Origin of the sequence: Mycobacterium sp. BK086 (assembly GCA_004362315.1) — a bacterium.
In the GTDB taxonomy this organism is placed as follows: Bacteria; Actinomycetota; Actinomycetes; order Mycobacteriales; family Mycobacteriaceae; genus Mycobacterium.
In genome coordinates, this window is sequence record SNWL01000003.1 from 1 (window position 1) to 230,686 (window position 230,686).

Here is a 230,686-nt window from a genome sequence, read left to right on the forward strand (position 1 = left end):
ACCACACCCCAACACGGGGGTATCAGAATGTGGCAAAAAACAACAACAAACAAAAACCACCAAACACACTATTGAGTTCTCAAACAACACACCCGACCGCGCAGTAAGCCCGCGACCCGAAGGCCGCGTACATATCGTGCGGACAAGAGGAACAACCCTGTTTCCAGGTTTGATTCCCGGGAGGTCTTCGCGCTCCCCGGCTTGGCCGGGCCGCTCTGACTCGGAATAAGTTACGTGAGTGCTAACACCGAGTCAAATCGCCTGCTAGACCGGCGTTTCGCGCAGGCTCCAGGAGCTCAAACCCGCTGCACGCCAGCGATATTCCGCTTCCCGCGACGCAGCACCAACCAGCGGCCGTGCAAGAAGTGGGACGGTTGTGCCACCCAGTCCTCGCTCTCGATCTTCTCGTTGTTGACGTAGGCGCCACCCTCGGCGACCGTCCGCTTGGCGGCGCCTTTACTCGCCGACAGACCGGTGGCCACTAAGAGGTCGACGATGCCGTCCGGGCTGCCCGCAGGCAGATCAGCCACCGAGGTCTCCCGTAACGCCCCGGCCAGGGTCGGTTCGTCGAGCCGGGACAGCTCACCGCGACCGAACAACGCCTGCGACGCATGCTCGACCGCATCCGTGGCGGCCTGCCCGTGGACCAACGTGGTCAGGTCCTGCGCCAACCGGCGCTGAGCAGCGCGTTCGTGCGGTCGGGTCGCCGTGGCTTCCTCGAGCTCGGCCAGTTCGTCAGCCGTCAGGAAGGTGAACCAGCGCAGGTACTTGACGACGTCGGCGTCGGCCGTGTTCACGAAGTACTGGTACCAGGCATACGGGCTGGTCATCTCGGGATCCAGCCAGAGGCTTCCGCCGCCGGTGGATTTACCGAACTTCGTCCCGTCGGCCGCGGTGACCAGCGGCACCGTCAACGCGTGGACAGAATCCCCCATCGTCTGACGGACCAGTCGCACCCCGGCGATGATGTTTCCCCACTGATCAGAGCCGCCGATCTGCAGTGCGCAGCCGTAACGCCTATGCAGTTCCACGTAGTCGTTGGCCTGCAGCAGCATGTAACTGAACTCGGTGTAGGAGATGCCGTCTCCGTCGAGCCGGCGCCGGATGGTGTCGCGGTCGAGCATCACGTTCACCGAGAAGTGCTTGCCGACATCGCGCAGGAAGTCGATCGCGCTTAGCTGTGATGTCCAGCTGAGGTTGTTCTCGACGATCGCGCCGCTGGCGGAATCGTCGAAGTCGACGAACCGCTCCAACTGCCCGCGGATCCGCTCGGCCCACTGCGCCACGGTGTCGGTGGTGTTCATCGTCCGCTCGCCGGTGTCACGAGGATCACCGATCATGCCTGTCGCCCCGCCGGCCAACACGATCGGCCGATGCCCGGCACGCTGGAATCGCCGAAGTGTGAGCAACGGCACCAGGTTTCCCGCGTGCAGGCTGGGCGCGGTCGGGTCGAAACCGCAATAGACGGTCATCGGTGGCTGCGCCGCCGCGGCGGCAAGCGCATCGATATCGGTGGACTGAGCGATCAGTTCGCGCCAGCCCAACTCGTCGAGGATCGTCGTGCCCATGCGTTGATCTTCCCGTATGGGGTGCGCTCAGTCGCTCGCGCCCGGCAGTGGCGCGCGGGGACTGCGCCGAAAGGCCGACACTTCCGGGCGCCCGGTACGCCACAACCGCCACGGCCGGTCGGCCGCCTGCGACACCCCGACCCGCGGGCCGCTGCTCTCCGGGCCGACCTCACCAAGTTGAAGCGTCACCGGCGAATCCGGGTCGAAGACATCGACACCGTTGTCCGCCATCGCGATACCCAGCGCCGAACACAGATTGCCCGGCCCTCGGGCCAGCGCGGTCGGACGCACCAGCGGACCCCGATGCGCCTGTGCCACCTCGAGCCCCGACTCGATCGCCGCCGCCCGGATCAGCACCGCCGCGGCCGTCCCGTCCGGCCCACACACGACGTTGGCGCACACATGGATGCCGTGGCTCAGATAGGTGTAGAGCCGCCCCGGCGGACCGAACATCACCCTGTTCCTGATCCCCGGACCTCGATAGGAATGCGCCGCGGCATCCGGCCACGGGCCGTCCGGTGGGCCGCCGTAGGCCTCGACTTCGACGATCAATGCACTGACTCCGCGACAGCGGAGCACCCCGCCGAGCAGCGCACGAGCAGCCGATACCGGGTCGGTGTCCAGCAGCTCGGCGCTCATCGAAGGAAATTCTGCCCCAAGCATTGACCCGGCCGACCCCGGGGAGGATTATTCATCACGTGATGAGTTCATCGAGTGATGAATTATTGATACGGCGTGACGACGCCGCCGTTGTGGCCACCAACCTGAAAGTGGTCCGCGGCAAGCGGGTCGCGTTGCACGACTTCTCGGTCACCATCCCGCGCGGCACCATCACGGGGTTACTCGGCCCGTCGGGCTGCGGCAAGACCACCCTGATGCGCAGCATCGTGGGCACCCAGATCGTGGCGTCCGGGACGGTCACCGTCCTCGGACATCCGGCCGGCTCCCCCGTCCTGCGTCACCGCGTCGGCTACGTCACCCAACAGCCGACCATCTACGACGATCTGCGGGTGATCGACAATGTGCGCTATTTCGCGGCTCTGTGCGGCGCCCCATCGGAAGCGGCCGACCAGGCGATCGACGACGTCGGACTGCTCGACCACGCCGGGGCGTACTGCGGCAACCTGTCCGGCGGTCAGCGCACCCGGGTGTCACTGGCCTGCGCCCTGGTCACCCGGCCGGAACTGATGGTGCTCGACGAACCAACGGTCGGCCTGGACCCGGTGCTGCGCGTCGACCTCTGGCAGCAGTTCGACACGTTGGCCCGCCGCGGCACCACGCTCCTGGTGTCGAGTCACGTGATGGACGAAGCCGATCACTGCAACGACCTACTGCTCATGCGCGAGGGCCGGCTGCTGGCCCACACCACCCCGGCCCGACTCAGAGAGGACACCGGATGCATATCACTGGAGGAAGCGTTCCTGTCCGTCATCAGGCACAGCACCGAACCAGCGGCAAGCTGAGCCCGCGCGCCTATCTGGCGACCACAACTCGCATTCTGCGCCAGCTGCGCTCCGATCATCGAAGTGTCGCAATGATTCTCGTGGTGCCCAGCGCGGTCATCACGCTGATGTACTTCATGTTCGACAACGTGCCGTCGTTCCCGGGCATGGCGTCTCCGTTCCAGACGGCCTGCCTGATCCTGCTCGGGTTGTTCCCGCTGTTCGTGATGTTCCTGATCACCTCGATCACCATGCAGCGCGAACGATCGTCGGGGACCCTGGAAAGGATCCTGACCACTCCCCTGCGCCGGCTCGATCTGCTGGCCGCCTACGGCACGGCGTTCTCGGTGGCCGCTGCCGCGCAGGCCGTGCTGGCCTGCGTTGTCGCGTTCTGGCTGCTGGGTTTCGACACCAAGGGCAGCCCGTTCTGGGTGTTCGTCATCGCGATCATCAACGCGGTGCTGGGTGTCGGACTCGGACTGCTGGCAAGTGCGTTCGCCCGCACCGAGTTTCAGGCCGTACAGTTCATGCCCGTGTTCATCGTCCCGCAGCTGCTGCTCGCCGGGATCATCGTGCCGCGCGATCAGATGCCCACCTGGCTGGAATGGATCAGCAACGCGATGCCGGCCAGCTACGCGCTGGAGGCGCTGCGCGAGGTCAACGCCAACACCGGGCTGACGGATATCGCGATCCGCGACATCGTCGTCGTCCTCGCGTTCGCGGTGGCTGCGATGGCCTTGGCCGCGGCGACCCTGCGACGGCGCACCCCGTGACCACGGAACCTCAGCAGGCGAAACGCCCCGGCCGTCCTCGTGGAGCCTCCGATACCCGGGACCGGATCCTGGCCAGTGCACGAGAGTTGTTCGCCCGCAACGGTATCGACAAGACGTCGATTCGCGCTATCGCTGCCGCGGCAGGCGTGGACTCCGCGCTGGTCCATCACTATTTCGGCACCAAGCAGGCTCTGTTCGCCGCGGCGATCAACATTCCGATCGACCCGATGACGATCCTGGTGCCGCTACGGGACACTCCGGTCGAGGACCTGGGCTACGTCCTGCCGTCGATCCTGTTGCCGCTGTGGGATTCCGAGATGGGCGCCGGGCTGATCGCCACCATCCGCTCGCTGTTGTCCGGTTCCGATGTCACCCTGATCCGGTCGTTCCTCCAGGAAGTGATCACCGCGGAGGTCGCGCCTCGCGTGGACAACCCGCTGGGAACCGGGCGGCTGCGCGTGCAATTCGTGGCGTCGCAACTCGTCGGACTGGTGATGGCCCGCTACATCATCGGGCTCGAACCCTTTGCCTCGCTGCCGCCCGAGCAGATCGCCACGACGATCGCGCCGAACCTGCAGCGCTACCTCACCGGAGATCTGCCCACGCTCCCCTAACCCACTATCGGGAATCGCCGCTCGCGGGCCAGACGGTCCAGCGCCCGCTGCATGACCATGCGGACATGAGCGTCGACCTCGTCGACATCCGGGTCGGCGCCGAACGCGGCCGGGTCGATCGGCTCGAGAATCCGCATGACGATCTTCGAGGGCAGCGGCAGATTCGGCGGCAACGTGACGCTCAGACCGAATGGCAGCCCGAAGGTCACCGGCAGGATCTCCATCCGTATCCGCGGCAAGCCCACCAGACGCGCCAAGCGGGTGCCCCTGCGGAGGAAGAACTGGGTTTCCTGGGCGCCGATCGACACCATCGGGACGATCGGCACTCCGGACTCGATCGCAGTGCGTGCGTAGCCGGTGCGACCGTCGAAGTCGATGACGTTCTGCCGCACCGTCGGCCGGTAGGCGTCGTAGTCGCCCCCCGGGAACACCAGCACAACAGCGCCCGAACCCAGCGCCGCCGACGCGTTCTCGGGACTGGCGTGGACGACACCCATCCGTGGCAGCAGCGGCCCCCACGGTACGAGGAAAATTCCGTAGTGCGCCAACGTGTAGACCGGGCGGTCATAGCCGAATTTCGCGTAGAACGCAGGACCGAACACCGGAACATCCGGAGTCAGCATGCCGCCGGAGTGGTTGCATACCAGCAGGGCGGCGCCCGATGGCGGGAACAACTCCAAGCCGCGTACCTCGGCGCGGAAGTACGCCCGAATCAGCGGCCAGACGGCGTTGTTGATCCGGCGGGTGAAGGCAGGATCCCACTTCCCGAGCTCATCGGAACGTTGCTCGGCGACGGCGATGTCAGCCATGCCGGCGACGCTACGCCGATACGCCTGCCCCCGTCAGGAACCCGCGAGCGCCATCAGGCGCTCGTGCTCCTCGGGGCTGACCTCGACCGCTTCGTCGACCAGCAGCACCGGAATGCCGTCTTCGATGCGGTAGGCCTTGTGCAGGCGGGAGTTGTAGAGAACGTCGTCGACGTAGACCAGCGGACCGCGGTCGGCCGGGCACACCAAGATCGTCAGCAGCTTGTCGTCGAGCATGAGCGTTACGGGCTGGCCGGTTGGCCCATCACCGGTGCGGTGTTGCCGCCGATGGTGGGAGCGCCGTCACTGGGCATCTGGCCGGCGCCCATCACCGCATTGTTCTGCTGCGCCTGCTGGGCCTGCTGCAGGATCTGCATCTGGGCGAAGATCTTCTGCTGATACCCGAGGGTGTTCTGCAGCGCCTGGATCATCGGCTTCTGGTTCGGCCGGTACTGCAGGGCGTTCTGGATCTCGGCGATATTGGTCCGCGACGGCTTGATGCCCTGGGCGCGCAGCTTCATCACCGACTTGATCAGATTCGACATCTGGCCGCCGCCGGCGCCCTGGTCGTACTCCTGATCGATGAACAGCAGCAGCTGGTCAGCGCTCTGGAACTGCGGGACGCCGTTGGCGTCGGCGCTAGGGGTGGCCGGCGTGGTGGTCGGATCGGCCAACGCCTGCTGCGTACCCATGCCGACCAGCAGACCAGCGGTCATGGCGCCGATAGCAGTGGCTCGGACGGCGCGACGCCAGTGACGTGAAGCGGTCTGGGTTGTCATGCATTCCTCCGGCGCTGTGGGCGTCTGCGATTATCGGCGAGCCTAACAGCGCTTCGCGACCTGGGCAGAGGCTCAGTCGCCGGTACCGCCGAGATGAGCACGTGCCGAAGCCGTGAAGCGCTTGTACTTCCCCGTATCGGGCTCGAGATGCCAGGCGTTACGAGAAACCTTGGGCACACCCTCGGCTTTCAGTGCCGATACCGTGGGCCGATAGGTGGCGCTGAGCGGGAAGTCGTCGACCACATGGACGACGTCCGGCGGCGGGCCGACCGGCATCGAGGCAAACGCATCGGTCAGATCTTCTGCGGTGACCGTCATACCGGGCCGCAGCGAGATGGCGGTGACGGCGATCGTCCCCTCGGGTCCGTCGACTCCGTAGGTTGCGGCGAGGTCGACCGCGCTGATGCGCCCAACGGCGTCGGTGACCGGCTCGGGGAACACCACGCCGCGCGCGGTGCGGATCAGCGTCTGACGGTTGCCCAGCAGCCAGAAGTCGCCGTCTGCGTCCCGACGGAAGACGTATTCGGTGGAGATCCAGGTGTCCCCGGCGGCGAAAACGCCCCGCTTGACGGACGCGGTCGGGTCGACCGGCCCCCACGGCCGGGCCAGCAGGACACCCACCTGGTTGGGTTCGGCGACCGCGACGAACCCGCGATCGTCCTCCATGATCAGATCGTCAGTCGCGTCGTAGGCGGCCAATTCAATCTGGCCGCCGCCGGGCAGCGGCCTGCCCTCGCTGCCGATCTTGTGGCCGGCGACGTTGGCCAACACGGCCTGGCCGTCGGTGGTCGCGAAGAATTCGACGACATTGGCCGGGGCGAAGGCGTCGACGGTCCGCTCCCACAATCCGGTGGGCATGCCGGACCCGATGAACAGCCGCACCGGGTGGTTACCGCGCAGCGTGAAGTTCGGGTCGTCGATCACCTCGCGCAGCATCGTCCAGGTGTAGGACACGACGGTGACGCCGTATTGGCGGATCTCGGCGAGGAAGCGATCTGGGTGCAGCCCGCGCGACAGCGCGATCCGGGTGCCACCGACCACCGCACCACCGAGGCTGACCAGCAGCCCGGACTGGTGATGCAGCGGCGTGAGGCAATAGACGGTGTCGTTGCGGCCCAGTGCGGCCGCCGATGCGGTGCCGAACGCCGACAGCGCCCAGCGGTAGTTGGTGATCTGCTTGGGCGCCAACTCCCCGCTGACGGTGTTGAAAGCGACGAACGCCAGGTCGCGGGCGAAGCCGGGGTTGGGCCGGTACCACCCGGGAAGCTCGACCGCATCGGGGTCGATCTGTTCCATGTCGATGACGTTGGAGTCGTCGGGCAGGTGCAGGTCGCGGGTCTCGCCGCCACCGAGCACCAGCACCTGAACCGGCAGCTGGCGCGCCGCCTCGAGGTTGCCGGGATCGGTGATGACCTCGCCGACCCCACCCAGCCGGACGGCTTCGGCGAGATCGGCGTCGGGCGGCATCAGCACGGCCACCGCCCCCAGCCGGGACAGCGCGGCGATGGCGACCAGCGCCGACGGACGGGTGTCCATCAGGACCCCGACCCGCACGCCCTGGCGGACGCCCACCGAGATGAGGCCGCGGACGACGTTGTTGATGCGGCGGTTGACCGCCTCATAGGTGTGCACCCGGCCGTCGAAGAGCAGGAACTCACCGTCGGGGGCGCCGCTGGCCTGCTCGTCGATGATCCGGCCGAGCGAAATGCGGGTGTGGTCGTTGATCTGGCCGAGCCGGGTCAACCGCGGCAGCGTCCTAGCGGTCTCTACGGCCAGCGTGCGAGCTGACTTATTGGCATAGATGACTGCCTCGGCCGCGCCGCGCACCGCCGACAGCGCCACCTCGGACGCCTCGGCCAGGCTGTGGACGATGCGGGCCGACAAGGCCACACCAGACTCGTCGGGCTCGGCGGTGCTGTCCTGCATCGGCGCGATCGCGGCCGGGCGGGAATCCAGGCCGGACTGCCAGCGGACCCAGTCCGCGACCGTCGGCCAGGTCGACGTCGCCGCCTTGGAACCCACGACCAGCCCGAAGTGACCGGCGCGGATCATCACCTCGTAGACCTCGGCGCTGGGAGCGGCTCGCTTGATACCGCGGACCGAGGCCGGCTGGCCGATGTCGTCGACCTCGCCGACGAATGCCAGCACCGGGCAGGTGATATCGGAGAGCGTGACGAGTTGGCCGTTGATGGCGAACCCGCCGGACATCATCCGGTTGTGCGCGATGAACTGCTTGAGCAACTCCGAGACGGCCGGCCCCGACCAGGCGATCCAGCCTTCGGAGTCCAGGAAGCGCCGCTGCTGCTCGCGTGGCAGCAGGGCGTCGCGGTCGTGCAGCTGGAACAGGAAGTCCAGCCGCGCCTTGGCGGTCTTGAGCGGGTCGAGCATCTGAAAACCGGTGCGGGCCAACCACCCCGGGATGTCGATGCGGTTGAAGACGTGGTCGGCCATGAAGTCGGCGGCGACGGCGCCGAGGTTGGCGGGGATGCCCATCGGCAGGGCGGCGAGGGTGTCCACCGGTGAACCGAACGCCACGATGCTGGCTATGTCCTTGGTCTGCCGCAGGGCGGCGGTCTGGTAGCAGAACATGCCGCCTTGGGAGTAGCCGGCGAGGTGCACGCTCTGGCCGGTGGCGTCCCGGACGGTGTCGATGGCCTCGTTGAGCCCGACGATGTGGTCGGTGAGGTTGCGTTCCATCCCGCCTTCGACTTCGTCGGGCGAGCCGAAGTCGATGACCCACGGGTCGATGCCCCCGGCGTGCAGGATGCCGACGGCACCGTCCTCGCGGGTGACGTCCCACATGTTCGCCGACATCATCATCGGGTGGACCATCAGCACCGGCGGTCCCGCCGGCGGCTGGCCCGGTCGGCTTTCCGGGAAGTAGCGCCGCAGCTTGTACATCGGCTTGTTCTCGACGATCTGGAAGGGCGAGGGCACGGCACCGGTTTCCAGGCCGCCCCAGCGCAGTACCTCGAAACCGTTCTGCGCCGTCGCCATCAGGCGTTCCACAGGTCTGGTGACCGCCGACAAATTCAGATCCACGGGTGTTCTCCCCTATCAAACGTGCCTGTCCCACGTCGCTGCTGCATGAGGGCCCCGACAGCCAGCACATCATGGCATAAGCCCGATCCGCTTCCTGCTGCTTTGGTCCCCCACCGCTAACGTCTAACCAGTGGCACACCTGCTCGGCGCCGAAGCGCTCCATCTCGAATATCCGACTCAGGTGGTCTTCGAATCCGTGACCGTCGGCGTCAACGACGGCGCCCGCATCGGAATCGTCGGACGCAACGGCGACGGCAAATCCAGCCTGATGGGCATGCTCACCGGCCGGATCGCCCCCGATTCCGGCCGGGTGACCCAGCGCGGCGGGCTGCGTGTCACCGCACTCGACCAGGCCGACACCATGGCCCCGGAGGCCACCGTCGGTGAAGTGCTGGTGGGCGATCTGCCCGAGCACGAGTGGGCGGGCAACCCCCGAATCCGCGACGTCGTCGCCGGACTGGTCTCCGACCTCGACTGGCAGGCCCCGGTGTCCCAGCTCTCCGGTGGCCAGCGGCGCCGGGTTCAGCTCGCCGAGCTACTGATCGGCGACTGGGATGTGATCGCCCTCGACGAGCCGACCAACCACCTCGATATCGAGGGCATCACCTGGCTGGCCGAGCACCTCAAAACGCGCTGGCCGCGCAACACCGGCGGTCTGCTGATCGTCACCCACGACCGCTGGTTCCTCGACGAAGTCGCCACCACCACGTGGGAGGTGCACGACGGGATCGTCGAACCGTTCGACGGTGGCTACGCCGCCTATGTGCTGCAGCGCGTCGAACGTGACCGCGTCGCCGCGGCCGCCGAGGCCAAGCGACAAAACCTCATGCGGAAGGAACTCGCGTGGCTGCGCCGCGGGGCGCCCGCGCGTACGTCCAAGCCGAAATTCCGCATCGATGCGGCCAACCAGCTGATCGAGGACGTGCCGCCGATTCGCAACGGCGTCGAGCTGGCCAAACTGGCCACCGCCCGGCTGGGCAAGGACGTCATCGACCTGCTCGACGTGTCGGTGTCGTTTGACGCCAAACCCGTTCTGCGCGACGTGGAATGGCGCATCGCGCCCGGCGAGCGCACGGGTATCGTCGGCGCCAACGGCGCGGGCAAGTCGACACTGCTCGGCCTGATCGCTGCGACGATCTCCCCCGATTCCGGACGGGTCAAGCGCGGCAAGACGGTTCGGCTGGCGATGCTCGACCAGCAATCCAGCCAGCTCACCGACATCGCAGGAGATATGGTCCGCGAGGTCGTGGGCCGACTCAAGACCGACTACCAGGTCGACGGCAAGGACATCACCCCGACACAGTTGTTGGAGCGCTTGGGTTTTCGTCGCGAGCAGTTGTCGTCGCGAGTGGGCGAACTCTCCGGCGGTCAGCGCAGGCGATTGCAGCTGATGCTGACGCTGCTCGAGGAACCCAATGTGCTGATCCTCGACGAGCCGACCAACGACGTCGACATCGATATGCTTTCGGCCACTGAGGATCTGCTCGACTCGTGGCCGGGCACGCTGATCGTGGTGTCACACGACCGGTATCTGCTCGAGCGGGTCACCGACCAGCAGTACGCGATCCTCGACGGCCACCTGCGGCATCTGCCGGGTGGTATCGACGAGTATCTGCGCATCAAGGCACGGCGGGAGACTTCCGCTGCTGCCCCTGCGGCCCGAGAGCCTGCCGCCCAAGCGTTGTCGGGTGCCGAATTGCGCAGTGTGGAAAAGGAAATCGCCTCCTTGGACCGAGCGCTGGTGAAGCTGTCCGACCGGGTGAACGCCAAGCACGTCGAGCTCGCGGAGTTCGACCAGTCCGATCATGTCGGCCTGGGCCGGTTGACGCAGGAGCTTCGCGCCCTGGAGGCCGAGGTGGCCGAGAAGGAGAACCGCTGGCTCGAGCTCTCGGAGCTGGTCGACTAGGGCATCGGGAAGACTCGGACGAGCAGGAGCCCGGCCGCCGCGACCAGGCCGCAGATCAGGATTGTCGTGCTCACTCCGACCTGGGTCGCGATGAGCCCGAACAGGAAGCTGCCGGCGGCCAGTGAGCCCTGGAGCACGAGCGTGTAGAACGACGTCATCAGTCCGCGCATGGTGTTGGGCGCGGCGGTCTGTACCGCCCACTGGTGCGCCACGGTGAGAATGCCCCAGCCGAATCCCGCGACCAACAGGAACGACGCGTCGAGCAGCATGCTGTCCCACTGGCTGATACCCAGCACCGCGAGCGAGAAGCCGCCCAACGCAATCGAACTCAGCACGTTCATCGATGCCCGTCGCTGCAGCCAGGGCATCGCCGACACCGCCGATACCGTGCCGACCGCCAGCGTGGTCAACAGTCCGCCGTATCCGATCACTTCGGTTTGGATATTCTCCTTGGCTTCGAGCGGCAACAGGGCCACCATCCCGGCACACGGCAGCATGAAGATTGCGCACCGAATCATCGGCCCGTACAACCGCCGCGAGGACCGCAGGTAGCGCCAGCCGTCGGCGAATGACGCAGCCGCGTCGCCGAAGGATCTGTCGTCCCGTTGCTCGGTGGGCTTCGGCACCCGCCGCACGACCGCCATCATCACCAGATGCGACAGTGCGCGTGTACCGAACACCAGGATGGCGCCCCTGACGCCCACCAGCACACCGCCCAGCAGCGGGCCGGCCACCTGGGCGAGCTTGTTGCTCAAGGAATTCAAGGAGATCGCACCGACGAGTTGATCCGCCGGAAGTAGGTCGTGCAGAAAGGGTTTCCACGCGGCCTGCTGAAAAACCAGTCCGATGCCGATCAACGACAAGCTCACCAGCAGCCACGCGGCACTCAGGTGCCCGCCGAACGTCAGGACCGCCAGCCCGGCCACCCCCAGCAGCATCCAGGTGTGCGCACCGAGCAGCACCCGCCGGTGACCCTGGAGGTCCGCGATGATGCCGGCGGGAATCCCCAGGATCAGGAACGGCAGGCTGGTGGCCGTCTGCACCATGCTGACCAGCAGCGGGTTCGACGTCATCGTCGTCATCACCCATGCCGCACCGAGCAAGAGCATGACCAGACCGAAACTGGACAGCACGTTGGCCAGCCACAGCGCCCGGAATTGACGCTGACGAAGCAGCGCGTATCCCCCGGCCATCCGGGAAAGCTATCAGGCAGGATGTCAGCCATGCGCTACGTGTTGCGGCCGCTGAGCCTGTGGGCGCGGTACTTCCCGCAACTGATCGCGTGCTACCTACTGGGCTTGTTGGGCCGGCATCTCGCCATCGAATGGGCCGCGTGGGCCGGCTACGACAACGACTGGTGGGCTTCGCTGATCATGCCGCTGGCCGGTATTGCCCGGCTGGGTTCCTATGTGGCGATGCTTCTGGTGCTGCGCCCCGCTTTTCCGGTGCTGGCCACCTTCGGCCGCCGGCCGGCCCGCAGCATCGATCTCTTCTCCACCGTCATCGTGCCGTTCTTCGCGATCTATCTGGCCTGGCAGATGTTCCGGGAGGACTGGCTGGCGTTCGAGAGCCGCGCCCTGACCTACCGGGTGGGTGATTCGATGATGGCCGCGGTGGCCGGCGGGCCGCCCACCGAATTGCACCCGCAATCACTGCCCGTCGGGGCGGGCACCTGGGTGCTGATCGGCGGGGCGCTGGTGGCCCGCTGGGTGTTGAGCAAGCTCAAGGACCGTTTGCCGTCCTGGCTCGTCGCGGTCCGGCTCTATGTCGACGCGCTGTGGGTGTTCCTGGTGCTGAGCTTCTCGGTCAACCAGGGCCTGACCATTCTCATCAATCCGACCGAGTGGATCGCCCAGCGCCGGATCATGGTGTGGCTCAGCACCACCCGCGCCGACCTGTTCTCCCATTTCGCACCGTTGGAGAAAGTCTGGGACGCAGTCATGTGGGCGTTGCGCACCGCGTTCGGCGGTGCGGCAGTCCCGCTGATCTGGCTGGCGCTGGCCGGCATCGTCTACGGCGTCACCCTGACCACCGGCTGGCGCAGCGTGGCCCAGCGCGTTGTCGGACGCCGTGCCGACAAGGTCTACGATCGATCCACCTCGGCCGGTAAGCGGTGGCAGCGACGCTGGTCGATCCTCCCGAAATCGCTGCGGGAGAAGGTCACCGAGCACGCCGTCGACCAGATCGGCAAATTCCGGCCCATCACCGACTCGGCGCGCATCGTGTTACACGCCGGGGTGCTGGCGCTCGCCCTGTATGTCCTGGCCTATGCCGGCCTGGCGTGGCTGGATATGACCGGCAGCTTCTACCGGGCTCAGCTCGGTGACGGCTATCTGCTGCGCGGCATGGCCTGGCTGCTGGGTCCACACCCCGCACCGTTCTGGGCCGGGTTCGGCCAGACGCTGAGCCTGGTGTCGCACGCCATCATCGAGCCGTTGCGAATCTGCTTGATCGCCAGCACTTTTGCCTACTGCCTTGAACAGGTCGCCCAGGATCCGGCGCCGAAAAAGCCGGTTACAGCTCCAGCCGCACCCTGATCCGGCCATCCAGATCGACGACGTCGACCGCGGTCGGCACGGCGTCGTGCGGCAGCAGGAAACTGAATTGCACCGGCCCCTTGCCAATACAGCGATCAGACACGCCGTCGGGCAGCTGCGGTCCAAACCCGGCCACTCCCTCGGCCTGCCAGCGCCGCCGGCCGTCGGTGAGCACGCCGGTGCACATGTCCCCATCGGGTGCGCCGGTGCGATTGATCGAGACCACCTGCAGCACCGTGCCGTCCGGTGGCGCCTTGAGGTGCCGCACCCCGGTGACGGTCCAGGTCTGACCGTCGAACGACCCGGTCTGGCCCGCCCCGACGACGTGGGCCGGGACGACGGTGTGTCGGTAGCGCGACCAGTCCGGCCCCAGTTCGCTCACGACCAGCACGGCGAGGACGAGCGCGGCCACGACGACGCCGATGATGTTGCGCTGCCACAGCTTTGCGGGCATCCGGAGCCGGCTCATCGTGCCACCGTCTGCGCCGGCTCGACGACGATCGACTTCGGCCTGGTGACGCTGGCGTCACCGAGCGGAACGTCGATGACCAGGCGCGAGTCGAGCCGTTCGTCGCCGCCCCACACCCGCAGCACCACCGATGTCACCGAGTTCAGTAGGTCGATCGGAACGTCGAAAACCCACGCACAGTGCAGCGCGAGACCGGGCTGAACCAAGCCGTTGGTCGACAGCAGCCGATCGGTCGGCGCGTAGGTGTTGGGTCCGACCAGCAGGTCGGCGTGTGGGAGCACGGGCGCCGTTGTAGCCTCCAGCGAGGTCGCCGCGACCAGCCACGTCCCGGCCGCGGTGACCGGTTTGCGCGACGGCGGCTTTTCGATGATCGAGGCAATACTGGCGCCGGTCACCGTGCCCGACAGGTTCTCCCCGACCGCTGCGGTGTTGATACCGGCATGCACGTCGAACGGCGCGTAGATCGCGGACTGAGTGGGCAGGTTGTGCCAGATCAGTGCCGCCAGCGCGACAGCGACGACGGTGAGCAGCGCGGCGCCTGCCGACCGGCGGGTCACGGCGCGACCTTGACCGGGACGCTGACCTGACCGTATTCGGTGAGACTGTCCAACCAGGTTTGGCCGTACGTCACCATCAGCTCGTGGAATTCTTTCTTCCACACCCGCAGCGTCACCGAATCACCATCGCGCAGTGCGTCTTCCGGCAAGATCCAGAGCGTGGCAACCTCTTCGCTCAGGCCCGGCCCGATGCGGGTGATGCGGCTGCCGTCGGCGATCCGGAACACCCCGAAGAAGCGTTTGTTCGGCTCGTCACGCAGATCGAGCTCGTCGTCGACCGAAGCGGGCACGGTGCCGTCGTTGTGCAGGGTCGCGACAACCGCGAGGTAGCGCAGGCCCTCGGCCTTCGGCGCCACCAGCCAGGTGCCCGCACGGATCTCTCGGGGGAACGACGCACGGTCGACGGTGACGGTGAACGGGCCGTCGCTGAGCTGGTCACCGGGTTGGAACGGGGTCACAGTGGTGCTCACGGTGTCCAGCCCGCCGAACAGTGCGGTCGCCCCGAGGATCGCGACCGTCAGCAGCTGGCCCATCTGCGAGAAGCCCAGACCGGCGAACCAGCGCCGGATCGGTCCTCGCGTTTCGGTGCCCCCCACGTGTGCGATCGTAGTTGCCGCGCCGTCGCGGTCAGCGCCGTAACCGCACCCGCAACCTGTCGGCGGTCTCTCGAACGACCCCGAGCTGGTTGGCCACCTGGGTCGGCGCCGTCCCGCCGCGGGCGTCGCGGGAGGACACCGAACCGTCGACAGTCAGGACGTCCCGCACGTCAGGCGTCAGCTCCGCACTGATCTGGGCCAGCTCCTGGTCGGTCAGCTCGTCGAGCCCGACACCGCGGCCCTCCGCGGTCCGAACCGCTTCTCCGGCGGCTTCGTGCGCCACCCGGAACGGAACGCCGCGACGGACCAGCCATTCGGCGACGTCGGTGGCCAGGGTGTAGCCGGCCGGGGCCAGGGCGGCCATCCGGTCGGTGTCGAAGGTCAGCGTCGCGACCAGTCCGGCCATCGCCGGCAGTACCAGCTCCAGCTGCGCGACCGAGTCGAACACCGGTTCCTTGTCTTCCTGCAGGTCCCGGTTGTACGCCAGCGGCTGAGCTTTGAGGGTGGCCAGCAGACCGGTGAGATTGCCGATCAGCCGCCCGGACTTTCCTCGGGCCAGTTCGGCGATGTCCGGGTTCTTCTTCTGCGGCATGATCGAGCTGCCCGTCGACCAGGCGTCGTGCAGCGTGGCGTAGCCGAATTCGGTTGTGCTCCACAGGATGATGTCCTCGGCCAGCCGGGACAGGTCGACGGCGATCATCGCCAGCACGAAGGCGGCCTCGGCGGCGAAATCCCGTGACGCGGTGGCATCGATCGAGTTGTCCGCCGCGGCAGCGAATCCCAGCTCCTCGGCGATCGCGTCGGGATCGAGACCCAGCGATGAACCCGCCAGCGCACCCGAGCCGTAGGGCGATACCGCGGTGCGGTCGTCGAAGTCGGCAATCCGGTCGACGTCGCGCAGCAGCGGATGGGCATGAGCCAGCAAGTGATGCGCTAGCAGGACCGGCTGCGCCGCCTGCAGATGCGTCTTGCCGGGCATGATCGCCGTCGGGTGTGCGGCCGCCTGCGTCGCCAGCGCCGACACCACCTCGAGCGCACCGTCGGCGACCCGCCGCATCGCGTCGCGCAGCCACATCCGAAACAGCGTGGCCACCTGGTCATTCCGCGACCGGCCGGCCCGCAATCGGCCACCGAGATCGGCGCCGACCCGGTCGATGAGCCCGCGCTCGAGCGCCCCGTGCACGTCCTCGTCGGTGACCAGCGGGATGAAGCTGCCGTCGGCGACATCCTCGCCCAGGCTGTCCAGCCCGGCCAGCAGACCGTCACGCTGCTCGTCGGTCAGCAGTCCCGCCCGATGGAGCACCTTGGCGTGCGCCTTCGAGGCCGCCACGTCATAGGGCGCCAGCACCCAGTCGAAGTGGGTCGACTTGCTCAGCGCGGCGAGCGCGTCCGCGGGCCCGTCGGCGAACCGCCCACCCCACAGCGAGCCCTCGTTGGTGCTCACGTCTGATTGCCTGCCAGGTCCCGTCGTGCGGCGATCTTCGACGACAGGCCGTGCACGTGCACGAAGCCCTTGGCCGACGACTGGTCGAAGGTGTCGCCCTCGTCGTAGGTCGCCAGGTTGAAGTCGTACAGCGAGGTCGGGCTGCGCCGGCCGTTGACGGCAATGTGCCCGCCGTGCAACACCATTCGGATCTCACCGGTCACGTGCACCTGAGTGTCGGCGACGAAGGCTTCCAGTGACCGCTTCAGCGGCGAGAACCACAGGCCGTCGTAGACGAGCTCGCCCCACTTGCGGTCGGTCCCCCGCTTGAACCGGCCGAGCTCGCGCTCCAGCGTCACGTGCTCGAGCTCGGTGTGCGCGGTGATCAGCACCATCGCGCCCGGAGCCTCGTAGATCTCCCGGCTCTTGATACCGACCAGCCGGTCCTCGACGACGTCGAGGCGCCCGACGCCCTGGGCGCCGGCACGGCGGTTGAGCTCGACGATGGCCTCCAGGACGGACACCGGCTTGCCGTCGATGGACACCGGAACCCCGCGTTCGAAACCGACGATCACCTCGTCGGGCGTGTTCCAGTTGAGCGTCGGGTCCTCGGTGTAGTCGTAGACATCCTTGGTGGGTGCGTTCCAGAGGTGCTCCAGGAAGCCGGTTTCCACCGCACGGCCCCACACGTTCTGGTCGATGGAGAACGGCGAGCGCTTGGTGACGTTGATCGGGATCGCGTTCTCCTCGGCGAACGCGATCGCCTTCTCCCGGGTCCAGGCGTAGTCGCGGACCGGAGCGAGCACCTCCAGATCGGGTGCCAGCGAGGCGAATCCGACCTCGAAGCGGACCTGGTCGTTACCCTTGCCGGTGCAGCCGTGCGCGACGATGCCGCCGCGGTGTTCGCGGGCGGCGGTCACCAGATGCTTGACGATCAGGGGCCGGCTCAGCGCCGACACCAGTGGGTAGCGATCCATGTAGAGGGCATTGGACTGGATGGCCGGCAGGCAGTACTGCTCGGCGAACTCGTCGCGAGCATCGACCACGACCGCCTCGACGGCGCCGCAGTCCAGGGCGCGCTGGCGAACGACCTCCATGTCCTCGCCACCCTGGCCGAGGTCGATGGCCACGGCCACGACCTCTTTGCCGGTCTCCTTGCCGATCCAGCTGATGGCCACCGAGGTGTCCAGGCCGCCGGAATACGCCAAGATGACGCGTTCGGACATGAAGTGCTCCTTTATTTTTCGGTCTTGTGAATGGTCTCGAACATGGTGGCCAGTTGTGCGCCGGTCATCGGCTCGCGGGCCACCACAAGAATGGTGTCGTCGCCGGCGATCGTGCCGACGACATCGGGCAACGCTGCCCGGTCGATGGCGCTGGCCAGATAGTGCGCCGCGCCGGGCGGAGTGCGCAACACGGCCAGGTTGCCGCTGGCGTCGGTGGACACCAGCAGATCGCCGAGTAGACGCGAGACACGCTCGGTGCCGCCGGACACCCCGCGCACCGGACTGCCGTCCTCGGGCACGACGTAGACGCCGACGCCGCCGTCGGCGCCGCGCAGCTTGACCGCGCCGAGCTCCTCGAGGTCCCGGGACAGCGTTGCCTGGGTGACCTCGATGCCCTCGTCGGCCAGCAGTGCGGCGAGCTCGCTCTGGCTGTGCACGGACTGCGAGGACAGCAATGCGACGATCCGCGCCTGCCGGCCCGCTCGCGTGGTGCTGACCTCGCTGGTCATCGCTTCTGCTCCAGCAGCCACACCAGCAGAGCCTTCTGCGCGTGCAGCCGGTTCTCTGCTTCGTCCCACACCGCGCTGTGTGGGCCATCGATCACCTCGTCGGTGATCTCGTGTCCGCGATGTGCCGGAAGGCAGTGCAAGACAACGGCCTCGGAGTCGGCGTGGCCGAGCAAGCCGGCGTTGAGCTGGAACGGGCGGAACGGGATGACACGGTCCAGCCCGTCGTTCTCCTGCCCCATCGACGTCCAGGTATCGGTGACCAGCACGTCGGCACCCTTGGCGCCGGCCACCGCGTCCGCGGTGAGCGTGACGCTGGCACCGGTCTGCTGCGCACGCCGCTCGGCCGCCGCGACGAACAGCGGGTGCGGCTCGAAGCCGGCCGGCGCGGCGATCGTGACGTGAATGCCCGCGGTGACACCGCCGAGCATCAGCGAGTGCGCCATGTTGTTGGCGCCATCGCCGAAGTAGGTCATCCGCAGCCCGGCCAACGACCCCTTGCGCTCGGCCAAGGTCTGCAGGTCGGCAAGCACCTGGCACGGATGGAATTCGTCGGACAGCGCGTTCACCACGGGAACCGCTGAGCCCGAAGCCATCGCGTTGAGCCGCTGCTGGGCGAAGGTGCGCCACACGATCGCGTCGACGTAGCGCGACAGCACCCGCCCGGTGTCCTCGAGGGTTTCCTCCCTGCCGAGCTGGGTGGCGCGGCCGTCGACCACCACGGCGTGTCCGCCGAGCTGGGCCACGCCCATCTCGAAGGAGAACCGGGTACGGGTGGAGTTCTTGTCGAAGATGACGGCGACACCGCGCGGGCCCTCGAGCGGGCGCCGGCTCATCGGTTCCTTCTTGAGTTCTGCTGACAGCGCCAGGATTTCGGCCTGCTCCTCGGGAGTCAGGTCGTCGTCGCGCAAGAAGTGCCGCAGGGTGCTCATTGGGCCGCCTCATCCAGGATCGCCGGTAACGCCGTCAAGAAATTGTCGATCTGCACTTCGGTGATGATCAGCGGCGGCGCGAGCCGGACCACGTCCGGGGCGGCCGCGTTCACCAGGAATCCCGCGTCGCGCGCGGCGGTTTCGACAGCCTTGCCCTGCGGCGCGGTCAGCACCACGCCCCGCAGCAGACCGCGGCCCCGGACATGGTCGACCAGCGGATGCCCGAGCGACTCGATGCCGTGGCTCAATGTCTTACCGAGCAGGTCGGCGCGGTTGACCAGATCTTCGGCGGCCAGCACCTTGAGCACCGCCAGTGCGGCGGCGGTGCACACCGGGTTGCCGCCGAAGGTGCTGCCGTGCAGCCCGGGGGTCAGCAGGTCGGCGGTCGGGCCGATGGCCAGGCAGGCCCCGATGGGCAGTCCCCCGCCGAGACCCTTTGCCAGCGTGACGATATCGGGGGTGATGCCGTCGTGCTGGTGGGCGAAGAAGGCGCCGGTGCGCCCGACACCGGTCTGGACCTCGTCGAGAACGAGCAGCGCACCGTGGCGGCTGGTGATCTCGCGGGCGGCGACCAGGTAGCCCTCCGGCGGGACGACGACGCCGCCCTCACCCATGATCGGTTCGAGGAACACCGCGGCGGTGTCATCGCTGACGGCTTCTTCGAGCGCGTGCACATCCCCGTAGGGCACGTGTGTGACATCACCGGGCAGCGGCTCGAACGGCGCCTGCTTGGTGGGCTGGCCGGTCAGGGCCAGTGAGCCCATCGTGCGGCCGTGGAATGCGCCTTGGGCGGCAACGAGTTTGGTGCGCCCGGTCAGCCGGGTGATCTTGAAAGCGACCTCGTTGGCTTCGGTGCCGGAATTGCAGAAGAACACCCGCCCCGGCGCGTCGAGCTGGTCGAGCAGCGCCTCGGCCAGTGCGATACCCGGTTCGGTGGCATACAGGTTCGACGTGTGCCCCAGGGTGTTGAGCTGTGCGGTGACGGCGTCGATGATCGCGGGGTGTCGATGGCCGAGGATGTTGACCGCAATGCCACCGAGGAGGTCGAGGTAGGACTTGCCGTTCTCGTCGGTCACCACGGCACCGTCACCGCTGGCCAATGCCAGCGGCGGGGTGCCGTAGTTGTCCATCATGACGTCGGACCATCTCTCAATGAGGGTCATGAGGGGATCACCTTCGTTCCGGTTCCTTCGTCGGTGAAAAGCTCGACCAGCACACAGTGTTCAACCCTGCCGTCGATCACGTGCGCACTGGGGACCCCGCCCTCGACCGCCCGCAGACAGGCTTCGATCTTGGGGATCATGCCGGTCTCCAGGTTGGGCAGCAGATCGGTCAGGGTGTCGGTGTCGATCTGACTGACCAGCGAATCCCGGTTGGGCCAATCGGTGTAGAGACCTTCGACATCGGTGAGCATCAGCAGTTTCTCGGCGCCGAGGGATCTGGCCACCGCGGCGGCCGCGGTGTCGGCGTTGATGTTGTGCACCACACCGTCGGCGTCCGGGGCGATCGTCGAGATCACCGGAATGCGGCCGGCGGCAATGAGATCCAGGACCGCGGCGGTGTTGACGTGCTCGACGTCGCCGACCAGGCCGATGTCGGTGATCACGCCGTCGACGGTGACGCCCCGGCGCACCGCCGTCAACAGTTGAGCGTCCTCGCCGGTGATGCCGACGGCGTACGGGCCGTGGGCGTTGATGAGGTTCACCAGCTCGCGACCGACCTGGCCGAACAGCACCATCCGGGCGACGTCGAGAACCTCGGGCGTGGTGACCCGGAAGCCGCCCTTGAATTCCCCTTCGATACCAAGCTTTTTGAGCATCGCGCTGATCTGCGGGCCGCCGCCGTGCACCACAACGGGGTGGATACCGGCATTGCGCAGGAACACCATGTCGTCGGCGAACGCGGCCTTGAGGCGGTCGTCGGTCATCGCGTTGCCGCCGTACTTGACCACGACGATCTTATCGTTGAGCTGTTTGAGCCAGGGCAGCGCCTCGGCGAGGATCGCGGCCTTGGTGTTCACGGTCGTAGTCATGAGCTGTACGCCGAGTTCTCTTCGACGTAGGCGTGCGACAGGTCGGTGGTGCGGATGGTCGCCTGCCCGTCGCCGAGCTTCAGGTCGACGTTGACGTCGACGTCGGCTCCGGACAGGTCGACGTCGCGTGCACCGGGTGCGCCCGCACCGTCGATGCAGACCGGGAAACCGTTGAACGACACGGTGATCTGTTGCGCCTCGATCGCGAAGGGCACCATGCCGACGGCGGCGAGCACCCGGCCCCAGTTCGGGTCGGAACCGAACAACGCGGTTTTGACCAGGCTGTCGCGCGCGACGATCCGGGCCGCGACGACGGCGTCGTCGTCGGTCGGCGCCCCGGTGACGGTGATCGCGATCCGCTTGGTGACGCCTTCGGCGTCGGCTTGCAGCTGAGCGCACAGGTCGTCGCACACCCGCAGCACGGCCGCATCCAGATCCTCTTGGCTGGGCGCGATCTCGCTGGCGCCGGAGGCCAACAGCAGCACAGTGTCGTTCGTCGAGCAGCTGCCATCGACGTCGAGCCGGTCGAACGTCTTGGCGGTGGCCCGGCGAAGCGCGGTGTCCAGAGCCGCGGCGTCGGCCACGGCGTCGGTGGTGAGCACCACCAGCATGGTGGCCAGCGAGGGCGCCAGCATCCCGGCACCCTTGGCCATGCCGCCGACGGTCCAGTTCTCCCCCGACTCGATCGAGTGGTGCAGCGCAACCTGTTTGGGCACGGTGTCGGTGGTCATGATGGCCCGAGCGGCTTCGTCGCCGCCGGTGAGTCCGCCGCCCAGTTCGTGGACGATCTCGGTGACGCCGGCCAGCACCTTCTCCATCGGCAGTCGGTCGCCGATCAGCCCCGTCGAGCAGATCGCGACCTCGACCGGTCCGGTCTCCGTGCCCCATTCGCTGAGCGCGGCCGCGACAGCTTCGGCGGTGGCGTGGGTGTCCTGGAACCCGCCCGCACCCGTGCAGGCGTTGGCCCCACCGGAATTCAGCAGGACCGCACGCAGCCGGCCGGTGGTCAGCACCTGCTGGCTCCATAGCACCGGGGCGGCCTTGACCTGATTGCGGGTGAACACCCCGGCCGCCGCGTAATCGGGGCCCTCATTGAACACCAGCGCCAGATCCAGGTTGCCCGACGCCTTGATTCCCGCCGCGATCCCCGTCGCGCGAAAACCGGCCGGCGCGGTAACGCCCTGCGTCCGAACAAGTTTCGTATCAGCCGCAAGCGTCATGGCGCCACCCCCACAATCGACAGTCCTTCGGTCTCGGCCCAGCCCAGCGCGAGGTTCATCGACTGCACTGCCGCACCGGCCGTGCCCTTGACCAGGTTGTCGATCGCGCAGACCGCGACCATCACCCCGGCATCGGCGTCGACCGCCACCGCCAATTGCGCGGCGTTGCTGCCGATCACCGCGCCGGTCCGGGGCAGTTGCCCTTCGGGCAGCAGATGGATGAACGGCTCTGCGTCGTATGCCTTCTCGTAGGCCGCCCGGATCTGCGACACCGGCGCCTGGGTGCGGGCCGTGCAGGTGGCCAGGATGCCGCGCGATGTCGGGATCAGTACCGGGGTGAACGACACGGTGACGTCCTTGTCGGTGACCGACCGCAGGCCCTGCGCGATCTCCGGGGTATGCCGGTGCGCGCCGGCGATGTTGTACGCCCGCGCCGAGCCGATCACCTCCGAGCCCAGCAGGTCGACCTTCGCCGCCCGGCCGGCACCCGAGGTGCCGCTGACCGCGACGACGGTGACGTCGGGTTCGACGAGGTCCTCGGCGAGGGCCGGCAGCAGAGCCAACAGCGCGGCCGTCGGATAGCAGCCGGGCACCGCGACCCGCTTGGTGCCGCGCAAGGCGTCGCGGCCACCGGGCAGTTCGGGCAGGCCGTAGGGCCAGCTGCCGGCGTACGGCGTTCCGTAGAACCGCTCCCACGCCCCGGCGTCGGTGAGCCGGAAGTCGGCACCACAGTCGACCACCAGGGTGTCGGGGCCCAGCTGTTCGGCCAGAGCTGCCGAGTGACCGTGCGGCAGTGCCAGGAAGACGACGTCGTGGCCCGCGAGGACGTCGAGTTCGGTGGCCTCGAGCACCCGGCCGGCCAGCGGCAACAGGTGCGGGTGGTGCTCAGAGAGGTGGGTCCCTGCGCTGGCGGCAGCGGTCAGCGCACCGATGGAGAGGCGGCCGTCCGCATAGGCCGGATGCCCGAGCAACAGACGCAAGATCTCGCCGCCGGCATAGCCGCTGGCGCCGGCAACCGCTACCGAAGTCATACTGAGATTCTGCATGGTTATGCAGAGCGATGCAAATACATTCTTGACCGGCGCGTCAGGCGCGCTGAACAGCCCCGACCGCCGCCGCGGCCGCGGCCACCGCGGCATCGCGGGCGGCACTGGCCTCGTCCTCGGTCAACGTGCGGTCCGGCGCCCGGAAACGCAGCGCGAGCGTCAACGATTTGCGGTTCTCGCCGATCTGCGGGCCGGTGTACACGTCGAACAGCGCCACGTCTTCCAGCAGCTCCCCGGCACCGGCACGCACCGCGTCGACCACGGCGGCAGCGGCGACGTCACCGGCCACCACCAGGCTGACGTCCTGGAAGACCGCCGGGAACGGCGACACCCGCGGGGCGGGCAGCGTCTCGGTCATCGGCACAGCGTCCAGGTCCAGTTCGACTGCGCAGGTGCCCTTCGGCAGGCCGCACCGTTCGATCACTGCGGGGTGCAGCTGGCCGGCATGCCCGACGACCCGTCCGTCGACCAGAACCTCGGCGCAGCGGCCGGGATGCCACGGCAGCAGCTGCGCGGCCCGCAGCGTCACCTCGACTCCACAGGTGCGAGCGATCACCCGCACCGCCTCGAACGCATCCGACGCCTCGACGGGCCGCCCCGGCCCCCACGGGCCGCGCGGCTCGCGCAGCCCGGTCAGCACGGCGCCGACGTGGACCGGCTGACTGGGCAGCGAGGCATCCAGCGCCGCGATCTCGTCATCACTCGGCCGGCGATGCGTCGGGATCAGCTCGACACCCTTGGTCTGCTCGGTGGGATGAACCACCTGCGCGATGGAGAACAGTGCGACATCGACGAAGCCACGGGAGACGTTGCGGGACAACGCTTCCAACAATGCGGGCAACAGCGTGGTGGCCAGGTGCGGCCGGTCGGCCTCGAGCGGGTTCAGCACGGAGGTGGTGGCGCGCCTGAGGTCATCGGCGGGCAGGCCCCACTGGTCGAAGATCCCGGCGGGCAGGAACGGGCTCGTCAGCACCTCGACGAAACCCGAGAGGCCCAGCGACTTGCCGACCGCGCGACGCCGCTTCTGGCCGGCGGTCAGTCCCCGGCCCGCCGGCGCGGTCGGCAGCACCGACGGGATCTTGTCGAGCCCCTCGAGCCGCAGCACCTCCTCGACCAGATCGGCGGGCTGCACCAGGTCGGGCCGCCAGCTCGGCGGCGTCACCACGAGGATGGCGCGATCGCTGTCGTCCTCGGTGACCTCGGCACCGATCTGGGTCAGCCGCTTCACGGCGGCGCCGCCCTCGTACTCGACACCGGCCATCCGGTCGGGCAGGTCGAATCGCATCCGTACCGGTGCCTGCGACCAGTCGGCCCGCGGCGGGTCACCGCGCCAATCGGTGAGCGTGGGTTCGATTGTGCCACCGGCGATCTCGGCGAGAAGTCCGGCACACCGGTCGAGGGCAGCCACCGAGATGGCCGGGTCGACGGACCGTTCGTAGCGCCTGCCCGCCTCGCTGACGAGGTGCAGGCGGCGAATCGTGCGGGACACCGCGGCGGGATCCCAGACCGCGGCCTCCAGAAGGATGTCGGTCGAGGCGTCGTCGATCTCGGTGGTGCCCGCGCCCATGACACCGCCGATGGCGGCGGTCGCGACGTCGTCGACGATCAGCACGTCGGCCGGATCGAGTGTGCGTTCGATGTCGTCGAGCGTGACGACGGTCTCCCCCGGCTTGGCGAACCGGACGATGAACTCACCGTTGACCCGGCTGCGGTCGTGCGCATGCATCGGGTGGCCGATTTCGAGCATCACGTAATTGGTGACGTCGACGGCCGGTGAAATCGGGCGGATGCCGGACAGCATCAGGCGGCGGCGTAGCCACCACGGCGACTGCGCCTCGGGGTCGATCCCGGTCACCGGGCGCAACGCGAAACGGCTGACGCCGGTGCCGGATTCGATGGTGACCGGCAGCTCGACGCCCTCCACCGGCAGGGCCGGCACGTCGGCCGGATCGACGAAATCAAGATCGTAGGCGCAGGCGATCTCGCGGGCGATACCGCGCACCGACATGCAGTAGCCGCGATCCGGCGTCACTGCCAGGTCGAAGATCACATCATCCAGACCGAGGACCTCGATTCCGTCGGCGCCGGGCTCGGCCGTTCCCGGCGGCAGCACAATGATGCCGGAATAATCGGTGCCCAAACCCAATTCGGCGGCCGAACAGATCATGCCGTCGGAGAGCCGGCCGTAGGTCTTGCGGCTCGCGATGTGGAAATCACCGGGCAGTGTGGCGCCCGGGAGTGCCACCACTACGAGATCGCCGACCGCGAAGTTCCGTGCACCGCAGACGATATCGCGGTCGGCGTCTTCACCGACGTCGACCTTGCACGCGCGAATCGGCTTCTTGAACTCCGTGAGCTCCTCGATCGCGGTCACCCGCCCGACAGTCAGCGGGCCCGACACCGGTCCGAGCGCGATGATGTCCTCGACCTCGTGACCGACGCGAATCAGCGCCTGCTCCAAGTCATGTGGCTCGACGTCCCAGCCGGGGGCACCCTGCTGAACGACCTCACGCAGCCAGCTGTACGGAAGGCGCATCAGACCCCGACCCCGAACGGCAGCGAGAACCTGACGTCACCTTCGACCATGTCGCGCATGTCGGGGATGCCGTTGCGGAACTGCAGGGTGCGTTCCAGGCCCATCCCGAAGGCGAAGCCGGAGTACACCTCCGGGTCGATCCCGGCGGCGCGCAACACGTTCGGGTTGACCATGCCGCAGCCGCCCCATTCGACCCAGCCGGCTCCGCCCTTCTTGTTGGGGAACCAGATGTCCACCTCGGCCGAGGGTTCGGTGAAGGGAAAGAAGTGCGGTCGCATCCGGGTGCGGGCGTCTTCGCCGAACTCCGAACGGGCGAACGCATCGAGCGTGCCGCGCAGATGGGCCATCGTCAGGCCGCGATCCACCGCCAAGCCCTCCACTTGGTGGAAGACCGGGGTATGCGTGGAGTCGAGCTCGTCGGTGCGAAACGTGCGGCCGATCGACACGATGTAGACGGGCAGCTCGCGATCGAGCAGCGTGCGCACCTGCACCGGGGAGGTGTGGGTGCGCAGCAGCTGACGTGATCCCTCCGGAGCGATGTGGAACGTGTCGGACTCGCTGCGCGCCGGATGATCGGGCGGGAAGTTCAGCGCGTCGAAGTTGAACTGCTCGGTCTCGACCTCCGGGCCTTCGGCCAGCTCCCAGCCCATCGCTACGAACGTGTCGGCGATGTGCTCGGCCAAGATCGTGATGGGGTGCCGGGCCCCGACCGGCTCGCGGGTCGAGGGCAGGGTGACGTCGATCGCCTCGGCGACCAGCACGGCCGCGTCACGCTCGGCGCGCAAAGCCGCCAGGCGCTCGTCATAGCTGCGCTGAGCATCGCCGCGGGCGACGTTGACCAGCTTGCCGGCCTCGGAGCGGTCCTCCTTGGGCAGGCCGGCCAGCGCTTGGCGGGCCAGCGCCAGCGGCGCGCGGTCGCCGAGGTGCTCGGTCTTGGCCCGGGCCAGCGCGTCCAGATCGGCAGCCAGTTCGAAGGCATGCCGGGCCGCGCTGACGGCCTTGGTCAACGATTCCTGCGACAAGTCGACGGGTTGCTCACCCACGCGGCGAGACACTCCTTGCACTACCGGGGTTATTTGCACCACGGATGTGACGCAAGTGCCGATCATAGGTGATGCCAGACTGACGCCCCGCAGGCATTTCACCGGTAAGGATGTCCCATGCTCAGAGCCCTCGTCGTCGCGGCCTTGTGGGTGGCGGCGCTGGCCGTCGCGGGACTGACGCTCGCGTTCAGCCCGTGGTGGTGGTTGCTCGCGGCGCCGCTGGTCGCCCTCGCGGCGTTGGGCACCTGGGACCTGCTGCAGACGCGGCACACGATCCTGCGGTCTTATCCGGTCCTCGGACACGCCCGGTTCCTGGCCGAGATGCTGCGCCCGGAGATCCGGCAGTACTTCATCGAATCGAATACCGAGGCCACTCCGTTCGACCGGGAAACCCGCGACATGGTCTACGAGCGGGCCAAGGGCACCAAGAGCGACGAGCCGTTCGGCACCGAGCGTGATGTCAATGCTCTCGGCTACGAATTCCTCCGCCATTCCCTGCGCGCCCACTTCGCGGCGGACCTGGCGCCGCGGGTGCGACTGGGCGGAGCGGACTGTGCCCAGCCGTACGACATCGCGTTGTTCAATGTCTCGGCGATGAGCTTCGGGGCGCTGTCGGGCAATGCCATCGAGGCCCTCAACGGCGGCGCGGCCCGTGGGGGTTTCGCCCACGACACCGGCGAAGGCGGCATCAGCCCCTACCACCTCAAGCACGGTGGTGACCTGATCTGGGAGATCGGCTCGGGATACTTCGGCTGCCGCGACGCCGAAGGGCACTTCGACGCAGGCTTGTTCGAAGAGAAGGCCGCACTTGCGTCCGTGAAAGCCATCTCGATCAAGCTGTCTCAAGGCGCCAAACCCGGCCTCGGCGGGGTGCTGCCCGGCGCGAAGGTCAGCCCGGAGATCGCGGCCACCCGCGGGGTGCCGATCGGCCGGACCGTCGTCTCGCCGCCCGCGCACACCGCATTTCACACGCCGGTCGAGATGATGCATTTCATCGCCACGCTGCGCAGCCTGTCCGGCGGCAAGCCGATCGGGTTCAAGCTGTGCATCGGGGCGCGCACCGAATTCCTGTCGATCTGCAAGGGAATGCTGCACACCGGCATCACGCCGGACTTCATCATCGTCGACGGCTCTGAAGGCGGAACCGGTGCTGCCCCACAGGAATTTGAGGACCACGTCGGAATGCCCCTGACCGAGGGTTTGATGCTCGTACACAACGCCCTTGTCGGTACGGGGCTGCGCGGCAACATCAGGATCGGCGCGTCGGGCAAGGTGGCCAGCGGCGTCGATATCGTCTCGCGCATCTGTCAGGGCGCCGATTTCACGCTGTCGGCGCGGGCGATGATGTTCGCGGTCGGCTGCATCCAGGCGATGAAGTGCAACACCAACAAATGCCCCACCGGCGTGGCCACCCAGGATCAGGGCCGGGCGCGGGCGCTCTACGTTCCCGACAAGACCGAGCGGGTGGTCAACTTCCAGCGGGCCACGGTGGCCAGCGCTGCCCAGATCGTCGCGTCGATGGGCCTGGACAGCTTCGGCGAACTTCAACCCTCAATGCTCAACCGCCGCATCGAAGGTCAACGCACCCGCACGTATGCCGAGATCTACGAGTGGCTGATGCCCGGCGAGCTGCTCGAGGATCCGCCGGAGTCGTGGCGCTCGGACTGGATCGAGGCGTCGGCCGACGAGTTCCGCTGAATCAGTTCGGCGACGAACGGCGCGTCGAACTTTTGCGGTCCCAATCCCCTTGCACCGCCGGGCGATCCGAGGTCGGCGAAGAAGTCGGCATTGGCCACCACGTACGGCTGCCAGTCGTCGGAGGCGTCATCGACATACGCGATGGCCTCGACCGGGCACACCGGTTCGCATGCCGCGCAGTCCACGCACTCGTCGGGATGGATGTACAACATCCGCTCCCCCTCGTAGATGCAGTCCACCGGACACTCGTCCACACAGGCCTTGTCCCGGATGTCGACACACGGCTCCCCGATGACGTAGGTCATGAAGCCGCCAGGTCGTCGAGGGCCGCGTAGGCGGCGTTGTATCCCGGCACGAACGTGATGCCCGGACCGCCATGACAACCGGCGCCACCCAGGTAGAGTCCCGCGATCGGAATCGCAATATCGAGAAATCCCTTGGGGCCGGGACGATTCGGACCCATCAGGTCCGGATGCAGAAGGCCATGGCAGAAGTCGCCGTCGGGCGCGCCGAACATCGTCTGCATGTGATATGGCGCGAACGTGATGTGCCGGATCTGGATATCCCTGAAGTTCGGCGCGAACTTACTGATCTTGTCGATCACCGTTTCCGCCATCTCCTGCTTCAGGCGCCCATGCTGCTCTCGGGGTGCCTCGACGGGGAACCCGTAGGCGTACGCGCTGGCGGCATGCTTACCGGGCGGCGCCAGACTCGGATCGGTCACCGACGGGATCTGCATACCGAATGACGGATTGTCGGGAAGCATCCCCGCCCTGGCCATCTCCCATTGCCGTTGCTGCTCTTCGGGTGTCCCGAACACCCCGACCGACTGCTGCATGCCGGGTTCGTTCAGCAGCTCGTAGGGAGACGCGAACTCCGGCAAACCATCCAGCGCGAAGTGCATTTGGATGAAGGTGGCCCGGTGGTCACGTCCGGCGAGTCGCTCCACCAGGTTGGCCGGTAGGTGTTCGGCGCCGACCAGGTCGATCAAGGTCAGGTCCGGCGACAGATTCGATACCACGACCGGTGCGCTCAGTATCGAGCCGTCACGCAATCGCACGCCGGTGACCCGCTCGTTCTCGACGAGGATCTGATCGACCTTCGTGCGATAACGGACTTCACCACCGAGCTCGGTGAACAGGCGTTTGAGGTGATCGCAGACGGCACCGATGCCGCCTTCGAGCTTCGTCATCATCGTGGCATTCATGTCGGGAACACCCATCGCGAACGCCAGACACGTTGCGCTGCCGGGCGTGAACGGTCCCCGATACGTCGAGTTGATGGCCAGGAACGCCAGCATGCCCCGGATGGTCGCGTACTTCTCCTTATCCGGGAAGTTGCGATCGATGACGTCCATCGCGGTACCGAACAACATCTCGTGGATCGCTCGGCGCTCGGATTCATTTGCCGCACAGGCATACATCTCGTCGAGGGTCTTCGGTGGTGTGCGCGCCTCGAAACGCCCCAGCGCGCGCGTCGGGCCCGTCGTCCATTCCAGCATCTTGGCCATCCCCAGCACCGAATCGGCTCCGTGCTTCTCGGACAGATGTGTCATGTACTTCATCGGGTCGCTGTAGAGGATCATCGGCTCCTCTCCTGCTTCACCGAGGTTCACCGATTGGACTTCGGAATGGACCTGCGGAATCGTGTGCAGCTCCAGGGCGTCGGCGACTTCAGGTGCGGTCGGGAATTGCACCGAACCGGCGATCTCGTAACGGAATCCGTCGATCAACTCGACGGTTGCCGCCATACCGCCGGAATAGGTGTTCTGCTCCAGGACGATCGTCCGCAGCCCCTGGCGCTGCAGAACCGCCGCCGCGGTCAGGCCGTTGTGGCCTGCCCCGACGACGATCGCGTCGAAATCACTCATTGCTGGTTCTCCTCACTTGATTCCACTGATGTCACGACTGACGTGATTAGGCGAAAAGGATTGTGCGAAAATGCCGTAATGACGAACTTGCACGAGCGGCGCAGGACTTCTACGCGCGAGGCGCTGCGCGAGGTGGCGCTGGCGCGCTTCGCTCGTGACGGATTCGCCAACGTGACGGTCGCTCAACTCGCCGACGAGGCGGGCGTCACCCAGCGCACGTTCTTCCGGCATTTCCCGACCAAAGAGGCAGTCCTGTTCCAGGACTACGAGACTCAGCTCGAATGGCTTGCCGAGGCACTGGCCCGGCGCCCCGCCGACGAGTCGCTGTTCGACGCGGTGCTGGGCAGCGTGGTCAGCTTCCCGCACGACCTCGAGATCGTTCGGCAGGCCGCGATCCTGCGGGCCACTCTGCTCGACGGTGAGCGCACCGCGGGCCACCTCAGGGTGGTGCAGGCGTCCTTCGCTGAGGTGTTGACCGATTTCGTCAAGCGGCGCTACACCGATCTGGACGATGTCGACCTGATCGCCGAAGTCGCCGGCGCCGCGCTGGCAGCCGCCCTTGTCACCGCGGTGGAGCGCTGGGGCCGCGATGGGTGCACCACCGACCTGCGTGAGGTGGTCGCCACCAGCGTCGGACTGCTGCGGTCCGGCCTGGCTCCCCTTTCCCGCGAGGCCTAACACGGCAACAGGTCCTTCCACGACCTCGGCGCCGCGGGCGCGACAAGATCGGACTGCACATACCGCTGCCCGCTCGGGGTGACGAAGCTGCCGGTCGCCGGGTTGTAGGGCACCACCGATGCGCTGGGAGCCACCCCTGGCACCCTGCTGTCCGGTGGGACACCCTGCGAGATCAGGTTGGGGTCAAGCGGATAGGGCCCGACAGCATGCTGGCGCACCGCCGTCGGGACGAACCCCTGATCGCTGTCGCACAGCTCCACGGTCGGTGCGCGCTTCCCGGGCTTGCCGGCACACGGATAGTTTCTGGCGCCGCGGACCGCGATCGGCGAATCCTGCGGCAGTTTGCAGTACAGGCCGTCAGGGGTATCGATCGTGGTCGTATCGGCCGGGGACCGCCACGAGGACGGGGGCAGGAACCCCACGGTGCACGGCGGCGGATCCCCGAGCGTGATCGCGAACTCCCCCACCGGCAGGCCCGTCGGGTTGTTGGTCGGCAAGCCGAATGCTTGGGTGCTCGCGATCGCCGGCGGCAAGAGCACAAGCAGCTGCTCGAGGGAGGAGTTGTAGGTGACCAGGATCTGACCGACGACGTTCAGGTTGGCCAGCAGAACCGGCAGCGTGGGCTTGACCTGATCGAGCAGCCGGGTCACCTCGTTCGCTGCGGCAGGCCCGGTCTGCAGCAGAGCACGCACCTGGTCGTCGTCATCGGCGACCGTCTGGGTGACGTCGGCCAGCCCCCGTGCCCACACCCGCAGTGAATCCGTTGTGGCGACCTGTGAATCCAACAGGGGCACCGCGTCGTCCATCAGTGTCGCGGCGCGATCACCGACGCTGCCTACCGCGCCGGCGATGGTGGCCGACGAATCCAGCAGTGCGGACACGTCGTAGCCCGCACCGCGTAACCCCTTGTCCGACTCATCGATCAGCAGTGAGAGTTTGTCGCCGGGGATGCTGTTGACCAGCGCGCTCACCCGGTCCATCATCGGGCCCACGGCTTGGGGAACGGCGGTCTGCTGCATGCGGATCACCGCCCCGTCGCCCAGATACGGTCCTGACGCGCTCTGCGGCCGAAGATCCACGTACTGTTCGCCGATCGCGGATGCGCTGCGCACCTCGGCCCGCAGATCGGCGGGGATCTTCGGTGACGTGTCAAGAGACAGAGTGGCTTCCGCGCCCTGCTTGGTCAGCCGCAACGCGGTGACCTTACCGACCTGCACACCGCGGTAGGTCACATTCGAAAATCGATACAGACCACCACCATTGGGCAGCTGTAGGGTGACGGTGATCTTGCCGACACCCAGCAATGTCGGAACCTGAAGGAACAAGAACGTCATCAGCAGCAAGCCGACAAGAGCGACGACGCCGAAGATCACCAGCTGGATGCGGATGAGCCGGGTCAGCATCAGCCACCCCCGCTCGTCGGCGGGGTGATACCGGTCCGGAGCGGATCGTAGGTGTAGTTCAGGTACCACGGATCACCAGGCGCGGGAATGAGTTTGGCGTTTTGATCACCCCACCGGGTACCCAGGAACAGTGTTCGCTTCAGCCGCGGGACCGTCAGGTCGGCGACCAGGAACATGTTCACGTAGTCGCCCCGGACGGCGCGGTCGATGTAGCTCTGGCTGTACGGGTAGGTGACGGCAAAGGCCAGTGCGGTGTCGAGTTCGGGTCCGACATCGGCCAGCGCCTTGATCGTCGGCTCGAGATTGCGCAGGTTCGCGACCAGATCGTCCCGGGTGGCGTCGACCAGGTCGGTGGTCGACTCGCTGAAGGCCCTCAGTTTGTCGAGCGCGGTGACGATGCGTGGCCGTTCTCGGATCAGGACATCCAGGGCAGCGGGAAGGCGTTGCAGCGCACGGCTGATCACGTCCCGCTGCTGCGCGAACGTACCGGTGAATCTGGTCAGCTGGTGGATCATGTCGACCAGGTCGGCGCGTTGGCTGTCCAGTGTCCCGACAAACGTGTCGAGCCGCCGCAGCAGATCCCGTACTTGTCCCTGCCTGCCCGACAATGCGGTGTTGGCGTTCCTGATCACGTCGCCGATCTGACCGAGTCCCCCGCCATTGACGACCGCCGAGAGGGTGGACAGCGTCCGTTCGGTGGACGGGTAGGCAGACGACTTGCTCAGCGGGATCGTCGATCCCGGCTCAAGTCGGCCTCCCGGAGCCTCACCCACCGGAGGGTCGAGTTCCAGGTGCATCGACCCGAGCAGACTGGTCTGCCCGACGGTGGCGATCGCGTTGGCCGGCACGACGACATCGGGGCGAATGAACACCTCGACGTCGGCGTGCCAGTTGCGCAGCCTCATGGCACCGACGGTGCCGACCACGACATCGTCGACCAGGACCGGTGAATTCGACTCCAGCATGCCGACATTGGCGATCTCGACGTGAAAGACGCTGGCGCCGCTGCGGCCCTCGGTCCCCGGCAGGGGCAGGGAGTTCAAGCCCCGAAATCCGCAACCGGATGTCCCCGCCGCGATGACCACGACCGCGACGGCTGCCCCGATACGCCGGGACGTCATGGTGCCCCACCGGGGGCAAGCGCCGGATCGGAGTAGAGAAGGTTCTCCGGGGATGGCGCCTTCATCAGATACGGGCTCATCGGGAAGGGCACCAGGTTGAAGCTCAGCAACCGCAGTGCGGGGCCGAGATATTGGGCGCACAGCTTTCCGGTTTCCGGCGCGGTGGCGTTCTCGATGGCACCGATCTGTCCGCAGATGAACTGGATGGGATTGGCGAAGTCGTTGAACACGATGGATCCGATGTTGTCGCCGGTATCCGGGTTGTAGACGTTGTAGTAATTCGCAAACGCATTGGGCGCGACATGCAGAAGCTGCTCGAGGCTCTTGCGGTTATCGGCCAGATTGCGAATGACGTCGGTCAGGCGCTGAATCTGCTCGACGGTCAGCTCGCGGCTTTCCCCGACGAAGCGCTGCGTGTCGGATACCGCAGTCGTCAGATCGTGCAACGCGGCGTCGAGATCTCCGGTGTGGTCACCCAGCGTGCCCGTCACCGCGGCAAGTCGCTGTTCGAAGTCGACGATCGCGCCGCTGCTGTCACGCAGCGCCGTCACCAGCTTCTGCAGCCCGGTGATGATGTCCACCACGTTTGCGCTGCCATCGGCGAAAATCCTGGCGACGGACGACAACTGGGCCAGCATCTGCCGTAGTTTCACGCCGTTGCCGCCCATGGCGTCGGCGGTGTCGTCGATGAGCCGGGCCAGTGCGGGCCGAGCCGTTGCACTATTGGGTCCCAAATCGGTTGACAGGCGCATCAACTGAGTCTTGACGTCGTCCCACTCGACAGGAACGGCCGTTCGCTCGATGGGGATGACCGCGCCGGACGGCATAGTCGGGCCACTGTCCCGGTACGCCGGCGTGAGCTGGAGGTAACGTGCCGCGACGAGGTTCTGCGCAACGATAACCGCACTGGCATCTGCTGGAACCGATACCCCCGGGTCGACGCTGAGGACGATCTTGACCTGCGTGCCGTCGGGCTCGATGGAATCGATTTTCCCGACCGTGACACCCGAGACGCGCACCTCGTCACCGGCATAGATCGCGCTGGCAGCCGTGAAGAAGGCCGTGATCTTCGTGGCGGGATAGTACGTATGACGCACCAGGATTGTGGTGCCCGCAGCGGCCAACGCGACGAGCACTGCGGCGGTCGCGGCGACGATTCTGCTGCGGCCGCTCATCGTTGCCCCTCCTGGGGTTGCGGGGGAATTCCGTTGTACGGGAACGGGAATTCCGCGCGCGGTCCGGCGTTGTCGGGTGGCTGTCCCGCGTCGGTGCCACGGCGGAAGCCGAAGGCGTAGTCGAAGAACGGCTGCAGGAATTCCGCGGGTATGACGTTGGCGGTGTAGGCCTGGTAGTAGAACCCGCTCGACACGGCCTCACCCATGGTGATCTCGTACTTGGCGAGTCCGGGCAACGCCTTGGCGATGTTGTCGCTGTTCTTCTGCAACACGGCCGTCACTGAATTCAGCTTCTGCAGGGTGGGCGCCAGCTTGTCTTCGTTGTCGTGAACGAGCCCGGAAAGTTGCCTGCTCATCGCCGAGGTGTTGGCCAGCAGGTCGGCAATCGCTTGACGGCGCTGAGCGAGCACCGCGATCAGATCACGGCCGTTGAGAATGAGCGCGTTGACCTGCTCGCGGCGTTCGGACAGCACACCGGTGAGATCGGCTGCGCTGCGCAGGAGTTCACGCAGCGTGTCGTTGCGGTTGTTCATCGAGCGGGACAGCCGGGTCAGACCGTCCAGCATCGGCCCGAGCTGCGGGGCCATCGCGTCGATGGTGTCCGACAGCGTCTCCAGCGACTGGTTGAGTGCTGCGGTGTCCAGCCCGGCCGCGTTCGTGGTGAGGTCACCGACAGCGTCGGTGAGCACGTAGGGCGATGACGTCCGCGACATCGGTATCGGCTCAGTGGGTTTCTGTGAACCAGCACCGGCTGGAACCAGCGTCACGATCCGCGCGCCGAGCACGGTGCCGGTCTTGATGTGCGCGGTGGTCTGCGATCCCAGATGCACGGTGCCGTCGATGGTGAACGTCACCAGCGCGTCGCCCCGCATCAACGAGATGGCCGAGACTGTGCCGACCTTGATACCCGAGATCACCACATCGTTGCCGGCCGCCAGACCACCGGCTTCACCGAACACGGCCTGGTAGCGCACCTGGGTCGCCCACGACCACAAGCGTTGTGGCGCAAGGCCGACCAGGACGACCAGAACAGCGACCGAGACACCGATGAAACCGGCACGAATCACGCGACCGCCTCGGTATTTCAGCATCATGGCTCGGCGCACCTCCCACCGGTCTGCTTGAGCCACGGGAAGACCGCGGTCCTGCCCTCGAGATCGGTCACCCGCACCGACATCCCGCACACGTACATCTGAATGAAGCTTCCGTAGGCGCCGAGGCGGGTCAGTTTCCGGTAGTTCTCGGGCGCCTTCGCCAGCGCGCGATCCACCTTGTCCTTGTCCTGATCCAGAATCGGTGCCAGCCGGCTCAATTCGTTGACCGCCCCGGCCAGCGGCGCCCGCGCGTCGGCGAGCAGACCGGCCAGTGACGCGGTTCCGGCATCGAGGGCATCGATCGCCGCGCCGATCGGATCACGGTCGCCGGCGAATCCCGTGATCAGTTTCTCGATCCGGTCGACGACCGTCGAGAATCGGTCCCCCTCGGCCGTCAGCGAGGACAGCACGATCTTCACGTTGTCGATCAGCTCCGCGATCACCGTGTCGTTGTCGGCCAAGGTGTTGGTGAATGAGGACGTCTTGGCGAACAGCGATTCCACGGTGCCCCCCTGCCCCTGCAGGATCTGGATCAACGATGTCGTGAGCGCATTGACGTCGCCGGGGCTCAGGCTCTGGATCACCGGTTTGAGCCCGCTCAGCAGCAGGTCGAGGTCGAGCGCCGGCTGAGTCCGATCGATGGGGATCTGAGAGCCCGCGGGCAGCATGGTCGTGGGGCCCGGGGCGTCCACCAACTCGAGATAGCGATCGCCGACCAGGTTGAGATAGCGAACGGCCGCCTTGGTGGCGGTGGTGAGCACGACATCGCGGTCGGCATCGAAGGTGACTAGGACGGTTGCGTCGCCGCGCAGTGTGACGGTGTCGACCGTCCCGATCCGGATCCCCGCCGCCCGCACGCTGTCACCAGCTTTGAGCCGGGACACGTCGGCGAACACCGCGGTGTATCCGTTGACGCTGCCGGTGCGGTACTGCGCAAAGGTCACGAACAGGAACGCCGTCGCCACGACCATCACGACCGCGAATGCCGTGAACTTCAGCCCCGTTGCCCGCACCGACCGCATCAACCCGGCTGCCCGATCTGTGCGGAGTTGCGCGGCGGGCCGTCTATCGGGCCGTACAGGATCTGCTTGAGGCCATCGGAGTTGAGCAGAACCCCCTGGTTTCCGTACTGCGCCGGATTTGCCCCCACATCGGTGACCACGAAGGGCGGCTTGGTGTTCGGCGCCAGGTGCGGCAGTCCCTGGTCGGCACAGTGCGGTCCCCCTTTGGCGGCGACCTTTGGCAGGTCAGCGGGATAGCGATACCGCTCCAATCCCATGGTGAAGCTCACCGAAACCACGGCCCCGGGGTCGGGCTGCGGTGGCGCGAGAGCGATCGGCACCAGCCCGGCCAGAGTGCAGTTCAGTGCCTCGTGGTAGCGGTTGGTCAGATCGGTGGTGGGCAGCAGCATGTGCAGCACTTCGGTCAACGCCTGTCGGTTGACGTCGACGACCTCGGATCCGGTCTCGGCCAGCCCAATGGCGCTGAGCAGCAACGCATCCAGGTCGTCGTGCCGGTCTACCAAGGTCTGGCCGATCCGAGTCGCGTTGTCGACGGTCCTGATCAGGTCGGGCGCGACGTCCGCGTAGGCACCGGCCGCTGCGCTCGCCGCACTGATGTCATGACGCATGTTTCCCAGGCTGGGTTCGAGCCGGGCCAGCAATGTGTTGAAGTCCCCGAACATCTGGCCGAGCCGCTCGCCTCTGCCGTTCATCGCCCCGGCGAGGGCACCCAGTACCTCGTTCAGCTTCTCCGGCTGCACTTTTGACAGCACCGCTGTCAATCGCTGGAAGACGGTGTTGATCTCGACCGTCACGTTTGTCGCCTCGATGACCTGCCCGGAACGCAGCGATTGCGCCGACGGGTCAGTGGGCGGGGTCAGTTCGACGAGCTTGGCCCCGAAGACCGTCGGCGATGCGATGTCGACCCGCACGTTGCCCGGGATCAGCGGCAGCTGGTCCGGCTCGATCGAAAGGTGCAGTACCGCTTGCCCATCCGGGCTCTGATCGATCGCCGACACCGTACCGACTTGAACCGCACGCATTTTCACCTTGGCGCCGGGGTTCATCACCAAGCCGGCACGGGGCGAGAGCACGGTGATCGACACACCCGACGTCACGTCGCCGCGAAACATGGCCACGGCGCCGCCGACGATCGCGGCCATCAGGACGACGGATGCCAACCCCACTGCGGGGCGAACAGCACTGCGCACGAGAGAATTCGTACCACAGCGATGTCACAACTGACTAGATTTATGTCATATGTGACGCGGCCGGCCGATCCACGCGGCCACCAGCGCGCCCGGCACCCCCAACGCCAAGGTCACCAGGATCGACAGCCCGGTGTTGGCCATGATCAGGTAGCCGAAGGACGCCGCAACCGCCAGCAACGCATACCGCGCGGTCGTCCAGCGCGCCGGGTGGCCGAACCGGGTGCCGACCACCATGCCCAGCACCAGGGCGACACCGTGGCCCACGCTGGTGAAGTCACCGGCGCTGCTCACCACCGAGCCGACCGCCACAGCCAGCCACCAGCCGGTCCAGGCCGCTCGCCAGCGCTGCGGGATCGCCGCGGTCAGGGCGCCCAGGACGCCGACCGCGCCGTAGCTCATCCCGACATCGGTGACGTTGGCGATCGACCAGGAGGCCAGCCCCGCGGCCAGCGCCGCAGCCAGTCCGGCGGCGACCAACAGCGTCGCGCCCACGTGGGCGACGACGAACGCCACGACCATCCGGCGGCTGCGCCACAGCAGTTCGGCCAGGCCGAGAATCGCGAACAGGCCCGGCAGCCAGACGTAGATCGGCCCCTTCTCGGTGACGAACGCGCTGCTGATCAGCGTGCCGATATGGCCTTCGCCGAGATTGTGGAGGTTGGTGCTCGCATGCCAGATGACCTGGTCGCGGACGTGCGGGCCGAGCGCGAACAACGCGGTCGCCACCACCGCCAGCGCGGCGGCGTAGACCAACGTCACCCGGACGCGATCCAGCCGCGTCAGCACTGCGAAAACCATGTCCTACCTACTACGCCTGAGCCTCGAGATCATCCCCGTCGTCCTCGACTGGCAGATCCTTGCGGGTCTTGAGCCGGTACATCACCAGGTCGGTGGGTACCCCCGAAGCCCGCGGAGCGAACACCTGGCGCCGGATCTTCTTGACCGTCACCCCGAGCGACTCGAGCTGCTCGGCGTCGATCAGCTCCAACGTCTTCTCCGACACGATGAGCCCGCCGCGGGGCGCGCGGTCCATGACCCGGGCGGTGATGTTGACGTCCACACCCAGCCAGTCCGAACCGATACGTTGCGGGCGGCCGGTGTGGATTCCGGCGCGCATGCGGGGTGTGTACCCGTCAACCTCGACGGTCCGGACCGCCTCGCGGGCGGCCATCGTCGCGCGCACCGCGGTCGCCGGGTCGCCGAAGACGGCCATGATGCCGTCGCCCATGCGTTTCACGATGTGGCCGCCGGCGTCGAGCAGCGGGGGCTCGACGACCTGCGCGACCCGGCGCAGCAGGCGCAGGGTGGCGTCGTCACCGGCCTGCAGCGACCAGCTGGAGAAGCCGACGAGATCGGTGAAGACCAGCGTGACTTCCCGATTGGCCGGGCGGCCCGAGACCCGTTCGGTGAGCGCCTGCCAGAGCTGAAGGGTGGCCAGGCTCACCTCGCGGGTGGCGGCTTCCCGGTCGCGCAGCAACCGGTCGGCGGCGCGCGCAGCGGCGCGGGCGCCACCGGCACCGTCGGCCGAGAGCGGGTCACCGAAGTCGGGGTCGCCTGGCAACATCCGCCGGGCACGACGAACGAGGGCGATGATGCCCGGATTGTGGTTGGTGTTGTGCCACCACGCAGCGGGCCCACGCCCGGGTTGGTTGACGTCAACGAGGGAATCGGGTTGATCGTCGAACGGCTCGACGTCCACGAGATCCACCCTAGGGAACGGATTTCGGGCCGGCCAACCTGTGTGACGCGGTCGACGTATCGCTATGTCAAACGCATGGTCACAGCTTCGTCGCCGTTATGGACAACACGTGTTGTCAGCCCTATCGTCATCAAATGAGGTCAACGAAGACCACTCGCCCCGCTAAGCCGGCGCCGCTCGGGCCGGACTCGCTCACATGGAAATACTTCGGCGACCTGCGCACCGGGATGCTCGGTGTGTGGATCGGGTCGCTACAGAACATGTATCCGCAATTGGGCGCCGGAGTGGAAGAGCATTCGATCCTGTTGCGCGAACCGCTTCAGCGGGTCGCACGGTCGGTCTACCCGATCATGGGCGTGGTCTACGACGGCGAGCGCGCCCGGCAGACCGGTGAGCAGATCAAGGGATTCCACCAGGGGATCAAGGGCGTCGACAGCACGGGACGGCGCTATCACGCCTTGGACCCCGAGACGTTCTACTGGGCGCACGCCACGTTCTTCATGCTGATCCTGAAGGTGGCCGAGTATTTCTGCGGCGGGTTGACCGAGGCGGAGAAGCGCCAACTGTTCGACGAGCATGTCCAGTGGTACGCGATGTACGGGATGAGCATGCGACCGGTGCCCGAGACGTGGGAAGACTTCTGCGAGTACTGGGACCGCACCTGCCGCGACGAGCTCGAGATCAACAAGGCGACGCTGGAGATCTTCGACATCCGGATCCCGAAGCCGAAGTTCGTCTTGATGCCGACGCCGATCTGGGACCAGTTGTTCAAGCCGATGGTGGCCGGGCAACGCTGGATCGCCGCGGGCCTCTTCGACCCGGCCGTGCGCGAGCGGGCCGGGATGCGCTGGACGCCCGGCGACGAAGTCGCGCTGCGATTGTTCGGCAAGGCCGTCGAGTTGGCGTTCTGGGCGGTGCCCGACGAGATCCGGCTGCACCCGCGGGCGCTGTCGGCCTACAAGCGGGCCGCCGGGCAGATCCCGGAGGACGCCCCGTTGGTCGAGGCACCCGGTTTCATGGCACCCCCTAAAGACCGTCGGGGCATGCCCATGCACTATGTCCCTCGGACGAAGAGCCTCGTCGAGCGGGCGGGGTCGCTGGTCCACACGACGTTCTCACTTGCCGGTCTGCGGCCCGCCCGAGGACGTTCCAAAGCCGCCTGAACCGGAGAACCCATGATCGAATGGTCCGACGTCGATATTGCTGTGCGCGACGCCGTCCGTGACTTCGTCGACAAAGAGGTGCGTCCGCACCTCGACGAGCTGGAGAGCGGCGACATGGAGCCCTATCCCATCGTCCGAAAGCTTTTCAGCAGCTTCGGCATCGATGAGATGGCGCGGGAGTCGCTGACCAAGCGGCTGGACCGTCTGCGGAACGGCGGCGAGTCGAAGTCCGGCGGTGGCGGCGGCATGTTCGGCGACGGCAGTTCGGGCGGAATGGGTTTCGTCGTGATCAGCGAGCTCTGCCGGGTCAGCATGGGCCTGGTGACCGGGATGGGCGTGAGCCTCGGCCTGACGGTGCCCACCATCCAAAGCCGCGGCACTCTGGCCCAGCAGGAGCGCTGGCTGCCCGAGCTGGTGACCTACGAGAAGATCGGCGCATGGGCGATCACCGAGCCGGATTCGGGTTCGGATGCATTCGGCGGCATGAAGTCCTACGTGGTTCGTGATGGGGACGACTACATCCTCAACGGGCAGAAGACGTTCATCACCAACGGGCCCGATGCCGACGTCGTCGTGGTGTACGCCAAGTTGGACGAGGGCGACGGAGCCGACAAGCGCGACCGCAAGGTGCTTACGTTCGTGCTCGACAAGGGCATGGAGGGCTTTGTCCAGGCCAAACCGTTCCGCAAGATGGGAATTCACAGCTCGCGCACCGGCGAGCTGTTCTTCAACAACGTGCGCTTGGGCCGCGACCGGCTGCTCGGTGAGACCGAGGAGAACAAGTCCGGGGACGGGCGCGACAGCGCCCGCTCGAGTTTCGCCGCCGAACGGATCGGCGTGGTGTCGATGGCGCTCGGGGTCATCGAAGAGTGCCTGCGGCTGTGTACGGACTACGCCAAGACGCGGACGCTGTGGGGCAAGGAGATCGGCCAGTTCCAGTTGATCCAGCTCAAGCTGGCCAATATGGAAGTGGCGCGAATGAACGTGCGCAACATGCTGTTCCGGGTGATCGAATGCGGGCAGACCGGTACGCCGATCTCGCTGTCCGAGGCGTCGGCGATGAAGTACTACTGCTCGCAGGCGGCGACCGATGTGGCCATGGAGGCGATCCAGCTGTTCGGCGGTAACGGGTACATGACCGAGTACCGCGTGGAACAGCTTGCCCGCGACGCGAAGTCGCTGATGATCTACGCCGGCAGCAACGAGGTGCAGATCACCCACGTGGCCAAGGGTCTGCTCAGCGGCTAGTCGGGGCTCGGATGGGGCACCACCCACTATGGGGGTTGGTGCCCGCCTCCGAGCGACAACTGGCGAGCCTGCGCTCGTAGTGCCTCGACTCGCTGATTGATTCGGTGCTCGGTCCTGCGCGGGATACCAATGGTCGCGACGTAGCGCCCGCGCTCGCGGCGGCGCACCCGGTCGTGGCCTCTCTCCCATCGCAGAGCGTCCGAAATCACCTTCGATGGCCTGCCCGCGACGGCGAAGCCCCAGTCGTCGAGCGCGACGACGAGACCGGCAACCGTTGTCGGGCCGTTGAGTTGCAGATATCGGGTCAACACGTAGCGGAGGTTGGTCCCCCGCAGCATCAGCGAGTTATTCATGGCGACAACGTCGCACAGCGCACCGACAGCGGTCGGATTGTCGCTACGAGGCGGGCACCAACCCTATGAGCACCCCTGCAGGATCAAGTCGGCCGCGCGCCACGCCATGGCCATGACCGGGCCGTTCAGATTGCCGGCCAGCATCGTGGGCATGGCCGAGCAATCCACGACCCGCAGGCCGTCGATGCCCCGGACCCGCAGTTCGTTGTCGACGATGTCGTCATCGCTCGGGCCCATCGCGCAGCTGCCGATCGCGTGATAGCCGCTGTATCCGCCGTCGAGTGCCGCATCGGCCAGCTCGTCGTCGCCGCGCACGTCGGCGCCCGGGTAGAGCTCGTGGCTGATGCGGTCGGCGATCGGTGACGCGGCGAAGATCTCCCTGGCCCGGCGCACCAGCGCGGCGCTGGTCGCCCGGTCGTAGTCGCTGGTCAGATAGTTCGGGTCCAGCCGAAGCGACGCGTCGGGGTCGCGCGACGTGATCTCGACGCTGCCCTCTGATGTCGGCCGAAGCACGAAGCCCAGAACCGACAGTCCCGGCTCGCGTTCGATCGTCATCGGCTCGCCCTCGTTGTAGGCCGGGATCGTGAACGGCCCGAGCAGCAGCTGACCGTCCACCCGTGGTTGGTCGGGCGTGGTCTTGACGAAGGCGAGCACGTCGAACGTCGGCGTGGCCATCAGCCCCTTGCGGGTGAGCAGGTAGCGGGCCGCGGTCGCCGCCTGCCCCATCCGGCTGGCGAGCTTCCGGTTGTACCCCATGTCGGCGTTGAGCCGGAACCGCACCACCACACAGCGATGTTCACGCATTCGCCTGCCCACATTGTCTCGTTCCAGCAGCACGGGCACGCCCGCGGCGGCCAGCACCTCGCGTGGGCCGATTCCGGACAGCTGCAACAACTTTGGGCTTCCCATACTGCCCAGCGAGACGATGACTTCGCGACGTGCGCGGAGCTCCTCCGTGCTTTTGCCGCGACGAACCTCCACGCCGACGGCGCGGCCGTTCTCGACAATGATCCGGTCGACGATCGTGTTGGTGGCGACAGTCAGGTTGGGCCGCTGCCGAGCCGGCTTGAGGAACGCGTCGGCGGCGCTGACCCGGCGTCCGTTCTTGATCGTCGCCGGGCTGATTCCGATGCGCTCGTCGTCGGATTCGTTGATGTCCTGCACCGCCCGCAACCCACTCGCGGCTCCGGCGGCCACGATCTCGCCGCACAGCGGGTCCAGATCGTCCGCCACCGAGATGTGCAGCGGGCCGCCGACGCCCCGCGTCGGGGATGGCCCGAACTGATTGTCCTCGAACCCCTTGAAGATGGGCAGCATCTGATTCCAGTTCCAGCCCTTGTTGCCGCGGCGCTCCAACTCGTCGTAGTCGGCCTGCTGACCCCGGTTGTACACCATGCCGTTGACCGAGCTGGAGCCACCGAGAAGCTTTCCGCGGGTCCAGAACTCGGACTTGCCGTTGGGGCCGAACGGTGTTGTGGCATAGCGCCAGACGTACTTCTCGTCCTCCAGCAGAACAGCAGACGCCTTGGGGACGTGGACGAGCGGATGCCGGTCAGGTCCCCCCGCCTCGATCAGGAGCACCGTGGTGCCCGGATCTTCGGACAGCCGATTGGCGAGAACACATCCCGCAGAACCGGCGCCGGCAATGATGTAGTCATAACGGGACATCGCTCCCCCGGCTCCGTCGAAGAATCGGGCTTTACAGATGGAGCCCGAGATGTATCGCCGAGAAAGATAGCACGGCTCATCAATCCGCTTCTGGGGATTAGTCGCGCCGAAGCGAACGCGCGCTCTCGTACATGCAGATGGCCGCCGCGGCGGCGACATTGAGGCTCTCCGCGCTACCCCACATCGGCACCCGGACACGCTCATCCGCCAGCGCCGCGACGTCGGCGGCGAGGCCGTGTGCCTCGGATCCGAACAACCACGCCGTCGGACGAGTGAGATCCACCGCGTCCACGGACGTGTCGGCGTCCAGTGTGGTGGCGCGCACCGCCAGCCCCGCCGACCGCAACTCAGCGATGAGCGCGGCGGAGTCGGGAGCTTCGAGCACCGGCAGTGCGAAGATGCTGCCCGCCGAGGCGCGCAGGCACTTGCCGTTATACGGATCGACGCTGTCGTCGGTGAGCACCACGGCGTCGGCACCCATTGCGTCGGCGATCCGAATCAGTGTGCCCGCGTTGCCCGGTTCGGACGTCGCGACGGCGACGAGGACGAGCCGCGGACTAGCTGCCAGAACGTCGGCGAGGGCGACGTCGGGTGGCGTGCACACCGCGTACAACCCAACCGGAGTCACCGTGTCGGACAACGATTTCGCGGCCCGGTCGGTGATCGTGTGCACCGGCACGTCGATGCGCAGATCGGTGAAGCGCGCCAAAGCCGCTTCGGTGGCGTAGACCTCCACGGCCAGGCCGTGCCGCAGGGCCGCCTCGACGAGATTGGGCCCCTCGGCCAAAAACCTCCCAGCACGACGACGCCCGGTGTGGCGCTGCAGTTTTGCTGCAGCCACCACCCGGGCGGATCGTTCAGTGAGTGCCGTTATCAGGCGGCTTCACCGGAAGGTGCGTTGACATCCTCCGGCAGTGCGGCCTTGGCGGCCTCGACCAGCGCGGTGAACGCGGCCGGGTCGCTGACGGCGATCTCGGCGAGGTTCTTGCGGTCCACCTCGATGCCGGCGGCCTTGAGGCCCTGGATCAGCCGGTTGTAGGTGATGTCGTTGGCGCGGGCCGCCGCGTTGATGCGGGAGATCCACAGCTTGCGGAACTCACCCTTGCGGGCACGACGGTCCCGGTATGCGTAAGTGAGCGAATGCAGCTGCTGCTCTTTGGCTTTGCGGTAGAGCCGCGAGCGCTGGCCGCGGTAGCCCTTGGACGCCTTGAGTACTGTGCGCCGCTTCTTCTGGGCATTGAGTGCGCGCTTCACGCGTGCCATTGCGGTGTTCCTATTCTCGTTCGGTCAAAAAGTTAAGGGGTTACGGCGCTTAGCCGTTCAGCATCGCGTTGACACGCTTGGTGTCGTTGGCCGCCACGACGGTGCGACCGTCCAGGCGACGGGTGCGCTTGGTGGCCTTGTGCTCGAGCAGGTGGCGACGGTTCGCCTTCTGCCGCACGATCTTCCCGGTGCCGGTCTTGCGGAACCGCTTGGAGGCGCCGCTGTGAGTCTTTGCCTTGGGCATTGGTCCTCAGTTCTAGGTGGTGTCAGGTGCTTCGGTGGGCTGGGGTTCGGCCGGACGCCCTGCGGGGGTGTCGGCGTCATGCGCCGCCTTGGCGCGAGTCTTCGCGCCGCGGTGCGGTGCCAGCACCATCGTCATGTTGCGGCCGTCCTGCTTGGCGGACGTCTCGATGAAGCCGTAATCGGCGACGTCGGCGCCCAGCCGCTGCAGGAGTCGGAACCCGAGTTCGGGCCGCGACTGCTCGCGTCCGCGGAACATGATCGTGACCTTGACCTTCGAACCCGCCTCCAGGAAGCGGATGACGTGACCCTTCTTGGTCTGATAGTCGTGGTCGTCGATCTTGGGCCGAAGCTTCTGTTCCTTGACGACGGTCTGCTGCTGGTTCTTGCGAGACTCGCGCTCCTTGAGAGCCGTCTCGTACTTGTACTTGCCGTAGTCCATGATTTTGCAGACCGGAGGCCTGGCATTCGGGGCTACTTCGACAAGATCGAGATCGGCATCCGCGGCGACGCGGAGAGCGTCTTCGATACGCACGATGCCTACCTGTTCCCCGCCCGGTCCGATCAGTCGGACTTCAGGTACGCGAATGCGCTCGTTGACACGGGTCTCAGTGCTGATGGGGCCTCCCTGGTTCGGTTTCCTCTGCGGACCACCGCGGTGTCACACATCGGGAGCAGCTGGGGAGAATCCACGCCATCAGCGAGAAGGCCCTGCATAAAGCAGGGCCCGATGCCGACCGGTCACAGCTCGCGCCGCCTGCGAAACCGCAGAACAGATACCCTGACGGTATCCGTGACCGGACCGCTGTACCTGCGGAAATATCCGTGGCGAGCGGTGGGAGTGGGACTCCACTTGCTGTCCCTGGCGTACGCCGGGACGGTCGTGCATGCCAGTCTAGCAGGCATGACGGATCCCATTAACATCCGCGACCTGGCCGACATTCCCGCCGTGGAGGTGATCACCCGCGCGGCTGTCATGCTGATGAGCGCCGCCGCCGAGAAGATCGGGTTGTCCTCCCCCGACCCCGACGCCAGCGAACATCGTGACCTCGACGAAGCGCGCCGCCTGATCACCGCGCTAGCCGGCCTGGTGACCGCCTCGGCGGAGTATCTCGGCCCGCACGCGGGCCCGGTCCGCGACGGACTGAAGAGTCTCCAGTTGGCGTTCCGGGAAGCCAGTGCGGCACCCGAGGAACCCGGCACCGGGCCGGGCGAAAAATATACTGGCCCTGTCTGGTAGCGCACCACAGACATTTCGCATGCCGAGGGAATATCCTCGCGGCCTATGACCGTCACTACGAGTCGGCCAACTTCCCGGTTCCGCTGGGTGCCCGCCGCGGCCGGTTGGATCATCGGCGTCATCGCGACACTGTCGCTGGCGTCGAGCGTGTCCACGATCATCCGGCACCTCATCCGGATGCCGCGGGAGTTCATCAACAGCTACCTTTTCAACTTCCCGGACACCAGCTTCGCCTGGGCGTTCGTGCTGGTTCTGCTGGCCGCCGCGCTGGCCGCCCGCAAGCGCATCGCCTGGTGGATTCTCGTCTTCTACATGGTGGCCGCGTCGGTCTGGAACATCACCGACCTGCTCAGCGGCGACGAGTCTGCTGCCGTGGACGCCGGTGAGGTCATCGGCCTGGTCTTCCATATCGCCGCGGCCGGTGCTCTGGTTCTGGCCTACAACCAGTTCTGGGCCAGGGTCCGCCGGGGTGCTCTGCTCAAGGCCGCCGCCGCCCTGGTCGCAGGCATGGCCGTCGGCACCCTGATCGGCTGGGCCGTCCTCGAATTCTTCCCCGGCACGCTGGCCCGTGAAGACCGCTTCTGGTACGCGCTGAACCGCGTCAGCGCGTTCGCCGGGGCCGGCGCGGAATCCTTCGAGGGTCATCCGCACACGTTCATCAATGCCCTGCTCGGCCTGCTCGGCGCGCTGGCGCTGATGGTGGCCGCGATCGTGCTGTTCCAATCCCAGCGCGCCGAGAACGCGCTGACCGGCGAGGACGAGTCCGCAATCCGCGGGCTGCTCCTGGCCTACGGCAAGAACGATTCGCTGGGGTACTTCGCCACCCGCCGGGACAAGTCCGTCGTCTTCGCGGCCAATGCCCGCGCCGCCGTCACCTACCGCGTCGAGGTCGGTGTGTGCCTTGCCAGCGGTGACCCCATCGGCGACCCGCGGGCCTGGCAACAGGCGATCTCGGCGTGGCTGTCGCTGTGCCAGGAATACGGCTGGGCGCCGGGTGTGATGGGTGCCAGTTCGACTGGCGCCCAGGCGTATCGCGAAGCGGGCCTCAACGCGCTGCAGCTCGGCGACGAGGCGATCCTTTACCCCGATCAGTTCCACCTGTCCGGCCCCGATATGCGGGCCGTCCGCCAGGCCGTCACTCGCGCCCGTCGCGCCGGGCTGACCGTGCGGATGCGCCGGCATCGGGACTTCTCCTCCGACGAGATGGCCGCGGTGATCGCGCGGGCCGATGCCTGGCGTGACACCGAGACCGAACGCGGCTTCTCGATGGCATTGGGCCGGCTCGGTGACAGCGCCGACGGCGACTGTCTGCTGGTGGAGGCCGTCCAGGGCGACGGCGACGAGGTCGTCGCGATGCTGTCGCTGGTGCCGTGGGGCAACAACGGACTCTCGCTGGATCTGATGCGGCGCTCGCCGAAGTCCCCCAACGGGACCATCGAGCTGATGGTGACCGAGCTTCTGCAGAACGCCGAAGACATTGGTGTCAGCCGTATTTCGCTGAACTTCGCGATGTTCCGGGCCGCCTTCGAGCAAGGCGCCCAGCTCGGCGCGGGGCCGGTGGCCCGGTTGTGGCGCGCCATGCTGGTGTTCTTCTCGAAGTGGTGGCAGCTGGAAACCCTCTACCGCTCCAACATGAAATACCAGCCGCAGTGGGTACCGCGGTACGCCTGCTACGAAGACGCCCGGCTGATCCCCCGGGTGGGCGTCGCCTCCGTCATTGCCGAGGGCTTCCTGGTGTTGCCGTTCTCCCGGCGCGGCAAGCAGCACACCGGCCACTACTCGGCTGTTCCTGAAGACCTCGCCGCCACGGGACGCCTGCACGCCGACGGCAGCGCACCCGATCCCGTCGAGCCCGAAGACGAGAAGACCAGCCGCGGCCAGCGCCTGCCCGATCAGGTACGCGTCCGGATGGCCAAGCTGAAAGCGTTGCAGGGCAACGGTATCGACGCCTATCCGGTGGGCCAACCACCTACCCACACGGTCGCGCAGGCGCTGGTCGCCGATGACGCCCTCACCCTCAGCGTGGCCGGCCGGATTCTGCGCGCCCGCGACTACGGCGGTGTGGTGTTCGCCCAGCTGCGGGACTGGTCCGGCGACGTCCAGCTGCTGCTGGACAAGGCCACGCTCGACGGTGCTACCGAGGACTTCGCCTCCGTCGACCTCGGCGACCTGGTCGAGGCGACCGGACACATGGGCCACAGCAAGAACGGCACCCGCTCGGTGATCGTCGAGCAGTGGCGCATGCTCGGAAAGTGCTTGCGCCCCTTGCCCGACAAGTGGAAAGGCCTGCAGGATCCCGAGGCCAGGGTTCGGGCCCGCTACGTCGACCTCGCCATCAACCCCGAAGCTCGCGAGCTCATCCGCGCCCGCAGCAATGTCTTGCACTCGATCCGGGAAACGCTGTTCACCAAGGGATTTCTCGAAGTCGAGACGCCGATTCTTCAGCAGATCCACGGCGGCGCCAACGCCCGCCCGTTCAAGACCCACATCAACGCCTATGATCTCGACTTGTACCTGCGGATCGCGCCCGAGCTCTATCTCAAACGATTGTGTGTCGGTGGTGTCGAGCGAGTCTTCGAGTTGGGCAGGGCATTTCGCAACGAGGGCGTGGACTTCAGCCACAACCCGGAATTCACCCTGCTCGAGGCGTACCAGGCTCATGCCGATTACCGGGTGTGGATCGACGGATGCCGCGAGCTGATCCAGAACGCGGCGATCGCCGCCAACGGCTCCGCTGTGGTGATGCGGCCCCGTGACGGCGCCCCCGACCAGCTCGAACCGGTGGACATCTCCGGAACATGGACGGTCAAGACCGTGCACGACGCGGTGTCTGAGGCCCTGGGCGAACAGGTCGACGCCGAGACCGATCTGACCGCGCTGCGCCGCCTGTGCCACAGCGCGAAGGTCCCATATCTGACGCACTGGGATCCCGGCGCGGTGGTGCTGGAACTCTACGAGCGGCTGGTGGAGGACCAGACCGAGGCGCCGACGTTCTACACCGACTTCCCGACGTCGGTGTCGCCGCTGACCCGTCCGCACCGCAGCAAGCCCGGTGTCGCCGAGCGCTGGGACCTGGTGGCGTGGGGTGTCGAGCTGGGCACCGCGTACAGCGAGCTGACCGACCCCGTCGAGCAGCGACGCCGGCTGGAGGAGCAGTCGCTACTGGCTGCGGGCGGCGATCCCGAGGCGATGGAACTGGACGAAGATTTCCTGCAGGCGATGGAGTACGCGATGCCGCCGACCGGCGGTCTGGGAGTTGGCGTGGACCGCGTGGTCATGCTGATCACCGGGCACAGCATCCGCGAAACCCTGCCCTTCCCCCTCGCCAAACCGCGTTAGCTGGTGCGATCGGCTCACAGCGACCGCCAAGGAAGCTTGGTCACCATGGTTGCGTGACACCGGCCGATCACCAACACATTTCGTTGATGCACGGATGGTTGCCGCTGACTGTGCAGATCCTGGCCGGGCTGGTCCTGGTGTTGGCTATCGGCTGGCGGACGCGCCGCTGGCGGCTGGTGTGGCTGCCGCTGGCGGCCGTCGTGGGCATCGCGGCCGCGTGGTACGCCCAGTGGGCCATCTCCGACGACGGGCTGACGGGCGATCCGGCACCGCATCAGCTGTGGGTGTGGATTGCGGTGACCACGGTGGCGGCCCTGGTGGCGATCGTGGGCTGGCGCGGTGCGCGCTGGTGGCGGCGCGGCATGTCAGTGCTGGCGATCCCGCTGTGCGCGTTGGCGGCGGCGCTGATGCTCAACCTGTGGGTGGGCTACTTCCCCACCGTCGGGACCGCGTGGAATCAGCTGACCGCGGGCCCGCTGCCCGATCAGACCGACCGCGCGACCGTCACCCAGATGGTGGTGCAGCACGCCATCCCGGCCAAAGGCACAGTCGTACCGGTGACGATCCCCTCGGACGCATCCCATTTCGCGCATCGCGAGGAGCTGGTGTACCTACCCCCGGCGTATTACGCCACCAATCCACCGCCGAAGCTGCCAACGGTCATGATGGTCGGCGGCGAATTCAACAACCCCGCCGACTGGCTGCGGGCGGGCAACGCGATCAAGACGATCGACGATTTCGCCGCGGCCCACCACGGCAACGCTCCGGTGTTCGTGTTCGTCGACTCCGGCGGCGCGTTCAACAACGACACCGAATGCGTCAACGGACCGCGCGGCAACTCCGCCGATCATCTGACCAAAGACGTTGTGCCGTTCATGGTCTCGAACTTCGGTGTCAGCGCCGACCGGGCGAAGTGGGGTGTGGTCGGCTGGTCCATGGGCGGTACCTGCGCGGTCGACCTCATCACCATGCATCCCGACATGTTCAGCACGTTCGAGGACATCGCCGGCGATGACGCCCCGAACTCGGGCACCAAGGCTCAGACGATCACCCGACTGTTCGGTGGAAACGCGGCGGCCTACGCGAGCTTCGATCCCGCAACCATCATGACCAAACACGGTTCTTATCAGGGTGTTTCGGGATGGTTTGCGATCTCGGGCAATCAAGGCCCGGGCGGCCAGACTGCCGCCGCGAACACTCTGTGCGGAGTCGGCAGCGCCAACGGCATCAACTGTGCGGTGGTCGCCGAGCCGGGTAAGCATGACTGGCCGTTCGCGGCACGTGCCTTCGCATCCGCGCTCCCGTGGCTGGCCGGCCAGATCGAGACTCCCGGCGCCCCGGCGGTGCCCCTGCCCGGCCCACCGGCCCCGCCGCCGAGCCACATCACGATCGCCGCCGCCGGGAGGCCGCCGGGAGTACGGTGAGGGCTATGCCCGACCAACCCATACCGGATCCCGGCTACGACGACTCCGGGGTGCCTACGTTCGAATCGGTGCAGGAGAAGATCGAGACGCGGTTCGGAACCGCGCTCGGCTCAGCCGAATTGGCCGCGGAAACGCCTGAGGGCCGCACCGTCGAGGAGCAGTACGAGGCCCGGCAGAAGGCCGCGGCCGAACGGTTGGAAGAGATCCGCGCGTCCATGCAGAAGCCGGATCAGCCCTGACCGGGCCGGTCGTCGCGATCACGGGCGCGAGCAGCGGCATCGGTGCCGCGACGGCACGGCTGTTGGCTGAGCGGGGCGCGACCGTAGTCCTGGGTGCGCGTCGGGAGGATCGACTGCAGGAATTGGCTGACGAGATCCGTGCCGCGGGCGGGACGGCGCTGACCGTCGTCACCGACGTCACCCAGCGCGCCGACGTCGAGCGACTGGTCGAGGCTGGTGTGCGGGAGTACGGGCGCCTGGATGTGTTCGTGGGCAACGCCGGGATCAGCCGCATCGGCCCGACGAGCGATCTCGACGTCGACGGCTGGTCGGCGATGATCGACGTGAATCTGCGGGGCGTGCTGCACGGCATCGCCGCCGCACTGCCCGTCTTCCGCGAACAGGGCCACGGCGATTTCGTCACCGTGGTGTCGACCGCCGGCATCAAGATCGTGCCGAACATGGGCGTCTACGCCGCCACGAAGAACGCCGTGCGCACCTTGCTGGAGGCCCTACGGCAGGAATCCACCGATGGCGTCATACGCACGACGTCCATCTCACCGGGCTACGTGAACACCGAACTGGACTCGTCGATCGAGGATCCCGAGGCCCGTCGTGCCGCCCGCGCCGCCATGGACAGCTTCGGCATGCCACCCGACGCGGTCGCTCGCGCGGTCGCATTCGCGATCGAACAGCCACGCGATGTCGAGATCGGCGACATCACCATCCGCCCGACGGTCCAGAGCTAGCTGACCTTGCGCCGCCGGGTCGTCTTGGTGGCCTTCTTGGGCGCCGGTGCGGTCAGCACATCGGAGAGGAACTTGCCGGTATAGCTCTGGGTCTCCGCGGCCACATCCTCCGGGGTGCCCTGCGCGACAACGGTTCCGCCGCCCGAACCGCCCTCGGGACCCATGTCGACGATCCAGTCCGAGGTCTTGATGACGTCCAGGTTGTGTTCGATGACGATCACCGAATTGCCCTTGTCCACAAGGCCATTGATGACCTTGAGGAGCTTGCGGATGTCCTCGAAATGCAGGCCCGTGGTCGGCTCGTCGAGGATGTACACGGTGCGACCGGTCGAGCGCTTCTGCAGTTCGGCGGCCAGCTTGACGCGCTGGGCCTCGCCACCGGAGAGCGTCGGCGCCGGCTGGCCCAGGCGCACATAGCCCAATCCGACGTCGACGAGTGTGCGCAGATAGCGGTGGATCGAGCTGATCGGCTCGAAGAACTCGGCGGCGTCCTCGATGGAGAGGTCGAGCACCTCGGAGATGGTCTTGCCCTTGTAGTGCACCTCGAGGGTCTCGCGGTTGTAGCGGGCGCCGTGGCACACCTCGCACGGCACATACACGTCGGGCAGGAAGTTCATCTCGATCTTGATGGTGCCGTCACCTGAACATGCTTCGCAGCGGCCACCTTTGACGTTGAACGAGAACCGGCCGGGCTGATAGCCGCGGACCTTGGCCTCGGTGGTCGCGGCGAACAGTGTGCGGATCTTGTCGAACACCCCGGTGTAGGTGGCCGGGTTGGAGCGCGGCGTGCGGCCGATCGGCGACTGGTCGACCCGCACCAGCTTGTCGACGTGTTCGAGGCCGTTGATCCGGGTGTGCCGGCCCGGCACCTGGCGGGCGCCGTTGAGCTTGTTGGCCAGTACTGAAGCCAAGATGTCGTTGACGAGCGTGGACTTGCCCGAGCCCGAGACGCCGGTCACCGAGGTCAGCACCCCGAGCGGGAACGCGACGTCGATGTCGCGCAGGTTGTGCTCCCGCGCGCCGATCACCGTGAGCTGCTTGCGCCGGTCGATCGGGCGGCGGATGTCCGGCACGTCGATGCTCTGCTTGCCCGACAGGTAGGCGCCGGTGATGGAGTTCGGATTGCGCAGCAGATCGGCGTACGGGCCGCTGTGCACCACCTGGCCGCCGTGCTCGCCGGCCGCCGGACCGATGTCGACCACCCAGTCCGAATGCGCGATCGTGTCCTCGTCGTGCTCCACGACGATCAGGGTGTTGCCCAAATCCCTTAGCCGCGTAAGGGTTTCGATGAGCCGACGATTGTCACGCTGATGCAGGCCGATCGACGGCTCGTCGAGCACATAGAGCACACCGACCAGACCCGACCCGATCTGGGTGGCCAGCCGGATGCGCTGCGCCTCACCACCGGACAGCGTGCCCGCTGCGCGGGACAGCGACAGATAGTCCAGGCCCACGTCCAGCAGGAAGCCGAGCCGGGACTGCACTTCCTTCAGTACCTGCCCGGCGATCGCCGACTCGCGGGTGCCTAGCGTCAGGTCGTTGAGGAAGACCGAGCAGTCGGCGATGGACAGCTCGGACACCTCGGCGATCGACTTCGCGCCGTGCTTGCCCGCCGCCAGCGTGACGGCCAGGATTTCCGGCTTCAATCGGGTGCCGTTGCACTCCGGGCACGGCACGTCGCGCATGAACCCGTCGTAGCGTTCCTTCATCTGCTCGGACTCGGTCTGTTCCATGCGCCGGTGCAGGAAGGCCATCACGCCTTCGAATTCGGCGTAGTACGAGCGGGTCCGGCCGTAGCGGTTCTTGTAGCGGACGTGGACCTGCTCGTCGCAGCCTTCCAGAATTGCCTTGCGCGCCTTGGCCGGAAGCTTGCGCCACGGGGTGTCGACGTCGAAACCCATCGACTCGCCGAGTCCCGCCATCATCCGGGTGAAGTATTCGGCGGTGTGGCCCATCGCCCACGGCGCGACGGCGCCCTCGGCCAGCGTCATATCCGGATCGGGGACGACAAGGTCGGGGTCGACCTCCTTGCGGATGCCCAGGCCACTGCATTCCGGGCAGGCGCCGTAGGGCGAGTTGAACGAGAACGACCGTGGCTCGAGATCGTCGACGGCCAGCGGATGGCCGTTGGGGCAGGCCAGCTTCTCGGAGAACCGCTGTTCTCGGTGCGGGTGGTCGTCCTCGCGGTCGACGAATTCCAGCACCACGATGCCGTCGGCCAGGTTCAGCGCGGTTTCGACCGAATCGGTGAGCCGCTGCTTGGCGCTGGTCTTGACCGTGAGCCGGTCGACCACGACCTCGATGTCGTGCTTCTCCTGCTTCTTCAGCTTGGGCGGGTCGGTGAGCGAATGCACCACCCCGTCGACTCGGACGCGGCTGTAGCCCTGGCTGTTGAGCTTGTCGAAGAGGTCGACGAACTCGCCCTTGCGGGTGCGCACGACGGGAGCCAGCACCTGGAACCGCAGGCCCTCGTCCATCGCCAGCACCTGGTCGACGATCTGCTGCGGAGTCTGCCGGGCGATCTTCTCGCCACAGACCGGGCAGTGCGGGGTGCCGGCACGGGCGTAGAGCAGCCGCAGGTAGTCGTAGACCTCGGTGATCGTGCCCACGGTCGAGCGCGGGTTGCGGTTGGTGGACTTCTGGTCGATCGACACCGCCGGCGAGAGGCCCTCGATGAAGTCGACGTCCGGCTTGTCCATCTGACCGAGGAACTGGCGGGCGTAGGCCGAGAGCGACTCGACATAGCGGCGCTGGCCCTCGGCGAAAATCGTGTCGAACGCCAGCGAGGACTTGCCCGATCCGGACAGCCCCGTGAAGACGATCAGACTGTCGCGGGGCAGGTCCAAGTCGATGCTGCGCAAGTTGTGTTCGCGCGCGCCCTTGACCACCAGACGGTCAGCCACCAGCGCCCCCTTCCTGCAGGTTTATGGGCATGACGATGCCGAGCCCCCATGCTATGTCGACCCACCGACAAGTAACGTGGCGACCATGACAGTCGTCGACGACACCTACACCGGACACGTCGAACCGCAGGCCGCCGCCCGCCGGACGCTGCCCGGGGCCAGCATCATCAAAATGTCGGTAGGCCCGATGGACAACAACACCTACCTCGTGACGTGTTCCCGGACCGGCGAGAGTTTATTGATCGACGCCGCCAACGATCCGGAACTGCTCGTCGACCTGGTCCGCGAGCACGGGCCCGAGCTAACCCTGATCGTGACCAGCCACCAGCATTTCGACCATTGGCAGGCGCTGGAGGCGCTGGCCGAGGCGACCGGGGTTCCGACCGCCGCCCATCAGCTCGACGCCGAGCCGCTGTCGGTCAAGCCGGACCGCTTCCTGGCCGGTGGTGACACCATCACCGTCGGCGACTTGGTCTTCGACGTGATCCATCTGCGAGGTCACACGCCCGGATCGGTGGCGTTGGCACTGCGGCCTACTGCCGAGCGGACCGAGACGCACCTGTTCACGGGGGACTGCCTGTTCCCGGGCGGGGTCGGCAAAACGTGGGAGCCCGGCGCATTCGAGCAGCTGCTCGGCGATGTGGACAGCCGGCTGTTCGGCGTGTTCGGCGACGACACCGTCGTCTATCCCGGGCACGGGGATGACACGAACCTCGGAGCCGAGCGCCCGCATCTCGACGAATGGCGTGAACGCGGCTGGTGACTAGCTTGTACACCCTTTTGCCTCACGACTCACCGTCGTCGCCGGCTCCCTCGGCTTGGGCGGGGCTGTGCTGACGGTTCCCGGTCGGTTGGGGACGCCGCACGCGCATCTCAGCTCCGGCATTCTGAACTCGGCAAGTGACTGGCGCGGCCGTCTTCTTGATGGGACGTTGGTCGTAGCCCGGCGAGCTGAGCGAGGTAACCGTTGGACGCCAAATCTACTGAGCTGCAGGCCGAAATCGACCGGCTCGCAGATCGACTCGACGTTCGCACTGTGCCCGTCGGCTTGTTGACGAACGACGGTCGCAATATCTTCGTCGGCGACGACGGCTGGTACCACTACACCTTCTACGAGCGCGGAAAGCTCGGATTCGATCGGCGGGGCAATCTCGACGACGTTCTGTACTGGTTCTGCCAAGGTGAGGTCGGGAGCCTGGCACACAAGTATGTGGGTGACCGTGCACAGGCATTCCAGTTCGAATACGACGTCCTTCGCCGCTTCAACCCCGAATGGGCCAAGCGCAACGTGCGCGAAACGGCTGCCATGTTCCGGCAACACCATCCCAATGAGCCTCAACCAGAGGGTATTTCGCTGCTTCCCGACATCGGCGAAGCGTTGTGAGTTGACGTTTCGAAAACCGAAACACACTGGTTCGTCGTACGTAATCTGCCCTTCGCACCGTTCACCGCGCTACACGTGTAGCGAGCTCAGAGCCAGCCTTTCCGTTTGAACACGACATAAAGCAGAGCCGACAGCAACACGATGACCACCGCACTGGATACAAACCCGGCGGCGTCCTGAAATCCGGGATAGGGCACGTTCTGGCCGTACCAACCGGTCACCGCGGTCGGTACGGCAATGATGGCCGCCCACCCCGTGAGCTTCTTCATGATCGTGTTCAGCCGGGCGTCCTGCAGTGACAGATTCGTCTCGAACACCGTTGTGATCATGTCGCGCAACGACTCCGTCCACTCCGCCGCCCGGATGACATGGTCGTAGAGATCCGAATACCAGCTGTCGAGTTCGACGGTGTCAGAGCGTTCGGCGCGACGGCGCATGATCGTGTTGATTACCTCGCGCATCGGCAGCACGACGCGGCGCAGCTCGACGAGCTCCTTGCGCAGCCGGTACGTCGAGCGCTGGATCGTGCGGGTCACCGCCCGGTCGTCGAACAATCCGTCCTCGAGCGATTCGATCGCGTCGTCGAGCTGCTGAATGGTGTCGAACTGGCCGTCGACGATCACGTCGAGCAGGCCGTGCAGTAGCGCCGGCGGGCCCATCTTCAACAGGTCGGCGTTCTCATCCCACCGGCGAACCACCTCGTCCATATCGAAAACTGGCTTCTGCGGGTCGATTTCGTGCCGCACCGTGACAATCCCCGCGGGCAGCACGAAGATCGACACCCGGGTCAGGAGCAGCCGCGACTCGAGGTCGTTGGGCAAGGGCGGCGCGAGCGCGGTGGCATACACCGTGAGAAACGTGTGCGACGCATACCGGGTGGCCTTGGTGCGTTCGGCATGGGCAACGGTGTCTTCGACGGCGTGCTGATCGAAGCCGAGTTCGTCGGCCAGCTGGCACAACACATCGTGGTCCGGGTTGCACATGTCGACCCACACCAAGGCCCCGTCCTCGGACAGGTGGTCGGACACATCGTGGAGGGGGAAATCCTCCGACTTCAGTTCGCCATCGACCCACAGACGGGTCCGGCAGTGGGTCACCCGGTGGTGTGGACGATCAGCACGTCAGTCTTCGACCGGCGCGCCACGTTGGCCGGCACCGAGCCCAGCAGGCGGCCTGCGATCGTGCTCAAACCGACGTTGCCGACGATCAGCAGATCGGCGCCGACCTCTTCGGCCAAATCCACCAGGGCGTCGACGGGAGCTCCAACGACAGCGCGCTCTTCGACCTCGGCGGCGCCGGCTTCCTTGGCGCGATCACGTGCCTCGCGCAGGATCGCGTAGATGGGGGCGTTGCCCGCCATCTTGTAGCCCTCGTCCTTCAGCAGGTCGGCCGCACGGGTGTCCTCGGAGGCCGGGAAGTAAGCGGTCGCCACGATGACCTTGGAACCAGGTTCGGAGGCGAGATAGCCCGCCCGATCGACCGCACGCAGCGAGGAATCCGAGCCGTCCGTGCCGACGACCACGGTCTTGTAACCGCCCATTCGTACCCTCCAGTCTCCAATTTCAACGCCGTCTGGAACATTAACGCCTCAGCACGACGCAAGGATGCGATTCACGCCACGCGGCAATTCGGGCGCGCCGCGCGAGGCCACTCTACCGGGGAAAATAGCGCTGCCGACAGTTCCGTGAGGTGGCTGACACCGCCCGCAGTTGTAAATCCAGATCGCACCGGATTCGTGATTGTCGGGGCTACCACACATCAATGATGTCCAATGCCCTGAATTCAAAACCTGCCGAATTCACCGCGGGGCTACGATCCGGCTGAACAGGAAGCGAATCGGATGCTCGGACCTGGCGAAAAGCTCACCCTGCGCCTGAGTGACGGGCGATCGGTGTCCTACGCGCAATACGGAGCGGCTGACGGCGCCGTCGTCGTCAACGCCCACGGTGGCCTGGCCTGCCGCCTCGACGTGGCGGCGGCCGACAATGCGGCCCGCGCCGCTGGAATCCGGTTGCTCTCGCCGGACCGGCCAGGAATCGGCGATTCCGATCCGCAGCCGGGACGCACGATCCTGGACTGGACCCGCGATGTCGCCGGCATGCTGGATCAGCTTGGCGTAGAGCACTTTTCAGCGATGGGCTGGTCGATGGGCGGCCAGTACGCGGCCGCACTCGCGTGGGCGCTGCCCGAGCGGGTCAAACGGGTCGCGATCATCGCCGGCGCGCTGCCGCTCACCGAGCCCGGCGTCTTCGCCCAGCTGCCCGCCTTCGACCGGATCTATACCCGGCTATCTCAGCGTGCCCCGTGGCTGGTGAAGCCGTGTTTTGCGGCGATGGCCCTGACCTCCCGGACCGCACCCGGGCTCTACGGTCGGTTCGCCGCCGGCCAACTGGGCTCCGCCGATGCCGCCGTGGTCCGCGGCGAGGGCGATGAGTTTGCACGGATGTCCGCCGAGGCGTTACGCCGCCCGAGTGGCGTCGTCGAGGACTACCGGGCCTGGATGCGGCCGTGGGGTTTCGCCCCCGAACAGATCACCGTTCCCGTCGACGTCTGGGGCGGCCAGCAGGACGAGCTGGTGAACATCGCCTGGCCGCGCGAGCTGGCGCGCCGCATTCCCGGTGCGACGCTCCAGGAGCGGCCAGGCGGCCACTTTCTCGCCCACCTGTACTACCCCGACATCTTCGCCCGGCTGGCTTAGTCGCCGAACCAGCGGTTCGCGGGCGGCAACTCGGTGCCAAGGATGGCGCCCGCCGGTGCCCCGGATTCGGTGCCCGACTTGTGCGCCGACCACCCGGTACCCATGCACAGCAGGTCGCGCGGTGTCGAAATCGTCGACGGCAGCGGGATACCGAAGCCCGGGATGCCGGGGATCGTGATCTGCGGCGGCGTGAGCAGCGTGGCCACACCCTGCGCCATGGTCCCGAACAGCTGGGCCGGCGGGGTCGGCAGGGTGCCGGCCGCGTCGGAGATCGGCGCCGACGGGATCAGGCTGCCCAGACCGCCCGGCTGCGGGCCAATGTAGGAGCCCGGCCCACCCGGAAGCACAGTCGGCGGGGTCGGCGGGGTGGCCCCGCGGTTGTTGCCGGGGATCCCCGGCGTCGCGGCGGGCGGAGTCGGCAGACCGGCGCCGCCACCACCACCGGGACCACCGGGGACCGCGGCGGGCGGCGTGCCGGGAGTCACGACATTGTTGGTGAACGGAGTTCCGGGAACCGCGGCCGGCGGAGTACCGGGCACGCCACCACCACCGGGCACCAAGCCAGGAGGCACCGCAGCCGGCGGAGTACCGGGCACGCCACCACCACCGGGCACCAAGCCAGGAGGCACCGCAGCCGGCGGAGTACCGGGGACACCACCGCCACCCGGCACCAGGCCGGGAGGCACTGCAGCCGGCGGCGTGGGAATGCCCGCGCCACCACCGCCGAGACCTGCGGCGGGCACTGCCGCAGCGGCATCGGCCGGCAGACCGGCGGCGGCCGAGGCGATCGCTTCCGCGGGAACACCTGCCGACGGTGCGATCACGCCAGAGGCGTCGGCGACCGGCGCACCGACTGCGCCACCGGCGGCACCCGTTGCCGCACCCGGCACGCCCGCGCCCGCGGCGCCAGCACTGTCGGACAACGCGGCGGCAGGCGCGCCGGCAGCTCCGGCGTTGTCGGTGATCGGCGCGGCCGGAACAGCTCCGGCGTTGTCAGTGATCGGCGCGGCCGGAACCGCTCCGGCATTGTCGGTCAGCGGAGCGGCCGGGACGCCACCCGCACCGGGCACGCCACCGCCCTCACCGACCGGGACGCCGGGCACACCACCCGGAGGCGTGGGCACGCCACCGCCACCGACTTCACCGGGCGTACCCGGAACCGCACCCGGAGGCGTCGGCACACCACCGCCGCCAACTTCACCCGGCGTACCCGGAACCGCACCCGGAGGCGTCGGCACACCACCGCCACCGACTTCACCGGGGGTGCCGGGGATGCCGGCAGGCGGAGTCGATCCGGTCTCGACGACGTTGCCACCCGGCGTGCCGGGGACTGCGGCCGGCGGGGTCGGAACTCCGCCGCCAGTGCCCTCACCGGGCGTGCCGGGGACGGCCGCCGGCGGCGTCGAAAGTTCCTCGACACCAGGGGTTCCCGGCGTACCGGGAATCACCGTCGGGGGCGTCGGCGGGATCTCCATACCGGGCGTGCCCGGCGTGGGCGGCAGCGCCGCGGGCGTGCCGGGCACGTTCACGTTCACCGGCACTCCGGGGCCACCGGGCACCGCTGCGGGCGGCGTGACGATGCCCGGGGTGGAGGCCGCGCTGGGGATACCCGGCAGAGTCACCGACGGGGTGCCGGGAACGTTGAGCATGCCGCCGGGGGTCGGCACGCCCGGGATCGATGCGCCGGGAGGGGGAAGGGTTCCCGACGAATCGTTGATCACGTTGCCGGGCACAGCATTTGGCGGAAGTCCTGGCGTGTTCAGCGACAGGTTGTTGCCACCACCGGGCCCGCCGGGCACCTCGGCCGGCGGGGTGACGATCTGTGTGGGCACCTCGGCACCGGGCACGGCGGCCGGCGGAACCGGCGGAGTGCCGCCACCGCCGGGGATCTCGCCACCGGGCACGGCGGCCGGCGGAACCGGCGGAGTCACAACGGTTTCGGGGACGTTGCCACCGGGCACGGCCGCAGGAGGGGTGCCGGGCACACCGCCGCCACCGGGGATCTCGCCGCCGGGAACCCCGGCGGGAGGAGTGCCCGGGAAGCCGCCACCACCGGGCAGTCCGCCGGGAGGCACCTCGGCGGGCGGGGTGCCCGGGAAGCCACCGCCACCGGGGATTCCGCCGGGGGGCACTGCGGCGGGCGGGCCGGGAGGAAGCGCACCCCCGCCGGGGACTCCGGCGGGAGGAGCGGCAGCCGGCGGAGCAGGCGTCAGGCCGGAGGCGTCGGCCAGCGGCGCGGCCGGCACAGCGGCTGCCGGAGGCGGAACCAGACCGCTGGCGTCGGAGATCGGCGCACCCGCGTCACCGCCGGCAGCAGGCAGGGCGCCCGCCGCGTCGGCCACCGGAGCACCGGCTCCGCCGCCCGAGCCTGCGCCCGCACCGCCACCACCGGGCAGACCGGCCGCGGCCTGAGCGACCGGAGCGCCGCCCTCGCCACCGCCGGGCAGAGCACCGGGTGCGCCACCTACCGGCGCGCCGGGGCCACCGGCAGCTCCGACAGGCACGCCGGCGGCGTCGTTGATCGGAGCGGCGGGAACGCCGCCGGGCGGAGTCGGGATACCACCACCGCCACCACCGGGCGGCGTACCGGGAACGCCGGCGGGCGGAGTCGGAATGCCACCGCCACCACCACCGGGCGGCGTACCGGGAACACCGGCGGGCGGAGTCGGAATGCCACCGCCACCACCACCGGGCGGCGTACCGGGGACACCGGCGGGCGGCGTCGGGATACCGCCGCCACCGACACCGGGCGGAGTACCGGGAACGGCTGCGGGCGGCGTCGGGATGTTACGAGTCACGGTGGTACCGGGAGCGCCAGGGACAGACGCCGGCGGGACGGTCACCCCGCCGGTACCTGGCGCTCCCGGCGAGCCGGGGACGCTCGCCGGTGGCACCCGGATGCTGCCCGGCACTGTGGCGGGCGGAATCGGGCCACCGGCGGTGGGTGGGTTGTTGGTGAAGATGTTGTTCGACGTGCCGGGGATGCCCTGGGACAGGTCAGGCGGCGACGTCAGGCCCTGGTGGAGGATGCCCATGCACGGAACGCCCGGGGTGCCGATGTCGGCTACCGCACGGGGACTGAGCAGCGGAGCTGCCCAGAAAAACCCTGCAGTCGCCATGGCGGTGACCGCCGCCACGCGAGAGCTGGTCCGAGACATCATTTCCCCGTTTCTGTGAGAGGCCTGAAGGGCAAACTACAGACGTGTAAGTAGGGGAACCGCGGGACCATTCTGGCGGTTATCGAACTGTTGCGAACCAGTGCTGATGCGGTTACACCGGCGACAATTTCACTGCGCAAACAGTCAGGATTTCCGGGCGCGCTTGAACACCTTGTCCAGGTCTTTACCGCTGATACCCAGCAATTCGGCCTTGTGGACCTTGTTGAGCACCAGGGGGCAGCGCTTGCACCGTGGCTTGCTGCGGCAACACTTCTTCTTCGGCTTCACGCCGGAGAAGTCTCGCGCCTTGGCCACGGCAAGCCACGGTACAGATTCAAGATCGGAGCGAGTGACGGGATTCGAACCCGTGTGAACGGCTTTGCAGGCCGGTGCCTAGCCACTCAGCCACACCCGCGTGTCAGACAAGCAGTGACTTAACCAGCGTGTCGACGACGCGCCCAGCGTTTGGCTCAGCGTGATTGCTGACTGGGGCGCATACCGTGGCCACATGCAGACCTGGTTGGCCGATCCCCCGCTGCTCGGCGGACCCGGACAGGGCACGCGGCAGATCCTCGAACTGCTGATCGCGTTCGTCCTGACCGCCCTGATCGGCCTGGAACGCGAAATCCACGGCAAGAGTGCCGGACTGCGCACCCAGGCAATCGTGGGCACCGCGTCGGCCCTGATCCTGATCGTCAGCAAGTACGGCTTCTTCGACGTGCTCTCCGCGGGCACCGTGGAGGTCGACCCGTCGCGTGTCGCCGCCCAGATCGTCTCCGGCATCGGCTTTCTCGGCGCCGGCCTGATCATCACCCGCCAAGGTGCGGTACACGGTCTGACCACCGCCGCCGCGATCTGGGAATGCGCGGCCATCGGCATGGCCGCCGCGGCAGGCCTGGTCAAGCTCGCGATCATCGTCACGGTCCTGCACTTCGTGATCATTCTGGCGTTCAATCCACTGAGCAGGCGCCTCACCGCGCGCCTGGCCGGCTCGGTGCGGCTGCGGATCACCTACGAATCCGACCGCGGCATTCTCAGTCACATCCTCGCGACGTGCGACAAACACCAGTGGAGCCTCTCCGAGCTCAGCAGCGACCCCGACGGCGGTGTCCTGCTCACATTGTCGGGCGCCAAGATCCAGCACGCGCCCGCCACAGTCGCGGGCGTGCCCGGCGTCACCGGTGTGCGCCGGATCGAGGAGAAAGACGAATAGATCTGCTACACCTGACCGCGGCCCGAGCGATACGACGCCACGGTACCGATGGCCGCCAGGACCGCGAACGCACCGAACAGCATCGTGCTCGCCGACGCATCGGGAGCGGCCCGCAGGTTCACCACCACCCCGGCCAGTCCGGCGCCGAACGCCCCACACATCAGCTGGACGGTGTTGATCGCGGCAGCGGCCACCGCCTGCTGTGCCGGGTCGTCGACGATCGCGCCCATCGCCCACGCCGACAGATGCGGCCAAGCCATTCCGATGCCCGCACCGGTGATGACCAGTCCGACCGCCCACAGAACCACGATTTTGGTTGAGGCCGAATCGGTTTGAGTGAACGCCACCAACGCCAGCCCCACTGCCATCACCACCGGGGCGATCGCCACCACCCGCATCGTGGCACGGACATTGGTGATCGATGCGCTCGCGATCTCACCGACGGTCCAGCCCACCGACAGCGCCGCACCGAGGAAGCCCGCCACCACTGGAACCAGGGCCCCGAGCCGCTGCCCGAACAGCGGGACGTACATGTCCACCATCGTGGCGGCCATCAGCAGGCCCAGCGTCAGATAGATCCACTTCAACGGGCCTGGCGTAAAAGCCTTGCGCGGCAACACCGCAGCCGATGCCCGGCGGTCGACCACGACAAATATCACGACCAGCACCACCCCGACAGCGAGCAGGCCCGCGATGGCCAGCGCACTGTGCGGGATCGCGGCGACACTGACCGCCAGCGCTGCCATCCCCAGCAACAGCAACGACCGCACCGGGATCCGGGGTCCAGCCGCGTCCGGATCCGCTGGCGCACGGGCGGGTAGGGCCAGCGGAACCAGCAGACTCATCGCCACCGCCAGAATCGCGAGCAGCCCGAATCCGCCACGCCAGAAACCGAATTGGGCGAACAACCCGCCGGTCGCGGGACCGACCAGTGTGCCGATCCCCCACATCGCCGACACCACGGCCGACGCCCGGGTCCACAGTCTGTCCGGCAGCGCGGCACTGATCACCGCGTAGCCCAAGCCCGCGAGCACGCCGCCCGCGAGGCCCTGCACGACCCGGCCGACCAACAGCAGCGGCATCGTCGGCGCCAGCGTGCAGAGTGCACTTCCGGCGGCGAAGGACAGCAACGCTCCGAGGTACGCCGTCCGCGGCCCGAATCGGGTCAGCACCGGACCAACCGTCGTCGCCGCGATCACCGACGCCACCAGATACACCGTCGTCACCCACGCGTAGAGCCGCTCACCGCCGATATCGGCGACCGCGCTCGGCAGCAGGCTGATCGTGATGAATTCGTTGATGGCATAGATCGCCACGCCACCGGCCAGCACCGCGACGGCTCCAAGGTTCTTCGGGCCCAATAACTCACGCCAGGTACCGGTGGCGCTCGCGGTGTTCACTCGTGTGAGGGTAGGACCTCAACCGCCATTGAGATCAAATTGACTGCTACGTTTTGCCCTGTGCAGCGGTTCCTGGCCCGTATCGCATTAGTCGTCCTGCTCGTCGCCGCCACAAGCACGGGATGTGCCGACGACCGCCAAGCTCACGGCGCGCCCGTCACCTACCCGGTCGGTCTGAGACAGCTCGAGTTCGGTGAGCGCCACCTCGCGCTGAACATCTTCTACCCCGCGCAGCCCGCACCCGAAGGGGCCAAACCCTTTCCGATGCCAATGTTCACCAACCTGAGCTTCTACCCCGACTTGGCGCCAGCGGTCGACGGCAAGCGCCGGCCGCTGATCCTGTTCTCCCACGGGAGGGCAAGCAACGGTCTGTTCTACGCGTGGTTTGCCCAGAAGTTGGCCAGCCGCGGGTTCATCGTCGCTGCGCTCAACCACTACCGCGCCAACACCTATGACGCCTCGATCGTCTACCTCGCCAACAAGTTGTGGCAGCGCCCGCTCGACCTCTCCCTGACCGCAGACTTCCTGCTCGCCGACCCGTTCTGGAGCCCCCTGATCGACGCCAACCGCATCGGTGTCGCCGGCCACTCGCAGGGCGGGTTCACCTCCCTGTGGATCGGCGGAGCCCGGGTGGACGCCGACCGCTTCCTGGCGTTTCAACAGCACTGGAAGAACAACCTGTCGGTGCCCGCCGATCTGCGTGAACAGATGCCGCTCGACCCGGCTCCCGCACTCAACGTCGCCGATCCCCGGATCAAGGCGGCATTCGCCATGGCGCCCGGCGACATCAAGGCCTTCGGCATGGACGAAGACGGCCTGCGCCAGATGACGACGCCCGCCTATCTCACCGTCGGCGCCCACGACACGTGGACACCGGTCGAGAGCAATGCGGGATTCGCAGCGGCCCACATCCCCGGCGCCCAACTCAACGTCATCCCCGGCGACGTCGGCCACGACATTTACATCAACGAATGCGATCAGGAAGGGCGCGACACACTTTCGGAGGCGTGCATCGACGCGCCGGGTATCGACCGCGCCGCCATCCATCGCGAAGTATCCGACGCCGCCATCGCATTCTTCGGCGCCCACCTGGGCGGCGTCTGACCTATTTCAGGCCCGCGGCATCCATGCCGCGCAGTTCCTTCTTCAAATCGGCGACCTCGTCGCGGATCCGCGCGGCCAGCTCGAACTGAAGGTCGCGTGCCGCCGCCATCATCTGCGCGGTCAAATCCTTGATCAGATCGGCCAATTCGGCGCGCGGCATGCTCGCCGTGTCCCGGCCCTCGATGATGCCCGCACTGACCGCCCGGCCCGGCTCACCCTGGGCCCGGCGCCCGCGTGACGCATTGCGCCCGGAGCCACCGACCTCCACCGATTCGGTGTCGTCGGCCTCCCGGTACACCTGATCGAGGATGTCGGCGATCTTCTTGCGCAACGGTTGCGGGTCGATGCCGTGCTCTTCGTTGTAGGCGACCTGTTTGGCCCGGCGGCGCTCGGTCTCGTCGATGGCTTCCTTCATCGAGTCGGTGAGCTTGTCGGCGTACATGTGCACTTCGCCGGAGACGTTGCGCGCCGCCCGGCCGATGGTCTGGATGAGGCTGCGGGTGGAGCGTAGGAAGCCCTCTTTGTCGGCGTCGAGGATCGACACCAGCGACACCTCGGGAAGGTCCAGACCCTCACGCAGCAGGTTGATGCCGACCAGCACGTCGTAATCCCCCAGCCGCAGCTGCCGCAGCAGCTCCACCCGGCGCAGGGTGTCGACCTCGGAGTGCAGGTAGCGCACCCGGATGCCCATCTCCAGCAGATAGTCGGTCAGGTCTTCGGCCATTTTCTTGGTCAGCGTGGTGACCAGCACGCGCTCATCGCGCTCGGCGCGGGCCCGGATCTCGCCGATCAGGTCGTCGATCTGGCCCTTGGTCGGTTTGACCACGACCTTCGGGTCGATCAGACCGGTCGGGCGGATCACCTGTTCGACGAACTCGCCGCTGGTCTGGCTGAGCTCGAACGGCCCCGGCGTGGCCGACAGGTACACCGTCTGCCCGATCCGGTCGGCGAACTCCTCCCAGGTCAGCGGCCGGTTGTCGACCGCTGACGGCAGCCGGAAGCCGTATTCGACCAGGTTCCGCTTCCGCGACATGTCGCCCTCGTACATGCCGCCGATCTGCGGGACTGTGACGTGCGACTCGTCGATGACCAGCAGGAAGTCCTCGGGGAAGTAGTCCAGCAGCGTCGCCGGCGCCGAGCCTGCGGCGCGGGCGTCGATGTGGCGCGAGTAGTTCTCGATGCCGGAGCAGAACCCGACCTGGCGCATCATCTCGATGTCGTAGTTGGTGCGCATTCGCAACCGCTGCGCCTCCAGCAGCTTGCCCTGGTTCTCCAGCTCGGCCAGCCGCTCCTCGAGTTCCTGCTCGATGGTCGAGATCGCGTGCGCCATCCGCTCCGGGCCGGCGACATAGTGGGTGGCCGGGAAGATCCGCAGCGAGTCGACCTGCCGGACCACATCGCCGGTCAACGGGTGCAGGTAGTACAGCGCCTCGATCTCGTCGCCGAAGAACTCGATGCGAACCGCCAGCTCCTCGTAGGACGGGATGATCTCGACGGTGTCGCCGCGCACCCGGAACGAGCCACGGGTGAACGACATGTCGTTGCGGGTGTACTGCACGTCGACCAGCAGCCGCAGCAGACCGTCGCGCGGCACTTCGGTGCCGACCTCGAGTTCGACCGACCGGTCCAGGTAGGACTGCGGGGTGCCCAGGCCGTAGATGCAGGACACCGACGCCACCACCACGACATCGCGCCGGGACAACAGCGACGACGTGGCCGAGTGACGCAACCGCTCCACGTCGTCGTTGATCGAGCTGTCCTTCTCGATATAGGTGTCGGTCTGGGCGATGTACGCCTCGGGCTGGTAGTAGTCGTAGTACGAGACGAAATATTCAACCGCGTTGTGCGGCAACATCTCTCGTAGTTCATTGGCGAGCTGGGCGGCCAGCGTCTTGTTCGGGGCCATCACCAGGGTGGGCCGTTGCAGCTTCTCGATGAGCCAGGCGGTGGTCGCCGACTTACCGGTGCCGGTCGCACCGAGAAGCACCACGTCGCGCTCGCCGGCCCGGATCCGGCGTTCCAGCTCGGCGATCGCGGCCGGCTGGTCGCCCGCGGGCTCGTACTCGCTGACCACCTCGAACTCAGCGCCAGTGCGCACCAGGCCGTTGACGGCATCGGCGGCAGGCCTGTACTCCGAGTGAGCGAGCACCGGATGTTCAGTAGCGAATGCCATGAGATCAGGTTAAGCGCCACCACCGACACATTCATTCCCCGTTACGCTCACACCGTGGCCGTCCATCCGCCCAAGCAGGAGACGTTCGACCTCGTCGGCTACACCAACACCGACCCCAAAGGCATCGTGCGGGCGGTCGACGAATACGTGGTCACCCCGTGGGGGCTCTATATGGCCCGCCCGACCCCCGGCCGCACCCAGTTCCATTACCTGGAGTCTTGGCTGCTGCCGTCACTCGGGCTCCGGGCCAACGTCTTCCACTTCAACCCCGGCTACGAGCGTCCCCAGGACTACTACCTCGACATCGGGCGGATCACGGTCGGCGACGGCACGTGGCAGGCCGAGGATCACTACCTTGACCTGGTCGTTTATGCCGGTGACCGGACCGATCTGATCGACAGCGACGAGCTGTTCGACGCCCATCGCGACGGTCTGGTCAGCACCGAGACCGCCGAGGTGGCGTTGCAGCGCGTCGTCGTCGCGGTCGACGGCCTGGCCCGCCACGATCATGACCTCAACGCCTGGCTCGCAGCCGACGGAATGCCGCTGACCTGGCGCTGAGGTGCACCGGGCGGGCAACGAATCGGCACTCGTGTACCGAACGAGTAGTCTCGCTAGCTATGAGTCCCATCAAGCGCGGATGGCTGGCGGTCACCGCCGCGGCCGTCCTGGTCGCGGGTTCTCAGTTAACGGCGGGTGCCGCGCTGGCCGACCCGGAACCGGCGCCGCCGCCTCCACCGGCGCCCAGCCCGGTGGCCAACGGCGATCCCGACCCGAACCTGCTGCACAACATCACCTACCGGGCCTCGGCGACCGGCACCTCGCGCGGTGCCGTGGTTGCGTACAAGATCGACGACAACAACGTCAACAGCGACCAGCCGACGCTGCTGCCGGGCATGACCTTCGAGGTCAACACCGTTCTGCACGATCCCAAGAAGGCCGGCATGGAGGTCTCCATCCAGTGGCCCTATGGATCGAACCTGCACTGCGAGATCCTCGTCGATGACGAGATCGTCGCGCAGGCAGACCAATTCATCGCACCACGGCTGTTCCGCCCCAAGGACGACCCGCTCTACGGCACGCTGCAGTGCGGTGCACCCCTGGACACCCCCGCCCCGCCGCAGCCCCCGGCCCCGGCTCCCGCGACCTAGCATGCGCAAACCCGATCAACTCGCCGAAGTCAGCGCCTGGCTGCTGGAAAACGGGCACCGGCTGGTGCTCGCCCTCACCGGGGGCCGCTACCCGCGCACGGTGATGGGGATGTTGACCATCGAATTGCACACTGTCGGACGTAAATCCGGTAAACCGTTCGCCAACCTGCTGACGTCCCCGATCCATGACGACAACCGAATTGTCGTCGTGGCATCCAAGGGCGGCCACCAGGATCACCCCGACTGGTACAAGAACGCGATCGCGACTCCAGATGTCACCGTGACCGTTGACGGCGCGACAATTCCGATGCACGCCCGGACCGCCGGCCCGGACGAACGAGCCGAGCTGTGGCCGCGAGTGGTTAAGACCTACAAGGGATATGCGGGCTATCAGCGCAATACGCCGCGCGAAATCCCGTTGCTGATCCTGGAACGCCGCTAACCGTCCCAGCCGGTGCTCTCCGCCCAGAGCCACGCCCGCGAATACGCATCGAGGAACCACGGTTCCTTCGTCTCCGCGGTGCGCTTGACCTCGAGGTAATCGGCCTGCACCCCCGGGTTGGCGGTCAGCCAATCCACGAACAGCAAGGCGAACCGCTGATTGGGCCAGCCGTCCACCCTGATATGCACATGGGTGGGCCGCCCCGGATCACCTGACGCGTGAAAACGCTTGTGCCACAACACCGGATCGGTCCCAGGCTTCGGCACGTCGGTGGTGATCGACTCGACGCGGGGATAGCCGGACCGCAGCAGGTCCTCGGCGAGCTCGTCGGCGACCTCGAGAGAGGCGACCGTCACCTGGATGTCGATGACGTCCTTGGCATCCATACCCGGCACCGCCGTCGACCCGATGTGGTCGATGCGCACCGCCCGGTGCCCGCAGGTGGTGTTCAGCCGGGCCACGATCCGCCGGGCCTGATCTGCCCAGGTGGGGTCGGCCGGGACCAGCGCGGGCGGGCTCGGCACCGGGGTTCGGGTGGCGAGGTTGTGCGAGAACGGCAGGATCCGCTGGTACCAGAGCTCACGCGCCTTCTCGACGAGCTGCCCCGAGCTGCCCGAGTTGTCCAGCCACACGTCGGCGACCAGTCGTCGTTGCTCCTCGGTGGCCTGCATCGCGATGCGCGCCCGGGCGTCGTCCTCGCTGAATCCCCGGTACTCGATGAGCCGCTTCACCCGGACCTCGGGATCGGCGTTCACGATGATGACCAGCGGGAACATCGGCGCCATCTGCGATTCGACCAGCAGCGGGATGTCCTCGACGATCACCGCGTCTTCGCCGGCCGCGGCGATCAGCTCGGAACGCCGGGTCGCCACCAGCGGGTGGACGATCCCATTAAGGATTTGGCGGGTCGGCTCATCTTTGAACGCGATCGAGGCCAGCGCCGGACGGTCCAGGGCGCCGTCGGGCAGCAGGATCTTCGATCCGAACGCGTCGACGAGCTTTGCCAGGCCTTCGGTGCCCGGCTCGACGACCTCACGAGAGATGACATCCCCATCGACGACGATGCCGCCACATTCCGAGAACGTGGCGGACACCGTCGACTTGCCGGCGCCGATACCGCCGGTGAGTCCAATTCGCAGCACGGCAACAGTCTTTCAGGCAGCAGAGACGACGAACGCCCCGGCTCGGGTGAGCCGGGGCGTCAATCGTGGATTCTTAGGCGTTACCCGCCAGCTTCTCGCGGAGAGCCGCGAGCTGGGCATCGCTGGCCAGCGAACCGCCGGCCGACTCACCCGAGCTGGAGGACGACGACGAGCCGTTGGCCGCCGGACGCTCGGCCGCCTCGGCCTCGGCCTTGGCGAACTTCTCCATCTGCGCGGTGTGCATCTTGTGCCGGCGCTCGGCCTCCGCGTAGCGGGCCTCCCACTCGGTGCGCTGCTTGTCGAAGCCCTCGAGCCATTCGTTGGTGTCGGCGTCGAAGCCCTCGGGGAAGATGTAGTTCCCCGCCTCGTCGTAGCTGTCGGCCATGCCGTACTTCGAGGGGTCGAACTCCTCGGTGTAGTCCTCGTTGGCCTGCTTGAGGCTCAGCGAGATCCGGCGGCGCTCCAGGTCGATGTCGATGACCTTGACCATGGCGTCGTCGCCGACCTGCACGACCTGATCCGGCACCTCGACGTGGCGCTCAGCCAGCTCGGAGATGTGCACCAGACCCTCGATGCCCTCCTCGACGCGGACGAACGCACCGAACGGCACCAGCTTGGTGACCTTGCCCGGCACGATCTGGCCGATCGCGTGGGTACGGGCGAAGTGGCGCCACGGATCTTCCTGGGTGGCCTTCAGCGACAGCGAGACGCGCTCGCGGTCCATGTCGACGTCCAGCACCTCGACGGTGACCTCGTCGCCCACCTGAACCACCTCGGACGGGTGATCGATGTGCTTCCAGGACAGCTCGGAGACGTGCACCAGGCCGTCGACCCCACCGAGGTCGACGAACGCGCCGAAGTTGACGATCGAGGACACGACACCCTTGCGGATGGCGCCCTTCTGCAGCTGGTTGAGGAACTCGCTGCGCACCTCGGACTGGGTCTGCTCCAGCCACGCGCGGCGGGAAAGCACCACGTTGTTGCGGTTCTTGTCCAGCTCGATGATCTTGGCCTCGATCTCCTTGCCGATGTACGGCTGCAGATCGCGGACGCGACGCATCTCGACCAGCGATGCGGGCAGGAAGCCACGCAGGCCGATGTCGAGGATCAGGCCGCCCTTGACGACCTCGATGACGGTGCCCTTGACGGCCTCGTCCTTCTCCTTGAGAGCCTCGATGGTGCCCCAGGCGCGCTCGTACTGCGCACGCTTCTTGGACAGGATCAGACGGCCTTCTTTGTCCTCCTTGGTGAGGACCAGGGCTTCCACCTCGTCGCCGACGGACACAACCTCATTGGGGTCGACGTCGTGCTTGATGGAGAGTTCGCGGGAGGGAATGACACCCTCGGTCTTGTAGCCGATGTCGAGCAAGACTTCGTCGCGGTCAACCTTGACGATGGTCCCTTCGACGATGTCGCCATCGTTGAAGTATTTGATGGTCTTGTCGATGGCGGCGAGAAAATCCTCCGCTGAGCCGATGTCGTTGAGGGCTACTTGCGGTGAGGTGGCGACGGGACTTGGCATATTGTTGGGTTGCTCCGGACAGGTTGAATCGTAGGGACAGTTTTTCAGTGATGTCGTGATGTACCCGCAAAGTGCACACAGGTACCTCAGGAGCCTACTCGACTAGGCACACGCTGGACAAACCCGGGTCTGTGAGGCAGCTGGGAGCCGATTAATCTGCAGGGGTGAACAGCCCCGCGTTTCCGCGCCAGGTCCGCAAGGTCGGAGCGCCTCTGGCGGTCATCATCATTCTCGGTACGGTCGCCGCGCTGATCTTGGTCCTGCTGACCGCGGTGAACCCGGTCGGCACCGCCATCGGATTCACGCTGGCCACCGTCGCGCTGGCCGTGGTGCTGCTCTGCTACCTCTGGCTGGACCGCTGGGAGCCCGAACCACCCCGGCTGCTGATCCTGGCCTTCCTGTGGGGCGCCTCGGTGGCCGTCGTGGTGTCGGTGGCGCTGGAGATGATCGTCGACGCCGCGGTGAACACCGGCGGGACGGAATCCAGCCCGATCACCATCGCACTCGGTGCTCCGGTGGTCGAGGAGGCCGCCAAGGGCCTCTTCCTGCTGCTGATGATGACGGGCGCGCGTCGCCACGAGCTCAACTCGCTGACCGACTGCCTGGTGTACGCGGGTGTGACGGCGGCCGGGTTCGCCTGGCTGGAGAACATCTTCTACATCGCCGACGGCGGCACGCTGGCCGACTCGCTGCTCACCGCCGCCATGCGCCTCGTCATGGGCCCGTTCGCCCACCCACTGTTCACCACGTTCACCGCGATCGGTGTGTATTTCGCTATGCAGCAACGCAATTGGCTGAACAAGGCGGGTTGCATCCTGCTCGGTTACATCGCCGCGGTGATCATGCACGGGTTGTGGAACGGCTCGGCCCTGCTGGGCGCGGGCGCCTACTTCGGGCTGTACGTGGTCTGGATGATGCCGGTGTTCGCCCTGGCGATCGTCCTGGCCGTGCGCAGCCGCAAGCGTGAACAGCGAATCGTGGCCGAGAAGCTGCCCGGCATGGTCGCCGCGAGCCTGATCACGCCGGCCGAGGCCGGGTGGCTGGGCACGATCCGCACCCGCAAGGAAGTGGTCGCCGTCGCCACGCAGATGGGCGGGAAACCGGCCGGGCGCGGGGTGAAGAAATTCGCCATCCAGGTCGTCGAGCTGGCGTTCGTGCGCGACCGCATCGAGCGCGGTTTCGGTGATGCCCGGGTGTTCGAGTTGCAGCAGATGGAGGTCGACGGTGTCGTCGCCGCGCGGGCTGCCGCCGGTCCGGCGCTGCACGCGCTGAACGGCTACCGTGTGCGCTGACGACTGAGGGGGAATCGACGTGTCGGACGCTGCTGTCGACGACGTGGCCAACCTTGCGCTCGTGCCCCAGAATCCGCTGCCGCTGCGGCAACGGATGGCGGCCGCCCGCGAGTACCACGTCGGCCAGGAACTCTTGCGTGAGACCGGCGGCTCGGTCACCAGGGTTCCGCTCGGCCCGAAATGGCTGGCGCCGTCCATCGTGTTCGTGATGTCGCCGACCGGGGCGCGCGACGTGCTGTCGCGTCACCACGAATGGTGCGATCGCACCGAAGTGCATCGCCAGATCCGGCTTGTCCTGGGCGACAACCTCGCGGGATTGCCGAACAAGCCGTGGCTGAGCCGCAAACGCACGCTTCAGCCGTTGTTCACCAAACCGCACGTTCGTGAGTTCGGCGCACACATGTCGCAGGCCGCGACGATGATCGCCGGCGGCTGGGGTGACGACACACAGATCGACCTCGACACCCAGGCACGGACCCTGACCATGCGGGTGCTGGGCCGTTCGGTGCTCGGGCTGGACCTCGACCAGCACGCCGAGTCCCTCAGCGGACCACTCAACGTCGCGCTGGGCTTCGTCGCCGACCGCGGGATGCGGCCCGTGCGGGCGCCGCTCTGGCTCCCCACACCGGCACGGCAGCGGATGCGTCGAGCGACCGCGACCATGGAGAAACTGGCCACCGACGTGCTCGACCTGGTCCGCAACGATCCCTCGCACGACGCACCGCTGGTGCGGGCACTGCTCGAGGCCACCGACCCGGAAACCGGTCAGGCACTGTCCGACGCCGACATCGCCAGCGATCTCATCGCCTTCATGGTCGCCGGAACCGACACCACCGCGACGACGCTGGCGTACGCGCTGTGGGCATTGGGCCACGACCCGGCGATCCAGGACCGGGTCGCCGCCGAAGCGGCGGCACTCGGCGATCGGGAACTGACACCCGAGGATCTGCCGCACCTGGGCTACACGGTCCAGGTTCTGCATGAGGCGCTGCGGCTGTGCCCGCCGGTCGTCGTCGCGGGGCGAACCGCGTTGCGCGACATCGATGTTGACGGTTACCGGGTCGAGGCGAATTCCATGGTGCTGGTCGGCATTTTCGGGATGCACCGCGACCCGGCTCTGTGGCCCGACCCGATGAGGTTCGACCCGAGCCGGTTCGAGCCGGCGAACGCGCGCGCCCGAGATCGCTGGAGCTACATACCGTTTGGGAGCGGGCCTCGTTCGTGCATCGGCGATCACTTCGCGATGCTGGAGACCACCCTGGCGCTGGCGACGCTCGTCCGGGACACCGAAATCCGGTCACTGCAGGACGATTTCCCGCTCGCGGTGCCGTTCACGATGGTCGCCGGTGCACCCATACCCGCTCGGGTGCGCAGGCGAAAAGCGTCCTAGTGCGCTGCCGCGTCCCAGCTGCGGCCGTAACCGACCGACACCTCTAGCGCGACATCGAGCGGGTAGGCGCCGCCCATCTTGTCGCGCACCAGCTTCTCGACGGCGTCCCGCTCCCCCTCGGCCACTTCGAGCAGGAGCTCGTCGTGCACCTGCAGCAGCATCCGGGACTTGAGCTGCGAGGTGCGCAGCGCCTCGTCGACCTGGATCATCGCGACCTTGATGATGTCGGCCGCACTGCCCTGGATCGGGGCGTTCAGCGCGGCCCGCTCGGCGGCCTCGCGCAGCTGCCGGTTGCTGCTGTCCAGCTCCGGCAGGTAGCGCCGGCGGCCCAGCACCGTGGACGTGTAGCCGTCCTTGCGGGCCTGGTCGACGATGTCGCGCAGGTAGTCGCGGATGCCGCCGAACCGGGCGAAGTACTGGTCCATCTGGACCTTGGCCTCTTCGGTCGAGATTTTCAGTTGCGAGGCCAGACCGTAGGCGCTCAACCCGTAGGCCAGGCCGTACGACATGGCTTTCACCCGGCGCCGCAGCTCGGGCGTGACCTCGTCGATCGGGACGTCGAAGGCCCGGGAGGCGACGAACGAGTGCAGGTCTTCCCCGGTGTTGAACGCCTCGATGAGGCCGTCATCCTTGGACAGATGGGCCATGATCCGCATCTCGATCTGGCTGTAGTCGGCGGTCATCAGCTCGGAGTAGCCCGATCCGACGATGAACGCGTCGCGGATCTCGCGGCCCGCGTCGGTGCGGATCGGAATGTTCTGCAGGTTCGGCTCAGTCGACGAGAGCCTGCCGGTCGCGGCGATGGTCTGGTTGAACGTGGTGTGGATCCGCCCGTCGGCGGCTACCGACTTCAGCAGCCCGTCGACGGTGACCTTGAGCCGGGTGGCGTCGCGGTGCGCCAGCAGATGTTCGAGGAACGGGTGAGCGGTCTTGTCGAACAACGACTGCAGCGCATCGGCGTCGGTGGTGTAGCCGGTCTTGGTGCGCTTGGTCTTCGGCATGCCGAGCTCGTCGAACAGCACGACCTGCAGCTGCTTGGGCGAGCCGAGATTGATCTGCTTGCCGATCACCTCGTACGCCGCGTCGGCGGCCACCCGGATCTGCTCGCCGAATTCGCGCTGCAGGGTGTCGAGCTTGTCCTGGTCGACGGCGATGCCGGTGGTTTCCATCCCGGCCAGCACCGCCTGGACCGGCAGCTCCATTTCGCCCAGCAGTGACGACGAATCGATTCGGTCGAGTTCCTGGTCCAGCGCATCAGCGAGGTCGGCGACCGCGCGGGCCCGCAGAATCACCGTCTGCACTGCCTGGTCGTCCACGCCGTCGCTGTCGTCGAGCAACGAAAGTTGTTGTTGCTCAGGGTTGTCGGCACGCAGTTCGCGACGCAGGTAGCGCAAGGACAGATCGTCGAGGGCGAAGCTGCGCTGCCCGGGTCGCACCAGATAGGCCGCGAGCGCGGTGTCCGACGTGACGCCGGCGAGCTGCCAGCCCCGGCCGGTCAGGTCGTGCATGGCGATCTTGGCCTCGTGCAACACCTTTGGTGCGTCGGCGTCGGCCAGCCAGGCTCCCAGCGCAGCCTCGTCGTCGGGCGTCAGGCGAGCGGTGTCGATGTAGGCACCCTCGCCGTCGGCGGTCGCGATCGCCAGCGCGGTGGCATCACCGTCGTAGACCAGATGGGTACCGACCACCGCGACACCGGAGCGGCCGCCGGTGGCGTGCTCGGCCAGCCAGGCTTTGACCGCACCCGGTTCGAGCATCCCGCCGCGGACGTCAAAGCCCTCGTCCACCTCGGGTTCGACGGCGGCCAGGGTGTCGAACAGCCGGTCGCGCAGCACCCGGAATTCGAGGTCGTCGAACAGCCGATGGATCTGGTCGCGGTCCCAGGGCAGCATCCGCAGCGTGTCGGGCGTCTGAGCCAGCGGCACATCCTTGACCAGGTCGGTGAGCTCCCGGTTCAGCACGACACTGGACAGGTTGTCGCGCAACGAGTCTCCGACCTTGCCGCGCACCGAGTCGACGTTGTCGACCAGCCCCTGCAGGGAGCCGTATTCGATGATCCACTTGGCGGCGGTCTTCTCCCCCACTCCCGGGATGCCGGGCAGGTTGTCGCTCGGGTCGCCGCGCAGCGCCGCGAAATCCGGGTACTGCGTGGGCGTCAGGCCGTACTTCTCCACCACCGCCTCGGGGGTGAAGCGGGTCAGGTCGCTGACGCCCTTGCGCGGATACAACACGGTGACATCCGGGCTGACGAGCTGCAGCGAGTCGCGGTCGCCGGTGACCACCAGGACCCGGTACTCCTCCTGCTCGGCCTGGGTGGCCAGCGTGGCGATGATGTCGTCGGCCTCGAACCCCGGCTCGGCCAGCACGGTGATGCCCAGCGCGACCAGCACTTCCTTGGTGATGTCGATCTGGCCGCGGAACTCATCGGGCGTGGCGGAACGGTTGGCCTTGTACTCGGGATACCGCTCGGAACGGAACGTCTGGCGGGAGACGTCGAACGCCGCCGCCACGTGCGTGGGCTGCTCGTCGCGCAGCAGGTTGATCAGCATGGCGGTGAATCCGTACACCGCGTTGGTGGTCAGCCCGTTCTTGGTTTTGAAGTTCTCCGCCGGCAGCGCATAGAACGCCCGGAACGCCAGCGAATTGCCGTCCAAGAGCAACAGTGTGGGCTTCTGATCGGTAGCGCTCGCGGTCACGCCCTCACTCTATGCACCGCCGGTGACACTCAGTACCCGAGGAGCTTGCGGAACCGCTGCCCGACCGCCATCGACTGGCCCATCCGCTGCACCCAGCCGTCGAGTGCGGCCTTGGTGTCCGCCGGATCCCACCCCCGCTCGCGCTGAGCCAGGGCGATCATGCCGGGCTCGTCGGTGACGCCGTGGGCCTGCGCGAGACGAGCCAGTTCCGCATAGTTCTCCAGTGAGATGCCGTTGATCGGCTCCCAGATCGGGTCGCTGTCCGCGACCGATTCGTTCGACGGGCCGCCCAGCAGGGCCGGATCGCTCAGTTTCTTGAAAAGTCCCATGCCACGAGTCCACCCCCACCACTCCGCTACCGATCCCAACTTTCCGAACTGGAACACGTTTCAATTCGAGGGTCGCCATCGCATACGATGGCCCTCGTGCCAGCTTCTCCAGACGCCCCCACCCAACTACCGGCGATCGACGGATGGTGGGACCACGACGACGCCGGTGTGCCGCATCTGATCGGCAGCAAGTGCCCGCAGTGCAGCACCTACGTTTTCCCGCCACGGGCCAACAACTGCCCCAACCCGGCCTGCGACAGCGATGTGCTCGAGTCCGTCGCCCTGTCCCGCCGGGGCACGGTGTGGAGCTACACCGAGAACCGCTACGCACCGCCGCCGCCCTACCCGTCGCCGGACCCGTTCGAGCCGTTCGCGGTGGCCGCCGTCCAGCTCGCCGACGAGGGCCTGATCGTGCTGGGCAAGGTCGTCGAGGGCACGCTGGCCGCTGACCTGAAGGTCGGCATGGAGGTCGAGCTGACCACGATGCCGCTGTTCACCGACGACGACGGCGTCGAGCGCGTCACCTACGCCTGGAGGATCGCATGAGTCCCGAACCTGTCTACATCCTCGGTGCGGGCATGCACCCGTGGGGCAAGTGGGGCCGCGACTTCACCGAGTACGGCGTGGTGGCCGCCCGGGCCGCGCTCGCCGAGGCCGGCCTCGATTGGCGGCAGATCCAGCTCGTCGCCGGTGCCGACACCATCCGCAACGGCTACCCCGGCTTCGTCGCCGGCGCGACGTTCGCGCAGAAGCTCGGCTGGAACGGGATCCCGGTCACCTCGAGCTACGCGGCCTGCGCCAGCGGCTCACAGGCCCTGCAGAGCGCACGGGCCCAGATCCTCGCCGGGTTCTGTGATGTCGCCCTGGTGATCGGCGCCGACACCACGCCGAAAGGCTTCTTCGCCCCGGTCGGCGGTGAGCGCCGTGACGATCCCGACTGGCAGCGGTTCCACCTGATCGGTGCCACCAACACGGTGTACTTCGCGCTGTTGGCCCGGCGCCGGATGGATCTCTACGGGGCGACGCTCGAAGACTTCGCCAACGTGAAGGTCAAGAACGCCCGGCACGGCCTGAACAACCCGAGTGCCCGCTACCGCAAGGAAGCCAGCGTCGAGGACGTGCTGGCCAGCCCGGTGGTGTCGGATCCGCTTCGGCTGCTTGACATCTGCGCGACGTCCGATGGCGCGGCCGCGGTGATCGTGGCCAGCAAGGCGTTCACCGAGAAGCACCTCGGGTCCGTCGAGGGTGTTCCGTCGGTGCGCGCGATCAGCCTGCAGAGCCCGCAGTACCCGCAGCACCTCCCCGAATTGCCGGATATCGCAACGGATTCCACCGCGGTGGTGCCCGGACCGGACCGGGTGTTCAAGGACCAGATCCTGGACGCCGCCTACGCCGAGGCCGGTATCGGGCCCGAGGATCTGTCGCTGGCCGAGGTGTACGACCTGTCCACGGCGCTGGAACTCGACTGGTATGAGCACCTGGGCCTGTGCGCCAAGGGCGAGGCCGAGCAGCTGCTGCGCAGCGGGGCCACCACGATCGGCGGCCGGATCCCGGTCAACGCCTCCGGTGGACTCGCATCGTTCGGCGAGGCCATCCCCGCCCAGGCGATCGCCCAGGTCTGCGAATTGAGCTGGCAGCTCAAAGGCCAGGCCACCGGCCGCCAGGTCGAGGGCGCCAAAGTCGGCGTGACCGCCAACCAGGGCCTGTTCGGCCACGGCTCCTCGGTCGTCGTCGCCCGGTAGGTGGCCCACACCGTCGTCGTCACCGTCAAACCCGGCAGCCGCAAAGGACCGCTGGTCGAAACGGCCGGCGACGGCACACTCACCATCTACGTGCGGGAACCCGCGATCGAAGGCAAAGCGACCGAGGCCGCGGCCCGCCTGCTCGCCGGCCATCTGGGCGTATCCCGCAGTGCTGTGACGCTGGCGTCGGGTGCGACGTCGCGCGTCAAGCGGTTTCGCGTCGAATAGGCTGGCTGTCGATGATCGAACTCAAGACCGCCACCGAAATCGACAAGATGGCCGTCACGGGCCAATTCGTGGCGCACGTGCTCGCCACGCTGGCCGGCAGCGCCGAGCCGGGCGTGAACCTCATGCAGCTCGAGCACCAGGCCCGGGCGCTGGTCGCCGACCGCGGCGCGGTCTCGTGCTATTGGGACTACGCGCCGTCATTCGGCCGCGGCCCCTTCCGCAATGTGATCTGCCTCTCGGTCAACGATGCTGTGCTGCATGGCCTTCCGTGGGATTACGTGCTGCGCGACGGCGACGTGCTGAAGATGGATTTCGCCGTCTCGATCGACGGCTGGGTCGCCGACTCCGCGCGGACGGTCGTCGTCGGCGAAAGCGCCGACCCCGCGGACACCGCACTGATCGAGTCGACCCGGCGGGCGCTGCAGGCCGGTATCGCGGCCGCGGTGCCCGGCGCTCATCTCGGTGACATCTCCGCGGCCATCGGCGAGGTCGCTGCCGCGGCGGGATACGCCGTGAACACCGATTTCGGCGGCCATGGCCTGGGTCGCACGATGCACGAGGACCCGCACGTGCCCAATCGCGGCAAGAAGGGGCGCGGCCTGGTGCTGCGGCCGGGCCTGACGCTGGCGCTGGAACCGTGGTGGGGACGCGGCACCGACCGGTTGACGGTGGACCCCGACGGCTGGACGCTGCGCTCGGCCGACGGCTCGAACACCGCGCACTCCGAGCACACCATCGCGATCACCGAGCACGGCCCGCGCGTGCTCACCGTGACGGGCTAGGCCACCCCGAGGTAGGCCGCGCGAATACTGTCGTCGGCCAACAACTCTCGAGCCGGTCCGCTGCGGGTCACCGATCCGGTCTCCAGGATGTAGGCGCGGTCGGATCGGCTCAGCGCCTGCTGAGCGTTCTGTTCCACCAGCAGCACGGTGGTGCCTTGGGCGTTGATCTCGGAGATGATCTTGAAGATCTGCGAGATGATCATCGGCGCCAGCCCCATCGACGGCTCGTCGAGCAGCAGCACCCGCGGGCGCGCCATCAGCGCTCGCCCGATGGCCAGCATCTGCTGTTCGCCGCCGGACAGCGTGCCGCCGACCTGGGTCCGGCGTTCGGCCAGCCGCGGGAAGGTCTCGAACACCCAGTCCAGCCGCTCACGGTGAGCAGCCTTGGAATCGAATTTCCGCCCGTAACAACCCATTTCAAGGTTCTCCGTGACGGTCATGCCGGGGAAGACACCCCGCCCCTCCGGCGCCTGGATCAGCCCGTCGATGGCCCGCTGGTGGGCCTTGACCCGACTGATGTCGCGGCCTTCGAACCACACCGAACCCGACGTCAGTGGTCGCAGACCGGAGATCGCACGCATCATCGTGGTCTTGCCGGCGCCATTGGATCCGAGCAGCGTCACCAGCTCACCCTGGCGCACCTGGAGCGAAACCCCGTGCAGCGCTTCGATCCTGCCGTAGTGCACGACGACGTCGCGGATCTCGAGCAGCACGTCGGCCTCAGAGCTGGTCATCGGGCACCCCCAGGTAGGCCGCGATCACGGCCGGGTCTTCGCGGATCTCGGCGGGTAGACCGTCGGCGATCTTGCGGCCGAACTCCAGCACCACGATCCGGTCGGTGACACCCATGACCAGCCGCATGTCGTGCTCGATCAGCAAAACGGTGTAGCCGTCGTCGCGGATGGCGCGGATCAGGTCGATCAGTGCGGCCTTCTCGCTGGGATTGAACCCCGCCGCCGGCTCGTCCAGGCACAGCAGCTTCGGCTCGGTGGCCAGCGCGCGGGCGATCTCCAGCCGGCGCTGATCCCCGTAAGGCAGGTTCTTGGCCTTCTCGTCGCCGCGCTCGGCGATGCCGACGAATTGTAAGAGGGCAGCGGCCTTTTCGATCGCCGAGCGCTCTTCGCGCCGGTGCCTCGGCGTGCGGAGCAATGCACCCGGTACCGACGTCTTGTGCCGGGCATCGGTGCCGACGACGACGTTCTCCAGCGCGGTCATCTCGCCCCACAGCCGGATGTTCTGGAACGTCCTGGCGATCCCGCGCCGGGTGATCTGATGGCGTTTGATCCGCCCCAGCGGCGCCCCGTCGAACGTCACCGACCCCGAACTGGGCCGGTACACGCCGGTGATCGCGTTGAAGCAGGTGGTCTTGCCCGCACCGTTGGGCCCGATCAGGCCGAGGATCTCGCCGCGCTTGATGTCGAAGCTCACCGAGTCCAGCGCGGTCAGACCACCGAACTTCACGGTCAGATCCTTGGTCGCCAAGAGGGTTTCACCCTCGGCCACCTCGACGTCGCGGTCGAAGACGGCCAGGCTCTCGTCGATCGGGGTATCCGGGTCGTCCTGGGTGCGGCCGGCGGGCTGAGTCATGCGGCCGCCTTGGAGTCGTCGGCATTGCGCAACAGGTAGCGGGCGCGCTTGCCGTAGGTCAGCAACTGCTGACGCACCGGGAACAGGCCCTGCGGGCGGAAGATCATCAACACCACCAGCGCCAGACCGAAGAACAGGTACTTGAGGTCGCCGAGGTTGATACCCAGGACATGCACACCGAGCAGCCGGTTCGGCAGGTAGACGATCACGAACGCACCGAAGATGACACCGAGCTTGTTGCCCTGCCCGCCCAGCACCACCGCGCACAGGAACAACATCGAGTTGATGATGTTGAACGTCGGCGGCGCGACGTACTGCACCTGGCCCGCGTACAGCGCCCCAGACAGCCCGCCGATGGCGGCGCCGATGACGAACGCCCACAGCTTGAACCGGAACGTGTTGACGCCCATGACTTCCGCGGCGTCCTCGTCCTCGCGGATGGCCACCCAGGCCCGGCCTGCGCGACTGCGCTCGAGGTTGCCGACCAGCAGGAGGATGCCGATCATGAGGATCAAACCCAGCCAGAACCACCAGGTTCCGTAGTTCGCGTGGCCCGACGAGTTGCCGCTCGAGAACACGCCGTTGGGCAGGGCGGCGCTCTCCCCCAACCTCGGGTAGGCGACCTTATTCAGCCCGCGCGAGCCGTTGGTGATGTCGGACAGGTTGTCGGCGAGCAACCGGATGATCTCGCCGAAGCCCAGCGTGACGATGGCGAGGTAGTCACCACGCAACCGCAGGGTCGGGATGCCCAGGATCAGACCGGCAACCGCGGTGGCGGCCATGGCGAGCGGCACGCACGCCAGCCACGCCCACTTCTCGCTGAAGAAGCCGCTGGCGCTCAGCTTGTTCCACGGACTGTCCGGGCTGGTGAGCAGGGCGACGGTGTAGGCGCCGACAGCGTAGAAGCCGACGTAGCCGAGGTCGAGCAGGCCGGCCTGACCCACCACGACGTTGAGGCCGATCGCGATGATCGCGACCATGGCGAACTGAGCCATGGTGCCGCCGAAGCTGATTCCGGGTGTGTCGAAGAACGGTGGCGGGAACAGCGGTGACAGGGCCAGCAGCCCGAAGCCGATCACCCCGATGCCCCACTTCTGCACCCGACTCAGGCCCGACCACCACTCCCGCAGCCGGTCCCCGGGGGCCAGAAGTGTGCTGGTCATGCGCGCGCCTTTCCGAGGCTTTCCCCGAGTATTCCGGTGGGCCTGATCAGCAGCACGAGAACCAACAACACGAATGCGACGACGTCACGCCACTGGGTACCGAAGACCGCTTGGCCGTAGTTCTCCATGATGCCCAGGATCAGCCCGCCGAGCAGCGCTCCGCGCAGGTTCCCGATACCGCCGAGCACGGCCGCCGAGAACGCCTTGATGCCCAGCAGGAATCCGCCGGAGTAGATGATGCCCTGAGGCACCTTCAGGGTGTAGAGCAGCGCCGCCGCACCGGCCAGCAGGCCACCGATCAGGAACGTGGTCATGATGATTCGTTCCCGGGATACCCCCATCAGCGTGGCGGTAGTCGGGTCCTGGGCCACCGCGCGGATTCCGCGGCCGAATTTCGTCCGATTGATCGCGATATCGGTCAGCACCGCCAACAACAGTGCCGCCGCCACGATCACGATCGTCACGTTGGAGACCGTCGCGCTGAAGATATGGAACTGAACCTTGGGCTGCACCAGGGTGATCGGCTGCTGGGCGTTACTTCCGCCGTAACCCTTGATGATCTTGGGCAGCACGAAATGCACGAACTCCTGCAGCACGAACGACATGCCGATCGCGGTGATCAGGAACGTCAGCGGTCGCGCGTTGCGCCGCCGCAGGGGTCGGTAGGCGACCGCCTCCAAACCCATTGCGGCCGTGCCGGATACCAACATCGCGAACAACATGGCGATGGCGAGGTACAGCACCGTCAGCAGCACGCCCTTGTTGTAGGCGTTGCCGCTCGGCGTGAACCCCAGGATGATGTCCAGGCAGAAATAGGCGCCGAACATGCCGAGCATGAAGATCTCGGAATGCGCGAAGTTGATCAGGCGCAACACCCCGAACACCAGGGTGTAGCCGACAGCCACCAGCGCGTAGATCGCCCCCCAGGACAACCCATCGATGGTCAACTGCCAGAAGCCATTTCGCAGGTTATCGATATTGAAACCGATATCGCTGGCGAGGCAGGCGTACTGGCCGAGGCACTCGTGGATCATCCCGGGGCGACTCCTTACAGTCCGTCTTAAACGAAACGCGTCCGAGCCTTGCGGTCCCGGACGCGTTTCGCGAATCTGCTACTGAACCTTGTAGATCCAGATCAGGGTGGTGGTGAGCTCACCCTTATCGGTCCACTGGTACTTACGGGCGACGCCCTGTCCGTTGTAGTTCTTGACCCAGTCGAGCAGGTCCGGACGGGTGATCTTGCCCGCGTCGATGCCCTTCAGCAGCACAGTGCCGAGGTCGTAGCCCTCGGTGCTGTACGTGCCGGGAGCCTGACCGAACTTCTTGGTGTACTCGTCGGCGAAGCTGCCGGTGGCCGGGCCGCACGGGCAGGACAGGATGGCGTCCTTGGACGACTGGCCGGCCTGCTTGACGAACTCCGGATCCTTCGTGCCGTCGGCGCTGACGAACTTGCCGGTGTAGCCGCCGTCGCGCAGCTGCTGCACGAACGGTGCGGCTTCGGCGTAGTAGCCGCTGTAGAACACCGAGTCCGGCGACTGGCCCTTGACCTGGGTCACGGCGGCCGAGAAGTCCTTGTCGCCCTTCTTGACCGAGATGTTGCAGGCCGAAACCGCCACCGGGCCGAGGGTCTCGCGGACCGCCTGCGCCAGGCCGGTGCCGTAGTCGGTGCTGTCGTCGACGACGCAGACCTTCTTCTGCTGCAGCGTGTTCTTCAGGTAGTTGGCGACCGAGGGGCCCTGCACGCCGTCGTTGGCCAGGCCGCGGAAGAAGGTCTTCCAGCCCTGCTCGGACAGCGTGACGTTGGTGGCCGACGCCGTGGCCGCGACCAGACCTGCCTGGTCGAAGACGGCGCCGGTGGCCTTGGTCTCGCCGGAGAACGCGGGACCGACCAGGCCGATGGTGAAGGCGTCGTCGACGATCTGCGGAGCGATCGCGGTGGCCTTCTGCGGGTCGCCCTCGGTGTCGAAGGGCTTCAGCTGCACCTGGCAGCCGGGGTTGGCCGCGTTGTGCTTGTCGATGGCCAGTTGCACGCCGTATTTGATGTTGATGCCCAGCGCGGCGTCCGGCCCGTTGAGGGCCCCGGCCATCGCGATCGACACCGGCGGGCAGCTGGCCTTGCCGTCACCTGCCGGGTCGGCCGGGGTGGCGCCCGCATCGGGCTTGACCTCGGCACCGTTCTGGTCGATCTGCACCTGCTCGACGATCTTCAGATCGCCCTGCGACGAGTTTCCGCCAGTCGACGGGGACTGCTGGTTGCAGCCGGCGATTCCGAACACCGCCAGCAGAGCCGAACTAGCGGCGATTGCACTGCGTGTCGCGCGTCCGCGCACGTTTCACCTCCGGGTCAGTAGTTTCACGGCGCCGACATCGCAAGCCACGGTCCGGGCCCGCCCCTCGACACTGCGGTTGAACATAGTCAACCCGTGGCCGCAGCGCGTGATCTTGGCCAACGCCTGGCCGTGAGCATATTCCGTATCGCGACAAACGGCGCGGTCAGAGGAAACGCGAAGTTAACGGATCAATTCGACGGCGACGCGTCCTTGGGCGTGTCGAGCGTCTCCAGGACCACCTCGGCGACCCGCTTCATCGTCGTGCGCCGGTCCATCGCGGCGCGCTGGATCCACTTGAACGCCTCGGGCTCGGACATGCCCTGGTTGGTCTGCAGCAGACCTTTGGCCCGCTCGACCAGCTTGCGGGTTTCCAACCGGTCCGAGAGGTTGGCGACCTCACGTTCGAGTTCGGTGATCTCGCTGAACCGGCTCACCGCGACTTCGATGGCCGGGATCAGATCGGTGATCGAGAACGGCTTGACGAGGTAGGCCATCGCGCCGGCGTCGCGGGCCTTCTCCACCAGGTCGCGCTGGCTGAACGCGGTCAGGACCACGATCGGCGCGATGCGCTTGGTGGCGATCTCGGCGGCGGCGTCGATGCCGTCGCGGCGCGGCATCTTGACGTCCATGATCACCAGATCGGGGCGGAGTTGCTCGGCCAGCTCGACGGCTTCTTGGCCATCGCCGGCCTCGCCGACCACGTCATAGCCTTCTTCGCGCAGCATTTCGGCCAGGTCCAGCCGGATCAGCGCCTCGTCCTCGGCGATCAGCACCCGGCGGGATGAACGGTCAGGGGCGTCGGTCATGCGGACATTGTTGCCTGGACGGCGGCAAACAGCCACCTCGATCCGTCACCACCCACCGGTTTACGGCCCCGCCCCAGCAATCAACTATGGTGGAACACCGCCGCAGCGCGGCTCGCCCTCGTATCCCAACTGGCAGAGGAAACGGATTCAAAACCCGTGCAGTGTGAGTTCGAATCTCACCGAGGGCACCGGATACTTGACATCGTACGACGCAGGTCAGGAGCTTATCGATAGCCGACTTGCGGCGTCCCTTACCGGCTTTGGCTGCATTTTGGCTGCATCCATCGAGAAGCCGAGGACCGACAACCGCTGGTCGTGAGCATCTGCGACAGCCTCTGCGTCGCGGTCGAATAGGTCGGCGTAGGTGTCCAGCGTCATGGCCGCGGACTTGTGGCCCAGCATCTTCTGGACGGCTTTGACGTTCGCCCCGGCGGACACCGCCAGCGACGCGGCGGTGTGGCGGAGGTCGTGCGGCGTGATGCGAGCGAACACTTGAGTTGTGGGTTCGCGGTCCGGGTCGGTCTTCCGCTCGTCTGCCCGCGCGGCGTCGGCGGCCGCCCCGCAGCGAGTCACCGCACCTTCGAACCACGTGTGAACCCCTGGCGATTTGGCGTAGCCACCACTCGCGGCAGGGAAGACGATGCCGTCTCGCGCCTTGCCTCGGCATGCCGCAGACAGCGGCTCGATCAGGAATTTCGGCATCGGTACGGTGCGGCGCTCGTGCGTCTTGGGCGTGCCGACCTCGACCTGGCCGCCGACGTTCACCGCGTTGCGGCGTATGTGAATCTTGCGTCGCAGCGTGTCGACATCAGCAACGTGCAGGCCGGCCAACTCGCCCCACCGGAGGCCACAGTAGGCGAGCACCAGCACGACGACACCCTTCTCAGGGCCGGCCTGGCGCGCGAGATCCCACACCTGGTCATCCGTGAGGTAATTGTGTTCGCGCCGGACCTTTCGCGGCAGCTTGACACCGCGCGCGGGATTGGTCAGCAGTCGACGGTCGCGTACGGCGTCGTCGAGGATCCCGGCGAATACGTTGTAGGCCCGAACGACGGTGACGGGCCCGCCGGCGCGCTTCACGACTGCGCCGTCGGCGTCGGTGACCTCGCGGCCCATGTCCGCCACCCACGATTGGACGGCGCTATGGCGGATGTCGGCCAGCTTCGCCCTACCCCACGCCGGTTCGACGTGGACCCGCCACGCGACCTCTTCGACGCGGCGGCTCGACGGCTTCAGGTGAGTGCGACGCCCCAGCCATTCAGGCCCGAGCTCCCCAACAGTGACCTTGGCATCGGCAGGATCGATGTACTCGCCGCGCAGCTTGGAGACATGCGTGGTTGCAGCGAAGTCCTCGGCCTCCTTTTTGGTCTTGAAGCCGCGGCGCTGCGTAACTCGATGGTCGGGCGTACGGTACTGCACTCGCCAGCGCTCGCCCTTGGCCGTCGCGTATCTCTTGATGCTCGCCACCGCTATCTCCGTTCCTGACCTGACCGTGACCCGGGCCGCTTGCGAAGCTCTTCGTCGCCGAGCAAGCCCTCCTCCTTACAGCGTTCAATCCACTTTTTTGCCGTGTCAGTCGATGTCCAGAGCGGCTTCGGATGCCCCTCGTTTGCCTTGTCCAAGACGTACTGGCGGACGGCACGGTTCTCGTCTTTGGCCGTTCGCGCCCAGTTTGCAACCTTCACGAGAAATGCTCTCGTGAGCGCCGGCCGACCGCCTCGCCGTTTTACTGGCGCACCAGCCAATCGCTCGATAGCGTCGTCCAGCATTTTTGCCGAGGCGCGCCGCATCACTGACTCGGTGAGGACGAAGGATTCACCTCGGTTTCCGTACCAATCGTCAAACCGCTCGGCTAGGTCGCTGAAGTTCGGCGACTTCGACTCCCGCCGCAAGGCGTCAGCGAAATCAGCTCCGAATCCACTGTCGTCGCTCTCGAAATATGCGAGGACGCCAGCAACCCTGGCAGCGGGATCGGGATTACTCATGACGTCAGCAAGGTCGATTTCGGCCGCCAACCCCATGACACGCCCAGTTTCGGCTGCCTCGTCGGTGTCATGCCGTTTTGCGCTGCGGGCGAGCACTTCTGCATTGATTCTCTTCAGGCTGCGAGACGTTATGGGTGTTCCGGCATCCGAGATGACGCGCAAGTCAGTGATGACGGGGCCGTTATCGGTGTCGCTCCAAGCGAACTCGTATCGGTGGTCGTGGCCGTGACACGTCATTGTGACCGGTCGCGACTTTCGTCGGTCGACCCGAACGTCGATCACTTCTCCAGTTTTTTCTGACCCCCTCGGGGTTTTCTCCACGCAAAGTACCCTAGACGCATTTCACTAGGGGGTCAATGCTGATGACATGGGATCATTTGGGATCATTCTTGATGAGCTGCTCACGCCGGAGCAGGTTGCGAAGTACCGCAAGATGACTGTCGCCTCGCTGACACAAGAACGCTACCTCGGGCGCGGACCGCTCTTTATTCGAGACGGCCGCAAAATTCGTTACCGCGCAAGCGATCTCGCGGCATACCTGGACGCCAACACCCAGGAGCCGAGCTCCTGATGATCGCTCATCAGGCGGGGCCGCCGGGTAGACGACGAACGCCGCCCCTCGCATTGAGAAGCGGCGCCCACCACGACTGCCCGGTCGATAGCTCCGATACTAATGCAACCGTCGACACGAAGCCGGGCACGCCATCCGTGCGGGTCCCGTGCACCAGGGCACTGCCGACGCAGCATCAGATTCCTTGTGATCGACGGCGCCGCGACGCTGAATATCGCTCTGTGCCACTCGATTGCGGATGCCGGGATCCGTGGCCGTGCCGATGCAACGAGCCGCAGCTGTCTGAGCGTTGGGTGGACGCCGGCCGTGACGCCGCGCTGCACATCCTCGCGGCCGGCGAGATTCCCCGGCTCGAGCTCGAGGTGCTCCGGGCCCTATACCGTCGCGGGGGCGCAGACCGCGCGCTGGCGGAAATGCTGCACGAGGCGAGCGGCCAGGTAGCGTAGTGGAGCCCGCCGACATCCTTGCCGCATATACGAGTTCGTTCGACGACGATCCCGGTCCGCCCGAACCGCCCACCGGTGCCCACACGGCACCCGAGACCGCGGCGCCGGCACTCACGCGACTTCTGCTCTCCCGATCGGCACTGACCAGCCTGCCCGACCCCGAGCCACTGATCGACAACGTGCTCGACCACGGCACCGTCGGACTGCTATACGGCATGTGGGGGTCCGGCAAGAGCTTCATCGCCCAAGACTGGGCGGCATCAACGGCGACCGGCCGATCCTGGCAAAACAGACCCACCGAACAAACCCGCACCCTCTACATCGCCGCCGAAGGGGCATTCGGGCTGAAAGCCCGCCTCAGCGCCTGGGAAATCGGATGGCAGACCACGATTCCCGACGGAAGCCTGGACATCCTCCCCCGGCCGGTCAATCTCACCCACTACGCCGAAACCAACGAGCTCGCCGCACTCATCGACTGGAACGGCTACGGCCTCGTCGTCATCGACACCCTCGCCCGCTGCATGGTCGGCGCCGACGAAAACTCAGCACGAGACTGCGGCCAAGTCGTCGACGCCCTCACCCGACTCCGCGAACGCACTCCCAGCGGCCGCGGCGTCATCATCGCCGTCCACCACTCCGGCAAGGACGGCAAGACATTCCGCGGCTCATCAGCCTTCGAGGCTGGCGCCGACACCGTCTACTCAGTGACCCGCGACGGCGACGACGGCTCCATCATCCTCAACCGCGAGAAGCGAAAGGACGGCCCACAACACGACACCCACACACTGAAACTCGACCCCATCCCCGGCTCCGGGAGCTGCGCAATTTCAGTCTCATCCCCCGTGAGACACCAGCACCGCGCAGACGCCCTTCTGTCTCACTTTCAGTCTCACTTCGCGGCCACCGGCGCCACCGCAACACAGCTGAGCGAGACCTGCGAACTAAGCCGGGCAACGTTCTTCCGCGCCCTGAATGACCTCACCAAACGCGGTGACCTAATCAACACCGGTACCGATGCACGCCCCTTCTACAAATTGACCAACCCATGAACAATCAGTCTCACAGTCTCACCACCGGTATCACCAACAGTCTCAGTCTCATCTCACACCCGGGTCTTTAGACCCCGGGGAGTGAGACGAGACCACGAGACGAAACCAAGAGAAAGGCGACACCCATGAACGACAAACCACTCTGGGACCCAGACCGCATGCGGTTCCCCGAAGACCTCGACGTCGACAACCTCGACCAAGTCCAGGCATGGCTCGACCACCCCAACACCAACGCCATCGTCGAAGACTTCGGCCGCCAATTTCGCCAACTACCGGCCGAACAGCAGCGGCCCGAAATCACCCGAAGCATCCGCGAAAACGAGAAGCGCCGAGCCGAAGTGACCGAAATGATCCGACGTCACGGACCCGACGACCCCATTCGAGCCTCACTTCAAGAAGTCCTCGACGCGGTGAACCGATCAATCGACAGTGGGAAACTACGACTCCTCGAACTCGACGACGAAGACTGACCACGACAACCCGCCCCGCCCCCACTAGGCCGGTGGGGCGGGGTTGTCACCCGTCTGCGGTAGGACTGCGGTATGCCACAAGTGATGTCGTTGCGTGAGTCTCGGGAGCGGGCTGAGCGCGTGCACCTTCTGCGGGCTCTCGGCTTGTCCTGGGGTGCGATCCGCGACGCGGAGGGGTTCACGTCGGTGGGCGGTGCGCAGCGCGCCTGTGAGCGTCACAGGGCCCGTAACGCTATGCCGGACGCCAAGACCGTGGCGACGGAAATCGTTGAGCGCAAACGGTTCACAATGAGCAAGGCCGCCGTGGCGCTGATGCAGACTGATGACCCGCACGTCGTGGCGGAGCTGGTGCGCGCGATGAATGCCCAAGACGTCGAGCTAGCGAAGATGTACGGGCTCACCAGCAACGCGGTAGAAGTCAACGTGAACGTCCGGGACCCGGTGACCATCATCGACAACCTTCGAGACGAGCTCTTGGCATCGCTCGAAGCCAGACGCGGGACCGCCGACGAGGTGATGGATGCCGAGGCGGTCGATGCCGAGGTGGTCGAAATTGAGAAATAGATTTTCATACTCACCGAGGGCTGCCTTGCCGTGGCACATATCAGTGCAGGTAGAGGCTGTATCGGGCGAAATAGCAATGTGAGTCAGTCCAGCTTTGGCCACGCTGTGGCTACGAAATTTCATCAGAGAGCTTGTCGTGGAAAGGCATTCGACTGAGTGACGGCGAGGACGCAACTAAAAGCACAGCGCACGACCCGCCCCCCGATGAGGACGACGGCGCCCCGCTGCCCGACCATGTGACGGTGAGCCGGCCCGGCCGCACCAGCAGCCGGGACGAAGAGTCGTGATCACACTGGTTTGCCTGAAGTGTCCCAGGTCACTTTAAATACATTGCAGGTCAGGAACATCCGCACTTCCATTGCCGCAGTTCAGGGCCATCGCCGCAACCCTGCTAGGGGGCTGCTACGTCAAACCCCAGAGCTACTCTCATCGCATGACCGCAACCCGCGCCTCGGATCCCGTCGAGATGTCGCATGTATCAGGACGTTTGGGTGCTCTGAAATCTCGCGGTGTCCCCGACGATGACCCACGGGTCACTGAATGTCGCGACGCGTTGGCCTATTACAGGCTCCGCAATTCCATTGCCGCCGAACGGGGTCTGCTCTCCCCCGCCTCGATCACCCGGTTGGTATCGCAGCTGCGCGAGGCGGTGGCGTCGTGAGGGTGATGCGGCGGCCGCGCGCAGAGCGTATTGCTGCCCGCGACGAGCGGGCAGCACGGGAAGCGCCTGCGGCAGTTGTGAGACCAGAGTTCCGGCTACCGCGCGTTGGCGGGTTCTCTCAGGCTGAATCGCGTTCGCGTCGCCGGGCAGGCTTCGAGGTTCACTATGGTGGGGATTGGTCGCTGGTCGAGGAGGTCCGCGACATCTGCTCGCCGATAGCTAGTGAAGCGGCTCAGGCATTTTCGGGTTCGAGGCCGGTGTTGCGGGACCGCGAGAATCGTGGCGAGCTCGCGTTGCGGCCGGAGGTGGAGGCTCTGGCCGCGGCGGTGGCGGGCTTGCGGGCGGCAGTGGTGGAGATCATCGCTGATGCGAAGCCGTCTGCTCATGTGCGTGGCCGTGTGGTGGCGGTGGTGCATGAAGCGGGGCATGGTCGGGCACCTGAGATCTCCGACAACGTTCTGATGTCGGGTCGTTGGGGTGATGTGTTGGTGGGGCTGGTTGAGCCGCTGTCGTCGGATCTTGAGGCGGTGCTTGCCGGTGCCCAGGCGCCGGAGGGTTACGCGCCGCCGTCGTCCCTGCAGCTGAATCAAGCGCTGCGCTTGGTGGACAGCAGCGCGCGGGCTTTGACGTCGCGCCTGGCGCAGGTTGTTGAACGACAGGAGCTCCTGCTGAGCATTCCGCGAGTGGAGGCTGAGGGGCAGCGTCGGCGTGACAGCGAAAGGGCGCAGGAGACGGTGCGCCGGTTGGGTTTGTAGAGGCAATTGGGAGGTTCGATCGTGACGTCTTCAGTGCTCGATCCAGTGATGTTCGATGCACCGCTGGTCAATCCATCGCCAAATGGGCTCTTCGGTGCGACGCGTTGGCAAGAGGATGAGGGTCCGCTGCGGTGGCTGAAGCCTGGTGTGGACGTTCGGGTGTTCAACTATGGGGGCGAGGGCCAATTCGGCGTGTGGGAGGCCGACGTTTTGGCCACAGCTGACGATCTGGACGACGCTGAGGCGAAGCGCGGTGAGCGCCCCGAGTTCCCCGACACGTTCGTCTCGTTGACGTCGTGGGCCGCCGATGAGTGCATGTTGGGCGAGGCGCGGCAGGCGGAATCCCGGGTCCGTGCGTCCCAGGTGTTTCGGCTCCAGGAGCCCAACGCCGTAGAGGCGGCGGTGGCTGCGCGTCTGTTGGACGACGCCGGCACTCCCGCGGACGTCGATAACTTGGTAGCGGCGGTGGGATATCTCGAGGCGAAATTTGCGCAGACCAACACGTTGGGCCTCATCCACGCGTCAGCGAAGTGGGCTGCGCCGGCAGCGCAAGCGCAACTAGTGGTGCGCACCAACAGCGTTTTGAAGACCCCGCTGGGGCACACATGGGTGTTCGGCGGCGGCTACGTCGACACGCTGGACGACACGCTCGTCGCGACGTCGCCGACGTTCGGGTGGCGCGGTACAGAGCAGCTGTACGAATCGAACCGGGTTGAAGTGAACATGTTTCGCGCGATCGTTGAGCGGTCGGTGCTGGTGGGCTTCGAGGCGTTGGTGGGTGCCGCGGAGATCGGCAGTTGAGCTGGTGTCGGAGTGGGTGCCAAGGGCTATGTGCCGGTCCACTCCGGCACCAGCACGGGATCGACCAGAAGGGCTGAATGATGCGGACTTTGACAGATCTCCCTCAGCACGAGCAGTTGGCATTCATCACAGAAGCGCTGCAGCGGCAGCGGTCCGTCACCGCGCCCAAGGGTCACATGTCTGCCAATTGTGATTCCAGTTGTGCGTCTGCTCTTGCGACACCTGCTCTCACGGCCTCCGCCAAGCCGGCCCCCCGCGTTGTTGCAACGCTTCAAGCACCTGTAGTGGCCGGAACGCCTGAGCCCGACGATGACCCCAAGCTATCGGCGGAGGACCAATTTGCGTTGGCGTGCCATGAGGCAGGACATGCGGTGATGCACGTCCTTGCCGGAGGCCAGATCGTCAAGGCAGAGCTCTTACCCGACCGCGGACGCGATCGCCCCGACGGCATAGGTGGCCAATGCCAGTACGTGCCTTTCGGTCTGGCGGTCAGACAGCGCGAGTACGAGTTCGTCGCCGCTGGCGGGGTGGCGCAAGCGGTCGCGTTGTTCGGGCGTGAACCGACGGACGCGCAGATCCGCCATTTCATCAACCGGAGCCCTGACGGCAAGAGACTGAGCGGACTCGCTTCCACCGCTGGCTCATTGAAGTCACCCCGGACCGACGTACTGCCGGCGGTGTTGAAGGTTTGGCCGGCGATCGAGCAGCTTGCCGGCCGCATCGAGCGCGGCCCCGTCCTCCACAAGCACGTCGCCGCGGCACTAGGCCTGTCATCCGACTACGGCCGGCATCCGTTCGAGGTAGCCAACATTCGCGCCGGACTCCGCAGCGTTCCAGTGCTTGAGAGATCAGGAGGTCCTCATGGCGAAGGCTGATCACAGACTCATCTCGATAGATCCGACTCTCCCCGCTGGGTCGCAGTTTTCGTTGGGTGTGCGAGACGAATTCGCTGCCATCGTCGATCAAGAAATCAGCACCTTCGATGTCCCGGGCCGGATCGTCGCCGCGGTGGCCGCCGCCTCTACCGTGACCGACGCGGCAGCTGCCGCGATCGACGGTCTCGTCGGACCGGCTGTCGAAGACGCCATCACCGGCATTCTGGCCAACCCGGACTCGGACCTGACGAATTTCCTTGACGTCCGCTATGCCCCGTTCTCGCTGGCTGCGACGATCGGGAACGGCACCGACACCACCTACTACGTCACGCACAACGCATTCGATGACATCCTGGTACAGCTCAAGCTGGTCGCGACCGGCGAGCTAATCGGGGCCAAGGTGGTGGCGCTATCCGAGGCGGTCACACAGATCACCTTCCAGAACCCTCCGGCGACGAACTCGATCCGTGTGTTGCTGCAGCCCATCGGGAGCCTCGTCGCGGTTGAGGACACCACGCCACCCACTGCGCCGACCAGCGTTGTCGCCAGCGGCATCACCGGCAGCTCTGTGACGCTTACATGGGGAGCCTCAACCGACGCCGTCGGCATCGTGTTCTACTCGGTGTACCGGGCCCCAGGCTCGGGCGCCAGTTTCGGCTCGGCAACAATGATCGGCTCCAACGGCGTCACGCGGGCGTTCGCCGACACCACGGTGGCCAAGGCCACCGCGTACACCTACTTCGTAACCGCAACCGACTTCAGCCTCAACGAAAGCCTGCCGTCGAGCGGAATCAACGCCACCACCCCGGCCGCGGTCGGCACCGACCCGTCGACCCATCTGTCGTTGGTGTCGAACTTCGACGCCGCCCACATGGGCACGACATACTCCGACGGCGCCGCTATCGGATCCTGGTCCCCGACTGCCGGCGGGTCCAAGACCGACCCCCTGGTGCAGGCCACCGCTGCCTCCAAGCCGATGTTCATCGCGAATGCGGTCAACAGCCTGCCGGCGGCCGACTTCGACGGCGGCGACCTTCTCAAGGTCGATGCGGCGTCGTGGTCGATCAACAAGGGCGTCATCTACGGCGTCGTCCGGGCCGACACTCTCGCTTCGGTCGGATCAGCGAAGAACGCCATGATGTACGGCACCTACGGCACGGGGGGCAGCTACCGCTACATCGCGTCGCTGCCGTCATCGTTGTTCGGCCTGGGGCTGGGTAATTCGGGCGGCCAAGCGACCACGACAGTCGCGATCAACACCTGGTATGCGATTGTCGCCAAATTCATGGGCGGCACAACGGGTTACAAGTTGTGGCTCAATAACATCACGTCTGTCCCGACAGCAACATCGTCTGCCGGCGTCGCTATGAGCGGGTCGGTGAACTCGTTCTGGTTGGGCGCGAACGCCGCTGGCTTCTTCTGGGACGGCCGCATCGCCCAGGCCGGTGTCCTGAACTGCGACATCAACGAGGTGTCCGACACCGAGTGCGGCGAGATCTGCCGATTCCTCGCTGACAAGTTCGCGATCGCCGTCTAGGGAAGGCTGACACATGCGATACCTAGGGCCCACGGCCGCGAACCCCGATGACCTGATGATCAAGAGCGAGGTCCAGGCGCTTATCGCGGCCGGCAGCGGTTCAAGCGGCGCGGCGGCGTTCGGGATCCAGTACGGCGAGACCCGGGCGATGGCCCGATTTCTGCTGTCCCTTGGGCTGATCAACTCCCTCGCTGTGCCGGTCGTGTTCGCGGGTGACAGCATCACCCGGGGGTACAAGTCCGGGTCCACCATCGCGACCAAGCCGTACGTGACACGGTTCTACGATCGCCTTGTCGCGGCGTTCCCCAAGGACACCGGCAGCCACCCAGCATTGTCGGTGACGACGTCGCCGGGCGCCTATGGGACGCTGTCGGCCGGGATCAACCTGTTCAACTGCGGCATCTCGTCGACCAAGTCCGATGACTACTTCAACTCGACGATGCGCACCGCCGTCGGCGCGACAAACCCGCGCGCGGTGTTCCACAACGTCGGTACCAACGACTACCGCTACTACGGCATCCCAGTCTCGACGTTCAAGACCAATGTGCAAGGCGTGATCTCGGATCTGAAGTCCAAGATCGCCGGGCCGTGTGTCCACGTACTGCTGCACCACTACGGCACCATCACCTGCCAGCCAGGGATGCCTGTCGCGCCGTGGTCGGACTACGGGCAAGCGAAGCGAGAGATCGCAGCCGCCGACCCCGACAACGTAGCGTTTATCGACATGTCCGGCATGTTCTCCTCCATCGGCGTCCAGCTCGCCGGCGGCGACCCATTGAGCCTCCTGTCGGACAACGTCCACCCCACCGACGACGGTCACCTGGCGCTCGGCGACGCGGTCTACATGGCCGCGCTGGGCGGACCGTAGTCTCACACCGCCAGTTTCCTAGGACGACCTAGCTGCCGAATGCGGCTGCGATCGCCAGCTGGATTGGTGACGTTGCGATGGCAAGTGCGGCTTCTCGCGCGAACGGCCACATCATGGTCTTCAGTTTGTCTTTCCACCGGTCTTGTCTGGAGCTGGCCGCGGTTGCTCGAACCATCGCGGCGAGAAGGCGCTCGATTGCCTCTTGGAGGTCGAATTCACCGACGGCGTCGTAGTTCCTGATGCACCACTCCACATGCGCGAGCACCTGTTTGACGTGCCGTCGGAGCGATGCATCAGTGATTGAGTCGTCCTCGTCGAGGAGTTCACGGACGCCGTTGACGTAGGTTTGCACCGCATCCAGACCGCCGTCCTGCAGCTTCTCTACCACTCCGTTGAGCCGGTCGCCGAGGTGGTCCAGGTTCTCGAGTGCCGCGTCATCGATATGAAAATGAGTGGTCTGGGTCTGCCACTCGTGCGGATTATGGAGCGTCAGACCTACCCATTTGTCGTAGTACTTCCTGTACAAGGCCGTCCGCAGGCCAGCGTCGTCCATCACGTCGAGGAGCTCGGAGATCGCGTCAAGGTGCCGGACCGCGATCCGCTGCTCGTCTGGATCGGCATTGTGGCCCTTGTTCGCCCGCCACCGGGTCAAGGTTCCGTACAGCAGCTCGGCAGGATTGGCCATCGTTGGATCGTAAGCAAACCCCGCTCGAAACTGGGGGAAGGGCCGCCCACGACACCGAGCAAGGTGCCAGCCCATCACGCCACGGGCTTGTACGCCCGACACTTCACCGACGCCAGCGCCTGAGTCGTCGACGGAGGAAGACAGTCCGGAACCGCTGGACTAGATCCCGGTGAAGATCATCGAGATTCGGCACCAGACGCTCCTCGGCCTCAGTGATCGGCCCCTCTCGCGGGTCTGCGTACGCCGCTCGGGCATCCGCGTCCCGATGCGCGACGTAGATCGCTTCGGCTTTCTCCGCAACACCGCCGTCCAGCAGACGAAACTGCTGGACAAGTAGCTCCATCTGCCAAAGCTTCTCGCTAGCCCTGACTGGCCGATCCGGGCCGCGGTAACCCATCATGAACGACTCCGTGTAGTCCATCAGCTCGCTCTGACGCTCGGTCGACAACGCCAGAAAGCTGGCCGTCAGCTTCCATAACTCGCCGCGCCGCCACTGCTCGACGTCCCGCCGACCAGTCCGTGACTGCGTGTAGAGCACCCCGAACACGCTGACCGCGACCGCCAGCCCCGAGATCGCGATTGCCACCCAGGCCGGAACCATCAGGCCACACTAATCAGCACCCTGCGCGACCTCCCAGCCTGCCCTAGGTGCTTCGAGCGCGATCCTCCGCGCAGTTTTCGACGACGGCGTAACCTCCCTGCTCACAGGAAACTGGCAGGGGGGCGAATGACGCAGCCGGGGTGGTATCCCGACCCAGCGGGCGGGAATGGCCAGCGTTACTGGGATGGCCACGCTTGGGGGCCGGTCGCACCCGTTACGTCGCCAGCGCCGGTGGTGACCGTCCAGAACCGGTCACGCCACGGATGCCTCATCAGCCTCATTGCGGTCCCCGTCTTGTTCTTCGGCGGATGCGCCGCCCTACTCGCCATCGGTGGCTCGTCGTCACACGAAGACAAGACCAGCAGCAGCTCGTCGACCCGCAGCTACGTCTCTACCCCAACGCCCCGTCGGACCGGCACGTCGACCCCGAGTAGCGGTGACAGAGCCGACACCGTGTTCATCACCACCCTCGACATGTTCGACGTGCCCTACCGCACCAAGTCGGGCGCCATCGAGAAGGCCAAATCGCTCTGCCTCTGGTACAGCGCGAACAACGCATTCTTCGAGGACGGGGCACTCCAGGTCTTGAAGGAAAATCCCGGCTTCACCGTGGCAGATGCCGGCCATTTCGCTGGCGCGGCCACATCCGCGTACTGCCCACGGTTCGGACCTGACGAAAACTGATGCGCCGACTTGTCGGCCTCTCATGGCACTCGCAGGCGCGAGAGCCCTGAGGTTGATTGCCCCTTGCTCGGTCCCCGCGCGGGTGGGCAGGAGATGATTGCCGACTCTCCAGCCCACGCCCCCAATTCGTATAGTGGCCATCCATGACGGTCGGGGCATTCGCCGGTGTGCCACTTCAGGACGCCGCCGATCGTTGGAGAGCGGGCGCGGTGTTCCTCCTGCGCAAACCCGCCTCGGGCGACGCGGTGGTTGAGTTGAACGGTTGGACGACGACCGTGGTCGCCGGAGTGCGGGCAGTGGTCTCCTGCGGTCTGTCGACCGCGACCGACCACGCAGGCGTTTTCTCGGATGCGCTCCAAGCAGCAAATCACGGTTTGGACTACATGTCGGCGACCGGAAAGACGCACAGCCTGATTGACAATGCGCCGGGCGATTGCATTGTGTGGTGGCCCAATTCGACTGGCGGCTGTGTCATGCGCGCGTCGATCGTCTTTTCGATTCACGGGCTCGAAGTCAACTTCAGCGCGACTGTCACCGACGCTGCAGGAATTGTGCGGCCTCCGCCGCCGGCTCCAACACCCGTCGCGCGCGACGTGTTTCGATTCATGCGCATGGCGAAGACATCGCCTGACCTATTCGATGCGTACCGGAATCTCTTTCTTGCACTTGAATACCTGCTCGACGATATTCACCCCCACCAGGAGGGTGGAGAGGGGCAATGGTTCAAAGCCGCGTTGGCGGTGGCAGACGCGCTAATACCTGTATCGAGGCTTGCGCCAGCCGATGAAGCGGATCCGATCGAGTGGGTATATCAGAACGTATACGGCGATGAGCGATCGGGTCTGATGCATGCCAAGCAGCGACGGGGTTACCTGCTACCTCAGGACGCGGCCAGCCGGGCCGGCCTGACCACGTCCATGGAAACGCTGTGGCGATACGTCCGGGACCTCGTGGAAGCCCATCTCAACGTGCGATCAGGCGAGACACGATGGTCCGCCTACGGCTGGGCCGCTCAGATCGACCCCGTTTTGCAGCAGCTCGTTGTGTTCGTTTCAGACGACGAGACGCCCCTTACTGACTCCCCCTCGCCGCCGCCAACCCTTAAAGAGACGTCAACGACCATCGAACAACAGCCAGGCGCGCCTGCGGCTGACCCTGACGACCCGATGACGCGACGCATTTCGGGATCCTGGGCCGCCCAAGATCTACGCGGCATCCAGAGCATCCGGCGTATCGGCACAAAGGAGCCCGGCGTGGGCTCGGTTGCGACGGCGTGGTCCGAACTCATCGGCCCGCTACAGCTGGGCGATTCGGTAGCAAGGTTTGAAGTGGTCTCGGGAATCCGGTGCGTCAGCAGGAACGGCCCACCGGCACTGTTCTCGTCGTGAGTTTTCACTCGAATGGGTTAAGCCGGTCGATCGCCTCCACGCGTCGCTTGTCCGTGACGCCGGTATACAACGCTGTCGTGCTGAGGCGGGCGTGGCGCAGCAGGGTTTGAACAGTTCTGATGTCGACGCCTGTCTCGAGCATGGACGTCGCGAACCAGGACCGGAGCTTGTGGGGCGAGCCTGATATACCGGCACGCTGCATCGCCAGTGTGATGACGTGGGTTACGGACTTGCTGTGGACGTGCTTACCGGGCCTCGTCGAATTGGCCGGAAACCAGTAGCCGCTGTTGGGCATCGAGGCCGCGGCCTCGACAAGTAGCGGATGCAGGGGAATCGTTGCCGTCACACTGCCCTTGCCTCTGACCCGCAGGATCCGGCGATTGAGGTCTATGTCCTCGCCTCGGAATTTCGCTATCTCGTGGACCCTCAGTCCCGCCAGCGCGGCCAAGAGGATCATCACGCGCGTGCGCTTGTACATGCTCGCCTCGGCCACCAACTTGCGCACATCCTCCGTCGACGCAGGCAGCGGCTCGCTGCGCGGTTCGCGCGGAGCAATCAGGCTTTCGGTGACGTGGGTGCCACCCTGCATTTTCCACCAGCGGAAGAAGCCGTTGATGTGGCGGTAGTAGATCGCACGTGTTGCAGGGCCGAACTGCGGGCCAGCCAAGAACTGCGAGACGTCGTGCGGCGAACACGCGTCAATTGTTGTTCCTGCCTGCGTCTCCAGTCGGCGCAGCGTCGACAGGCTGTCTGTGATCCAACGCTGTGACCGGCCGGCTCCCCGGAGCTGTGTTTCGTAACGAGTCAGCAGCTCGATCCCACGTTCTGCTGCATTCGTGCGTGTCGACTTCTCGTCTCGCAAGGTGGTGACGCTGCCAAAGTCATCCACCGTGGAAAACGGCTGCCCGCAAGCGTTGCAAGCCAGGCTGCCGCCCGCGGCGAATAGTGCGCGAGCAGTTCGCCGGCGCCAATCCTTCAGATGTTCAACGCAGACTGGCCCTCCGCCGCACCCGTGCTGATCGAGATGTGAATGCGCGATTTTGCCGCACCGGCCGGTGGCAACTCGCATATCGCAGGTGATCCGGTCGAAGGCGACCACATTCTCGTCGGCGTTCATCACGGTGGTCATAGTGTCCTCCGCTATCGAAGTTGAGCGAGACATCCAGAGATTGCAGGCTAACTCGAAAGATAACGAATTATCAAGCCTCACAGTATCTTTCGCAGAAGAGACAACTTTCCGCAAATGCACGAAATGTCCAGCGAGGCACGAAATGTCCACATACGCACGAAATGTCCACATGCGCAGCAGAGCGTGTTTCCGAGGGCGGAGGGATTCGTCAGGCCCACAGGCCAAGGAGAGTTCCAGCGGCGGAGATCAAGACGCCGACTCCCGCAACACGTAGATCAACGGCCTGATGATCGTCGAGCTCATAGCGCAGGTCAGTGATTTGCGCGCTCACGCCGGCAACTGCGGATTCAAACGCGGCCTTGGCCGCCTCCCTGCTCGCATCAATGTCACGACCGAGCGTCACCAGGCGTTGATTCACTGAACTGAATTGCTGGGGCAGGGTCTGGACGTACGCCTCCAGCCGAGCGAGCCGCTCAGTCACAGTGAGTGACGCGTCTGGTGCGGAGTCGACTCGCACATCGGGCGTTCCCATCACGGACTGCGCCTGGGCCGACGTCGGCGTGACTACCTGATCTTGTCCCTTGTGTAGCCAGCTGCGGAGCCTTGCGCGGTGGCGGCGCCCCCACTCGGTCAGCCGCTCTTTCCAGGCTCGGACGCGCCCATACGCCGCCAACAGCCCGAACGCCGTGACCATTGCTCCGGCGAGCTGCAGGAAGATCCCCACCATGCCGACCGCAGAGAGGTTCACGCCCGCCAGCGTAGAAGTCCAAATCGGATCGGGCTGGGGAAGCGGCAATCATCCCCAGCCCGCCCGTCGGGACCGAGCAAGGGACTAGCGAGCTCGGGCACCGTGCCCGTTGAGTATGCGGCGAGGTACCGACAATCCCGCCCTCTGGGCACAATCGTTCGACCTGTCCTACCGGGTCGGGGGTTCGAGTCCCCTTAGCTCCCCAGTTGGACGAACCTGCGGACCTCGAACAGGTGGCCGATTGGCTGCGTTCTGGCTGCAACCACTCGGAATCTGGATTGATCTCGTGTGATCCAACGTTAGGGCGATTGCACAGCTCGCCGCCGGTGTTCGGCCCCTCGCGCAGGTCAGGGTGAATGCTCCATTTGAGTTCGAATCTCACCGAGGGCACCACGAAAGGTCAGACCGGAGCGCATTCTCATCGTGGCAGAGAGTGCACCGATCAGTCGCGCGGTATGACCGAAGAGTTCCTCTCCGCTGGGGACTGTGTAGACGTATGACCACGCGGATGTACTACGCGCTGGGAGCGCACCTGGCATGATTCCCGCCATGAGGTTCAGCGCGCCACCCGGCTGGCCGACTCCTCCGGCAGGCTGGGAACCTCCGCCCGGTTGGCAAGCCGATCCATCCTGGCCGCCGCCCCCTGCGGGTTGGCAGTTCTGGGTCGAAGATGTGAAGCCGCAACCACAGTTGCTGGCAGGCAGACACGGTCTCATAGACGCCGGCAGGACCCTGATCACGCTCTCTGGCGACCGTGCAGATGTGGCCGCGGAGGTCGATCGCGCCAGACACCCGGACGGATCGGTTCATTGTGTCGATTTCGCCGCATACCGCAAGTACAAAGACGGACCACTGAACGCTCTCCGAGTGTTGCTCGAAGACGAGGCCTGCACGGTATCGGTATGGGCTGAGAGCGGATTCGGTGCATTTCAAAAACGTTCTGCATCAAAGCAAGTCGAGCAGGTGTGCCTCAATGAAGGATTGGACGCCGCGATCGACTGGGCACTGAATAACGCCACGAATAACCGATTGGATGTCGAAGTGCTGCGCAGCATGTTCAAGTCCACTTTCGACGGAGACGCTACCGGCCATGCGCTGTTGACCATCGTCGAGCGCTCCGTGCGGAACTCGCGCTAGCAACGTCTCAGCCTTGGAGCAGAACCAGTGTGGTCGTCGTTAGTATCGTGATTTCACAGCGAATTGGGGGCCTCGATGGCATATAACGACCATTGCAGCAAGTGCCGCGAGAGGCGCTGTTCGACGTGCAAGGGCGCTGGCAAGGTATGGGGAATGTTCGGGGCCTGTACTGCGTGTAAGGGCACGGGCGGTACGCCGTGTTCCCAGCATCGCTAACCTAGACAGACGTTCTCGACCGACACGGACGATGCCGGTGTGCGGTCGATGACTTTGCGAGTTGGGCACCACGCGCGAGGGCGCTTCAAGGACCCAAGATGGGATTGCATCGACCGAATCGGGATAGTTCCGATGGGTGCTGCAACGCCCAACAAACGCAAGATCGGCCTGACCCCAACCCGTACAGTGTGACTGCGAAGCTCACCGAGGTCACCAGGAGCGCAGCGTCATGAGCATCACACGTTCTGCGCGCCACGCAGCCGCAATCACTTTGGCCACCGGTGCTCTCGCGGTCGGCCTGGCCGGGCCCGCCACCGCCGACCCGGCACCGAACTGCACCTCGGCCGATATGGCCGGGATCATGTCCGGCGTCGGTTTCTCGCTGTCGGGTTACCTGTTCACCCACCCGGACGTGAACCAGTTCTTCACCAGCCTTCAGGGCCTGCCGAAGGAGCAGATCCGCGCGAAGGTCCAGGATTACCTGGCGGCAAACCCGCAGGTGAACGACGACATCAAGGCAATTCGCCAGCCCACCATCGAATTCCGCAGCCGCTGCGACATCTCCTCGATACCGGCAGGGGTTCCCGTTCCGGCCCAGCCATGACGACCGGGCCGGCTCAGGTCAGCGGACGCAGTTGTTGCCGACGATTTCCTTGCAGACCGTTCCGGGCGGCGCCGGGTTGACCGTGGGCGAGAAGGAATTGGCGCCACCCGGCGACACGGCCTTCTCCGTGGGCGACGGCGCGACCGTGGTGGTCGGCGTGGTCGTCGTGGACGGGCTGTCCTTGGCGCTCGAGCTGCAGGCGGTGAGCGCCCCCATCCCGACGATCGCGGCCCCGCCAGCAAAGAGTGCGATCTGGCGAGTCAGGCGACCATGGCTCATAGCGTTTCCTATCTGTATGCACCGAATTGACTGATCGCCCCCGCCGAGGCTGGACGATCGCTGTGAGCGGAGCATAGCGCCCAGGCAAACGTCTGGGCGGCATTTTCTAGTACAGGTCGGTTCGCCGGTCGGACAACAGGTCTACGTACTCCGTCAGCGTCTTGTCGTGGGTGGCCGCCAGATCTACATCGGCGATCACGAGCCCGGCTCCGGGGCCCACCTCCGCAACCACCCAGCCGTCGGGATCGACGATCACGCTCCCCTCCGTCCACGGCTGCCCGCGTTCCACACCCGCGCGATCACACACCGCGACGACAACGCGGTTGAGCCGGGCGGTCGACATCGCGGTGATCACCTCGCCGGGGCGCTCGCCGTCCGGCCGCGGGAACAACGGCCAATTGACCGGTGCCGCAACAAGTTCCGCGCCATCGAGCGCGACGCGGCGAGTCACCTCGCCGAATTCGAGGTCGTAGCAGACCATCACCGCGATCGCCCCATGCCGGGTCTTCAGCACCGGAGGCAGGTCGGCACCCGGGGTGAAGATCAACTTCTCCCGATCCCACAGGTGGGTCTTGCGATAGGTGGCGATCACCCCGTCGCGGTCCAGTGCCACCGCGCTGTTGTAGAGCAGACCGTCGTCGCCGAGCTCGCAGAACCCGCCGATGACGATGGCGTCGCCGGCCGCCGACCGCCATGCGTCAAAGGCCGGATCGTCCGGGCGCAGCGCCGCCGAGCGCGCTTCGTCGGCATCGGCGAACATGTAGCCGGAGGTAGCCAATTCGGGTAGCACCACGACGTCGGCACCCTGACCGACGGCGTCGGCGACGACGCCCGCGGACAGCTCGACATTGGCGGACACCGCCCCGATGGTGGGATCGATCTGAGCACAGGCGATGCGGGTCACTCTTGCAGGCTAGACCCGCTGCACCAGCTCGGCAGAGGAGGAAAACATGACGGACGACATCGTCGGACCGGTCGACGCGACGAAGTACCCGCGCTACACCGAACCGTCGACGTTCGCGCGGCTGCCGCGGATCTCCGAGGTGCCCGGCGCCGACGTCCGGATCGTCGGGGTGCCGTTCGACAGCGGGGTGTCCTACCGTCCGGGGGCGCGGTTCGGGCCCTCACACGTGCGGGCCGCCTCCAAGCTGCTGCGGCCGTTCAATCCCGCGCTCGAGGTGGCGCCGTTCACCGCCCAGCAGGTGGCCGATTGCGGCGATATCGCGGTCAACCCGTTCAACATCGACGAGGCGATCTCCACGATCGACACCGCGATGACCGACCTCCGCAAGGACGGGTCGACGGTGCTGACGATCGGCGGCGATCACACGATCGCGCTCCCGATCCTGCGCTCGCTGGCCCGCGATCACGGCAAGGTGGCCGTCCTGCATTTCGACGCCCACCTCGACACCTGGGACACCTACTTCGGATCGCCCTACACCCACGGCACCCCGTTCCGGCGGGCCAGTGAGGAGGGGTTGATCGACATGGAGCGTTCGCTGCACATGGGCATCCGCGGCCCGCTCTACAGCAAGACCGACCTGGAACAGGACTCCGTGCTCGGCTTTCAGGTCATCCGGTCCGACGACTATGAATTCGACGGTGTGGCAAGCATTGTCGAGCGCATGCGCAAGCGCCTCGAAGGCGGTCCGGTGTACGTGTCGATCGATATCGACGTGCTCGACCCGGCCCACGCCCCCGGCACCGGCACACCGGAGGCCGGGGGGCTGACCTCACGCGAGCTACTCAACACCCTGCGTGGCCTGGTGGGCCTCGACATCGTCGGCGCCGACATCGTCGAGGTGGCCCCGGCCTACGACCACGCGGAGATGACCGGGATCGCCGCCGCCCACGTCGGATTCGAACTTCTCTCGGTGCTGGCGGCCAACAGATAGGCTGCGATTGTGGGCAGCCTGCGGAAACGCGCTTGTTCGGTGCCGTCGGACGGGCCGAATCAGCGTGCGGACTGCGAGCGCATGCAGCGCCGCGCGCCCGCCCGCAACCTGCACTGGGCGGAGTCCATCCAACGCCGCCAACGGGTACTCAACATCGCCGCCGCGATGGCGGCCGTCGTCACCGCGGTGGTGGGCATCCTGCAAATCCTCAGCGCCGAAGGCGTTCTGGGCATCGGGCTGATCAACCTGGGCACCGCCGCAGTGTTCGTCGCGGTTCCGCTGCTGCACCGGTTTGGCGACATCCTCGCCGCGCTGGTGTTCGTCTTGTTCGCGTTCGTGTCCCTGACGTTCGTCGGCTGGCAGGTCGGCACCGATTCCGGCATCCAGTTCTACTACCTGGTGTCGGCGTCGCTGGCGGTGCTCGTACTCGGCGTCGAGCATGTCGTGATGGCGTCGACGGTCGTCGCGATCGGCGCCGGGTTGACGGTCACATTGCAGTTCCTGGTTCCCGGCGACACCGGCCTCCAGCCGCGCTGGCTGGTCAACGCCGGCTTCGTCATCACGACCGTGTCCGCATGCTTATGATCTTCGCGACGGTCTGGTACGCCATGCGCCAGGTGTCGCGGGCAGAAGCCGCGATGGAGTTCGAGTACCTGCGTTCTGAGGCGCTGCTCGCCAATATCCTTCCCGCCAGCATCGCCGACCGACTCAAGGATCCGGCCCGTGGCGTGATCGCCGACCGCTTCGACGACGCATCCATCCTGTTCGCCGATATCGCCGGGTTCACTGAGCGGGCCAGTCAGATTCCACCCGCCGAGCTGGTGCGCTTCCTCGACCGGCTCTACACCACCTTCGACCGGCTGGTCGACAAGCACGGCCTGGAGAAGATCAAGACCACCGGCGACTCGTACATGGTGGTCAGCGGGGTTCCGCAGCCCAGGGACGACCACGCCGAAGCACTGGCGAACCTCGCCCTGGACATGGCCAAGGCGGTGCGCAACCTGCGCGACCCCAATGGGAATCCGGTGCCGTTGCGGATGGGCATGGCCGCGGGCCCGGTGGTGGCCGGGGTGGTCGGCGCCCGCCGGTTCTTCTACGACGTCTGGGGTGATGCGGTGAACGTCGCCGCCCGGATGGAGACCACCGACCTGGAGGGACACATCCAGGTGCCCCAGGACGTCTATGACCGCCTGCGCGATCGCTTCGTTCTGGAGGAACGCGGCGACGTCGACGTCAAGGGCAAAGGCGTCATGCACACGTGGTACCTGGTCAGCCGCCGGCCTGAGCCGGCCCCGGACAGCGATCGACCCGCCCAGGAAGAGTCTGGGCGGGTCGAAAGTCCAGCCGGCTAGACCTTGGCGTTCTCGGCCTTGATCAACCAGGCCAACTTCTCCAGTCCGTCGATCACCTGATGCAGGATGTCGGCCGTGCTGGGGTCCTCGGCATCGACGGCGTCGTGCACGTCGCGCAGTGTGCCGACGACCGCATAGGCCGCCGTGGTGATCACATCGACCACCTCGGTGGTGCTGTGCTCGTAGCCGGGGATCTGCGGAACGCTGGTGGTCGCCGCGACGGTGTCCGAACGGCCGTCCGGGACCGCATCGAGGGCTCGCATCCGTTCGGCGATGGTGTCGCTGGCCTCGCGGGCGAAATCGACGAGTTCGTCGAGCTGCAGGTGCAGATCGCGGAAGTTGGTTCCGACCACGTTCCAGTGCGCCTGCTTGCCCTGCAGGTGCAGTTCGATGAGATCAACCAGGACGCGCTGCAGGTTGCCTGCAAGTTCGGGTGATGCCTGGAATCCGGTTACCTCTGCTGAGTTTCGTCGTTGTCCGGTCGTTGTCGTCATGCGACTTTCAACACGGGGCGAGCGGCATTTCCTGCCCGGACTCGCTGTCTGCTTCATCACGTCGGGCGGCCAGGCTGCGGGCATAGCCGGTACCCATGGCCAGCAGCACCAGCCCGACCACGATGAAGGCCACCACCCGGAAGATGCCGTCGAGCGTGCCCAGGTCGAACAGGAACAGCTTGGCCATCGCCGCCGAGGTCAGCACCAGCCCACCCACCCGCTGCCTCCTGACGAACAGCGCTGCCGCCAGGCCGATCCAGCAGATCGTGGCCGCCATGTGCCCGGCGAGGAACCCCTTCTCCGGGCCACCGACCAGCACACCAGCCGTCACCGTGAACACCGTGACCCCGTAGACCGCGACCAGCGCGGCAGCCACCCAGCCGGTGCGGAAGGCCCACGCCACCGCCGCGGCCCAGACCACCAGCACAACGCCGCCGATCAGCGTCGACACCGCTGCCGGCACCGTGAGGCGCCAGCCATCGGCGAGAATATCGGGCGCGTACTCGACGAACATCAGTGCGCCGACAGAGCCCAATCCTGTTGCCGCCCAACGGGCGACGACGTCACCCCGCCCGGCGACGGCCACCACGGCGCCCAGCGCCAGCAGAACCGGGGCGGCCAGGTCACCATCGAAGGCCGCCGTGACCGCCACCAGAGCAGCCGCCGCGGACGCCGCCGACCACACCTGAGCCACCACACCTTCGACTCCGGGCAACCGATCCGCGACGAGCGATCGCCAGCAGGAACACCGACACCGTGGCGGCCAGCAGCGCCGGCAGCCAGCGATCCACCGCAATTCCGGCTGCGAGCGCGGGCAGCAGACCGGCGACGGTCACCACCGCCATCCACGCCCGATTTTCCGACGACGGGAGCAGCAGCAGGGTGCCGACAATGCTCAGCAGCGCGGCGATCCCGGTGGCGGCACCGAGCAGACCGGCATCCGCCGCCGACCCGAAGTGCGCCGCGATCAACGCGACCAGCAGCGGCAGCGTCACCGCCGCCGTACGCGCGGCATGCATCCACAGCCAGTCGCGGCCGATCTGGACCAGCAGGGCCGCGGCCGAGAGCGCGATCATGAATCCGATCAGCAGCAGTGTCACCCCGTCGGTGATGACCGGCGCGAGCAGCACCAGCGGCACCAGAACGAGCACCGCGAGGTGTTCGGAGCCCCAGCGGCGGGCCAGGCTCAGCCCACCGCCGCCGACGATCGCACCGATCACCAGCGCCACCGGCGCCGCCACCCAGTGGTAAATGGTCGTGACCGCCATGACGTCCATGTAGAGCGCGGCAATACCGGTGGCGCTCAAGGCAATCGCCCCTACCTGACCGCCCGGCCGGGCATGCAGGCGCATGCCGATCCCGACGAGGGCCGCCCCCAGCACGCCACCGGCAGCCACCCGCAGCTCGGGCCGCAGCAGACCGGCCTGCGCGGCGAGTACCAGCAGCAGCACCACGCCGATCAGGGTGACGCCGACACCGGCCACCGCCAGTGCCTTGCCGATCCAGCCCCGGTCCGGGTCCGGCTTGGGAACTGGCGGCGCCACGGGCGGCGTATACACCGGCGCCGCAGGCGGCTGGTGATAGACCGGCGGCGGAGGGGGCGACCAATAGGGCATGGGCTGCACCTGCGCCGCCCCGAGATTCAGTTCGTTCAGGGTTGCCGACACCCGGGCCATCTGCGCCGACATGGCGGCGAACTCCTGGGACAGCCGGGCCAGAACAGCACGCTGCGGATCGTTCATGAACCCATGCTCGCGGCGCGGCGCCCGAACCGGATGAGTAGTACTACCCGGTCCCTACTCTTCGTCGAGCCCGTGTTCGATCGCGTAGCGGGCCAGCTCGACCCGATTGGCGACCTGCAGTTTCCCGAAGGTCGCCTGCACGTGGTTCTCCACCGTGCGGTGACTCAGCGATAGCTTGGCCGCAATCTGCTTGGCGGTCAGTCCTTTTGCCACATACCGCAGTATCTCGGTCTCCCGCTCGGTCAGGCTCGCGGCAGGTCCCTGCGGACTCTTCGCCATCCGGCGGTACTCCCCCAGCACCAGGCCGGCCAGTCCCGGGGTGAACACCGCCCGACCGGCCGCGGTGGCCCGCACCGCCTCGGCGAGTTCGGCCCTCGACGCGCTCTTGACCAGATATCCGATGGCGCCGGCCTTGACCGCCTCGAGCACGTCGTCGCGCTCACCGGAGGCCGAAAGCACCAGGACCCGCGAGGACGGCGAAACCTCCAGCACCCCGGCGGTGGCCTGCGCGCCGTCACCGTCGCCAAGACGCATGTCCATCAGCACGACCGCCGGGTGCACCACCGCGGCACGTCGCCGCGCGGAGGCCACCCCGTCGGCCGTCGCGACGACGTCGAAGCCGTCGTCGGCGAGATCGCGGGCCACCGCGTCGCGCCAGATCGGGTGGTCGTCGACGACCATCACCGTGATCGCTTCAGCCACCACCGCTGCACCTCGGCACGCTCAGCTCCCACTCCGTTCCGCAGGAGTCGGACGACAACGACGCCGTACCGCCCAGCGAGTTCAGTCGTCCCACAATAGATTTCGAGATCCCCACCCTGCCGTCGGCGACGGCCTGCTCGAGCCGGCCAGCCGGGATGCCAACGCCGTCGTCACGGACGCTGACCGTGACGACGTCGCCGACATCCTCGAGGAAAACGAAGGCACTGGCGCGCGGACCGGCATGGGCAACGACGTTGTCCAGCGCATTGCCCACCGCGGCGTCCAATTCGGCGGCCACCGCCGAGTCCAGGAGTACCGCTGTGGGCGGCAGGCTCAGCGACACCCGATCGGTTTCCCGCCGCGACAACAGCATTCGCACGTCGACGGCACCCGAACTCTCTTCGGGACCGGCGCTGGAGATCAAGCGCCTAAGCGCGCGCTCCTGCTCACCGGCCAGCGCACCGAGTTGGCTCGCCTCACCGCCCCATTCGGGGCCCTTCTTGGCCATCAACGCCAGCACCTGGACCACACCGTCGTGCACCTGACGGGAAAGCCTCTCCCGTTCCTCCAGCGCAGCCGAAAGACGCACCGCGCGTTCGAGTTCGGCGTGCGCGCGGCGCGCGGTCTGCGCGGCCATCCCGACTGCCAGCCCCACCGCCAGTTCGATGACGATCGAGGCATTCCGGCCGACGTCGAGATTGACCTGGCCCTTCATCGCCGCCGCGGCCGCCATCACAGCCAGGCCGGCCAGCATGCCGGCGACCGGACCGCGCAGGATCGCTGCCGAGATCGTCGCATTGGTCGCCCACAACGTCGTCGCCAGCGACTGGTTCTCGGCGACCCACTGATCGGAGGCCACCAGCTCGGTGGACAGCATCAGCGCCACCACGATCACAACCTCGGCGACCACCCAGCCAACCCGCCGGCCGAAGCCCTGCAGATAGGCCGCCGCACAGGCCAGCGTCCACGCGCTGAGCACCCCGAAGAACACCCAGCCCAATGCCGGTCGTTCCAGTTCACCGATCCGGGTGATCTGGAAATAGCCGGCGTAGACGTAGCTGAGCAATCGGAACACCTGCGCCGCTCGCCACAGCGGCGTCGTGGGGTCCGCGCTGACCTGCACGCTGAGCTACATGACTTTCGACAGAAAGGCCTTGGTGCGGTCCTGCTGGGGGTTACTCAGAACCTCGCGGGGCGGACCGCTTTCGACGATCACCCCGCCGTCCATGAACACCAGTTCGTCGGCGACCTCGCGCGCGAAGCCCATCTCGTGGGTGACCACGATCATCGTCATGCCCTGGCTCGCCAGCTTTTTCATCACGCCCAGCACCTCGCCGACCAGTTCGGGATCCAGCGCCGAGGTGGGCTCGTCGAACAACATCAGCTTGGGGTCCATCGCCAGCGCGCGGGCGATGGCCACCCGCTGCTGTTGACCGCCGGACAGCTGAGCCGGGTACGCGTCGGCCTTGTCCGACAGGCCCACCTGCGCCAGCAGTTCACGTGCGCGCTCGGTGGCGGCGGCCTTCTTCACGCGCTTGACGTGCACCGGCGATTCGATGACGTTGGCCAGCGCGGTCCGGTGTGGGAACAGGTTGAAGTGCTGGAACACCATCCCGATGTCGCGGCGCTGTTTGGCCGCCTCCCGTGGAGCCATCTCGTACAACTTGCCGCTGCGCTCGCGATAGCCGACCAGCTCACCGTCGACGTAAAGCCTTCCGGCACTGACTGTTTCGAGGTGATTGATGCACCGCAGGAAGGTCGACTTACCCGAGCCCGACGGGCCGACCAGCACAAGCACCTTGCCCGGATCCACCGACAGCGTCACGCCCTTCAACACCGACAGCGCACCGAAGTCCTTGCACACCCGTTCGGCGCGCACCATGGGTTCACCTGTCATACGTGTCCAGCCTCCGTACCGGTCTGCGCCTTGGCCAGCGCCTCGAGCTGTTTGGAGGTCAGCCGGCGAGAGATGCCGCGGGAGAAGTACTTCTCCAGGTAGTACTGCCCCACCATCAGCACGCTGGTGACCACCAGGTACCAGGTCGCCGCGACCAGCAGCAGCGGGACCGGCTCGAAGATCCGTGCCGCGATCTCCCTCGAGGCGATGCTGTACAGGTCATACGAGTACGGCACGGCAGTCACCAGCGACGTGGTCTTCAGCATGCTGATGACCTCGTTGCCGGTCGGCGGGATGATGACCCGCATCGCCTGCGGAAGCACGGTGCGGCGCATCGTCATTCCCCACGACATGCCCAGTGCGGTCGACGCCTCGGACTGCCCCTCGGGAACCGACGTGATTCCGGCCCGGATGATCTCGGCCATGTAGGCGGCCTCGTTCAGGCCGAGGCCGATGACCGCGAGCAGGAACGGGATCGACAGATCCTGCAGATCGAGGTGGAAGAACGACGGTCCGAACGGCACCCCGAGCTGGATGTTCTGATAGATCGTCGGGATCAGGCCCCAGAACACGAGCTGCACGTACACCGGGGTGCCGCGAAAGATCCACAGGAAAACCCATGCCACCGAACGGAATACCGGATTCGGCGACAGCCGCATCACGGACATCACCACACCGAGCACGATGCCGAGCACCATCGCGTAGACGGTCAGCTGCAGCGTGTTGAACACGCCGAGCAGAATGCGATCGTTGAACAGGTATTCCCCGTACGTCGACCACCCGTATGCCGGGTTGGTCGCCGCGCCATAGAGGAACAGCCCGACCAGGACGATGATGACGGCCGCCCCCACCCACCGCCAGGGATGACGAAGTGGGACCGCGTTGATGGCAGGTGGGGCCGACTCGTCGACAGCCATAGCGCTTAGCTGGTCCCCCCGTTGATGACCGGCTTGGTGACCATCCCGGCCTCGACGCCCCAGTTGCTGGCGATGGTCTTGTAGTCACCGGTGTCGATGAGGTGCTGAAGCGCCTTCTGCAGCGACTGCGCCAGCGGCGAACCCTTGGCGACCGGCCAACCGTAGGGAGCCGAGTCGAAGATCTCGCCGGCGGCCTCCAGCTTGCCGTTGCTCTGCTTGATGGCGTACGCGGTCACCGGCGAGTCGGCCGACATGGCGTCCGCCTGACCGAGCACCACCGCGTTGGTGGCCGCGTCCTGACCGTCGAACTTCAGGATCTCGATGGCCGGCTTGCCGGCGTCGGTGCACGCCTTGCTCTTACCGGGCAGCTCATCGGTTTCCTCGGTGGTGGTCGCCTGTACGGCCACCTTCTTGCCGCACGCGTTGTTCGGGTCGATCGGCGAGCCGGGCCGCTGCGCCCACAGGATGCCTGCCGAGAAGTAGTCGACGAAATCGACCGACTGCTGGCGCTCCTTGGTGTCGGTGAACGACGACATGCCGACGTTGAAGGTGCCCTGCTGGATCGACGGGATGATCTTCGCGAAATCGGCCTCTCGGAAGTCGGCAGTCAAGCCGAGTGTGGAGGCGATGGCGTTCATCAGGTCGACGTCGAAGCCGACGATCTTGCCGCTCTCGTCCTTGTATTCGTTTGGCGCGTAAGGGATGTTGACCCCGACGACCAGCTTGCCCGACTTCTTGATGTCGTCGGGGACGGTCGCCGCGATCTCGTCGACCTTCTGCGCCTTGGCGGCGGTGGTCGCGGTCGACGGGCCCGAGCTTGATTCGTTCTTGCTGCTACAGCCGGACAACGCCAGAGCGCCTGTCACGGCTACCACTCCAGCGATCCGAAGCCAGTTCTGCACGGTTGCCTCTTTCTCCTCGACTGCATCCGGGCTGTCCTGCCCGAAACTAATGGCGTGGTTCAGGTTTTGTACTGCCGGTAACGGAACAGTAGTAGAGGTGTAACCATCCGGCAGCAGAACCACAGGTGCGAACTGTTCAATGCCCCTCGCGGCGAGGGCGCTGTGAAACACTTTGTGCCATGACAACTACCTCTGCCCCGCCGCTTCTGCCTCACCTGTGGAAGTCGGTCCTGCTGTCGGGCGTTCTGTCACTCGTGCTCGGCGTTTTGGTACTGGCCTGGCCCGCCAAGACCATCCTTGTTGCGGCGATCTTCTTCGGCGCCTACCTCCTCGTCACCGGTATCTCGCAGGTGTTCCACGCGTTCACATTGCACGTCTCGGCCGGCGGACGAGTCCTGCTCTTCATCAGCGGCGCCGCCGCGGTGATTCTGGCGGTGATGTGCTTCCGCAGTCTGCAGAACTCGATTCTGCTGCTGGCGATCTGGATCGGTATCGGCTTCATCTTCCGCGGCATGGCCACCGCGGTCTCGGCGATCAGCGATCCCGACACCCCCGGCCGCGGCTGGGAGATCTTCGTCGGGGCCATCAGCCTCCTCGCCGGCATCGTGGTGCTGGCGTCGCCGTTCGAGTCGCTGGCGACCCTGACCCTCGTGGTGGGCGTCTGGCTGGTCGTGATCGGCATCTTCGAGGTCGTGGCCTCCTTCGGGGTCCGCAAGGCGTCTCAGAACCTTCAATCTGGGGCCTAAAGCCCCTAGCGCGAACGGCGCGGATTCCTACTACACTCTGTCGTAGATAGGCGATCCGCGCCTTTCGCGTTGCTTGGAGACTTCAGCCATGAGTGCTCTTGACGTGTCCCGATGGCAGTTCGGAATCACGACCGTCTACCACTTCATCTTCGTCCCGCTGACGATCGGGCTGGCACCGCTGATCGCCGTCATGCAGACGATCTGGGTGGTGACCGACAATCCGGCCTGGTATCGGATGACGAAGTTCTTCGGGAAGATCTTCCTGATCAACTTCGCTATCGGCGTCGCCACCGGCATCGTCCAGGAATTCCAGTTCGGGATGAACTGGAGCGAGTACTCCCGGTTCGTCGGCGACGTGTTCGGCGCACCACTGGCGCTCGAAGGGCTGGTCGCCTTCTTCCTGGAGTCGACGTTCATCGGGCTGTGGATCTTCGGCTGGACCCGCCTGCCGCGGTGGCTGCATCTGACCTCGATCTGGCTGGTGGCGATCGCGGTGAACCTGTCGGCGTTCTTCATCATCACGGCGAATTCGTTCATGCAGCACCCGGTCGGCACCCGCTACAACCCGGAGACGCGTCGCGCCGAATTGGAGAGCATTGCCGAGTTGTTCACCAACAACACCGGGGTGGCGGCATTCTGGCATGCCGTGACGTCGGCGTTCCTCGTCGCGGCGACGTTCGTGGCGGCGGTGTGCGCGTGGTGGATGGTCCGTTCGAAAGGCGGCCCTGATGCCGTGGCGTTGTACCGGCCCGGCGCGATCCTCGGCTCACTGGTCGCCCTGGTTGCCTGCGTCGGCCTGTTCTTCACCGGAGATGTCCAGGGCAAGCTGATGTTCCACCAGCAGCCGATGAAGATGGCGGCCGCGGAATCGCTGTGCCACACCGAAACCGACCCCAAGTTGTCGCTTCTGACTGTCGGCACACACAACAACTGCGACAGCATCACCCGCGTCATCGAAGTGCCCTACGTGCTGCCATTCCTGGCCGAGGGCAAATTCACCGGTGTCACGCTCGAGGGCACCAAAGACCTTCAGCAGCAATATGAACAGAAATTCGGCCCGGAGTGGTACGTGCCCAACCTGTTCGTCACCTACTGGGCGTTCCGCGCGATGATCGGCCTGATGGCGATACCGCTGCTGTTCGCACTGACCACGCTGTGGCTGACTCGCCGGGGCCGGGTGCCGGGTAGCCGATGGTATTCGCGGTTCGCGCTGTGGACGATCCCCACACCTTTCCTGGCGACGATTTCCGGGTGGGTCTTCACCGAGATGGGCCGCCAGCCATGGGTGGTCGCCCCCAATCCCGATGGGGATCAACTGGTTCGGCTCACCGTCCGGCAGGGCGTGTCCCTGCACGGACCGGGTGTGGTGTGGGTGTCGCTGATCTCGTTCACCCTGCTGTACGCGGTGCTCGCGGTGATCTGGTTCTATCTGCTGCGCCGCTACGTCACGACCGGGCCGCTGGAGCACGACGCCGAGCCCGCACCGCCCACCCCACCAGGCGACGACGAAGTCGCGCCTCTGTCGTTCGCGTACTGAGCCGGAGAGGAGTTACATCATGGGACTGCAACAGTTTTGGTTCATCATCGTAGCGGTGCTCTTCCTCGGCTTCTTCGTACTGGAAGGTTTCGACTTCGGCGTCGGCATGGTGATGGCGTGGCTTGGCCGGATCGGCAAGGGTGATGCCGAGTCGCACCGCCGAGCGGTGCTCAACACCATTGGGCCGGTATGGGATGGCAACGAGGTGTGGTTGATCACGGCGGGCGGCGCGATGTTCGCGGCGTTCCCGCACTGGTATGCGACGGTGTTCTCGACGCTGTACCTGCCGCTGCTGGTGATCCTGCTGTCGATGATCGCGCGCATCGTGGCCATCGAATGGCGGGGCAAGATCGACGACCCGAAATGGCGCCGGTGGTGCGATATCGGCATCGCGATCGGATCCTGGTTGCCTGCGATCCTGTGGGGTGTGGCGTTCGCGATCCTGGTCAACGGTCTGCCGGTCGGCCCGGACAAGAACGTCGTCGGGCTGTCGATCACCGATGTGCTGAATCCCTACACACTGCTGGGCGGGCTGGCCACCTGCGCGCTGTTCCTGTTCCACGGCGCGGTGTTCCTCGCGTTGAAGTCCGGCGGTGCGGTGCGCACCGACGCGGTCGGGTTGGCACGCACGCTCAGTGTGCCCGCGACGGTCCTGGTTGCGGCGTTCGGCTTGTGGACCCAACTGGCCCACGGAAAGCCTTGGACGTGGGCCGTTCTCGTGGTGGCTGTGGTGGCACAGCTGGCCGCCGTCGCGGCCGCCTGGGGCATCCGCGAAGGCTGGGCATTCCTGGCAACGACGATCGTCGTCGCCGCGGTGGTCACCCTGCTGTTCGGGTCGTTGTACCCCAACCTCGTGCCGTCGACCATCGACCCGGCCTACGACCTGACCGTGTTCAACGGTTCATCGAGCCCGTACACCTTGAAGGTGATGACATGGGCCGCGCTGATATTCACCCCCATCGTCCTGATCTACCAGGGCTGGACGTATTGGATCTTCCGTAAGCGGATCTTCGCCGAGTCGATCCCGAAGTCAGTCGGCCTGCCGCTGAGGCACGTGTCCTGAACACGTTGTGGCGGGCCTCGTCTGCGGTGCGCCGCTATCTGATCGCGACGGTGCTCTGCGGAACGGTGATTTCGGGCTGCGCCATCGCCGGCGCCGTCGTGCTCGGCCGCATGGTGGCCGGCGTCATCACCGATCCGGCCACGCGCAGCCTGGCCCACTGGCACACCGAGCTCATCGTGCTGGCCGCACTGTGGCTGCTGCGCGCGCTGGTGCAGTGGCTGCAGGGCCGGTTGGGCCAGCGCGGATCCAGTGCGGTGATCGCCGATCTCGGCGGCCAGGTGCTGCGAGCCGTCACCGCGGCGCCCCCCGGCACCGCGCGGCGAGACGATGCCGCGACAGTGATCACCAGCGGGCTCGACGGTCTGCGACCGTACTTCACCGCCTACCTTCCCGCCTTGTTCCTGGCCGCGGTTCTCACCCCCGCCACCGTTGTGGTCATCGCGGTCAACGACTTCCAGTCGGCGCTGATCGTGCTCGTCGCACTGCCCCTGATCCCGATCTTCATGGTGCTCATCGGACTGGCCACCAAGGAGCGGTCGGCGGCGGCGCTGGACGCGATGACCACACTGCAGGCCCGGCTGATGGACCTCATCGCGGGCATCCCCACCCTGCGGGCACTCGGCCGGGCCGACGGCCCCGCCGACCGGATCGCCAAACTCAGTGCGGCGCATCGCCGGTCGGCGATGGCAACCCTGCGCATCGCGTTCCTGTCCGCCCTGGTGCTCGAACTCATCGCCACCCTCGGCGTGGCGCTGGTCGCGGTCAGCATCGGGCTGCGGCTGGTATTCGGCGAGATGAGCCTGGCAGCCGGCTTGACCGTGCTGCTGCTGGCACCCGACGTGTTCTGGCCGCTACGCCGGGTCGGTGTCGAGTTCCACGCCGCCCAGAGCGGAAAGTCGGCCGCCGACAAGGCGTTCGCGCTGATCGAGCAGCACCCGGACCCGCCGGTCGGCGGCCGGACCGTCGAGGCCGCGGGTGCGACGATCGTGCTCGACGAGCTGAGCGTCGCGGGCCGGGACGGGCTCTCGCCGGCCGGCTTGTCCGGGCGGCTGCTGCCCGGTGAGGTCACCGTGCTCACCGGAGCCAACGGCGCGGGCAAGACCACTACGCTGCTCGCGATCGCCGGGCTGGTCACTCCGGCCGGCGGCCGTGTCACCGTCGACGGGGTCGACGTCGGCGACCTGGATCAGGCTGCCTGGTGGCGGCAGTTGGCCTGGCTGGCGCAGCGACCAGTGATCATCCCGGGCACCGTCGCCGAGAACCTCGACCTGTTCGGCCCACTTGACGACCCTGAATCCGCCTGCCGCACAGCTGGTTTCGACGACGTCATCGACTCGTTACCGCAGGGCATCCACACTGTGCTGGGCCGCGGCGGGGTCGGGCTGTCACTGGGTCAGCGACAGCGACTGGGCCTGGCCCGAGCGCTGGGTTCCGCCGCGCCGGTCCTGCTGCTCGACGAGCCCACCTCCCACCTCGATGAGGCAACGGAACACACTGTGCTGCAGGCCATCAGCCGGCGCGCAGCCGAGGGCGCCACCGTCGTGCTGGTCGCCCACCGCGCGAGTGTGGTGGACATCGCCGATCACGTCATCGCGGTGGAGGCCGATCATCATGCCGCGGTTTGACCGAGCGCGTCTGCTGCTGGCGATCACACTCGGCTCGCTGGCGCTGGGCAGTGCGCTGGCCCTGGCCGGGGTGTCGGCGTGGCTGATCACCCGCGCGTGGCAGATGCCGCCGGTGCTCGACCTCTCGGTGGCGGTCGTCGCCGTACGCGCCTTGGGCATCTCGCGAGGAATCCTCGGCTACTGCGAACGCTTGGCATCGCACGACACTGCCTTACGGGCGGCCGGCGCCGCCCGCAGCGAGATCTACCGCCGGCTGGCCCACGGCCCGGCCGACGTCACCGCACGGCTGCACAGCGGTGACCTGCTGGCACGGGTCGGCACCGACGTCGACACCCGCGCCGATGTCCTGGTCCGCGCCCTCGTTCCGATCGGTGTCGCGGCTGTCCTCGGGGTCGCGGCCACCGCCGTCATCGCCGTCATCTCCCCTGCCGCGGCCGTCGTGCTCGCGGTGTGTCTGCTCGTCGCGGGCGTACTGGCGCCGGCACTGGCCGCGCGGGCGGTCCGCGCGCAGGAGGTGGTCGCCCGCCGCCTCCAATCCGATCGCGACGTCGCCGCGGTGACCGCTCTCGAGCACGCGGCCGAGCTGCGGGTGGCAGGCCGGCTGCCCGCCCTGATCAGGCAAGCCGAACAGCGCCAACGTGATTGGGGAGCCGCGATCGACCGCGCCGCCGCACCGGCCGCCGCGGCGGGCGCGGTGCCGACCCTGGCGATCGGAGCCAGCGTCCTGGGTGCGGTCATCGTCGGCATCGGTATCGCCGCACACACCGCGCCGACCACGCTGGCGGTGCTGATGTTGTTGCCGCTCTCCGCGTTCGAAGCGACCATGAATCTGCCCGCCGCCGCCGTCGCATTGACCCGCGGCCGCATCGCCAAGGGACGTCTGGCCGACCTCACGCCTGCCGAGGCGACACCGCGGGCCGTCACCATCACCCGGCCCACGGCGACTCCAGCGCTAAGGGCCGACGACCTGCGCGCCGGCTACCCGGGCGGCCCGGCCGGCCAAGCACTCTCGCTGACCCTGCAACCCGGTGCGCGGCTGGCGATCACCGGCCGCAGCGGTGCGGGCAAGACCGCATTGCTGATGACCCTGGCAGGTCTACTCCCCCCACTCAGCGGCGAAGTGACCGTCGACGGCGTCCCGACCAATGCGCTCAGCGAATCCGAATTACGCAGCGCCATATGCTATTTCGCCGAGGATGCACACCTGTTCAGCACCACCGTCCGGGACAACCTACTGGTGGCGCGTGGCGACTGCGACGACGAGGAACTCAGCCGTGCCCTGGCGACGGTGGGCCTCGGCGACTGGCTGGACGGCCTGCCCGAGGGCCTGGACACGATCCTGACAGGTGGCGTGGCAGCGGTGTCGGCGGGCCAGCGCCGCCGACTGCTCCTGGCTCGGGTGTTGTTGTGTCCTGCACCGATCGTCCTGCTCGACGAACCAACCGAACATCTCGATGCCGCCGACGGTCACCGAATCCTGGACTCCCTGCTCCAGGGGCGACTGCTGCCCGAAGGACGCACGGTGGTCATCGCAACCCATCAACTTGGCAACGACATCGCCTGTCCACGACTATCGATCGGCAACGACGGGTAACGTGCAAGCCATGACTGAGCCCCCAGAGCAGGCACCTCAGCAACCCACTCCGCCGCCGCCCCCTCAGGGTTATCCGAACCCCTATCCTCAAGCTCCGTATCCGGGCGGCTATCCACCCGCCCCGCCGCAGCCGTATGCGGGCTACACAGCGCCACCCACCGGCCCGCGTAACGGACTTGGCATCACCGCCCTGATCATCGCGATCGTGGCGCTGCTGTCGTCGTTTTCGGTGGCCGGCGGCATCGTTCTCGGCATTGTCGCGGTCATCATCGGCTTCGCAGGCCGCGGCCGGGTCAAGCGCGGCGAGGCCAACAACGGCGGCGTCGCACTCGCCGGCATCATCCTCGGCTTCCTTGCGATCATTGTCGGCCTGGCGTTCATCGCCGTGTGGGTCGGTGTGTTCAAGGAAGTCGGCGCCACCGACTACATCGACTGCCTCCAGAAGGCGGGCCAGGATCAGTCAGCGGTCCAGCAGTGCGCCGATGAATTCAAGCAGTCGGTCGAGGACAAGTTCAGCGTCACGCTGACGCCGACACCGTAGGGACGGGCAGGTGCCGCCGCCGCGGCAGGAACTCCAGCGACAACAGGACGACCAGCAGCGGCAGCACCCGGCTGAGCGGAAGCAGCACGTACCGGCGATCGCCGAGCGCATGGAACTTGCGCAGGTACCGATACAGCGACTCCAGTGCGATCAGCGAATCGCCCAGGTGGATCACGGTGTAGCAGACGTTGCGCAGCGGACTGCGTTCCTTGTCGTTGAAGATCTCGGGGAAAGCCGCAAATGCCAGCGAGAGTCGCTGCGCGCCAAGATCTTTCATCGCCTCGATCATGTCGACCGATAGCCGTTCGTCGATCCCGTTGGGTGCACCACGGCGCCGCCAGGGCACATCGAGGGTGATATCGCTGCCGCCGCCTGCCATGGCGTAGCGATGGAATCCCTGCACCCGCCCGGTTTTGTCGCGCGCGACGATCAGCAGGACGCCCGGATAGTGACCGGTGAGCGTGCCGTCCAGGATCATCGAGAACCCGCGCTCGGTATGCGCCCCCTTGGCCGACGACAGCAGCACATCGGCAAGCTCGGCCAACTGGTCGTCGTCCAGCTCTTGCTCGGCGACGATCTCGGTGGTGATGCCTGCGTTGTGGGTCCGCTGCACCGCCTGACGCAGGTTCCGAAACCGGCGACCGACCATGTCGAATGCCGGCAGGTCGATCACCACGTCGCGGCCGATGGGGATCGGTCGCAGATCGCGCCACAATCCGAGCCTCCGCTCGCTACAGCCCAGGACGACCACCCGCCAGCCGCGGGCATGGCACATCTCGGTGAAGTCAGCGACGAGTTCGGTGAAGCGGTCCTCGGCACCGATGGGGTCACCGCTGACCACGGCATAGCCCAGCCGGGTGCGGTAGGCGATCGCCGCGGTGCCGTCTGCACTGAAGAAATAGCTCTTCAGTAGCTGCATGGCGAACGGCGCCACCGGGTCGCGACTTGTCGCCTTGACCAGCGCCCATACCCGCGGTAGCTGTCCCGGCTCGGGCCGTGCCGTCGTCGGCCACATCAGCAGCAGCCCCGAGGAGGCGATCAGAACGCCGCCGGTCAGGTCGAGAGCCAGCAGGTGGGCGGCGAATCCGGCGAGGACGGCTACGCCCGCGGCGATGGCGTGGGCGGCGGTCACCGGCCTGCCCAGGAAGATGCCCCTGGCGATCAGCGCGACGGCGGCGAGGACGGTCAGTGACCAGGGCGTCCGCCCGACAGCGAGCCAGCTGGCCGCGATCAGCAATCCCAGGGCACCAACCCAGCGGGCGGCCAGGGTGTCGACATGGACGACAACCCGTTCCCTGGCGCGCAGGCGCAGCGCCACCTGGACCGGTGGATCGGTCACCAGAAAAACGATACGCCCGCCATCAGGCATTTCCCGGGAAGTGCTTGACGATTCCTTCCTGCACGACGGTGGCCACGACGTCTCCGACCGGGCTGAAGAAATGACCGGTTCCCAGCCCGCGCGACTCCGCGGCGACCGGCGAGTTGGTCGAGTACAACACCCACTCCGAGAAGTCGACCTGCCGGTGAAACCACACCGAATGATTGACGGTCACCGCGAAGATGCGGTCCCAGCCCCAGGACAGCCCATGGGTGGTGATGATCGAATCCAGCACCGTGGTGTCCGACGAGTAGATCATCGCCGCCGTGTGCAGCGTCGGGTCATCGGGCATCACGCCGTCGGCCTTCAACCACACCTGATTGCCGGTGAGCGTGCCGCCCTTCTCGCGCATGATCCACGACGGGTCATTGGTGTAGCGCCACTCGATCGGCCGCAGCGCTTCGACGAACCCGGGCACCACTTTCTCGTAGCCGACAAGCAGCTGATCGATCGTGGAGAGAGTCTCCGGCGCAGGCAGATTGGGCATCGGAACGCCGTGCTCCAGCCCACTTCCCGCCGACGTGTAGGACACCAGGGCGGTGGCCAGCAGCGTGTCACCCTGCATCGCGTCGACCCGCCGGTTGGCAAAGCGCCGCTCGTCCCGCAAGCGAACGACGCGGTATTCGATATCGGCCGCCGGATCGCCGCCTGCGATGAAGTGCACCGACAGCGCGCTCGGTGCGATGGCATTGGCCAGGGTGCGGCTGGCGGCGACAAAGGACTGCGCCATCAGCTGTCCGCCGAAGGTGCGGGGCGGATTCTTGCGGGGGTGGGCCCCGGCGAACACGTCGTCGCCGAGCGGGGACAGATCGAGAATGGCCAGCAGGTCGTCGAGATCTGAGTTGGCCAACAGTCTGTCTCCTTAGTGGTCGTCCTCCCCGATCCGGTGCACATGAATCAGGTTGGTCGAGCCTACTGTCCCCGGCGGCGCACCTGCGACGATGACCACGAGGTCGCCGCGCTTGTAGCGACCCAGCTCCAGCAGCGACTGGTCGACCTGCCGGATCATGTCGTCGGTCGCTTTCATGTGCGGAACGATGAACGTCTCGGTTCCCCACGTGAGCGCCAGCTGGCTGCGCACCTCGGGCAGCGCGGTGAACGCCAGAAGCGGCAGCGGGGTGTGCAGCCGAGCCAGCCGTTTGACGGTGTCACCGGACTGGGTGAACGCGACCAGCGCCTTGGCGTCCAGTCGCTCGCCGATATCGCGGGCGGCGTACGAGATGACACCCCGTTTGGTGCGGGGCACGTGGGTCAGCGGCGGGGCGGCCGTCGAGTTCTCCTCGACCGCGCCGATGATCCGCGCCATCGTCCGGACGGCCTCCAGCGGGAACTTGCCGACCGAGGTCTCCCCGGAGAGCATCACGGCGTCGGCGCCGTCGAGCACGGCGTTGGCGACGTCGGAGGCCTCGGCCCGGGTGGGCCGGGAGTTCTCGATCATCGACTCGAGCATCTGGGTGGCCACGATCACCGGCTTGGCGTTCTCGCGGGCCATCTGAATGGCCCGCTTCTGGACCAGCGGGACCTCTTCGAGCGGCAGTTCGACGCCGAGGTCACCACGCGCCACCATGACGGCGTCGAAGGCCAGGACGATGGCCTCGAGGTTGTCGATCGCCTCGGGCTTCTCCAGCTTCGCGATCACCGGAACCCGGCGGCCGACCCGGTCCATCACCTCGTGCACCAGTTCGGCATCGGCCGGCGAGCGGACGAACGACAACGCCACCAGGTCCACACCGAGGCGCAGCGCGAACTCCAAGTCCTCGATGTCCTTCTCCGAGAGCGCGGGCACCGACACGTTCATCCCGGGTAGCGATAGGCCCTTGTTGTTGCTGACCGGACCGCCCTCGGTGACCATGCACACCACGTCGTCACCGTCGATGTGCTCGACGACCAGCGCCACTTTGCCGTCGTCGACCAGCAGCCGATCGCCGGCCTGGGCGTCCTTGGCGAGCTGCTTGTAGGTGGTCGAGACCCGGTCGTGGGTGCCTTCGCACTCCTCGACGGTGATGCGCACTGTTTCGCCGTTGGCCCAATAGGTCGGGCCGTCCGCGAAGCGTCCCAGGCGGATCTTGGGTCCCTGCAGGTCGGCGAGGATGCCGACGGCACGGCCAGTCACGTCGGACGCCGTCCGGACACGTTTGTAGGCGGCCTCGTGGTCGGCATAGTCACCGTGGCTGAAGTTCAGGCGGGCGACATCCATGCCGGCGTCGACGAGGGCCCTGACCGATTCGTCGGTGCTGGTGGCCGGGCCGAGGGTACAGACAATCTTGCCGCGTCTAGTCACGATGACTCAGCATAGTCGCGGCTCACGGGCATCTCGACCGATACAGATCGCGGTGGCAGGCTATTCACTCAGACGACGGCCAATGGCAATTGGTGCGGCCGTACCGGCTCCGGGAGATCCGACTCCCCCATGAGAAACGCGTCCACCGCGTGCGCGGCGGCACGGCCCTCCGCGATCGCCCACACCACCAGCGAGGCGCCCCGGTGGGCGTCCCCGCAGACGAAGACACCGGGAGCGTCGGTCTGCCAGTCCGATCCGCAGCCGATCACCCCGCGTGGGGTCAGCGTGATACCGAGATCGTCGAGCAGCGTCATGTGCTCGACACCCTCGAAGCCGATCGCCAGCAATGCCAGATCGCAAGGGATTTCCAGCGATTCACCGACCGGCGTGATGACCCGGCGACCGTCGACGCGTTCGACCTTCACCTCGGCGATCTGCATCGCGCGCAGATTGCCGTCGTCGTCACCGACGAAGCGCTGCACGGCCACCTGGTAGTGAACGGTGCCACCCTCGGCGTGCGCGGGCGAGCTACGGAGCACCAATGGCCAAGTGGGCCAAGGGGAAAGATCCTCATCGCGGACGTCCGGCGGCTGCGGGTTGTAGTCCAGCTGAGTCACCGATGCCGCACCTTGGCGGTGCGCGGTGCCCAGGCAGTCGGCGCCGGTGTCGCCGCCGCCGATGATCACCACATGCTTGCCCTTGGCCGAGATCTCCGAGGGGCCGTCGCCCTCGCACTCGTGGTTGGCCGGAACGAGGTGCTCCATCGCCAGGTGAACGCCGTTGAGATGACGGCCCTCGACGTCGTTGTCCCGGCCGCGCAGCGCACCGACCGCGAGCACCACCGCGTCGAAGCGGTTGCGGAGCTCCTCGACCGAGACGTCCACCCCGACCTCGCACTCGGTGACGAAACGCGTTCCCTCGGCACGCATCTGGGCCAGCCGCTGGTTGAGCGTGGCCTTCTCGAGCTTGTACTCGGGGATGCCGTACCTCAGCAAGCCGCCGAGCCGGTCGTCGCGTTCGTAGACGGTGACGTGATGCCCGGCGCGGGTCAGCTGCTGCGCGGCGGCCAACCCCGCGGGCCCCGAACCGACAACGGCGACGCTCTTCCCGGTGCCGATGGCCGCGGGCTGCGCCTCGACGATGCCCATCCGCCAGGCCTGGTCGACGATCGTGTTCTCGATGCGTTTGATCGTGACGCTGCCGCCGGTGTCCTCCTCGGCGATGGACAGCACGCAGGCCGCCTCGCACGGTGCGGGACAGAGCCGTCCGGTGAATTCCGGGAAGTTGTTGGTGGCGTGCAGGCGTTCACTGGCGGCGTCCCAGCGACCCCGGCGGACCAGGTCGTTCCACTCCGGGATCAGGTTGCCCAGCGGGCAGCCGGCAGTTCCGGAGTGGCAGAACGGGATTCCGCAGTCCATGCAGCGACGGGCCTGCTGTGACACCTCGCCCGCGCGGTCCTTGGGGTCTTGACGTTCGTAGACCTCGCGCCAGTCGCCCACCCGCTCGTCGACGGTCCGCTTGGCGGCCTCGATCTTGGGAACCTTCAGAAATCCGGTGGGATCAGCCACGGGTCGCCTCCATGATCGCGGTGTCCACGTCACGCCCCTCGGCCTTGGCCATCCGGGTGGCTTCGAGCACCTTCTGGTAGTCGGTGGGCATGATCTTGGTGAATTGAGCGCTGCGCCTTGGCCAGTCCGACAGCACCGACTTGGCCAGCGTGCTGCCGGTGTGATGGACATGGCGGGCCACCACGTCGTGCAGCCACTCCAGATCGTCGGGATCCAGGCTCTGCAGCTCGACCATCGCCGTGTTGACCTTCGCCGGATTCAGGCCCAGCACATAGGCGATACCGCCGGACATCCCCGCGGCCATGTTGCGTCCGGTGCGGCCGAGCACGACGACGCGCCCACCGGTCATGTATTCACAGGCGTGGTCACCGACACCTTCGGTCACCGCCAGCGCCCCGGAGTTGCGGGCGGCGAACCGCTCCCCGACCCGGCCGCGCAGGAACACCTCGCCCGACGTCGCCCCGTAGAGCAGGGTGTTGCCGGCGATCACGTTGTCCTCGGGCAGGAACAGGACGTCGTCCGGCGGGCGCACGATCACCCGGCCCCCGGAAAGGCCCTTGCCCACATAGTCGTTGGCGTCGCCGATGAGGTCGAGGGTGATACCCGGCGGCAAGAACGCCCCGATGGATTGCCCGGCCGAGCCGGTAAGCGTGATGTGGATGGTGTCGTCGGGCAGGCCCGCGGCGCCGTAGCGTCGGGTGACCTCCGAACCGAGCAGCGTGCCGACGGTGCGGTTGACGTTGCGCACCGGCAATTCCAGCCGCACCGCGTGGGCGTCCTCCAGGGCTCCTTCGGCCAGTGCCATCAGGGTCTGGTCCAGGGCGTGCTCGAGACCGTGCTCCTGATCGCGCAGGCGACGCCGCTGGGGCAGCGGACCACCGTGGGCATCGGTGGGCACGGCGAAGATCGGGCTCAGGTCCAGCCCCTTGGCCTTCCAGTGCGCCACACCGTCAGCGGTGTCGAGCAGTTCGGCGTGACCGACCGCCTCGTCGATGCTCCGGAAGCCCAGCTCGGCCAGCATTGTGCGGACGTCCTCGGCGATGAAGCGGAAGAAGTTCTCGACGAATTCCGGCTTGCCGTTGAAACGTGCTCGCAATTCCGGGTTTTGGGTGGCCACACCGACGGGGCAGGTGTCGAGGTGACAGACCCGCATCATGATGCAGCCCGCCACGATCAGCGGGGCCGTCGAGAAGCCGAACTCCTCGGCGCCGAGCAGAGCGGCGACCATGACGTCGCGGGCGGTGCGCAGCCCGCCGTCGCACTGGACCGTGATGCGGTCCCGAAGACCGTTGAGTACCAACGTCTGCTGGGTGTCGGCAAGGCCGATCTCCCACGGTGCCCCGGCATGCTTGAGGCTCGTGAGCGGCGCCGCGCCGGTGCCGCCGTCGTATCCGGAGATCAGCACGACATCGGCGTGCGCCTTCGATACGCCCGCCGCCACCGTGCCGACGCCGACCGAGCTGACCAGCTTGACGTGAATCCTGGCCTCGGAGTTGGCGTTCTTGAGGTCGTGGATCAGCTGGGCCAGATCCTCGATCGAGTAGATGTCGTGGTGCGGCGGTGGCGAGATCAGGCCGACGCCCGGCGTGGAGTGCCGGGTCTTGGCGATGTTGGGATACACCTTGAACCCGGGCAGCTGACCGCCCTCGCCGGGCTTGGCTCCCTGCGCCATCTTGATCTGGATGTCGGTCGCATTCACCAGATAGTCACTGGTGACGCCGAACCGGCCCGAGGCGACCTGTTTGACGGCGCTGCGCCGGCGCGGATCGTAGAGCCGGTCCTCGTCCTCGCCACCCTCGCCGCTGTTGGACCGCCCGCCGATGTTGTTCATGGCGATCGCCATGGTCTCGTGGGCTTCCTGGGAGATCGAGCCATAACTCATGGCGCCGGTGTTGAACCGGCTGCAGATGGCGTCGACGGACTCCACCTCGTGCAGCGGGATGGGCGCGCGCAGGCCCTTCTTGAAGGAGAACAGCCCGCGCAGCGTCCCGCCCTCCTGGGAGAGTCGGTTGACCTCGTCGGAGTACTTGGCGAACACCTCGTTGCGCCCGGTCCGGGTCGAATGTTGAAGCAGGAAGACGGTTTCCGGGGTGAACAGATGTAGCTCGCCCTCACGACGGAACTGGTACTCGCCGCCGACCTCCAGCCGGCGGTGCACCCGCTCGGTCGGGTTCTCCGGGTAGGCGCGGCGGTGCCGCTGTTTGACCTCCTCGGCGAGCACGTCGAGTCCGACACCGCCGAGCTGGCTGACCGTCCCGGTGAGATACTCGTCGACCACGTCCGTGCTCAGCCCGACGGCCTCGAAAGCCTGTGCCGCCGTGTAGGACCCGACGGTCGAGATGCCCATCTTGCTCATCACCTTCATGACGCCCTTACCGAGCGCCTTGAGGTAGTTGCGGACTGCCGCGCCGGCGTCGATCCCGGTGAGCTCACCTTCGCGGATGAGATCCTCGATCGACTCGAAGGCCAGGTACGGGTTGACCGCGGCCGCGCCGTAGCCGATCAGCAGCGCGATATGGTGGACCTCGCGGGCGTCACCGCTCTCCACAACCAGCGCCACCATGGTGCGCTGCTTGGTCCGCACCAGGTGATGATGGACTGCGGCGACGGCCAGCAGCGACGGGATCGGCGCCCGGGTGTGGTCGGAATCGCGGTCGGAGATCACTAGTGTGCGTGCGCCTTTGGCGATCGCCTCGGTCGCGCGGTGACGCAGTTCCTCGATGGCCTCGGCCAGTCCTTCCCCACCCCGCTCGACCTCGTAGAGCGCCTTGAGGACCGCGGTCTTCAGACCGGGCTGCTCGCCGTCGTCGTTGATATGGACGATCCGGTTCAGCTCGTCGTTGTCCAGAACCGGCCAGTGCACGAGGATCTGGCGGCAGGAGGCCGCGGTGGGCTCCAGCAGATTCTGCTCGGGGCCCATGACGCGGGCCAGCGAGGTGACGATCTCCTCCCGGATGGCGTCCAATGGCGGGTTCGTCACCTGGGCGAACAGTTCGACGAAGTAGTCGTAGATCAGCTTGGGGCGCTGCGAAAGAACGGCCACCGGGGTGTCGGTGCCCATCGATCCGAGCGGCTCCTGTCCGGACGCTGCCATCGGCGTGAGCATGATCCGCAGGTCTTCTTCGGTGTAACCGAAGGCGATCTGACGGCGGACCACCGATTCGTGATTGGGCGAGACGCGAGTGCGGGCGGGCAGGGTCGCGATGTCGAGCAATCCGGCATGCAGCCATTCGCCGTACGGGTGCTCGGCGGCCAGCTGACCCTTGATCTCGTCGTCCGAGATGATGCGACCGGCGGCGGTGTCGATCAGGAACATCTTGCCTGGCTCGAGCCGCCCCTTGGCGACGACTTCGCCCGGCGGGATGTCCAGCACACCGCTCTCGCTGGCGAGGATGACCCGGTCGTCGATGGTCCGCCACCACCGGCCGGGCCGTAATCCGTTGCGGTCCAACACCGCTCCGACGACGGTTCCGTCGGTGAACGTCACGCAGGCCGGGCCGTCCCACGGCTCCATGAGCGAGGCGTGGTACTGGCAGAAGGCCCGGCGGGCCGGGTCGAGGGTGGAGTTGTTCTCCCACGCCTCGGGGATCATCATCATCACGGCGTGCGGCAGGCTGCGGCCGCCGAGGTGGAGCAGTTCGAGCACCTGGTCGAAGGATGCCGAGTCCGAGGCGTCGGGCGTGCAGATCGGCGACAGCCGGCTCAGGTCACCCGGGATCTTGGCGCTGGCGAGCATGGCTTCGCGGGCGTGCATGCGGTTGCGGTTGCCGCGCACGGTGTTGATCTCGCCGTTGTGGGCCACGAAGCGGAACGGATGCGCCAGCGGCCACGACGGGAAGGTGTTGGTGGAGAAGCGACTGTGCACGATGGCGATCGCGCTCATGCAGCGTTCGTCACGCAGGTCGGCGAAGTACTTCGGCAGCTGCATCGTGGTGAGCATGCCCTTGTAGGCCAGTGTGCGACTGGACAGCGACGGGAAGTAGACGTCGCCCTGCTCGGCACGCTTGCGTACCGGGTAGACCAGGCGATCGAGGTCGATTCCGCCGGGACGGCTGCCATTTCGCTCGGGCGCGGCGACGAACAACATCGACATGTGGGGCATGCAACCCAGCGCTGTCGCACCGACCTCGGCGCCGCTCGGATCGACTGGCACCGCACGCCAGCCGAGAACCTGCAGACCTTCCTCGTCGGCGATGGCCTGCACCCGGTCCACGGCCGCCACCCGGGCGACCGGATCCTGGGGCAGGAAGCAGATGCCGGCCGCAAACGTGCTGCAGCCGTTGGCCGTCGGCGCGGGCAGATCGAATTCGACGACTTCCCTGAGCAATTCGACCGGCAGCTGCAGCAGAATGCCCGCACCGTCACCGCTGTTCGGCTCGGCGCCTGCGGCGCCGCGGTGTTCAAGGTGCTCCAGCGCGGTCAGACCGTCAGCGACGATCTGATGCGATCGGCGGCCCTGAATATCGGCGACCATCGCAACGCCGCACGAATCGGACTCGTTCCGGGGGTCGTAGAGACCCTGCGCTTCGGGAAGTGCTGAGAACAGCATTCCAGGCTCCTCCGCGGTCGGTCATGCGGCGGGAAGGCTGGTGCTGAATTGTGGCTTGCCGCAGTCTGACGTGTGTTGTCCAGGGACTGCATCGGCCCGATGAATTGCAGTTGCGATTGTATCAGCGCGCGCGGATCGCTACTGACTGATTAATGTGGGGACCAGCGGGAAGCCGGGCAGATTGCGCACCACGCCCCAGACGACGGCCGCGATCACGATCACGGCAACCGAGGGCACCGTGAAGGCTCGCTCCCCCCGCCTGATCCGCCACAACACCCAGATGGCGAGCACCGGCAGACCCACCAGCAGGAAGACATTGTCGACGACGGCGGCGCCGAGGTCGCCGTGCAGCAAGTCGTGGGTCATCCGCAGACCGCCGCAGGCCGGGCAGTTCCAACCGGTCAGCAGACGGAACGGACAGGGCGGGAACAGTGAACCCGGTACATGCGGGTCGACCACACCCACGTAGGCCAGGGCGCCGACCGCGAGGGCACCCGTACCGATCGAAAGGGCGCCCGTCCTGATCGAAAGAACGCTACGTGCCATCGCGCAAGGGCCGCCCCTGCGGGTCGCGCACCTTGTCGGTGAGGATCAGGATCGCGTCGACGATCCCCCAGACGACGGCGCCGATCCCACACGTGACGAGTCCGACGAGTAGCTGCGCGATGCCCAGTCCCGTGTAGCCCAGGTAGATGCGGCCGATGCCGACAAGGCCGAACAAGCCGAGCAGCTGCAGCAGGCCGCCGACGACCTTCGACTTGTCCGACAGCGGTTCACCGGTGATGGGATGCCGACCAAAAGGCGCCGACGGGTCGACGTAGCCTCCCGGGCCGGGATACTGCGGCGGCATCGGGTAGCTCTGCGGAGGCTGATAGTTGGGCGGGGGTGCGCCCTCGGTGCCTCCGAACTGGGGCTCAGTCATGCCACACAGCATGCCAGAGCGGGGGCCAACCTAGAAGGGTGGCGCGTCGTCATCCGAGCCCGGCGGGCCCGGACCAACCGCTGGTACGCGTTGCGCCCGGTTGCGGGCCCGCTCGGCCGCGATGTGGTGGGCGCGGTTCTGCGCTCGGGTGGTCCGGCGCCTGGGCATCATCACCGACCTGTCGCCGCAGCGATGCTCCGCGGGAGGCGGGGTCGCCGCCGGACCGGTCGGTGTCATCAGCGCGGGAAAGAGCACCACACTGCCCGGCGTCGTCACATAGGTTTCGCCGTCGGGAAGGGTCCAGATCACGGTGCCATCTGGTAGCTGTTGGTCTTTCCAGCCCCAGAAGGTCTTCATGATGTGGTGATCACGGCACAGGCATTTGAGGTTGGACGCGTCTGTCCCGCCGTAGGGCCACGGCACCGTGTGGTCGATGTCGCAGTGGGTCGCGGGCTTGTCGCAGCCCGGAGCCCGGCAGGTGAGATCGCGGCACCGCACGAAGTCCGCGAGTGCCCGCGACGGGTGATAGCTGGGGCACGGTGGCTCGTCGCACGGAATGACCACCGGGCGCTCACGGGCCTTCGCTTTGAGCTCGGCCAGCAGCTGCGGGGAGATCAGCTCTCCGGTGTCGAGCACGTAGGCAGGTTTGTTGGCCGTGCCGTCGAGCGTCGCCTGGTCGGCGACGACATGGATGACGACCGAGCCGGTAGGCGATTCGGTTGCGGGGCAGTCAGACTCACCACATTCACAGGTCAGCCGCTCCGCCCCTAAGCCGAGCGCCCCCAAAGAGTCGGCACGACGTTGGCCGACCGTTCGAGGATCCGTCTCGCAGACAGACTTGGCCATGGCGTCAATCCGCTTCTTCAGCGCCGCGCCGTTGGCGGCCGACAGGCGAGCGGTGAGGTCGATGTAACCGTCGCTGGACTCCCAGAACGTGACGTCACGATCAGTCCCACGGTCGTGTATCCGGCGGACCGCATCGGGATCGTGTTGAACCACAACGTCGTCGATCTCGGTCGCGAGCTTGCCTCGGGTCATCGACGGCCAGCGGCCGACGTGCGCCGCGAGCTCGGCGTCGATTTCTGCCATGGCGTCGGTGTCGGTGACGAGATGAGTGCGGTAGACGATCGTCTGATACAAGCGGACGTCGATGTCTCCCGCTTCGAAGACAGCGGCCACGGCTGGTAGGCGCAGCATGGCCAGCGCATAGTTCATGTAGCTGTTGGCTTTACTCAGGCTCAGCCGCAGTGCTGCTGCGACCTCCGCGCCAACCGCTTTCCAGGTATCCACGGCCCAGTCCTCGCGCTCGCCAAGCGATTCGCGGCGCATCTCGAAGACGTCGGCGATGATCCGCAGCCGCTGAGCGGCGGCCACGTTCTCCAGCCGCGACACATTGGTGAGCCGACCGATCAGCTCGCGTGACCGCGGCGTATCGGGCAGCTCGGCGTACTCGCCGGGCCAATGATCGAACATGTGTTCGAGTATGCCATAGCCGGACGACAAGTTCAGCGGCGGCGAAAATGGGTGGAGCACGAAAACGATCGCCTGATACGGTCGCGCCCATGTCTGGGTTCCGCTTGAGCCTGTCCTCGCTGCTACTTAGTTAGCGGAGGGCACGCCCCTCCGCGCCCCGGGCCTGAGTGGTGGAATTTGGTAGACGCACTGCGTTCAGAGCGCAGCGGCCGTGAGGCCATGAGGGTTCGAGTCCCTCCTCAGGTACTTGCAAGCCGCGTCAGTCGCGGTGGACTTCGACGCCCCAGAGAACACGACGGACGACGGCGCGGAATTCGCGTCGCTGCGCGGGCGGAGCTGCTGCGGGGACGGGTTCGGGCTCGGGCTCGGGCTGCGGCTCTGGCTCGGGTTCCGGCTCGGGCTCGGGCTCGGGTTCCGGCTCGGGCTCGGGCTCGGGCTGCGGTTCAGGCTCGGGCTCGGGTTCCGGCTCGGGCTCAGCTTCGGGCTCAGCTTCAGCCTCCGGCTCTGCTTCTGCCTCCGGCTCCGGCTCGGCTTCTGCCTCCGGCTCGGCTTCGGGCTCCGCCTCGGCCTCCGGTTCGGGTTCGGGCTCGGCTTCCGGCTCCGCCGCAGGCTCCTCGACATCGCCGGCGGCTGCGGCGTCTTCGGTGTCGTGTTCGGCCGCGACGGTCACCGCGGCGGCGATACCACCGCCCGTGGCGACGGCGACCAAGTCCTCGGCCATCTTCTCGGCCGGCGATTCCTCATCATCGGGCCCGCTGCTGACCTGCTTGCCACCCAGCGTCGCCGGATCTTCGCGGCCCTTGGGCGCCAGCAGGATGTACACGATCGCGCCGATGAACACGAACACCGACGTGAACGAGTTCACCCGGATGCCGGCGATGTGGGTCGCCGTGTCGTCGCGCAACAGCTCGACCCAGAACCGGCCGATGCAGTACGCCGCCACATACGCCGCGAACAGGCGACCGTGGCCGATCTTGAACCGACGGTCTATCCAGATCAGGAAGACGAACACTGCGACGTTCCACAACAGCTCGTACAGGAACGTCGGCTGCACCACATAGGCAACCTGGCCCGTCGACACCCCATCCAGCGAATGGACATCGACCATTCCCGACGAGTCGCGCCGGTAGAAGATCTCCAGCCCCCACGGCAGCGTCGTTTCGCGCCCGTACAACTCCTGGTTGAAGTAGTTGCCGAGGCGGCCGATCGCCTGCGCCAGGATAATGCCCGGAGCGATCGCATCGCCGAACGCCGGCAGCGGAATCCCCCTGCGCCGGCAGGCAATCCATGCCCCGACGCCGCCAAGTGCAACCGCACCCCAGATGCCGAGGCCGCCGTCCCAGATCCGAAGTGCCGCACCGATACCCGCGCCGCCCTCGGCGAAATACGTTCTCCAGTCGGTCATCAGGTGGTAGAGCCGGCCACCGATCAGACCGAACGGCACCGCCCACAACGCGATGTCGTAGATGACGCCCCGCTCGCCGCCGCGTGCCGCCCAGCGGCGGTCGCCGATCACCAGCGCGGCGATGATGCCCGCGATGATGCACAGCGCGTAGGCCCTGATCGGGACCGGGCCCAGATGCCACACACCCTGCGGCGGGCTCGGGAAATAAGCCAACACGGTTGTCGTCACGAAGCAGGCACCTTCTGTCGCACACCCACGGCCAACTCTTCGGTCAGCGTCCGCACTGCCGCCAACCCATCGGTCAGGGCCGACACTAGCGCCGAGCCGACGATCACGCCCTCTGCGAACGCCGCGATCTCGGCGGCCTGCTCACGCGAGCGCACACCGAGTCCGACCCCCACCGGAATGTCGGAGACCTCCTTGACCCGCTGCACCAGTTCGGGCGCCGCACTGGACACCACGTCGCGGGCACCTGTCACACCCATGGTCGACGCCGCGTAGACGAATCCGCGCGAAGCCTCCACGGTTTTGGCCAGCCGCTCCGGGGTCGACGACGGCGCCACCAGGAAGATCCGGTCCAAGTCGTGGGCTTCGGACGCGGCCATCCATTCGTCGGCCTCGTCGGGAATAAGATCCGGGGTGATCATGCCTAGTCCCCCGGCCGACGCGAGATCGCGTGCCCACGCGTCAATCCCGTAGTGCAGCATCAGATTCCAGTAAGTCATGACCACCGCGTTGCCGCCGGCGGCACTGATGGCCTCCACCGCACGCAAGGTGTCGCGAACGCGGACTCCGCCCTGCAGCGCGGCTTCTGTGGCCGTCGCGATCACCGGTCCGTCCATGCCCGGATCGGAGTACGGAACGCCGACTTCGACGATGTCGCAACCGGATTCGACCAGCGCCACCAACGCGTCGATCGAGACGTCAACGGAGGGATAGCCGGTCGGCAGGTAGCCGATCAACGCGGCCCGCCGCTGGTCGCGGCATGCCGAAAAGACCGAACCCAGCCGCCCGGATTGGCTGTGCTGAACCGTCATGAGGCTCCCGGGCCGGACTTGTCGAACAGCCCGAACCACTTGGCCGCCGTCTCCACGTCCTTGTCACCGCGGCCCGACAGATTGACCAGGATGATCGACCCGGGGCCCAGCTCGGCGGCGAGCTTCACCGCGCCGGCCACCGCGTGCGCCGATTCGATCGCCGGGATGATCCCTTCCAGGCGGCACAGCAGGCGGAACGCGTCCATCGCCTCGGTATCGGTGATCGGCTGGTACTCGGTGCGGCCGAGATCCTTGAGGAACGCGTGCTCGGGGCCGACACCCGGGTAGTCCAGTCCGGCCGAGATCGAATGCGATTCGATGGTCTGGCCGTCTTCGTCCTGCAACAGGTACGAGTACGAACCCTGGAACGCACCCGGCGTCCCGCCGGTGAAAGTCGCTGCATGCCTTCCGGTTTCGACACCATCGCCCGCGGCCTCGAACCCGACGAGGCGCACCGAGGGATCGTCGATGAACCGGTGGAAGATACCGATCGCATTGGACCCGCCACCGACGCACGCGGCCACCACGTCGGGCAGCCGGCCGGCCTGCTCCAGAATCTGCGCCCGCGCCTCCATCCCGATGATCCGCTGGAAGTCGCGGACCATAGTCGGGAACGGGTGCGGTCCGGCCGCGGTCCCGAAGCAGTAGTAGGTGTTGTCGGCGTTGGTGACCCAGTCGCGGAAGGCGTCGTTGATGGCGTCCTTGAGCGTCTTGGACCCGGACTCCACCGACACCACCTCGGCGCCCAGCAGCCGCATCCGCGCCACGTTCAGCGCCTGGCGCGCGGTGTCCACCGCGCCCATATAGATCACGCACTCCAGACCGAGCAGCGCACAGGCCGTCGCGGTCGCGACGCCATGCTGGCCAGCGCCGGTCTCGGCGATCACCCGGGTCTTGCCCATCTGTTGGGCCAGCAGCGCCTGGCCCAGCACGTTGTTGATCTTGTGCGACCCGGTGTGGTTGAGGTCTTCGCGCTTGAGGAACACCCGCGCCCCGCCGAGGTGTTCGCCCAGCCGGACCGCCTCGTAGAGCGGCGACGGACGCCCGGCGTAGTGGGTCTGCAGATTGTCCAGCCGATCGAGGAATTCCTGGTCGGTGCGGGCCTTTTCGTAGGCGGCCGTCACTTCCTCGATGACGGCCATCAGCGCCTCGGGCACGTAGCGGCCGCCGAAGACACCGAAGTGGCCGCGAACGTCGGGATCGTGGACCGTGGGCTCGGCGACGGCCGCACTCATGCGCGGCACGTTCGGGGTGGAGGTGTCAGCCACGACTCAGCGGGCGGGTTTCGGGCAGGAAGGGTGGGCTCCTGCGGTCACCAGGTCAGCGACGGCGCTGCGTGGATCCCCACTGGTCACCAGGCCCTCACCGACCAGCACGGCGTCCGCCCCCGCGCCGGCGTATGCCAGCAGATCACCGGTGCCGCGCACGCCGGACTCGGCGACCCGGATGGTGTCGGACGGCAGCCCCGGCGCGATCCGCGCGAAGCAGTCCCGGTCGACTTCCAATGTCTTGAGGTCGCGGGCGTTGACACCGATCACCTTGGCGCCGGCTTCCAGTGCCCGGGAGGCCTCCTCCTCGGTGTGCACCTCGACCAGCGCGGTCATGCCCAGCGATTCGGTGCGCTCCAACAGCGACTCCAGCGCCGGCTGCTCGAGTGCGGCCACGATCAGCAGCAGCATGTCCGCGCCGTGCGCCCTTGCCTCGTGGATCTGATACGGCCGAACGATAAAGTCCTTGCGCAGCACCGGAATTCGCACGGCGGCACGTACCACGTCCAGGTCGGCGAGTGAACCGTGGAAACGACGCTCCTCGGTCAGCACGCTGATCACCCGGGCTCCGCCGCTCTCGTAGGCGCGGGCCAACTCGGCGGGATCGGCGATGTTGGCGAGCTGGCCACGGGATGGGCTGGCGCGCTTCACTTCGGCGATGACGGCGATGCCCGGCGCGCGCAGTGCGGCCAGCACATTCAGCGGAGCCGGAGCGGCCTCGGCAGCTGCCTTGACCTCGGCCAGCGGAACGATCGCCTCACGGGCGGCAACGTCTTCGCGCACTCCCTCGATGATGGAGTCGAGCACGGTCGCCGAACTCATGCGAAGCGGATCCCTTCTCGCGCGCTGATGTCCCTGAAAGGGTAGTCGTAGTACGCCACGCATTCGTCACCGACCCTCGGTGTCGGGGCGTCGCTCGGTGGGATCGACACCCTCGTCCAGGGCGTCCCACATGCCCCGCTCGGAGATCGCCGGGTCACCGTCCTCGCTGTGTACGGCGTTGCGGCGGGCCGCGGGCGCGGCGTATTTGGCCGTGGCGCCCCGCCCGGAGCCGGCCGACCGCATCAAGAGCACGGCGGCGACCAGCGCACAGACCGCCGCGGCAATGGTCAGGCCGGCGCCGGTGACGTGCCGCTCGCTGGCCACCAGCGACGCCACCGGCAGCTGGGCCAGGTCGGCGCCACGCGGTCCGACGTCAGGCGTGATGATCAGGCTGACGCCGAGATAGCCCAGCAGCAGCGTCACCACGGCGACCAGCAGCGCGACCGCCCGTAGCCCCCAGCCCCGCACCGCGAGCCCGGCCACCGCGGCCGCCAGCAGCAGCACCGCCAGCGGGATCAGGGCGTTGGACCAGGCGGCACCGGTCAGCGTGACGGTCTTGGGCTGGCCGAGGCCGTCGAAGGACGTCACCGACACCCACGTCATCCGCGAGGCCACCCACAGCAGGAGTGCCGACACGACCAGCAGCAGCTGCCCGATGCGGATCACGGCGCGCCGAGCGTTTCCGCGGCCGCGATCGCGCTGAGCACCGCCTTGGCCTTGTTCGACGCCTCGGTGTACTCGTACGGCCCGTTGGAGTCGGCCACCACACCGCCGCCGGCCTGCACGTACGCGGTGCCCTTGCTCATCAGGGCGGTACGGATCGCGATCGCGAAGTCGGCATTGCCCGCAAAATCCAGGTAGCCGACGACACCGCCGTAGAGACCGCGGCGGGTCTTCTCGACCTCTTCGATGAGCTCCATGGCCCGCACCTTCGGCGCACCGGTCAGGGTGCCGGCCGGGAAGCACGCCGTGACGGCGTCCAGCGGCGTACGACCGTCGGCGAGCAGGCCGGTGACCGTCGACACCAGATGCATGACGTGGCTGTAACGCTCGATGTGGCTGTAGTCCTCCACACGCACGGTGCCCGGTACACACACCCGGCCCAGATCGTTGCGGCCGAGGTCGACCAGCATCAGGTGCTCGGCGCGTTCCTTCTCGTCGGCCAGCAGTTCCTTCTCCAGCAGCTGGTCCTCTTCCTCGGTCTGACCGCGCCACCGCGTTCCGGCGATCGGATGCGTTGTGGCCCAGCCGTCCTTGACCGTCACCAACGCCTCCGGGCTGGAGCCGACAATCGAAAACGCCGTTCCCCCAGCCTCATCCGGGACATGCAGCAGATACATGTACGGGCTGGGGTTGGTGACCCGCAGCATCCGGTACACGTCGATCGGGTCGACGGCGGTGTCCATCTCGAAGCGCTGCGACGGCACCACCTGGAAGGCCTCACCGGCCTCGATCTCCTTGACCAGTCGCTCGACGATCGCGCTGTACTCCTCGGGAGTGCGCTGCGAGCGGTGCCGCGGTTGCGGCCGGGAGAACGTCGCCACGGACGACGGCAGCGGCTGGCTCAACGCCTCGGTCATCACGTCGAGGCGGGCGACGGCATCGTCGTACGCCCAGTCGACGCGCTCGTCGGTGCCGTTCCAGTTCACCGCGTTGGCGATCAGGGTGATCGTGCCCTCGTGATGGTCGACGGCGGCCAGATCGGTGGCCAGCAGCAGCAACATATCCGGCAGGCCGAGGTCGTCGACGGCCAGTTCTGGCAACCGTTCCAGGCGCCGGACGACGTCGTAGGCGAAGAACCCGACCATGCCGCCCGACAGCGGCGGCATACCCGCCAGCGGGCCGGTGGACAGCAGCGCCATCGTCTGGTGCAGCGCCTGCAGCGGATCGCCGCCGGTGGGCGCGTCCTGCGGGGTGGCGCCCAGCCAGACCGCTTCGCCGTCACGAACTGTGAGTGCGGACGGTGCCCCGGCCCCGATGAACGACCAACGCGACCACGAGCGCCCGTTCTCGGCGGACTCGAGCAGGAAGGTTCCGGGCCGGTTGGCGGCCAGTTTCCGGTACGCCGACAACGGTGTCTCACTGTCCGCGAGCACCTTGCGGGTCACCGGCACCACGCGGTGTTCGGCGGCGAGCGCACGGAACTCCTCGCGTGTGGTGGTGGCGGCGAGGTTGGATTGCACCGATACATCCTCCCAGACCCGCTGGCCGCGTTTGACCGGCGTAGCCTGCTCCCCATGAAACGTGGAGACCGGGTTGCGGACTTCGAACTGCCGGATCAGACCGGCACCGTGCGCTCACTGACGAGCCTGCTGGCCGACGGGCCGATCGCCCTGTTCTTCTATCCCGCCGCGATGACGCCCGGCTGCACCAAGGAAGCCTGTCATTTCCGGGACCTGGGCTCCGAGTTCGCCGCGCTGGGCGCCAGCCGGGTCGGCATCAGTACCGACGCCGTCGAGAAGCAGGCCCGGTTCGCCGACTCCCAGAGTTTCGACTACCCGCTGCTGTCCGATGCCGACGGTGCCGTCGCGACGTCGTTCGGCGTCAAGCGCGGGCTGCTGGGCAAGCTGATCCCGGTGAAGCGCACGACGTTCATCATCGACACCGACCGCACCGTCCTGGAGGTCATCTCCAGCGAGGTCAACATGGACGCCCACGCCGACAAGGCGCTGGAGGTTCTGCGGTCTCGCTGACCGCGTACGCTACTCCTCAGACAAGTTGAGGAGTTCGTCGTGGTCACTCAGGTACAGCGTCATCCACTGGCGGCACAGACGGCTGCGTTGTTGATGACTCGCATTCGCAACGGTGAATGGCCGCTGGGACACCGACTTCCCGGTGAGACGACGCTGGCCGCACAACTGGGCGTCGGCCGTTCCACACTGCGCGAGGCGATCCGCGAGCTCGCGGGCAAGGGTGTGCTCGACAGTCGTCAGGGCGCAGGGGTTTTCGTCACTGCGCTCGAGGTCACCGAGGATTGGGACACCATCCTGCGGCGCACGACCATCGCCGCCGTGATCGAGGCGCGGATCGCGATCGAGGCCGAGGCCGCGGCACTCGCGGCCGTCCGGCGAACACCGTCGGACCTTCGCGCCATTCGCCGCACCCTGGCGGCTCGCGGTGTGACGGGCCAATCGGTGCCCGACCACGTCGACGCCGACGCCGCGTTTCACCGGGCGGTGGTCGCGGCAGCCCACAACGACGTGCTGACGCAGCTGTTCGACGCGTTCCTCCCCCGGTTGCGGCAGGCGATGATCGACATGCTCAAGATCCGGCCGGTTCCCGAAGACGAGGATCATCTCGCTCATCAGCAACTCGCGGATGCCATCGCCGACCGCGATCCGGTCTCAGCCGCCGCGGCCAGCAGATCGCATCTGAGCTCGCTGAAGGATTCCTACTCGTGACACCGGTTTTGGAGCTCGACGACGTGACGTTCCGTCGCGACGGCAAGCAGATCATCGACGGCATCTCCCTGACCGTGAACGCGGGTGAACACTGGGCGTTGTTGGGGCCCAACGGTGCAGGCAAGAGCACGCTGCTCGGATTCTGCGCGGCGGTGACGTTCCCGACGACCGGCGCGGTGACGATCTTGGGCAGCCAGATGGGGCGAACCGATCTGGCCGTGCTGCGGCACTCGATCGGACACGTGAATCCCCGTCACCGGCTGCAGTATTCGCTGACCGTGCGCGAGGTGGTGCTGACCGGCATCACCGCGACCATCGACATTCCGATGCGCTGGACCCCGACCGCCACCGAGGCAGAGCGGGCCGACGCGATGATCGCCGCGGTGGGGATGACACGCAAGGCCGACAATGTGTGGCCGACCTTGTCCCAGGGCGAGCGGGGCCGCGCTCTCATTGCGCGAGCGCTGGTTTCAGAACCGAAGCTGCTGCTGCTGGACGAGCCGACAACGGGTCTTGACGTCGCGGCACGTGAACAGCTGCTGGAGACGATCGACACGCTGGACCAGACACATCCCGACGTCGCGTCGATCTTGGTGACCCATCACCTCGAAGAGCTGCCGACCACCACGACGCACGCGCTGCTCATCGCCGACGGCCGCACCGTGGCCAGCGGCCCGGCGCGCGAGACGATTTCGACGGACAACGTGACCGCCGCGTTCTCGCATCCGATCGCGGTGGGGTACGACGAAGGCCGTTGGACGGCGCGGGCGAAGGCCAGCGCGATCGACGTCTAGTACTTGGACAGCGACATCATCCGCGGATAGAGAATCGCCGGACCGAGCCATCGCCCGAGGAAACGGCGTAGTTCGGCGCCATCCTGCGAAGCCCGCCTGGGGTCGGTCAAGAGGGATTGCACAGTGCGCGCGGTCATTTCACAGAGATCGCGCAGTGCCGTGGCGTCAAAGCCGTGAACTGCCCAGTCCACATCGAAGCGGTGAAAGACGGACAAGCAGAAGGTGATCGCCGTGTCGGACGTCAGCGAGGCGACGGCTTCACCCTCCTGACGCCGGGTCAACACATTCTCCAACTGCGGATCGCCGACGAGGTTCTCGATCCCGAACGACACACTCTCCACGACGGCACTGACCGGGTCGCTGAGCCCGCGGACATGTTCGACGACCTGGTCGATGAATCCGTCGACCGCTCGCATCGAGCTGGCGATGAGCAGCGCATCGGCGTTCGGGAAATAGCGGTACACCGTCTGGCGAGTCACACCGAGCGTGCGGGCGACATCGGCAAGGCGTATCGCCGATCCATGTTCGGCGACGACCTCGTCCACCGCGTCGAGAATGCGGGCGATAGCCTCCTCATCCGTGGCGGGGGTGGACCCGGCCCAGCCGCGACTACGCATCCGCTGTCACAAGCACTTCGGCGTCGAACTCGATGGGAAGTGTTGTCGGACCCGTCATTCCCAACACAGACTTCCACGGGGCCGGACCGGCGCGATGCACCGCAGGCAGGCGGCGAGTGAGGACCACCAGCGCCTCCGCCAGCTCCCGACGCGCCAGGTTCGCCCCAAGGCAGTAATGGGCGCCGCCGCCGAACGTCAGGATCGCCGGCACGTCGCTTCGGGTGATGTCGAACCGGTCAGCGTCGTCATAGATCGCTGGATCACGGTTGGCGGCAAAGGTATTCACGAGGACAAAGGTTCCGGCCGGGAACAGGTACCCACCGAACTCCGCATCCTCGACGGCCGCCCGCGGCACGATGCAGGCGGCCGGCGAGTGCCGCATGCTCTCCTCGACCGCCTGCATGGCAAGTTCCGGTTGGTCGCGTAGCGCCGCCCACTGATCCGGATGCTCGCAGAGCACCTGCACCGACGCCGCGAGTTGGTTTCGTGTGGTGTCCGTTCCCGCCATCAAGAAGCCGGCCACCAGTCCGCGGAGTTCCTCGAGGTTCAGCCGCTCGCCGTCACTTTCCGCGCGGATGAGCTCCGACACCAGGTCGTCGGTCAGATTGTCCCGGCGAGCGGCAACCATGCCGTCGACGTAATTGTCGAGTTCGCCCCACGCACGCATGATCTCGGACTCGTCGAACGCGGCGTCTGGCTGAAAGTTGAAGGCTTTGAAGATCTCCTCGGTCCAATCCGCGAACAACTGCCAATCCTCGCTGGGCGCTCCGAGTAGCGCGCAGATGATCGGAGTCGGGTAGCGACGCGCGATATCGGGGACGACGTCGCACTGTCCGGCGTCCATCACCCGATCGATCAGCCCGTTCATCACCTCGTGAATGGTGTCGGAAAGGCGGGACGTCGCGCGCGGAGTGAACGCCTTGGCGACCAGCTTGCGCAATCGGATATGCGGTGCGCCCTCCAGCCCCAGAAGGCTATTCGTCAACTTCTCGTACAGCGGGCCAGACGTGATGCCCTGCGCCGCCAGCGTGATACCGGGCGGCAGGCGGAATCTGTTGTCGCGAAGCATGTCTCGAGCCAACTCGTACGACAGAATCTCCGGACCGAGGGGGCCGATCGCGATGGGCGAGCGCGATTGCGCGCTGCGAAGATCGTCGAAGATGTCATTCGGCGTAGCGGTCATGTCGTAACTGATGGTGGGCAGGCCGGCTTCGAAGACGCTGGTAGCAGTCATCGCAATCTCTCGTTGACGGACATTTCTACCGCGAGTGTATGACCACTATTGCGAATGCGTCAATGACGGCCTACAGCGATCCGCTGTGGTCATACATTTTGAAGAAGAACGTCGGTAGCGGGTTAGTTCTCCGGAGCCAGCAGCTGGTCGGCGTCGAAGCAGCTGTGGTCGCCGGTGTGACAGGCTCCCCCGACCTGGTCGACTTCGAGCAACACCGCATCGCCGTCGCAGTCCAGTCGCACCGAGTGCACGTGCTGGGTGTGCCCCGATGTCGCGCCCTTGATCCACTGCTCGCCGCGAGAGCGCGAGAAGTAGGTGGCTTCGCGAGTCTCCAGCGTGCGCGCCAACGCGTCGTCGTCCATCCACGCCACCATCAGCACGTCGCCGCTGCCGTGCTCCTGCACGATCGCCGCGAACAGACCGTTGGCATCGCGCTTGAGGCGCTTGGCGATATCGGGGTCGAGGCTCATCGGACCGTGATCCCTTCGGCCGCCATCGCGGCCTTGACCTCACCGATCGTGAGTTCGCGGAAGTGGAAGACGCTGGCCGCGAGCACCGCGTCGGCACCGGATTCCACCGCCGGCGCGAAGTGGTCCACCGCCCCGGCACCGCCGCTGGCGATCACCGGCACCGTGACGGCCTTGCGGACCGCCCTGAGCATCTTCAGGTCAAAACCGGCCTTGGTGCCGTCGGCGTCCATCGAGTTCAGCAGGATTTCGCCGACGCCGAGTTCGGCTCCACGCGTTGCCCATTCGACCGCGTCGATACCGGTCCCCTGCCGCCCACCGTGGGTGGTGACCTCCCAGCCAGACGGCGTGGGCGCCGAGCCCTCGGGCACTGTGCGGGCGTCCACCGACAGCACGATGCACTGCGAACCGAACTGCCGCGACAACTCGGCCAGCAGCTCAGGGCGAGCGATCGCCGCGGTGTTCACCGACACCTTGTCCGCGCCGGCACGCAGCAGCATGTCGACATCGGCCACCGAACGCACTCCCCCGCCGACGGTCAGCGGGATGAAGACCTGCTCGGCGGTGCGGCGCACGACGTCCAGCATGGTCGCGCGCCCAGACGACGACGCGGTGACGTCCAGGAACGTCAGCTCGTCGGCGCCCTCGGCGTCATAGGCGGCGGCAAGCTCGACGGGATCGCCTGCGTCACGCAGGTTTTCGAAGTTGACGCCCTTGACCACCCGCCCGGCATCGACGTCCAGGCAGGGAATCACGCGTACGGCGACGTCCATTACAGGTAATCCTCCGGAGGTCCGACCCTGTCCAGGATCTCCATAACGGTGGCGTGCACGCCGGGTGCTGCCGCCAGCGCCGAGCGAGACGACGGCGTCCATGGCTGACCCGACAGGTCGGTGACGACGCCGCCGGCGGCGCGCACGAGCGCGACTCCGGCGGCGTGATCCCAGATGTGGTCGCCGAAGCTGATGGCCGCGCCCATGATTCCGGCCGACACGTAGGCGATGTCGACACCGGTGGCACCGTGCATCCGCATCTTCGAGCACACCCGGCTCAGATTCTCCAGCACCGCAAGCCGGTAGCGACCGGGGAACCGGCCGCGCCAGTCGACGTTGAAGGTGCCGAAACCGATCACGCACTGCCCGATCTCGCTGTGCCCGATCGGCGGCTGGGCGACGCCGTTGAAGTACACCGGGCCGCCCACCACCGCGCTGTAGCGCTGGTCGGTGAACGGCAGCCAGGTCAGGCCCGCGACCGGTTCGCCGTCACGCAACAGCCCGAGCAGGATCGCGGCCATCGGCGAACCCGCGGCGTAATTGAATGTGCCGTCGATCGGATCGAGGACCCAGACCAGCTCCGAATCGATTGCGGCCCCGCCGAACTCTTCACCGTGCACCCCGATCCCGGTCACCGACTCCAGCGCGGCGACAACCTGCCGTTCGATGGCCAGATCAACCTCGGTGGCGAAGTCGTTGCCCTTCTTCTGCACAGCCGAGGAAGCCCGATGTCCTGCGATGAACGGTTTGGACACCTCGTCCAAGATCACCGCCGCCTGGGCCACCAGGGTGTCGAGATCCACTACTGGCTCACCGCGGCAAGTGCCTCCGGCAGCGTGAATCGGCCGGCGTAGAGGGCTTTTCCAACGATCGCACCCTCAACACCGCTGTCGGTCAGGGTCGCGATCGCACGCAGGTCGTCCAGGCTGGACACCCCGCCGGAGGCGATGACCGGTGCGTCCGTGCACTCAGCAACCCCCTCGAGCAGGTCGAGGTTGGGTCCGGTGAGCGTGCCGTCCTTGGTGACGTCGGTGACGACGAACCGCGAACAGCCTTCGCTGTCAAGGCGTTCCAGCACATGCCACAGGTCGCCGCCGTCGGTCTCCCAGCCGCGGCCGCGCAGCCGGTGCTCGCCCTCGACTATCTGGACGTCCAGCCCGACCGCGACCTTGTCGCCGTACTCCGCGATCGCGGCGGCACACCACAGCGGGTTCTCCAACGCGGCGGTACCGATGTTGACCCGGGCGCACCCGGTGGCCAGCGCCGCCTTGAGTGACTCGTCATCGCGGATGCCACCGGAGAGTTCGACTTTGACGTCGAGCTGCCCGACCACCTCCGCGAGCAGTTCGCGGTTGGACCCGCGGCCGAACGCGGCGTCGAGGTCCACCAGGTGGATCCACTCGGCGCCGTCACGCTGCCAGGTGAGCGCGGCGTCCAGCGCCGAGCCGTACTCGGTCTCGCTGCCGGCCTTGCCTTGCACCAGGCGCACCGCCTTACCCTCGACGACGTCGACGGCAGGCAACAAAATCAGTGGCACTTAAAGCCCCTCAACCCAATTCGCGAGCAGCGCCGCACCGGCGTCGCCGCTCTTCTCCGGATGAAACTGTGTGGCCGACAACGGACCGTCTTCGACGGCGGCCAAGAACCGCACGTGATGGTCCGCCCAGGTCAGCAGCGCATCGGGTGCGCCTTCCCACTTCTGTGCGGCGTAGGAGTGCACGAAGTAGAACCGGGTGTCGGCGTCGAATCCCTTGAACAGCAGGCTGCCCGGCGCCGCGTCGACCACGTTCCAGCCCATGTGCGGGATCACCGGCGCGTCGAGCCTGGTGACCGATCCAGGCCATTGACCGCAGCCCGTCGACTCGACCCCGAACTCCACACCCCGGGCGAACAGGATCTGCATACCCACACACACGCCGAGCACCGGCCGGCCGGCGGCCACCCGCTCGGCGATGATCTGCTCCCCGCCGATCCCCCGCAGCCCGGTCATGCAGGCCTCGTAGGCACCGACGCCTGGAACGACCAACCCGTCGGCATTCAGCGCGCGCTGCGCGTCGGCGGTCACCTCGACGTCGGCGCCGACGCGTTCCAGCGCCCGCTGCGCCGAGCGCAGGTTGCCCGAGCCGTAGTCCAGAACCACGACGGATTTGGCTGTCACAGTGAGCCTTTGGTGGACGGCACGCCCGACACCCGCGGATCGGGCTCGACGGCCTGCCGCAGCGCCCTGGCCACCGCCTTGTACTCGGCCTCGGTGATGTGGTGCGGGTCGCGACCGTAGAGGGTCCGCACATGCAGGGAGATCCGGGCATTGAACGCCAGCGACTCGAACACGTGCCGATTGACCACCGTGTGGTAAGGCACGGTGGAGCCGGCGATCGTGAAATCGACCATGTAATCCGGTTCCCCGGTGTGGACGAAGTAGGGCCGGCCGGATACGTCGACGGCGGCGTGCGCCAGTGTCTCGTCCATCGGGATGAAGGCATCGCCGAATCGGCGGATGCCCTTCTTGTCACCCAGTGCCTGACCCAGCGCGGTGCCCAGCACGATCGCGGTGTCCTCGATGGTGTGGTGGCCCTCGATGTCGACGTCGCCCTTGGCGGAGATGGCCAGGTCGAAGCTGGCGTGGGTGCCCAGCGCGGTCAGCATGTGGTCGAAGAACGGAATCCCGGTGTGCACGCTGACATCCCCGGTCCCATCGAGGTTGAGCTCGACGACGATGTCGGACTCGCGGGTCTTGCGCTCGACCTTTGCGGTGCGGCTCATGGTGCTCCTATTTTGGCGCTGGCGGCAAGGAACGCGTCGTTCTCGTCGGCCAATCCGATTGTGGTGCGCAGGTATCCGGGTATCCCGACGTCGCGGATCAAGACACCGTCATCGAGATACTTCTGCCAGGCCGCTGCGGCGTCGGCGAATTCGCCGAACAGCACGAAGTTCGCGTCACTGGGGATGACGCGGAACCCGAGTTCGGTCAGCGCGGCACAGACCCGCTCCCGCTCCGCGATCAGCGTCGCGACGCTGCCAAGGGTGTCGTCGGCGTGGCGCAGCGCGGCCCTGGCGGCGGCCTGGGTGACCACCGAGAGGTGGTAGGGCAGGCGGACCAGCAGCACGGCGTCGATGATCGCCGGTGCCGCGACCAGGTAGCCCAGCCGCCCGCCGGCGAACGCGAACGCCTTGCTCATCGTTCGGCTGACGATGAGCCGGCTCGGGTACTCGTCGATCAGCGCGACCGCGCTGGGCTGGCTGGAGAATTCGCCGTAGGCCTCGTCGACGATCAGGATGCCGTGGCCCATGGCGTCCAGCAGCCGGCGCAGGTCCTCGAGCGGAATGCTCTGTCCGGACGGATTGTTCGGGCTGGCGACGAACACCACGTCGGGGTCGCGGGCGGCGATGACGGTCGCCGCGGTGTCGGCATCGAGACTGAAGTCGGCCGCGCGCACCGACTCGATCCACTCGGTCTGGGTGCCGTTGGAAATGATCGGGTGCATCGAGTACGACGGCACGAAACCGATCGCACTACGGCCCGGCCCACCGAATGCCTGCAGCAACTGTTGCAGGATCTCGTTGGATCCGTTTGCCGCCCAAAGATTTTCGGTCTGCAGCTCCACACCGGTCTGGGCTCGCAGGTAGGCAGCCAGGTCGCGGCGCAGCTCGACGGCATCCCGGTCGGGATAACGGTGCAGGTCGGCGGCGGCGGCTTCGACCGAGCGCGTGACGTCCTCGACCAGCGCCCGACTCGGCGGGTGCGGGTTCTCGTTGGTGTTCAGTCGAACCGGCACATCGAGTTGCGGTGCGCCATAGGGAGATTTGCCGCGCAGATCGTCGCGCAGCGGCAGATCCGCCAAGCTCACCTGAGCTCCTGGCACGGTCATCGCTCGAACCTCCGCCGGACCGCTTCGCCGTGCGCGGGCAAGTCCTCGGCCTTGGCCAGGGTGATGACATGTCCGGAGACGTCCTTGAGCGCCGCCTCGGTGTAGTCGACGACGTGAATACCGCGCAGGAAGGTCTGCACCGACAGGCCACTGGAGTGCCTGGCGCAGCCCGCGGTGGGCAGCACGTGGTTGGACCCCGCACAGTAGTCACCCAGGCTGACCGGCGACCACGGGCCGACGAAAATTGCCCCGGCCGCGCGGATCCGGCCCGCGACCTCGGCGGCATCGGCGGTCTGGATCTCCAGATGTTCAGCGGCATAAGCGTTCACGACGCGCACGCCGGTGTCGATGTCGTCGACCAGGACGATGCCCGACTGGCGCCCACGCAGCGCCTCGGTCACGCGTTCGCGGTGCTTGGTGGTGGTCAGCTGCGCGGCCAGTTCGGTTTCGGTGGCCTCGGCCAGTTCCGCGCTGTCGGTCACCAACACGCTGGCGGCCAACACGTCGTGCTCGGCCTGGCTGATCAGGTCGGCAGCGATGTGCACCGGATCAGCGGTGTGGTCGGCCAGGATCGCGATCTCGGTGGGGCCCGCCTCGGAGTCAATGCCGATCTGCGAGCGGCAGATCCGCTTGGCGGCGGTCACGTAAATATTGCCCGGCCCGGTGACCATGTCGACGGGAGCCAGCTCGGTGCCGTCGGTGTCGGTGCCGCCGTACGCCAGCAGCGCGACGGCCTGGGCACCGCCGACGGCCCAGACCTCGTCGGCGCCCAGCAGCGCTGCCGCCGCGAGAATGGTGGGGTGCGGCAGGCCGCCGAACTCGGCCTGCGGTGGGCTGGTGATCACCAGCGAGTCGACGCCTGCGGTCTGGGCGGGCACCACGTTCATCACGACGCTCGACGGATAGACGGCGTTGCCGCCCGGCACGTACAGGCCGACCCGCTCGACCGGAACCCACCGCTCGGTGACCGAGGCGCCGGGCGCCAGGGTCGTGGTGGTGTCAGCACGACGCTGGTCGGCGTGCACGATCCGGGTGCGCTCAATGGCGACTTCGAGCGCGGCGCGCACCTCGGGGTCCAGCCCGGCCAGCGCGTCGGCCAAGGCGGAGGCGGGCACACGCACGGTCGGGGGCCGGACCCCGTCGAACTGTTCGCCGTACTCCAGCGCGGCCACCGCGCCGCGTTCGGCGACGTCGTCGACGATCGGCCGGACCTTGGGCACCACCGCGTCGACGTCCACACCGCCGCGCGGCAGCGCCGCGCGCAGTTGAGCGGCGGTCAGCGTGCGACCACGCAGGTCGATCCGATTCATGGCGAAGCTGGTCATCGGTTCAATTGTCCCCGATCGGTGCACCCGAATAAAAATCGATTGAGCGCGAGTCGCCGCGGCCCGGATACTGCCGTTATGCAATGGGAGCTGTGGCTGGCCTTCGTCGGCGCCGCGATCGTCATCAGTGTCTCGCCGGGCGCCGGTGCGATTCAGTCCATGGCGACCGGTCTGGCGTACGGCCTGCGCCGCGGATATTGGAGCATCACCGGGCTCGAGATCGGCCTGATGCTGCAGCTGGCGGCGGTCGCCGTCGGGCTGGGCGCCGCGGTGGCGCAATCGGTGGTCGCGTTCACCGTCATCAAGTGGATCGGCGTGGTCTACCTGATCTACCTGGCCGTCCGCCAATGGCGCAGCACGCCCTTTGACCTGGATCAACAGGTCAGCGTGGACGCCGGCGGCGGACGATGGTCCCTGCTGGTGCGCGGGTGCCTGGTCAACGTCACCAACCCCAAGGGGCTGGTGTTCCTGCTCGCTGTGCTGCCGCAGTTCGTCGTTCCGACGGCTCCGCTGCTCCCCCAATATCTGGCGATCGGCGCGACGATGGTGGTCGTCGACCTCGTCGTCATGGGTGCCTATACGGGGCTGGCGGCCCGACTGCTGGGCTGGCTGCGCACGCCGCGCCAGCAGCGGGCGATGAACCGGACGTTCTCGGGCCTGTTCGCGACGGCCGCGGTGGTGCTGTCCCTGGTGCGCCGGGGCGCTGCCGCCTAACGTGGGCGCCATGTCGACCAAGGATCATCCGAACAACGCGCCCGGGGTGCCCATGCGGTTCCCGGTCTGGTTCGAGAACTTCCAGATCAAGTACTTCAACCCCGTGATGAAGCCGCTGGCCAAGTACATGCCGGGAATGTCGGTCATCTCCCATCGCGGCCGCACCTCCGGCACCCAGTACGAGACCGTGGTGTCGGCCTTCCGCAAGGGCGACACCCTCGCGATCATGCTCGGCCATGGCAAGACCAACTGGGTCAAGAACGTCCTGGCCGCCGGCGAGGCCGATATCCGGCACGGACGCAAGACTCTGCACCTGGTCAACCCGCGCGTCGTGCCCGCGGGTACCGACGACCCGTCGCTGCCCGGTGTTGCCCGCCGGGGTGTGAAGGGTGGCGTCGGCGCGTTCGTCGCCGATATCGCCTAGGCGTCTTCGGGAATCAGGTTCGTGATGCAGAACGGGTGACCGGCGGGGTCGATGAGAACCCGCCAGTTGTCCGGCTGAGGCTGCACGTCCGCCTTCGTCGCACCGAGCCCGATGATGCGGGTCTCCTCGGCATTAAGGTCGGACACCGCAAGCTCCAGATGGAGCTGCTTGGGCACCGGGCCCTCTGGCCAGTCGGCCACCCGATGGTCGGCGACGCGCTGGAACGTCAGGAACACGCTGCCCGCACCCTTGAGTGCGACGAAGTCCGGCGAGGTCATCATCTCTTCGAGGCCGAGCATCTCCCGATAGAACTCACCGAGTGCGGCCGGGTCGACGCAATCGATCGAAATCGCGCCCAGCCGTGCGGTTCCCGCCATGGCGACTCCTAGATGTTCTTTGCGATCCCTTGAAAGGCGTTCGCCTGCTCGGCCGCGATCGCTTCGATCTTGTCCCGGACTTCTTGTTGGATATCCATCATCTGCTGTTTGAGTTCGGCTTGCGACAGAGGGTCGACGGCCTGTGCCCTCTTCTCGAGGATCTCGCTGGTCTTGTCGTAGTCATACTGCTGCACCGCGTCCATCGCATCCAGCGAACTCATTATCTGGCCGACTCCCTGCACGATGGCCGCACTTTGCTGTGCTTGGTCGGCGAATTCACTGGCCTGCGACCTCTTTTCGGCCACCAGCGCCTGTCGGCCCTGGGCGTCCTGCGCGAGCTGAGCGAGTGCGGCCCCGGTGTCGTTGGTATCGAGAGCGGTGAGAACCGCAGCTTCGTCATCGGCGTCGGATGCCTCTATTGCGACGGTCGACTGAGCCGAGCTGAGCTGCTGGAGCGCCGAAAACTTGCTCTGAACATCGGCGTCCAATTGCGCCGTCTCGAGTCGCCTCGCGAGGGCCTGTTCCTGTGCTTTGGCCAAGGCGTCGGCCTTCATAGCGGTCCTGCTCTCGAGGTCCTGCCATGCCTTGGCCTCGGTGGCGGCAGTGCGCGTTGGTTTTGCCGAGGAGCTGTCGCCGGCATTGCGCGCCGAGCCAGAATCGTTCGGTTCAGCGGACGCGACAGGCGCGAGCACCATCCCGGCTACCGTCACGATTGCCGCAAGCGGCGCTTTACATCTCACAGGTCCAGCCCCACGTCGAGAACTCGCACTGAGTGAGTCAACGCCCCGACCGCCAGGAAGTCCACCCCTGTGCCGGCGTAATCCGCGGCGCTGTCCAGGGATAGGCCACCGGAGGACTCGAGCTGCACACCGGGGGCATTGGCGTCGCGGCGCTGCACGGCGATCTGGGTCTGCCAGACAGGGAAGTTGTCGAGCAGGATCAGCTGCACGTCCTCGGCCAGGACATCGTCGAGCTGCTCCAGAGTGTCCACCTCGACCTCGCACGGCAGATCGGGCGCGGCCGCTCGCACAGCCCGCAGGGCGGCCACCACCGAACCGGCCGCGGCCACGTGGTTGTCCTTGATCAGCGCGGCGTCGCCGAGGCCCATCCGGTGATTGACCCCGCCGCCGAGCCGTACGGCGTACTTCTGCAGCGCCCGCAGCCCGGGCAGGGTTTTGCGGGTGTCGCGGATCTGAGCCTTGGTTCCCTCGACGGCATCCACCCAGGCCGCGGTGGCGGTCGCGATGCCGGACAGGTGACAGACCAGGTTCAGCAGGGTCCTCTCGGCCGTCAGCAGCCCGCGGGTCGGGGCTTCTACCCGAAGCAGCGCGGCACCTGGCTCCAACCGGGTCCCGTCGTCGACGCGGTCGACCACCCGGTACCCCGCCTCGCCGAGCACCTCGTCGAGAACGAGTAAGGCCACGTCGATGCCGGCGGCGACGCCGGGCTCCCGGGACACCAGCGACGCGACGGTGGTGGCGTCCGCCGGCACGGTGGCCAGCGTGGTGACATCGGGCCCGTAGCGCAGATCCTCATCGAGGCCGCGCAGGATCGTGATACGAGCTTCGGCGAGCTCGTCGTCGGTCAGTTTCATCGCAGGCACGCCTCCGCGTGGTCCCCGTGCAGGGTGCGGCTGAACCCCTGGGCCGGATCGGTATCGGGGTGGTCGCCGCGATGGTGACAACCACGAGATTCGGTGCGGGCCAAGGCCGCTGCAGCGACGGCGCGGGCCGTGACCGTGAGTGCGACGTCCTCGGCGGCGGCGCGGGTGGTCATCGCTCGCGGTGTCGCGTCGGCGAGCCTGTCGGTGAGGCGACGCAGCCCGGCGGCATCGCGGACCACCGAGGCGTAGTCGGTCATCGCGGCCTGCAGTACCTTCCGGTCGAGCGCAGTGTGGTTCAGCTCCTCGGCTTTCGCCATCGGGGTGCCCGCATCGCCCGCGTGCTCGACGGCGGCACGTCCGGCGCGACCACCGACGACCAGCCCTTCCAGCAGGCTGTTCGAAGCCAGCCGGTTGGCTCCGTGCATGCCGGTGCGGGCCACCTCACCGGCGGCGAACAGGCCGGGCAGGTCGGTGCGACCGGACACGTCGGTGGCGACGCCGCCGCAACTGTAGTGCGCACCGGGAACGACGGGGATCGGCTCGCGGGTGGGGTCGATGCCGGCGGCGCGGCAGGCCGCCGTCACCGTCGGGAACCGTTGGGAGAAGCGGGCGACGGCGCGCGCATCGAGGAAGACGCACTCGTCGCCGGTCTCGCGAAGACGCGCTTCGATGGCTGCGGCGACGACATCGCGCGGGGCGAGGTCACCCATCGGATGGTGCGCCGTCATCGGTTCGCCACGAGCGTCGCGAAGTACCGCACCTTCGCCGCGCAGCGCCTCGGTGATCAGCGGGCGGCGCCCGGAACCGTTGCGGTCGAACAGCATCGTCGGATGGAACTGGACGAATTCGATATCGGTGACGCCCACACCGGCCCAGAGTGCCAGCGCGATGCCGTCGCCGGTGGAGCCTTCGGGGTTGGTGGTGGCGCGGTAGAGATGACCGAGCCCGCCGGTGGCCAGGATGACCGACGGCGCGTGCACGATACCGAGCCCGTCGGCATTGCGGACCAGTACGCCGGTGACCGCCGTACCGTCGTGAAGCACCTGCAGCGCAACATGATTGCGCCGGATGTCCAGGGTGGCGGCGGCGTGGTCCAGTGCGCGCTGCACCTCGGCACCGGTGGCATCGCCGCCGGCGTGGATGATCCGACGCCGGGAGTGGCCACCTTCTCTCGTGAGCGCCCACTGCCCGGGGGTGCTCTCGTCGAAACGCGCACCGTCGTCGACCAGGTCGGCCACCGCCCGGTAGCCGTCGGCGACGATGGACCGCACCGCGTCGGGATCACACAGCCCCGCACCCGCCGCCACGGTGTCGCGGACGTGGGCGTCCACAGAATCGTCGGTGTGCGGCAGCACCACGGCGATCCCGCCCTGCGCGTAGAACGTCGCGGTGTCGGGGGCCTTACTCAAAACGACTGTGCGGCTGCCCTTTCGGTGCGCGACCAGGGCGGCTGCCAATCCCGCTACCCCGGTCCCGATCACGACGACGTCGGCACGCTGCTGCCAGTCGACTCCGCCTGCGCCGGCGCCGCAGGCGAACGAGCGGGTCATTCCCCGCCGCCGGGCTGACCGATCTCGATCATGCGCTGCACGCTGCGTCGAGCGGCGGCCGCAGTATCAACATCGACGTCGACCTCGTCGGCACCCTCGACCAGGCAGCGCAGCAGCGCCGCCGGGGTGATCATCTTCATGTACTTGCAGGACGCCCGGTCGTTGACGGCCTGGAAGTCGATACCCGGTGCGGCACGGCGCAACTGGTGCAGCATGCCGACCTCGGTGGCGACCAGAACCTGCTTGGCGTTGGAGGCCTTGGCGGCGTCGAGCATGCCACCGGTGGACAGGATGTGGACTCGGTCGGCCGGGAAGGCCCCCTCACCGGCGAGGTACAACGCGGAAGTCGCGCAACCACATTCGGGGTGCACGAACAGTTCGGCATCGGGGTGGGTGCGGGCCTGGTCGGCCAGCTCATCACCGTTGATACCCGCGTGCACGTGGCACTCACCGGCCCAGATGTGCAGGTTGGTGCGTCCGGTCATCCGGCGGACGTGGGCACCCAGGAACTGGTCCGGGCAGAACAGCACCTCACGGTCGGCGGGAATGGAGGCCACCACCTCGACGGCATTGGAGGACGTGCAGCAGATGTCGGTGAGCGCCTTCACCGCCGCGGTGGTGTTCACATACGACACGACGACCGCACCGGGGTGCTCGTCTTTCCAGCCGGCCAGGTCCTCCGCGGTGATGGAGTCAGCCAGTGAACAGCCGGCCCGCTGGTCGGGGATCAGAACCGTCTTCTCGGGGCTGAGGATCTTGGCGGTCTCGGCCATGAAGTGCACGCCGCAGAACACGATGGTCTCTTCGGCGGCCTCGGCCGCGATCCGGGACAGCGCCAGCGAGTCACCGACGTGGTCGGCGACGTCCTGAATGGCCGGCAACTGATAGTTGTGAGCCAGAATGGTCGCGTTGCGCAAGGTGGCCAGGCGGCGCACCTCGGCGGCCCATTCCTCGTCACCGTTCACCCCGGTGTAACCACCGGGCCCGTCGGTGATGCGGGCGACAAGGCCGCTATCGACAGCGTCAGCACGATCCAAGACGGTCATTTCCGCCTCCTAGTCTCACTTCCGAGGTTTTCGACTTACAATCGAAAACGTGCCCAATACTAGCACCGAACACGAAGCGCTCGCCGTTGTATTCCAGGTTGGCGACGCACACTCCCGTAAACCCGCGCTTAACGTGCTGTTATGGCAGCGCGCGCTGGAACCGGAGCGGGGCAAGTGGTCACTGCCCGGCGGCCGGCTGCGCGCCGACGAGGACCTGACCAGTTCGGTACGCCGACAGCTCGCCGAGAAGGTCGATGTCCGTGAGATCGCCCACTTGGAACAGCTCGCGGTCTTCTCCGATCCGGGCCGGGTCCCGGGTATTCGCACGATCGCCTCGACATTCCTCGGGCTGGTGCCGTCGGTCGCCACTCCCCTGCTTCCGCCCGACACCCGCTGGCATCCGGTGAGCGAGCTGCCGGAGATGGCGTTCGACCATGCCCCGATGGTGGAATACGCCAGGACCCGCCTGGTGGCCAAGTTGTCGTATACCAATATCGGATTTGCTTTGGCACCAACCGAATTCGCGCTCTCGACACTGCGCGATATCTATGGCGCCGCGCTCGGCTACCAGGTCGACGCCACCAACCTGCAACGAGTTCTGGCCCGCCGCGGCGTCATCACCCCGACCGGCACGACCGCCCATCCGGGCCGCACCGGAGGCCGGCCGGCAGCCCTGTATCGCTTCACCGACTCCCAGATCCGGGTGACCGACGAGTTTGCCGCGTTGCGCCCGCCCGGGTGAGTCGACTGGATTCTTAGACCCCTCTTAAGGTAAGAATGTCTGAATGCATCCGGTGAGCGCCGGGGCTCCCAGCCCCGAATGGATCGGGCGCGCCCCGCATGAGACGTTCACGCGCGGCGCGCATCCTGCGCTTCCGGCCGACGACCCGTTCTACGAACCTCCGGCCGGCTTCGAACACGCCGAACCGGGCACCGTCCTGCGCTCTCGCGACGTGGAACTGGGCTTTCTGGGGCTGATCCCGCAGCGGGTCAGGGCCACGCAATTGCTGTATCGCACGACCGACCACAACGGGCTGCCGCAGGCCACCGTGACCACGGTGCTGATCCCGACCGGCCACACCCCCACCCAGGTCCGCAACGTCGTCTCCTACCAATGCGCCATCGACGCCGTTGCCTCGCGCTGCTTCCCGTCGTATGCGCTGCGCAGGCACGCCAAATCCCTCGGCTCGATCGCGCAGCTGGAATACCTGCTGATCGCGGCCGCGCTAGCCGAGGGCTGGGTGGTGTCGGTCCCCGACCACGAGGGCCCGAACGGCATGTGGGGCGCCCCGTACGAACCCGGTTACGCCGTCCTCGACGGATTGCGGGCCGCGCTCGGCTTCGAGCGTTTCGGCCTGGCTAAGGACAACCAGATCGGCCTGTGGGGCTACTCCGGTGGCGGGCTGGCCAGCGCCTGGGCTGCCGAAGTGCACGCCGAGTACGCGCCCGAGCTGAACATCGTCGGCGCGGTGCTGGGCTCACCAGTCGGCGACCTGGGGCACACCTTCCGCAGGCTCAACGGCTCCTACCTGGCCGCGCTGCCCGCGCTGGTGGTGTCGGCGCTGACCAAGACCTACCCCGACCTCCATCGGGTCATCGAGGAGCACGCCACCGAGGACGGTAAGGCGCTACTGCGGCGGCTCGAGCGGATGACGACGGCAGAAGCCGTCATCCGGCTGTTCCGCACCGATATGGACAACCTGGTGGGTCCGCCGCTCGAGGACGTGCTGGCGATGCCCGAGGTCCAATACGTCTTCGACAACATCAAACTCGGCAAGTCGGTGCCCGATCTGCCGGTGCTGATCGTGCAGGCGGTGCACGACTCGGTGATCGCCGTCGAGGACATCGACGACCTGGCACACACCTACTCCGCCGGCGGCGCGCAAGTGACCTACCACCGGGACATGTTCAGCGAGCACATGCTGCTGCACCCGATGTCGGCTCCGATGACCCTGCGCTGGCTGACCGACCGGTTCAACGGCCGCCCGATCGACGAGCACATCGTGCGCACCAAGTGGCCGACCCTGCTCAACCCGATGACCTACGCCGGCATGATGCGCCTGGGCGGCATCGTCGCCCGCGTAGTCACCGGCGGCCGGGTTCCCTTCCGCCCGCTGTAGATCAGGGGCGGCGCCCCCACAGCAGAAGGGTCCGCACCGCGGGATCGCAGTGCACGACATCGGTGACCGGACCCCCGGATGTAAAGACGTTGGGCTGCATGGCTGCAACCGTTGTCAAGGCATGTTCGGCAAGCCGCGGATCGCTGAGCGCGGCCATACTGATCGCATCGGAGCCAACGATGTCCCAACGGTGAAGCACCAGTTCGCTTTCGATGTGCTGGATCAACGTCGGCGCGTCCATCGCCACTCCGGTGAACATCACCCGCCGCTGCCCGCCGTCCACTGCCGCCAGCCGCTCGACGGCCACGGTCGCTCGCAGCGCTTCAGCAAAGAAACTGCGGCGCAACTTCTTCGGCGAAAGTGTTCGATACGGGGCCTCCCGTTCTTCGAAATCACGGGTCGGCCTGGAACGGCCCTCGACGAGTTCGAGTTGAATCAGGTCGGCGATCTCGGCCGAGCCCGCCGCCAGATGCGCGGTGAGTTCGTGCACAGTCCACCCCTCACACGCAGTCGGGGCATGGGCATCGGTTGCCGTCAAGGTGTCGGCCAGAGCGCTGAACGCCTTCTCGGCGGGCGGTTTGAGGAATTGCAGAACCTTGGTGGCTCCAGGCAATTCGGCGAGAGCGCGGGCGCACGAGGCCTGGCTTGTGCGCGAATCCAGGACATCGACCACGACTTTGTTCACGCCGCCAACAACACCATCGGCAGATACCGGTGCGCTGGCGGAATTGCGACCTCTAGGGCGCTGTGGCGCCGATCGGCGTGCGCTCCGCCTGCGGCTCGGCGCCCAGGTCGTCACGCGGCGTCGCCACCGCCATCAATGCATAGGTGAGCGCGCCCAGCGCGGCCGGGAACAGCAGCGTCGTCGCGATCTGCAGCGGGCCGCGCGCGAAGAAGACCGGCGGGGCCTCGGAGTAATAGAAGACCCGGTTCTCCGGGGTCACCGGAGCCGTGTCGAACGGCACCGCGCCGTAATGCCAGTGCACCAGCACCGCACCGACACCCGCCGCGGCGCCGGCGGCGGCCACCAGGCCCACCCACAGTGCCGTCGCGATCAGCGGTCCCCGGTGCGCACGCCACTGCCACACCAGCACGGCGGCAATGACCGCCATCGACGTCAGCAGCCCGATGAGCAGTGCCGCCGAGACGAACAGATGGTCGGATTCGCTGCCCAGGTAGGTCTGCACGCGCTGACCGGAGCGCGTCAGCGCGATCACACCATGAGCCGACGGGGCCAGCACCGACCACACGCCGCCGATGACAGCGCCGGCCAGCGTCAGGCCGATGACAACGGTGAGAGCCGCACGCTGCCTCACCGCTGCGCCTCGAGATCGTGACTGTCGACCCGGCCGTGCCGCGCACACTTGGCCCACCAGCCGTCGGGACGCACCTGTACGACCATCCGGCGGCCGCATTCCGCGCAGAACCGCGGCGGCTCGAGCCCCAGCTGGGCCGCGGTGGGGACCACACTGCCGGCAGGCCCGCCGGTGTAGACGTTGTAGATCCCGGCACCGACCGGTGCGGGCAGCTCTTCAACCATCACAGGCTGGCGTTGAGAGCCTTGATCGGCATCTGCAGATCCTCGAGCAACTCCAGATCCGCTTCGGCCGGCCGGCCCAGCGTGGTCAGGTAGTTCCCGACGATCACGGCGTTGATACCACCGAGGATGCCTTGCTTGGCGCCCAGGTCGCCGAGCGTGATCTCACGGCCGCCGGCGAACCGCAACATCGTGCGCGGCAACGCGAGACGGAACGCGGCCACCGCCTTGAGCGCCTCGGACGCCGGCAGCACCTCCAGATCGCCGAACGGAGTGCCCGGTCGCGGGTTCAGGAAGTTCAGCGGCACCTCGTGCGGATCGAGCTCGGCCAGGTTGGCGGCGAACTCGGCGCGCTGCTCGAGCGTCTCCCCCATGCCGAGGATGCCGCCGCAGCAGACCTCCATGCCGGCTTCGCGCACCATTTCCAGTGTGCCCCAACGCTCTTCCCACGAGTGGGTGGTCACGACGTTCGGGAAGTAGGACTGCGCGGTCTCAAGATTGTGGTTGTAGCGGTGGACACCCATCTCCTTGAGCCGGTCCACCTGCTCCTGGGTGAGCATGCCCAGCGAACAGGCGATCTGGATGTCGACCTCGTTGCGGATGGCCTCGATGCCGGCAGCCACCTGAGCCAGCAGGCGCTCGTCGGGCCCGCGCACCGCGGCCACGATGCAGAACTCGGTGGCACCGGACTTCGCGGTCTGCTTGGCGGCCTCGACCAGGCTGGGGATGTCCAGCCACGCACTGCGCACCGGGGAGGCGAACAAGCCCGACTGCGAGCAGAAGTGGCAATCCTCCGGGCAGCCACCGGTTTTCAGGCTGATGATGCCTTCGACCTCGACCTCGGGACCGCACCACTTCATCCGGACCTCGTGGGCCAGGGCCAGCAGTTCCTCGAGATGATCGTCGGACAGCTGCAGGACTTCGAGCACCTGATCGCGATTGAGGCCCTCGCCACGCTCGAGCACCTGCTCGCGCGCCAGTGCCAGTACGTCCACCGCTGCCTGCGTCACCTGCATGTCCTCCTACGTCCAGCGAACTTGAACAGTGTTCAGGCTAGAGTACCGGTGTGCAGCTCCACAAACGCGACGTGGTCGACGCAGCGACGACACTGCTGGACAACTACGGCATGGCCGATCTGTCGATGCGCCGGCTGGCCCGTGAACTCGCGGTCACCCCCGGCGCGCTGTACTGGCATTTCGCCAACAAGCAGGAGCTTCTCGGCGCGGTCGCCGACCGGATCCTGACCAACGTGGCCGACATTTCCGCGGACTGGCGGGTCCGGATCGCCGGCATCTGCGGCCAGCTGCGCGACGCCCTGCTGTCGCACACCGACGGCGCCGAGCTGGTGTCCGCCAGCTTCGCCGCGGGCCAGTCCGAGGCGATGGCGCGAATCCTCGATTGGCTGGCCGACGCATCGGCCGCCGCGGGCGTCGATACCGAGCACGCCGCGGTGGCCGCCCGCACCGTCCTCTACTACGTGCTGGGCTTCACCGCCGACGAGCAGTCGCGATTGCAGTGGGATGCCGCCGGCGCCGACCTCCCCGCCGATCAGTCCGTGCTGGAGTCCGATCCGGGCCGCCGGTTCGACTTCGGGGTCCAGCTGCTGCTCGACGGGATCGCGGCCCGGCGGATGTCAGCCGTGTGATCACCGTCGACCAGGTGCGGCCGATCGCGCTCGGATTGCCGCGGGCGTACGAAACGATCGTCAGCGACCGGATCACGTTCCGCGTCGGCCGGCTGGTCTTCCTGAAGTTCTCCCGCGACGAGACGCTGATGGGTGTCGGGTTCTGGAAGGAAGAACGGGCCGCGATGGTGGCCGCCGAACCCGAGAAATTCATGCTGCCCCGCGCGTCGGACATGCGCTACAACTGGATCCACGTCCGGCTGGACGCCGTGACCCTTGACGAGGTCCGGGATCTGGTGATCGAGGGGTGGAAGATGTGTGTGCCGAAAAGCATTGCCGCACAGATCAACTGATCAGGTAATCGCGTTTGGCATCGCCGTCCCAGCGCCGCAGCCCGATACTGCTGGCCCGGATGTCGGCCGCGATCCCGTCGACCGCCGCCAGCGCCTCACCCACCTGAGCCGCCGTGAACCGGCGGGCGAGCGTCACGTGGGGAGTCCACCGGCCCGGCGAGCTGTGGGCGAACAACGTCGACACGAACGGCCCGCACAGGTTGTAGATCTCCTGGTGCAGCGCCAGCAACGCAGCCGACGGAACGACGAGCCGCGCCAGGGTCAGCCGGTCGCTGCCGAAGGTCAGCGGCGCACCCAGAACAACGGGCAGCGGAAAATTGCCGACCAAGCCGGCCAACACCCGGTCGACGTCGGGGCTGATGCGTTCGGCGGCGATGAGCGTGATGTGCGGGCGATGGGTGGTGGCCGAGCGGACGCCCAGTTCTCGCCACATCTGGCGGATCGCGGTGTCGGCGCGCTCGTCGAGCAGTAGTTCGATCGAGTGCGCCATCTCAGATCAGGCCAGTGACCCAGTCCGGGTCGAACGCGCGTGCGCTGAACAACGCGAAGTCCTTCGGCGACACCGCGGCCACCCCGGCCGGCAGCGCCGCCCGCACCGGAGCCAGCCGGGCCAGCGCGTCACGGTTCGACTTCTCGGCGGCACCGGGCTGCGCAGGCCACGAGCCGATCACCAAGCCGGCACACGAAAGACCCTTTGCCGCAAGCCCTTCCAGGGTCAACGAGGTGTGATTGAGGGTGCCCAGCCCAGGTTCGACGACGACGAGCACCGGCGCGGCCAGCTCTACCGCCAGATCGCGCAATGTCACGCCGCCCGCGGCCAGCTCGACAACGAGGCCGCCCGCGCCTTCGACCAGCGTCAGCCGGCCGGGCCGGTCCACCCCGCGGATGGACGCCAACAGTTCATCGGCGCTGGGCAGGGGCAGCCCGGCCTGTTCGGCCGCGGCGGCCGGCGCCAGCGGCTCGGGATACCGGGCCACGCCCACCAGTTCGGAGACCCCGGAGAGCCGGGCAACCTCGGCCAGGTCGTCGTCACCACCGGCGGTCCCGGTCTGCACCGGTTTGCACACCGCCACATCGTGTTCGGACACCCGGGCGTGGCAAGCCAGCGCCGCGGTCACGACGGTCTTGCCGACGCCGGTGCCGGTTCCGGTGATGACCAGGATGCTCATCGCGGCTGCGCGCCCAGGACCGTGGACAGCACCTCGCGGGCGGTGTCCATCTCGTCGTCGGTCAGCGATGCCCGTGCGGTCAGCCGCAGCCGCGACGTGCCCGCGGGCACCGTCGGCGGCCGGAAGCAGCCGACCCGAACACCGGCGTCCAAGCAGGCGGCGGCCGCGGCCACCGCGATCTCGGGATCACCGAGGATCACCGAAACCACTGCGGATTCCGGAGTTTCGGGGACGTCGCACATCTGCGCGAGCTGTCGGGCCCGCTCGATCACAGCCGCGGCTCGCCGTGGTTCGGCGGTCATCACCGTCAGCGCGGCCAGTGCGGCGCCGACAGGTGCCGGGGCCAGCCCGGTGTCGAAGATCATCGTGCGAGCGGCGTCGATTAAATGGTCGCGGACCACGGCGGGCCCGAGCACAACACCGCCCTGGCTGCCCAGCGACTTGGACATGGTCGTCGTCATGACCACATCGGGTGCGCCCGCCAGGCCGGCCTCGTGGATCAGGCCTCGCCCGCCCGCACCACGCACCCCGAGCCCGTGCGCCTCGTCGACCAGCAGCACCGCCCCGTGCTTACGGCACACCTCATGCAGCCTGCGCAGCGGCGCCAAGGCCCCGTCGGTGCTGAACACCGACTCGGTGATGACCAGCGCCCGTTCCTCGTCGCGCTCGGCAAGGGCTGATTCGACCGCATCGACATCACAGTGCGCAGACACCACGACCCGCGCCCTCGACAGCCGGCACGCATCGACCAGCGAGGCATGCGACAGCGCGTCGGAAACGATCAGCGAGCCCGGTCCTGACAATGCGACAGTGGCGCCGATGTTGGCCGTGTAGCCCGACGAGAACACCAAACCTGCTTCGGCACCGACGAATTCGGCCAGCGCGGTTTCGAATTCCTCGTGCAGCTCGGTGTTGCCGGTGACCAGTCGGGAGCCGGTCGAACCCGCGCCCCAGGTGCGCAGCGCGGCCACGCCGCCGTCGATGACCGCAGGATGCTGGGACAGGCCCAGATAGTCGTTGGATGCCAAGTCGAGTTCGGTGGCCACCGCGGGCCGCGTGCGCAGCGACCGGCGCAGGCCGGCCTGCCTGCGCTGCTGCTCGACGGTGTCGAGCCAAGCCAGCGGCGAAAGACCTACGCGCGTCATCGTGCCCTCCTTGAACAGTGTTCAGGTTAATGCACGGGCGACGGCGACCATCGCCGAGGTGACCTGGGCTATCTCGTCGGGGGTACAGATGAACGGCGGCATCGCGTAGATGAGGTTGCGGAACGGCCGCAGCCAGACGCCGTTGTCCAGGGCGACCGGGGTGGCGACCGTGAGGTCGACGGGCTCCCGCGTCTCGATCACTCCGATCGCGCCGCAGACCCGCACATCGGCGACCCCGGGCAGGGTGCGCGCGGGTTCCAGGCCATCGGCCAGGCCGGCGCTGATCTCGGCGACCCGGCTCCGCCAGTCCTGGGCGAGCAGCAGTTCGACCGAGGCCACCGACACCGCGCACGCCAGCGCGTTGGCCATGAATGTCGGGCCGTGCATCAGCGCCCCGGCCTCGCTACCGCTGATCGTGCGCGCGATCTCCAGCGTGCACAGCGTCGCCGCGAGGGTGACGTAACCACCGGTCAGCGCCTTTCCGACACACATGATGTCGGGGCTGACCCCGGCGTGATCGGCGGCGAACAGCTCCCCCGTTCGGCCGAACCCGGTGGCGATCTCGTCGAAGATCAGCAGCACGCCGGCGCGGTCGCACATTGCGCGCAGATCGCTCAGATAGCGCGGGTCGTGGAACCGCATGCCGCCAGCGCCCTGCACCACGGGTTCGACGATGACCGCGGCGAGCTCGTCGGCGTGCTCGAGCAGCTGCGCCTCAAATGCCGCGATATAGGCCGGGTCATACGCACCCGGCACCGGCGGCGCGAAGACTTGCGGGAACAGGACGTCCGTCCACAGCGAATGCATCCCGCCGTCGGGGTCGCACACACTCATCGGGGTGAACGTGTCGCCGTGATATCCGCCACGCCAGGTCATCAGGCGGCGCTTGCCGAACCGGCCCGCGCTGCGCCAGTACTGCAGCGCCATCTTGGCGGCGACTTCCACGGCCACCGAGCCGGAGTCGGAGAAGAACACGGTGTCCAGACCCTGCGGGGTGATGTCGACGAGCAGCTGCGCAAGGCGCGCGGCCGGCTCGTGGGTCAGCCCGCCGAACATGACGTGATTCATCACCGAAAGCTGGCGGGTCATCGCCGCGTCGAGAACCGGATGCCCGTGCCCGTGTACCGCCGTCCACCAGGACGCCATCGCATCGAGGACCCGGATCTGCGTGCCGTCCCGGACGAGCGTCAGCCATGCGCCGTCGGCGCCGACGGCAACCACCGGAGCCATCGCCTCGGCGCCGATCGTGCTGTACGGGTGCCAGATGTGCGCGGCGTCGATCGCGCTGATCTGGTGGGGAGTCAACGCAGGCACGCTGTGTGAGCCTAGTCGAGCTCAGCAGCGTCGCCCGCGCGCGTTTGCTCAACGGAATCCGTCGTCAAGACGCGCGGTTCGCTGGAGATGAGAGACATACCCGGGTTGGGTAGATTGATTTCCGATCATGCTGACCCCTACTCGGACCCCGTTCTATCGCCACGACCTCGACGGGCTTCGCGGTGTCGCGATCGCCCTCGTTGCCGTGTTCCACGTGTGGTTCGGGCGGGTGTCGGGCGGCGTCGACGTGTTCCTGGTGCTCTCCGGATTCTTCTTCGGCGGTTCACTGTTGCGCACCGCGCTGAACCCCGACTCGTCGCTGTCCCCCTGGCCGGAGATCCTCCGGCTGGTACGGCGACTGCTGCCGGCACTCGTCGTGGTGCTTGCCGCGGGCGCGGTGTTGACCATCCTGGTGCAGCCTCAGACGCGCTGGGAGACGTTTGCTGACCAAAGCCTGGCGAGCCTGGGCTACTTCCAGAACTGGGAGCTGTCGGCAACGGCGTCGAACTATCTCCGGGCCGGTGAGGCGGTCAGTCCGCTGCAACACATCTGGTCAATGTCCGTTCAGGGGCAGTTCTACATTTCGATGCTCGCCGTTGTTTTCGGGTTTGCTTATTTCCTGCGCCGGCGACTCGGCAAACGGTTGCGTGTGACTCTTGTGACTTTGCTGGTCACCGTCACGGTCGCGTCATTCGTCTTTGCCGTCATCCTCCACCTCTCCGATCAGACGGCCGCGTACTACAACAGCTTCGCCCGCGCCTGGGAGCTGCTGCTCGGCACTCTCGTCGGTGCGGTGGTGCCCTACATCCGGTGGTCGATGTGGCTGCGGACCCTGCTGGCTAGCGCCGGGCTCGCCGCGATCGTCACGTGCGGCGCCTTCATCGACGGGGTGCGCGAATTCCCCGGCCCGTGGGCGCTGGTGCCCGTCGGCGCGACCGTGCTGATGATCCTGGCGGCGGCCAACCGACATGCCAGCCCCTCGACGCGCGACCGGCTACCGCTGCCGAGCCGCCTGCTGTCCGCGGCACCGTTGGTGACGCTGGGCGCGATGGCCTACTCGCTGTACCTGTGGCACTGGCCGCTGCTGATCTTCTGGCTCGCCGCCACCGACAAGAGCCATGCCGGCGTCGTCGACGGCGCGGTCATCCTGGCGATCTCGGGTGTGCTGGCGTACCTGACGATGCGCTTCGTCGAAGAACCACTGCGCTCCGGTCGGCGCGCCGGTTCGGTACCGAGCCCGCAGCAGATCACGCTCTCGTGGCGGGCCCGCCTGCGCAGGCCGACGATCGCGCTGGGCACCACCGTGGCACTGCTCGGGGTGGCACTGACGGCGACGTCCTTCACCTGGCGCGAACACGTCACCGTGCAGCGCGCCAACGGCAAGGAACTGGTCGCACTGTCCACCGACGGCTACCCGGGGGCACGGGCACTGACCCAACATGCCCGGGTGCCGAAGCTGCCGATGCGGCCGACTGTGCTGGAGGCACAGAACGACCTGCCGGAGTCCACCAACGACGGCTGCATCAGTGATTTCGACAACACCGACGTCATCAACTGCACCTACGGCGACAAGACCGCGACCAGGACGATCGCACTGGCCGGTGGGTCGCACGCCGAGCACTGGATCACCGCGCTGGACGCGCTGGCCAAGATGCATCACTTCAAGGTCGTCACCTACCTGAAGATGGGTTGCCCGCTGACCACCGAGGAACAACCTCTGGTGATGGGCGACAACCGGCCCTACCCCAACTGCCACACCTGGAACCAGAAGGTGATGGCCAAACTGATCAGCGACCACCCGAGCTTCGTGTTCACCACGTCGACCCGGCCGTGGAACATCAAGCCCGGCGACGTGATGCCGTCGACCTATATCGGAATCTGGCAAACGTTGTCGGACAACAATATTCCGATTCTCGCGATGCGCGACACCCCGTGGCTGGTGCGCAACGGCGCACCCTTCTTCCCGACGGACTGCCTGGCCAAGGGCGGTGACGCGGTGTCCTGCGGGATCGAGCGCTCCGAGGTGCTCTCCGACCGCAACCAGACCCTGGACTTCCTGCCGATCTTTCCGCTGATGCGTGTCCTGGATCTCAGCGATGCGGTGTGCCGTGCCGACGTGTGCCGCGCGGTCGAGGGAAATGTGCTGGTCTACCACGACTCTCATCACATCTCCGCGACCTACATGCGCACCCTGATCCCGGAACTGGGCCGGCAGATGGGTGCGGCCACCGCCTGGTGGTGACATCTCGCGCATCGCTGCCGCCACGTCGATAAGGTCGAGAGATGTCATCGAGCGAACCCGCACGGACCACGGTGTGGCCCGGTACCGCCTACCCGCTCGGTGCCACCTACGACGGCGCGGGCACGAATTTCTCGCTGTTCTCCGAGGTGGCCGACCGCGTCGAGCTCTGTCTGATCGCCAAGGACGGCACCGAAACCCGCATTGAGCTCGACGAAGTGGACGGCTTCGTCTGGCACGCGTACCTGCCGACGATCAATCCCGGCCAGCGCTACGGATTCCGGGTGCACGGCCCCTGGGACCCGGCCGCCGGCCACCGGTGCGATCCCAGCAAGCTGCTGCTCGACCCCTACGGTAAGTCGTTCCACGGCGACTTCGAGTTCAGCCAGGCGCTGTACTCCTATGACCTCAACGCCGAGGACCTGGCCTCCGGCGGGACTCCGCCGATGGTCGACTCGCTGGGCCACACGATGACGAGCGTGGTCATCAACCCGTTCTTCCAGTGGGGCTCCGACCACGCGCCGCGCACGCCCTACAACGAGACGATCATCTACGAAGCCCACGTCAAGGGTCTGACCCAAACCCATCCGGGCATCCCCGAGGAATTGCGCGGCACGTACGCGGGCCTGGGCCACCCGGCGGTGATCGATCACCTCAAAGCCCTCAATGTCACCGCGATCGAGCTGATGCCGGTGCACCAGTTCATGCACGACCACCGGCTGATCGATCTGGGATTGCGAAACTACTGGGGCTACAACACTTTCGGTTTCCTCGCCCCGCACTATCAGTACGCGGCGACCAGGCATGCCGGCGGCGCCGTCGCCGAATTCAAGACGATGGTCCGCTCGTTCCACGAGGCCGGCATCGAGGTCATCCTCGATGTCGTCTACAACCACACCGCCGAGGGCAATCACCTCGGGCCGACGATCAATCTGCGGGGCATCGACAACGCCGCCTACTACCGCCTGATGGACGACGATCTGCGGCTGTATCGCGACTTCACCGGTACCGGAAACAGTCTCAACCCCCGGCATCCGCACACACTGCAGCTGATCATGGACTCGCTGCGGTACTGGGTGCTCGACATGCACGTCGACGGTTTCCGATTCGATCTGGCCTCCACGCTGGCCCGGGAGTTCTACGAGGTCGACCGATTGAGCGCGTTCTTCGACATCGTGCAGCAGGATCCGGTGATCAGTCAGGTCAAGCTGATCGCCGAGCCGTGGGATGTCGGCGAGGGCGGCTATCAGGTCGGCAACTTCCCCAGCCTGTGGACCGAATGGAACGGCAAGTACCGCGACACCGTGCGCGACTACTGGCGCGGCGAACCGGCCACCCTCGGCGAGTTCGCCTCCCGGGTGACGGGCTCCTCGGACCTCTATGAGGCGACCGGTCGCAGGCCGGGTGCCAGCATCAATTTCGTCACCTGCCACGACGGCTTCACACTGAACGATCTGGTGTCCTACAACGAGAAGCACAACGAGGCCAACGGCGAGGACAACCGCGACGGCGAGAGCCACAACCGGTCGTGGAACTGCGGTGTGGAAGGCCCGACCGACGACCCGGAGATCCTTGCGCTGCGTCATCAGCAGATGCGCAATATCCTGGTCACCCTGATGCTGTCGCAGGGCACCCCGATGATCGCCCACGGCGACGAGATCGGCCGCACCCAGCACGGCAATAACAATGTCTACTGCCAGGATTCGCCGCTGTCTTGGATGGACTGGGACCTGCGCGAGACCAACGCCGATCTACTCGAATTCACCAAGAAGGTGACCGCACTTCGCAAGGCGCACCCCGTCTTTCGGCGGCGCCGCTTCTTCGACGGCGAGCCGATCCGCAGCGGCGACCAGGTCCGCGACATCGCGTGGCTCACGCCTGCGGGTCAGGAGATGACGCACGACGACTGGGGCTCGGGCTTCAAATTCGTGGGCATGTTCCTCAACGGTGATGCCATCCCGGAACCGGACTCGCGCGGCGAACGCGTCGTCGACGACTCGTTTCTGTTGTGCTTCAACGCCCATGGCAAGCCGATCGACGTCGTCACACCCGACGGCGACTACGCCGAGCAGTGGACGGCGGTCCTGGACACCTCACATGCCGCAGGCAGCACCGACGCGGTGGTGAAGGCGGGCGAATCGATCACCGTGCCGGGTCGATCGGTTCTGGTGCTTCAAAAGAGCGGCTAGCGGGAACAGCCACACCTATGGCCTTCCCGGTGCTGTCCACCTATCGCCTTCAGCTGCGCGGCCCTTCGGCCGGTGACGCTTTCACCTTGGCCGACGCCGAAAAACTCCTCGACTACCTCGACGGCCTGGGTGTCACGCACCTGTACCTGTCCCCCATCCTGACCGCGGCCCCGGGCTCCACCCACGGCTACGACGTCACCGATCCCACCGCGGTGTCCGACGAGCTCGGCGGCCCCGACGGGCTGGCCCGGCTGGCCGAGGCCGCCAAGGCGCGGGGCCTCGGGCTGATCGTCGACATCGTCCCCAACCATGTCGGGGTGGATCAGCCCGAACGCAATCCGTGGTGGTGGGACGTGCTGCGCCACGGTCGCGATTCGGCCTACGCGGCGTTCTTTGACATCGACTGGTCGGTGGATCCCGACGGCCGAATCCTGTTGCCGGTGCTGGGTTCTGATGACGATGTGGCCGACCTGACGGTGGACGGCGACACGCTGCGGCTGGGTACTCTCGCGTTTCCGATCGCTCCCGGCACCGGCGCCGGCAGTGGCGCCGAGGTGCACGACCGGCAGGCGTACAAACTCATCGGCTGGCGCAACGGCGTGTGCGGCTATCGCCGGTTCTTCTCGATCACCTCGCTGGCGGGGCTGCGCCAGGAGGACCCTGCGGTATTCGAGACATCGCACGCCGAAGTGGCCCGCTGGTTCCGCGACGATCTGGTGGACGGGGTGCGCATCGATCACCCCGACGGCCTGACCGACCCGACGGGATACCTTCGGTTGCTCCGCGATCTGATCGGGCCGCGAGCCTGGATCGTGATCGAGAAGATTCTGGGCGTCGGCGAGCCGCTGGACCCGACCCTGCCGATCGACGGCACCACCGGCTACGACGTGCTGCGCGAGGTGGGCGGCATCTTCGTCGACCCGACCGGCGCCGAGGCGCTGACCGATCTGGCAGGCGAGGCCGGGTTCGAGTGTTCCTCTGCGCCGGAGATGTTGCGTCAGTTGAAGATCGCCACGGCCACCACCACCCTGGCCAGTGAGCTTGCCAGGGTGTGTCGCTCGATCGTCAGCGCCGTGGGTGTTGACCACCCGCAGCTGCCCGATGCGGTGGTCGCACTGCTCACGAATGTCGGCGTGTACCGGTCGGACTACCTGAATCTCTCGGCATTGCTGTCGGCCGCGTTGGCGCAGACGGTCACCGAGCAGCCGGCGCTGGCCGCACCGCTGGAACTGGTGTCGGCCGCATTGGTGTCCGCCGAGCCGGCCGCGCGGTTGCAGCAGCTCTGCGGGGCGATGACGGCAAAAGCGGTGGAGGACTGCTACTTCTACCGCGATCCGCGCCTGGTGTCGCTCAACGAAGTCGGCGGCGAGCCCGAGTGTTTCGGTATCAGTGCCGCCGAGTTCCACCGCAGCGCCGCTGTCCGCGGCCGGCTGTGGCCGCAATCGATGACCACCCTGTCCACCCACGACACCAAGCGCGGCGAGGATGTCCGCGCGCGGATCGGGGTGCTGTCGCAGGTGCCGTCGCTGTGGGCCGAGTTCGTGGCCAGCTGGCAGACCACGACGCCGGCACCCGACGCCACGACCGCACTGTTCCTGTTGCAGAACATCTTCGGGGTGTGGCCCGCTGACGGCGTGGTCACCGATGAGTTGCGCGAGCGGCTGCACGCCTACGCCGAGAAGGCGATCCGCGAGGCCGCGTGGCACACGTCGTGGAACGACCCGGACACCGAGTTCGAAGACGCCGTGCACTCCTGGCTGGATGCGGTCGTCGACGGCCCGGTCGCCACCGAGCTGACCGGGCTGGTGGTGCAGCTCGAACCTCATGCGCACAGCGATGCACTGGGCCAGAAGCTACTGGCGTTGACCGTGCCCGGTATCCCGGATGTGTACCAGGGCACCGAATTGTGGGAGGACAGCCTGGTCGACCCCGACAACCGCCGACCGGTCGACTACGCCGTGCGCGCCGGTGAGCTGGACCGTCTGTCGCACCCCAAGATTCGGGTCGTACGGGGTGCGTTGCAGGCCCGCCGGGATCGTCCCGACACATTCACGTCAGGTGAGTATCGGCCGGTGCTCGCGACCGGGAGCGCCGCCCACCACGTCGTGGCGTTCACCCGGGGTTCCGACGTGCTGGTCGCGGTCACCCGCTGGACCGTCCGGCTGCGTCACGACGGCTGGGGTGACACGATTCTGCCGTTGCCGGACGGGGTGTGGACCGACCGGCTGACCGGTTCACGATTCAGCGGACCGACCCCCGCAGGCGTGGTGTTCGGCGAGCTGCCCGTTGTGCTGTTGGAGAGGTCTGATGCCTGAATTCGCGGTGTGGGCACCACTGCCCAAGCTCGTGCGCCTCGACGTCGACGGGCAGCTGCACGAGATGACGTCCGGCGACGACGGCTGGTGGCGCGCCGACGTCGATTGCGCGCCCGATGCCCGTTACGGCTTTGTCCTGGAAGACGATCCGACTGTGCTGCCCGATCCGAGGTCGGCTCGTCAGCCCGACGGCGTGCATGAGCGCTCGCAGCGGTGGGATCCTGCGGCGGTGTCGTGGTCGGATCAGCAGTGGGCCGGTCGCTCGATCGAGGGTGCCGTCATCTACGAGCTGCACACCGGAACATTCACTGACGAGGGCACTTTCGAGGCCGCCATCGAGAAGCTGGACTATCTGGTAGATCTCGGGGTCGACTTCGTCGAGCTGATGCCCGTCAACGCCTTCAACGGCAGCCACGGCTGGGGATACGACGGTGTGCTGTGGTACGCCGTGCACGAACCCTACGGCGGCCCAGACGGTTTGGCGCGTCTGGTCGATGCCTGTCATGCCCGCGGGCTCGGCGTGCTGATCGATGCGGTGTTCAACCATTTCGGCCCGTCGGGTAACTACCTTCCCCGGTTCGGACCGTATCTGTCCGCCGTGAGCAACCCGTGGGGCGAGGGCGTCAACCTCGCCGGGCCGGACGCCGACGAGGTGCGCAACTACATCATCGAATGCGCGCTGCGCTGGATGCGCGACTTCCACGTCGACGGCCTGCGGCTGGACGCCGTGCACGCGCTCGTCGACAACACGGCCATCCATATCCTCGAGGAACTGTCCGCCGAAACCGATGCGCTCTCAGCGGTTCTGGGCCGGCCACTGTCGCTGATCGCCGAGAGTGACCTCAACGATCCGCGACTGATCACTCCCCGGGATCGCGGAGGCTACGGCCTGACCGCCCAATGGGACGACGACATCCATCACGCCATCCACACCGCGGTGTCCGGCGAACGGCAGGGCTACTACGCCGATTTCGGCTCGATGGCCACGCTGGCCAGCACCCTGCAGAACGGCTACTTCCACGCGGGCACCTACTCGTCGTTCCGGCACCGAAGGCACGGCAGGCCGCTGGACAGGGCGCTGATCCCGGCCACCCGGCTGATGGCCTACACCACCACCCACGATCAGGTCGGCAACCGGGCGGTCGGCGATCGGCCCTCGCAAAACCTGGATTTCGGCCAGCTCGCGATCAAAGCCGCGCTGGTCTTCGGATCGCCCTATACGACAATGCTTTTCATGGGCGAGGAGTGGGGATCGTCTCGACCGTTCCAGTTCTTCAGCTCCCATCCCGAGCCGGAGCTGGCGATCGCGACGGCCGAGGGACGCAAGGCGGAGTTCGCCGATCACGGGTGGGATGCCGACGATGTGCCAGATCCGCAGGATCCGCAGACCTTCCTGCGATCCAAGCTGGACTGGACCGAGATCGCCGGCGGTGACCATGCCCGGCTGCTGGAGTTCTACCGCGGTCTGATCGCGTTGCGCGACGACGAGCCCGACATGGCAAACGCGTGGCTGGGTGACCTGGTGGTCGACTACGACGAGGACGAGCGCTGGATCGTGATGCGCCGCGGCCGAGTTGCGATCGCCTGCAACCTCGGCGAGCAAACGGCCAGGGTTCCGGTCACCGGCGAGGTGTTGCTGCACTGGGGTGATCCCGCTGTGAGACCCGGCGGTTCGACCCTGCCCGGCCATTCCGTGCTGGTAGCGCTGACCGGGGTCGACGCGTGAGTAAATAATTTGTCAAACGCTCAGGTCGTTCTCAGGTTCGGCGGTATCGTCATCCGCTGTGGACGAGTCGTCCCTCCCGGGGGTTTTACGTGAGCGTGCCCGCACGCAGCCAGATGAGCAAGCAGTTACCTATGTCGATTACGAGCTGGATCCCGCAGGAGTTGCCGAGACCCTGACCTGGGCGCAGCTCTACCGGCGGACGTCGAACGTCGCGCGTGCGCTCAGGTCGTGTGGTTCAACCGGCGACCGCGCCGTCATTCTCGCGCCACAAGGATTCGAGTACCTCGTGGCCTTCCTAGGCGCGTTGGAGGCCGGACAGATCGCGGTTCCGCTACCGCTCCCAGTGTCCGGGTCGGAAGATGAGCGCGTCAGTTCGGTACTTCTCGACGCGTCGCCGTCCGCGATCCTCACCACATCGGCCGTTGTGGGCAGCCTCGCCGAGTACCTCCGGCGCAGCGCCGGCCAGGCCGCGCCATCGGTCGTCGAGGTCGACTTGCTGGACCTTGATCTCGAGGTGGAATCCGGCGCGGAGACAGTGAGCCTGCCGCGCGTCGCGCATCTGCAGTACACCTCCGGGTCGACCCGCACGCCGGCGGGAGTCATGGTTTCGCACGAGAACCTTCGAGTCAATTGCGAGCAGTTGCTCTCCGCGTATTACGGGCACGGCGTTCCGCCGGACAGCACCGTGGTGTCGTGGTTGCCGTTCTTCCACGACATGGGATTGATCACGAACGTCGCCTTTCCCATCTTCGGCGGATTTCGCACCGTGCTGACCAGTCCGCCGGCTTTCCTGCAGCGGCCGGCGCGGTGGATGCAGTTGATGGCCAGCAACAGCGAGGTGTTTTCGGCAGGTCCGAACATTGCGTTCGAGTTGGCGGCAGCAAAAACCTCAGATGACGACCTGGCCGGGCTTGACCTGGCGGGCGTGCGAAACATCGTCAATGGCGCCGAACGGGTGAACCCCCGGACGCTGCGGCGCTTCGCAGAGCGGTTCGCCCCGTTCAATTTTCGCCCTGAGGCGCTGCGGCCCTCGTACGGGCTCGCCGAGGCCGTGGTGTACGTGACGACCACAAAAGCGGGCCAACCACCGCAGACCGTGCACTTCGAGTCCGACAAGTTGATCGCCGGCCAGGCGTCGCGGTGCGCATCCGGCGAAGGCACGTCGTTGGTCAGCTACAGCCTGCCGCCGTCACCCACGGTGCGGATCGTCGATCCCGAGACCCGGGTCGAATGTCCCGAGGGAACTGTCGGGGAGATCTGGGTGCACGGCGACAATGTGTGTGACGGGTACTGGCAGAAGCCGGAAGAAACGGAACGCACGTTCGGGGCAACGCTTGTCGATCCGGCTGACGGCACGCCCGAGTCGCCCTGGCTGAGAACCGGCGATCTGGGGTTCGCTTCCGACGATGAACTGTTCATCGTCGGCCGGATCAAGGATCTACTGATCGTCTACGGACGCAATTACGCGCCCGACGATATCGAGGCGACGATCCAGGAGATCACCGCGGGCCGTGTCGTCGCGGTAGCGGTTCCCGACGAAGACGGTGTCGAAAAGCTGGTCACCATCGTCGAATTCAAGTCCCGTGGCGATTCCGAGGAGGCCGCGCAGCGAGTAACCGACGTCAAGCGCAAGATCACCGCCGCGGTTTCGAGGACCCATGAACTGGGGATCGCCGACCTCGTCATGGTGCCGCCTCATTCGATTCCGCTGACCACCAGCGGCAAGGTCAGGCGACGGGATTCGCTGAAGCTTTATCTGGGCGGCACGTTCACCCGGCTCGACGAGCTGATCCGACCGCCGGCGCGCCAAGCGGCCGAGGACACCGATGTCACCCCGGAGGCGGACTCCGGGTGGTCGCAACGCCTGCGCACTCTGCGTGCGCAGCAGCAGGACATCCTCCTCGGACTGGTGAGAGCCCAAGTGGCGAGTGTGCTGGACAATCTCAGCCCCGACGACATCGACCCGGAGGTCCCGTTCCGGGATCTGGGATTCGACTCGGTGAAGGCGACCGAGTTGATCGACCGACTCAAGAACGTCACCGCGCTGACGTTGCCGCCCACATTGGCCTTCGACCACCCCACCCCGAATGCGCTGGCCACCCATCTGGGGCACCTGTTGAGCGGATCTGTCCCCGCCGCGGCGCAGGTGGCGTCACGAGCCGAATCGGCGGAGCCAATTGCCGTGGTGGGCATGGCTTGTCGATTCCCCGGTGGTGTGGAATCGACGGCGGGGTTGTGGGATGTGGTGGCCAGTGGCCGCGAAGCGCTCGGCCCTTTTCCGACTGACCGCGGCTGGAATTTGGCGAACCTGTTCGATCCCGACCCCGATGCCGTAGGCAAGACCTACACCCGAGTGGGAGGGTTTCTGGCCGAGGCGGCCGACTTCGACGCGGAATTTTTCGCAATCTCGGACCGCGAGGCCCGAACCATGGACCCACAACAGCGGCTGGTGTTGGAGGTGTGCTGGGAAGCACTGGAGAACGCCCGGATCGATCCCGCCGGTTTGGCCGGTTCGAAGACGGGAGTGTTCCTCGGGGCCTGGGCCCAAGACTATGGCGCTGGGGGTTCCGAGGGCGCCGAAGGGTACGCCATGACGGGCGGGTCTCCCAGCGTTGCCTCCGGGCGCATCTCCTACACGCTGGGTCTGCAGGGACCCGCGATCACCGTCGACACGGCGTGCTCGTCCTCGCTGGTAGCCACCCATCTGGCATGTCAGTCGTTGCATAGCGGCGAGTCCAGCATGGCGCTGGCCGGCGGGGTCACCGTGATGGCCACACCAGCGGTGTTCACCGAGTTCGCCAGGCAACGGGGTCTTGCAGTCGATGGGCGCTGCAAAGCATTCTCCGCCGACGCCGATGGCACCGGCTGGGGTGAGGGCGCGGCTATGGTCGTCCTGGAACGGCTCAGCGACGCGCGCCGCAACAACCACCCGGTGCTGGCGGTCATCGCGGGATCGGCAGTCAACTCCGACGGCGCCTCCAACGGATTGAGCGCGCCCAACGGGCCTGCCCAACAACGCGTCATCACCGAGGCCGCTGCCAACGCCGGTGTCGGACTGGATCAGGTCGACGTCGTCGAGGCCCACGGCACGGGCACCACGCTGGGCGACCCGATCGAGGCCGGTGCACTGCTCGCCACCTACGGTGCGGCGCACGGGGATTCGCACCCGTTGTGGCTGGGCTCGATCAAATCGAACATCGGCCACACGCAGGCGGCCGCCGGCGTCGCCGGAATCATCAAGATGATCGAGGCGCTCAACCACGACAGCTTGCCCCCGACCCTGCACGTCGATCACCCCAGCCCCGGCATCGACTGGTCGACCCGCACCGTTCGCCTTCTCGCCCAACCTGTTCCGTGGCCGGAAACCGATCATCCTCGCACGGCGGCAGTGTCATCCTTCGGGATCAGCGGCACCAACGCGCACCTGATCTTGCAACAACCCCCGGCGGCCGAACCGGTTGAACGAACCGCAACCGCCGACTTCGGAGTGCGGATGTGGCCGATATCTGCGCGCACCCCTGCGGCATTGTGCGCGCAAGCCGATCGGCTCCATCGTTTCCTGACCGGCAATCCCGATCTGGATCTGACCGATGTCGCCTACAGCCTGGGCGCCACTCGCGCGCATCACCCCTATCGGGCTGCCATCGCTACCCCGGCGGACTCCGGCACCGCGCGCGACGACCTGCTGAGCGCTCTGGACGCTCTGCGCAGCGACGAACCCCATCCGCATCTGGTGCGCCACCACTTCCTGGCCCGCCTTCGGGGTAAGACCGTGTTCGTCCTGCCGGGCCAAGGCGCACAGTACGAGGGCATGGGCCGGGAACTCTACGAACACCACCGCGTCTTCGCCGAAACCGTCGATGCCTGTGATGAAGCGTTGCGACCGCTGGTCGGCTGGTCAGTCCGCGAGGTCTTACGTCAGGAGCCGTCGGCCCCGGCGCTGGACCGAGTCGATGTGGTTCAGCCCGTGCTGTTCACCATGATGGTCTCGCTGGCCGAGGTGTTGGCCGGCTACGGGATCGTTCCCGACGCGGTGATCGGTCACTCTCAGGGCGAAATCGCCGCGGCGTACATCGCCGGAGCGTTGACCTTGCCCGAGGCCGTCGCGGTGGTGGCCCGGCGCAGTCAGGCGCTGCGCGCCCTGCGAGGTACCGGCGGCATGGCGTCGGTGCTGCTGGCGGCCGAGCGGGTGGAGCCGCTCCTGCACCCCTGGGGCGATGCTCTCAGCATCGCCGCGGTCAACGGCCCGTCGCACACCATCGTCAGCGGAGACCCCGCCGCGCTGGAAGAGTTCAGTGCGGCATGCGATCGCGACGGCATCCACTTCCGGCTTATCGCCGTCGACTACGCCTCGCATTCCGCTCAGGTGGAACCGGCACGTGAGCGGCTGCTGGCCGAACTGGCCGACCTGAAGCCCACAGCCTCCAACATCCCCTTGTACTCCACCGTGGGAGGGGCGCTCGACACCAATCCCCTCGACACCACCACGATGACCGCCGAGTACTGGTACCGCAACCTGCGCGAGCCGGTGCGGTTCCATGACCGGGTAGCCCAGCTTCTGGCTGCCGGCCAAACCACATTTGTGGAGTTGTCCCCGCACCCGGTATTGGCCCCTGCGATCACCGACACCGTGACCCAATCGACAGATTCGGCCCAATCGGCGGTGGTCATCACGTTGCATCGCGACCGGTCCGACCGCGACAGCCTGGCCACCGCGTTGGCGCAGCTGCACACGCACGGACAGAGCCCGGCGTGGTCGGCCCTGTACCCAGGAGCCCGCAGCGTCGCGTTGCCCACCTACGCCTTCCAACACCGCCACTACTGGATAACACCCACCCCGGCGCCCGCCGCCGTCAGCAGTCCGGCCGAAGGGGCGCTATGGCAGGCGATCGACGATGACGCAGTCGATACGGTCGCCGAGCTGTTGGGTTTGAGCGACGGCGACAGCGCGGCACCACTGGGAACCGTCGTCCATGCGATGCGGCAGTGGCGCAGCACCCTTGGTCTCCGGTCCGCGGCGAATAAGCTTCGCTACCAAGTCAATTGGCGAGCAACAACGCCGAATACGTTCCCGTCGACCCGGCGCCGATGGCTCGTGTTGGCCTCCCCCGACCAAGCCGATGACGGGTGGATAACCGGCTTGTCGGAGCGGTATGCGGATTCGGTAGAACTGCTCACTGTCGATCCGGGCGAGGTCGACAGGAGCTCCTTATCGGCCCTGTTGACCACGGCCGCCACCCGCGCTCATTGCGACGGGATCATCTCGTTCCTGGCCACAGATGACCGGGAGCACCCGGATTTTCCCGGGCTGACGGTCGGCGTGCTCGCCACACTTCTTGTCGCACAAGCCCATTGCGATTCCGGTCTTGGATTGCCGTTGTGGGTGGTCACCCACAATGGGGTTTCGGTATCCCCCGACGACGGTGCCGCGCGGCCGAGCCAGTCCGCGGTATGGGGGCTAGGGCAGTCGGCCTGTCTCGAACATCCCGATCTGTGGGGCGGGTTGATCGATCTTCCGCCCAGCGCTACACCACGCGACATCGAGCAGCTTTACGCGATAGTGAGCTGCCCGCAAGCAGAAGACCAACTTGCGATACGTAGCCACGGGGTGAGCGCGCGTCGCTTGATCGAGGCCTCGCTGCCGTCGGAACTCTTGGACCGTCCCCACAGCTGGAATCCGTCGGGACCGGCGCTTATCACAGGTGCGACAGGGCGTTTGGGTAAACACCTGGCCGGCTGGCTGGCCGAAGCGGGCGCCAATCCCATTGTCCTGCTGAGCCGAAGTGCGGCAACCGATCCGCAGTTGGCCGAATTGGCGAGTGAGCTCCAAGCCCGCGGAGTGACCACGACATCGGTATCGGTCGATCTGACCGATCGGTCGGCGCTGGCGACCGTCCTGACCGACATTCGCAGCGCACACGGACCCATTCACACTGTCGTACATGCCGCGGCGGCCATCGGATGGAACACCATCACCGACCTGACAGCCGAGGTGTTCTACGACAGTTATGCCGCCAAGGCCGTAGGGGCCGAACACCTGGTTGAGCTACTCGACGACGACCCACCGGAAACCTTCATTCTGTTCTCCTCCGCCGCTGCCACGTGGGGCGGCGCCTACCAGGGCGCCTACGCCGCCGCCAATGCCCACATCGATGGGCTGGCGGCGCGGTTGCGGGCCAACGGCCGCACTGTGCTGGCACCGGCGTTTGGGCTGTGGGCAGACGAGTCCGGCAACATGCCGGCCGAGGTTCTCGACTCTTTCGAACGAATCGGACTCAACGAGATCCCGCCCACGACTGCGCTGGCCGCACTGCAACAGGCGGTCGAGGCACACGACACGCTGATCACCATCGCCGACGTCTCATGGGACAGATTCCTGCCCGCATTCACCGCTCGCCGCTCACACCCGCTGTTCAACGACGTGGTGTCACGACCGGATACCACCGAAACCACCAGCGGCACCGCTACCGCGAGCGCATCGGCACTTCGCGAAACGCTGGCCGCTCAAACCGCCGAAGAACAGCGACACACCTTGACCGCCATGGTTGCCGGTTCTGCCGCCGCGGTGCTGGCCCACCCCGACCCGGACGCTCTGCACGACGACGTGGCGTTCAAAGACCTCGGTATCGACTCCCTCACCGCCGTCGAATTGCGCAACTCGCTGGCCACCCGCACTGGGCTCAGCCTGCCTGCGACCCTGGTCTTCGACCACCCCACCACCACGTCACTGGTGACGCACCTCGTCGACCTACTGAGCGACACCGCTGCGCCTACGGCCGCGGCGGCTGCCACCAGCACCAGTAGTGAAGTGGCACCGGACAATAGGCTCGCACTCGTAGATCAGGCGTCCTATCTCGCGGAGCGAGCGGTCCATAGCGCGCTGATTCAATTCACCTGGGTCTACAACCGCGGCGTCGATGTCGACGGGTTACGGCGGTTTCACCGCAACCTTGGCGTGGGGTTGTTGGGCCGCAGGATCGAACGGTCCCCGATCCCGTTCGCCCGTCATCGCTGGGTCCTGTCCCCGGTGTCGGAGGACATCGACTTCGCCGCTACGCCGCGACGGCGCGACGAAATAAGCGAATGGGCAGACGAGCGGGCGCGCCGACCTATCGACGCCGAGCACGGACCCGGCTGGCATCTCGGGGTGCTTCCGCTCGAAGACGGCGGGGCGGCGGTGACTTTGGTGGTTTCACATAACATCGCCGACGGGATGGCCGTCGGCCGGGCGATAGCTGATGCTGTTGAGGGCAGGACGCCCGATCTCGGCTATCCACCCGCGGGATCTCGCGCCCGCGGCCGCGCATTCCGTGAGGATCTACGACTCACCGTCGCAGAACTGCCTGCCATTCCTCGGGCGATGACGGCCGTGATGCGACGGGCTCGACAGGGTCGCGATGAATTCACGTCACCGGGCAAGGGGGCATTGCCTGCCCGGCGGACGGCCGGCAACGCTCAAGCAGCGGAAGTGCCTGTCCTGACCGCATTCGTCGACCTGGCAGAGTGGGATGCCCGTGCGAAAGAGCTTGGCGGGAACAGTAACTCGCTGGCAGCTGGATTCGCCTGCAGACTCGCGGCGAGAGTGGGGCATGTCAATGCCGACGGAACGGTCACGCTACGACTTCCGGTAACCATTCGGACCGAGGACGATAACAGTGGTAATGCCCTTACGGCTGTCGACGTCCGGGCCGACCCGAGCCACGCCGTGACCGAGCTCGGGGAATTGCACGCGAAGATCACCCAGGCAACCCTGGAAGCGATGGACAACTCCGACGAATTCCTGGCGCCGCTCCCCCTCGTGCCGATTACACCGAAATGGGTGATCAGGAAACTGGCAGGCGCGGTGGCCGGTGGTGCCGGCCTCGTCACGTGTTCCAATGTCGGCGACATGCCCCCGGCGGTGAACCGGCCCGACGGCAGCGACGCCGATTACGTGTACGTCACACCTGTCGAGCCCGGTATCACGAAGAGCACACTGGAAGTCTTCGACGGGCGGCTGTTGGTCGTTTCGGGGCGGCTGCGAGGGAAGGTCGTCATCACGATCTCCGCATACCTTCTCGGTGGACCAAATTCGAAAACCGAACTACGAGAGATTATTTCGCAGACTTTCGCCGAATTCGATCTGACCGCAGAGATGGACTACAAGTAGTCAGGTCAAATACCGGTAGGCAGGCGAGCCTGGCTCAAGGGCTTCGACGTGGATACCGGAGGCGGTCATCCGCGCCCGCAGTCCGTCGAGCCCGGTGGCCGAGCCGAGTTCCACACCGACGAGCGCCTCACCGGTTTCCCGGTTGTTCCGCTTGACGTACTCGAACAGCGTGATGTCGTCGTTCGGCCCCAGCACCTCGTCGAGGAAGCGGCGCAGCGCGCCGGGCTCCTGCGGGAAGTCGACCAGGAAGTAGTGCTTGAGGCCAAGGTGCACCAGCGAGCGCTCCAGTACCTCACCGTATCGGGACACGTCGTTGTTGCCGCCCGAGATCAGGCACACCACCGTCGAGCCCGGTTCGACATCGGCCTCCAGCAGGCCCGCCACCGTCAGCGCACCGGCGGGCTCGGCGATGATGCCCTCGTTCTGATAGAGGTCGAGCATCGCCGTGCAGACCGCGCCCTCGTCGACCGTGGTGACCGAGACCATGTCGCCGGCGGCGGCCAGCGCCTGATACGTCAACGTCCCGGCCTGTTTGACGGCCGCTCCGTCGACGAACTGGTCGACGTGGTCGAGCTGCACCGGGCCGCCGGCGGCCAGTGCCGCGATCATGGATGCCGCGCCGGCGGGCTCGACGCCCAGCACCGCGGTATTCGTTGTCCGTTCCGCCAGGTAGGTGGTGATCCCGGCGATGCAGCCACCGCCGCCGACCGGCACGATCACCAGGTCGGGCTCGCCGTCGAGCTGCTCGAGGATCTCCACCGCGATGGTGCCCTGTCCGGCCATGGTGCGCGGATCGTCGAACGGCGGGACCAGGGTGGCCCCGGTGCGCGCGACGTCCTCCAGCGCGGCGTCGGCGGCCAGGTCGTAGGTGCTGCCACCGACGATCAGCTCGATGAACTCCCCGCCGTGGTAGCGGATACGGTCACGCTTCTGCTTGGGAGTCTTGGCAGGCACGTACACCCGCCCGTGCACGCCCATCGAGCGGCAGGCCAGCGCAAAGCCCTGGGCATGGTTACCGGCCGACGAGCACACCACGCCGGCGGAAAGTTCCTGCTCGGAGAGCTGTCGCAGCAGGTTGTAGGCACCGCGCAGCTTGTAGGACCGCACACTTTGCAGGTCCTCGCGCTTGAGGTAGACCTCGGCGCCGGTGGCCTGCGAGAGCCGGTCGCTGTGCTGCAGCGGGCTCTGGCTGATCACGCCGGAAATTCGCTGAGCAGCCTCATCGATGTCAGCCGCGGTAAGCGGCGCTGACAGTCGGTGCTGGCTCAGTTCGGCGGACACCGCTCAATGGTGCCACCACCGGGGGTCAATCAGAGAATCGTGGTGGCTCTGACCGGCGCCGCGAAGCGCTGCGCCAGCAGTGCCACCAGATCGGGGTGCGCGCCCAGCGGCGCGGTCACCGCGTGCGCGCCGCACTGGCCGAGCTTGGTGTGGAAGACCCCGGGCGCCAGCAGGTAGGAGGCGATGAACACCCGCCGGCCGGCGGTTCTGATACGGGCTACCAGGTCGGCGACCGTCGGCACGCCGGTCGCGACGAAGCCCAGGTGCACTTCGCCGACCAGCTCGCCAAGCAGCGTGGCGGCCTGCATCAGCTCCGCGCGGGCGGCGGGGTCCGACGATCCGGCCGCCGCCATCACCACCGCGTCGCCGGGTGACCAGCCGACCTCGAGCAGCCGGCCGTGCATGATCTGGGCCAGCACCGGGTCGGGCCCCAGCGCGGGCGTGATGGTCACGTCCGGATGGCCACTCTCGGCCACCCGGGCCGGCAGGTCGGCGTTGACGTGATAGCCCGACGCGAGGAAGGCGGGCACGACTACAGCGGAGCCGGCGGTGTCTTCCAGCACCTCACGCGGATTGGGCCCGAGGACATCGACGAAGGCGGTGCGCACCGGTCCGACGTGCTCGGCGACGGCCGCGGCGATCTCGGTGATGGTGTCCAGCCCCAACGGATTTCGGGTGCCGTGGGCGACCAGGATCAGTTCTGGTGTCATGTCGCGTCCAATGCGAGCCGATAGCCCCGCTTCACGACGGTCTGCACCACCCGGGGCGCGGCCAGGGCCGAACGCAGCCGGGCCATCGCGGTCTCCACCGCGTGGGTGTCGTCACCGCCGCCGGGCAGCTCGGCCAGCAGTTCTTCCCGGGACACCACCAGGCCCGGCGCCACCAGCAGCCGGCGCAGCAGTGCCATCGCGGCCGGCGGCAGCACCTTGAGCTCGCCGTCCACCTCGACGCTGGCACTGCGGACGCTGATGTCGTGCCCACCGGCGCTGTATTTCCGTGCCAAACAAGGCAATTCGTCGGTGATGAGCCTGGCCAACGCGCCCAGCCGATAGCGCTGCGGGTAGCGCGCGTCGATTCCCAGCCGGGTCAGTGGGGTCGCGGTCACCGGACCGACGCAGAACACCGCGACGTTGTTACGCAATGCGTTGATCAAACAATCAAGGGCGCCAGAGGCTTTCGCACGTTCCAGCATGGCCGCCACCGCTGGTGCGCTAGTGAAGCTCACCGCGTCGACGTCGGCGCCGATGATCGCCGCGATCAACTGATCGACCCGCCTGGAGTCCTCCGGCGGCTCCCAGCGATACACCGGAACCTTGACCACGTGGGCGCCCGCTCGCGTCAGGGCGTCGCAGATGTCGGTGTCGGGCTCCCACTCACTGGCGGCACCGTGCAACTGAACAGCGATCCGCAGCCCCTCCACGCCCTCGGACAGCAGCCGCTCCAGCACCTCCACCGAGGATTCCGACTCCGGGCTCCATTCCTCGCAGAGCCCCGCCTGACGCACCGCACCGCGAGCCTTGGGTCCGCGGGCCAGGATTCGCGTGGACTCCAGCGCGGCAGTGAGTTCGTCGGACACGTCCCAGCCGTGGGCGGCCTCGACCCAGCCCCGAAAGCCGATTCCGGTGGTCACGACGACCAGGTCCGGCGGCTGCTCGACGAGGTGCGTGGTCACCCGGCGCAGTTCGACGTCGTCGACCAGCGGCACGATCCGGATCGCCGGTGCGTGCACCACGGCGGCGCCGCGACGCTCCAGGAGCGTGATGAGTTCTTCTGCCCGGCGCGCGGCGGTCACCCCGACGGTAAAGCCGGCCAGCGGGTCAGCGACTTCTGATCTCGACGAATCCATCGACCACCCTGACGTCGTAAACCGGCAGCGACTGTGACTCGTCGTCGAGGCACCGACCATCGACAAGGGAGAACACCTGCTTGAGCAACGGCGACGCCACCGTCGGCTCACCCCGACGGTCCCCGACGATGCCGCGCGACATCACCGCGGCACGACCGAAGGGGTCGATATTGCCGACCGCACGCAGCGTTCCGTCGGCAAGGAGAAACAGCGCGGCCTGCTCACCGTCGGGCAGCAGCACCGCCGCACCCCGCCCCGCGAGCAACGCGCGCAACGAGCACGCAGGGGTCCAGCTGTCCAGGTCGAGCCCGGCACGGGTATCCGCGAGAAGTGTCATGGTTTCAAGCCTCCAAGACCTTGATAGAGGGGTCGTGTTTCACAACTGTTACGGACGGCTTTCCGCCGTGTTGACGGCGCTCGGCATGCCCAACAGCAGCGGCACCTTGCGCGGCCCGGTCTCGTCGAACACCACGGTCGGATCCGGCTCACCCGGCGCATTGACGAAAGACACGAAGCGCGAGAGTTTTTCCTGGTCGTTCAGGACGCCGGCCCACTCGTCGGCGTACCCCACGACATGACGGGCCATCGCCGCGTCCAGGTCGGCGGCGATGCCCAACGAGTCCTCACACACCACATCCCTGATGTGATCGAGACCACCCTCGATGGTTTCCTGCCACACCGCGGTTCGCTGCAAGCGGTCTGCGGTGCGGATGTAGAACATCAGGTAGCGGTCGATGTAGCGGACCAGGGTGTCGGAGTCCAGATCCCCGGCCAGCAGCTGCGCGTGCTTGGGGTTTGCCCCGCCGTTGCCGCCGACATAGAGGTTCCAGCCCTTCTCGGTGGCGATCACACCGACGTCCTTGCCGCGCGCTTCGGCGCACTCGCGTTGGCAGCCCGAGACACCCATCTTGATCTTGTGCGGTGAACGCAGTCCGCGATAACGCAATTCGAGGTCGACGGCCATGGCCACCGAGTCCTGCACCCCGTAGCGGCACCACGTCGAACCGACGCAGCTCTTCACCGTCCGCAACGACTTGCCGTACGCGTGACCGGATTCCATACCCGCGTCGACCAGTCGCTTCCAGATCAGGGGCAGCTGCTCGACACGGGCACCGAACAGGTCGATGCGCTGGCCGCCGGTGATCTTGGTGTACAGGTTGAAATCCCGGGCGACCTCGGCGATCACCATCAGCTTCTCCGGGGTCACCTCACCGCCGGGCAGCCGCGGCACCACCGAGTACGTGCCGTTGCGCTGGATGTTGGCCAGGAAGTGGTCGTTGGTGTCCTGCAGTCCGGCCGTCTCGTCGTCGAGGATGTGGTCGGACGAGGTGGACGCCAGGATCGAGGCGACGACGGGTTTGCAGATGTCGCAACCGGTTCCGGTGCCGTACTCGGCGATCAGTGCCGAGAAGGTGCGGATACCGGTGGTCGCGACGATCTGGAACAGCTCGGCGCGAGTCTGCTCGAAGTGCTCACACAGGGCCTTGGACATCGCCACGCCCTGAGACTCGAGCAGCCGCTTGAGCATCGGAATGCAACTGCCGCAGGAGGTTCCGGCGGCCGTGGCGCATTTGATGGCCGGCACGTCGTGGGCGCCCTCGGTGATCGCACCGCAGATGGTGTGTTTGGTCACCGCGTTGCAGGAGCAGATCTGCGCGTCGTCGGGCAGCGCACCCACGCCCACCTCGGCCCCGGCCGGTGAGATCAGCGTCGCCGGGTCCGCGGGCAGCGGCCTGCCGACCATCGGACGCAGGGTGGCGTATGCGGAGGCGTCGCCGACCAGGATTCCGCCCAGCAGCGTCGAAACATCATCGGAGACCACGAGTTTGGCGTAGGTCTGGTTGACGGCGTCGTTGAGCACGACTTCCAGCGCACCGGGGGTGGCGGCGTGGGCGTCGCCGAAACTCGCGACGTCGACGCCGAGCAGTTTGAGCTTGGTGGACAGATCGGCGCCTGGGAACTCGGCGGTCCCGCCGACCAGCCGGTCGGCCACCACCTCGGCCATCGTGTAGCCGGGCGCGACCAGGCCGTAGCACCGGCCCTCGACCGCGGCGACCTCGCCGATGGCGAACACCCGGGGATCGGAGGTGGCGCAGCTGATATCGGTCAGCACACCGCCGCGCTCGGCGATCGGCAGTCCGCACTCCCTCGCGAGGTCGTCGCGCGGGCGCACCCCCGCGGAGAACACCAGCAGGGCGCCGTCGAGCGTTTCGTCGTTGGACAGCGACACCGTGATGCCGTCACCGGTGTCGACGATCTCGGTCGATGCGACATCGGTGTGCACGGTGATGCCGAGTTCGGTGATCAGCCGGTTCAGCAGCGCACCGCCGCCATCGTCGACCTGGATCGGCATCAGGCGCGGAGAGCGTTCCAGCACATGCGGTGTCAGGCCCAGCAGGCGCAGTGCGTTGGCCGCCTCCAGGCCCAGCAGGCCGCCACCGACCACGATGCCGACCGCGCCGGGCTGGGCGGCTGACGCGGTGGCCCGGATGGCGTCGAGGTCTTCCAGCGTCCGGTAGACGAAGCAGCGGTCGAGTTCACTACCCGGGATCGGCGGCACGAACGGGTACGAACCGGTGGCCAGCACGAGGGCGTCGTACCCGATGCACTCCCCCGCTGATGTGACGACGACGCGGTTCTCCCGGTCGATCGCGGTGGCGGGCTCGCCGATCCGCAGGTCGACCAGATCGTCTCCGGCGTAATCGTTTCCGGACAGTGCCAGCGTCGAGCGGTCCCAGCCGTCGATGTAGGAGGACAGCCCGACCCGGTCGTAGGCGGCGGTGGGTTCCTCGCAGAGCACGACCACCCGCCACGCTCCGTCGCGGTCGCGGTCCCGCAACGCCTCGACGAACCGGTGTCCGACCATCCCGTGACCGACGACGACGACGGTCCTCGCCGCGGCGGTCATGCGACCGCTGCGGCGCTGTCGACCGCGGGGGTTTCGGAGCTGACGGCTGCTGCCTTCTTCGGGGTCCGGACGTAGGCCACCCAGGTGATGACCGCGCACAGTACGTAGAAGCCGAGGAATACCCAGAAGGCCATGGTCGCCGATTTGGCCGGTGACAGGTACGAGGCCCGCAGCGCGATGTTGACGCCGACGCCGCCCAGTGCCCCGATGGCACCGGCGATTCCGATCAGCGCGCCGGACATCCGCAGCGACCACGCCCGCTTGGCGGCGGCGTCCAGGCTGTCCAGGCCCCGCGACTTGGCCTCGAAGATCGACGGGATCATCTTGTAGGTGGAGCCATTTCCCATGCCGGACAGGATGAACAGGGCGATGAATCCAGCTGCGAGGGCGGGGATTCCGCTGGCGGCGACCAGCCACGCCGCGGCGGCGATCATGGCCACGAACGTGTAGAGGGTGACCCTGCCGCCACCGAAGCGGTCCGAGAGCCAGCCACCGAACGGGCGCGACAGCGATCCGAGCACCGGCCCGAGGAAGGCGATCTGCGCCGCGTGCAGCGATGCCTGCGCAGTCATCGCCGGGGTGACGGGTCCACCGTGCGACAGGCCGGCCAGGAAATTGATCTGCAGCACCTGGCCGAAGGCGAAGCCGAAGCCGATGAACGATCCGAAGGTGCCGATGTAGAGCAGTGAGATCAGCCACGAATCCCGTTGTGCCAGAACCTCGATCAACGAGCGGGCGTCGCTGCGCTGGTTGGTGAGATTGTTCATGAAGAACGATGCGCCGACGGCCGCCAAAGCGATCAGCACCAGGTAGACCGCGCAGACCAGGTGCGGAGCCCGGTTGCCGACGGTCGCGATGACCAGCAGGCCGACGAGCTGGATGACGGCAACACCGATGTTGCCGCCGCCGGCGTTCAGCCCCAGCGCCCAGCCCTTGTACCGCTGCGGGTAGAAGGCGTTGATGTTCGTCATCGAAGACGCGAAGTTGCCGCCGCCCAATCCGGCGAAAGCGGCCACGATCAGGAACGTCGTGTACGAGGTCCCCGGGTGCGCCATGAAGTACAGCGTCAGCGCGGTCGGGACCAGCAGCGCCAGCGCCGAGAAGATCGTCCAGTTGCGGCCACCGAAATGGGCGGTGGCGAACGTGTAAGGGATGCGCAGGACGGCGCCCACCAGAGTGGGAACGGCCACCAGGAAGAACTTGCCCGCGGCATCGATGTGGTAGACGTTCTGCGGCATGAACAGAACCATCACCGACCAGATCGACCACACCGAGAATCCGACGTGCTCGGCGAAGATCGACCAGATCAGGTTGCGGCGTGCGATTTTCGAGCCGCCGTTGTTCCAGGCGTCGACGTCCTCGGAATCCCAGTCGTCGATGTCGTAGCGACTGCGAGTGGTTGAAGTCTGCATGGGATCACGGTAGGAATTCTTTGTTGCGCCTTCGCTGCACGCGGTGATCGCAGTGTCACAACCTTCTCACTTTGGCGCGCGGGCCGCCGTGAGGTCAGTACACGTCGCGCAGATAGCGCTTTTCGGAGATGAGTTCGCGCTTGTAGTCGCGGGCGGCCTCCGGGCTCAGGTGGCCGTGCGTGCCGATGATGGCGTCCAGCGCGGCATCGACATCTTTGGCCATCGTGTTGGCGTCACCGCACACATAAAGGTGCGCGCCGTCCTGCAGCCACGACCATAGCTGTGCGCCGTTGTCGATCATCTTGTCCTGCACATAGATTCGCCTGCGCTGGTCGCGCGAGAAGGCGAGGTCCAGTTTGTTCAGGAAGCCGTCGCTGACCATGTCGGTCAGATCGTCACCGTAGTAGAAGTTCTCGGCGCGGTGCCGGTCGCCGAAGAACAACCAGTTGCGGCCGGTGTGACCACAGGCGCGGCGCTCTTGAAGGAAACCGCGGAACGGCGCGATCCCGGTGCCCGCACCGATCATCACGATCGGCATGGTCGTGTCCTCGGGTGGCCGGAAATGCGGCGACTTCTGCAGGAAGACAGGGACATCGCGGGCGCGGTCGGCCAGGAACGTCGAGCACACTCCCCCACGTCCGACGCCATCGGAGGTCTGAAAACGGACAATCGACACCGTCAGTTGCACTTCGTGCGGGCTGACCAACGGGCTCGACGAGATCGAATACAGCCGGGGCGTCAGCCGGACAAGGACTTCCTGCCACTGTTGCGCCTCGGCGAGAACCGGGAACGCGCGGACCACGTCGATCCCGTTGCGGCCCAACCGCCAGGTGTCCAGTTGCGCGCGCGCCGATCGCAGTGCCCTGGCCGCCGCCTTGTCGTCGGTCATCTCGGCGAGGAAGGCCAGTAGGTTAGGGGTGATGCGGCAGATGTCGTAACTTTCGGTGAGTGCTTGGCGCAGTGTGCATTCCACCCCGTCGAGCTCGACAACGTCGTTCCCACGCAGTCGGGTCGCGGCGAGCCAGGCCGTCACGTCGTCGTCGCTGTTGGTGGGTAACACTCCCAACGAGTCGCCGACGGCATAGCTCACGTCGTGTTCGGAGATGTCGAATCCCAGCTGCCGCACCTCTTTGTCGGCCGACGGCGGGGTCAGTCTGGTGTTACGCGTCAACCGGGCGGCCACCGGGGCGGCGCGGGTGAACGGCTCCGCGGGCCGTACGACGACAGGAGTGTCCACGGACGGTCCGGCGTTGACAAGCGCGATCACCCGCTGCGCCCATGCGGTCAGTGAATCCTGGTCGTGGGCCTCGCAATCGCTGCGGTCGAGCAGCCGGGCGCCACCCAACTCGGCCAGCCGTGTGTCGAGAGAACGTGCGTGGCCACAGAACTGGCCGTAGGACCGGTCGCCGATACCCAGCACCGCGAACCGCAGGCCCTCGAGTTCCGGGGCGTCCGGTGCTGCCAGGCGATCCCAGAAATCGGCACCGTTGTCAGGAGGGTCACCGTCGCCGAACGTGCTGGTGACCACCAGCACGTCGCGTGCCGCGAGATCGGTGACCGCGCAGTCGTTCATGTTGACCAGGCGAGCGGTCAGGCCCGCCGCGCCGAGCTGATCGACGAGCCGGCCCGCGAGTTCCTCCGCGTTTCCGGTCTGCGATGCCCACAGCACCCACGGCCCGGCAGCGGGCTCGGGTTGATTGCCGACGCGCGAGTATGTCCCGGCGAGAAGACCGTCGATCCACAGCCGGACCGGCCTACTGATCGGCGCGGACTCCGGGAGCACCGGAACACCCACGACGTCACCGCCCAATGCGGTGAAAAACCCTGCCAGGTAGAGATTCTCGTCGTCGGTGATCGCCGGCTGCGCCTGCCCGCTGACTGTCTTGGTGGGGCGCAGGCTCACCGCACAGACTTTGAGTTCGGGCTGCAGTGAGTCGTTGTCGACGGCATCACTGGTCAAGGCGTTGATCGCGAGGTACTCGCCGTGCTCATCGTTCCAGTGGAACGGCGCGAAGCAGTTACCCGGCCGCACGCGGTCGGTGACGACGGCGGGCAGCACGGCCCGGCCGCGCCGGGACTGCAGCTCGACGGCCTGGCCGTCGGCGATGCCGAGGGCACCCGCGTCGTCGGGGTTGATCTCGACGAACGGCTTACCGTTGAGCTTGTTGAGTTTGGCGACGCGGCCCGTCTTGGTCATGGTGTGCCACTGATGAGCGAGCCGGCCGGTGTTCAAGACGAATGGGTAGTCGTCGTCGGGCAATTCGCGGGCGTCCATGTGCGGTCGGGCGTGGAACACGGCCCGGCCGGTCGCCGTCGGGAATTCCAGGACACCGTCGGTGACGTAGCGGATGGGGTGACGATCCTGGTCGTCCCCGGGCGCGGACGGCCACTGCACGGGTGTTTCGCGCAGCCGCTCGTAGCTCACGCCGCGAAGGTCGTAACCGGTCTTGGGATTGGCGAACCGGCGGATCTCGTCGAAGATCTGCTCGCTGGACTCGTAGGCGAAGTGCGCGCCGAATCCCATGGCAGCGGCCACCTGGCAGATCAGTTGCCAGTCCGGGCGGGAGTGCCCGGCGGGTGACACGCACTGGCGCACAAGTGTCAGTGTCCGTTCGGAATTCACCATCACGGCGTCGGATTCGGCCCAGAGTGCCGCGGGCAGAACGATATCGGCGTACCGGTTGGTGGCGGTGTCGGCGTAGGCGTCCTGGGTGATGACGAGCTCCGCCGTCTCCAGGCCAGTGATCACGGTGGTGCGGTTGGGCACCGAGGCGACCGGGTTGGTGCAGATGATCCAGCAGGCCTTGATGTCACCTGCCGCCATCTGTTCGAACATGTCGATCGTGCCGCGGTTCATATCGCCGCGGATCGTTCCGGGCGCCACGTCCCACACTGATTCGACGAAGGCCCGGTCGTCGGCCGAGATCACGGCGCGCTGGCCGGGCAATCCCGGCCCCATATAACCCATCTCGCGCCCGCCCATGGCATTGGGCTGGCCGGTCAGCGACATCGGGCCGCTGCCGGGCCGGCAGATCGTCCCGGTGGCCAGATGGAGGTTGCAGATGGCGTTGGTGTTCCAGGTGCCGTGGGTGCTCTGGTTGAGGCCCATCGTCCACAGCGACATCCATTCGCCCGCCTCGGCGATCATCGTTGCCGCGGCGCGGATATCGGCTTCGGCCAGACCGGTCAGTTCGGCCACCCGCGCCGGCGGGTAGTCGGCGAGGAACTCGTCCATCGCCGCCCAGCCCTCGGTGTGCTCGGCGATGAACTCGGTGTCGATGTCACCGGAGGCGACCAGCAGGTGCAGCAGACCGTTCAGCAGAGCCAGGTCGGTGCCCGGCCGGATCTGCAGGAACAGGTCGGCCTTGTCGGCGGTGGCGGTGCGGCGCGGGTCGACGACGATCAGCTTGGCCCCGGCCCGCATCCGGTCCGCCATTCGCAGGAACAGGATCGGATGACAGTCGGCCATATTGGCACCGATCACGAAAAACACGTCCGCACAGTCGATATCGGCGTACGAGCCAGGCGGGCCGTCGGCACCCAGCGATTGCTTGTAGCCGGTCGCCGCGCTGGCCATGCACAGCCGGGAGTTGGATTCGATGTTGACGGTGCGGATGAAGCCTTTGGCCAGTTTGGTGGCCAGATACTGGGCTTCCATGGACATCTGGCCGGACACGTACAGGGCGATCGAGTCCGGGCCGTGCCGGTCGAGGATCTCCCGCAGCCGGGTTCCCGCCGCCGCGACGGCGTCCTCGACGGGAGCGGCGGTGAATTCCTCGCCACGAGCGGGGCGGATCAGCGCGGTGACCGCACGCCCCTCGCTGGTACCCATCAGTTCGGCGTGCGTGGCACCCTTCGTGCACAGCCGGCCCAGGTTGGTGGGGTGAAGCCGGTCACCGACAACGTTGGCGATGACCGGACCTGTTGGACCGGGTTTGGTGCGCACGTCGATGCCACACCCGACACCGCAGTAGGAGCACGCGGTGCGGATGGCCTCAGCGCAGTCATCCCCGGCAGCCACACCCGTCACCGTGCCCGGCGGACATTACGGGAGGTGCCTGGGCGCGTTATCGCGAAGATAAACCGCGCTCACTTTGGCCGTGGAGCCGATGTGAGAACTCGCCCGGCGATGTAACACTTGTCAACATGGCGACCGCCTCGTACCACCACGGCAACCTGCGCCAGGCGCTGCTCGACCACGGTGTGGAACTGGCCCGTGCGGGTGGCCCCGACGCGGTGGTGTTGCGTGATGTCCAGCGCATGGCCGGGGTGAGCAACTCGGCCGCCTACCGCCACTACGCCGACCGGCAGGCGCTGCTGGGAGCGGTGAAAGCCAACGTCATGACCCAGATGGGCGCTGCGATGGTGGCGGCGCTGGATGCGGTGTCCGGCGATTCGCGGCGGGACCGGGCGCTGGCCCGATTCCGCGCCTGCGGCCAGTCCTACGTGGATTTCGCGGTGGCCGAACCGGGCCTGTTCCGCACCGCGTTCGCGCCGGATGGCACCGAGCCCACCGAGGAGGCGGTGCCGGCCGATCGCCATCCGTTCCTGATTCTGCGCGGCTGCATCGACGAGTTGGTCGCCGCGGGGATGCTCGACGAAACCCGCAGGGATGGTTTCGACGAGGCGGCGTGGGCGGCCGTGCACGGTGCGGCGACCCTCTTTCTCGACGGGCCGCTGGGCATGGCGGGGACCGATCGCCAGCACCTGATCACCACCCGGCTGCTCGATGTCGTCGGCGAGGGCCTGCGGTAGTCCTATGTTGACAGCGCTAACTCGCGCTGGCATGCTCGCGGATGTTAGCGCCGTCAACATGAAGGGTTGCCCATGACCGTCGACGTCCGGCAGGTGCGGCCCGTCGCGATCCTCGCGGTGGTCCTGGTGGCCGCGCTGGCCATCAACGTCGAGACCACCATCGTCAATGTCGCTCTGCCAACCCTGAATTCGTCACTCGGCGCCTCGACCAAGGCGCTGCAATGGATCGTCGACGCCTACAACCTCGCCTTTGCCGCACTGGTGCTGGCCGGCGGTACCGTCGGCGACCGGTTCGGCCGCCGCCCCACCCTGATCGCCGGCCTGGTGCTGTTCGCACTCGGCAGCATCGGAGCCGCGCTGTGCACCTCGACCGGACCGCTGATCGCCATGCGGCTGGTGATGGGCGTGGCCTCGGCGCTGATCTTCCCCACAACGCTGGCGATCATCACCGACACGTTCCGCGATCCCCGGCAGCGGGCAGCCGCCATCGGGGTGTGGGGCGCGGTCACCGGGCTGGGCGTGGCCATCGGGCCGATCCTCGGCGGCGCCCTGTTGGAGGTGTTCTGGTGGGGCAGCCTGTTTCTCGCGCTGGCACCGATCGCCCTGGCCGCGGCGCTGGCCGCACCGTTCGTCATTCCCCGCGCCACCGCCGATCGACAGCACCGGCTGGATCGCGGCGGGCTCCTGCTGTCGGTGGTCATGCTGGGCGCGCTCGTCTACACGATCATCGAGGCGCCCGACCGTGGCTGGTCCAGCGCACCCACCCTCGCCGGGTTTGCCGTCGCGCTGGTGGCGGCGGTGGGCTTCGCGTGGTGGGAACGCGAGCAACAAGATCCTCTGATCGATGTCAGCCTGTTCACCAACCTGCGATTCAGCGCCGCCAGTGGCGCGGTGACCGTGGCCTTCTTCGCCCTGTTCGGCTTCATCTTCCTGATCACCCAGTTCATGCAACTGCTGCAGGGCTTCAGCCCACTGGAAACCGGTGTGCGCATCCTGCCGGTTGCACTGTCCATCGCCGTCGGCTCGATCCTGGGCACCCGGCTGGCGGTCACCAGGATCGGCACCAAAATCGTTGTCGTCGTTGGCCTTCTGCTACTGGCCGCGTCGTTCGGGTGGATCGCGGCGAGTGACCTCGGCATCACGTACCCGACGATGGCCGCCCAGATGGTGCTGCTCGGCGGCGGGCTCGGGCTCACCACCGCGCCCGCGACCGACTCGATCATGGGTGTGGTGCGACCGGAACAAGCCGGCGCCGGCTCGGCCGTCAACGACGCGACGCGTCAGGTCGGCGGCACGCTGGGCGTCGCGGTGATCGGCAGCATCTTCTCCACGCTCTACATCCGGCATCTGGGCGACAGCCAGGCGCTCGGTGCCATGCCGCCGGAGGCTCAGTCGACGGCCCGGGAGGGTCTGGCCCAGGGACTCGCGGTGTCCGCGCAGGCGCCGCCGCCGATCGCGGCGGCGGTGCGGGGAGCCGTCGACAACGCATTCCTGGCCGGGCTGCAGGCGGGGTGCCAGACCGCCGCCGCAGTGTGCCTGGCCGGCGCGGTGTTCGCGCTGGTCGCCCTGCCCGCCTACCCGAGAACCGCATTACCCGAATCCTAAGTTTCGGGTGCCCGAAAAAGTGCTATCGTCGACCCATGACGAGCATGGATCAGGTGCAGATCGCGGGCGTACCGTGGCCGCTGTACAAGCTCGTCGCGCTGGTCCTGGGCCTGATCGTGTTCGCGGTCGTCGGCCTGGTGACGGCGAGCGCGGCGCCGGCCGTGTTGCTGGCCGCGGGCACCTCCACCGTGGTGTGGCTGGTCTTCGGGCTGCGCCGCCGCTAACGCTCCAGCAGTCGTTTCAGCGTGGCCAGATCGGCCGTCACCGCAGCCGCGTCAGCGGCGTACTCGTCATCGGACATCTCCGGGCGCCGCCGCAGCGTGAACACCACCTCACACCATTGATCGCCGGCAGGGACCACCCGCAGCGGATTGAACACCTGCTCACCGGACGGCATCGTGACGACGTGGTCGAGCACACCGAGCTCGTTGGTCGGGCTGAACTCGATGGTGATCTCCCCCATCGGTGACTGCGCGACCCAGGTGTCGCCGACCAGCGTCAGCTCGCTGCGCGCCAGGCCGGCCGCCCATTCCGGCAAGTGCGCCGGATCGGCGGCATAGCGATACACGTCGATGGCCGAACGGTTGATCCATGCGCTGATGTGCTGGGACTCATTCACAGGCCATCGCCCACTCGATGATTTCCCGGGCACGCGCCAAAGTCGCCATCTGCAAATCGATTTCGGCGAGCTTGGCCTGTGCCAGCGCCCGGCTCTCCGGCCTGCCCGGCGCGTCGTCGTCGAGCAGCACGCCGATTTCGTCGAGCGTGAATCCGGCCGCCTTGCACAACCCGATCACCTCGAGGCGGGTCAGCACACCGTCGTCGTAGCGGCGCTGCCCGCCGGCCCGCGACGGCGCCGCCAGCAGTCCGATCTTTTCGTAGTACCGCAGTGTGGTCGGTGCGACGTCGGTGCGGCGCGCCACCTCCCCGATGGTCAATGCCGTGGTCATGTTCGCCTTCCGCCGCAATGCTTGACTTGGAGTCAACTCTAAGTCCTTGACTGTTCCCTATGAACTCCTTGCGTGCCAGCCGATACGCCTCGCTGCGGACCTACCGCCGCGACGGCCGACCCGTCGATACCCCGATCTGGTTCCAGCTGGACGGAACCACGCTGGTGTTCCGCACCAAGATCGGGCCGAAGACGAAGCGGATCGTCAACGACCCGCGGGTGGAGGTGAGGGCGTGCGATTACAAGGGCCGGGTGCCCGATGGCGTTCCCGTGGTGGCGGGAACGGCCACGGTACTGGCCGGCGAGGATGCCGAACGGGGCAATCGGCGGTTGAAGGCGCGCTATGGCTGGCAGTACAACCTGGTGCCGCTCCTGCCACTTCCCGGCGTCACGAACGTCGACGCCAGCCTGCCGTGGCGCGAGAAATGGGCTCGCCTGCGCAACCCGAACGTCTGGCCGGAGAGTGCGATCGTGCGGGTGGAGTTAGGCCCCGAGTAACAGCTGCACCGTCGCGCGTAGCTCGGCGAGCCGCTCCTGCCCCAGCACCTGCCGCCAATGCCGTTCGACGGCAAGAGCATTCGCCCGCATCACCTTAAGAGCCTGATGTCCGCGCGGCGTCTGTCTCGTCGGGAGAACGCACGATCGGCCAGGTCCGAAGCATGCAGCGCGCCCGCGGCCAGCGGCCAGCATGTGCATCTTGGTCGGAGGGGCGACGATGGTTCCATGCCGACTCGAGCCACCCGAACGTTGGCGATCGTCGCGATCAGTGCCGTGATCCTGGCAGTCGGGGGTTGTATGGGTGGCGGTCGGGCGACGGGCAGCCCCGAGCAGTCCACCCAGACGCTGTCCGTCGGCGGAGTGACCCGTTCGTTTCACATCTATCGACCCGCCGACATCTCCGGCCCCGCGCCACTCGTGGTGATGTTGCACGGTGGGTACGGCACCGGGGCACAGGCCGAACGCGCGTACCGCTGGGATGCCCAGGCAGATGACGGACATTTTGTCGTCGTCTATCCCGATGGGCTGGACCGGGCGTGGAACGCCGGCTCGTGCTGCGGCCTGCCCGCCCGATCCGGGGTCGACGACGTCGCATTCCTCAGCGCCATGGTCGGCGTGATCGAGCAGCAGATGCCGATCGACACCAGCCGGGTGTTCGCCACCGGCATGTCGAACGGGGCCATGATGGCGCTGCGGTTGGCCTGTCAGAGTTCACTTTTCGCTGCGGTCGCGCCCGTTGCGGGCACCCTGCTGACCGGCTGCTCCGGAGCGTCACCGACCTCGGTGCTGCAAATCCACGGCACCGCCGATGACCGGGTGCCGTACGGGGGTGGCCCCGGCCCAAGAGTCGACGGACCTTCGGTGGAGTCCGTGAACGCCACCTGGCGAACGATTGACGGCTGCGAACCGCCGGTCTCATCGAGCGACGGGGATGTCACGACGCAGCGAGCCGACTGCCCGGACGGCCGCGCCGTGGAGTTGATCACCATCGCCGGTGCCGGCCACCAGTGGCCCGGCGGTGCGACCGCCACGATCTGGCAGTTCTTCACCCAGCACCATCTGTAGCGCGCGGTTATGGTTGGGCACGTGCTGAAACGCGATGTGGGTGCGGAAATCGAGGTGGCGGTCACTGCGCCAACAACTTTGGAGTTCCAGATCGCGCTGGCACCGCTTCCCGGCGCGCGCGTTACCGAGTCGATCGAATACCGGCTCGACGGGAAACTCATCGGCCCCGATGAGATCATCGGCGACCATGGCACCCGGATCCACCGCTTCGAGGCGGGCGAGGGGACGGTGACCGCCAGCTACCGGGCCACCGTCGAGGGCCGGACCGGCCCACCTGCCGTCCGCGATATCGACCTGTTGACCTATCTGCGACCCAGTCGCTACGCCGAAGCCGACAAGTTCTTCGGCTACGCCGCCACCGAATTCGGCGAGTACGGGAGCTCGGTCACCTTATTGGAGAAGGTGTCGTCGTGGGTGGGGACGCGGTTGAACTACGTTCCGGGCTCGAGTGATCCGATCGACGGTGCCGCTGACACCCTGCTTGCGGGCGAGGGGGTGTGTCGCGACTACGCACATCTGGTGATCGCGCTTCTGCGTGCGGTCAACGTACCGGCGCGCCTGGTCGCGGTCTACGCCCCGGGCTGCGAGCCGATGGATTTTCACGCCGTGGCAGAGGCATTCGTCGACGGCGCCTGGCATGTCGTCGACGCCACGTGCCTGGCGCCTCGGCAATCGATGGTGCGGATCGCCACCGGCCGCGACGCGGCGGACACCGCATTCTTGGACAACCACAAAGGCGCGATCACGCTCAAGAACATGGAGGTCACCGCGGTCGTCGATGGCGCGTTGCCCTTCGACTCGGTGCACGATCTGGTGACGCTCTCCTAGCCGCCTAGGCAGCCGGGACCCAACAGCGCCTTCAGGTCACCCATCAGCGCCGAGGACGGCGTGACCCGCAGCGACTGATCGAGTTCCAGCGTGGTGATGCGATCGCCACTGATCAGCCGCAGATGCACCTGCGAGGTGCCGGGATGGCGGGCCAGCACCTGCTTGAGCGCGGTGACCTTATCGATGGTGCACTGTCGCGTCGGCAGGCTGACCGCCACCGGGCGGTCCACCTGCGCGTTCGAAAAGTCGGGCACCACAAGCTCATTGGCGATCAGTGAAATCCGGTCGTCCTGGATCCGTACCTTGCCGCCGACCAGCACCACCGCGTCGTCGGCGATCTCGGCGCCGAACAACGTGTAGGTCTGCGGGAAGAACATCACCTCGATACCACCGGTGAGGTCTTCCAACTGTGCTGAGGCCCAGGGCATTCCGTTCTTGTTGACCCGCCGGTTGACACCGGCCAGGATGCCGCCGACCCGCACCTGGGTGTCGTTGGCGACATCACCGCCGAGAATGGCGGGGATCTGGGTGTCGACCTGGGCGTTCAGCAGATGCGCGATCCCGTTGAGCGGATGCCCGGAGACATACAGCCCCAACATCTCCCGCTCGAGGGCGAGCTTGTGCTTGTCGTCCCACTCCTCGTCGGGAACCCGGATGGTGAACGCCGAATCACTGGAGTCCCCGTCATCCGAGCCGCCACCGAACAGGTCGAACTGTCCGATCGCCTCGGCCTTCTTGGTGCCCAGTACCGAATCGACCGCGTCGGTGTGGATCAGGAAGAGCCCCTTGCGGGGGTGGCTCAGCGAATCGAAAGCGCCTGCCTTGACCAGAGATTCGGTGACCTTCTTGTTGCAGGCCGCGATGTCGATCTTGTTCAGATAGTCCGAGAAGTCGGTGAACTTCCCCTTGTCGCTGCGGGTGGCGACCAGCGAGCTGACGACGTTGGCGCCGACGTTGCGGATGGCGCCCAGCCCGAACCGGATGTCGTTGCCCACCGAGGCGAAGTTCTGCACCGACTCGTTGACGTCGGGCGGCAGGACCGTGATGCCCAGCCGGCGGCAGTCGGCCAGGTATACCGCGGCCTTGTCCTTGTCGTCACCGACCGAGGTGAGCAGCCCGGCCATGTACTCGGCCGGGTAGTTCGCCTTGAGGTAGGCGGTCCAATAGGACACCAGCCCGTAACCGGCGGCGTGCGATTTGTTGAACGCGTATCCGGCGAACGGCAGGATGGTGTCCCAGAGCGCCTTGACCGCTTTCTCGGAGAAGCCGTTGGCGGTCATCCCCTCCTTGAAGCCCTGATATTCGGCTTCCAAGACCTCAAGCTTCTTCTTGCCCATGGCTTTTCGCAGCGCATCGGCCTTACCCATCGAATACGAGGCGACCTTCTGGGCGATGAACATGATCTGCTCTTGGTAGACGATCAGGCCGTACGTCTCGGCCAGGATCTCCTTGAGCGGTTCCTCCAGCTCCGGGTGGATCGGCTTGATCGCCTGCCGGTTGTTCTTGCGGTCGGCGTAGTCGTTGTGGGCGTTCATGCCCATCGGGCCGGGCCGGTACAGCGCGAGCACGGCGACGATGTCGTTGAACTCAGTAGGCTGCATGCGCCGCAGCAGATCTCGCATCGGCCCGCCGTCGAGCTGGAACACCCCGAGGGTGTCGCCGCGACCCAGCAGTTCGTAGGCTTTGGGGTCGTCGAACGGCAAGGTGTCGAGATCCAGGTCGATGCCGCGGTTGGCTTTGATGTTCTCGATGCAGTCACCGATGATCGTCAGGTTCCGCAGGCCGAGGAAGTCCATCTTCAACAGGCCGATGGCCTCGCACGACGGGTAGTCCCAGCCGGTGATGATCGCGCCGTCCTGGGCCCGCTTCCACAGTGGGATGGCTTCGATGAGCGGCTGCGAACTCATGATCACCGCGCACGCGTGCACACCGGCGTTGCGGACCAGGCCCTCCAGCCCGCGCGCGGTCTCGTAGATCGTGCGCACATCGGGATCGGTGTCGATCAGGGCGCGAACCTCGGCGGCCTCCTTGTACCGCTCGTGGTTCGGATCGGTGATCCCGGCCACCGAGATGTCCTTGGCCATGATCGGCGGCGGCAACGCCTTGGTGATCCGGTCGGCGATCGCGAAACCCGGCTGGCCGTAGTGGACCCGGGCCGAATCCTTCAGTGCCGCTTTGGTCTTGATGGTGCCGAAGGTGATGACCTGGGCGACCCGGTCACTCCCCCACTTCTCGGCGGCGTAGCGCACCATCTCGCCGCGGCGACGGTCGTCGAAGTCGATATCGATATCGGGTGCCGACGGGCGTTCGGGGTTGAGGAAGCGCTCGAACAGCAGGCCGTGCGGGATGGGGTCGATATTGGTGATGCCGAGTGCGTAGGCCACCAGCGACCCGGCGGCCGATCCACGGCCCGGCCCGACCCGGATGTCGATGGATCGCGCGTAATTGATCAGATCCGCGACGATCAGGAAGTACGACGGGAAGCCCTTGCCGCAGATGACGTCGATCTCGTAGCTGGCGCGCTCGGTGTACTCCGGTGGCACCGCATCCGGAAAGCGCCGCCGCAGACCGGCTTCGACCTCGTGGCGAAGCCAGCTGCCCTGGTCGTGGCCGTCGGGCACCGGGAAGATCGGCATCCGGTCGGTCGGGGTCCAGACGTCGGCGTAGGACTGCACCCGCTCGCCGATCAGCAGCGTCGAATCGCAGGCCTCGGGCACCTCGGAGTCCCACAGGGCGCGCATCTCGGCCGCCGACTTGAGGAAGTAGCCGTCACCGTCGAACTTGAAGCGGTTGGGATCCGAGAGCGTCTTGCCGGTCTGGATGCACAGCAGCGCTTCGTGGTTGTGCGACGCATCGCGGGTGACGTAGTGGCAGTCGTTGGTGGCCAGCGCCGGGATGCCCAGCTTGCGGCCGACCTCCAGCAGGCCCTCACGGACCCGGCGCTCGATCGACAGCCCGTGGTCCATCAACTCCAGGAAATAGTTCTCCCGCCCGAAGATCTCCTGCCACTTGGCGGCCGCGGCCAGCGCTTCGTCGACGTGGCCGAGGCGCAGCCGGGTCTGCACCTCACCGGACGGGCAGCCGGTGGTGGCGATGATGCCCTCGGCATGCTCGGCGATGATCTCGGCATCCATCCGCGACCACTTACCGAGCTGACCCTCGAACGAGGCCAGCGTCGACAGCTTGAACAGGTTGCGCAGGCCGGTGGCGTTCTCGGCGACCATCGTCATGTGCGTGTAGGAGCCGCTACCCGACACGTCGTCGCTCTTCTGGCCCGGATCACCCCACAGGACCCGGCGGGTGTCGAACCGCGAACCGGGCGCGATGTAGGCCTCGACGCCGATGATCGGCTTGATGCCCACCTTGGTGGCCGCGTTGTAGAACTCGCTGGCCCCGAACATGTTTCCGTGGTCGGTCATGCCGATCGCGGGCATCTCGAGGCGCTGCGCCTCGGCGAGCATGGGCGAGATCTTCGCGGCACCGTCGAGCATCGAGTACTCGGTGTGGTTGTGAAGGTGTACGAAGGAGTCGTTCTTACCCATAGGCCCGTCAGTCTAGGGCCGCGGACCGACAGCCTTCGGCGTGTCGCGGTACGTGTCTAGGGTGATCCTCATGTTCACGCCCAAACCCCCGCTGCGCAGCGTGGGCACCGACCCCGACTACCGGTTCACGTTGGCCAACGAGCGGACGTTTCTGGCCTGGCTGCGCACCGGGCTGGCGCTGCTGGCCGGCGCCGTCGCGCTGGCCAGTCTGGTGCACGATTTCGGTCCGCGCCCGTTCCGGATCGCGATCACGGTCCTGCTGCTGGCGTTGTCCCTGACCGTCACGATCGGCGCCTACGCGCGCTGGGATCGCACCGAGCGGGCCCTGCGGGAGAAGCGGCCCCTGCCCACCGATCCGCTGCCCAGGATCATCGTCTCCGGGGTCGGGATCATCATCGTGGCCGCCGCCGTGCTGGTCTACCTCGCCGAGTTCTGAGTAGATGGACGATCCCGACTCAGAACTGCTGGACGCGGCCGGTGTCGCCGAGCGGACCGCACTGGCATGGCAGCGCACGATCATCGGGGTGCTCGCCGTCGGCGCATTGGTGGTCCGCTGGAGCATCGTCGAGCGGTTCCCGGCATGGCCGGGCGTCGTGCTGACCGCAGCGGCCGCGCTGGCGACCCTTGTTCTGGTCCGGCAGCGCTATCGGCGGGTGCGCGACACCGTGATGGCCGGACAGACCCCGCTGTCGCGCTACGTCGTGCCGGGCGCCACCGCGCTCATGGTCGTGATCGTGGTGGGCGTCGGCGGGGGAATCCTGCTGGAATACGCCAGCTAGGCCTCGTCCTTAAGCATCCTGGCGATCTCGGCGGCCTGCTCGGCCGTCACCTCGCCGGACAGCTGAAGGACCTCGCCGTCGATCTTCTCGGTGATCTTCGGCGCCCACACGACCACACCGGCCCGCACGAACGCGACCTGCTGGTCGATGTGCGAGGCCGTGTAGTCCGCGAACGCGCGAGCCGATTCCTCGGTCATCGTGACCTGCACGATCTGCTTGGCGGTCAGCGGGTTCAGGAACGAATCGACATCGGTCAGTTGGAGCGTCAGCACCTCCGGCCCCAGGTCGAACAGCGCGGATTTCAGGATGTCGCAGATCTTCAGCGGCGCGTCCGGCGGCGTCGGGGGCGGCGGATCGCAGTCGCCCGGGCGCACGACGTAGGCCCCGTTCACCGACCGCAGCTGCAGCGGCTTGATGGTCAGCACCGGCGGCGTGGTCGTGGTGGGCGTCGGCGTCAACATCGCGTCCTGCTGGTTGCCCCTGAGGATGGGAACCAGCACGGCAAGGCCCGGCACCACGATCGCCACCGCGGCCAGTGCGGCGACGATCGCGATCATGATCCGTCGGCGGCGGACATTGTCGGTCATGCGCGTGAAGCTACCGGACGGGGCGCGCGTCCTTGATCCCAAACCGGGCGAACAGCATCGCGGCGAGGGCGACCAGAGTCAGCAACGCCAGCCCGATCCCATACCCGGGCAGCAGCAACTCGTAGGTGGCGCCCATGATCAGTGGCGGGAAGTAGCCGCCCAGCCCTCCTGCCGCGCCGACCAATCCGGTGACGCTGCCGACACGTTCCGGCGGCGCCAGCCGGGCGACCCAGGCGAAGACGCCACCGGTGCCAAGGCCGAGAAAGAACGCGAGACCGACGAAGTCGACGCCGGCCGGCCATTCCAGCGGCGGTTGAAAGGCGACGACGGCGGCCAGCACGGCCGTGCCTAGCAGCGAGATGCTGACGACGGTCCGGGGGCTGATCCGGTCGGACAGGATGCCACCGATCGGGCGTGCGACGACGGCCGCGATCGCAAAGCCGGCGGTGCGGGTACCGGCCCCGGCGAGATCGAAGGAATAGATGTCCTTCAGATAGGTGGGCAGGTAGGTGGAGAACGCGACGAATCCGCCGAACACCACGCCATACAGCAGCGCCATCTGCCAGGTGACCGGAAGCTTCAGTGCCGCACGCAGTTTCGGCAGCACCGGGTCGAGGTTTGGCACGTATTTCGGCGAGTTGCGCATCCCGAACCAGCACAGCGCCGCGGTGGCGAGCAGTGCCACGGCCAGGATCACGTGTGTGGCGGTGTAGCCGAACCAGTTGACGAACCTCGGGGTGAACGCCGAGGACAACGCGGTGCCACCCATTCCGGCCCCGAAGACGCCGGTGGCGAAGCCACGCCGGCTCGGCGAGTACCACTGGTTGACGAATGGGATGCCGATCGCGAACGTGGTGCCGGCCAGGCCGAGCAAAAAGCCGAACACCAGCATCAGGGTGAACGATCCGGCGTTGCCCGCGAACGCCACCAGCAGGACCAGTGGCGCGGTGGCGGCGGTGACGACCGGGAACATCAGCCGCCCGCCGTAGTGGTCGGTGAGGGCGCCCACCGGGATGCGGCCGAGTGCCCCGACCAACACCGGTGTGGCGATCAGCAACGCCTTCTGGTTGCTGTTCAGGTGCATGTGCTCGGCGTAGCGAACGGCCAACGGGCCGATGACGTTCCACGCCCAGAAAGTCACCGCGAACGCCCATGTCGCCAGGGCCAGGTTGCGTCCCCGGCCGGCGAGGGCCACTTCTTGGATCTCAGAGGTGCTCATCGGTCTCGATCCGCCGTGCCGACTGCGCTCCACGCGGTGCGCGTGGCGCGGGTGCCTACCGGCCGCTGGTCACGCGAGCGGTAGACGATGTAGGGCCGGAACAGGTAGTGCACCGGCGCGGTGAACGCGTGAACGAGCCGCGTGTAGGGCCACACCGCGAAGAGCAGCATGCCCACCAGCGCATGGATGTGGAACTGGATCGGCGCGGCGGCCATGGCCGCGACGTCGGGCCGCAGGATCAGCACCGAGCGGAACCACGGCGCGACGGTGTCGCGGTAGTTGTGCGCCTCATGACCGGCCCCGATCGCGACGACCGTGGTCCACAGACCCAGAACGATCGCGCCCACCAGCAGCACGTACATCACCTTGTCGTTGCTGGTCGTGGCCATGAACACCGGACCGGTGGTGCGGCGCCGGTACACCAGGATCACGATCCCGGTCAGGGTGCACACGCCCGCGATGGCGCCCAGCGACAGGGCCATCGCGTGGTACAGGGTCTCGTTGACGCCGATGGCCTCGGTCCACGACTGCGGAATCAGCAGACCCACCACGTGGCCGACGATCACCACCAGGATGCCGAAGTGGAACAGCGGCGAGCCGATCCGCAGCAGACGCGACTCGTACAGCTGCGACGACCGTGTGGTCCACCCGAACTTGTCGTAGCGGTAGCGCCAGATCGAGCCACCGACCAGGCTCCCGATGCACAGGTAGGGCAACACACCCCAGAGCAGAATGTTCATGGCCTCCCCTGGTAACCGGTCAGGCCCACCAGCTCGGTGGGTGGGGGTTGCGTCGCGGCGGCCTGGCCGGCCGGCACTGTCTCGCAGACGGCGGCGACGGCATGAGCGTAAGGACTGTGCTTGTCCTGCAGGCTCTTCCGGAGCATGTCGAGGCTGGGCCGATATTCGGTGAGCAGCGCGCGGCCGGCGTCGAGGTCGGCGCGGGCGGCGAACTCCAGCACCAGCGGAAGGTAGTCCGGCAGTTCGCCGTGGGTATCCATGACCGCGCCGGCGGAGCGGTAGACGGCCTTGAATCGGGCGAGCACCTCGCCGCGGCGGCGGGTATCGCCGTCGGACCAATAGGAAAGGTAGAGAGCATGTTTCGCGCTGAAGTCGAACGTGTCGATGTAGCCGCGCTGGAGCTCGCTCAGCGAGCTGGAGCCCAGTTCGGTGAGCAGTTGGCACAGCAGCGCGACGGGTGACGAGTCGTCTTGCCCGGCCAGTGCCGCCGCACAGACCGGGAGCGACTCGACGAAATCAGCCGTCGGGTAGTCCAGGCACCGGGAGGCGACCAGGTAGGTCACCCGGTCATCGCGAGCCTTGCCGCGACGCCCGATCACGGGAACATGCCTGTCGGCGTGCCGTTGCCGTCCCAGTTCAGCAGGTTCACCCGTTCGGTCCGCAAGTCGTCGCCGGATGCTGCGACATCGGTGCGCTGGCGCTGGCGCAGCGCGGCGAACGTCTCGACCGCGACGGGTGTGGGCCGCCCGCTGGCCTCGCCGAACGGACCCGACGCGTACATCCCCGGGCCCTCGTCGAAGTCAAGGGAGCAGCCCATCTCCTCGAGTTCGTGAGCCTGCTCCTGATATGCGGTCGGGATCACATAGCGCTCTTCGTATTTCGCGATCGCCATCAGCCGGTACATCTCGTAGACGGCCTCCTCGGACATACCGACGCTGGCGGCGATCGCGGGATCGCCCTCGCCGCGCAGGGTGACCCCACGCATGTAGGACCGCATCGCCGCCAGCTTGCGCAACACGTCGGTGATGATGTCGGTGCGACCCGCGGTGAACAGCTCGGCCAGATACTCCACCGGGATGCGCAGCGCCTCGATCGCACCGAACAGGTTCGCGTGGTCCTCCCCGTCATGGCCCTGCGAGCTCAGCACGTCGACCACCGGCGACAGCGGCGGGACGTACCACACCATCGGCATGGTGCGGTATTCCGGGTGCAGCGGCAGCGCGACCTGGTAAACCTTGGCGAGCGCATAGACCGGTGACCGGCGCGCGGCCTGCAACCAGTCGTCGGGGATGCCGTCGCGCCGCGCCGCCGCCGCCACCTCGGGATCGTTCGGGTCCAGGATCACGTCGAGCTGCGCCTGGTACAGCTCACCGGGATCGGTGGTCGCCGCGGCCTGTCCCACCCGATCGACGTCGTAGAGGAACAGGCCCAGGTAGCGCAACCGCCCGACGCAGGTTTCGGCGCACACCGTCGGCAGGCCGACCTCGATGCGGGGATAACACAGCGTGCATTTCTCGGCCTTGCCCGATCGGTGGTTGAAATAGATCTTCTTGTAGGGGCAGCCGGTGATGCACTGCCGCCACCCGCGGCAGCGGTCCTGGTCGACCAGCACGATGCCGTCCTCGGCGCGTTTGTAGATCGCCCCGGACGGGCAGGACGCCATGCACGACGGATTCAGGCAGTGCTCGCAGATCCGGGGCAGGTAGAACATGAACGTCTTCTCGAGTTCGAAGCGGACCTTCTCCTCGGACTGCCTGCGGACCTTCTCGACGATCGGGTCACGGTCACCGTATTCGCTTGCCCCACCGAGGTTGTCGTCCCAGTTCGCGGACCACGTGACTGCGGTGTCCTCCCCCGTGATCAGCGATTTCGGCCGGGCCACCGGGAAGTCGTCACCCAGCGGGGCGTCGACGAGCGTCTGATAGTCGTAGGTCCACGGCTCGTAATAGTCGGCAAGCTCGGGCTGCACGGGGCTGGCGAAGATCCCCAACAACTTGGCCAGCCGGCCACCGGATTTCGGGCGCAGTTTGCCGCGGCGGTTCAGCTCCCAGCCACCGCGCCAGCGGTCCTGATCCTCATACCGGCGCGGATAGCCCTGCCCGGGGCGGGTTTCCACGTTGTTGAACCACACGTACTCGGTGCCGGCCCGGTTGGTCCAGGCCTGCTTGCACGTCACCGAGCAGGTGTGGCAACCGATGCATTTGTCGAGGTTCATCACCATGCCCATCTGGGCCATCACCTTCATCAGTAGCTCACCTCCTGGGTTCGCTTGCGTACGGTGGCGACGATGTCGCGCTGATTGCCGGTCGGCCCCAGATAATTGAAGGTGTACGACAATTGGGCGTACCCGCCGATGAGATGAGTGGGCTTGACCAGCAGCCGGGTCACCGAATTGTGGATGCCGCCGCGGCGACCGGTGGCCACCGACTTGGGGACGTCGATGGTGCGCTCCTGGGCGTGGTGCACGTAGACCAATCCGTCGGGGATGCGGTGTGACACGATCGCCCGTCCGACGAAAACGCCGTTGGCGTTGACACATTCGACCCAGTCGTTGTCGCCGACGTCGATGGCGGCCGCGTCGCCGGTGCTCATCCAGACTGTCGGACCGCCGCGCGACAGCGACAGCATCAGGAGGTTGTCCTGATACTCCGAGTGAATCGACCACTTGTTGTGCGGCGTCAGGTAGCGCACCGTCACCTGCGCGGAACCGTCCGCACCGAGACGCGGTTCATCGAACAACCGGTGCATGTCCAGCGGCGGGCGGTAGATGGGGAGTGCCTCACCGGCGTCCTGAAGCCAGTCGTGATCGAGGTAGAAGTGCATCCGTCCGGTCAGCGTGTGGAAGGGCTTGAGCCGCTCGATGTTCACGGTGAACGGCGCGTAGCGCCGGCCCCCGGTCTCCGAGCCGGACCACTCCGGCGAGGTGATCACCGGAACGGGTGCGCGCTGAGTGTCGGCGAAGGTGATGCGCTTCTCGTCGGATCCCTCGGCCAGGTCGTGCAGCTGCTTGCCGACCCGCTCCTCGAGGCTGCGGAAGCCTGCAACGGCCAACGCGCCGTTGGTGGTTCCCGAGAACGCCAGAATGGCTTCGGCGAGCTTGGCGTCGGTGTCGATAGCCGGTCTGCCGTCGCCGGCCCCGCCGAGCATCACTCCGTTCTTGGCGGCCAGCCGTGCGGTTTCCTCGGCCATCGGGAAGGTCACGTTCTTGACCGTGAATCCCGCGGTGTCCGCGAGCGGCCCGACGCTGGCGAGTTTGTCGGCGATAGCGGTGTAATCCCGTTCGACAATCGTGTAGACCGGTGCAGTAGGCCCGGGCGAAGGAGTCTCGCCGGGGGTGTCGTGCAGGAGCGGAACACTGACCAGATCCCTGCGGACACCCAGATGGGTGCGGGCGAGCTCGGAGAACCGCTGGGCCAGAAGGTGAAACGCGTCGAAGTCGGTCCTGGCTTCCCACGGCGGGTCGATCGCCGGAGTGAACGCGTGCACGAACGGGTGCATGTCGGTCGAGCTGAGGTCGTGCTTCTCATACCAGGTCGCGGCCGGTAGCACGACGTCGGACAACAAGGTCGTCGACGTCATCCGAAAATCGGCCGACACCAGCAGGTCGAGTTTGCCTTCTGGAGCGGCGTCATGCCAGACGACACCGGAAGGTCTTGGCGCGGCTGGATTCTCCTCACCGAGCACGTTGTGATGGGTGCCGAGAAGATGCCGCAGGAAGTACTCATTGCCCTTGGCCGAGCTGCCCATCAGATTCGACCGCCACAGCACCAGGGTGCGCGGCCAGTTCTGCGGGGCGTCGATGTCCCGGATCGCCGGTTGTAGCCGCCCGTCAGCCAGTGCGGAGGCGACGTAGGCGGCGGCGTTGTCTGCCGTGCCGGCGTCGACGGCGGCCTGGGCATCCTGGGCGACCTGCAGCGGGTTGGTGCTGAACTGCGGATAGAACGGCATCCAGCCGTTGGCGGCCGAGGTGGCGATCGCGTCGGCGGTGTGCGCGCCGGCCAGATGTCCTTGGGCCAGTGGCGAATTCAGTGAATCGGCGAGGTACCCGTCGTTGCGCCACTGGTCGGTGTGCATATACCAGTACGACGTGCCCGGCATGGTCCGCGGCGGGCGCGACCAGTCCAGCGCGTTGGCCAGCGAGATCCAGCCGGTGATCGGCCGGCACTTCTCCTGCCCGACGTAGTGCGCCCAGCCGCCGCCGTTGCGGCCCATGCAGCCGGTCAGGATCAGCAGCGCCAGGATCGACCGGTAGGTCACGTCACCGTGGAACCACTGGCAGATGCCGGCTCCCATGATGATCATCGACCGGCCTTGGGACTGTTCGCTGTTGGTGGCGAATTCGCGAGCGATGCGGATGCATTGGGCGGCAGGAACATTCGTGATGGTCGCTTGCCACGCCGGGGTGTACGGAGCGTCCGCGTCGTCGTAGCCGTCGGGCCACTGCCCGGGAAGACCCGGCCGGGATACCCCGTACTGGGCCAGCATGAGGTCGAAGACCGTGGTCACCAGGTGCCCCCCGACCACGCGCGCCGGCACGCCGCGTCGCAGCACCGAGCCGCTGCCGTCCGGCGCGTCGAACGCCGGCAGTAACACCTCGACTGCGCTCGCACCGTCGCCCGCCAGCGTCAGTGCGGGGCTGACACCGTCGAGGTCGAGATTCCATCGGCCCTTGCCCGACTCGGCGTAGCGGAAACCGATCGATCCGTTGGGCACCACCGGTGCACCGGTGTTCTCGTCGAGAAGGACTGTCTTCCAGGCATCTTCGGGCGCCGACCCGCCGGCCAGATCGGCGGCGGTGAGGAACTTGCCCGGTACGTGGGCGTCGTCGTGCGGCTCCAGCCTGATCAGGAACGGCAGGTCGGTATAGGTGCGGACGTAGTCCGTGAAGAACGGGACGCTGCGTTCCACGAAGAACTCGGTGAGCAGCACATGACCCATCGCCATCGCCAACGCGGCATCGGTGCCGGGCGCAGCGGGCATCCACTCGTCGGCGAACTTCGTGTTGTCGGCGTAGTCGGGGCTGACGGTCACGACTTTCGTTCCGCGGTACCGCACCTCGGCCATCCAGTGCGCGTCCGGGGTGCGGGTCACCGGGACATTGGACCCCCACATCATCAGGTAGGTGGCGTCCCACCAGTCCCCCGACTCCGGCACATCGGTCTGGTCGCCGAACACCTGCGGGCTGGCGACCGGCAGGTCGGCATACCAGTCGTAGAACGACGTCATGACGCCGCCGATCAGCTGGATGAAACGCGTTCCCACACAATGCGACACCATCGACATCGCGGGGATCGGCGAGAACCCGGCGCACCGGTCCGGGCCGTACTGGTCGATGGTGCTGACATGCGCGGCCGCGGCGATCTCGACGGCCTCCTGCCAGGACGCCCGGACCAAGCCGCCCTTGCCCCGGGCCTGCTGATAGCGCGTGCGGCGGTCGGGGTCGCCGGTGATGTCCCGCCAGGCCAGTACCGGATCGCCCAGTCGCTCCTTGGCCTCCCGGTACATCTCGAGCAGCACCCCGCGCACGTAGGGGTGGCGGACCCGGGTCGGCGAGTAGGTGTACCAGGAGAAGGCGGCACCGCGCGGACAGCCGCGCGGCTCGTACTCCGGGCGGTCCGGACCGACCGACGGATAGTCGGTCTCCTGCATCTCCCACGTGATGATGCCGTCCTTGACGTACACCTTCCACGAACAGGATCCGGTGCAGTTCACCCCGTGGGTGGACCGGACCACCTTGTCATGGCTCCACCGATCGCGATAGAAGACATCGCCGGCGCGGCCACCGCGGCGAAAGACCGCCCGGCCGTCATCCGACTCCGTCCAGCCGGTGACAAAACGGCCGAGCTTCAGCAGTGCCTCGGAGCCAGGATCCCCGCCCATCCCGCCAATTGTGTCGGCGTGCCAAACACCGCGCGAGGTCTTTACCGAAAAAAACGTCTGCGAAAGGTGAAGTCCTGTGTACCAGGGGATTACATGGGAACCGGCGCGCCGAAGCCGGGAATGATGCCAATCGGGATCACGGCCAGCAGGATGGCGCCGACAGCGAACACGACGAGTGTTCGCCGGGTGGGCGGCTCATCGACTTCGGGTTGGTCGCGGGTGTACAGCAAAAAAACGATGCCGAGGTCGAAGGCGATGATGACCCACCAGCGGACCCAGTCCACACCGGTGGCGAACACCGGCAGGATCATCACCACGCCGATCAGCATGGCCAGCGGCCGTGACCGCAGGACCGCGGTGAACCGACTGACCGGGACGCCCGCGACGTGGCCGATGGCCAACATGCTGATGACCAGCGTGACGATCCCGTAGACGGTCGAACCGGCCAGCGCGACGACACCGATGCCGCCCACGAACCGCAGACCCTCGACGAGGCTCATGTCGAACAGCGGCAGGAAGGCCCGGCAGTACCAGTCGTGGTAGTCGACGTAATAGTGGAAGCCGCTGAGCAGCTGGCCGATGGTGGGCTTTCCGGCCAGCGGATGGTTCATCGGAAAGTGTTGCACCATCTGACACAGCTGCGGGGAGATCTTTGTCTTGCCGAACGCGGTCAAGGCCAGCGCCACCAGGATCGACGGCCCGAGCGCCAGCACCACGCAGGCCCGAAATCCTTTGGTGCACAGCTGGTCTGCCAGCACCGTCAGCGCCGCCAGCGCGCCGAGCCCGAACAGGAACGGGGTGGCCTCGTGGATCAGTGAGAGCACCCCCAGCACCAGACCGAAGACCGCGCTGATGATCAGCCTGGCGCGGGTGGTGGTGGCCTTGGTCAGCGCGATCGCGAACCCCACGAGCGCGGTGCCGCCCAGCGCATCGGTGCGCGCCGAGAACAGGGCGAACGCGAACCCGAACGGTAGGACGGCGATGAGCAGGGCCAGCAGCCGCCGCCGCTCCGAACGGCCCGCCCTGACCGCGATCGACCAGGCCACCGCGGCAAGACCGAGTACGAATAATGCGGTCGGCATCCAGCGCAGTATGAGCAGCCCACCGAAGTAATGCTGCGGGCCGAACAGGCCCAGGATCTCACCGGCCAGCCCGCGCCGAACGAAGCCCACGCGGTAGTCGATGACGAAATAGGAATACCAGTAGCCGTTGGGGATCAAAGTGATCGCGATCGTCAGTAATACCGCGGCCCACACCGCCAACAGAACGGTGAACGTGATGAAGAAGCCGCGCCGGTCGCTGGTGGTGACCGCGGTGCTCGGCATCGGATGAGTATAGGGTCGGTTCACGTGAGCCAAGACGCGACGGTCGCCTATCTGGGCTTCCACGAGAAGGACAATCTCGGCGACGACGCGATCTACGACGCCGTCAAATCGCAGCTCCCCGGGGTCGTCTTCGACGACATCCCGCGTCTGCCCCATGAGTTCGTATTCCCGCCGTCTGCGGCGCTGGAGCGGGCGCGTCGGCCCAGCACGCTGGTGATGGGTGGTGGGACGCTGGTCGGAGTGCGCTACTTCCGGATGCTGGCCAGGCTGGGACTGGCGGTGACCAAGAACGTCGGCAAGTACGCGATCGGCGTCGGCGTCCAGGACCCCGGGTATGGCGGTCGCGGGAGCGGATCGGCACACGGCGAGCTGACCAAATGGAAGCCGATCCTCGCGGGGTTCGACTCGGTGTCGGTGCGGGGGCCGCGCAGCGTCGAGCTGCTGGCCGACATCGGGCTGACGGCGCAGGTGACCGGGGATCCGGCACTGATCCTGCCGCGGCCCGACGTAGCGGTCGAGGACGGACTGATCGGGGTGAATCTCGGTTACGGCGACGATCTGTGGGGACACGATCCGGCCGGGGTGGCCGAGCAGGTGCGCATCGCGGTGCGGGAACTGGCCGGCCGCGGCCACCGGTTCGTCGGCATCCTGATGAACCCGAGCGACCGCAAATGGGTGGAGGTGGCCTTCTCCGATGTGCACGCCGACATCCTGGTACCTGCCGACGCGGTAGCGGCGGCACGGGAGTTCGGCCGGTGCTCGGCGGCCATCGTCTGCCGCCTGCACGCCGGGATCCTGGCCGCCCTGGCCGACACCCCGGTGGTTTCCCTTGAGTACCAACCGAAGTGCCGTGATTTCGCGCTGTCCATCGACGACGAGGCATCGCTGATCCGCACCGACCAGGTGACCGGCGCGGCTGTCGTCGACCGGGTGCTCGGATCGCTGGCCGACGCCACCACGATCCGGGCCGCCAAACATGCCGCCGTTGACCGGCTGCGCACGCAGCTGGAATCGGAGTACGGGGCGCTGCGGCGTCAGCTCAGTATCGCCGGCGACTGACGGGCCCGGCGCAGCGCGTCACCGCTGAACACCAGCAGCGCCAGCCAGATCAGCGCGAAGCCGATCCAGCGGGCGGGCGGCATCGGCTCGTGGGCCACCACCACTCCCCACGTCATCTGCATGGCCGGATTCAGGTACATCAGCAGGCCGAGGGTCACCAGCGGCAGGCGCTGGGCAGCCGCGGCGAAGAACAGCAGCGGGATCGCGGTGATCGGGCCCGACAGCATCATCAGCGCGATGTGGCCCGCCCCGTTGTTGGTGAACTGGCCGTGTCCGCTCATCTGCAGCACGACGATGTAGACGATGGCAAAGGGTGCCGCGATCCCGGCCTCGACGCCGACGCTGACCCGCGGATCGGTGGGCACCACCTTCTTGACCACGCCGTAGAGGCCGAACGTCAGGGCGAGCCCGAGCGCGATGAACGGCGGCCCGCCGACCTCGACGGCCAGGATCACCACCGCGGCCAACGCGATCAGCACGGCCACCAGCTGGGCGCGGTTGAGCCGCTCGCGGAAGATGAGCACGCCGAGCAGCACGCTGACCAGCGGGTTGATGAAGTAGCCGAGGGCACCGTCGACGACATGGCCGTTGTTGACGGCGTAGATGAAGATGACCCAGTTGGCCGACACCAGCGCCGAGGCGCACAGCAGGAGCAGCCACGTCCGCCCGGTGATCGCCCGCAGGTCGGGCAGCTTGCCCATGGCCACCACGACACCGGCCATCAGCACCAGCGTCCAGACCACGCGGTGAGCCAGAACTTCAAGGGCGCCCGCGGGTTTCAGCAACGGGAAGAACGCGGGGAACAATCCCCAGGATCCATACGCGCCGATGCCGTACAGCAGCCCACGGGCCTTGGTGTCGCGTGGGGCCGTCGTCACGAGTCGTCGCGCAACGAGTCCAGGGCGTGCTGCAGATCGGCCGGGTACGGGCTGGTGACTTCGAAGTGCCTGCCGTCGGCGGGGTGTGCGAACGCCAGCGAGCGGGCGTGCAGCCACTGCCGTTCCAGCCCGAGCCGCTTGGCCAGTACCGGGTCGGCGCCGTAGGTCAGATCACCCGCGCACGGATGGTGCAGCGCGGAGAAGTGGACCCGGATCTGATGGGTGCGGCCGGTTTCCAGGTGGATGTCGAGAAGGCTTGCCGCCCTGAACATTTCGAGGGTGTCGTAATGGGTGATGCTGTGCCGCCCGGTCTCGGAGACGACGAATTTCCAGTCATTGCCCCGGCCCCTGCCGATCGGCGCGTCGATGGTGCCGCTTGAGGGATCCGGATGTCCCTGCACCACAGCGTGATAGCGCTTGTCGACGGTGCGCTGCTTGAAGGCCCGCTTGAGCACCGTGTAGGCCCGCTCGGACAGCGCGACCACCATGACTCCGGAGGTGCCGACGTCCAGCCTGTGCACGATGCCCTGACGTTCGTGAATCCCGGACGTGCTGATCCGGAACCCCGCCGCCGCAAGCCCGCCGAGCACGGTGGGGCCGTGCCAGCCGACCGTCGCGTGTGCGGCGACGCCCGGCGGTTTGTCGACGGCGACGATGTCCGCGTCGGAGTACAGGATCGTCATGCCCTCGATCTCGACGGGCGTGTTCTCCGGCGGCGGAGCTTCCTCCGGGATCTGGACGTGCAGCCACGCGCCGGCCTCGAGCCGGTCGGACTTGCCCGCCCGTACACCGTCGAGTTCGATGCCACCGTCCTCGGCGATCGCGGCCACCGCCGTGCGGGACAGTCCCAACAGCCGGGCCAGGCCCGCGTCGACGCGCAAGCCGGCCAGACCCTCGGGGACCGGCATCGACCGTTCCGCCATCAGGCGGTCTCGGCCTTGTCGTCGGTTTTGCTCGATTCGCTGGTGCGTCGGCCGGTGCTGTCGAAGTCGTAGCCGAACAGCGATAGCGCGACCAGCAGGATCGCGCCGCCGACCACCGCCGGATCGGCCACGTTGAACACCGGCCACCAGCCGATGGACAGGAAGTCGACGACGTGTCCGCGCAGCGGGCCTGGCGAGCGGAAGAAGCGGTCGACCAGGTTGCCCAGCGCACCGCCGAGGATCATGCCCAGTCCCAGCGCCCACCACGGTGACACCAGCCGCCGGCCCATCCAGAAGATGCCCACCACCACGCCGGTCGCGACCAATGTCAGTACCCAGGTGTAGCCGGTGGCCATGGAGAACGCGGCACCGGAGTTGCGCACCAGCGTCCAGGTGACCGTGTCACCGATGATCGACACCGGTTGTCCCGGGGTGAGCCAGCGCACCGCCAGCACCTTCGTGATGACGTCGAGGGCCAGCACCACGCCCGCGACCGACAACAGCAGCCGCAGCCGCCGCGGGGTCGTTGCACTGGATTCATCGGTCACGCCCCCATCATTCCCTACTGTGTTTCCCATGCCGCGACTTGTCGTCGTCACCACGGGCGGGACCATCTCCACCAGTGCCGATAGCGAGGGCGTGCTGCGGCCGGTGCACAGCGGCGCCGAGCTGGCGTCGGGCTTGGATGCGCAGGTGATCGACCTGTTCACCCTCGACAGCTCGCAGCTGACTCCCGCCGAGTGGGTCCGCATCGGCGCCGCCGTCGCCGACGCTGCCTCAGACGCCGACGGCATCGTCGTCACGCACGGCACCGACACGCTGGAAGAGACGGCGCTGTGGCTGGAGCTCACCTATGCGGGCGCGACGCCGGTGGTTGTCACCGGTTCTGCACTGCCTGCCGACGCCCCCGACGCGGACGGGCCCGGCAATCTTCGCGATGCCCTCACGGTGGCGGCCAGCCCGCTCGCACGAGATCTCGGGGTGCTGATCTGCTTCGGCGGTGCGCTGCTGCCCGCGCTGGGCACCACCAAGGTGGGCGGCGGGGGCTTCTTCGGCGGCCGCCCCCGAATCGGCTCGGTGAGTGACGGGGTGTTCTCGATGACCGGCGACACGCGGCGGGCGTACCTCGGTGTCGCAAGGGAGGTCCCGCGGGTGGACATCGTGGCGGCGTATCCGGGGTGCGACGGGGCGGCGATCGACGCGTTCGCGTTGGCCGGTGCGCGCGGGCTGGTCGTCGAGGCGATGGGTGCGGGCAATGCCGGCACCCCGGTGGTCGAGGCGGTACGGCGGGCCTGCGCACGCGGATTGGCGGTCGCGGTGACCACCCGGGTGCCGCTCGGCCGGACTGTCGCGCTCTACGGGCCGGGCCACGACCTCGTCGAGGCGGGCGCGGTGATGGTGCCACAGCTGCGCAGCAGCCAGGCACGGGTGCTGCTGATGGTGGCGCTGAGCCTGGGACTACCCGTGGCCGAGGTCATCGCCCGGTGGGGTTGAGCGGGCCCGGTCTTCCAGATCAGCGAGGTACTCGGGCCAGTCCAGGCTGTCGACCGGGTTCGCTTTGACCAGCTCGGGCATCTCGATCGGGAAGGTCCGCATCACGCCGGGACCGCTGCCCCGGGTCTCGAACCGCACGCTGACCACGCCGTGACCGGCACCCTGCACCCAGCCGTGTCCCAGCTCGGGGTGGTGGACGTCGTCGCCGATGCGCCAGGCCCCCGCGTCAGGCACCGGCGCGGGCACCGGCAGGTGGGTGTCCACCGTGTCGGCCACCTCTCCCCCGAGTTGGTCGAGATCGGGGAACAGCGACTCCTGGCGCACATCGGACAGACCCGAAAAGCCAACGCCGAGAAGGCGAATGGGCCCGACCTCGCGAGGGTCGAGCAGTAGCCGGTGCGCGGTGGCACCCAGGGTGCCCGCGTCGCCGGTGGCATAGGGCAGCGTTGCCGAGCGGGTCAGGGTTGTCATATCGGACCGCTTGAGCTTGACCGTGACAGTGCGGGCGCCGCGGCCGTCGCGTTCGAGGCGCCGGTGCGCGTGTTCGGCGATGGGCACGATGGCGTCGCGCAGCTGCTCGATGGTGGTCAGGTCGGCGGGGAACGTCGACTCGGCACTGATCTGCTTGGCCTCGGCCCGCTCGGCCACCGGCCGGTCGTCGATGCCGCGGGCCAGCCGGTGCAGCGCGGGCCCGATGGTGGCACCCAGGATGCTGGCCGCCTCGGCGTCGGTCAGCGCGGCCAGCTGCCCGACGGTGTCGATGCCGAGCCGGTGCAGCTTGTCCTCGGCCACCGGGCCGATACCCCACAACCGGCGCACCGGAAGCCCGTCCAGCAGAGTGCGTTCCTCGTCGCGGCGGACCACCCGCAGGCCATCGGGTTTGGCGAGATCGGAGGCGATCTTGGCGATCTGCTTGCCCGAGCCCGCCCCGACGGACGCCACCAGGCCGGTCTCCTCTTTCACACGGCTGCGCAGCCGCATCGCGAACTCCTCGACGTCCTCGGCGCTGGCCCCGAGCAGCTCGGCGGGTTCGCCGAACGCTTCGTCGAAGGACAGCTGTTCGAGCACCGGCACCATGGCGCGCACGGTGTCGAGCACGCGACGGCTGGCGACGCCGTAGACCACCCCGCGGGGCGGCAGCACCACCGCGGCGGCACCGACCATGCGGCGGGCCTGGTGCATCGGCATCGCCGAGCGGGCACCGAACACTCTGGCCTCGTAGCTGGCGCCGGCCACCACACCGCGGCCGCCGAGGCCGCCGACCAGGACCGGACGCCCGCGCAGCGTCGGGCGGGTCAGCTGTTCGACCGATGCGAAGAACGCATCCATGTCGAAATGCAGGACCCAGCGCTCCACGGGTCGATCGTATTGGCCGGCAGTGCAGTAGCCGACTACGTATGCCGTCGCACCGGGAGCGGTCGACGATCAAGGGCATGAACAGCGGGCATGTCGTCGGCTATGTCGGCGGGTTGGCGGTGGCACTGGGTGTCGGGACCGCCGCATGGCTGGCCACGCCGACCGCGTCGGCCGATGCGTCGTCGCCGTCATCCCACAGCGCGTCCTCCGGCACGGCCAAGTCGGCCCGAGCCTCGGCGAAAACCGGGCCCACGCGCAAGGCCCCGCCCGCCACGAAACAGACAACGGCACAACCTCGTCGGTCAGCCGCGGCGAACTACAGTCCGCCGTCCTCGGTGAGTGCCGATGGCACGCGCCAACTGGCCACCGTCGTGTTCACCGATCCGGAGAATCGGTTGAACACGACGCTGACCGTGAGCGACACCGCCACCGGTGACCCGGTGGGCCCTTCTCTCACCGTCCTCGGCGACGCAACCGCCTCGTCGACCCAGTTCTTGACCGCGGATGGTTCACGCGTCCTTCTCACCACGAGCGTCTACGGCTACGAGCCGATCGGCGGTGGCTACGTCCAGGGAGGCTTCAAAACCTGGACGCGGGTGGTCGATACAGCGACGGGCACCGTGGTCGGCAGCCCGGTCGTGATCCGCGGAAACCCCTCCGGAACTCTGATCACCGCAGGCGGATCACGCGCTGTGATCACCACCTACTACGACAACCCGACGACCCACAAGACGTCCATCCGGGTCGCCGTCATCGACACGGTCACCGGGCGTCAGGTCGGCAATACCATCCCTGTCAGCGGACAGCCTTCGAGCACAACGCCTTTGGCTCCGGGCAGCGACATCGTCGTCAGCCGAACCCATCTGGGGCTGGCCGCCATCGTCGACACCCGGTCCGGTGCCGCGCTCACGATTCCCGTCGCTTTCCCCTGGGGCATCGACTTGTCGCCGCTCGCGCCCGCGATCTTCGTCGCCAACCTGTTCCTCGGGGTGCTTGTCGTCGCCCCCGTCCTCGCCGTCGTGCGGATTGTCGAGGAAGCGCTGCACTCGATCAAGCCTTGGTGATCGCCACCCGCACGCCGTCGCCGATCTCCACCCCGTCGGTGGGCTCGCCGAAGTCGAAGCTGGTCGCCAGGATCTCGCCGGCGATGAGATCGGTATGGGCCCTGGCCCATTCGGCCCGCTCGGCCGGCACCGCCATGACCACCGTGATCCGGTCGCTGACGTCCAATCCGCTCGACTTGCGCAGGTCCTGCAATTCGCGAATACGGTCCTTTGCCCAGCCTTCGGCCTCCAGCTCCGGGGTGACCGTGCCGTCCAGCACCACCAGGCCGGCTCCGTCGGGCAGGGCGGCCGTCCACTGCGGTTCGGCCGCAACCAGTTTGGACGTGAACTCTTCGGGCAGCAGGACCGCGGGGCCCGCGGTCAGGGTGCCGTCGGCGTTCAATGCGTAGTCGCCCGCCTTGACAGCCTTGATGGCGGCCTGCACATCCTTGCCGATCCGCGGTCCCGCCGCCCGGGCATTGACCGCGAGTTCGAAGCGGCCGTAGGCGGGAACGTCACCGCTGAGCTCGACGGCCTTGACGTTCAGCTCGTCGGCGATCAGATCCGTGAACGATTGCAGGGCTGACGGGTTCTCCACCGCCACAGTCAGTTTCGGCAGCGGCAGACGCACCCGCAACTTGTTGGCCTTGCGCAGCGACGACGCCGTCGAGCATACGTCGCGGACCTGGTCCATCGCCTCCACCAACGCGGGGTCGGCCGGAACGACACCGGCCTCGGGCCAGTCCGTCAGATGCACCGAGCGCTCGCCGGTGAGCCCGCGCCAGATCACCTCAGTGGCCATCGGCAGCAGCGGAGCCGCCAGCCGGGTGGTGACCTCCAGCACGGTGTGCAGGGTGTCGATGGCATCGCGGTCCTCTTCCCAGAACCGCGAACGCGACCGGCGCACATACCAGTTCGTCAGCGCCTCGGTGAACTGACGCAGCTGCTCGCAGGCGCCCGAGATATCGCACACGTCCATCGCCTCGGTGAGCCCGTCCCGCAGCTCGGCGAGCTTGGCCAGGATGTAGCGGTCCAGCACGTGCGTCGAATCCGTGCGCCACGTGCCCTTCTTCGGCGCGTACAGGGCCAGGAAGCTGTAGGCGTTCCACAGCGGCAGCAGCACCTGCCGGACGCCTTCGCGGATCCCCTGCTCGGTGACCACCAGGTTGCCGCCACGCAGGATCGGCGAGGCCATCAGGAACCACCGCATGGCGTCCGAACCGTCGCGGTCGAACACCTCGTTGACATCCGGGTAGTTGCGCAGCGACTTGCTCATCTTGGCGCCGTCGTTACCGAGCACGATCCCGTGTGACACACAGGTTTTGAACGCGGGCCGGTCGAACAGCGCGCTGGACAGCACGTGCAGGGTGTAGAACCAGCCTCGCGTCTGGCCGATGTACTCGACGATGAAGTCGCCTGGGAAGTGGCTCGCGAACCAGTCCTCGTTCTCGAACGGGTAGTGCACCTGGGCGTATGGCATCGACCCGGAGTCGAACCACACGTCGAAGACGTCCTCGATCCGCCGCATCGTCGAATTGCCGCTCGGGTCATCGGGATTGGGCCGGGTCAGCTCGTCGATGTAGGGCCGGTGCAGGTTGTCCGGGCGCACCCCAAAGTCACGTTCGAGCTCGTCGAGGCTGCCGTAGACGTCGATGCGCGGATGGGCCGGATCGTCGGACACCCACACCGGAATCGGAGTGCCCCAGTAGCGGTTCCGGGAGATCGACCAGTCCCTGGCGCCGGACAGCCACTTGCCGAACTGACCGTCCTTGACGTGCTCGGGATACCAGGTGATCTGCTGGTTGAGTTCGACCATCCGGTCGCGGAACTCGGTGACCTTGACGAACCAGGACGAGACCGCCCGATAGATCAGCGGATTGCGGCAGCGCCAGCAGTGCGGGTATGAGTGGTCGTAGGTTTCCTGGCGGATGAGCACCGGGGTGTTCACCGCGGCGGAACCGGTGCCGTTCTTCAGGTCGCGGATGATCTGCGGGTTCGCATCGAAGACATGCTGGCCCTGATAGTCCGGGACAGTCACGTCGAACCGGCCCTTGGAGTCCACCGGGGTCACCGGCACGATGCCGACGGTGTCGGTGGTGGCCTTGTCGTCCTCACCGTAGGCGGGCGCCATGTGCACCACGCCGGTGCCGTCCTCGGTGGTGACGAAATCGCCGCGCAGTACCTGAAATGCGTTGGCGGACTCCAGGAAATACGGGAACGGCGGCAGGTAGTGCACGCCGAGCAGTTGCTCGCCGGTGAGCGTGGCCAGCACCGAGGGGTCCTCCCCCAGCTCCCGCGCGTAGGCGGCCAGCCGGGGCTGCGCCAGCACGAGTCGGCGGCCGTCGACCTCCACCACCACGTAGGTGACCTCGGGGTTGACCGCCACCGCCTGGTTGGACGGCAGCGTCCACGGCGTCGTCGTCCAGATCAGCAGATAGGCGCCGTCGAGGTCCGATCCGGGCTCGTTGACCCGGAACCCGACGGTGATCGCGGGGTCCTGACGGCTCTGGTAGACGTCGTCGTCCATCCGCAGTTCGTGGTTGGACAGCGGGGTCTCGTCGTTCCAGCAATACGGCAGCACCCGGACACCCTGGTAGGCAAGGCCTTTGTCCCACAGCTGCTTGAACGCCCAGATGACCGACTCCATGAACGACAGGTCGAGGGTCTTGTAGTCGTTGTCGAAGTCGACCCAGCGGGCCTGGCGGGTCACATAGTCGCGCCACTCGCCGGTGTACTTGAGCACCGAGGCGCGGCAGGCGTCGTTGAACGCACCGATGCCCATCTCTTCGATCTCGGCCTTGTCGGTGATGCTGAGCTGACGCTGCACCTCGAGTTCGGCCGGCAATCCATGGGTGTCCCAGCCGAACCGGCGTTCCACCTTGTACCCGCGCATCGTGCGATAGCGCGGCACGATGTCTTTGACGTAACCGGTCAGCAGGTGCCCGTAGTGCGGCAGGCCGTTCGCGAACGGCGGACCGTCATAGAAGACGTACTCTTGCGCGTCGTCGCGGCGGGCGATACTGGCGCGGAAGGTGTCGTCGGCTGCCCAGTAGTCCAGCACCTCGAGTTCGAGGGCGGGAAAGTTGGGTGAGCCACCGGCCGTCTTCGGATAGCCATTCTCGGTCACGGGCGCGTTCGTCTCCTGTGCCAGCTGCCTGGGCACGGGGACGACGACGCGCGGAGTGCGCGAGCGCCGCGGTACCACCCCGCTTACGCACGATGACGTGCGTCGCTCTTCACAGGCTGTGACGGGCCTGCCCGTTCGGGTCTACTGGGCCGGCAAAGGCTGTTCTTCCGAAGGCTCCCCGGTGATGGCCGGATCGGTGCCGTTGGGAAGAGATTCTAGCCTCAGGCCGGGACGGCCTCTGACGTCACACCGATCAGGCCGAGCCGGAACTGGGTCGTCAGTTCTTCGACCGTGCTGCGGTCGAGCCGCCGGCCGTCGAACCACCAGTCCATCTGCAGTTCCCCGCCGGCCCGGTAGGCCAGCACGCCCAGGGCCGGTCCGTCGGCGAGCTGCAACGGGCCGAGCGACGGATCGGGCGGCAACCCGAGGAACGAGAAGACCACGTCGGCAGGTGAGTTGCCGAGCTGCCTGGCTGGCGTCAGCGCCTCACGAACATCGGCCAACAGGGCGTTGGCGTCCATGCCTCGTTCTTCGGCACAGCACAGCCGAATCGGCTGCACCGTGGTCAAGCCGCTGACCGTCACGAATCCGACACCGATGGTCCGGGCGATCGCCCGGCCCAATGCGGCCAAGAGGACTTCCTCGAAACCGACTCCGGTGAAGTCGACGGCTCCGTCGAGTTCAGCGGTCAGTTCGTGGGACAGCGGCGCCGACAAACGGACCAGATCTTCTGGTCGTGGCCGGCCGGGAATCTCATCGTCAACTACCCGCACATTGCTAGACGGGTAGGTCACAGGAGCAACCATGCCCCCCACCGTAGCGGTCGTGTCCCATATTTGGGAGAGCAATCCCACAATCGTGACGACCATGTCAATAAATTCAACAATTTCCTGAATCGCGTTACCGGTACCCATTACCGGGAGTTCCGGGTTATTCTGATCGCGTGCCTCGGACTGATGAAAACGGACGTCAGCTCAAAACCTTGCTCGACTACCTCCTCGATGGCGACATCGACGCGAAGGACATCTACGACGCGCTCGGCACCTCTAGCAGCACGTATTACCGCAGAGTCAAGGAGCGCGACTACCCCAACGCCGAAGAGCTGCGCCTGGTCTCGACGCGCTTCGGCTTGAGCTACCCCGACCTTCAGGTCCGATTCGGGCTCATGAGCCGCGAGGAGCTCCAGCAATATGTCGATTCTTCGCCATTTACGGTGGCGACAATTAATGCGGTAACTGCGACACGCATTCCGGTTAAACTCTCAGAAATGAAACCCCGACTCGACGCACCATCGCTGTAGTATTTGCTGAAGTTATTCGGGGGCGTAAGGCGACGAAGGCATGGGTCTAGGCGTAATCATCACAGTCACGCTGTTGTGCATGGCGTGGAGCCTGTGGATTCGGCGCGTCACGTGGGGCTGCCGATGGGAAGTCGCCGCCACCCTGAATATCGCCCTGCAGGCCGGTGCCGTTCTGCTGATGTCGCCGTTCGCCTCCGAAACCGTCGGTCAATGGCTGCACTCATTGACGGGAATATGGAACCTCGAGGATTACATCGGGCACGACCTGTATGTCGTCGCCGCCTCCGCGGTCGTCTATAACGCACTCGGCCGCCTGCACGACGACAACGCCATGCAGACCGCATTCAAGCAATACGTCGAACGCCCCGCGACGCTCTGCATACCGCTCTTGCTGGCCGCATTCTCGATGGGCAATGGCGCGAAGGTGTATCGCTCCGACTTCTTCACGGTGCCCACCGACTTCTGGCTGTCCGCATATTGGCTGATGCTCTGCGGCACCCTGATCTACCTGCTCGGCTATGGCGCGCGAGCGCTGCTCGTCCTGCGCCAGGATCCGCGGTCCCGGCGCATCGCCAACATCTATCTGGCGGCCTCGGCCAGCGGCATCATCGCCTGCGCGATTCGTATCATCACCGCCTACGTCCCGCCGCTGGCCGAACTCGAGGGCGGCAAACTGGTCTGGTTCTTCGCCTGCTCCTGCGGTGCCGGATTCGCGCTGACGTCGGCGCACTCGTGGCGGATCAAGACCAAGTGGTTCACCCACGCGGGCGGATCCCGATAATGGGAACCGATGAAATTCGCGGTGAGCATCCACGGGACGCGCGGTGACGTCGAACCCTGTGCGGCAGTAAGTCTCGAATTACAGCGCCGCGGGCACGACGTCCACCTGGCCGTACCGCCCAACCTGGTGGACTTCGTCGAGTCCGCGGGTCTGCACGCCGTGATCGGCTACGGCCCCGACTCCCAGAAACAACTGCAGGGCGACGTCTTCGAACGCCCGGACGCACTCACCGCGGCCGGGCCTGCCGACTGGGTGCGCCTGGGCAACCCGCTGAACGCGCTGCGCAAGGCGAGGGCGGCGGCAACGCGCGGCTGGGCCGAGATGAGCGACGCGCTGCTGGCACTGGCCGACGGCGCCGACCTGATGGTGACCGGCACCGCCTACCAGGAGATCGCCGCCAATGTGGCCGAGTACCGCGGCCTGCCGCTGGCCGAGGTGCATTACTTCCCGGTCCGGGCCAACACGCAGGTCCTGCCGGTGCGACTGCCCGCGCCGGCGGTCAAGGCGGCGTATGCGATGGGCGAATGGATGCACTGGCGGCTGCTCAAGCCGGCGGAGACGGAGCAGCGAAGCATCCTGGGCCTGCCCGCCGCGACAACCCGGCCGGTGGCGCGCATCGTGGCCGGCGGCGCGCTGGAGATCCAGGCCTACGACAAGATCTTCTTTCCCGGGCTGGCCGGCGAGTGGGGTGAGCGGCGCCCTCTCATCGGCTCCCTGACGCTGCAGCTGCCCACCGAGACCGACACCGAAGTGGAGTCCTGGATCGCCGCGGGAACGCCACCGATCTACTTCGGCTTCGGCAGCATGCCGATCGACTCCCCTGCCGACACGGTTCGCATGATCAGCGAGGTCTGCGGCGAGCTCGGCGAACGCGCACTGATCTGCGCCGGGTTCTCGGACTTCGATGACACCGGCACCGCCGGACACGTCAAGGTCGTCGGCTCGGTCAACCACGCCGCGGTGTTCCCGTCCTGCCGGGCCGTCGTGCACCACGGCGGGGCCGGCACGACCGCGGCGGGTATCCGCGCAGGCGTCCCCACCCTGGTGCTGTGGGTCGCGGCCGAACAGCCACTCTGGGGCAAACAAATAGACCGGCTTGGTATCGGGACCTCGCGGCGTTTCTCAGCTTCTACACGATATTCGCTGCTGGAAGATCTACGAACCGTGCTGTCTCCGCAAACAGCCGAACGCGCGCGTTTGCTCTCCAGCCGGATGACCCCGGCGGCGGGCAGCGTCGCCACCGCGGCCGACCTTCTCGAGCAGACCGCCCGCAACCGCCGCCACGGGTGATGTCAACGCGGCCCCTGGCAGCGCGGCAAGGTAGAATTTCGCCTCGTGTGGACAACCGTGGTGCTGCTTGGCCTCGCGGTGAGCATCGAGCCCGCACGCATCGGATTGATCGCCCTGCTGCTGACCCGGCCGCGCCCGGCGCGTCACCTGCTGGTCTTCCTCTGCACGGGCCTGGCGCTGAGCCTGAGTGTGGGCTTCGCGGTGCTCTTTGTTTTCCACCACACCTTCCTGGGCAAGGCCAACTTCAACCCGGCGCTCATCCAGATCGGCATCGGTGTGGTCGCCGTCCTACTCGGCGCGCTACTGATGTCCAACATTCCGTTGCGTCAATTCGCTCGCAAGGAGATGGCCGACGTGCCGGCCAGCGGCGGCACGGAGACCGCCCTGGAGGCTGAGCAAGAACTGGCGCCAGGCCGGTTCAAGCGGCTGTCCACCAAGGTGCGCGGTTTCGCCAAGGGCGAGTCGTCCTGGTTCTCGGGCTCGATCGGGGCAGCGCTGGCAATGCCCAGCATCGACTACATGGCCCTGCTGGCGCTGATCATCGCGTCCAAGACTCCGCCGATCGAGCAGGCCGCCGCGCTGGTGACGTTCCTGCTGCTGGCCAGTTGGGCCGCGGTGATCCCACTGCTGAGCTTCATCGTGGCACCGGCCAGGACCCGGGTCTGGGTGCAGCGCTTCAACGAATGGATCCGCACCCGCACCCGCAAGCATGCCGGTGTGTTCGTCGCGATCGTCGGCATCATCCTGATCGGGGTCGGCCTGCACGGCATGTGAACGCCGATTATTCGATGACGCAGGTGAGCCCGAACTCGGTCAGCGTCTGATCGGCCAGATCGCGCAACCGCTGCTTGCTGTTCTCGGCGCCGATCTCGTATGCCTCGACGGAGATGACAACCTTGCCATTGACCCGCGCGGACACCACGACGAGCTGGCCGTGCGATCGCTCCATCTCGCGCATCGTCACGTTCTGGTCCAGCGCACGCAGGATGACGACCTCCGCGGTCGTGCCGTCGACCTGAGCGATCTGCGGCGGCAGATCGCCGAGGTTCGAACAGGACACCGGCAGGTCTTCTGAGTAGGAGAACAGCATCTCGGCGACGCCCTTGACGGCCGCCTTGGGCAACCACGGCATCAACGGGAACAGTTCCATCGTCGGGTCGGTCTGGTCCTTGGCCATCTGCCGGGACGCCCGCACGACCCCACGGGACTCGGTCAGGTCGACGGTCACCTTCTCCGGGTCGACGGTGGCGTTGGCGAAGGCCATCGCCAGGGCCCGGTCGTCCTCCAGGCTTTCGCGAAGGTTGATCGCGATCACCAGCGTCACGGCACCGTCGGACTTGCGGCGCCGGCCAAGCCGCTCCGCCAGCTTCGCGGTGATGCCCACGAGGAGCGAATAGCTGTTTCCGCCAAGGCTTTCCGCGCGCGCGTCCCACTCCGCCACATCGACGATGATCGCCACCGACGGGACGGTGACGAACTCCTCGCGCCCCGTACGGGCGCCCCCGGCACGTGACTTCCGGGACTGCGCGAGATCTTTGCGCTGGCTGTACACCAGCTTCGCGCCCTTGACCAGCGCCTTGCGGGTCGCGGGCAGGTCGCGAATGACCTGTCGGGCGTCGGCCACCAGCGCCTGCCTGCGCGTGCGGGTGCCCGGCTTCTCGTAACCCACGTCGCGGACGTTGCCGGTGACCGCCTCGAAGATCGCCAGGCCGGCTGCGGTGCCGTCCCCGATCACGTGCGAGCCCACCATGCTGATCGCGGTGGAACCGTCGGTCAGCGGCTGGACGACCAGATACCAGGTCGGGCCGTGCTCGGGGTCGATCGGCAGTGTAGCCAGTTCGTCGGCCCAGTCCATGAGTTCGTCTCGGGGACGGGGTGTTTCGTTGATCTGGATCTCAGACGGCGCGTGGCCGGGCTTGACCCAGCGCGGCCGGCCGAACGGCAGCGGTGACCGCTCGATGTTGCGACCGCCGAGCGACCCGGCGAAATTGCGGTGGAACCGCCGCAGCCCCTCGAAGTCGACAGGATGTTCGTATACCCAGACGCACTGCATGAGCTGGCCGCGCCCGGTCGCACGCATCAATTCGAACGCCGTCTGGTCGAAGAACTCGAGCCGGTGTTCCTGCGATTCGGTGGTCACTGCTCGAACCTCACTCGATCACGCTCGACAGCTCGAACTCTCCCAGGGTCTGGGTGATCATCTCGCGCAGGTGCGCACGCGAATTGTCCGCACCCGGTAGGTAACTCATCACCGGAAGGATCACCTTGCCGCCGAGGCGCATCGACGCCACCGTCATCAGGCCATTCCGCTTCTCCAAGGCACCACGGGTCAGATTGCGGTCAATGCCCCGGAAGTAGAACCGCTCAGCAACCGTACCGTCGAGCCGAAGCAGGTCGTCGGGGATGTCACCCAGATTCGAGCAGGACACCGGCACATCAGCGGTGAATTGGAAGGCCATGTCGGCGATGCGTCCCATCGCCCGCTTCGGCAGGAACGGGATCAACGGTAGCAGCTCGACCATCTCGTCCGGCGTCTGTCGCGCGGTCACCAAACCCTGCTTGATCGCGGCGCGAGCGCTTGTGAGATCGTTGGCGACCGGGGCGGGATCGAACGTGACATTGGCGATCGTCACGACATTGCCGCCGGTGTCCGCCGGATTGTCGCGCTCGCTGACCGGGATCATCAGCGTGACCGCGCCATCGGATGCGCGCGTGCGGCCGAGGTTCTCCGCTAGTTTGCCCGCGAATCCGGCCACAAGTGAAAAATGGTTCCCACCAAGGCTTTTCGCTCTATTGTCCCACTGGTCGATGTCGAGCATCGCGACGGCGAACGCGGTCT

At 66.9% G+C, this 230,686-nt stretch carries 206 protein-coding genes, 3 tRNA genes and 3 pseudogenes (1 of these 212 cut by a window edge); 81 read left to right on the top strand and 131 right to left on the bottom strand.

What is annotated here, in order from left to right; translation table 11 throughout:
* Positions 1-296 precede the first annotated feature (296 nt).
* The gene (tyrS, locus tag EV580_RS00040; RefSeq protein ID WP_133689127.1) at positions 297-1,568 is read right to left on the bottom strand and encodes a tyrosine--tRNA ligase; all 1,272 of its coding nucleotides are present in this window, start codon (positions 1,566-1,568) and stop codon (positions 297-299) included.
* Positions 1,569-1,595: 27 nt separating this feature from the next.
* The gene (locus tag EV580_RS00045; protein WP_133689128.1) at positions 1,596-2,207 is read right to left on the bottom strand and encodes a DNA-3-methyladenine glycosylase; all 612 of its coding nucleotides are present in this window, start codon (positions 2,205-2,207) and stop codon (positions 1,596-1,598) included.
* A gap of 59 nt (positions 2,208-2,266) precedes the next feature.
* On the opposite strand from EV580_RS00045, the gene EV580_RS00050 reads away from it, so the two are divergent.
* The 3 genes from EV580_RS00050 to EV580_RS00060 are packed head-to-tail and all read left to right on the top strand — an operon-like array spanning position 2,267 to position 4,397.
* Positions 2,267-3,031: an ABC transporter ATP-binding protein gene (locus EV580_RS00050; protein ID WP_166654539.1), complete on the top strand. Its 765-nt coding sequence runs from the start codon at positions 2,267-2,269 to the stop codon at positions 3,029-3,031.
* Positions 2,965-3,783, top strand: coding sequence for an ABC transporter permease (locus tag EV580_RS00055; RefSeq protein ID WP_166654540.1), 819 nt, complete (start codon positions 2,965-2,967; stop codon positions 3,781-3,783). Before EV580_RS00050 ends, EV580_RS00055 begins: the two co-directional genes overlap by 67 nt.
* Positions 3,780-4,397, top strand: a complete 618-nt coding sequence (locus EV580_RS00060; RefSeq protein ID WP_133689130.1) for a TetR/AcrR family transcriptional regulator — start codon at positions 3,780-3,782, stop codon at positions 4,395-4,397. The genes EV580_RS00055 and EV580_RS00060 overlap by 4 nt, the downstream gene beginning before the upstream one ends.
* Here the strand turns inward: EV580_RS00060 and EV580_RS00065 are convergent.
* The 4 genes from EV580_RS00065 to EV580_RS00080 all read right to left on the bottom strand — a co-directional run bounded on the left by EV580_RS00065 (position 4,394) and on the right by EV580_RS00080 (position 8,979).
* The gene (locus EV580_RS00065) at positions 4,394-5,206 is read right to left on the bottom strand and encodes a lysophospholipid acyltransferase family protein (RefSeq protein WP_133689131.1); all 813 of its coding nucleotides are present in this window, start codon (positions 5,204-5,206) and stop codon (positions 4,394-4,396) included. The genes EV580_RS00060 and EV580_RS00065 overlap by 4 nt on opposite strands.
* Before the next feature lie 33 nt (positions 5,207-5,239).
* A complete protein-coding gene (locus tag EV580_RS00070; RefSeq protein ID WP_133689132.1) occupies positions 5,240-5,440 on the bottom strand; it encodes a Trm112 family protein in 201 nt (66 codons plus the stop codon).
* 5 nt (positions 5,441-5,445) lie between these two features.
* Positions 5,446-5,919: a hypothetical protein gene (locus tag EV580_RS00075; RefSeq protein WP_133689133.1), complete on the bottom strand. Its 474-nt coding sequence runs from the start codon at positions 5,917-5,919 to the stop codon at positions 5,446-5,448.
* A 135-nt stretch (positions 5,920-6,054) separates the two neighbouring features.
* Entirely contained in the window at positions 6,055-8,979 is a 2,925-nt protein-coding gene (locus tag EV580_RS00080; RefSeq protein ID WP_502703914.1) for an acyl-CoA synthetase, read from the bottom strand.
* A 175-nt stretch (positions 8,980-9,154) separates the two neighbouring features.
* Between EV580_RS00080 and EV580_RS00085 the strand changes: the two genes are divergently transcribed.
* Positions 9,155-10,930 carry an ABC-F family ATP-binding cassette domain-containing protein gene (locus EV580_RS00085; protein WP_133689134.1) on the top strand — a complete coding sequence of 592 codons (1,776 nt, stop codon included), beginning with the start codon at positions 9,155-9,157 and terminating at the stop codon, positions 10,928-10,930.
* On the opposite strand, the gene EV580_RS00090 is transcribed toward EV580_RS00085, so the two are convergent.
* Complete coding sequence (locus tag EV580_RS00090; RefSeq protein ID WP_133689135.1) at positions 10,927-12,123, bottom strand: MFS transporter; 1,197 nt, start codon at positions 12,121-12,123, stop codon at positions 10,927-10,929. The genes EV580_RS00085 and EV580_RS00090 overlap by 4 nt on opposite strands.
* 30 nt (positions 12,124-12,153) lie before the next feature.
* On the opposite strand from EV580_RS00090, the gene EV580_RS00095 reads away from it, so the two are divergent.
* The gene (locus EV580_RS00095) at positions 12,154-13,467 is read left to right on the top strand and encodes a hypothetical protein (RefSeq protein WP_133689136.1); all 1,314 of its coding nucleotides are present in this window, start codon (positions 12,154-12,156) and stop codon (positions 13,465-13,467) included.
* Here EV580_RS00095 and EV580_RS00100 read toward each other — a convergent pair.
* From EV580_RS00100 to pheS, 13 genes are read right to left on the bottom strand one after another with little or no spacing between them, the layout of a single operon-like run.
* Complete coding sequence (locus EV580_RS00100) at positions 13,445-13,936, bottom strand: hypothetical protein (protein ID WP_133689137.1); 492 nt, start codon at positions 13,934-13,936, stop codon at positions 13,445-13,447. The two genes, EV580_RS00095 and EV580_RS00100, sit on opposite strands and share 23 nt — an antisense overlap.
* Positions 13,933-14,493 (bottom strand): hypothetical protein, encoded by a 561-nt coding sequence (locus EV580_RS00105; protein WP_133689138.1) that lies wholly within the window; start codon positions 14,491-14,493, stop codon positions 13,933-13,935. The genes EV580_RS00100 and EV580_RS00105 overlap by 4 nt, the downstream gene beginning before the upstream one ends.
* Complete coding sequence (locus tag EV580_RS00110) at positions 14,490-15,089, bottom strand: hypothetical protein (protein WP_286171402.1); 600 nt, start codon at positions 15,087-15,089, stop codon at positions 14,490-14,492. Before EV580_RS00110 ends, EV580_RS00105 begins: the two co-directional genes overlap by 4 nt.
* A gap of 31 nt (positions 15,090-15,120) precedes the next feature.
* Positions 15,121-16,533 carry an argininosuccinate lyase gene (argH, locus tag EV580_RS00115; RefSeq protein WP_133689140.1) on the bottom strand — a complete coding sequence of 471 codons (1,413 nt, stop codon included), beginning with the start codon at positions 16,531-16,533 and terminating at the stop codon, positions 15,121-15,123.
* The gene (locus EV580_RS00120; protein ID WP_133689141.1) at positions 16,530-17,738 is read right to left on the bottom strand and encodes an argininosuccinate synthase; all 1,209 of its coding nucleotides are present in this window, start codon (positions 17,736-17,738) and stop codon (positions 16,530-16,532) included. The genes argH and EV580_RS00120 overlap by 4 nt, the downstream gene beginning before the upstream one ends.
* A gap of 11 nt (positions 17,739-17,749) precedes the next feature.
* On the bottom strand, positions 17,750-18,247 hold the full coding sequence (locus EV580_RS00125; RefSeq protein WP_133689142.1) for an arginine repressor: 498 nt from the start codon (positions 18,245-18,247) through the stop codon (positions 17,750-17,752).
* Positions 18,244-19,176: an ornithine carbamoyltransferase gene (gene argF, locus EV580_RS00130; RefSeq protein ID WP_133689143.1), complete on the bottom strand. Its 933-nt coding sequence runs from the start codon at positions 19,174-19,176 to the stop codon at positions 18,244-18,246. Before argF ends, EV580_RS00125 begins: the two co-directional genes overlap by 4 nt.
* A complete protein-coding gene (locus tag EV580_RS00135) occupies positions 19,173-20,339 on the bottom strand; it encodes an acetylornithine transaminase (protein WP_133689144.1) in 1,167 nt (388 codons plus the stop codon). The genes argF and EV580_RS00135 overlap by 4 nt, the downstream gene beginning before the upstream one ends.
* Positions 20,336-21,208, bottom strand: a complete 873-nt coding sequence (gene argB / locus EV580_RS00140; RefSeq protein WP_133689145.1) for an acetylglutamate kinase — start codon at positions 21,206-21,208, stop codon at positions 20,336-20,338. Before argB ends, EV580_RS00135 begins: the two co-directional genes overlap by 4 nt.
* A complete protein-coding gene (gene argJ, locus EV580_RS00145) occupies positions 21,205-22,428 on the bottom strand; it encodes a bifunctional glutamate N-acetyltransferase/amino-acid acetyltransferase ArgJ (protein ID WP_133689146.1) in 1,224 nt (407 codons plus the stop codon). The genes argB and argJ overlap by 4 nt, the downstream gene beginning before the upstream one ends.
* Positions 22,425-23,459, bottom strand: coding sequence for an N-acetyl-gamma-glutamyl-phosphate reductase (gene argC, locus EV580_RS00150; RefSeq protein ID WP_502703905.1), 1,035 nt, complete (start codon positions 23,457-23,459; stop codon positions 22,425-22,427). Before argC ends, argJ begins: the two co-directional genes overlap by 4 nt.
* Before the next feature lie 55 nt (positions 23,460-23,514).
* Entirely contained in the window at positions 23,515-26,010 is a 2,496-nt protein-coding gene (gene pheT, locus EV580_RS00155; RefSeq protein ID WP_133689148.1) for a phenylalanine--tRNA ligase subunit beta, read from the bottom strand.
* Positions 26,010-27,053: a phenylalanine--tRNA ligase subunit alpha gene (gene pheS / locus EV580_RS00160; protein ID WP_133689149.1), complete on the bottom strand. Its 1,044-nt coding sequence runs from the start codon at positions 27,051-27,053 to the stop codon at positions 26,010-26,012. Before pheS ends, pheT begins: the two co-directional genes overlap by 1 nt.
* Positions 27,054-27,170: 117 nt before the next feature.
* Between pheS and EV580_RS00165 the strand changes: the two genes are divergently transcribed.
* Entirely contained in the window at positions 27,171-28,751 is a 1,581-nt protein-coding gene (locus tag EV580_RS00165) for an FMN-binding glutamate synthase family protein (protein ID WP_133689150.1), read from the top strand.
* Here the strand turns inward: EV580_RS00165 and fdxA are convergent.
* Together fdxA and EV580_RS00175 are read right to left on the bottom strand one after the other, a co-directional pair.
* A pseudogene (fdxA, locus tag EV580_RS00170) lies at positions 28,739-29,056 on the bottom strand (ferredoxin); the annotation flags it as partial. The gene EV580_RS00165 and the pseudogene fdxA overlap by 13 nt on opposite strands.
* The gene (locus tag EV580_RS00175) at positions 29,053-30,621 is read right to left on the bottom strand and encodes a phytoene desaturase family protein (protein ID WP_133689152.1); all 1,569 of its coding nucleotides are present in this window, start codon (positions 30,619-30,621) and stop codon (positions 29,053-29,055) included. The pseudogene fdxA and the gene EV580_RS00175, both read right to left, overlap by 4 nt.
* A gap of 78 nt (positions 30,622-30,699) precedes the next feature.
* Here EV580_RS00175 and EV580_RS00180 point away from each other — a divergent pair, with 78 nt between their 5' ends.
* A complete protein-coding gene (locus EV580_RS00180; protein ID WP_133689153.1) occupies positions 30,700-31,299 on the top strand; it encodes a TetR/AcrR family transcriptional regulator in 600 nt (199 codons plus the stop codon).
* Here the strand turns inward: EV580_RS00180 and EV580_RS00185 are convergent.
* The 8 genes from EV580_RS00185 to EV580_RS00220 are packed head-to-tail and all read right to left on the bottom strand — an operon-like array spanning position 31,296 to position 40,063.
* Positions 31,296-32,702 (bottom strand): MCE family protein, encoded by a 1,407-nt coding sequence (locus EV580_RS00185; protein ID WP_133689154.1) that lies wholly within the window; start codon positions 32,700-32,702, stop codon positions 31,296-31,298. The genes EV580_RS00180 and EV580_RS00185 overlap by 4 nt on opposite strands.
* Positions 32,702-33,823 carry an MCE family protein gene (locus EV580_RS00190; RefSeq protein ID WP_133689155.1) on the bottom strand — a complete coding sequence of 374 codons (1,122 nt, stop codon included), beginning with the start codon at positions 33,821-33,823 and terminating at the stop codon, positions 32,702-32,704. The genes EV580_RS00185 and EV580_RS00190 overlap by 1 nt, the downstream gene beginning before the upstream one ends.
* Positions 33,820-34,998, bottom strand: a complete 1,179-nt coding sequence (locus tag EV580_RS00195; protein WP_133689156.1) for an MCE family protein — start codon at positions 34,996-34,998, stop codon at positions 33,820-33,822. Before EV580_RS00195 ends, EV580_RS00190 begins: the two co-directional genes overlap by 4 nt.
* The gene (locus EV580_RS00200; RefSeq protein WP_133690955.1) at positions 34,995-36,089 is read right to left on the bottom strand and encodes an MCE family protein; all 1,095 of its coding nucleotides are present in this window, start codon (positions 36,087-36,089) and stop codon (positions 34,995-34,997) included. Before EV580_RS00200 ends, EV580_RS00195 begins: the two co-directional genes overlap by 4 nt.
* Positions 36,089-37,114 (bottom strand): MCE family protein, encoded by a 1,026-nt coding sequence (locus EV580_RS00205; RefSeq protein ID WP_133689157.1) that lies wholly within the window; start codon positions 37,112-37,114, stop codon positions 36,089-36,091. Before EV580_RS00205 ends, EV580_RS00200 begins: the two co-directional genes overlap by 1 nt.
* Positions 37,114-38,304: an MCE family protein gene (locus tag EV580_RS00210; RefSeq protein ID WP_133689158.1), complete on the bottom strand. Its 1,191-nt coding sequence runs from the start codon at positions 38,302-38,304 to the stop codon at positions 37,114-37,116. The genes EV580_RS00205 and EV580_RS00210 overlap by 1 nt, the downstream gene beginning before the upstream one ends.
* 45 nt (positions 38,305-38,349) lie before the next feature.
* Complete coding sequence (locus EV580_RS00215) at positions 38,350-39,102, bottom strand: rhomboid-like protein (RefSeq protein ID WP_133689159.1); 753 nt, start codon at positions 39,100-39,102, stop codon at positions 38,350-38,352.
* A 10-nt stretch (positions 39,103-39,112) separates the two neighbouring features.
* Positions 39,113-40,063 (bottom strand): adenylate/guanylate cyclase domain-containing protein, encoded by a 951-nt coding sequence (locus EV580_RS00220; RefSeq protein WP_370581757.1) that lies wholly within the window; start codon positions 40,061-40,063, stop codon positions 39,113-39,115.
* A 74-nt stretch (positions 40,064-40,137) separates the two neighbouring features.
* On the opposite strand from EV580_RS00220, the gene EV580_RS00225 reads away from it, so the two are divergent.
* Both EV580_RS00225 and EV580_RS00230 read left to right on the top strand, forming a co-directional pair.
* Positions 40,138-41,166, top strand: a complete 1,029-nt coding sequence (locus tag EV580_RS00225) for an oxygenase MpaB family protein (protein WP_133689161.1) — start codon at positions 40,138-40,140, stop codon at positions 41,164-41,166.
* A gap of 12 nt (positions 41,167-41,178) precedes the next feature.
* A complete protein-coding gene (locus EV580_RS00230) occupies positions 41,179-42,414 on the top strand; it encodes an acyl-CoA dehydrogenase family protein (RefSeq protein WP_133689162.1) in 1,236 nt (411 codons plus the stop codon).
* Between the two features lie 26 nt (positions 42,415-42,440).
* On the opposite strand, the gene EV580_RS00235 is transcribed toward EV580_RS00230, so the two are convergent.
* From EV580_RS00235 to infC, 6 genes are all read right to left on the bottom strand, one after another.
* A complete protein-coding gene (locus EV580_RS00235) occupies positions 42,441-42,767 on the bottom strand; it encodes a hypothetical protein (RefSeq protein WP_133689163.1) in 327 nt (108 codons plus the stop codon).
* A gap of 63 nt (positions 42,768-42,830) precedes the next feature.
* Positions 42,831-44,435: a GMC family oxidoreductase gene (locus EV580_RS00240; protein WP_133689164.1), complete on the bottom strand. Its 1,605-nt coding sequence runs from the start codon at positions 44,433-44,435 to the stop codon at positions 42,831-42,833.
* A gap of 97 nt (positions 44,436-44,532) precedes the next feature.
* On the bottom strand, positions 44,533-45,279 hold the full coding sequence (locus tag EV580_RS00245; RefSeq protein WP_133689165.1) for a TrmH family RNA methyltransferase: 747 nt from the start codon (positions 45,277-45,279) through the stop codon (positions 44,533-44,535).
* A 29-nt stretch (positions 45,280-45,308) separates the two neighbouring features.
* Complete coding sequence (rplT, locus tag EV580_RS00250) at positions 45,309-45,698, bottom strand: 50S ribosomal protein L20 (protein ID WP_005149096.1); 390 nt, start codon at positions 45,696-45,698, stop codon at positions 45,309-45,311.
* Positions 45,699-45,747: 49 nt separating this feature from the next.
* Positions 45,748-45,942 carry a 50S ribosomal protein L35 gene (gene rpmI, locus EV580_RS00255; protein WP_133689166.1) on the bottom strand — a complete coding sequence of 65 codons (195 nt, stop codon included), beginning with the start codon at positions 45,940-45,942 and terminating at the stop codon, positions 45,748-45,750.
* A gap of 12 nt (positions 45,943-45,954) precedes the next feature.
* Positions 45,955-46,557, bottom strand: a complete 603-nt coding sequence (infC, locus tag EV580_RS00260) for a translation initiation factor IF-3 (protein WP_133689167.1) — start codon at positions 46,555-46,557, stop codon at positions 45,955-45,957.
* 285 nt (positions 46,558-46,842) lie between these two features.
* Here infC and EV580_RS00265 point away from each other — a divergent pair, with 285 nt between their 5' ends.
* From EV580_RS00265 to EV580_RS00285, 5 genes are all read left to right on the top strand, one after another.
* On the top strand, positions 46,843-47,178 hold the full coding sequence (locus tag EV580_RS00265) for a DUF1844 domain-containing protein (RefSeq protein ID WP_133689168.1): 336 nt from the start codon (positions 46,843-46,845) through the stop codon (positions 47,176-47,178).
* 45 nt (positions 47,179-47,223) lie between these two features.
* Positions 47,224-50,517 carry a bifunctional lysylphosphatidylglycerol synthetase/lysine--tRNA ligase LysX gene (lysX, locus tag EV580_RS00270; RefSeq protein ID WP_133689169.1) on the top strand — a complete coding sequence of 1,098 codons (3,294 nt, stop codon included), beginning with the start codon at positions 47,224-47,226 and terminating at the stop codon, positions 50,515-50,517.
* A gap of 86 nt (positions 50,518-50,603) precedes the next feature.
* Positions 50,604-51,941, top strand: a complete 1,338-nt coding sequence (locus EV580_RS00275; protein ID WP_133689170.1) for an alpha/beta hydrolase — start codon at positions 50,604-50,606, stop codon at positions 51,939-51,941.
* A 5-nt stretch (positions 51,942-51,946) separates the two neighbouring features.
* Entirely contained in the window at positions 51,947-52,180 is a 234-nt protein-coding gene (locus EV580_RS00280; protein ID WP_133689171.1) for a hypothetical protein, read from the top strand.
* Positions 52,177-52,908, top strand: a complete 732-nt coding sequence (locus EV580_RS00285) for an SDR family oxidoreductase (RefSeq protein ID WP_133689172.1) — start codon at positions 52,177-52,179, stop codon at positions 52,906-52,908. Before EV580_RS00280 ends, EV580_RS00285 begins: the two co-directional genes overlap by 4 nt.
* Here the strand turns inward: EV580_RS00285 and uvrA are convergent.
* Positions 52,905-55,811 carry an excinuclease ABC subunit UvrA gene (gene uvrA / locus EV580_RS00290; RefSeq protein WP_133689173.1) on the bottom strand — a complete coding sequence of 969 codons (2,907 nt, stop codon included), beginning with the start codon at positions 55,809-55,811 and terminating at the stop codon, positions 52,905-52,907. The two genes, EV580_RS00285 and uvrA, sit on opposite strands and share 4 nt — an antisense overlap.
* Positions 55,812-55,896: 85 nt before the next feature.
* Here uvrA and EV580_RS00295 point away from each other — a divergent pair, with 85 nt between their 5' ends.
* The gene (locus tag EV580_RS00295) at positions 55,897-56,574 is read left to right on the top strand and encodes an MBL fold metallo-hydrolase (protein WP_133689174.1); all 678 of its coding nucleotides are present in this window, start codon (positions 55,897-55,899) and stop codon (positions 56,572-56,574) included.
* A 273-nt stretch (positions 56,575-56,847) separates the two neighbouring features.
* Positions 56,848-57,195 (top strand): Imm63 family immunity protein, encoded by a 348-nt coding sequence (locus EV580_RS00300; RefSeq protein WP_133690956.1) that lies wholly within the window; start codon positions 56,848-56,850, stop codon positions 57,193-57,195.
* Between the two features lie 86 nt (positions 57,196-57,281).
* On the opposite strand, the gene EV580_RS00305 is transcribed toward EV580_RS00300, so the two are convergent.
* Both EV580_RS00305 and EV580_RS00310 read right to left on the bottom strand, forming a co-directional pair.
* Positions 57,282-58,292 (bottom strand): magnesium transporter CorA family protein, encoded by a 1,011-nt coding sequence (locus EV580_RS00305; RefSeq protein WP_133689175.1) that lies wholly within the window; start codon positions 58,290-58,292, stop codon positions 57,282-57,284.
* On the bottom strand, positions 58,289-58,735 hold the full coding sequence (locus EV580_RS00310; RefSeq protein WP_133689176.1) for a universal stress protein: 447 nt from the start codon (positions 58,733-58,735) through the stop codon (positions 58,289-58,291). The genes EV580_RS00305 and EV580_RS00310 overlap by 4 nt, the downstream gene beginning before the upstream one ends.
* A gap of 300 nt (positions 58,736-59,035) precedes the next feature.
* On the opposite strand from EV580_RS00310, the gene EV580_RS00315 reads away from it, so the two are divergent.
* Complete coding sequence (locus EV580_RS00315) at positions 59,036-59,893, top strand: alpha/beta fold hydrolase (RefSeq protein WP_133689177.1); 858 nt, start codon at positions 59,036-59,038, stop codon at positions 59,891-59,893.
* Here the strand turns inward: EV580_RS00315 and EV580_RS00320 are convergent.
* The 3 genes from EV580_RS00320 to EV580_RS00330 all read right to left on the bottom strand — a co-directional run bounded on the left by EV580_RS00320 (position 59,890) and on the right by EV580_RS00330 (position 63,466).
* Entirely contained in the window at positions 59,890-63,051 is a 3,162-nt protein-coding gene (locus tag EV580_RS00320) for a hypothetical protein (protein ID WP_133689178.1), read from the bottom strand. The genes EV580_RS00315 and EV580_RS00320 overlap by 4 nt on opposite strands.
* 144 nt (positions 63,052-63,195) lie before the next feature.
* Complete coding sequence (locus EV580_RS00325) at positions 63,196-63,366, bottom strand: hypothetical protein (protein ID WP_133689179.1); 171 nt, start codon at positions 63,364-63,366, stop codon at positions 63,196-63,198.
* A gap of 29 nt (positions 63,367-63,395) precedes the next feature.
* Positions 63,396-63,466: transfer RNA gene (locus tag EV580_RS00330), tRNA-Cys, on the bottom strand.
* Between the two features lie 93 nt (positions 63,467-63,559).
* Between EV580_RS00330 and EV580_RS00335 the strand changes: the two genes are divergently transcribed.
* Positions 63,560-64,264, top strand: coding sequence for an MgtC/SapB family protein (locus EV580_RS00335; protein ID WP_133689180.1), 705 nt, complete (start codon positions 63,560-63,562; stop codon positions 64,262-64,264).
* A 5-nt stretch (positions 64,265-64,269) separates the two neighbouring features.
* On the opposite strand, the gene EV580_RS00340 is transcribed toward EV580_RS00335, so the two are convergent.
* Positions 64,270-65,664 (bottom strand): MFS transporter, encoded by a 1,395-nt coding sequence (locus tag EV580_RS00340; protein WP_133689181.1) that lies wholly within the window; start codon positions 65,662-65,664, stop codon positions 64,270-64,272.
* 60 nt (positions 65,665-65,724) lie between these two features.
* On the opposite strand from EV580_RS00340, the gene EV580_RS00345 reads away from it, so the two are divergent.
* Entirely contained in the window at positions 65,725-66,768 is a 1,044-nt protein-coding gene (locus tag EV580_RS00345) for an alpha/beta hydrolase family protein (protein WP_133689182.1), read from the top strand.
* A 1-nt stretch (position 66,769) separates the two neighbouring features.
* On the opposite strand, the gene uvrB is transcribed toward EV580_RS00345, so the two are convergent.
* Positions 66,770-68,941 carry an excinuclease ABC subunit UvrB gene (gene uvrB, locus EV580_RS00350; RefSeq protein ID WP_133689183.1) on the bottom strand — a complete coding sequence of 724 codons (2,172 nt, stop codon included), beginning with the start codon at positions 68,939-68,941 and terminating at the stop codon, positions 66,770-66,772.
* A 54-nt stretch (positions 68,942-68,995) separates the two neighbouring features.
* On the opposite strand from uvrB, the gene EV580_RS00355 reads away from it, so the two are divergent.
* Genes EV580_RS00355 through EV580_RS00365 form a run of 3 tightly spaced genes read left to right on the top strand, consistent with a single transcriptional unit; the run spans position 68,996 to position 70,534 of the window.
* Positions 68,996-69,502: a ribonuclease FAU-1 family protein gene (locus tag EV580_RS00355; RefSeq protein WP_286171404.1), complete on the top strand. Its 507-nt coding sequence runs from the start codon at positions 68,996-68,998 to the stop codon at positions 69,500-69,502.
* 59 nt (positions 69,503-69,561) lie between these two features.
* A complete protein-coding gene (locus tag EV580_RS00360) occupies positions 69,562-70,092 on the top strand; it encodes a hypothetical protein (RefSeq protein ID WP_133689185.1) in 531 nt (176 codons plus the stop codon).
* A gap of 1 nt (position 70,093) precedes the next feature.
* The gene (locus EV580_RS00365; protein ID WP_133689186.1) at positions 70,094-70,534 is read left to right on the top strand and encodes a nitroreductase/quinone reductase family protein; all 441 of its coding nucleotides are present in this window, start codon (positions 70,094-70,096) and stop codon (positions 70,532-70,534) included.
* Here EV580_RS00365 and coaE read toward each other — a convergent pair.
* A complete protein-coding gene (coaE, locus tag EV580_RS00370) occupies positions 70,531-71,676 on the bottom strand; it encodes a dephospho-CoA kinase (protein WP_133689187.1) in 1,146 nt (381 codons plus the stop codon). The two genes, EV580_RS00365 and coaE, sit on opposite strands and share 4 nt — an antisense overlap.
* Positions 71,677-71,749: 73 nt before the next feature.
* The gene (gene rpsA / locus EV580_RS00375; protein ID WP_133689188.1) at positions 71,750-73,198 is read right to left on the bottom strand and encodes a 30S ribosomal protein S1; all 1,449 of its coding nucleotides are present in this window, start codon (positions 73,196-73,198) and stop codon (positions 71,750-71,752) included.
* Positions 73,199-73,362: 164 nt separating this feature from the next.
* Here rpsA and EV580_RS00380 point away from each other — a divergent pair, with 164 nt between their 5' ends.
* Positions 73,363-74,490, top strand: a complete 1,128-nt coding sequence (locus EV580_RS00380; RefSeq protein WP_133689189.1) for a PrsW family intramembrane metalloprotease — start codon at positions 73,363-73,365, stop codon at positions 74,488-74,490.
* A gap of 94 nt (positions 74,491-74,584) precedes the next feature.
* On the top strand, positions 74,585-75,880 hold the full coding sequence (locus tag EV580_RS00385) for a cytochrome P450 (RefSeq protein WP_208114583.1): 1,296 nt from the start codon (positions 74,585-74,587) through the stop codon (positions 75,878-75,880).
* Here EV580_RS00385 and polA read toward each other — a convergent pair.
* Entirely contained in the window at positions 75,877-78,573 is a 2,697-nt protein-coding gene (polA, locus tag EV580_RS00390) for a DNA polymerase I (protein ID WP_133689191.1), read from the bottom strand. The genes EV580_RS00385 and polA overlap by 4 nt on opposite strands.
* A 29-nt stretch (positions 78,574-78,602) precedes the next feature.
* Positions 78,603-78,902: a hypothetical protein gene (locus tag EV580_RS00395; RefSeq protein WP_133689192.1), complete on the bottom strand. Its 300-nt coding sequence runs from the start codon at positions 78,900-78,902 to the stop codon at positions 78,603-78,605.
* Positions 78,903-78,989: 87 nt separating this feature from the next.
* Here EV580_RS00395 and EV580_RS00400 point away from each other — a divergent pair, with 87 nt between their 5' ends.
* Genes EV580_RS00400 through map form a run of 4 tightly spaced genes read left to right on the top strand, consistent with a single transcriptional unit; the run spans position 78,990 to position 81,654 of the window.
* Complete coding sequence (locus EV580_RS00400) at positions 78,990-79,448, top strand: Zn-ribbon domain-containing OB-fold protein (protein WP_166654541.1); 459 nt, start codon at positions 78,990-78,992, stop codon at positions 79,446-79,448.
* Positions 79,445-80,644 (top strand): lipid-transfer protein, encoded by a 1,200-nt coding sequence (locus tag EV580_RS00405; protein WP_133689194.1) that lies wholly within the window; start codon positions 79,445-79,447, stop codon positions 80,642-80,644. Before EV580_RS00400 ends, EV580_RS00405 begins: the two co-directional genes overlap by 4 nt.
* Positions 80,645-80,872 (top strand): DUF167 domain-containing protein, encoded by a 228-nt coding sequence (locus tag EV580_RS00410; protein ID WP_133689195.1) that lies wholly within the window; start codon positions 80,645-80,647, stop codon positions 80,870-80,872.
* 11 nt (positions 80,873-80,883) lie between these two features.
* Positions 80,884-81,654 carry a type I methionyl aminopeptidase gene (gene map, locus EV580_RS00415; RefSeq protein ID WP_133689196.1) on the top strand — a complete coding sequence of 257 codons (771 nt, stop codon included), beginning with the start codon at positions 80,884-80,886 and terminating at the stop codon, positions 81,652-81,654.
* On the opposite strand, the gene EV580_RS00420 is transcribed toward map, so the two are convergent.
* The 6 genes from EV580_RS00420 to EV580_RS00445 form a co-directional block, all read right to left on the bottom strand.
* Complete coding sequence (locus EV580_RS00420; RefSeq protein ID WP_133689197.1) at positions 81,651-82,388, bottom strand: ABC transporter ATP-binding protein; 738 nt, start codon at positions 82,386-82,388, stop codon at positions 81,651-81,653. The two genes, map and EV580_RS00420, sit on opposite strands and share 4 nt — an antisense overlap.
* Positions 82,375-83,241, bottom strand: coding sequence for an ABC transporter ATP-binding protein (locus EV580_RS00425; protein ID WP_255497343.1), 867 nt, complete (start codon positions 83,239-83,241; stop codon positions 82,375-82,377). The genes EV580_RS00420 and EV580_RS00425 overlap by 14 nt, the downstream gene beginning before the upstream one ends.
* Complete coding sequence (locus tag EV580_RS00430) at positions 83,238-84,404, bottom strand: branched-chain amino acid ABC transporter permease (RefSeq protein ID WP_133689198.1); 1,167 nt, start codon at positions 84,402-84,404, stop codon at positions 83,238-83,240. The genes EV580_RS00425 and EV580_RS00430 overlap by 4 nt, the downstream gene beginning before the upstream one ends.
* Complete coding sequence (locus EV580_RS00435) at positions 84,401-85,438, bottom strand: branched-chain amino acid ABC transporter permease (protein ID WP_133689199.1); 1,038 nt, start codon at positions 85,436-85,438, stop codon at positions 84,401-84,403. Before EV580_RS00435 ends, EV580_RS00430 begins: the two co-directional genes overlap by 4 nt.
* A 78-nt stretch (positions 85,439-85,516) precedes the next feature.
* Positions 85,517-86,734, bottom strand: a complete 1,218-nt coding sequence (locus EV580_RS00440; RefSeq protein ID WP_133689200.1) for a branched-chain amino acid ABC transporter substrate-binding protein — start codon at positions 86,732-86,734, stop codon at positions 85,517-85,519.
* A 188-nt stretch (positions 86,735-86,922) separates the two neighbouring features.
* Entirely contained in the window at positions 86,923-87,540 is a 618-nt protein-coding gene (locus EV580_RS00445) for an ANTAR domain-containing response regulator (RefSeq protein WP_133689201.1), read from the bottom strand.
* 114 nt (positions 87,541-87,654) lie between these two features.
* Between EV580_RS00445 and EV580_RS00450 the strand changes: the two genes are divergently transcribed.
* A tRNA-Leu gene (locus EV580_RS00450) sits at positions 87,655-87,728 on the top strand.
* A gap of 28 nt (positions 87,729-87,756) precedes the next feature.
* On the opposite strand, the gene EV580_RS00455 is transcribed toward EV580_RS00450, so the two are convergent.
* Both EV580_RS00455 and EV580_RS00460 read right to left on the bottom strand, forming a co-directional pair.
* A complete protein-coding gene (locus EV580_RS00455; protein WP_133689202.1) occupies positions 87,757-89,007 on the bottom strand; it encodes a site-specific integrase in 1,251 nt (416 codons plus the stop codon).
* Positions 89,008-89,009: 2 nt separating this feature from the next.
* Entirely contained in the window at positions 89,010-89,846 is an 837-nt protein-coding gene (locus EV580_RS00460) for a hypothetical protein (protein WP_133689203.1), read from the bottom strand.
* A gap of 46 nt (positions 89,847-89,892) precedes the next feature.
* On the opposite strand from EV580_RS00460, the gene EV580_RS00465 reads away from it, so the two are divergent.
* The 10 genes from EV580_RS00465 to EV580_RS00515 all read left to right on the top strand — a co-directional run bounded on the left by EV580_RS00465 (position 89,893) and on the right by EV580_RS00515 (position 98,122).
* Complete coding sequence (locus EV580_RS00465; RefSeq protein ID WP_133689204.1) at positions 89,893-90,096, top strand: helix-turn-helix domain-containing protein; 204 nt, start codon at positions 89,893-89,895, stop codon at positions 90,094-90,096.
* A 445-nt stretch (positions 90,097-90,541) separates the two neighbouring features.
* A complete protein-coding gene (locus EV580_RS00475) occupies positions 90,542-91,591 on the top strand; it encodes an AAA family ATPase (RefSeq protein ID WP_166654542.1) in 1,050 nt (349 codons plus the stop codon).
* A 125-nt stretch (positions 91,592-91,716) separates the two neighbouring features.
* A complete protein-coding gene (locus EV580_RS00480) occupies positions 91,717-92,061 on the top strand; it encodes a hypothetical protein (protein WP_133689207.1) in 345 nt (114 codons plus the stop codon).
* Between the two features lie 72 nt (positions 92,062-92,133).
* On the top strand, positions 92,134-92,625 hold the full coding sequence (locus EV580_RS00485; protein ID WP_133689208.1) for a hypothetical protein: 492 nt from the start codon (positions 92,134-92,136) through the stop codon (positions 92,623-92,625).
* A 433-nt stretch (positions 92,626-93,058) separates the two neighbouring features.
* The gene (locus tag EV580_RS00490) at positions 93,059-93,286 is read left to right on the top strand and encodes a hypothetical protein (protein WP_133689209.1); all 228 of its coding nucleotides are present in this window, start codon (positions 93,059-93,061) and stop codon (positions 93,284-93,286) included.
* A complete protein-coding gene (locus EV580_RS00495) occupies positions 93,283-94,041 on the top strand; it encodes a hypothetical protein (RefSeq protein ID WP_133689210.1) in 759 nt (252 codons plus the stop codon). Before EV580_RS00490 ends, EV580_RS00495 begins: the two co-directional genes overlap by 4 nt.
* A 48-nt stretch (positions 94,042-94,089) precedes the next feature.
* Positions 94,090-94,842 (top strand): hypothetical protein, encoded by a 753-nt coding sequence (locus EV580_RS00500; RefSeq protein ID WP_133690958.1) that lies wholly within the window; start codon positions 94,090-94,092, stop codon positions 94,840-94,842.
* A 284-nt stretch (positions 94,843-95,126) separates the two neighbouring features.
* A complete protein-coding gene (locus EV580_RS00505; RefSeq protein WP_133689211.1) occupies positions 95,127-95,717 on the top strand; it encodes a hypothetical protein in 591 nt (196 codons plus the stop codon).
* A gap of 58 nt (positions 95,718-95,775) precedes the next feature.
* On the top strand, positions 95,776-97,254 hold the full coding sequence (locus tag EV580_RS00510) for a fibronectin type III domain-containing protein (RefSeq protein WP_133689212.1): 1,479 nt from the start codon (positions 95,776-95,778) through the stop codon (positions 97,252-97,254).
* Positions 97,255-97,267: 13 nt separating this feature from the next.
* Entirely contained in the window at positions 97,268-98,122 is an 855-nt protein-coding gene (locus EV580_RS00515; RefSeq protein ID WP_133689213.1) for an SGNH/GDSL hydrolase family protein, read from the top strand.
* A gap of 28 nt (positions 98,123-98,150) precedes the next feature.
* Here EV580_RS00515 and EV580_RS00520 read toward each other — a convergent pair whose 3' ends face one another.
* Together EV580_RS00520 and EV580_RS00525 are read right to left on the bottom strand one after the other, a co-directional pair.
* Entirely contained in the window at positions 98,151-98,807 is a 657-nt protein-coding gene (locus EV580_RS00520) for a hypothetical protein (RefSeq protein ID WP_133689214.1), read from the bottom strand.
* A 103-nt stretch (positions 98,808-98,910) separates the two neighbouring features.
* The gene (locus EV580_RS00525) at positions 98,911-99,408 is read right to left on the bottom strand and encodes a hypothetical protein (RefSeq protein WP_133689215.1); all 498 of its coding nucleotides are present in this window, start codon (positions 99,406-99,408) and stop codon (positions 98,911-98,913) included.
* A gap of 126 nt (positions 99,409-99,534) precedes the next feature.
* On the opposite strand from EV580_RS00525, the gene EV580_RS34600 reads away from it, so the two are divergent.
* Together EV580_RS34600 and EV580_RS00535 are read left to right on the top strand one after the other, a co-directional pair.
* Positions 99,535-100,092 carry a DUF732 domain-containing protein gene (locus tag EV580_RS34600; RefSeq protein WP_133690959.1) on the top strand — a complete coding sequence of 186 codons (558 nt, stop codon included), beginning with the start codon at positions 99,535-99,537 and terminating at the stop codon, positions 100,090-100,092.
* Between the two features lie 143 nt (positions 100,093-100,235).
* Positions 100,236-101,480, top strand: a complete 1,245-nt coding sequence (locus EV580_RS00535) for a hypothetical protein (RefSeq protein ID WP_133689216.1) — start codon at positions 100,236-100,238, stop codon at positions 101,478-101,480.
* A gap of 4 nt (positions 101,481-101,484) precedes the next feature.
* Here EV580_RS00535 and EV580_RS34150 read toward each other — a convergent pair whose 3' ends face one another.
* Entirely contained in the window at positions 101,485-102,609 is a 1,125-nt protein-coding gene (locus tag EV580_RS34150) for a tyrosine-type recombinase/integrase (RefSeq protein ID WP_286171406.1), read from the bottom strand.
* Between the two features lie 208 nt (positions 102,610-102,817).
* Positions 102,818-103,357, bottom strand: a complete 540-nt coding sequence (locus EV580_RS00545; RefSeq protein WP_133689217.1) for a hypothetical protein — start codon at positions 103,355-103,357, stop codon at positions 102,818-102,820.
* A 549-nt stretch (positions 103,358-103,906) separates the two neighbouring features.
* Between EV580_RS00545 and EV580_RS34025 the strand changes: the two genes are divergently transcribed.
* On the top strand, positions 103,907-104,494 hold the full coding sequence (locus EV580_RS34025) for a hypothetical protein (RefSeq protein WP_208114553.1): 588 nt from the start codon (positions 103,907-103,909) through the stop codon (positions 104,492-104,494).
* Positions 104,495-104,939: 445 nt separating this feature from the next.
* Positions 104,940-105,314, top strand: a complete 375-nt coding sequence (locus EV580_RS00555; RefSeq protein ID WP_133689218.1) for a heme-binding protein — start codon at positions 104,940-104,942, stop codon at positions 105,312-105,314.
* Between the two features lie 18 nt (positions 105,315-105,332).
* On the opposite strand, the gene EV580_RS00560 is transcribed toward EV580_RS00555, so the two are convergent.
* Positions 105,333-105,593 (bottom strand): hypothetical protein, encoded by a 261-nt coding sequence (locus EV580_RS00560; RefSeq protein ID WP_133689219.1) that lies wholly within the window; start codon positions 105,591-105,593, stop codon positions 105,333-105,335.
* A 106-nt stretch (positions 105,594-105,699) separates the two neighbouring features.
* Positions 105,700-106,497: a nitrilase-related carbon-nitrogen hydrolase gene (locus tag EV580_RS00565; protein ID WP_133689220.1), complete on the bottom strand. Its 798-nt coding sequence runs from the start codon at positions 106,495-106,497 to the stop codon at positions 105,700-105,702.
* Between the two features lie 46 nt (positions 106,498-106,543).
* Between EV580_RS00565 and speB the strand changes: the two genes are divergently transcribed.
* A complete protein-coding gene (gene speB / locus EV580_RS00570; RefSeq protein ID WP_133689221.1) occupies positions 106,544-107,488 on the top strand; it encodes an agmatinase in 945 nt (314 codons plus the stop codon).
* 18 nt (positions 107,489-107,506) lie between these two features.
* Positions 107,507-108,840: pseudogene (locus EV580_RS00575) on the top strand (adenylate/guanylate cyclase domain-containing protein).
* Here EV580_RS00575 and EV580_RS00580 read toward each other — a convergent pair.
* From EV580_RS00580 to EV580_RS00610, 7 genes and pseudogenes are all read right to left on the bottom strand, one after another.
* Entirely contained in the window at positions 108,837-109,334 is a 498-nt protein-coding gene (locus EV580_RS00580) for a Dps family protein (protein ID WP_133689222.1), read from the bottom strand. The pseudogene EV580_RS00575 and the gene EV580_RS00580 overlap by 4 nt on opposite strands.
* 7 nt (positions 109,335-109,341) lie before the next feature.
* A pseudogene (locus EV580_RS00585) lies at positions 109,342-111,076 on the bottom strand (DUF2339 domain-containing protein).
* 54 nt (positions 111,077-111,130) lie between these two features.
* Positions 111,131-111,757 (bottom strand): response regulator, encoded by a 627-nt coding sequence (locus EV580_RS00590; protein ID WP_133690961.1) that lies wholly within the window; start codon positions 111,755-111,757, stop codon positions 111,131-111,133.
* 13 nt (positions 111,758-111,770) lie between these two features.
* On the bottom strand, positions 111,771-112,901 hold the full coding sequence (macS, locus tag EV580_RS00595) for a MacS family sensor histidine kinase (protein WP_183508928.1): 1,131 nt from the start codon (positions 112,899-112,901) through the stop codon (positions 111,771-111,773).
* 6 nt (positions 112,902-112,907) lie between these two features.
* Positions 112,908-113,660 carry an amino acid ABC transporter ATP-binding protein gene (locus EV580_RS00600; protein ID WP_183508930.1) on the bottom strand — a complete coding sequence of 251 codons (753 nt, stop codon included), beginning with the start codon at positions 113,658-113,660 and terminating at the stop codon, positions 112,908-112,910.
* 11 nt (positions 113,661-113,671) lie between these two features.
* Entirely contained in the window at positions 113,672-114,592 is a 921-nt protein-coding gene (locus EV580_RS00605; protein ID WP_133689224.1) for an amino acid ABC transporter permease, read from the bottom strand.
* Positions 114,593-114,597: 5 nt separating this feature from the next.
* Positions 114,598-115,494 carry an ABC transporter substrate-binding protein gene (locus EV580_RS00610; RefSeq protein ID WP_133689225.1) on the bottom strand — a complete coding sequence of 299 codons (897 nt, stop codon included), beginning with the start codon at positions 115,492-115,494 and terminating at the stop codon, positions 114,598-114,600.
* Between the two features lie 179 nt (positions 115,495-115,673).
* On the opposite strand from EV580_RS00610, the gene EV580_RS00615 reads away from it, so the two are divergent.
* The 6 genes from EV580_RS00615 to EV580_RS00640 all read left to right on the top strand — a co-directional run bounded on the left by EV580_RS00615 (position 115,674) and on the right by EV580_RS00640 (position 122,600).
* A complete protein-coding gene (locus EV580_RS00615; RefSeq protein WP_133689226.1) occupies positions 115,674-116,240 on the top strand; it encodes an HdeD family acid-resistance protein in 567 nt (188 codons plus the stop codon).
* 88 nt (positions 116,241-116,328) lie between these two features.
* Positions 116,329-117,777 (top strand): cytochrome ubiquinol oxidase subunit I, encoded by a 1,449-nt coding sequence (locus tag EV580_RS00620; RefSeq protein WP_133689227.1) that lies wholly within the window; start codon positions 116,329-116,331, stop codon positions 117,775-117,777.
* Between the two features lie 19 nt (positions 117,778-117,796).
* Entirely contained in the window at positions 117,797-118,840 is a 1,044-nt protein-coding gene (gene cydB / locus EV580_RS00625; protein WP_133689228.1) for a cytochrome d ubiquinol oxidase subunit II, read from the top strand.
* Positions 118,841-118,890: 50 nt separating this feature from the next.
* Entirely contained in the window at positions 118,891-120,465 is a 1,575-nt protein-coding gene (gene cydD, locus EV580_RS00630) for a thiol reductant ABC exporter subunit CydD (RefSeq protein ID WP_286171519.1), read from the top strand.
* The gene (gene cydC / locus EV580_RS00635; protein WP_133689229.1) at positions 120,452-122,059 is read left to right on the top strand and encodes a thiol reductant ABC exporter subunit CydC; all 1,608 of its coding nucleotides are present in this window, start codon (positions 120,452-120,454) and stop codon (positions 122,057-122,059) included. Before cydD ends, cydC begins: the two co-directional genes overlap by 14 nt.
* A gap of 10 nt (positions 122,060-122,069) precedes the next feature.
* Positions 122,070-122,600: a DUF4190 domain-containing protein gene (locus tag EV580_RS00640; protein WP_133689230.1), complete on the top strand. Its 531-nt coding sequence runs from the start codon at positions 122,070-122,072 to the stop codon at positions 122,598-122,600.
* Here EV580_RS00640 and EV580_RS00645 read toward each other — a convergent pair.
* The 8 genes from EV580_RS00645 to EV580_RS00680 all read right to left on the bottom strand — a co-directional run bounded on the left by EV580_RS00645 (position 122,578) and on the right by EV580_RS00680 (position 134,771).
* Complete coding sequence (locus tag EV580_RS00645) at positions 122,578-123,939, bottom strand: bifunctional lysylphosphatidylglycerol flippase/synthetase MprF (RefSeq protein WP_286171407.1); 1,362 nt, start codon at positions 123,937-123,939, stop codon at positions 122,578-122,580. The genes EV580_RS00640 and EV580_RS00645 overlap by 23 nt on opposite strands.
* Before the next feature lie 22 nt (positions 123,940-123,961).
* A complete protein-coding gene (locus tag EV580_RS00650) occupies positions 123,962-124,828 on the bottom strand; it encodes an acyl-CoA thioesterase (protein ID WP_133689232.1) in 867 nt (288 codons plus the stop codon).
* A gap of 12 nt (positions 124,829-124,840) precedes the next feature.
* The gene (gene pyk / locus EV580_RS00655) at positions 124,841-126,259 is read right to left on the bottom strand and encodes a pyruvate kinase (RefSeq protein WP_133689233.1); all 1,419 of its coding nucleotides are present in this window, start codon (positions 126,257-126,259) and stop codon (positions 124,841-124,843) included.
* Positions 126,260-126,327: 68 nt separating this feature from the next.
* Complete coding sequence (locus EV580_RS00660; protein ID WP_133689234.1) at positions 126,328-127,827, bottom strand: glutamate synthase subunit beta; 1,500 nt, start codon at positions 127,825-127,827, stop codon at positions 126,328-126,330.
* The gene (gltB, locus tag EV580_RS00665; protein ID WP_133689235.1) at positions 127,820-132,376 is read right to left on the bottom strand and encodes a glutamate synthase large subunit; all 4,557 of its coding nucleotides are present in this window, start codon (positions 132,374-132,376) and stop codon (positions 127,820-127,822) included. Before gltB ends, EV580_RS00660 begins: the two co-directional genes overlap by 8 nt.
* Positions 132,377-132,514: 138 nt before the next feature.
* A complete protein-coding gene (locus tag EV580_RS00670) occupies positions 132,515-132,922 on the bottom strand; it encodes a DUF2752 domain-containing protein (RefSeq protein WP_133689236.1) in 408 nt (135 codons plus the stop codon).
* Positions 132,912-133,310 (bottom strand): TM2 domain-containing protein, encoded by a 399-nt coding sequence (locus tag EV580_RS00675; protein ID WP_133689237.1) that lies wholly within the window; start codon positions 133,308-133,310, stop codon positions 132,912-132,914. The genes EV580_RS00670 and EV580_RS00675 overlap by 11 nt, the downstream gene beginning before the upstream one ends.
* Positions 133,311-133,328: 18 nt before the next feature.
* Positions 133,329-134,771, bottom strand: a complete 1,443-nt coding sequence (locus tag EV580_RS00680; RefSeq protein WP_133689238.1) for an HNH endonuclease signature motif containing protein — start codon at positions 134,769-134,771, stop codon at positions 133,329-133,331.
* A gap of 161 nt (positions 134,772-134,932) precedes the next feature.
* Between EV580_RS00680 and EV580_RS00685 the strand changes: the two genes are divergently transcribed.
* A tRNA-Leu gene (locus EV580_RS00685) sits at positions 134,933-135,017 on the top strand.
* Between the two features lie 13 nt (positions 135,018-135,030).
* On the opposite strand, the gene lgt is transcribed toward EV580_RS00685, so the two are convergent.
* From lgt to EV580_RS00715, 6 genes are all read right to left on the bottom strand, one after another.
* Entirely contained in the window at positions 135,031-136,404 is a 1,374-nt protein-coding gene (gene lgt, locus EV580_RS00690) for a prolipoprotein diacylglyceryl transferase (protein ID WP_133689239.1), read from the bottom strand.
* A complete protein-coding gene (gene trpA, locus EV580_RS00695) occupies positions 136,401-137,213 on the bottom strand; it encodes a tryptophan synthase subunit alpha (RefSeq protein WP_133689240.1) in 813 nt (270 codons plus the stop codon). Before trpA ends, lgt begins: the two co-directional genes overlap by 4 nt.
* Positions 137,210-138,448 (bottom strand): tryptophan synthase subunit beta, encoded by a 1,239-nt coding sequence (gene trpB / locus EV580_RS00700; RefSeq protein WP_166654543.1) that lies wholly within the window; start codon positions 138,446-138,448, stop codon positions 137,210-137,212. Before trpB ends, trpA begins: the two co-directional genes overlap by 4 nt.
* Positions 138,449-138,484: 36 nt before the next feature.
* On the bottom strand, positions 138,485-139,303 hold the full coding sequence (trpC, locus tag EV580_RS00705) for an indole-3-glycerol phosphate synthase TrpC (protein WP_133689242.1): 819 nt from the start codon (positions 139,301-139,303) through the stop codon (positions 138,485-138,487).
* 66 nt (positions 139,304-139,369) lie between these two features.
* A complete protein-coding gene (locus EV580_RS00710; RefSeq protein ID WP_133689243.1) occupies positions 139,370-139,969 on the bottom strand; it encodes a TIGR02234 family membrane protein in 600 nt (199 codons plus the stop codon).
* Positions 139,966-141,486: an anthranilate synthase component I gene (locus tag EV580_RS00715; RefSeq protein ID WP_133689244.1), complete on the bottom strand. Its 1,521-nt coding sequence runs from the start codon at positions 141,484-141,486 to the stop codon at positions 139,966-139,968. The genes EV580_RS00710 and EV580_RS00715 overlap by 4 nt, the downstream gene beginning before the upstream one ends.
* A 54-nt stretch (positions 141,487-141,540) precedes the next feature.
* On the opposite strand from EV580_RS00715, the gene EV580_RS00720 reads away from it, so the two are divergent.
* From EV580_RS00720 to EV580_RS00730, 3 genes are read left to right on the top strand one after another with little or no spacing between them, the layout of a single operon-like run.
* On the top strand, positions 141,541-141,996 hold the full coding sequence (locus EV580_RS00720; RefSeq protein WP_133689245.1) for a peroxiredoxin: 456 nt from the start codon (positions 141,541-141,543) through the stop codon (positions 141,994-141,996).
* Positions 141,997-142,035: 39 nt separating this feature from the next.
* Positions 142,036-142,704: a FadR/GntR family transcriptional regulator gene (locus EV580_RS00725; protein WP_133689246.1), complete on the top strand. Its 669-nt coding sequence runs from the start codon at positions 142,036-142,038 to the stop codon at positions 142,702-142,704.
* Positions 142,701-143,498, top strand: coding sequence for an ABC transporter ATP-binding protein (locus tag EV580_RS00730; RefSeq protein WP_133689247.1), 798 nt, complete (start codon positions 142,701-142,703; stop codon positions 143,496-143,498). Before EV580_RS00725 ends, EV580_RS00730 begins: the two co-directional genes overlap by 4 nt.
* On the opposite strand, the gene EV580_RS00735 is transcribed toward EV580_RS00730, so the two are convergent.
* The 10 genes from EV580_RS00735 to hisD form a co-directional block, all read right to left on the bottom strand.
* Positions 143,495-144,115 (bottom strand): TetR/AcrR family transcriptional regulator, encoded by a 621-nt coding sequence (locus EV580_RS00735; RefSeq protein WP_133689248.1) that lies wholly within the window; start codon positions 144,113-144,115, stop codon positions 143,495-143,497. The genes EV580_RS00730 and EV580_RS00735 overlap by 4 nt on opposite strands.
* The gene (locus tag EV580_RS00740) at positions 144,108-145,349 is read right to left on the bottom strand and encodes a cytochrome P450 (protein ID WP_133689249.1); all 1,242 of its coding nucleotides are present in this window, start codon (positions 145,347-145,349) and stop codon (positions 144,108-144,110) included. The genes EV580_RS00735 and EV580_RS00740 overlap by 8 nt, the downstream gene beginning before the upstream one ends.
* Positions 145,350-145,471: 122 nt before the next feature.
* Positions 145,472-145,819, bottom strand: a complete 348-nt coding sequence (gene hisI, locus EV580_RS00745) for a phosphoribosyl-AMP cyclohydrolase (RefSeq protein ID WP_133689250.1) — start codon at positions 145,817-145,819, stop codon at positions 145,472-145,474.
* Entirely contained in the window at positions 145,816-146,589 is a 774-nt protein-coding gene (gene hisF / locus EV580_RS00750; RefSeq protein WP_133689251.1) for an imidazole glycerol phosphate synthase subunit HisF, read from the bottom strand. Before hisF ends, hisI begins: the two co-directional genes overlap by 4 nt.
* A complete protein-coding gene (locus EV580_RS00755) occupies positions 146,589-147,392 on the bottom strand; it encodes an inositol monophosphatase family protein (RefSeq protein ID WP_133689252.1) in 804 nt (267 codons plus the stop codon). Before EV580_RS00755 ends, hisF begins: the two co-directional genes overlap by 1 nt.
* Positions 147,392-148,126, bottom strand: coding sequence for a bifunctional 1-(5-phosphoribosyl)-5-((5-phosphoribosylamino)methylideneamino)imidazole-4-carboxamide isomerase/phosphoribosylanthranilate isomerase PriA (gene priA / locus EV580_RS00760; protein ID WP_133689253.1), 735 nt, complete (start codon positions 148,124-148,126; stop codon positions 147,392-147,394). Before priA ends, EV580_RS00755 begins: the two co-directional genes overlap by 1 nt.
* Positions 148,127-148,747 (bottom strand): imidazole glycerol phosphate synthase subunit HisH, encoded by a 621-nt coding sequence (gene hisH / locus EV580_RS00765; RefSeq protein ID WP_133689254.1) that lies wholly within the window; start codon positions 148,745-148,747, stop codon positions 148,127-148,129. It lies immediately after the preceding gene.
* Complete coding sequence (gene hisB / locus EV580_RS00770; RefSeq protein ID WP_133689255.1) at positions 148,744-149,352, bottom strand: imidazoleglycerol-phosphate dehydratase HisB; 609 nt, start codon at positions 149,350-149,352, stop codon at positions 148,744-148,746. Before hisB ends, hisH begins: the two co-directional genes overlap by 4 nt.
* Entirely contained in the window at positions 149,349-150,458 is a 1,110-nt protein-coding gene (locus EV580_RS00775; RefSeq protein WP_166654544.1) for a histidinol-phosphate transaminase, read from the bottom strand. Before EV580_RS00775 ends, hisB begins: the two co-directional genes overlap by 4 nt.
* Positions 150,455-151,783: a histidinol dehydrogenase gene (gene hisD / locus EV580_RS00780; RefSeq protein WP_133689256.1), complete on the bottom strand. Its 1,329-nt coding sequence runs from the start codon at positions 151,781-151,783 to the stop codon at positions 150,455-150,457. The genes EV580_RS00775 and hisD overlap by 4 nt, the downstream gene beginning before the upstream one ends.
* 78 nt (positions 151,784-151,861) lie before the next feature.
* Between hisD and rhtB the strand changes: the two genes are divergently transcribed.
* Both rhtB and EV580_RS00790 read left to right on the top strand, forming a co-directional pair.
* Positions 151,862-152,497, top strand: a complete 636-nt coding sequence (gene rhtB / locus EV580_RS00785; protein WP_133689257.1) for a homoserine/homoserine lactone efflux protein — start codon at positions 151,862-151,864, stop codon at positions 152,495-152,497.
* 10 nt (positions 152,498-152,507) lie between these two features.
* Positions 152,508-152,921 carry a nitroreductase family deazaflavin-dependent oxidoreductase gene (locus EV580_RS00790; protein WP_133689258.1) on the top strand — a complete coding sequence of 138 codons (414 nt, stop codon included), beginning with the start codon at positions 152,508-152,510 and terminating at the stop codon, positions 152,919-152,921.
* Here the strand turns inward: EV580_RS00790 and EV580_RS00795 are convergent.
* Genes EV580_RS00795 through nadA form a run of 5 tightly spaced genes read right to left on the bottom strand, consistent with a single transcriptional unit; the run spans position 152,918 to position 157,497 of the window.
* On the bottom strand, positions 152,918-153,298 hold the full coding sequence (locus EV580_RS00795) for a VOC family protein (RefSeq protein WP_133689259.1): 381 nt from the start codon (positions 153,296-153,298) through the stop codon (positions 152,918-152,920). The two genes, EV580_RS00790 and EV580_RS00795, sit on opposite strands and share 4 nt — an antisense overlap.
* A gap of 8 nt (positions 153,299-153,306) precedes the next feature.
* Complete coding sequence (locus EV580_RS00800; RefSeq protein ID WP_133689260.1) at positions 153,307-153,993, bottom strand: hypothetical protein; 687 nt, start codon at positions 153,991-153,993, stop codon at positions 153,307-153,309.
* 41 nt (positions 153,994-154,034) lie between these two features.
* Positions 154,035-154,892, bottom strand: coding sequence for a carboxylating nicotinate-nucleotide diphosphorylase (gene nadC, locus EV580_RS00805; RefSeq protein ID WP_133689261.1), 858 nt, complete (start codon positions 154,890-154,892; stop codon positions 154,035-154,037).
* Positions 154,889-156,451, bottom strand: coding sequence for an L-aspartate oxidase (locus tag EV580_RS00810; protein WP_133689262.1), 1,563 nt, complete (start codon positions 156,449-156,451; stop codon positions 154,889-154,891). The genes nadC and EV580_RS00810 overlap by 4 nt, the downstream gene beginning before the upstream one ends.
* Positions 156,448-157,497: a quinolinate synthase NadA gene (gene nadA / locus EV580_RS00815; protein WP_133689263.1), complete on the bottom strand. Its 1,050-nt coding sequence runs from the start codon at positions 157,495-157,497 to the stop codon at positions 156,448-156,450. Before nadA ends, EV580_RS00810 begins: the two co-directional genes overlap by 4 nt.
* A 49-nt stretch (positions 157,498-157,546) precedes the next feature.
* Between nadA and EV580_RS00820 the strand changes: the two genes are divergently transcribed.
* Positions 157,547-158,239, top strand: a complete 693-nt coding sequence (locus EV580_RS00820; RefSeq protein ID WP_133689264.1) for an NUDIX hydrolase — start codon at positions 157,547-157,549, stop codon at positions 158,237-158,239.
* 43 nt (positions 158,240-158,282) lie between these two features.
* Positions 158,283-159,617 carry a lipase family protein gene (locus tag EV580_RS00825; protein WP_133689265.1) on the top strand — a complete coding sequence of 445 codons (1,335 nt, stop codon included), beginning with the start codon at positions 158,283-158,285 and terminating at the stop codon, positions 159,615-159,617.
* Between the two features lies 1 nt (position 159,618).
* On the opposite strand, the gene EV580_RS00830 is transcribed toward EV580_RS00825, so the two are convergent.
* Genes EV580_RS00830 through bioB form a run of 4 tightly spaced genes read right to left on the bottom strand, consistent with a single transcriptional unit; the run spans position 159,619 to position 162,164 of the window.
* Entirely contained in the window at positions 159,619-160,302 is a 684-nt protein-coding gene (locus EV580_RS00830) for a maleylpyruvate isomerase N-terminal domain-containing protein (protein WP_166654545.1), read from the bottom strand.
* Between the two features lie 52 nt (positions 160,303-160,354).
* On the bottom strand, positions 160,355-160,933 hold the full coding sequence (locus tag EV580_RS00835) for a DUF2567 domain-containing protein (RefSeq protein ID WP_133689267.1): 579 nt from the start codon (positions 160,931-160,933) through the stop codon (positions 160,355-160,357).
* Entirely contained in the window at positions 160,930-161,157 is a 228-nt protein-coding gene (gene bsaP / locus EV580_RS00840) for a biotin synthase auxiliary protein BsaP (RefSeq protein ID WP_133689268.1), read from the bottom strand. Before bsaP ends, EV580_RS00835 begins: the two co-directional genes overlap by 4 nt.
* Positions 161,157-162,164: a biotin synthase BioB gene (gene bioB / locus EV580_RS00845; protein ID WP_370581827.1), complete on the bottom strand. Its 1,008-nt coding sequence runs from the start codon at positions 162,162-162,164 to the stop codon at positions 161,157-161,159. Before bioB ends, bsaP begins: the two co-directional genes overlap by 1 nt.
* Before the next feature lie 56 nt (positions 162,165-162,220).
* Here bioB and EV580_RS00850 point away from each other — a divergent pair, with 56 nt between their 5' ends.
* Both EV580_RS00850 and EV580_RS00855 read left to right on the top strand, forming a co-directional pair.
* Entirely contained in the window at positions 162,221-162,799 is a 579-nt protein-coding gene (locus EV580_RS00850; protein WP_133689270.1) for a TetR family transcriptional regulator, read from the top strand.
* Entirely contained in the window at positions 162,796-163,131 is a 336-nt protein-coding gene (locus EV580_RS00855) for an MmcQ/YjbR family DNA-binding protein (RefSeq protein WP_133689271.1), read from the top strand. The genes EV580_RS00850 and EV580_RS00855 overlap by 4 nt, the downstream gene beginning before the upstream one ends.
* Here EV580_RS00855 and EV580_RS00860 read toward each other — a convergent pair.
* Genes EV580_RS00860 through EV580_RS00875 form a run of 4 tightly spaced genes read right to left on the bottom strand, consistent with a single transcriptional unit; the run spans position 163,124 to position 166,759 of the window.
* Complete coding sequence (locus EV580_RS00860) at positions 163,124-163,621, bottom strand: 2'-5' RNA ligase family protein (protein WP_133689272.1); 498 nt, start codon at positions 163,619-163,621, stop codon at positions 163,124-163,126. The two genes, EV580_RS00855 and EV580_RS00860, sit on opposite strands and share 8 nt — an antisense overlap.
* Position 163,622: 1 nt before the next feature.
* Complete coding sequence (gene bioD, locus EV580_RS00865; protein WP_133689273.1) at positions 163,623-164,300, bottom strand: dethiobiotin synthase; 678 nt, start codon at positions 164,298-164,300, stop codon at positions 163,623-163,625.
* Positions 164,297-165,445, bottom strand: coding sequence for an 8-amino-7-oxononanoate synthase (locus EV580_RS00870; protein ID WP_133689274.1), 1,149 nt, complete (start codon positions 165,443-165,445; stop codon positions 164,297-164,299). The genes bioD and EV580_RS00870 overlap by 4 nt, the downstream gene beginning before the upstream one ends.
* Positions 165,446-165,466: 21 nt before the next feature.
* The gene (locus tag EV580_RS00875; RefSeq protein WP_133689275.1) at positions 165,467-166,759 is read right to left on the bottom strand and encodes an adenosylmethionine--8-amino-7-oxononanoate transaminase; all 1,293 of its coding nucleotides are present in this window, start codon (positions 166,757-166,759) and stop codon (positions 165,467-165,469) included.
* Between the two features lie 127 nt (positions 166,760-166,886).
* Here EV580_RS00875 and sucT point away from each other — a divergent pair, with 127 nt between their 5' ends.
* From sucT to EV580_RS34030, 5 genes are read left to right on the top strand one after another with little or no spacing between them, the layout of a single operon-like run.
* Positions 166,887-169,001 (top strand): acetyltransferase SucT, encoded by a 2,115-nt coding sequence (gene sucT, locus EV580_RS00880; RefSeq protein WP_133689276.1) that lies wholly within the window; start codon positions 166,887-166,889, stop codon positions 168,999-169,001.
* A 41-nt stretch (positions 169,002-169,042) separates the two neighbouring features.
* Positions 169,043-171,187 carry a glycogen debranching protein GlgX gene (glgX, locus tag EV580_RS00885; protein WP_133689277.1) on the top strand — a complete coding sequence of 715 codons (2,145 nt, stop codon included), beginning with the start codon at positions 169,043-169,045 and terminating at the stop codon, positions 171,185-171,187.
* 17 nt (positions 171,188-171,204) lie between these two features.
* Positions 171,205-173,502, top strand: a complete 2,298-nt coding sequence (gene treY, locus EV580_RS00890; protein WP_133689278.1) for a malto-oligosyltrehalose synthase — start codon at positions 171,205-171,207, stop codon at positions 173,500-173,502.
* Positions 173,495-175,228: a malto-oligosyltrehalose trehalohydrolase gene (gene treZ, locus EV580_RS00895; protein ID WP_133689279.1), complete on the top strand. Its 1,734-nt coding sequence runs from the start codon at positions 173,495-173,497 to the stop codon at positions 175,226-175,228. Before treY ends, treZ begins: the two co-directional genes overlap by 8 nt.
* 58 nt (positions 175,229-175,286) lie before the next feature.
* Positions 175,287-183,377: a type I polyketide synthase gene (locus tag EV580_RS34030; protein WP_133689280.1), complete on the top strand. Its 8,091-nt coding sequence runs from the start codon at positions 175,287-175,289 to the stop codon at positions 183,375-183,377.
* Here the strand turns inward: EV580_RS34030 and ilvA are convergent, their stop codons facing one another.
* From ilvA to EV580_RS00935, 7 genes are all read right to left on the bottom strand, one after another.
* Positions 183,378-184,658, bottom strand: coding sequence for a threonine ammonia-lyase IlvA (gene ilvA, locus EV580_RS00905; protein ID WP_133689281.1), 1,281 nt, complete (start codon positions 184,656-184,658; stop codon positions 183,378-183,380).
* A 29-nt stretch (positions 184,659-184,687) separates the two neighbouring features.
* Positions 184,688-185,368, bottom strand: coding sequence for a sirohydrochlorin chelatase (locus tag EV580_RS00910; RefSeq protein ID WP_133689282.1), 681 nt, complete (start codon positions 185,366-185,368; stop codon positions 184,688-184,690).
* Positions 185,365-186,504, bottom strand: coding sequence for a uroporphyrinogen-III synthase (locus EV580_RS00915; protein ID WP_133689283.1), 1,140 nt, complete (start codon positions 186,502-186,504; stop codon positions 185,365-185,367). Before EV580_RS00915 ends, EV580_RS00910 begins: the two co-directional genes overlap by 4 nt.
* Positions 186,476-186,841 (bottom strand): nitrite reductase small subunit NirD, encoded by a 366-nt coding sequence (gene nirD, locus EV580_RS00920; protein WP_133689284.1) that lies wholly within the window; start codon positions 186,839-186,841, stop codon positions 186,476-186,478. The genes EV580_RS00915 and nirD overlap by 29 nt, the downstream gene beginning before the upstream one ends.
* Positions 186,842-186,889: 48 nt before the next feature.
* Positions 186,890-189,412, bottom strand: coding sequence for a nitrite reductase large subunit NirB (nirB, locus tag EV580_RS00925; protein WP_133689285.1), 2,523 nt, complete (start codon positions 189,410-189,412; stop codon positions 186,890-186,892).
* Positions 189,409-190,824 (bottom strand): nitrate/nitrite transporter, encoded by a 1,416-nt coding sequence (locus tag EV580_RS00930; protein WP_133689286.1) that lies wholly within the window; start codon positions 190,822-190,824, stop codon positions 189,409-189,411. The genes nirB and EV580_RS00930 overlap by 4 nt, the downstream gene beginning before the upstream one ends.
* Before the next feature lie 94 nt (positions 190,825-190,918).
* Entirely contained in the window at positions 190,919-194,845 is a 3,927-nt protein-coding gene (locus tag EV580_RS00935) for a bifunctional nitrate reductase/sulfite reductase flavoprotein subunit alpha (protein WP_208114554.1), read from the bottom strand.
* A gap of 125 nt (positions 194,846-194,970) precedes the next feature.
* Here EV580_RS00935 and EV580_RS00940 point away from each other — a divergent pair, with 125 nt between their 5' ends.
* The 3 genes from EV580_RS00940 to EV580_RS00950 all read left to right on the top strand — a co-directional run bounded on the left by EV580_RS00940 (position 194,971) and on the right by EV580_RS00950 (position 197,408).
* Complete coding sequence (locus tag EV580_RS00940) at positions 194,971-195,579, top strand: TetR/AcrR family transcriptional regulator (RefSeq protein WP_133689287.1); 609 nt, start codon at positions 194,971-194,973, stop codon at positions 195,577-195,579.
* A 72-nt stretch (positions 195,580-195,651) separates the two neighbouring features.
* Complete coding sequence (locus EV580_RS00945) at positions 195,652-197,184, top strand: MFS transporter (protein ID WP_133689288.1); 1,533 nt, start codon at positions 195,652-195,654, stop codon at positions 197,182-197,184.
* Positions 197,185-197,219: 35 nt separating this feature from the next.
* Positions 197,220-197,408: a hypothetical protein gene (locus tag EV580_RS00950; protein WP_133689289.1), complete on the top strand. Its 189-nt coding sequence runs from the start codon at positions 197,220-197,222 to the stop codon at positions 197,406-197,408.
* Here the strand turns inward: EV580_RS00950 and EV580_RS00955 are convergent.
* A complete protein-coding gene (locus EV580_RS00955; protein ID WP_133689290.1) occupies positions 197,405-197,803 on the bottom strand; it encodes an SRPBCC family protein in 399 nt (132 codons plus the stop codon). The genes EV580_RS00950 and EV580_RS00955 overlap by 4 nt on opposite strands.
* The gene (locus EV580_RS00960; protein WP_133689291.1) at positions 197,796-198,134 is read right to left on the bottom strand and encodes a MerR family transcriptional regulator; all 339 of its coding nucleotides are present in this window, start codon (positions 198,132-198,134) and stop codon (positions 197,796-197,798) included. Before EV580_RS00960 ends, EV580_RS00955 begins: the two co-directional genes overlap by 8 nt.
* Before the next feature lie 59 nt (positions 198,135-198,193).
* Between EV580_RS00960 and EV580_RS00965 the strand changes: the two genes are divergently transcribed.
* From EV580_RS00965 to EV580_RS00975, 3 genes are all read left to right on the top strand, one after another.
* Complete coding sequence (locus EV580_RS00965) at positions 198,194-198,631, top strand: PPOX class F420-dependent oxidoreductase (protein ID WP_133689292.1); 438 nt, start codon at positions 198,194-198,196, stop codon at positions 198,629-198,631.
* Between the two features lie 225 nt (positions 198,632-198,856).
* Positions 198,857-199,696, top strand: coding sequence for an extracellular catalytic domain type 1 short-chain-length polyhydroxyalkanoate depolymerase (locus tag EV580_RS00970; RefSeq protein WP_133689293.1), 840 nt, complete (start codon positions 198,857-198,859; stop codon positions 199,694-199,696).
* A gap of 24 nt (positions 199,697-199,720) precedes the next feature.
* Entirely contained in the window at positions 199,721-200,524 is an 804-nt protein-coding gene (locus EV580_RS00975) for a transglutaminase-like domain-containing protein (protein ID WP_255525637.1), read from the top strand.
* Here EV580_RS00975 and dnaE read toward each other — a convergent pair.
* Positions 200,521-204,066, bottom strand: coding sequence for a DNA polymerase III subunit alpha (gene dnaE, locus EV580_RS00980; protein WP_133689295.1), 3,546 nt, complete (start codon positions 204,064-204,066; stop codon positions 200,521-200,523). The two genes, EV580_RS00975 and dnaE, sit on opposite strands and share 4 nt — an antisense overlap.
* A 70-nt stretch (positions 204,067-204,136) precedes the next feature.
* Here dnaE and EV580_RS00985 point away from each other — a divergent pair, with 70 nt between their 5' ends.
* Positions 204,137-204,502, top strand: a complete 366-nt coding sequence (locus EV580_RS00985; protein WP_133689296.1) for a YidH family protein — start codon at positions 204,137-204,139, stop codon at positions 204,500-204,502.
* Between the two features lie 4 nt (positions 204,503-204,506).
* Positions 204,507-204,845: a DUF202 domain-containing protein gene (locus EV580_RS00990; protein ID WP_133689297.1), complete on the top strand. Its 339-nt coding sequence runs from the start codon at positions 204,507-204,509 to the stop codon at positions 204,843-204,845.
* Here EV580_RS00990 and EV580_RS00995 read toward each other — a convergent pair.
* The 7 genes from EV580_RS00995 to EV580_RS01025 form a co-directional block, all read right to left on the bottom strand.
* Entirely contained in the window at positions 204,842-205,432 is a 591-nt protein-coding gene (locus EV580_RS00995; RefSeq protein ID WP_133689298.1) for a SecDF P1 head subdomain-containing protein, read from the bottom strand. The genes EV580_RS00990 and EV580_RS00995 overlap by 4 nt on opposite strands.
* A 10-nt stretch (positions 205,433-205,442) precedes the next feature.
* Positions 205,443-206,651: an MFS transporter gene (locus EV580_RS01000; protein WP_133689299.1), complete on the bottom strand. Its 1,209-nt coding sequence runs from the start codon at positions 206,649-206,651 to the stop codon at positions 205,443-205,445.
* Complete coding sequence (gene narI / locus EV580_RS01005) at positions 206,648-207,391, bottom strand: respiratory nitrate reductase subunit gamma (RefSeq protein ID WP_133689300.1); 744 nt, start codon at positions 207,389-207,391, stop codon at positions 206,648-206,650. Before narI ends, EV580_RS01000 begins: the two co-directional genes overlap by 4 nt.
* The gene (gene narJ / locus EV580_RS01010) at positions 207,388-207,990 is read right to left on the bottom strand and encodes a nitrate reductase molybdenum cofactor assembly chaperone (protein ID WP_133689301.1); all 603 of its coding nucleotides are present in this window, start codon (positions 207,988-207,990) and stop codon (positions 207,388-207,390) included. Before narJ ends, narI begins: the two co-directional genes overlap by 4 nt.
* Positions 207,987-209,636, bottom strand: a complete 1,650-nt coding sequence (gene narH, locus EV580_RS01015) for a nitrate reductase subunit beta (RefSeq protein WP_133689302.1) — start codon at positions 209,634-209,636, stop codon at positions 207,987-207,989. Before narH ends, narJ begins: the two co-directional genes overlap by 4 nt.
* Complete coding sequence (locus EV580_RS01020; RefSeq protein WP_133689303.1) at positions 209,636-213,271, bottom strand: nitrate reductase subunit alpha; 3,636 nt, start codon at positions 213,269-213,271, stop codon at positions 209,636-209,638. Before EV580_RS01020 ends, narH begins: the two co-directional genes overlap by 1 nt.
* 89 nt (positions 213,272-213,360) lie before the next feature.
* Positions 213,361-214,596 carry an Rv1490 family membrane protein gene (locus EV580_RS01025; protein WP_133689304.1) on the bottom strand — a complete coding sequence of 412 codons (1,236 nt, stop codon included), beginning with the start codon at positions 214,594-214,596 and terminating at the stop codon, positions 213,361-213,363.
* Positions 214,597-214,620: 24 nt separating this feature from the next.
* Between EV580_RS01025 and EV580_RS01030 the strand changes: the two genes are divergently transcribed.
* Entirely contained in the window at positions 214,621-215,655 is a 1,035-nt protein-coding gene (locus tag EV580_RS01030) for a polysaccharide pyruvyl transferase family protein (RefSeq protein ID WP_133689305.1), read from the top strand.
* Here EV580_RS01030 and rarD read toward each other — a convergent pair.
* The 3 genes from rarD to lspA are packed head-to-tail and all read right to left on the bottom strand — an operon-like array spanning position 215,631 to position 218,034.
* Entirely contained in the window at positions 215,631-216,533 is a 903-nt protein-coding gene (gene rarD / locus EV580_RS01035; protein ID WP_133689306.1) for an EamA family transporter RarD, read from the bottom strand. The genes EV580_RS01030 and rarD overlap by 25 nt on opposite strands.
* Positions 216,530-217,456, bottom strand: coding sequence for an RluA family pseudouridine synthase (locus EV580_RS01040; RefSeq protein ID WP_133689307.1), 927 nt, complete (start codon positions 217,454-217,456; stop codon positions 216,530-216,532). Before EV580_RS01040 ends, rarD begins: the two co-directional genes overlap by 4 nt.
* Complete coding sequence (lspA, locus tag EV580_RS01045; RefSeq protein WP_133689308.1) at positions 217,456-218,034, bottom strand: signal peptidase II; 579 nt, start codon at positions 218,032-218,034, stop codon at positions 217,456-217,458. Before lspA ends, EV580_RS01040 begins: the two co-directional genes overlap by 1 nt.
* On the opposite strand from lspA, the gene EV580_RS01050 reads away from it, so the two are divergent.
* Positions 218,033-218,950 carry an asparaginase gene (locus EV580_RS01050; RefSeq protein WP_133689309.1) on the top strand — a complete coding sequence of 306 codons (918 nt, stop codon included), beginning with the start codon at positions 218,033-218,035 and terminating at the stop codon, positions 218,948-218,950. The two genes, lspA and EV580_RS01050, sit on opposite strands and share 2 nt — an antisense overlap.
* On the opposite strand, the gene EV580_RS01055 is transcribed toward EV580_RS01050, so the two are convergent.
* Positions 218,915-220,279, bottom strand: coding sequence for a DNA polymerase IV (locus tag EV580_RS01055; protein ID WP_370581755.1), 1,365 nt, complete (start codon positions 220,277-220,279; stop codon positions 218,915-218,917). The two genes, EV580_RS01050 and EV580_RS01055, sit on opposite strands and share 36 nt — an antisense overlap.
* A gap of 68 nt (positions 220,280-220,347) precedes the next feature.
* Between EV580_RS01055 and EV580_RS01060 the strand changes: the two genes are divergently transcribed.
* The gene (locus EV580_RS01060; protein WP_133689310.1) at positions 220,348-221,370 is read left to right on the top strand and encodes a YncE family protein; all 1,023 of its coding nucleotides are present in this window, start codon (positions 220,348-220,350) and stop codon (positions 221,368-221,370) included.
* On the opposite strand, the gene ileS is transcribed toward EV580_RS01060, so the two are convergent.
* Together ileS and EV580_RS01070 are read right to left on the bottom strand one after the other, a co-directional pair.
* Complete coding sequence (gene ileS / locus EV580_RS01065; protein WP_133689311.1) at positions 221,357-224,476, bottom strand: isoleucine--tRNA ligase; 3,120 nt, start codon at positions 224,474-224,476, stop codon at positions 221,357-221,359. The genes EV580_RS01060 and ileS overlap by 14 nt on opposite strands.
* A gap of 221 nt (positions 224,477-224,697) precedes the next feature.
* The gene (locus EV580_RS01070) at positions 224,698-225,282 is read right to left on the bottom strand and encodes a hypothetical protein (RefSeq protein ID WP_133689312.1); all 585 of its coding nucleotides are present in this window, start codon (positions 225,280-225,282) and stop codon (positions 224,698-224,700) included.
* Between the two features lie 137 nt (positions 225,283-225,419).
* On the opposite strand from EV580_RS01070, the gene EV580_RS01075 reads away from it, so the two are divergent.
* Genes EV580_RS01075 through EV580_RS01090 form a run of 4 tightly spaced genes read left to right on the top strand, consistent with a single transcriptional unit; the run spans position 225,420 to position 228,621 of the window.
* Positions 225,420-225,776, top strand: coding sequence for an XRE family transcriptional regulator (locus tag EV580_RS01075; RefSeq protein WP_133689313.1), 357 nt, complete (start codon positions 225,420-225,422; stop codon positions 225,774-225,776).
* 40 nt (positions 225,777-225,816) lie between these two features.
* Positions 225,817-226,557 carry a hypothetical protein gene (locus tag EV580_RS01080; protein WP_133689314.1) on the top strand — a complete coding sequence of 247 codons (741 nt, stop codon included), beginning with the start codon at positions 225,817-225,819 and terminating at the stop codon, positions 226,555-226,557.
* A 9-nt stretch (positions 226,558-226,566) separates the two neighbouring features.
* Positions 226,567-227,847: a glycosyltransferase gene (locus EV580_RS01085; RefSeq protein WP_133689315.1), complete on the top strand. Its 1,281-nt coding sequence runs from the start codon at positions 226,567-226,569 to the stop codon at positions 227,845-227,847.
* 45 nt (positions 227,848-227,892) lie between these two features.
* A complete protein-coding gene (locus EV580_RS01090; RefSeq protein WP_183520404.1) occupies positions 227,893-228,621 on the top strand; it encodes a GAP family protein in 729 nt (242 codons plus the stop codon).
* Between the two features lie 7 nt (positions 228,622-228,628).
* Here EV580_RS01090 and EV580_RS01095 read toward each other — a convergent pair whose 3' ends face one another.
* Together EV580_RS01095 and EV580_RS01100 are read right to left on the bottom strand one after the other, a co-directional pair.
* Positions 228,629-229,987 (bottom strand): hypothetical protein, encoded by a 1,359-nt coding sequence (locus EV580_RS01095; protein ID WP_133689316.1) that lies wholly within the window; start codon positions 229,985-229,987, stop codon positions 228,629-228,631.
* A 10-nt stretch (positions 229,988-229,997) separates the two neighbouring features.
* Positions 229,998-230,686, bottom strand: the 3' portion of a protein-coding gene (locus EV580_RS01100) for a hypothetical protein (protein ID WP_286171411.1). It continues 676 nt past the right edge of the window; only the last 689 of its 1,365 coding nucleotides appear in the window; the start codon falls outside the window, past its right edge — the gene reads right to left on this strand; the stop codon is at positions 229,998-230,000.

Bases quoted from the DNA above. Each gene is read 5' to 3' on its own strand.
- EV580_RS01080 (WP_133689314.1), top strand. From the start codon at position 225,817: ATGGGTCTAGGCGTAATCATCACAGTCACGCTGTTGTGCATGGCGTGG.
- rpmI (WP_133689166.1), bottom strand. From the start codon at position 45,942: ATGCCCAAGGCAAAGACTCACAGCGGCGCCTCCAAGCGGTTCCGCAAG.
- pheT (WP_133689148.1), bottom strand. From the start codon at position 26,010: ATGCGCCTTCCGTACAGCTGGCTGCGTGAGGTCGTTCAGCAGGGTGCC.
- EV580_RS00400 (WP_166654541.1), top strand. From the start codon at position 78,990: ATGGCCCTCGTGCCAGCTTCTCCAGACGCCCCCACCCAACTACCGGCG.
- glgX (WP_133689277.1), top strand. From the start codon at position 169,043: ATGTCATCGAGCGAACCCGCACGGACCACGGTGTGGCCCGGTACCGCC.
- EV580_RS00940 (WP_133689287.1), top strand. From the start codon at position 194,971: ATGGCGACCGCCTCGTACCACCACGGCAACCTGCGCCAGGCGCTGCTC.
- uvrB (WP_133689183.1), bottom strand. From the start codon at position 68,941: ATGGCATTCGCTACTGAACATCCGGTGCTCGCTCACTCGGAGTACAGG.
- EV580_RS00520 (WP_133689214.1), bottom strand. From the start codon at position 98,807: ATGGCCAATCCTGCCGAGCTGCTGTACGGAACCTTGACCCGGTGGCGG.
- EV580_RS00950 (WP_133689289.1), top strand. From the start codon at position 197,220: ATGACGAGCATGGATCAGGTGCAGATCGCGGGCGTACCGTGGCCGCTG.
- EV580_RS00205 (WP_133689157.1), bottom strand. From the start codon at position 37,114: ATGCGGTCGGTGCGGGCAACGGGGCTGAAGTTCACGGCATTCGCGGTC.
- EV580_RS00490 (WP_133689209.1), top strand. From the start codon at position 93,059: ATGACCGCAACCCGCGCCTCGGATCCCGTCGAGATGTCGCATGTATCA.
- EV580_RS00195 (WP_133689156.1), bottom strand. From the start codon at position 34,998: ATGAGCGGCCGCAGCAGAATCGTCGCCGCGACCGCCGCAGTGCTCGTC.
- EV580_RS00200 (WP_133690955.1), bottom strand. From the start codon at position 36,089: ATGCTGAAATACCGAGGCGGTCGCGTGATTCGTGCCGGTTTCATCGGT.
- EV580_RS00600 (WP_183508930.1), bottom strand. From the start codon at position 113,660: ATGGTGCGCGCCGAACGGGTGTGCAAGGACTTCGGTGCGCTGTCGGTG.
- EV580_RS00590 (WP_133690961.1), bottom strand. From the start codon at position 111,757: ATGGTCGTCGACGACCACCCGATCTGGCGCGACGCGGTGGCCCGCGAT.
- EV580_RS00795 (WP_133689259.1), bottom strand. From the start codon at position 153,298: ATGGCGGGAACCGCACGGCTGGGCGCGATTTCGATCGATTGCGTCGAC.
- EV580_RS00555 (WP_133689218.1), top strand. From the start codon at position 104,940: ATGAGCATCACACGTTCTGCGCGCCACGCAGCCGCAATCACTTTGGCC.
- trpA (WP_133689240.1), bottom strand. From the start codon at position 137,213: ATGACGGTTCAGCACAGCCAATCCGGGCGGCTGGGTTCGGTCTTTTCG.
- EV580_RS00295 (WP_133689174.1), top strand. From the start codon at position 55,897: ATGACAGTCGTCGACGACACCTACACCGGACACGTCGAACCGCAGGCC.
- EV580_RS00740 (WP_133689249.1), bottom strand. From the start codon at position 145,349: ATGACTGCTACCAGCGTCTTCGAAGCCGGCCTGCCCACCATCAGTTAC.
- EV580_RS00240 (WP_133689164.1), bottom strand. From the start codon at position 44,435: ATGTCCCGTTATGACTACATCATTGCCGGCGCCGGTTCTGCGGGATGT.
- EV580_RS00080 (WP_502703914.1), bottom strand. From the start codon at position 8,979: ATGGCGACGGCGCAGAACGGTTTCGAGGTACTGCGCTGGGGCGGCCTG.
- nadA (WP_133689263.1), bottom strand. From the start codon at position 157,497: ATGACCGTCTTGGATCGTGCTGACGCTGTCGATAGCGGCCTTGTCGCC.
- EV580_RS00580 (WP_133689222.1), bottom strand. From the start codon at position 109,334: ATGACGACAACGACCGGACAACGACGAAACTCAGCAGAGGTAACCGGA.
- nirD (WP_133689284.1), bottom strand. From the start codon at position 186,841: ATGACACTTCTCGCGGATACCCGTGCCGGGCTCGACCTGGACAGCTGG.
- speB (WP_133689221.1), top strand. From the start codon at position 106,544: ATGACGGACGACATCGTCGGACCGGTCGACGCGACGAAGTACCCGCGC.
- argF (WP_133689143.1), bottom strand. From the start codon at position 19,176: ATGAGCACCCTGCGGCACTTCTTGCGCGACGACGACCTGACTCCCGAG.
- lspA (WP_133689308.1), bottom strand. From the start codon at position 218,034: ATGGGAAACACAGTAGGGAATGATGGGGGCGTGACCGATGAATCCAGT.
- EV580_RS00180 (WP_133689153.1), top strand. From the start codon at position 30,700: ATGACGAACTTGCACGAGCGGCGCAGGACTTCTACGCGCGAGGCGCTG.
- EV580_RS00365 (WP_133689186.1), top strand. From the start codon at position 70,094: ATGCGCAAACCCGATCAACTCGCCGAAGTCAGCGCCTGGCTGCTGGAA.
- EV580_RS00445 (WP_133689201.1), bottom strand. From the start codon at position 87,540: ATGACCGACGCCCCTGACCGTTCATCCCGCCGGGTGCTGATCGCCGAG.
- hisD (WP_133689256.1), bottom strand. From the start codon at position 151,783: ATGACCAGCTTCGCCATGAATCGGATCGACCTGCGTGGTCGCACGCTG.
- hisF (WP_133689251.1), bottom strand. From the start codon at position 146,589: ATGGACGTCGCCGTACGCGTGATTCCCTGCCTGGACGTCGATGCCGGG.
- EV580_RS00420 (WP_133689197.1), bottom strand. From the start codon at position 82,388: ATGACCAGCTCTGAGGCCGACGTGCTGCTCGAGATCCGCGACGTCGTC.
- nadC (WP_133689261.1), bottom strand. From the start codon at position 154,892: ATGAAACTGACCGACGACGAGCTCGCCGAAGCTCGTATCACGATCCTG.
- EV580_RS00335 (WP_133689180.1), top strand. From the start codon at position 63,560: ATGCAGACCTGGTTGGCCGATCCCCCGCTGCTCGGCGGACCCGGACAG.
- trpB (WP_166654543.1), bottom strand. From the start codon at position 138,448: ATGAGTGCGGCCGTCGCCGAGCCCACGGTCCACGATCCCGACGTTCGC.
- EV580_RS00670 (WP_133689236.1), bottom strand. From the start codon at position 132,922: ATGGCACGTAGCGTTCTTTCGATCAGGACGGGCGCCCTTTCGATCGGT.
- EV580_RS00720 (WP_133689245.1), top strand. From the start codon at position 141,541: ATGAAACGTGGAGACCGGGTTGCGGACTTCGAACTGCCGGATCAGACC.
- EV580_RS00970 (WP_133689293.1), top strand. From the start codon at position 198,857: ATGCCGACTCGAGCCACCCGAACGTTGGCGATCGTCGCGATCAGTGCC.
- EV580_RS00930 (WP_133689286.1), bottom strand. From the start codon at position 190,824: ATGCAGACTTCAACCACTCGCAGTCGCTACGACATCGACGACTGGGAT.
- EV580_RS00265 (WP_133689168.1), top strand. From the start codon at position 46,843: ATGACGGATCCCATTAACATCCGCGACCTGGCCGACATTCCCGCCGTG.
- EV580_RS01055 (WP_370581755.1), bottom strand. From the start codon at position 220,279: ATGGATGCGTTCTTCGCATCGGTCGAACAGCTGACCCGCCCGACGCTG.
- hisB (WP_133689255.1), bottom strand. From the start codon at position 149,352: ATGAGCCGCACCGCAAAGGTCGAGCGCAAGACCCGCGAGTCCGACATC.
- trpC (WP_133689242.1), bottom strand. From the start codon at position 139,303: ATGAGTTCGGCGACCGTGCTCGACTCCATCATCGAGGGAGTGCGCGAA.
- hisI (WP_133689250.1), bottom strand. From the start codon at position 145,819: ATGAGCCTCGACCCCGATATCGCCAAGCGCCTCAAGCGCGATGCCAAC.
- EV580_RS00120 (WP_133689141.1), bottom strand. From the start codon at position 17,738: ATGTCCGAACGCGTCATCTTGGCGTATTCCGGCGGCCTGGACACCTCG.
- EV580_RS00175 (WP_133689152.1), bottom strand. From the start codon at position 30,621: ATGAGTGATTTCGACGCGATCGTCGTCGGGGCAGGCCACAACGGCCTG.
- EV580_RS00135 (WP_133689144.1), bottom strand. From the start codon at position 20,339: ATGACCCTCATTGAGAGATGGTCCGACGTCATGATGGACAACTACGGC.
- EV580_RS00385 (WP_208114583.1), top strand. From the start codon at position 74,585: ATGGCGGCCGCCCGCGAGTACCACGTCGGCCAGGAACTCTTGCGTGAG.
- EV580_RS01085 (WP_133689315.1), top strand. From the start codon at position 226,567: ATGAAATTCGCGGTGAGCATCCACGGGACGCGCGGTGACGTCGAACCC.
- EV580_RS00360 (WP_133689185.1), top strand. From the start codon at position 69,562: ATGAGTCCCATCAAGCGCGGATGGCTGGCGGTCACCGCCGCGGCCGTC.
- EV580_RS34025 (WP_208114553.1), top strand. From the start codon at position 103,907: ATGAGGTTCAGCGCGCCACCCGGCTGGCCGACTCCTCCGGCAGGCTGG.
- EV580_RS00680 (WP_133689238.1), bottom strand. From the start codon at position 134,771: ATGTTCGATCATTGGCCCGGCGAGTACGCCGAGCTGCCCGATACGCCG.
- EV580_RS00525 (WP_133689215.1), bottom strand. From the start codon at position 99,408: ATGGTTCCGGCCTGGGTGGCAATCGCGATCTCGGGGCTGGCGGTCGCG.
- cydB (WP_133689228.1), top strand. From the start codon at position 117,797: ATGGGACTGCAACAGTTTTGGTTCATCATCGTAGCGGTGCTCTTCCTC.
- EV580_RS00675 (WP_133689237.1), bottom strand. From the start codon at position 133,310: ATGCTGTGTGGCATGACTGAGCCCCAGTTCGGAGGCACCGAGGGCGCA.
- EV580_RS00860 (WP_133689272.1), bottom strand. From the start codon at position 163,621: ATGGCGCACTCGATCGAACTACTGCTCGACGAGCGCGCCGACACCGCG.
- EV580_RS01060 (WP_133689310.1), top strand. From the start codon at position 220,348: ATGCCGTCGCACCGGGAGCGGTCGACGATCAAGGGCATGAACAGCGGG.
- EV580_RS00620 (WP_133689227.1), top strand. From the start codon at position 116,329: ATGAGTGCTCTTGACGTGTCCCGATGGCAGTTCGGAATCACGACCGTC.
- EV580_RS00870 (WP_133689274.1), bottom strand. From the start codon at position 165,445: ATGACGCGCGTAGGTCTTTCGCCGCTGGCTTGGCTCGACACCGTCGAG.
- EV580_RS00235 (WP_133689163.1), bottom strand. From the start codon at position 42,767: ATGAATAACTCGCTGATGCTGCGGGGGACCAACCTCCGCTACGTGTTG.
- EV580_RS00425 (WP_255497343.1), bottom strand. From the start codon at position 83,241: ATGACTCAGCCCGCCGGCCGCACCCAGGACGACCCGGATACCCCGATC.
- EV580_RS00605 (WP_133689224.1), bottom strand. From the start codon at position 114,592: ATGGCTGTCGACGAGTCGGCCCCACCTGCCATCAACGCGGTCCCACTT.
- EV580_RS00910 (WP_133689282.1), bottom strand. From the start codon at position 185,368: ATGACACCAGAACTGATCCTGGTCGCCCACGGCACCCGAAATCCGTTG.
- EV580_RS34600 (WP_133690959.1), top strand. From the start codon at position 99,535: ATGACGCAGCCGGGGTGGTATCCCGACCCAGCGGGCGGGAATGGCCAG.
- lysX (WP_133689169.1), top strand. From the start codon at position 47,224: ATGACCGTCACTACGAGTCGGCCAACTTCCCGGTTCCGCTGGGTGCCC.
- EV580_RS01025 (WP_133689304.1), bottom strand. From the start codon at position 214,596: ATGCCGAGCACCGCGGTCACCACCAGCGACCGGCGCGGCTTCTTCATC.
- EV580_RS00230 (WP_133689162.1), top strand. From the start codon at position 41,179: ATGATCGAATGGTCCGACGTCGATATTGCTGTGCGCGACGCCGTCCGT.
- argC (WP_502703905.1), bottom strand. From the start codon at position 23,459: ATGACTTCGGTAGCGGTTGCCGGCGCCAGCGGCTATGCCGGCGGCGAG.
- EV580_RS00275 (WP_133689170.1), top strand. From the start codon at position 50,604: ATGCACGGATGGTTGCCGCTGACTGTGCAGATCCTGGCCGGGCTGGTC.
- EV580_RS01000 (WP_133689299.1), bottom strand. From the start codon at position 206,651: ATGAGCACCTCTGAGATCCAAGAAGTGGCCCTCGCCGGCCGGGGACGC.
- dnaE (WP_133689295.1), bottom strand. From the start codon at position 204,066: ATGGGTAAGAACGACTCCTTCGTACACCTTCACAACCACACCGAGTAC.
- EV580_RS00465 (WP_133689204.1), top strand. From the start codon at position 89,893: ATGGGATCATTTGGGATCATTCTTGATGAGCTGCTCACGCCGGAGCAG.
- EV580_RS00775 (WP_166654544.1), bottom strand. From the start codon at position 150,458: ATGACCGTGCCAGGAGCTCAGGTGAGCTTGGCGGATCTGCCGCTGCGC.
- EV580_RS01070 (WP_133689312.1), bottom strand. From the start codon at position 225,282: ATGGTTGCTCCTGTGACCTACCCGTCTAGCAATGTGCGGGTAGTTGAC.
- EV580_RS00225 (WP_133689161.1), top strand. From the start codon at position 40,138: ATGAGGTCAACGAAGACCACTCGCCCCGCTAAGCCGGCGCCGCTCGGG.
- EV580_RS00535 (WP_133689216.1), top strand. From the start codon at position 100,236: ATGACGGTCGGGGCATTCGCCGGTGTGCCACTTCAGGACGCCGCCGAT.
- EV580_RS00735 (WP_133689248.1), bottom strand. From the start codon at position 144,115: ATGCGTAGTCGCGGCTGGGCCGGGTCCACCCCCGCCACGGATGAGGAG.
- bioD (WP_133689273.1), bottom strand. From the start codon at position 164,300: ATGAGCATCCTGGTCATCACCGGAACCGGCACCGGCGTCGGCAAGACC.
- EV580_RS01050 (WP_133689309.1), top strand. From the start codon at position 218,033: ATGCCGCGACTTGTCGTCGTCACCACGGGCGGGACCATCTCCACCAGT.
- EV580_RS00075 (WP_133689133.1), bottom strand. From the start codon at position 5,919: ATGACCGCTGGTCTGCTGGTCGGCATGGGTACGCAGCAGGCGTTGGCC.
- rhtB (WP_133689257.1), top strand. From the start codon at position 151,862: ATGCAATGGGAGCTGTGGCTGGCCTTCGTCGGCGCCGCGATCGTCATC.
- nirB (WP_133689285.1), bottom strand. From the start codon at position 189,412: ATGACCGCCGCGGCGAGGACCGTCGTCGTCGTCGGTCACGGGATGGTC.
- bsaP (WP_133689268.1), bottom strand. From the start codon at position 161,157: ATGGTTGAAGAGCTGCCCGCACCGGTCGGTGCCGGGATCTACAACGTC.
- EV580_RS00960 (WP_133689291.1), bottom strand. From the start codon at position 198,134: ATGACCACGGCATTGACCATCGGGGAGGTGGCGCGCCGCACCGACGTC.
- EV580_RS00395 (WP_133689192.1), bottom strand. From the start codon at position 78,902: ATGGGACTTTTCAAGAAACTGAGCGATCCGGCCCTGCTGGGCGGCCCG.
- argB (WP_133689145.1), bottom strand. From the start codon at position 21,208: ATGACTACGACCGTGAACACCAAGGCCGCGATCCTCGCCGAGGCGCTG.
- EV580_RS00430 (WP_133689198.1), bottom strand. From the start codon at position 84,404: ATGACCAGCACACTTCTGGCCCCCGGGGACCGGCTGCGGGAGTGGTGG.
- EV580_RS00125 (WP_133689142.1), bottom strand. From the start codon at position 18,247: ATGACCAGCGAGGTCAGCACCACGCGAGCGGGCCGGCAGGCGCGGATC.
- EV580_RS00810 (WP_133689262.1), bottom strand. From the start codon at position 156,451: ATGACCCGCTCGTTCGCCTGCGGCGCCGGCGCAGGCGGAGTCGACTGG.
- EV580_RS00480 (WP_133689207.1), top strand. From the start codon at position 91,717: ATGAACGACAAACCACTCTGGGACCCAGACCGCATGCGGTTCCCCGAA.
- EV580_RS00215 (WP_133689159.1), bottom strand. From the start codon at position 39,102: ATGGTTTTCGCAGTGCTGACGCGGCTGGATCGCGTCCGGGTGACGTTG.
- tyrS (WP_133689127.1), bottom strand. From the start codon at position 1,568: ATGGGCACGACGATCCTCGACGAGTTGGGCTGGCGCGAACTGATCGCT.
- EV580_RS00790 (WP_133689258.1), top strand. From the start codon at position 152,508: ATGTCGACCAAGGATCATCCGAACAACGCGCCCGGGGTGCCCATGCGG.
- EV580_RS00945 (WP_133689288.1), top strand. From the start codon at position 195,652: ATGACCGTCGACGTCCGGCAGGTGCGGCCCGTCGCGATCCTCGCGGTG.
- EV580_RS00280 (WP_133689171.1), top strand. From the start codon at position 51,947: ATGCCCGACCAACCCATACCGGATCCCGGCTACGACGACTCCGGGGTG.
- EV580_RS00435 (WP_133689199.1), bottom strand. From the start codon at position 85,438: ATGATCCACGAGTGCCTCGGCCAGTACGCCTGCCTCGCCAGCGATATC.
- EV580_RS00485 (WP_133689208.1), top strand. From the start codon at position 92,134: ATGCCACAAGTGATGTCGTTGCGTGAGTCTCGGGAGCGGGCTGAGCGC.
- EV580_RS00915 (WP_133689283.1), bottom strand. From the start codon at position 186,504: ATGGATTCGTCGAGATCAGAAGTCGCTGACCCGCTGGCCGGCTTTACC.
- EV580_RS00640 (WP_133689230.1), top strand. From the start codon at position 122,070: ATGACTGAGCCCCCAGAGCAGGCACCTCAGCAACCCACTCCGCCGCCG.
- rplT (WP_005149096.1), bottom strand. From the start codon at position 45,698: ATGGCACGCGTGAAGCGCGCACTCAATGCCCAGAAGAAGCGGCGCACA.
- EV580_RS00310 (WP_133689176.1), bottom strand. From the start codon at position 58,735: ATGGGCGGTTACAAGACCGTGGTCGTCGGCACGGACGGCTCGGATTCC.
- EV580_RS34150 (WP_286171406.1), bottom strand. From the start codon at position 102,609: ATGACCACCGTGATGAACGCCGACGAGAATGTGGTCGCCTTCGACCGG.
- EV580_RS00100 (WP_133689137.1), bottom strand. From the start codon at position 13,936: ATGAGCCGGCTCCGGATGCCCGCAAAGCTGTGGCAGCGCAACATCATC.
- rpsA (WP_133689188.1), bottom strand. From the start codon at position 73,198: ATGCCAAGTCCCGTCGCCACCTCACCGCAAGTAGCCCTCAACGACATC.
- EV580_RS00995 (WP_133689298.1), bottom strand. From the start codon at position 205,432: ATGACCGACAATGTCCGCCGCCGACGGATCATGATCGCGATCGTCGCC.
- EV580_RS00165 (WP_133689150.1), top strand. From the start codon at position 27,171: ATGCTCAGAGCCCTCGTCGTCGCGGCCTTGTGGGTGGCGGCGCTGGCC.
- cydC (WP_133689229.1), top strand. From the start codon at position 120,452: ATGCCGCGGTTTGACCGAGCGCGTCTGCTGCTGGCGATCACACTCGGC.
- treY (WP_133689278.1), top strand. From the start codon at position 171,205: ATGGCCTTCCCGGTGCTGTCCACCTATCGCCTTCAGCTGCGCGGCCCT.
- treZ (WP_133689279.1), top strand. From the start codon at position 173,495: ATGCCTGAATTCGCGGTGTGGGCACCACTGCCCAAGCTCGTGCGCCTC.
- EV580_RS00515 (WP_133689213.1), top strand. From the start codon at position 97,268: ATGCGATACCTAGGGCCCACGGCCGCGAACCCCGATGACCTGATGATC.
- EV580_RS00315 (WP_133689177.1), top strand. From the start codon at position 59,036: ATGCTCGGACCTGGCGAAAAGCTCACCCTGCGCCTGAGTGACGGGCGA.
- EV580_RS00055 (WP_166654540.1), top strand. From the start codon at position 2,965: ATGCATATCACTGGAGGAAGCGTTCCTGTCCGTCATCAGGCACAGCAC.
- EV580_RS00095 (WP_133689136.1), top strand. From the start codon at position 12,154: ATGCGCTACGTGTTGCGGCCGCTGAGCCTGTGGGCGCGGTACTTCCCG.
- EV580_RS00070 (WP_133689132.1), bottom strand. From the start codon at position 5,440: ATGCTCGACGACAAGCTGCTGACGATCTTGGTGTGCCCGGCCGACCGC.
- narH (WP_133689302.1), bottom strand. From the start codon at position 209,636: ATGAAGGTGATGGCCCAGATGGGCATGGTGATGAACCTCGACAAATGC.
- EV580_RS00045 (WP_133689128.1), bottom strand. From the start codon at position 2,207: ATGAGCGCCGAGCTGCTGGACACCGACCCGGTATCGGCTGCTCGTGCG.
- narI (WP_133689300.1), bottom strand. From the start codon at position 207,391: ATGAACATTCTGCTCTGGGGTGTGTTGCCCTACCTGTGCATCGGGAGC.
- EV580_RS00615 (WP_133689226.1), top strand. From the start codon at position 115,674: ATGACAACTACCTCTGCCCCGCCGCTTCTGCCTCACCTGTGGAAGTCG.
- map (WP_133689196.1), top strand. From the start codon at position 80,884: ATGATCGAACTCAAGACCGCCACCGAAATCGACAAGATGGCCGTCACG.
- EV580_RS00825 (WP_133689265.1), top strand. From the start codon at position 158,283: ATGCATCCGGTGAGCGCCGGGGCTCCCAGCCCCGAATGGATCGGGCGC.
- EV580_RS00090 (WP_133689135.1), bottom strand. From the start codon at position 12,123: ATGGCCGGGGGATACGCGCTGCTTCGTCAGCGTCAATTCCGGGCGCTG.
- EV580_RS00990 (WP_133689297.1), top strand. From the start codon at position 204,507: ATGGACGATCCCGACTCAGAACTGCTGGACGCGGCCGGTGTCGCCGAG.
- EV580_RS00065 (WP_133689131.1), bottom strand. From the start codon at position 5,206: ATGGCTGACATCGCCGTCGCCGAGCAACGTTCCGATGAGCTCGGGAAG.
- argJ (WP_133689146.1), bottom strand. From the start codon at position 22,428: ATGACGCTTGCGGCTGATACGAAACTTGTTCGGACGCAGGGCGTTACC.
- EV580_RS00190 (WP_133689155.1), bottom strand. From the start codon at position 33,823: ATGACGTCCCGGCGTATCGGGGCAGCCGTCGCGGTCGTGGTCATCGCG.
- EV580_RS00965 (WP_133689292.1), top strand. From the start codon at position 198,194: ATGAACTCCTTGCGTGCCAGCCGATACGCCTCGCTGCGGACCTACCGC.
- EV580_RS01040 (WP_133689307.1), bottom strand. From the start codon at position 217,456: ATGGCGGAACGGTCGATGCCGGTCCCCGAGGGTCTGGCCGGCTTGCGC.
- EV580_RS00185 (WP_133689154.1), bottom strand. From the start codon at position 32,702: ATGCTGACCCGGCTCATCCGCATCCAGCTGGTGATCTTCGGCGTCGTC.
- EV580_RS00985 (WP_133689296.1), top strand. From the start codon at position 204,137: ATGTTCACGCCCAAACCCCCGCTGCGCAGCGTGGGCACCGACCCCGAC.
- sucT (WP_133689276.1), top strand. From the start codon at position 166,887: ATGCTGACCCCTACTCGGACCCCGTTCTATCGCCACGACCTCGACGGG.
- EV580_RS00320 (WP_133689178.1), bottom strand. From the start codon at position 63,051: ATGTCTCGGACCAGCTCTCGCGTGGCGGCGGTCACCGCCATGGCGACT.
- EV580_RS00560 (WP_133689219.1), bottom strand. From the start codon at position 105,593: ATGAGCCATGGTCGCCTGACTCGCCAGATCGCACTCTTTGCTGGCGGG.
- EV580_RS00500 (WP_133690958.1), top strand. From the start codon at position 94,090: ATGTTCGATGCACCGCTGGTCAATCCATCGCCAAATGGGCTCTTCGGT.
- EV580_RS01020 (WP_133689303.1), bottom strand. From the start codon at position 213,271: ATGGGCGGGGATCCTGGCTCCGAGGCACTGCTGAAGCTCGGCCGTTTT.
- gltB (WP_133689235.1), bottom strand. From the start codon at position 132,376: ATGCTGTTCTCAGCACTTCCCGAAGCGCAGGGTCTCTACGACCCCCGG.
- EV580_RS00405 (WP_133689194.1), top strand. From the start codon at position 79,445: ATGAGTCCCGAACCTGTCTACATCCTCGGTGCGGGCATGCACCCGTGG.
- EV580_RS00800 (WP_133689260.1), bottom strand. From the start codon at position 153,993: ATGGTGCTCGCGCCTGTCGCGTCCGCTGAACCGAACGATTCTGGCTCG.